This is a genomic window from Neorhizobium alkalisoli (genome assembly GCF_007829835.1).
Taxonomy (GTDB): Bacteria; Pseudomonadota; Alphaproteobacteria; order Rhizobiales; family Rhizobiaceae; genus Neorhizobium.
On sequence record NZ_VIWP01000006.1, the window covers coordinates 225,985 to 403,279 of the forward strand.

General features: G+C 61.0%; 162 protein-coding genes, 2 tRNA genes and 2 pseudogenes (1 of these 166 cut by a window edge). 96 read left to right on the top strand and 70 right to left on the bottom strand.

All coding sequences use genetic code 11. From position 1 onward, the window contains the following. On the top strand, window positions 1-413 hold the 3' portion of the coding sequence (locus FHW37_RS22730) for an MFS transporter (protein WP_145640526.1). It extends 826 nt beyond the left edge of the window; the window shows 413 of its 1,239 coding nt (coding positions 827-1,239); its start codon lies beyond the left edge, outside the window; the stop codon is at window positions 411-413. Here FHW37_RS22730 and FHW37_RS22735 read toward each other — a convergent pair. The 6 genes and pseudogenes from FHW37_RS22735 to hemC all read right to left on the bottom strand — a co-directional run bounded on the left by FHW37_RS22735 (window position 410) and on the right by hemC (window position 6,463). Next, a pseudogene (locus tag FHW37_RS22735) lies at window positions 410-1,174 on the bottom strand (glutamine amidotransferase). The gene FHW37_RS22730 and the pseudogene FHW37_RS22735 overlap by 4 nt on opposite strands. An 18-nt stretch (window positions 1,175-1,192) precedes the next feature. Next, complete coding sequence (locus FHW37_RS22740; protein ID WP_145640527.1) at window positions 1,193-1,672, bottom strand: TerB family tellurite resistance protein; 480 nt, start codon at window positions 1,670-1,672, stop codon at window positions 1,193-1,195. 23 nt (window positions 1,673-1,695) lie between these two features. Continuing rightward, window positions 1,696-3,393 carry a heme biosynthesis protein HemY gene (locus FHW37_RS22745; protein WP_145640528.1) on the bottom strand — a complete coding sequence of 566 codons (1,698 nt, stop codon included), beginning with the start codon at window positions 3,391-3,393 and terminating at the stop codon, window positions 1,696-1,698. Between the two features lie 16 nt (window positions 3,394-3,409). Then, window positions 3,410-4,729 (bottom strand): mitofilin family membrane protein, encoded by a 1,320-nt coding sequence (locus tag FHW37_RS22750; RefSeq protein ID WP_186458360.1) that lies wholly within the window; start codon window positions 4,727-4,729, stop codon window positions 3,410-3,412. Between the two features lie 89 nt (window positions 4,730-4,818). After that, complete coding sequence (locus FHW37_RS22755; protein ID WP_186458361.1) at window positions 4,819-5,529, bottom strand: uroporphyrinogen-III synthase; 711 nt, start codon at window positions 5,527-5,529, stop codon at window positions 4,819-4,821. Window positions 5,530-5,533: 4 nt separating this feature from the next. Beyond that, window positions 5,534-6,463, bottom strand: coding sequence for a hydroxymethylbilane synthase (hemC, locus tag FHW37_RS22760; protein WP_145640534.1), 930 nt, complete (start codon window positions 6,461-6,463; stop codon window positions 5,534-5,536). A gap of 70 nt (window positions 6,464-6,533) precedes the next feature. On the opposite strand from hemC, the gene tsaD reads away from it, so the two are divergent. From tsaD to FHW37_RS22785, 5 genes are read left to right on the top strand one after another with little or no spacing between them, the layout of a single operon-like run. Next, the gene (tsaD, locus tag FHW37_RS22765) at window positions 6,534-7,631 is read left to right on the top strand and encodes a tRNA (adenosine(37)-N6)-threonylcarbamoyltransferase complex transferase subunit TsaD (RefSeq protein WP_145640536.1); all 1,098 of its coding nucleotides are present in this window, start codon (window positions 6,534-6,536) and stop codon (window positions 7,629-7,631) included. Further along, a complete protein-coding gene (locus tag FHW37_RS22770; RefSeq protein ID WP_145640538.1) occupies window positions 7,628-8,608 on the top strand; it encodes an NAD(P)H-dependent glycerol-3-phosphate dehydrogenase in 981 nt (326 codons plus the stop codon). The genes tsaD and FHW37_RS22770 overlap by 4 nt, the downstream gene beginning before the upstream one ends. A gap of 23 nt (window positions 8,609-8,631) precedes the next feature. Then, window positions 8,632-8,922, top strand: coding sequence for a YciI-like protein (locus FHW37_RS22775; protein WP_145640539.1), 291 nt, complete (start codon window positions 8,632-8,634; stop codon window positions 8,920-8,922). A gap of 7 nt (window positions 8,923-8,929) precedes the next feature. Then, window positions 8,930-9,370 (top strand): EVE domain-containing protein, encoded by a 441-nt coding sequence (locus FHW37_RS22780; protein ID WP_145640541.1) that lies wholly within the window; start codon window positions 8,930-8,932, stop codon window positions 9,368-9,370. A 7-nt stretch (window positions 9,371-9,377) separates the two neighbouring features. Further along, on the top strand, window positions 9,378-10,022 hold the full coding sequence (locus FHW37_RS22785; protein WP_145640543.1) for a class I SAM-dependent methyltransferase: 645 nt from the start codon (window positions 9,378-9,380) through the stop codon (window positions 10,020-10,022). 498 nt (window positions 10,023-10,520) lie between these two features. Here FHW37_RS22785 and FHW37_RS22790 read toward each other — a convergent pair whose 3' ends face one another. Continuing rightward, window positions 10,521-11,066 (bottom strand): hypothetical protein, encoded by a 546-nt coding sequence (locus FHW37_RS22790; RefSeq protein ID WP_145640544.1) that lies wholly within the window; start codon window positions 11,064-11,066, stop codon window positions 10,521-10,523. Window positions 11,067-11,373: 307 nt separating this feature from the next. Here FHW37_RS22790 and sdhC point away from each other — a divergent pair, with 307 nt between their 5' ends. From sdhC to FHW37_RS22865, 15 genes are all read left to right on the top strand, one after another. Further along, window positions 11,374-11,766 carry a succinate dehydrogenase, cytochrome b556 subunit gene (gene sdhC / locus FHW37_RS22795; protein WP_145640546.1) on the top strand — a complete coding sequence of 131 codons (393 nt, stop codon included), beginning with the start codon at window positions 11,374-11,376 and terminating at the stop codon, window positions 11,764-11,766. Between the two features lie 12 nt (window positions 11,767-11,778). Next, on the top strand, window positions 11,779-12,159 hold the full coding sequence (sdhD, locus tag FHW37_RS22800) for a succinate dehydrogenase, hydrophobic membrane anchor protein (protein ID WP_145640547.1): 381 nt from the start codon (window positions 11,779-11,781) through the stop codon (window positions 12,157-12,159). 4 nt (window positions 12,160-12,163) lie between these two features. After that, complete coding sequence (gene sdhA, locus FHW37_RS22805; protein ID WP_145640549.1) at window positions 12,164-14,017, top strand: succinate dehydrogenase flavoprotein subunit; 1,854 nt, start codon at window positions 12,164-12,166, stop codon at window positions 14,015-14,017. A gap of 17 nt (window positions 14,018-14,034) precedes the next feature. Beyond that, window positions 14,035-14,814, top strand: coding sequence for a succinate dehydrogenase iron-sulfur subunit (locus tag FHW37_RS22810; protein ID WP_145640550.1), 780 nt, complete (start codon window positions 14,035-14,037; stop codon window positions 14,812-14,814). A gap of 209 nt (window positions 14,815-15,023) precedes the next feature. Beyond that, window positions 15,024-15,560, top strand: coding sequence for a protease inhibitor Inh/omp19 family protein (locus FHW37_RS22815; RefSeq protein ID WP_145640802.1), 537 nt, complete (start codon window positions 15,024-15,026; stop codon window positions 15,558-15,560). Between the two features lie 24 nt (window positions 15,561-15,584). Further along, on the top strand, window positions 15,585-16,748 hold the full coding sequence (gene zapE / locus FHW37_RS22820; RefSeq protein ID WP_145640552.1) for a cell division protein ZapE: 1,164 nt from the start codon (window positions 15,585-15,587) through the stop codon (window positions 16,746-16,748). Between the two features lie 174 nt (window positions 16,749-16,922). Continuing rightward, window positions 16,923-17,885, top strand: coding sequence for a malate dehydrogenase (gene mdh, locus FHW37_RS22825; RefSeq protein WP_145640553.1), 963 nt, complete (start codon window positions 16,923-16,925; stop codon window positions 17,883-17,885). A gap of 34 nt (window positions 17,886-17,919) precedes the next feature. Then, window positions 17,920-19,113 (top strand): ADP-forming succinate--CoA ligase subunit beta, encoded by a 1,194-nt coding sequence (gene sucC / locus FHW37_RS22830; RefSeq protein ID WP_145640555.1) that lies wholly within the window; start codon window positions 17,920-17,922, stop codon window positions 19,111-19,113. 16 nt (window positions 19,114-19,129) lie between these two features. Further along, window positions 19,130-20,032 (top strand): succinate--CoA ligase subunit alpha, encoded by a 903-nt coding sequence (sucD, locus tag FHW37_RS22835; RefSeq protein WP_145640557.1) that lies wholly within the window; start codon window positions 19,130-19,132, stop codon window positions 20,030-20,032. A gap of 252 nt (window positions 20,033-20,284) precedes the next feature. Beyond that, on the top strand, window positions 20,285-23,284 hold the full coding sequence (locus tag FHW37_RS22840) for a 2-oxoglutarate dehydrogenase E1 component (RefSeq protein ID WP_145640558.1): 3,000 nt from the start codon (window positions 20,285-20,287) through the stop codon (window positions 23,282-23,284). Window positions 23,285-23,341: 57 nt separating this feature from the next. Then, the gene (gene odhB / locus FHW37_RS22845) at window positions 23,342-24,568 is read left to right on the top strand and encodes a 2-oxoglutarate dehydrogenase complex dihydrolipoyllysine-residue succinyltransferase (RefSeq protein WP_145640560.1); all 1,227 of its coding nucleotides are present in this window, start codon (window positions 23,342-23,344) and stop codon (window positions 24,566-24,568) included. Window positions 24,569-24,598: 30 nt separating this feature from the next. Next, a complete protein-coding gene (locus FHW37_RS22850) occupies window positions 24,599-25,012 on the top strand; it encodes an MAPEG family protein (protein ID WP_145640562.1) in 414 nt (137 codons plus the stop codon). Next, window positions 25,009-26,175: a DUF4241 domain-containing protein gene (locus FHW37_RS22855; protein WP_145640563.1), complete on the top strand. Its 1,167-nt coding sequence runs from the start codon at window positions 25,009-25,011 to the stop codon at window positions 26,173-26,175. Before FHW37_RS22850 ends, FHW37_RS22855 begins: the two co-directional genes overlap by 4 nt. Window positions 26,176-26,198: 23 nt before the next feature. Beyond that, window positions 26,199-27,605, top strand: a complete 1,407-nt coding sequence (gene lpdA / locus FHW37_RS22860; protein ID WP_145640565.1) for a dihydrolipoyl dehydrogenase — start codon at window positions 26,199-26,201, stop codon at window positions 27,603-27,605. Window positions 27,606-27,672: 67 nt separating this feature from the next. Beyond that, window positions 27,673-27,939, top strand: coding sequence for a ribbon-helix-helix domain-containing protein (locus FHW37_RS22865; RefSeq protein ID WP_145640567.1), 267 nt, complete (start codon window positions 27,673-27,675; stop codon window positions 27,937-27,939). A gap of 82 nt (window positions 27,940-28,021) precedes the next feature. On the opposite strand, the gene FHW37_RS34530 is transcribed toward FHW37_RS22865, so the two are convergent. Continuing rightward, entirely contained in the window at window positions 28,022-28,834 is an 813-nt protein-coding gene (locus FHW37_RS34530; RefSeq protein WP_145640568.1) for a calcium-binding protein, read from the bottom strand. Between the two features lie 499 nt (window positions 28,835-29,333). Between FHW37_RS34530 and FHW37_RS22875 the strand changes: the two genes are divergently transcribed. Then, entirely contained in the window at window positions 29,334-29,969 is a 636-nt protein-coding gene (locus tag FHW37_RS22875) for an EF-hand domain-containing protein (protein WP_186458362.1), read from the top strand. Window positions 29,970-30,023: 54 nt separating this feature from the next. Here FHW37_RS22875 and FHW37_RS22880 read toward each other — a convergent pair whose 3' ends face one another. From FHW37_RS22880 to FHW37_RS22890, 3 genes are all read right to left on the bottom strand, one after another. Beyond that, window positions 30,024-31,031 (bottom strand): TraB/GumN family protein, encoded by a 1,008-nt coding sequence (locus tag FHW37_RS22880; RefSeq protein ID WP_186458363.1) that lies wholly within the window; start codon window positions 31,029-31,031, stop codon window positions 30,024-30,026. A gap of 171 nt (window positions 31,032-31,202) precedes the next feature. Further along, entirely contained in the window at window positions 31,203-32,285 is a 1,083-nt protein-coding gene (locus tag FHW37_RS22885) for a TraB/GumN family protein (RefSeq protein ID WP_145640572.1), read from the bottom strand. 84 nt (window positions 32,286-32,369) lie between these two features. Further along, entirely contained in the window at window positions 32,370-33,305 is a 936-nt protein-coding gene (locus FHW37_RS22890) for a tyrosine recombinase XerC (protein WP_145640574.1), read from the bottom strand. 171 nt (window positions 33,306-33,476) lie between these two features. Here FHW37_RS22890 and FHW37_RS22895 point away from each other — a divergent pair, with 171 nt between their 5' ends. From FHW37_RS22895 to FHW37_RS22930, 8 genes are all read left to right on the top strand, one after another. Next, window positions 33,477-34,388, top strand: a complete 912-nt coding sequence (locus FHW37_RS22895) for a GNAT family N-acetyltransferase (RefSeq protein ID WP_145640804.1) — start codon at window positions 33,477-33,479, stop codon at window positions 34,386-34,388. Between the two features lie 64 nt (window positions 34,389-34,452). Further along, the gene (locus tag FHW37_RS22900) at window positions 34,453-36,675 is read left to right on the top strand and encodes a primosomal protein N' (protein ID WP_145640576.1); all 2,223 of its coding nucleotides are present in this window, start codon (window positions 34,453-34,455) and stop codon (window positions 36,673-36,675) included. Window positions 36,676-36,739: 64 nt separating this feature from the next. Continuing rightward, on the top strand, window positions 36,740-37,123 hold the full coding sequence (locus FHW37_RS22905; RefSeq protein WP_145640577.1) for a DUF4345 domain-containing protein: 384 nt from the start codon (window positions 36,740-36,742) through the stop codon (window positions 37,121-37,123). A 263-nt stretch (window positions 37,124-37,386) separates the two neighbouring features. Then, window positions 37,387-37,953 carry a F0F1 ATP synthase subunit delta gene (locus FHW37_RS22910; protein WP_145640579.1) on the top strand — a complete coding sequence of 189 codons (567 nt, stop codon included), beginning with the start codon at window positions 37,387-37,389 and terminating at the stop codon, window positions 37,951-37,953. Beyond that, the gene (gene atpA / locus FHW37_RS22915; RefSeq protein WP_145640580.1) at window positions 37,953-39,482 is read left to right on the top strand and encodes a F0F1 ATP synthase subunit alpha; all 1,530 of its coding nucleotides are present in this window, start codon (window positions 37,953-37,955) and stop codon (window positions 39,480-39,482) included. Before FHW37_RS22910 ends, atpA begins: the two co-directional genes overlap by 1 nt. Window positions 39,483-39,513: 31 nt before the next feature. Next, window positions 39,514-40,392 carry a F0F1 ATP synthase subunit gamma gene (locus FHW37_RS22920; protein WP_145640582.1) on the top strand — a complete coding sequence of 293 codons (879 nt, stop codon included), beginning with the start codon at window positions 39,514-39,516 and terminating at the stop codon, window positions 40,390-40,392. 23 nt (window positions 40,393-40,415) lie between these two features. After that, on the top strand, window positions 40,416-41,846 hold the full coding sequence (gene atpD, locus FHW37_RS22925; protein ID WP_145640583.1) for a F0F1 ATP synthase subunit beta: 1,431 nt from the start codon (window positions 40,416-40,418) through the stop codon (window positions 41,844-41,846). A gap of 101 nt (window positions 41,847-41,947) precedes the next feature. Continuing rightward, window positions 41,948-42,355, top strand: coding sequence for a F0F1 ATP synthase subunit epsilon (locus FHW37_RS22930; protein WP_145640585.1), 408 nt, complete (start codon window positions 41,948-41,950; stop codon window positions 42,353-42,355). Window positions 42,356-42,417: 62 nt separating this feature from the next. On the opposite strand, the gene FHW37_RS22935 is transcribed toward FHW37_RS22930, so the two are convergent. Further along, a complete protein-coding gene (locus FHW37_RS22935; RefSeq protein ID WP_145640587.1) occupies window positions 42,418-43,314 on the bottom strand; it encodes a LysR substrate-binding domain-containing protein in 897 nt (298 codons plus the stop codon). A 113-nt stretch (window positions 43,315-43,427) separates the two neighbouring features. On the opposite strand from FHW37_RS22935, the gene FHW37_RS22940 reads away from it, so the two are divergent. From FHW37_RS22940 to FHW37_RS22955, 4 genes are all read left to right on the top strand, one after another. Beyond that, entirely contained in the window at window positions 43,428-44,573 is a 1,146-nt protein-coding gene (locus FHW37_RS22940) for an iron-containing alcohol dehydrogenase (RefSeq protein WP_145640588.1), read from the top strand. A gap of 16 nt (window positions 44,574-44,589) precedes the next feature. Continuing rightward, window positions 44,590-46,089, top strand: a complete 1,500-nt coding sequence (locus FHW37_RS22945; protein ID WP_145640590.1) for an aldehyde dehydrogenase — start codon at window positions 44,590-44,592, stop codon at window positions 46,087-46,089. Between the two features lie 214 nt (window positions 46,090-46,303). After that, entirely contained in the window at window positions 46,304-47,428 is a 1,125-nt protein-coding gene (locus FHW37_RS22950) for a mandelate racemase/muconate lactonizing enzyme family protein (RefSeq protein WP_145640591.1), read from the top strand. Between the two features lie 87 nt (window positions 47,429-47,515). Next, window positions 47,516-48,448 (top strand): L-lactate dehydrogenase, encoded by a 933-nt coding sequence (locus FHW37_RS22955; protein ID WP_145640593.1) that lies wholly within the window; start codon window positions 47,516-47,518, stop codon window positions 48,446-48,448. 24 nt (window positions 48,449-48,472) lie between these two features. On the opposite strand, the gene FHW37_RS22960 is transcribed toward FHW37_RS22955, so the two are convergent. Further along, window positions 48,473-49,552 carry a sensor histidine kinase gene (locus tag FHW37_RS22960; protein ID WP_145640594.1) on the bottom strand — a complete coding sequence of 360 codons (1,080 nt, stop codon included), beginning with the start codon at window positions 49,550-49,552 and terminating at the stop codon, window positions 48,473-48,475. A 122-nt stretch (window positions 49,553-49,674) separates the two neighbouring features. Here FHW37_RS22960 and FHW37_RS22965 point away from each other — a divergent pair, with 122 nt between their 5' ends. The 8 genes from FHW37_RS22965 (at window position 49,675) to FHW37_RS23000 (ending at window position 59,989) form a co-directional block, all read left to right on the top strand. Continuing rightward, window positions 49,675-50,568, top strand: coding sequence for a LysR family transcriptional regulator (locus FHW37_RS22965; protein WP_145640596.1), 894 nt, complete (start codon window positions 49,675-49,677; stop codon window positions 50,566-50,568). A 162-nt stretch (window positions 50,569-50,730) separates the two neighbouring features. Then, window positions 50,731-51,210, top strand: a complete 480-nt coding sequence (locus FHW37_RS22970; protein ID WP_145640597.1) for a formate dehydrogenase subunit gamma — start codon at window positions 50,731-50,733, stop codon at window positions 51,208-51,210. Continuing rightward, complete coding sequence (locus FHW37_RS22975; protein WP_145640598.1) at window positions 51,207-52,763, top strand: formate dehydrogenase beta subunit; 1,557 nt, start codon at window positions 51,207-51,209, stop codon at window positions 52,761-52,763. Before FHW37_RS22970 ends, FHW37_RS22975 begins: the two co-directional genes overlap by 4 nt. Window positions 52,764-52,955: 192 nt before the next feature. Then, window positions 52,956-55,835, top strand: coding sequence for a formate dehydrogenase subunit alpha (gene fdhF, locus FHW37_RS22980; RefSeq protein WP_145640600.1), 2,880 nt, complete (start codon window positions 52,956-52,958; stop codon window positions 55,833-55,835). Window positions 55,836-55,860: 25 nt separating this feature from the next. Next, a complete protein-coding gene (gene fdhD / locus FHW37_RS22985) occupies window positions 55,861-56,688 on the top strand; it encodes a formate dehydrogenase accessory sulfurtransferase FdhD (RefSeq protein WP_145640601.1) in 828 nt (275 codons plus the stop codon). Between the two features lie 4 nt (window positions 56,689-56,692). Next, entirely contained in the window at window positions 56,693-56,968 is a 276-nt protein-coding gene (locus FHW37_RS22990; RefSeq protein WP_145640806.1) for a formate dehydrogenase subunit delta, read from the top strand. 84 nt (window positions 56,969-57,052) lie between these two features. Further along, window positions 57,053-58,708: an OFA family MFS transporter gene (locus FHW37_RS22995; RefSeq protein WP_145640603.1), complete on the top strand. Its 1,656-nt coding sequence runs from the start codon at window positions 57,053-57,055 to the stop codon at window positions 58,706-58,708. A 231-nt stretch (window positions 58,709-58,939) separates the two neighbouring features. Beyond that, window positions 58,940-59,989: an aldo/keto reductase gene (locus FHW37_RS23000; protein ID WP_145640605.1), complete on the top strand. Its 1,050-nt coding sequence runs from the start codon at window positions 58,940-58,942 to the stop codon at window positions 59,987-59,989. Between the two features lie 65 nt (window positions 59,990-60,054). Here the strand turns inward: FHW37_RS23000 and FHW37_RS23005 are convergent, their stop codons facing one another. The 6 genes from FHW37_RS23005 to FHW37_RS23030 form a co-directional block, all read right to left on the bottom strand. Further along, window positions 60,055-61,812 (bottom strand): methyl-accepting chemotaxis protein, encoded by a 1,758-nt coding sequence (locus FHW37_RS23005; protein WP_145640607.1) that lies wholly within the window; start codon window positions 61,810-61,812, stop codon window positions 60,055-60,057. A 207-nt stretch (window positions 61,813-62,019) separates the two neighbouring features. Continuing rightward, entirely contained in the window at window positions 62,020-62,499 is a 480-nt protein-coding gene (locus FHW37_RS23010) for a chemotaxis protein CheW (RefSeq protein WP_145640608.1), read from the bottom strand. Next, window positions 62,499-64,286 carry a methyl-accepting chemotaxis protein gene (locus FHW37_RS23015; RefSeq protein ID WP_145640610.1) on the bottom strand — a complete coding sequence of 596 codons (1,788 nt, stop codon included), beginning with the start codon at window positions 64,284-64,286 and terminating at the stop codon, window positions 62,499-62,501. Before FHW37_RS23015 ends, FHW37_RS23010 begins: the two co-directional genes overlap by 1 nt. Before the next feature lie 351 nt (window positions 64,287-64,637). Then, window positions 64,638-69,137: a translocation/assembly module TamB domain-containing protein gene (locus FHW37_RS23020; RefSeq protein ID WP_145640612.1), complete on the bottom strand. Its 4,500-nt coding sequence runs from the start codon at window positions 69,135-69,137 to the stop codon at window positions 64,638-64,640. 16 nt (window positions 69,138-69,153) lie between these two features. Next, on the bottom strand, window positions 69,154-71,079 hold the full coding sequence (locus FHW37_RS23025) for an autotransporter assembly complex protein TamA (RefSeq protein ID WP_145640614.1): 1,926 nt from the start codon (window positions 71,077-71,079) through the stop codon (window positions 69,154-69,156). A 171-nt stretch (window positions 71,080-71,250) separates the two neighbouring features. Continuing rightward, window positions 71,251-71,514, bottom strand: a complete 264-nt coding sequence (locus tag FHW37_RS23030) for a glycine zipper domain-containing protein (protein ID WP_145640616.1) — start codon at window positions 71,512-71,514, stop codon at window positions 71,251-71,253. Between the two features lie 368 nt (window positions 71,515-71,882). On the opposite strand from FHW37_RS23030, the gene hemA reads away from it, so the two are divergent. Continuing rightward, window positions 71,883-73,097 (top strand): 5-aminolevulinate synthase, encoded by a 1,215-nt coding sequence (gene hemA / locus FHW37_RS23035; protein WP_145640617.1) that lies wholly within the window; start codon window positions 71,883-71,885, stop codon window positions 73,095-73,097. 97 nt (window positions 73,098-73,194) lie between these two features. Here hemA and FHW37_RS23040 read toward each other — a convergent pair whose 3' ends face one another. From FHW37_RS23040 to dxr, 3 genes are all read right to left on the bottom strand, one after another. Next, window positions 73,195-74,013 (bottom strand): class I SAM-dependent methyltransferase, encoded by an 819-nt coding sequence (locus tag FHW37_RS23040; RefSeq protein WP_145640619.1) that lies wholly within the window; start codon window positions 74,011-74,013, stop codon window positions 73,195-73,197. Window positions 74,014-74,026: 13 nt separating this feature from the next. Then, a complete protein-coding gene (locus tag FHW37_RS23045; protein ID WP_145640620.1) occupies window positions 74,027-74,944 on the bottom strand; it encodes a metal-dependent hydrolase in 918 nt (305 codons plus the stop codon). A 156-nt stretch (window positions 74,945-75,100) separates the two neighbouring features. Continuing rightward, window positions 75,101-76,291 (bottom strand): 1-deoxy-D-xylulose-5-phosphate reductoisomerase, encoded by a 1,191-nt coding sequence (gene dxr / locus FHW37_RS23050; protein ID WP_145640622.1) that lies wholly within the window; start codon window positions 76,289-76,291, stop codon window positions 75,101-75,103. A 236-nt stretch (window positions 76,292-76,527) separates the two neighbouring features. Between dxr and FHW37_RS23055 the strand changes: the two genes are divergently transcribed. Then, on the top strand, window positions 76,528-77,748 hold the full coding sequence (locus tag FHW37_RS23055; protein ID WP_145640623.1) for an FAD-dependent oxidoreductase: 1,221 nt from the start codon (window positions 76,528-76,530) through the stop codon (window positions 77,746-77,748). Window positions 77,749-77,815: 67 nt separating this feature from the next. Further along, a complete protein-coding gene (locus FHW37_RS23060) occupies window positions 77,816-78,493 on the top strand; it encodes a DUF2937 family protein (RefSeq protein ID WP_145640625.1) in 678 nt (225 codons plus the stop codon). A 139-nt stretch (window positions 78,494-78,632) separates the two neighbouring features. Here the strand turns inward: FHW37_RS23060 and FHW37_RS23065 are convergent. Both FHW37_RS23065 and FHW37_RS23070 read right to left on the bottom strand, forming a co-directional pair. Next, window positions 78,633-78,709: transfer RNA gene (locus tag FHW37_RS23065), tRNA-Arg, on the bottom strand. A gap of 70 nt (window positions 78,710-78,779) precedes the next feature. Next, window positions 78,780-79,949: a M20 aminoacylase family protein gene (locus FHW37_RS23070; RefSeq protein ID WP_145640627.1), complete on the bottom strand. Its 1,170-nt coding sequence runs from the start codon at window positions 79,947-79,949 to the stop codon at window positions 78,780-78,782. A gap of 155 nt (window positions 79,950-80,104) precedes the next feature. Between FHW37_RS23070 and FHW37_RS23075 the strand changes: the two genes are divergently transcribed. Both FHW37_RS23075 and FHW37_RS23080 read left to right on the top strand, forming a co-directional pair. Beyond that, the gene (locus FHW37_RS23075) at window positions 80,105-81,226 is read left to right on the top strand and encodes a D-alanyl-D-alanine carboxypeptidase family protein (protein WP_432442888.1); all 1,122 of its coding nucleotides are present in this window, start codon (window positions 80,105-80,107) and stop codon (window positions 81,224-81,226) included. A gap of 12 nt (window positions 81,227-81,238) precedes the next feature. Further along, the gene (locus FHW37_RS23080) at window positions 81,239-82,435 is read left to right on the top strand and encodes a CobW family GTP-binding protein (RefSeq protein WP_145640629.1); all 1,197 of its coding nucleotides are present in this window, start codon (window positions 81,239-81,241) and stop codon (window positions 82,433-82,435) included. A gap of 227 nt (window positions 82,436-82,662) precedes the next feature. Here the strand turns inward: FHW37_RS23080 and FHW37_RS23085 are convergent, their stop codons facing one another. The 5 genes from FHW37_RS23085 to FHW37_RS33685 all read right to left on the bottom strand — a co-directional run bounded on the left by FHW37_RS23085 (window position 82,663) and on the right by FHW37_RS33685 (window position 86,606). After that, window positions 82,663-82,887: a sulfurtransferase TusA family protein gene (locus tag FHW37_RS23085; RefSeq protein ID WP_145640631.1), complete on the bottom strand. Its 225-nt coding sequence runs from the start codon at window positions 82,885-82,887 to the stop codon at window positions 82,663-82,665. 5 nt (window positions 82,888-82,892) lie between these two features. Further along, the gene (locus FHW37_RS23090) at window positions 82,893-84,239 is read right to left on the bottom strand and encodes a L,D-transpeptidase family protein (protein ID WP_145640633.1); all 1,347 of its coding nucleotides are present in this window, start codon (window positions 84,237-84,239) and stop codon (window positions 82,893-82,895) included. 197 nt (window positions 84,240-84,436) lie between these two features. Continuing rightward, a complete protein-coding gene (locus tag FHW37_RS23095) occupies window positions 84,437-85,390 on the bottom strand; it encodes an acetyl-CoA carboxylase carboxyltransferase subunit alpha (protein ID WP_145640635.1) in 954 nt (317 codons plus the stop codon). Between the two features lie 64 nt (window positions 85,391-85,454). Beyond that, window positions 85,455-86,396, bottom strand: a complete 942-nt coding sequence (gene xerD, locus FHW37_RS23100; RefSeq protein WP_145640637.1) for a site-specific tyrosine recombinase XerD — start codon at window positions 86,394-86,396, stop codon at window positions 85,455-85,457. A gap of 42 nt (window positions 86,397-86,438) precedes the next feature. Next, window positions 86,439-86,606 (bottom strand): hypothetical protein, encoded by a 168-nt coding sequence (locus FHW37_RS33685; RefSeq protein WP_186458364.1) that lies wholly within the window; start codon window positions 86,604-86,606, stop codon window positions 86,439-86,441. 127 nt (window positions 86,607-86,733) lie between these two features. On the opposite strand from FHW37_RS33685, the gene FHW37_RS23105 reads away from it, so the two are divergent. The 4 genes and pseudogenes from FHW37_RS23105 to FHW37_RS23120 all read left to right on the top strand — a co-directional run bounded on the left by FHW37_RS23105 (window position 86,734) and on the right by FHW37_RS23120 (window position 90,129). Further along, a complete protein-coding gene (locus tag FHW37_RS23105) occupies window positions 86,734-87,342 on the top strand; it encodes a shikimate kinase (RefSeq protein WP_145640639.1) in 609 nt (202 codons plus the stop codon). Continuing rightward, window positions 87,339-88,484, top strand: a complete 1,146-nt coding sequence (aroB, locus tag FHW37_RS23110; RefSeq protein ID WP_145640642.1) for a 3-dehydroquinate synthase — start codon at window positions 87,339-87,341, stop codon at window positions 88,482-88,484. Before FHW37_RS23105 ends, aroB begins: the two co-directional genes overlap by 4 nt. An 11-nt stretch (window positions 88,485-88,495) precedes the next feature. Then, window positions 88,496-89,368: pseudogene (locus FHW37_RS23115) on the top strand (transporter associated domain-containing protein); the annotation flags it as partial. Between the two features lie 137 nt (window positions 89,369-89,505). Beyond that, window positions 89,506-90,129: a hypothetical protein gene (locus tag FHW37_RS23120; protein ID WP_145640646.1), complete on the top strand. Its 624-nt coding sequence runs from the start codon at window positions 89,506-89,508 to the stop codon at window positions 90,127-90,129. Window positions 90,130-90,265: 136 nt separating this feature from the next. On the opposite strand, the gene FHW37_RS23125 is transcribed toward FHW37_RS23120, so the two are convergent. Further along, window positions 90,266-90,547 carry a BolA family protein gene (locus FHW37_RS23125; protein ID WP_145640648.1) on the bottom strand — a complete coding sequence of 94 codons (282 nt, stop codon included), beginning with the start codon at window positions 90,545-90,547 and terminating at the stop codon, window positions 90,266-90,268. A gap of 116 nt (window positions 90,548-90,663) precedes the next feature. Here FHW37_RS23125 and FHW37_RS23130 point away from each other — a divergent pair, with 116 nt between their 5' ends. From FHW37_RS23130 to FHW37_RS23150, 5 genes are all read left to right on the top strand, one after another. Continuing rightward, a complete protein-coding gene (locus FHW37_RS23130) occupies window positions 90,664-91,317 on the top strand; it encodes a J domain-containing protein (RefSeq protein WP_145640650.1) in 654 nt (217 codons plus the stop codon). A 61-nt stretch (window positions 91,318-91,378) separates the two neighbouring features. Further along, on the top strand, window positions 91,379-92,371 hold the full coding sequence (cobS, locus tag FHW37_RS23135; protein ID WP_145640652.1) for a cobaltochelatase subunit CobS: 993 nt from the start codon (window positions 91,379-91,381) through the stop codon (window positions 92,369-92,371). A gap of 18 nt (window positions 92,372-92,389) precedes the next feature. After that, window positions 92,390-94,303 carry a cobaltochelatase subunit CobT gene (gene cobT / locus FHW37_RS23140; RefSeq protein ID WP_145640654.1) on the top strand — a complete coding sequence of 638 codons (1,914 nt, stop codon included), beginning with the start codon at window positions 92,390-92,392 and terminating at the stop codon, window positions 94,301-94,303. 60 nt (window positions 94,304-94,363) lie between these two features. Then, window positions 94,364-95,347: an esterase-like activity of phytase family protein gene (locus FHW37_RS23145; protein ID WP_145640809.1), complete on the top strand. Its 984-nt coding sequence runs from the start codon at window positions 94,364-94,366 to the stop codon at window positions 95,345-95,347. A 56-nt stretch (window positions 95,348-95,403) separates the two neighbouring features. Then, window positions 95,404-95,958, top strand: a complete 555-nt coding sequence (locus tag FHW37_RS23150) for an AAA family ATPase (protein ID WP_145640656.1) — start codon at window positions 95,404-95,406, stop codon at window positions 95,956-95,958. An 11-nt stretch (window positions 95,959-95,969) separates the two neighbouring features. Here the strand turns inward: FHW37_RS23150 and FHW37_RS23155 are convergent, their stop codons facing one another. Beyond that, entirely contained in the window at window positions 95,970-96,608 is a 639-nt protein-coding gene (locus tag FHW37_RS23155; protein WP_145640658.1) for a VUT family protein, read from the bottom strand. 107 nt (window positions 96,609-96,715) lie between these two features. Beyond that, window positions 96,716-97,015: a 50S ribosomal protein L28 gene (rpmB, locus tag FHW37_RS23160; protein WP_145640660.1), complete on the bottom strand. Its 300-nt coding sequence runs from the start codon at window positions 97,013-97,015 to the stop codon at window positions 96,716-96,718. Between the two features lie 248 nt (window positions 97,016-97,263). Between rpmB and FHW37_RS23165 the strand changes: the two genes are divergently transcribed. Beyond that, a complete protein-coding gene (locus tag FHW37_RS23165; protein WP_145640662.1) occupies window positions 97,264-98,037 on the top strand; it encodes a DUF3108 domain-containing protein in 774 nt (257 codons plus the stop codon). Here the strand turns inward: FHW37_RS23165 and FHW37_RS23170 are convergent. Together FHW37_RS23170 and gloB are read right to left on the bottom strand one after the other, a co-directional pair. Then, complete coding sequence (locus FHW37_RS23170) at window positions 98,034-98,450, bottom strand: cupin domain-containing protein (protein ID WP_145640663.1); 417 nt, start codon at window positions 98,448-98,450, stop codon at window positions 98,034-98,036. The two genes, FHW37_RS23165 and FHW37_RS23170, sit on opposite strands and share 4 nt — an antisense overlap. Before the next feature lies 1 nt (window position 98,451). Continuing rightward, a complete protein-coding gene (gloB, locus tag FHW37_RS23175; protein ID WP_145640665.1) occupies window positions 98,452-99,222 on the bottom strand; it encodes a hydroxyacylglutathione hydrolase in 771 nt (256 codons plus the stop codon). Between the two features lie 90 nt (window positions 99,223-99,312). On the opposite strand from gloB, the gene FHW37_RS23180 reads away from it, so the two are divergent. The 3 genes from FHW37_RS23180 (at window position 99,313) to FHW37_RS23190 (ending at window position 102,357) form a co-directional block, all read left to right on the top strand. Next, window positions 99,313-100,053 (top strand): class I SAM-dependent methyltransferase, encoded by a 741-nt coding sequence (locus tag FHW37_RS23180; protein ID WP_145640666.1) that lies wholly within the window; start codon window positions 99,313-99,315, stop codon window positions 100,051-100,053. A gap of 268 nt (window positions 100,054-100,321) precedes the next feature. After that, complete coding sequence (gene hisC, locus FHW37_RS23185; RefSeq protein WP_145640668.1) at window positions 100,322-101,431, top strand: histidinol-phosphate transaminase; 1,110 nt, start codon at window positions 100,322-100,324, stop codon at window positions 101,429-101,431. Continuing rightward, window positions 101,428-102,357 (top strand): prephenate/arogenate dehydrogenase family protein, encoded by a 930-nt coding sequence (locus FHW37_RS23190; protein WP_145640669.1) that lies wholly within the window; start codon window positions 101,428-101,430, stop codon window positions 102,355-102,357. Before hisC ends, FHW37_RS23190 begins: the two co-directional genes overlap by 4 nt. Before the next feature lie 12 nt (window positions 102,358-102,369). Here the strand turns inward: FHW37_RS23190 and FHW37_RS23195 are convergent, their stop codons facing one another. Further along, on the bottom strand, window positions 102,370-103,374 hold the full coding sequence (locus FHW37_RS23195) for a DUF2125 domain-containing protein (RefSeq protein ID WP_145640671.1): 1,005 nt from the start codon (window positions 103,372-103,374) through the stop codon (window positions 102,370-102,372). 12 nt (window positions 103,375-103,386) lie between these two features. Between FHW37_RS23195 and FHW37_RS23200 the strand changes: the two genes are divergently transcribed. Next, complete coding sequence (locus tag FHW37_RS23200; RefSeq protein ID WP_145640673.1) at window positions 103,387-103,947, top strand: gamma-glutamylcyclotransferase; 561 nt, start codon at window positions 103,387-103,389, stop codon at window positions 103,945-103,947. 152 nt (window positions 103,948-104,099) lie between these two features. Here FHW37_RS23200 and FHW37_RS23205 read toward each other — a convergent pair whose 3' ends face one another. From FHW37_RS23205 to ftsE, 4 genes are all read right to left on the bottom strand, one after another. Then, a complete protein-coding gene (locus FHW37_RS23205) occupies window positions 104,100-104,891 on the bottom strand; it encodes a lysophospholipid acyltransferase family protein (protein WP_145640675.1) in 792 nt (263 codons plus the stop codon). A gap of 158 nt (window positions 104,892-105,049) precedes the next feature. Next, window positions 105,050-105,724: a YdcF family protein gene (locus FHW37_RS23210; RefSeq protein WP_246690874.1), complete on the bottom strand. Its 675-nt coding sequence runs from the start codon at window positions 105,722-105,724 to the stop codon at window positions 105,050-105,052. A gap of 134 nt (window positions 105,725-105,858) precedes the next feature. Beyond that, on the bottom strand, window positions 105,859-106,809 hold the full coding sequence (locus FHW37_RS23215) for a cell division protein FtsX (RefSeq protein WP_145640810.1): 951 nt from the start codon (window positions 106,807-106,809) through the stop codon (window positions 105,859-105,861). A gap of 103 nt (window positions 106,810-106,912) precedes the next feature. Continuing rightward, window positions 106,913-107,572, bottom strand: coding sequence for a cell division ATP-binding protein FtsE (gene ftsE / locus FHW37_RS23220; RefSeq protein ID WP_145640679.1), 660 nt, complete (start codon window positions 107,570-107,572; stop codon window positions 106,913-106,915). A gap of 208 nt (window positions 107,573-107,780) precedes the next feature. Between ftsE and FHW37_RS23225 the strand changes: the two genes are divergently transcribed. The 3 genes from FHW37_RS23225 (at window position 107,781) to FHW37_RS23235 (ending at window position 109,559) form a co-directional block, all read left to right on the top strand. Beyond that, the gene (locus tag FHW37_RS23225) at window positions 107,781-108,440 is read left to right on the top strand and encodes a DUF3426 domain-containing protein (protein WP_145640680.1); all 660 of its coding nucleotides are present in this window, start codon (window positions 107,781-107,783) and stop codon (window positions 108,438-108,440) included. 41 nt (window positions 108,441-108,481) lie between these two features. After that, on the top strand, window positions 108,482-109,024 hold the full coding sequence (gene hpt / locus FHW37_RS23230; protein ID WP_145640682.1) for a hypoxanthine phosphoribosyltransferase: 543 nt from the start codon (window positions 108,482-108,484) through the stop codon (window positions 109,022-109,024). 151 nt (window positions 109,025-109,175) lie between these two features. Next, window positions 109,176-109,559 carry a response regulator gene (locus tag FHW37_RS23235; protein ID WP_145640683.1) on the top strand — a complete coding sequence of 128 codons (384 nt, stop codon included), beginning with the start codon at window positions 109,176-109,178 and terminating at the stop codon, window positions 109,557-109,559. 72 nt (window positions 109,560-109,631) lie between these two features. Here the strand turns inward: FHW37_RS23235 and FHW37_RS23240 are convergent, their stop codons facing one another. The 4 genes from FHW37_RS23240 to argH all read right to left on the bottom strand — a co-directional run bounded on the left by FHW37_RS23240 (window position 109,632) and on the right by argH (window position 115,556). Continuing rightward, a complete protein-coding gene (locus FHW37_RS23240; protein ID WP_145640685.1) occupies window positions 109,632-112,403 on the bottom strand; it encodes a TIGR02302 family protein in 2,772 nt (923 codons plus the stop codon). Window positions 112,404-112,537: 134 nt separating this feature from the next. Next, complete coding sequence (lysA, locus tag FHW37_RS23245; protein ID WP_145640687.1) at window positions 112,538-113,806, bottom strand: diaminopimelate decarboxylase; 1,269 nt, start codon at window positions 113,804-113,806, stop codon at window positions 112,538-112,540. Between the two features lie 32 nt (window positions 113,807-113,838). After that, the gene (gene lptM, locus FHW37_RS23250) at window positions 113,839-114,045 is read right to left on the bottom strand and encodes an LPS translocon maturation chaperone LptM (RefSeq protein ID WP_145640689.1); all 207 of its coding nucleotides are present in this window, start codon (window positions 114,043-114,045) and stop codon (window positions 113,839-113,841) included. Between the two features lie 107 nt (window positions 114,046-114,152). After that, window positions 114,153-115,556 carry an argininosuccinate lyase gene (gene argH / locus FHW37_RS23255; protein ID WP_145640691.1) on the bottom strand — a complete coding sequence of 468 codons (1,404 nt, stop codon included), beginning with the start codon at window positions 115,554-115,556 and terminating at the stop codon, window positions 114,153-114,155. 24 nt (window positions 115,557-115,580) lie between these two features. Here argH and tlpA point away from each other — a divergent pair, with 24 nt between their 5' ends. Together tlpA and FHW37_RS23265 are read left to right on the top strand one after the other, a co-directional pair. Further along, window positions 115,581-116,261 carry a thiol:disulfide interchange protein TlpA gene (tlpA, locus tag FHW37_RS23260; protein WP_145640693.1) on the top strand — a complete coding sequence of 227 codons (681 nt, stop codon included), beginning with the start codon at window positions 115,581-115,583 and terminating at the stop codon, window positions 116,259-116,261. A gap of 171 nt (window positions 116,262-116,432) precedes the next feature. After that, the gene (locus tag FHW37_RS23265; RefSeq protein WP_186458365.1) at window positions 116,433-118,253 is read left to right on the top strand and encodes a tetratricopeptide repeat protein; all 1,821 of its coding nucleotides are present in this window, start codon (window positions 116,433-116,435) and stop codon (window positions 118,251-118,253) included. 60 nt (window positions 118,254-118,313) lie between these two features. On the opposite strand, the gene FHW37_RS23270 is transcribed toward FHW37_RS23265, so the two are convergent. From FHW37_RS23270 to FHW37_RS23300, 7 genes are all read right to left on the bottom strand, one after another. Then, window positions 118,314-119,195, bottom strand: coding sequence for a 3-hydroxybutyryl-CoA dehydrogenase (locus tag FHW37_RS23270; protein ID WP_145640697.1), 882 nt, complete (start codon window positions 119,193-119,195; stop codon window positions 118,314-118,316). Between the two features lie 147 nt (window positions 119,196-119,342). Further along, on the bottom strand, window positions 119,343-120,272 hold the full coding sequence (locus FHW37_RS23275) for an electron transfer flavoprotein subunit alpha/FixB family protein (RefSeq protein ID WP_145640699.1): 930 nt from the start codon (window positions 120,270-120,272) through the stop codon (window positions 119,343-119,345). 26 nt (window positions 120,273-120,298) lie between these two features. Further along, window positions 120,299-121,045, bottom strand: coding sequence for an electron transfer flavoprotein subunit beta/FixA family protein (locus FHW37_RS23280; protein ID WP_145640701.1), 747 nt, complete (start codon window positions 121,043-121,045; stop codon window positions 120,299-120,301). Window positions 121,046-121,184: 139 nt separating this feature from the next. After that, window positions 121,185-121,931, bottom strand: a complete 747-nt coding sequence (locus FHW37_RS23285; RefSeq protein WP_145640702.1) for a rhomboid family intramembrane serine protease — start codon at window positions 121,929-121,931, stop codon at window positions 121,185-121,187. A 25-nt stretch (window positions 121,932-121,956) separates the two neighbouring features. Further along, window positions 121,957-122,529, bottom strand: a complete 573-nt coding sequence (locus tag FHW37_RS23290) for a cob(I)yrinic acid a,c-diamide adenosyltransferase (RefSeq protein ID WP_145640704.1) — start codon at window positions 122,527-122,529, stop codon at window positions 121,957-121,959. 12 nt (window positions 122,530-122,541) lie between these two features. Further along, window positions 122,542-122,745: a twin transmembrane helix small protein gene (locus tag FHW37_RS23295; RefSeq protein ID WP_145640705.1), complete on the bottom strand. Its 204-nt coding sequence runs from the start codon at window positions 122,743-122,745 to the stop codon at window positions 122,542-122,544. A 69-nt stretch (window positions 122,746-122,814) separates the two neighbouring features. Then, entirely contained in the window at window positions 122,815-123,648 is an 834-nt protein-coding gene (locus FHW37_RS23300; RefSeq protein WP_145640707.1) for an SDR family oxidoreductase, read from the bottom strand. A 70-nt stretch (window positions 123,649-123,718) separates the two neighbouring features. On the opposite strand from FHW37_RS23300, the gene FHW37_RS23305 reads away from it, so the two are divergent. Beyond that, a complete protein-coding gene (locus FHW37_RS23305) occupies window positions 123,719-124,705 on the top strand; it encodes a YihY/virulence factor BrkB family protein (RefSeq protein ID WP_145640709.1) in 987 nt (328 codons plus the stop codon). Here the strand turns inward: FHW37_RS23305 and gluQRS are convergent. Beyond that, the gene (gene gluQRS, locus FHW37_RS23310) at window positions 124,634-125,512 is read right to left on the bottom strand and encodes a tRNA glutamyl-Q(34) synthetase GluQRS (protein WP_145640710.1); all 879 of its coding nucleotides are present in this window, start codon (window positions 125,510-125,512) and stop codon (window positions 124,634-124,636) included. The genes FHW37_RS23305 and gluQRS overlap by 72 nt on opposite strands. A 93-nt stretch (window positions 125,513-125,605) precedes the next feature. On the opposite strand from gluQRS, the gene FHW37_RS23315 reads away from it, so the two are divergent. Further along, window positions 125,606-126,247: a DNA-3-methyladenine glycosylase family protein gene (locus FHW37_RS23315; protein ID WP_145640712.1), complete on the top strand. Its 642-nt coding sequence runs from the start codon at window positions 125,606-125,608 to the stop codon at window positions 126,245-126,247. A 101-nt stretch (window positions 126,248-126,348) separates the two neighbouring features. Further along, on the top strand, window positions 126,349-126,906 hold the full coding sequence (locus FHW37_RS23320) for an HNH endonuclease (RefSeq protein ID WP_145640714.1): 558 nt from the start codon (window positions 126,349-126,351) through the stop codon (window positions 126,904-126,906). A gap of 29 nt (window positions 126,907-126,935) precedes the next feature. Here the strand turns inward: FHW37_RS23320 and FHW37_RS23325 are convergent, their stop codons facing one another. Then, window positions 126,936-127,454 (bottom strand): disulfide bond formation protein B, encoded by a 519-nt coding sequence (locus tag FHW37_RS23325; protein ID WP_186458366.1) that lies wholly within the window; start codon window positions 127,452-127,454, stop codon window positions 126,936-126,938. 350 nt (window positions 127,455-127,804) lie between these two features. Between FHW37_RS23325 and FHW37_RS23330 the strand changes: the two genes are divergently transcribed. The 3 genes from FHW37_RS23330 (at window position 127,805) to FHW37_RS23340 (ending at window position 133,546) form a co-directional block, all read left to right on the top strand. Continuing rightward, a complete protein-coding gene (locus FHW37_RS23330) occupies window positions 127,805-128,755 on the top strand; it encodes a glycosyltransferase family 2 protein (RefSeq protein ID WP_145640813.1) in 951 nt (316 codons plus the stop codon). Between the two features lie 236 nt (window positions 128,756-128,991). After that, window positions 128,992-130,980: a methyl-accepting chemotaxis protein gene (locus FHW37_RS23335; protein ID WP_145640716.1), complete on the top strand. Its 1,989-nt coding sequence runs from the start codon at window positions 128,992-128,994 to the stop codon at window positions 130,978-130,980. Window positions 130,981-131,278: 298 nt separating this feature from the next. Beyond that, complete coding sequence (locus FHW37_RS23340) at window positions 131,279-133,546, top strand: methyl-accepting chemotaxis protein (protein WP_186458367.1); 2,268 nt, start codon at window positions 131,279-131,281, stop codon at window positions 133,544-133,546. Window positions 133,547-133,637: 91 nt separating this feature from the next. Here the strand turns inward: FHW37_RS23340 and FHW37_RS23345 are convergent, their stop codons facing one another. Then, window positions 133,638-134,540, bottom strand: a complete 903-nt coding sequence (locus FHW37_RS23345; RefSeq protein ID WP_145640717.1) for an alpha/beta hydrolase family protein — start codon at window positions 134,538-134,540, stop codon at window positions 133,638-133,640. 314 nt (window positions 134,541-134,854) lie between these two features. Between FHW37_RS23345 and FHW37_RS23350 the strand changes: the two genes are divergently transcribed. From FHW37_RS23350 to FHW37_RS33690, 3 genes are all read left to right on the top strand, one after another. Then, on the top strand, window positions 134,855-137,119 hold the full coding sequence (locus FHW37_RS23350; RefSeq protein WP_145640719.1) for a methyl-accepting chemotaxis protein: 2,265 nt from the start codon (window positions 134,855-134,857) through the stop codon (window positions 137,117-137,119). A gap of 189 nt (window positions 137,120-137,308) precedes the next feature. Then, window positions 137,309-137,758 carry a hypothetical protein gene (locus FHW37_RS23355; protein ID WP_145640720.1) on the top strand — a complete coding sequence of 150 codons (450 nt, stop codon included), beginning with the start codon at window positions 137,309-137,311 and terminating at the stop codon, window positions 137,756-137,758. 147 nt (window positions 137,759-137,905) lie between these two features. Continuing rightward, window positions 137,906-138,082, top strand: a complete 177-nt coding sequence (locus tag FHW37_RS33690) for a hypothetical protein (RefSeq protein WP_186458368.1) — start codon at window positions 137,906-137,908, stop codon at window positions 138,080-138,082. An 89-nt stretch (window positions 138,083-138,171) separates the two neighbouring features. On the opposite strand, the gene FHW37_RS23360 is transcribed toward FHW37_RS33690, so the two are convergent. After that, window positions 138,172-138,256 (bottom strand) — tRNA-Leu (locus FHW37_RS23360). A 178-nt stretch (window positions 138,257-138,434) separates the two neighbouring features. Between FHW37_RS23360 and FHW37_RS23365 the strand changes: the two genes are divergently transcribed. Then, complete coding sequence (locus FHW37_RS23365) at window positions 138,435-140,087, top strand: AMP-binding protein (protein WP_145640722.1); 1,653 nt, start codon at window positions 138,435-138,437, stop codon at window positions 140,085-140,087. 4 nt (window positions 140,088-140,091) lie between these two features. On the opposite strand, the gene FHW37_RS23370 is transcribed toward FHW37_RS23365, so the two are convergent. From FHW37_RS23370 to secA, 3 genes are all read right to left on the bottom strand, one after another. Next, window positions 140,092-141,372: a GNAT family N-acetyltransferase gene (locus FHW37_RS23370; protein ID WP_145640724.1), complete on the bottom strand. Its 1,281-nt coding sequence runs from the start codon at window positions 141,370-141,372 to the stop codon at window positions 140,092-140,094. Window positions 141,373-141,379: 7 nt separating this feature from the next. Beyond that, window positions 141,380-142,789 (bottom strand): lipopolysaccharide biosynthesis protein, encoded by a 1,410-nt coding sequence (locus FHW37_RS23375; protein WP_145640817.1) that lies wholly within the window; start codon window positions 142,787-142,789, stop codon window positions 141,380-141,382. A gap of 200 nt (window positions 142,790-142,989) precedes the next feature. Beyond that, the gene (secA, locus tag FHW37_RS23380; RefSeq protein WP_145640726.1) at window positions 142,990-145,701 is read right to left on the bottom strand and encodes a preprotein translocase subunit SecA; all 2,712 of its coding nucleotides are present in this window, start codon (window positions 145,699-145,701) and stop codon (window positions 142,990-142,992) included. Between the two features lie 262 nt (window positions 145,702-145,963). Here secA and FHW37_RS23385 point away from each other — a divergent pair, with 262 nt between their 5' ends. The 6 genes from FHW37_RS23385 to FHW37_RS23410 all read left to right on the top strand — a co-directional run bounded on the left by FHW37_RS23385 (window position 145,964) and on the right by FHW37_RS23410 (window position 150,141). Beyond that, window positions 145,964-146,860, top strand: coding sequence for a peptidylprolyl isomerase (locus FHW37_RS23385; RefSeq protein WP_145640727.1), 897 nt, complete (start codon window positions 145,964-145,966; stop codon window positions 146,858-146,860). A 164-nt stretch (window positions 146,861-147,024) separates the two neighbouring features. Then, a complete protein-coding gene (gene argJ, locus FHW37_RS23390; RefSeq protein ID WP_145640728.1) occupies window positions 147,025-148,266 on the top strand; it encodes a bifunctional glutamate N-acetyltransferase/amino-acid acetyltransferase ArgJ in 1,242 nt (413 codons plus the stop codon). A gap of 8 nt (window positions 148,267-148,274) precedes the next feature. After that, entirely contained in the window at window positions 148,275-149,045 is a 771-nt protein-coding gene (locus FHW37_RS23395; protein WP_145640730.1) for a GNAT family N-acetyltransferase, read from the top strand. 11 nt (window positions 149,046-149,056) lie between these two features. After that, a complete protein-coding gene (mutT, locus tag FHW37_RS23400) occupies window positions 149,057-149,461 on the top strand; it encodes an 8-oxo-dGTP diphosphatase MutT (protein WP_186458369.1) in 405 nt (134 codons plus the stop codon). 125 nt (window positions 149,462-149,586) lie between these two features. Then, window positions 149,587-149,913: a hypothetical protein gene (locus tag FHW37_RS23405; protein ID WP_145640734.1), complete on the top strand. Its 327-nt coding sequence runs from the start codon at window positions 149,587-149,589 to the stop codon at window positions 149,911-149,913. 63 nt (window positions 149,914-149,976) lie between these two features. Next, window positions 149,977-150,141, top strand: a complete 165-nt coding sequence (locus tag FHW37_RS23410) for a Flp family type IVb pilin (protein ID WP_145640735.1) — start codon at window positions 149,977-149,979, stop codon at window positions 150,139-150,141. A 7-nt stretch (window positions 150,142-150,148) separates the two neighbouring features. Here the strand turns inward: FHW37_RS23410 and FHW37_RS23415 are convergent, their stop codons facing one another. Next, window positions 150,149-151,021, bottom strand: a complete 873-nt coding sequence (locus FHW37_RS23415) for a methyltransferase domain-containing protein (RefSeq protein WP_145640737.1) — start codon at window positions 151,019-151,021, stop codon at window positions 150,149-150,151. A 125-nt stretch (window positions 151,022-151,146) separates the two neighbouring features. Here FHW37_RS23415 and FHW37_RS23420 point away from each other — a divergent pair, with 125 nt between their 5' ends. From FHW37_RS23420 to FHW37_RS23435, 4 genes are all read left to right on the top strand, one after another. Next, entirely contained in the window at window positions 151,147-151,905 is a 759-nt protein-coding gene (locus FHW37_RS23420) for a ComF family protein (RefSeq protein ID WP_145640738.1), read from the top strand. A 67-nt stretch (window positions 151,906-151,972) separates the two neighbouring features. Further along, complete coding sequence (gene grxC, locus FHW37_RS23425; RefSeq protein WP_145640740.1) at window positions 151,973-152,230, top strand: glutaredoxin 3; 258 nt, start codon at window positions 151,973-151,975, stop codon at window positions 152,228-152,230. A gap of 24 nt (window positions 152,231-152,254) precedes the next feature. Then, the gene (locus FHW37_RS23430) at window positions 152,255-153,112 is read left to right on the top strand and encodes a carbon-nitrogen hydrolase family protein (protein WP_145640741.1); all 858 of its coding nucleotides are present in this window, start codon (window positions 152,255-152,257) and stop codon (window positions 153,110-153,112) included. Further along, the gene (locus FHW37_RS23435) at window positions 153,109-153,537 is read left to right on the top strand and encodes a DUF1178 family protein (protein WP_145640743.1); all 429 of its coding nucleotides are present in this window, start codon (window positions 153,109-153,111) and stop codon (window positions 153,535-153,537) included. The genes FHW37_RS23430 and FHW37_RS23435 overlap by 4 nt, the downstream gene beginning before the upstream one ends. A 23-nt stretch (window positions 153,538-153,560) precedes the next feature. On the opposite strand, the gene FHW37_RS23440 is transcribed toward FHW37_RS23435, so the two are convergent. From FHW37_RS23440 to ubiG, 3 genes are all read right to left on the bottom strand, one after another. Then, window positions 153,561-153,851: a type II toxin-antitoxin system RelE/ParE family toxin gene (locus FHW37_RS23440; RefSeq protein WP_145640745.1), complete on the bottom strand. Its 291-nt coding sequence runs from the start codon at window positions 153,849-153,851 to the stop codon at window positions 153,561-153,563. Next, on the bottom strand, window positions 153,848-154,117 hold the full coding sequence (locus FHW37_RS23445) for a ribbon-helix-helix domain-containing protein (RefSeq protein ID WP_145640746.1): 270 nt from the start codon (window positions 154,115-154,117) through the stop codon (window positions 153,848-153,850). Before FHW37_RS23445 ends, FHW37_RS23440 begins: the two co-directional genes overlap by 4 nt. A 97-nt stretch (window positions 154,118-154,214) precedes the next feature. Further along, window positions 154,215-154,961, bottom strand: a complete 747-nt coding sequence (gene ubiG / locus FHW37_RS23450; protein WP_145640748.1) for a bifunctional 2-polyprenyl-6-hydroxyphenol methylase/3-demethylubiquinol 3-O-methyltransferase UbiG — start codon at window positions 154,959-154,961, stop codon at window positions 154,215-154,217. Window positions 154,962-155,208: 247 nt separating this feature from the next. Here ubiG and FHW37_RS23455 point away from each other — a divergent pair, with 247 nt between their 5' ends. The 6 genes from FHW37_RS23455 (at window position 155,209) to FHW37_RS23480 (ending at window position 163,300) form a co-directional block, all read left to right on the top strand. Then, window positions 155,209-156,075: an SH3 domain-containing protein gene (locus tag FHW37_RS23455; RefSeq protein WP_145640750.1), complete on the top strand. Its 867-nt coding sequence runs from the start codon at window positions 155,209-155,211 to the stop codon at window positions 156,073-156,075. A gap of 258 nt (window positions 156,076-156,333) precedes the next feature. After that, entirely contained in the window at window positions 156,334-157,608 is a 1,275-nt protein-coding gene (locus tag FHW37_RS23460; RefSeq protein WP_145640752.1) for an aspartate kinase, read from the top strand. Between the two features lie 83 nt (window positions 157,609-157,691). Next, a complete protein-coding gene (ptsP, locus tag FHW37_RS23465) occupies window positions 157,692-159,959 on the top strand; it encodes a phosphoenolpyruvate--protein phosphotransferase (RefSeq protein WP_145640818.1) in 2,268 nt (755 codons plus the stop codon). A gap of 201 nt (window positions 159,960-160,160) precedes the next feature. Further along, the gene (prfA, locus tag FHW37_RS23470; RefSeq protein ID WP_145640753.1) at window positions 160,161-161,243 is read left to right on the top strand and encodes a peptide chain release factor 1; all 1,083 of its coding nucleotides are present in this window, start codon (window positions 160,161-160,163) and stop codon (window positions 161,241-161,243) included. Beyond that, a complete protein-coding gene (prmC, locus tag FHW37_RS23475) occupies window positions 161,240-162,103 on the top strand; it encodes a peptide chain release factor N(5)-glutamine methyltransferase (protein WP_145640755.1) in 864 nt (287 codons plus the stop codon). Before prfA ends, prmC begins: the two co-directional genes overlap by 4 nt. Window positions 162,104-162,406: 303 nt before the next feature. After that, window positions 162,407-163,300, top strand: a complete 894-nt coding sequence (locus FHW37_RS23480; RefSeq protein ID WP_145640757.1) for a DUF4167 domain-containing protein — start codon at window positions 162,407-162,409, stop codon at window positions 163,298-163,300. A gap of 108 nt (window positions 163,301-163,408) precedes the next feature. On the opposite strand, the gene FHW37_RS23485 is transcribed toward FHW37_RS23480, so the two are convergent. The 3 genes from FHW37_RS23485 to FHW37_RS23495 form a co-directional block, all read right to left on the bottom strand. Next, window positions 163,409-163,747 (bottom strand): hypothetical protein, encoded by a 339-nt coding sequence (locus FHW37_RS23485; protein WP_145640758.1) that lies wholly within the window; start codon window positions 163,745-163,747, stop codon window positions 163,409-163,411. Window positions 163,748-164,028: 281 nt separating this feature from the next. Further along, a complete protein-coding gene (locus FHW37_RS23490; protein WP_145640760.1) occupies window positions 164,029-165,141 on the bottom strand; it encodes a hypothetical protein in 1,113 nt (370 codons plus the stop codon). A 353-nt stretch (window positions 165,142-165,494) separates the two neighbouring features. Then, window positions 165,495-166,409: an NAD(P)/FAD-dependent oxidoreductase gene (locus FHW37_RS23495; protein WP_145640762.1), complete on the bottom strand. Its 915-nt coding sequence runs from the start codon at window positions 166,407-166,409 to the stop codon at window positions 165,495-165,497. A 136-nt stretch (window positions 166,410-166,545) separates the two neighbouring features. On the opposite strand from FHW37_RS23495, the gene FHW37_RS23500 reads away from it, so the two are divergent. Next, window positions 166,546-166,995, top strand: coding sequence for an Rrf2 family transcriptional regulator (locus FHW37_RS23500; RefSeq protein ID WP_145640763.1), 450 nt, complete (start codon window positions 166,546-166,548; stop codon window positions 166,993-166,995). A 7-nt stretch (window positions 166,996-167,002) separates the two neighbouring features. Here the strand turns inward: FHW37_RS23500 and FHW37_RS23505 are convergent, their stop codons facing one another. From FHW37_RS23505 to FHW37_RS23515, 3 genes are all read right to left on the bottom strand, one after another. Continuing rightward, window positions 167,003-167,455: a GNAT family N-acetyltransferase gene (locus FHW37_RS23505; RefSeq protein ID WP_145640765.1), complete on the bottom strand. Its 453-nt coding sequence runs from the start codon at window positions 167,453-167,455 to the stop codon at window positions 167,003-167,005. Between the two features lie 67 nt (window positions 167,456-167,522). Then, entirely contained in the window at window positions 167,523-168,614 is a 1,092-nt protein-coding gene (locus FHW37_RS23510; protein WP_145640766.1) for an acyltransferase family protein, read from the bottom strand. Between the two features lie 151 nt (window positions 168,615-168,765). Further along, on the bottom strand, window positions 168,766-169,665 hold the full coding sequence (locus tag FHW37_RS23515; RefSeq protein ID WP_145640768.1) for a LysR family transcriptional regulator: 900 nt from the start codon (window positions 169,663-169,665) through the stop codon (window positions 168,766-168,768). A gap of 99 nt (window positions 169,666-169,764) precedes the next feature. Here FHW37_RS23515 and FHW37_RS23520 point away from each other — a divergent pair, with 99 nt between their 5' ends. Continuing rightward, window positions 169,765-170,481, top strand: a complete 717-nt coding sequence (locus FHW37_RS23520) for a haloacid dehalogenase type II (RefSeq protein ID WP_145640769.1) — start codon at window positions 169,765-169,767, stop codon at window positions 170,479-170,481. Window positions 170,482-170,505: 24 nt separating this feature from the next. Beyond that, window positions 170,506-171,297: an aldolase gene (locus FHW37_RS23525; protein WP_145640771.1), complete on the top strand. Its 792-nt coding sequence runs from the start codon at window positions 170,506-170,508 to the stop codon at window positions 171,295-171,297. A 56-nt stretch (window positions 171,298-171,353) separates the two neighbouring features. Here the strand turns inward: FHW37_RS23525 and FHW37_RS23530 are convergent, their stop codons facing one another. Continuing rightward, complete coding sequence (locus FHW37_RS23530) at window positions 171,354-171,533, bottom strand: hypothetical protein (protein WP_145640773.1); 180 nt, start codon at window positions 171,531-171,533, stop codon at window positions 171,354-171,356. Window positions 171,534-171,892: 359 nt separating this feature from the next. On the opposite strand from FHW37_RS23530, the gene clpB reads away from it, so the two are divergent. Next, a complete protein-coding gene (clpB, locus tag FHW37_RS23535; protein WP_145640775.1) occupies window positions 171,893-174,493 on the top strand; it encodes an ATP-dependent chaperone ClpB in 2,601 nt (866 codons plus the stop codon). Between the two features lie 74 nt (window positions 174,494-174,567). On the opposite strand, the gene FHW37_RS23540 is transcribed toward clpB, so the two are convergent. Both FHW37_RS23540 and FHW37_RS23545 read right to left on the bottom strand, forming a co-directional pair. Further along, window positions 174,568-174,906, bottom strand: coding sequence for a hypothetical protein (locus FHW37_RS23540; protein WP_145640776.1), 339 nt, complete (start codon window positions 174,904-174,906; stop codon window positions 174,568-174,570). Window positions 174,907-174,993: 87 nt separating this feature from the next. Next, window positions 174,994-176,934 carry a M23 family metallopeptidase gene (locus FHW37_RS23545; RefSeq protein WP_145640778.1) on the bottom strand — a complete coding sequence of 647 codons (1,941 nt, stop codon included), beginning with the start codon at window positions 176,932-176,934 and terminating at the stop codon, window positions 174,994-174,996. Between the last annotated feature and the right edge of the window lie 361 nt (window positions 176,935-177,295).

The window sequence follows — 177,295 nt, forward strand, 5'->3', positions numbered from 1 at the left end:
GGCTTGCCGTGCATCCGATCCGCCACAATGCCGGTATCGCCATGTTCATCGGTGTGGCGCTGTTTGGTGTCGGGACGCTGATCTTCGGTATTTCGACGGCACCCTGGCTGTCGATTGCGGCGCTGGCATTGATGGGCGCTGCCGACATGATCTCCGTTTATGTCCGCGAGACGCTGATCGCGCTCTGGACGCCGGACGAGCTGCGTGGCCGGGTGAATGCGGTCAACATGGTCTTTGTCGGCGCCTCGAACGAGCTCGGCGAATTCCGCGCCGGCACGATGGCTTCGATCTTCGGCGCCGTGCCGGCCGTGGTGATCGGCGGTGCCGGCACGCTGGCGGTGGCGATCATCTGGTCGCTCGGTTTCCCGAAATTGCGCAGGATCGACAATCTGGAAGCGCCGGAGAGGGCTTAAGCCGTCAGGCAGTTCTCCGCGGCCTTCCTCTCTTCGACCGCACATCGATCGAAGACGATGTCGAGGAAATTCCACAGCCAGTCTTTGAGCGGCTGATCAAAAATCATCCGGCCTTCGAGATGCTGGGCGCCTTTCTGGGCGTTCGGCATGCTGAAGCGCGCTGCGCCATGCACGACCCAGCGATGCATCATCGCCCGCGTCAGCTCGGCATGGAACTGCACGCCCCAGGCATTGTCGCCGTAACGGATCGCCTGATGCGGATAGGCGTCGCCTTCCGCCAGCAGTTTGACACCACGCGGCACGTCAAAACCTTCGCGGTGGAAGTGGTAGACCATTTTCGGCCATGGCATGAGCAGCCGGCCATGTTCGGTCGGGCGCAAAGGATACTAGCCGATCTCGGTCAGGCCCTTGGCGTCGGCACCAACCGTGCCGCCGAGATTGCGCACCAGCATCTGGGCGCCAAGGCATATGCCGAGATAAGGCTTGTTTTCCTTGAGAGGCACGTCGATCCAGTCGATTTCGGCCTTGACGAAAGCATCCGGGTCGTTGGCGCTCATCGGGCCGCCGAAGATCACGGCGCCGGAATGGTTTGCGAGCGTATCGGGAAGGGGATCACCGAGCACCGGGCGGCGGATGTCGAGGGGAAAACCCTTGTCGAGGAGCATCTGCCCCACGCGCCCCGGCGAGGACCGTTCCTGGTGAAGCACGACGAGGACCGGCAGTCTTTCGGTCCGATTGGCGGTTCTTTCCGGAGGAAGCATCAGCATTTCGACAGATCCCTAGTCCTCTCCTCCCGCATCAACGGATACGCGAGCGGCCGCCTGCTGGCGCGCCAGAACCCGGTCGCGGGCGGAGACGCCCAGGAGATCGGCTATGCGCCAGATGACGTGATCCTCGATCTCGCTGCGTTCGCCATCGGCATAAACGATGTCCCACAGGATCCCGAGAAGCTCGATCCGGTCCTCCTCCTGAACCAGATGTCTTCTTAGATCGGAAGTGAAACGGTAATAGTCAACCGCCTCGCTGCCGGCCTGCTGGCCTGCGCTGATCAGCGCCTTCAATCCGTCGTCGTCGAGGTCGTAACGCTCGCGCAGAAGATCGCGGAATTTCTGCTGTTCCTTGGGCGAGACGTTTCCATCCGCTTCCATGACCTGGAAACAGAGCGCGACGAAGGCGACGCGCGGATCATCCGGCGCGAACTCGTTCGTGTGATGCGGCGAAGTCAGTGTGTGGAGGAAGGCCTGAATGCGATCGAGCATGGGTCTTGTGGCCTTCTCCGTCTTTAGAACAGCCTCAGTCTCGTTGGGGACTTTTCGGCTTCCGTTTGCTTCACACCCGGATCATCAGGTGGGCGGCCGAAAAATGGAACAGGCTCCTCGGCGTTTTGTGGTGTTTTGGTGGCAGGCGAGGGCACATTAGCAGGCGCTGGTGTTTTTGCTGCAACAGCGGCATCGACCTGAACCGGCTTCGGCACCGCAGCAGGCTTGGTAACCTGAGCAGGATTCTGCTCGGCCGGCGGCGTGACCGTGACCACTTTTGGTTCGGCAACGGCCTTTTTCGGCTCCGGAGCGGGCTCCGTTTTGGCTTCCGGTTTCTTCGGTTCCACCTTCACTTCGGTCTTTACTGCAACGGGTGGCAGGGTGGCGAGCGCCTGTTCACGGGCAAGCGAGCCTTCCTCGACCGGGCCTTCCAGCTGGCCGAAAGGCACTTTCCATTCGAAAGCGTCGAGCCGGCCGGTGACCGGCGACAGCGGCAGCCAGGTTTCCGAGACGACGCCGTCTGCAACCCAGGCCGGATCGCGATGGGCACGCAGCGCCTGCGCCATCCAGTGGCGGACACGTCCCTGGTCGCCGGTTTCCGCTTCCTCGATATCGGCAAGCAGGAGATAGATGGCTTCGCGGCTCTCCATGCGGGCGGCGGCTTCCGCCTTGGAACGGGCCTTCTTGAATTCGCGGGCATCGAGCGCCGCCTGCGATGCGATCAGCAAGGAATCGACGTTGTTGGGGCGCATGGCCTCCAGCTTTTCGGCACGCTTCAGGCGGTCGACCGTGCTGTCGCCGCTGCGGGCACGCACGTAAGCGCGGCCGATGTCCGGATGCGGCTCGATCTTCCACACGCCTTCGAGAACGGAGGCTGCCTTGCGAACATTGTCTTCGCGCAGATAGGCCTTTGCCGCGATGATGGCGGCAGGCACCAGCGATTTCGACAGCTTTAACGCGGCCATGGCATCGTCGCGAGCGCCCTTTTGGTCGCCTTCCAGCCGTTCTCCGGCCTTGGCGGTCAACAGAACCGCCTTCAGTCGTTCCGCCTCGCCGCGCTCGATGACGCTGGCTGCGCGCTGCTGGTCCAGGAGATGGATCGCCTCGTCCCAGCGACCGGACTGGCTGCGGCTTTCGAGCGTCGCCTGGGCGGCCCAGGGCAGGTAGGGCGCGTGTTCCACGGCCTTTTCCGCGTATTGCCTTGCGGCTTCGTTGGCGCCGAGACGGCGGGCTTCCATGTAGAGGCCGCGCAGGCCGAGTTCGCGGGTTTCCGGATCCTCGGACATGGCCTCGAATTTGGCACGCGCCTCGTCATAACGGCCCTCGATCAGCGCGCTCTGCGCTTCGAGAAGATGGATCAGCGGTTCCTGGTCGGCGCTCAAGAGGCCGCGGGTGCGGGCGCTCATCTTGCGGGCCAGCAGCGCATTGCCGGCGCCGGCGGCGATCAGGCCGGTCGACAGAGCCTGATAACCACGATCCCGCTTGCGGGCACGAAAATAGCGACGGACCGAATAGGGCGAGGTCCAGATCACGCCAATGACCCACCAGATCAGCAGCACGATGCCGATTGCGGCGACGACCAGCGTCGCGGCGACCATGACGCTGGTTTCGATCAGGTGATCCTGCCAGGTGATCGAGATCAGTCCGGGGCGATCCGCGAGCCAGGCGAAACCCCAGCCGAGTGCGAGAACGAGGAGGAGGAAGGTAAAAAGTCTGATCATCCTGTTTTCCTGCCCCTCAACCCTGTGTGCCGGCCTTCGTGCCGGAAAGCGCGCGCGACAGCGTTCCGCCGACAAGATCCTCGACCTTCATGCGTGCGTCGAGTTTCTTCGAATAGTCGCCCGATACGGCTTTTGCCGGTTCCGGCAAGGTCTGCCATTCGCGCAGCGCACCGGCGAGATCGCCGTTCTGCAGGCTCTGTTCCATACGGGCGACGATTGCCTCGGGCGTATCACCTTCGACCTCGCCAACACGGCGGACCTTGACGATCGACATGGCCGAAGAGAGAAGCCGGTCGGCAATTCCCTGGTTCGGATCCGGCACGACGGCCGCCTCGATCATCGCATCGGCGACGCGCGGGAATTCGCGCTGCAGTTCGGAGCGCGAAGGCACGCCCTTCGCCGCGAACGGTTTCAGGCCGGCAATGGCCGGATCGTTGGCGGCAAGGCCCTCATAGGTCTGCAATTCCGGCTCGAAGGCGCCGCCGCGATCGATCGCGGCCTTCAGCGCTGCGGCCGCGATGGCGCGAGCGACCTGCTGCTCGGGGCCGCGGTCGTTCATCTTCGTCTCGGCCTGCTGCAGTCGGCGGGAAAGATCGGCATCGTTGGAGGCGGTTGCCGCCGTTGCAGACTTCACCTCGCCGATCTGCTTTTCGATTGCCGAAAGGCGTGCGGAGAGATCGTTCGATCCGCCGCCGGCTTCCAGTGCTTGAACGCGGGCCGCAAGAGCTGCATCGCCATTCGCCGGCTGCGTACCAAGCGCGCGGACTTCCTGGCGAAGTGCCTCGATCTCGTCCGAAAGGGCGGATGTGTCGCTTGCTGAACTGGAGGAACCGCCGGGCAGGACGCCGGCATATTGCATGGCGCCAGCCAGAAGCAGCGCGATTATGCCGCCAAAGATGCCGGAAGCGACCAGCGTCGATGTTGCCGGGTTCGTCTGCTTGCGGCGGGCGGCAGCATGCAGGGCAGCGGCGTTCGAAGCGGAGGATGCCTGGCTGGTTTCGGTCGTATCCGGACGGTTCGAAACGTCCTCGTCGTCGAAACGCGGCTGGTCGGATGTTGCCGTATTTTGGGCAGCGAGCGGCTCGGCATTAGCGTCCTTAGCCGGCTCATCTGCCAGTGATGATTTGGCTTCTTCGGTTTTCGGCGTCTCGGCCGTTGCCGCTTCCGGCACATCGTCGCGCGGTGCTGCCGCAGTCACCGGCTCGTCTGAATCATTGCTGCGCACGGGCTCTGCGACGACGTCGCTGTCAACGACGCGCGACTCCTCGGGCGTGAGATCGATCGTGATCGGGTCTTTTTCTACCTTCGATCGGCGGGGTGGTTTTTCGGATACCATCTCGACCTCTTTTTGCATCTGCTCTGAGAAACTAGTCGGTGGGTGCGTGGAAGAAAAGGGGAGGGGCCGAATTTGACGCATGCACTCGGTTAAAGAAGCGCAAAAAGCCCGTCCTCATCAGGGCTTTTCGCCACCCTGACATTATTTTGAAACTGCGGCGGGATGGCGGCCGCGACATTGGCGCTCAGGCACAGGATTTTCAGGGAGGCCATTTCAGCACCGAGTTTTTCGGCAAGCTCCAAGAAAATCACCGCATTTCTCCGCGAATAGAGCATGACCGCATCCGCCTGCGGGGAAAGCAGGATTTTGCCAACAGTGTCGATGCCATAATCGATCGGCACCATGCGGTAGATCAAGGCGGTCATGATGGCGATGCCGGCGCGCTCCAGCGCGTCTTCGAGCTCCGGCGAGCGTGGATCGCCGGCGAGGTAAAGCAGCGGTTTTGCGAGATGGCTTTTTTCCGCTGCGATCATCTCGGCAAGCCCGGCGCCAGTGCCGGGCCCGGTGCGGATATCGGCAAAGCCGGCCTGTCGTGCTGCCTGCGCCGTCGCTTCGCCGACGGCGTACACTTTCTCGCTCGCGATATCGGCCAGGCTTTCTGCTCCGCCGATAATCGCGCGGACCGCCTCGGCGCTGGTGAGGATCAGGGCCGAATGTGGTTTCGCGAGGCCATCTGCAACGGCGGCATGGTCATGCGCAGCTTCGGTGAGCGGCAAAAGCATCGGTTCGTGGCCGAGCGCCTTCAGGCGATCGGCGGTTCTTGCCGCCGAGTGTTCGGGGCGGGTGACGACGACCCGCATGGCTTTAAGCCCAGCCGTCGAAGAAGCCGGGGCCGGCGGCGGCGCGAACGGTTTCGCCCGCCTGCAGGCCGAGCTTTTCGGCTTCCGAGCGCTTGCCTTCAAGCTCGATCGCATGTTCCTTGCGGCCATCCGGCGTCAGGATCAGGCCCGAAAACTTCAGATGATCGCCCTCGCAGAGCGCGTAGCCACCGATCGGCGTGCGGCAGGAGCCGTCGAGCGCGGTCAGAAACGCGCGCTCGCAGGTCACCGCATCATAGGTGGGACAGTCGTTGACCGGTTTCAGAAGCGTGTCGATGCGCGTATCGCCGATCCGGCTTTCGATGCAGATTGCGCCCTGTGCCGGTGCGGGCGGAAAATTGACGGGGTCGAGAAGCTCGGTCACCACCTCTTCGCGGGCAAGCCGCTTCAGGCCGGCATAGGCGAGCAGGGTCGCATCGACATGGCCTTCATCCAGCTTGCGCAGGCGCGTGCCGACCGAGCCGCGGAACACCGTCACCTCGATATCGGGGCGAATGCGGCGGATAAGGGCCTGGCGGCGCAGCGATGCGGTGCCGACCACAGCGCCATCCGGCAGTGTCATCAGCGTCGGCGCCGTCTTGCCGATCAGCGCATCACGGAAATCTTCGCGCGGCAGGTAGGCAGAAATGTAAAGCCCGTCCGGCAGTTTGGTCGGCATGTCCTTGGAGGAATGCACGGCGAAATCCAGTTCGCCGGAGGCGAGCTGCTGTTCCAGTTCCAGGGTGAAAAGACCCTTGCCGCCGATCTCGCTCAACGACCGGTCGGTGATGCGGTCACCGGTGGTCGAGAGGATGACGATCTCGAACATTTCCTCGGGCAGGTCATGCGCCGCCATCAGGCGCGCACGGGTTTCAGCTGCCTGTGCCAGCGCCAGCGGGCTGCCCCGTGTGCCGATCCGGAAAGGTTTTGTTTGCATCCGCGTCATTCCGTTGTTACCGGAAGCCCTCGTAAACTTCTTTATCTCACCTCGCAATGAACGATAGGTCATGGCGTCATTTCTTCGCATCCTCGGCATCGAAACAAGCTGTGACGAAACGGCGGCCTCCGTCGTTGCACGGCATGAGGACGGCCGCGGCGAAATCCTCTCGGACGTCGTGCTGTCGCAGCTCGACGAACACAGCGCCTATGGCGGCGTCGTGCCGGAGATTGCCGCCCGCGCCCATGTGGAAGCGCTGGACGGTCTGGTCGAGGAGGCGCTTCGCCGCGCCGATGTGTCGCTCGACGAGATCGATGCGATTGCTGCGACTTCCGGCCCCGGCCTGATCGGCGGCCTGATCGTCGGGCTGATGACGGCGAAGGCGATTGCGCGGGCTTCCGGCAAACCGCTTCTTGCGATCAACCATCTCGAAGGTCATGCGCTGACGGCGCGGATGACGGATGGGCTTTCCTTCCCATACCTGATGCTGCTCGTCTCCGGCGGCCATACGCAGCTCGTGCTGGTGCGCGGCGTCGGCGAATACGAGCGCTGGGGCACGACGATCGACGATGCGCTCGGCGAAGCCTTCGACAAGACAGCAAAATTGCTCGGCCTGCCTTATCCGGGCGGACCGGCCGTCGAGAAGGCGGCGCAGAGTGGCGATCCGGAGCGGTTCTCCTTCCCGCGGCCGATGGTCGGCGAAGCGCGGCTCGATTTCTCTTTTTCCGGCCTCAAGACCGCGGTGCGGCAGGCGGCGACCGAGATCGCGCCGCTGTCCGAACAGGATGTTGCCGATATCTGCGCCTCCTTCCAGCGAGCCGTCTCCCGCACCTTGCGCGACCGGATCGGCCGCGGCCTGCAGCGCTTCAAACAGGAATTTGCCCATCTGGATATCGACCGGGCTCTGGTCGTGGCCGGTGGTGTTGCCGCCAATCAGGAGATCCGCCGCACGCTGCAGGCGCTCTGCATCGAGCATGGTTTCCGCTTCATCGCGCCGCCGCTTCGGCTTTGCACGGACAATGCCGCGATGATCGCCTGGGCCGGACTCGAACGTCTGGCCGAAGAATTTCCGGCCGATGATCTCAATGTCGCGCCGCGTTCGCGCTGGCCGCTCGACAAAGATGCCAAGACGCTGCTCGGATCCGGCAAGCGGGGAGCCAAGGCATGAGCGAGCGGATTGCCGTCATCGGTGCGGGAGCCTTCGGAACGGCGCTGGCAGCCGTCATGGCGCTCGAAGGGCGGCACCCTGTCACCCTGGTCGGCCGGCATCCTTCGCTGATGAACGATCTGCGCGATGATCGCGTCCATGATGCGGCGCTGCCGGGCGTTCCTTTGCCGGACGCGCTGCAATTTACCGCCGAGCCGGATGCCGTCGCCGATGCGAGCCTCGTTCTCTTCGTCATGCCGTCGCAGGCGCAAGGCGATGCGGCGCGTCATTACGGTCCCTATCTTTCGAAGGATGCCGTCGTCGTCACCTGCGCCAAGGGCATCGACCGGGCATCTGGCAAGCTTTTGACCGATGTGCTGGAAAAGGAATTGTCGGCGCATCCGATCGCGGTTCTCTCCGGTCCCGGTTTTGCTGCCGATATCGCCCGCGGCCTGCCGACTGCAATGGCGGTTGCTGCTGCCGATCAGGCTGTTGCCGAGCGGCTGGCCAATGCGCTTTCGGGGCGCACGTTCCGCCTTTACGCATCCACCGACCGGACCGGCGTACAGCTGGGCGGGGCGCTGAAAAACGTGCTGGCGATTGCCTGCGGTATCGTCGAGGGCGCCGGGCTTGGCGAATCGGCACGAGCGGCACTGATCTCACGCGGGCTTGCGGAAATGTCGCGGCTCGTCGAGGCGATGGGCGGCAATGCGGATACGGTGCGAGGCTTGTCCGGTCTCGGCGATCTCGTTCTGACCGGCACCAGCCACCAGTCGCGCAATCTGCGTTTTGGTATTTCGCTCGGTCGTGGCGAACCGGCTTCGACCGGTGGGCCATTGGTTGAAGGCGCGTTTGCGGCCTCTGTCGCGGCGCGGCTCGCAAAAGAGTTTTCCGTCGATCTGCCGATTGCCGATGCCGTCGCCGCGATTATCGACGGCAGTCTCGGTGTCCAGGCCGCCATGGAGCGCCTGATGACCCGGCCGATCACCACCGAATGATTTTGCTTTAAGAGGAGAGACCCATGCTGTTTGCCTTTCTTTGCACCGACAAGCCCGGCCATCTGAACGTGCGGATGGAGACGCGTCCGACGCATCTCGAACATCTCAACAAGCTCAATGCCGAAGGCACGCTGAAATTTGCCGGTCCCTTCCTCGATGACGAAGGCAAGCCGAATGGCAGCCTCGTCGTGGTCGAAGCAACCGACATGGCGGCTGCCCGCACGCTCGCCGAAGCGGATCCCTATTACCTCGCCGGCCTGTTCGAAAAGGTCGAGGTGAAGGCCTGGAACTGGACGATTAACAAGCCGGAGTAAGACCCGCATGGCCTACTGGCTTTATAAGTCCGAACCCTCGGCCTGGTCCTGGGAGCAGCAAAAGGCTGCCGGGGAAAAGGGCACCGAATGGACCGGTGTTCGCAACTATCTTGCCCGCAACAACATGCGGGCGATGAAGATCGGCGACAAAGGTTTTTTCTACCATTCGAACGAGGGCCTGGAGATCGTCGGCCTCGTCGAGGTCTGCGCGCTGTCGCATCCCGATTCGACCGCCAAGGGCGATCCGAAGTGGGATTGCGTCGATATCCGCGCCGTGATGGACATGCCCAAGCCCGTGACGTTGAAGGATATCAAGGCCAATCCGAAATTCGAAAAGATGTCGCTTGTCACCTCGATGCGGCTTTCGGTACAGCCGGTGACGGACGAGGAATATTTCGAGATCTGCCGGCTCGGCGGCCTCGACAATCCGCCGAAATCCTCGGATTGAGCCCGATTTGAAGACCGATCCGCGGACCTTCATCCTCGACAATACGGATCTGATGGCGCCGCCGCATGTGCCGGAGGTGCGCCTGCACCTTGCCAGCGAGGCGCATGAGCTCTGGAAGAAGACCGAAGAGGATCTTGAGGAGATCGGCCTGCCGCCACCCTTCTGGGCCTTCGCCTGGGCGGGCGGTCAGGGACTTGCCCGTTATATTCTCGATCATCCGGAAACGGTTGCCGGCAAACGGGTGCTGGATTTCGCCAGCGGCTCCGGTCTGGTGGCGATTGCCGCAAAGCTTGCCGGGGCTGCGGATGTGCTGGCCGTGGATATCGATCCCTGGACGGAGACGGCGGTGGCGCTGAACGCCGCCGAAAACGGTGTCGCGATTGGCTTCACGCGACAAGATCTGGTCGGGACGGCGATCGAGGCGGATGTGCTCCTTGCGGGAGACGTGTTTTACGATCGCGATTTCGCGGCGGCGCTGATCCCCTGGTTCTCGCGGCTTGCGAGGGAGGGCGTGTCGGTTCTCGTCGGCGATCCGGGGCGCAGCTATCTGCCGAAGGATCGGCTGACCGAGCTTGCTGTCTATCAGGTGCCGGTGACGCGGGCGCTGGAGGATAGTGAAGTCAAGAAGACGACGGTCTGGCGGTTCATATAGGAGAATCGCCCCGCGCAGTCTCCTGCCGTGGATGTCAAAAAGCCATTCCGGAGAAGCGCACGCACATGCGGAACCTCTCTAGTATGTAATTCTGTGGCTCCGCATGTGCGTGGCCTTCGGCGTCTTTTCGGGGCTTCCGGCCCCTACAGATAAAAACCTTGCCTCGCTGCATGGCTTTGTTCGCGGTCTCCTTTCGGGAAACCCTGCCACTTGGACGGCTCAACCGAACCCGGCATGGCTGCCAGGGGGAGGCTTTACGGAGCTTCAGGTCTCCCTTCGCTCTGGTCTTCACCTCTTTCACCTTCTCCGCACGTTACGGATCCAATGAAAGCGCCGGCCTCCGCCTGCCCGCGAACGTCTCGCGAAACACTCCGGCGACGGAGACACGGCCATTATAGGCACAGGTTTGGGGGAGGGGGAAAACGCGCGTCAAATTTTTTTCAGCGGGCGCCACGTACCGTTTGCGCCGCCCGCTTGCCCGTTATGCGCGCAAAATTCTCAGTTGCCGCGGATGACGCAGACGCCGGCCTCGAAGGAGCAGGCGGTGGCCGAGGCAACGGCATTTCCGCCCATCGCCTGTTCGACGTCGATGATCTTGGCTCTCGGCGCAATCGGATTGGCGCGGCGCTGCGGTGCAGGCCAGTAATCGTCGTCGCGGACGAAATAGGTACCGTTTCCGGGGATCGAATAGGCCTGCAGCGCGCCGACATAGGTGTCGCGCTGGCGGAAGAAAGACCGGCTGTTGCCGTTGAAGCCGGAAGGCTGTTCGGAACGGACGGTGCGCGTGACGCTGCCATTGCGGCCGTAATGGCCATCGCCCTGCCGGTCGAAACGGCGGTTTTCGACGAAACGGCTGCGATGGTGATTGCCACTCAATGTTGCACCGCGAAAATCGCTGCTGATGACGCGGTGAGGACCGTTCGAATGGCCGCCATTATGGCCGCGGCCACCATGGCGAAAGCCATCGCCGGCTTCCGCGGTGACGGTGAACGCGGCGAAAATAGCCGCAGCGACGAGGACAGATTTCATGCGATTCGCGATCATGGCGAACTCCGGCAAACGTGGTTAACCAGTGGTTAACACGAAATGGTGCCGGTTGGGCGCCAGGGCGACGAATTCTTTGTAATTTATGGTTAACGTGCCTTGGGCTTCGCTCAAGGGTGGCATCAGGCCGGCCGGGTGCGAGAGCCTTCAGAAAGACACAATCGATTAAATTCCAAAACCCTTGGAATTGTTCTTGTCGTCGGGGAATTCGAAGATTAAACCACGCCAATGATGCAATGCACATTTTCTCGGCATCGTGCATTGCCGGGCACCCGCCCATTATACGTACGACCGCCGCGAGGTTCTGATGGCGAATGTGACAAGTAACCGGCCTTTGTCGCCGCACCTGCAAATCTACAAACCAATCCCCACAATGGTCATGTCGATCGTCCACCGTATCACCGGTGGTGCTTTGTACTTCGGTACGATCCTCGTGGCATGGTGGCTTATTGCCGCAGCCAGCGGCCCTGCCTATTACGACTGGGCCAACTGGGCGCTGGGCAGCATTATCGGCAAGCTCGTGCTCCTGGGCTATACCTGGGCACTGATCCACCACATGCTCGGCGGTTTCCGCCACTTCATGTGGGATCTCGGCCATGGTTTCGAGAAGCAGTTCTCCACCAAGCTTGCCATCGCCAATATCGTCGCATCGCTCTGTCTGACCGTGCTGGTCTGGGTGATCGGCTTCATCATCCGCTGAGGAACCGCTTCCATGGATATGCGTACCCCGCTCGGTAAGGTCCGCGGACTGGGCTCCGCCAAGGACGGCACCGAACATTTCTGGCGCCAGCGCGTGACCGCCGTCGCCAACGTGCCGCTGATGATATTCTTCATCATCTTCATGCTGATCTATGCCGGCAAGCCGTTCGCGGAAGTGGTCGAGGCTCTGTCCAACCCCTTCGTCGCCGTCGTCATGGGCCTCGTCGTCATCTCCGGCATCATTCACATGAAGCTCGGCATGCAGGTCATCATCGAGGATTACGTCCACGGCGAAATCCCGAAGATCCTGCTCGTGATGCTCAACACATTCTTCTCGATTCTGATCGCCGGGCTCTGTCTGTTCGCCGTTCTGAAGATCGCATTCGTAGGATAATCCCATGGCATCCGTCACTCCTATCGCCCAAGGGGCTTCCCAGAACGGCAAGGCCTATACCTATGTCGACCATTCCTACGACGTGATCGTCGTCGGCGCCGGCGGCGCTGGCCTGCGCGCCACGCTCGGCATGGCCGAACAGGGTTTCAAGACCGCCTGCATCACCAAGGTTTTCCCGACTCGCTCGCATACGGTCGCGGCTCAGGGCGGCATCGCCGCCTCGCTGCAGAACATGACGCCGGACAGCTGGCAGTGGCACCTCTATGACACCGTCAAGGGTTCCGACTGGCTCGGCGATGTCGACGCCATGCAGTACATGGTCATGGAAGCGCCGAAGGCCGTCTATGAGCTGGAACACTACGGTGTGCCGTTCTCGCGTAACGAGGAAGGCAAAATCTACCAGCGTCCGTTCGGCGGCCACATGCAGAATTTTGGCGCCGGCCCGCCGGTACAGCGCACCTGCGCCGCAGCCGACCGTACCGGTCACGCCATCCTGCACACGCTCTATGGCCAGTCGCTGAAGAACAACGCGGAATTCTTCATCGAATATTTCGCGCTCGACCTGATCATGTCGGATGACGGCCGCTGCACCGGCGTCGTTGCCTGGAACCTCGATGACGGCACGATCCATCGCTTTGCCGCCAAGATGGTGGTTCTGGCGACCGGCGGTTACGGTCGCGCCTATTTCTCGGCAACCTCGGCCCATACCTGCACTGGCGACGGTGGCGGCATGGTCGCACGTGCCGGCATGCCGCTTCAGGACATGGAATTCGTTCAGTTCCATCCGACCGGCATCTATGGTTCGGGCTGTCTGATCACCGAAGGCGCACGCGGCGAAGGCGGTTACCTCGTGAATTCCGAGGGCGAACGCTTCATGGAACGGTATGCCCCTTCGGCCAAGGACCTTGCCTCGCGTGACGTCGTCTCGCGCTGCATGACGCTGGAAATCCGCGAGGGTCGCGGCGTCGGCAAGAACAAGGACCACATCTTCCTGCATCTCGACCATCTCGATCCGGCCGTGCTGCACGAACGTCTTCCCGGCATTTCGGAATCGGCAAAGATCTTTGCCGGCGTCGATGTGACCCGCGAACCGATCCCGGTCCTGCCGACCGTTCACTACAACATGGGCGGCATCCCGACCAATTTCTGGGGCGAGGTGCTGAATGCCGACTCGAACAACCCGGAACGCATCCTGCCGGGCCTGATGGCCGTCGGCGAAGCCGGTTGCGCCTCGGTGCATGGGGCAAACCGCCTCGGCTCCAACTCGCTGATCGACCTTGTCGTGTTCGGCCGTGCTGCCGCGATCCGCGCCGGCCAGGTTATCGACCGCGAAAGCCCGATCCCGGCGCTCAACACGGCTGCCTGTGACAAGATCATGGACCGTTTCGACGGTCTGCGTTTCGCAAAGGGCGCGACGCCGACCGCCGTGCTGCGCGACAAGATGCAGCGCGCCATGCAGGACGATGCGGCGGTGTTCCGTACGCAGGAATCGCTCGAATCCGGCTGCAAGCGCCTGTCGGCCATCTGGAAGGAACTTCCGGACGTCAAGGTCACCGACCATTCGATGATCTGGAATTCGGATCTCGTCGAGACGCTGGAACTGCATAACCTGATGGCCAATGCGATCACCACCGTCTACGGCGCGGAAGCCCGCAAGGAAAGCCGTGGGTCACATGCCCGCGAAGACTATACGGACGGCCCCTTTGCCGGCCGCGACGACGTCAACTGGCGCAAGCACACGCTTGCCTGGGTGAACGAGGCCGGCGACGTCAAGCTCGACTACCGCCCGGTGCATACCGACCTGATTGCCGAAGGCATCGATCCTTACAAGATCGAGCCGAAGGCGCGTGTGTACTGATCTGAGGGAACTGGACCATGGTTGAACTCGCTCTCCCCAAGAACTCTCAGATGACCGAAGGCAAGGTCTGGCCAAAGCCGGCCGGCGCCAAGAACGTCCGGGAATTCCGCATCTATCGCTGGAGCCCGGATGACGGCAAGAATCCGAGCATTGATACGTTCTATATCGATGTCGACGATTGCGGCCCGATGGTGCTCGACGGTCTGCTCTACATCAAGAACAAGATCGATCCGACGCTGACGCTGCGCCGCTCCTGCCGTGAAGGCATTTGCGGCTCCTGCGCCATGAACATCGACGGCACCAACACGCTCGCCTGCACCAAGGGCATGGACGAGGTGAAGGGCACCGTTAAGGTCTATCCGTTGCCGCATATGCCGGTGGTGAAGGACCTCGTTCCGGACCTGACCAACTTCTACGCCCAGCACCGCTCGATCGAGCCTTGGCTGAAGACGGTTTCGCCGACCCCGGCGAAGGAGTGGAAGCAGAGCCATGAGGATCGCCTCAAGCTCGACGGCCTCTATGAGTGCATTCTCTGCGCCTGCTGCTCGACTTCCTGTCCGAGCTACTGGTGGAACGGCGACCGTTATCTCGGTCCGGCGGTCCTCCTGCAGGCCTATCGCTGGCTGATCGACAGCCGCGACGAAGCCAAGGGCGAACGCCTCGACAATCTCGAGGATCCCTTCCGGCTTTATCGCTGCCACACGATCATGAACTGCGCCCAGACCTGCCCGAAGGGTCTGAACCCGGCCAAGGCAATCGCCGAAATCAAGAAGATGATGGTCGAGCGCCGCGTCTAAGCGGATCGGCTTTCTTATCGGATCCCCGGAGCTTTCGGGGATCCGCTCTATGCCGGATCTGCCCTATTTCCGGCAAAAGCGGGCTTGGCGGGTTTCAAAGGGACGCCATATTCTGCCGCTATCACTTGATTAACCAAGTCGCTTTACGGTAATTCCGTCTCAATTCGTGAACAGTCTTGGTGGATCGGACTGAAAGCAGGAGCTAGATGATGCAGTTCAGATATGTAGCGACGGGTCTTGTACTCGCAGTGGCGCTCGCCGGCTGCCAGCGGACGTCCTACAATAACTCCTATGCCGATCTGCCTGCACAGCCCGCACCGCTCCAGGCCCAGCCGGTTGGCGGCGTGGAAGGTGGACAGCTGCCGCCGCCCGGTGGCGCCGATCCTTCGCAGTTCCCGACTGCCCCTGCCGGCAATCAGCAGATGGCCGCGGTCGATCCGAATGCTGCAGCTCCGGCCAGCGCGCTCGATATCAAGAAGGAACAGATGGTCGGCAACTGGCGTGTTTCCAATGCCGGTGCCTCCTGCGACATGTTCCTGACGCTCACCAATCTCGGCTCCGGCTCGCGCGGTGGTACCCGCGGCTGCGCCGGCGAACTGACGACCATGGGTTCGTGGGAAGTCAACGGCAAGATGGTTCAGTTCAAGAACCGCGCCGGCGACGTGATCGGCCGTGTCTACAAGAGCGCCGACAATCGTTTCGACGGCACGACCAATTCCGGCCAGCCGGTCAGCCTCAGCCGCTAATCCCATTCCTTTGAGGGTATCCTTGTGGAGCCCATTCCCGAATATACATCGAGTGTCAGTGAAGAGCTGAAGGCGCTTGCCGCCTCCGGGACGCTGACGCCCGATGCCGAGCAGATGCGCGTTGCCGCCAAGCTTGATCATGTCCTGACATGCCTGCGCGAAACGAAGCCGGCCAAGAAGACCAGCGCTCTCGGCTGGCTTTTCGCCAAGGGCGGCGGCAAGCCGCGCGAGATCCGCGGGCTTTACGTGCATGGCAGCGTCGGTCGCGGCAAGACCATGCTGATGGACATGTTCTTCAAGAAAGCGCCCTCGCAGAAAAAGCGACGGGCGCATTTTCATGAGTTCATGGCCGATGTGCACAACCGCATCCACGAACAGCGGCAGAAGCTGAAGCGCGGCGAGACGCGCGAGACCGATCCCGTGCCGCCGGTGGCAAAAGCCCTGTTTGCGGAAGCCGAGCTGCTGTGCTTCGACGAGTTTTCCGTCACCGACATTACCGATGCGATGATTTTGGCGCGGCTGTTCACCGAGCTGTTTTCGCTCGGCTGCATTCTGGTCGCGACGTCGAACGTGGCGCCAGACGATCTTTACCGCGACGGGCTCAATCGCGGTCTGTTCACGCCGTTCATCGCGCTTTTGAACAAGCATGTCGATGTCGTGACGCTGGATTCGCCGACCGATTACCGCATGCAGAAACTGGCAAGCCTGCCGGTCTACCTGACGCCGCTCGATGCGCGCGCCGATGCTGCGATGGAAAGTGCCTGGCACCATGTGACGGAAGGCGAGAAGGCGCAGCCGCTCGATATTCCGATGAAAGGCCGCGCCATCCATGTGCCGGCTGCGGCGGGACGGACGGCGCGTTTCTCTTTCAGCGATCTCTGCGAAAAGCCACTCGGCGCGTCCGACTATCTGGCGATCGCGGATCGGTTCGATGCCGTCTTCGTTGATCACGTGCCGCGGCTTGGGCCCGAAAAGCGCAACGAGACGAAGCGCTTCATCAATCTGGTCGATGCGCTCTACGACCATGCAGTGCGCCTCTACATCTCGGCCGCGACGCCGCCCGAGGATCTCCTGACCGAAAAGAAGGGGACAGAAGGTTTCGAGTTCGACCGCACCGTTTCGCGTCTTTTCGAGATGCGCAGCCCGGACTATCTCGAGCTGCACCAGACCAAGCGCGCCTCCAATTAACATTTTGATGACACATTTTCTTACGTTTACGTAAGAAAATAAATATCTAACCGATTGAAAAATATCGTCACAAAATAATCGGTTGCCATTTTTTTCGGATGGGTCTATCGGTGCGGTCGCACGGCGAGCCTGCGATGACTTGCCGCAGGTAAGATCTCAAAAGGAAGCTTTTCAATGGCGCGCAAGAAGATCGCACTTATTGGTTCTGGCATGATCGGTGGCACGCTGGCGCATCTCGCCAGCCTGAAGGAACTGGGCGACGTCGTCCTGTTCGACATCGCCGATGGCATTCCGCAGGGCAAGGGCCTCGATATCGCCCAGTCCGGCCCGGTCGAAGGCTTCAATGCCAAGCTCTCCGGTGCAAGCGATTACGCTGCGATCGAAGGCGCCGATGTCTGCATCGTCACCGCTGGTGTCGCCCGCAAGCCGGGCATGAGCCGCGACGACCTTCTCGGCATCAACCTCAAGGTCATGGAACAGGTCGGCGCCGGCATCAAGAAGTATGCCCCGAACGCTTTCGTGATCTGCATCACCAACCCGCTCGACGCGATGGTCTGGGCTCTGCAGAAGTTCTCCGGCCTGCCGAAGAACATGGTCGTCGGCATGGCCGGCGTGCTTGACTCGGCTCGCTTCCGTCTCTTCCTCTCGGAAGAATTCAACGTTTCCGTCCAGGACGTCACCGCCTTCGTTCTCGGCGGCCATGGCGACACGATGGTGCCGCTCGCCCGTTACTCGACTGTCGGCGGCGTTCCGCTCACCGACCTCGTCAAGATGGGCTGGGTCACCAAGGAACGCCTCGAAGAAATCATCCAGCGCACCCGTGACGGCGGCGCCGAGATCGTCGGTCTCCTGAAGACCGGTTCGGCCTATTACGCTCCGGCTGCCTCGGCAATCGAAATGGCTGAATCCTACCTCAAGGACAAGAAGCGCGTCCTGCCGGCCGCTGCCCATCTCTCGGGTCAGTACGGCGTCAAGGACATGTATGTCGGCGTTCCGACGATCATCGGTGCCGGTGGCGTCGAGCGCATCATCGAAGTCGAATTCAACAAGGACGAAGAAGCAGCCTTCCAGAAGTCCGTCGGCGCTGTTGCCGGTCTCTGCGAAGCCTGCGTCAACATCGCGCCTGCTCTCAAGTAATTTGTCTCTGAAATAATCAGAACAGGGTAATCCCATGAACATTCACGAATATCAGGCCAAGGCTCTTCTGAAGGGCTATGGTGCGCCGGTCGCCGAAGGTGTGGCCATCTTGAAGGTAGAAGAAGCCGAAGCGGCCGCAAAGTCGCTGCCGGGCCCGCTCTACGTCGTCAAGAGCCAGATCCATGCTGGCGGTCGCGGCAAGGGCAAGTTCAAGGAACTCGGCCCGGACGCAAAGGGCGGCGTTCGCCTGGCGAAGTCGATCGAAGAGGTCGTCGCTCACGCCAAGGAAATGCTCGGCAATACGCTGGTAACCGCCCAGACGGGCGATGCCGGCAAGCAGGTCAACCGTCTCTACATCGAAGACGGCGCCGACATCGAGCGCGAACTGTATTGCTCGATCCTGGTCGACCGTTCGGTTGGTCAGGTTGCCTTCGTCGTTTCGACCGAAGGCGGCATGGACATCGAAGCCGTTGCCCACGACACGCCTGAGAAGATCCACACGATCGCCATCGACCCGATTGCCGGCGTCACGGCTGACGACGTTGCCAAGATCTCCAAGGCTCTCGAACTGTCGGGTGCTGCTGCCGAAGACGCAAAGTCGCTCTTCCCGGCGCTCTACAAGGCCTTCGGCGAAAAGGACATGGCTCTCCTCGAAGTCAATCCGCTGATCGTCATGAAGAATGGCCATCTGCGCGTTCTCGACGCCAAGATGTCCTTCGACGGCAACGCCCTGTTCCGCCATGACGACGTCAAGGCGCTGCGCGACGAGACCGAAGAAGACGCCAAGGAAATCGAAGCCTCCAAGTGGGACCTCGCCTACGTTGCCCTCGACGGCAATATCGGCTGCATGGTCAATGGTGCCGGTCTCGCCATGGCGACGATGGACATCATCAAGCTGTACGGCAAGGAGCCGGCAAACTTCTGCGACGTCGGCGGTGGCGCCGGCAAGGAGAAGGTCGCTGCTGCCTTCAAGATCATCACCGCTGACCCGAAGGTCGAGGGCATCCTCGTCAACATCTTCGGTGGCATCATGAAGTGCGACGTCATCGCGGAAGGCGTTATCGCCGCCGTCAAGGAAGTCGGCCTCAAGGTTCCGCTCGTCGTTCGCCTCGAAGGCACGAATGTCGATCTCGGCAAGAAGATCCTCAACGAATCTGGTCTCGCGATCACGGCAGCTGACGATCTCGACGACGCCGCCAAGAAGATCGTTGCGGCGATCAACGCCTAATTTGAGGACCTGAGACATGTCTATTCTCGTCAACAAGAATACCAAGGTCCTCGTTCAGGGCCTGACCGGCAAGACCGGCACCTTCCACACCGAACAGGCGCTTGCCTATTACGGCACGCAGATGGTCGGCGGTATCCACCCGAAGAAGGGTGGCGAAACCTGGACCGGCTCGAAGGGCGAAACCCTGCCGATCTTCGCTTCGGTCGCTGAAGCCAAGGAACGCACCGGTGCAGATGCTTCGGTCATCTACGTTCCGCCGGCAGGTGCAGCTGATGCGATCATCGAGGCGATCGACGCCGAGATCCCGTTCATCACCTGCATCACCGAAGGCATTCCGGTCATGGACATGGTCCGCGTCAAGGCTCGCCTCGACAAGTCCAAGTCCCGCCTGCTCGGCCCGAATTGCCCGGGCATCCTGACCCCGGAAGAATGCAAGATCGGCATCATGCCGGGCTCTATCTTCCGCAAGGGTTCGGTCGGTATCGTTTCCCGTTCGGGCACGCTGACCTACGAAGCCGTGTTCCAGACCTCCAACGAAGGCCTCGGCCAGACGACGGCTGTCGGCATCGGCGGCGACCCGGTCAAGGGTACCGAGTTCATCGACGTGCTCGAGATGTTCCTGGCTGACGAAGCCACGACCTCGATCATCATGATCGGCGAAATCGGCGGCTCGGCTGAAGAAGATGCAGCCCAGTTCCTGATCGACGAAGCCAAGAAGGGCCGCAAGAAGCCGATGGCGGGCTTCATCGCCGGCCGTACCGCTCCGAAGGGCCGCACCATGGGCCATGCCGGTGCAGTCGTTTCCGGCGGCAAGGGCGACGCAGAATCCAAGATCTCGGCCATGGAAGCGGCCGGCATCAAGGTTTCGCCTTCCCCGGCACGCCTCGGCAAGACGCTGGTTGAAGTCCTCAAGGGCTGACGCCACATAATGGTCACTCGCCGCCGATAGATAGGCGGCGATTGATCTCACAAGTTTCGGACAGGCAGGTCGCGTCATGACTTGCCTGTTTCGTGTAGCGCCCCAACCGCGTTGTTGGCGGGTGCAGGCCGCTTCGGCAGGCCTCCAAGTGACAAGACAGACCGAAGACGACAAGACACAGAAAATGCGGTCCGGGCAAAGTGTCCGGGTTCCGACTACGTCAGGAGGCGGGCGCGGCGCCCGCAAGAGACCATGGCACGGCAAGAAGCCAACGAGCAGTTTCTCATCACTTCCTTCCTGGACGGCGCCAACGCCGCCTATATCGAGCAGCTTTATGCCCGGTACGAAAGCGATCCGGCATCGCTCTCGCCCGAGTGGCAGGCCTTTTTCAAGGCGCTCGCCGACAATCCGGACGATGTGAAGAAGGCGGCGCAGGGCGCCTCCTGGAAAAAGAAGAACTGGCCGCTTTCCGCATCCGGCGATCTCGTATCGGCGCTGGACGGCAACTGGCCGGTGGTCGAAAAGGCCATCGAGACCAAGGTCAAGGCCAAGGCTGAAGCCGTTGCTGCTGCAACCGGCACGCCGGCCAGCGACGTGGACGTTCTGCAGGCGACGCGCGACAGCGTGCGCGCCATCATGATGATCCGCGCCTACCGCATGCGCGGCCACCTGCATGCCAAGCTCGATCCGCTCGGCATTGCCAGCGCCGTCGAGGACTATAACGAGCTGTCGCCGAAGTCCTACGGCTTCGAAGAGAGCGATTACGACCGCAAGATCTTCATCGACAACGTGCTCGGCCTCGAATACGCGACCGTCCGCGAGATGATCGACATCCTCGAGCGCACCTATTGCTCGACCATGGGCGTCGAGTTCATGCACATCTCGAACCCGGAAGAAAAGGCCTGGATCCAGGAACGGATCGAAGGCGCCGACAAGGCTCCCGAATTCACGCCGGAAGGCAAGAAGGCGATCCTCTCGAAGCTGGTCGAAGCCGAAGGCTACGAGCAGTTCCTCGATGTTCGCTTCAAGGGCACCAAGCGTTTCGGCCTCGACGGCGGTGAATCGCTGATCCCGGCCCTCGAACAGATCATCAAGCGTGGCGGCCAGGAAGGCCTGCAGGAAATCGTTCTCGGCATGGCCCATCGCGGCCGCCTGAACGTCCTGACCAACGTCATGCACAAGCCGCACCGCGCCGTGTTCCACGAGTTCAAGGGCGGTTCGTTCAAGCCTGACGAAGTCGAAGGTTCGGGCGACGTGAAGTACCACCTCGGCGCCTCGTCGGACCGCGAGTTCGACGGCAACAAGGTTCACCTGTCGCTGACCGCCAACCCGTCGCACCTGGAAATCGTCAACCCGGTCGTCATGGGCAAGGCGCGCGCCAAGCAGGACATGCTGACCAAGAGCTGGGACAAGGACAACATCATCCCGCTTTCGGAACGCGCCAAGGTTCTGCCGCTGCTGCTGCACGGCGATGCTGCCTTCGCGGGCCAGGGCGTGACTGCCGAAATCCTCGGCCTGTCGGGTCTGCGCGGCCACCGCGTTGCCGGCACGCTCCACTTCATCATCAACAACCAGATCGGCTTCACCACCAATCCGGCCTTCTCGCGTTCGTCGCCCTATCCGTCCGACGTCGCCAAGATGATCGAAGCACCGATCTTCCACGTCAACGGCGACGATCCGGAAGCGGTTACCTATGCCGCCAAGGTCGCCATCGAATACCGGATGAAGTTCCACAAGCCGGTCGTGGTCGACATGTTCTGCTACCGCCGCTTCGGCCATAACGAAGGCGACGAGCCCGCGTTCACGCAGCCGAAGATGTACAAGGTCATTCGTGGCCACAAGCCGGTCGCCGAGATCTATGCCTCGCGCCTGATTGCCGAAGGCCACATCACCGAAGGCGAATTCGACAAGATGAAGGCCGACTGGCGCGCTCATCTGGAAACCGAATTCGAAGCCGGCCAGAGCTACAAGCCGAACAAGGCCGACTGGCTGGACGGTCAGTGGTCGGGTCTGCGTTCGGCCGATAATGCCGACGAACAGCGCCGTGGCAAGACCGCGATGCCGATGAAGGAACTGCGCGAGATCGGCCGCAAGCTGTCGACCGTGCCGGAAGGTTTCAACGCCCACCGCACGATCCGCCGCTTCATGGAAAACCGCGCGCAGATGATCGAGACCGGCGAAGGCCTCGACTGGGCAATGGGTGAAGCGCTGGCTTTCGGTTCGCTTGCCGTCGAAGGCACGAAGATCCGTCTCTCGGGCCAGGATTGCGAACGCGGCACCTTCTCGCAGCGTCACTCGGTCCTCTACGATCAGGACACCGAAGAGCGTTATATCCCGCTCTCCAACCTGCAGCCGGGCCAGGGCAAGTACGAAGTCATCAACTCGATGCTTTCCGAAGAGGCCGTCCTCGGTTTCGAATACGGTTATTCGCTTGCCCGTCCGAATGCGCTGACCCTTTGGGAAGCCCAGTTCGGCGACTTCGCCAACGGTGCGCAGGTCGTGTTCGACCAGTTCATCTCGTCGGGCGAACGCAAGTGGCTGCGCATGTCCGGTCTCGTCTGCCTCCTGCCGCATGGTTATGAAGGCCAGGGTCCGGAACACTCTTCGGCCCGCCTCGAGCGCTGGCTGCAGATGTGCGCCGAAGACAACATGCAGGTTGCCAACGTCACGACGCCGGCCAACTACTTCCACATCCTGCGCCGCCAGGTGAAGCGCGACTTCCGCAAGCCGCTGATCCTGATGACGCCGAAGTCGCTGCTGCGTCACAAGCGCGCCACGTCTTCGCTGGCGGAACTGGCGGGCGAAAGCTCGTTCCACCGCCTGCTGTGGGACGATGCCGAAGTCATCAAGGACGGTCCGATCAAGCTCCAGAAGGATGCCAAGATCCGCCGCGTCGTGATGTGCACCGGCAAGGTCTATTACGATCTGCTCGAAGAGCGCGAAAAGCGCGGCATCGACGACATCTACCTGCTGCGCATCGAACAGCTCTATCCGTTCCCGGCCAAGGCGCTGATCAACGAACTGTCGCGGTTCCGCAATGCCGAGATGGTCTGGTGCCAGGAAGAGCCGAAGAACATGGGCTCCTGGTCGTTCATCGACCCCTATCTGGAATGGGTGCTGGCCCATATCGATGCCAAGTATCAGCGCGTCCGTTACACGGGCCGCCCGGCTGCCGCATCTCCGGCGACCGGCCTGATGTCGAAGCATCTGGCTCAGCTCGAAGCCTTCCTCGAAGACGCGCTCGGCGGCTGATTTTCAGCCGCCCCTTTCACCCGTTCGAAACAAATCTGACAAACACGGAAACAGATCATGGCCACCGAAATCCGCGTCCCCACTCTCGGCGAATCCGTCAGCGAGGCAACCGTCGGCACCTGGTTCAAGAAGGTCGGCGACACGATCAAGGCCGACGAGCCGCTGGTTGAACTGGAAACCGACAAGGTGACCGTCGAAGTTCCCGCACCGGCTTCGGGCGTCCTGACCGAGATCGTCGCTCAGAACGGCGAGACCGTCGGTCTCGGCGCGCTGCTCGGCCAGATCGCCGAAGGCGCTGCCGGCGCTGCGACTGCCGCTCCTGCCGCCAAGCCTGCTGAAGCCGCACCGGCTGCTGCCCCGGCACCGGCCGCCGCCGCTGCGGCCGCCTCCTCGATGCCGCCGGCTCCGGCTGCCGCCAAGGTTGCTGCCGACAACAATATCTCGACTGCAGACATTGACGGCTCCGGCAAGCGTGGCCAGGTCCTGAAGGGCGACGTTCTCGCAGCCGTCGCCAAGGGCACGTCCGCTCCGGCGGCACCCGTTGCTGTCGCTGCTCCGCGCCCGGTCTCGTCTGCTGAAGACGCACCGCGCGAAGAACGCGTGAAGATGACGCGCCTGCGTCAGACGATCGCCAAGCGCCTCAAGGACGCCCAGAACACCGCCGCCATGCTCACCACCTATAACGAGGTGGACATGTCGGCCGTGATGGACCTGCGTAACCGCTACAAGGACGTGTTCGAGAAGAAGCATGGCGTCAAGCTCGGCTTCATGGGCTTCTTCACCAAGGCCGTCACGCACGCCCTGAAGGAACTGCCGGCCGTTAACGCCGAGATCGACGGCACCGACATCATCTACAAGAACTACTGCCACGTCGGCATGGCTGTCGGCACCGACAAGGGCCTGGTCGTTCCGGTCATCCGCGATGCGGACGAGCGTTCGATCGCCGGCGTCGAAAAGGAACTCGGCCGTCTCGCCAAGGCTGCCCGTGACGGTTCGCTGTCGATGGCCGACATGCAGGGCGGCACGTTCACCATCACCAATGGTGGCGTCTACGGTTCGCTGATGTCCTCGCCGATCCTGAACGCTCCGCAGTCGGGTATTCTCGGCATGCACAAGATCCAGGAGCGTCCGGTCGCGATCGGCGGTCAGGTCGTCATCCGTCCGATGATGTATCTGGCGCTGTCCTACGACCACCGTATCGTCGACGGCAAGGAAGCCGTTACCTTCCTGGTGCGCGTCAAGGAAAGCCTCGAAGATCCGGAACGTCTGGTTCTCGATCTCTAATCGACGCGAGCAATCGCAAGGGAGGGCAGTATGGAACTGGCTTCGGCAAACGCATCGCATGTCGTGGTGTTGCTTTGCTTGAGCGTCGCTCTGCTGCTCTTCCATATTCTCCTGCAAGGCATGCTGGCCACCCGTGAACTCGGCTCCGAATGGAATGCCGGTCCGCGGGATGGCGACAGGCAGCCGACAAATGCCCGGGCGGGTCGTGCCGCCCGTGCCTCGAAAAACTTCCAGGAAACCTATCCGGCCTTTATCGGCCTCCTGCTCGGCCTCGCCTTCATGGGGGATACGAGCGGATTCGGCATTGTCGGCAGCTGGCTCTGGCTGGTTGCCCGGATCGTCTATATCCCGCTCTACCTTGCCGGCATCGCCTATATCCGTTCGCTCGTCTGGGTGTTGAGCGTGCTCGGGCTGGTTCTGATGATGATCGGGCTTTTGCTGTGATTGCTCTGCGCAAGACATATCTTGCCGCGCCGCTGGCGGCACTGGCCTTGCTCGTCGGCGGTGGGCCGACCCATGCACTGGATCTGGCGAAGATCTCACCCAATCTGGTCGTGTTTACCGATCGGTCGCGGTCGCTCGAATCCCGCCGCCTGGTCGAGATCCCGATCGGGCAGTTGCCGCTTGCCGATGGCAGGCTTGTTGCGATGGATCCGCTCGTGCAGCCCGACAGGAAGCCGTTCACGCGCCCGGTGCCAACCGGGACCTATCCGGTTTCCCTCATCCGCGGTGCCAGTGAATATGACAGGCCGGCCCTTCTCGTCATCCGCTTCTCCGGCGCCGAGGTGAAAAGCTTCGAGCTCGCGCTGATCGAGGGCCAGGATGTCGGCACGCTGAAGAAGGACGAATTTTTCGGCATCCCGGTCGATGCGGGTGTCGCGGCTTTTGCAAATTCGGGTTTCGCTGCGGCCCAGGCAAAACGTGATGCGGCCGAACAGGAAAAACTCGGCAGCCGTTACGGTTCCTATTACGACACTGTCCTGTCGGCTGAAATGCCCGGCACGGCGGGTAACGAGCATGTATTTCACCGGCCCTTGGACGACAGCGATGGGGCCGCCGCCATTACCCAGGCGGGCTGGGGCGACGGATTTTATCCGGTCCTGTTCGGTCTCGACGAGAGCGGCAAGCCGGCTCTTGCCTTTATCGATTTTTATGTCATCGAGGACGGTGACGGGCGCAGCGATTTCGAGAAGGAAAAGGATGCCGTTCTGGCGGCGCTGACGCCGCAGCAGCAGGACGACAACAAATCGGCCTATCAGGCGCTCAAGTCCGGCGACGAAACGGCTTTCGCGCATTATATATCCGACAAGCGGATCGCACCGAAGGATTACGTTCTGGAAAGCGGCGGCTCTTTCATGCTGGAAGCGATCCGGCTCGACCGGCCGGTCGCGCTTGCGGCGATGCTGAAGGCCGGTGCCGATGACAGGCTCAGCCCGTATGACGAGATCTTGAACGACACCTATTCGGCATTCGCTCAGGCGATGAATGACCATGCCGCAAAAGCGAAGGCCGAGGGCAAGACCGACGCCAAGCCTCGCTCCTCTCAACTTATGGCCGTCATCGCGGAGCTGAAACAGCGTCCCGGCGGCTCCGATCAACCGAAATGAACACCCGAAAGTAGGATGAAGCTATGGCATATGATGTTGTTGTGATTGGTTCCGGCCCCGGCGGTTATGTCTGCGCGATCAAGGCTGCACAGCTCGGCCTCAAGGTCGCCGTCGTCGAAAAGCGCGCCACCTATGGCGGTACCTGCCTGAATATCGGCTGCATCCCGTCCAAGGCGCTGCTGCACGCGTCCGAAATGTTCGCCCATGTCGCCCATGGCGTCGACCAGCTCGGCGTCGAGGTTTCGGCTCCGAAGCTCAACCTCGAAAAGATGATGGCCCACAAGGACGCGACCGTTAAGTCGAATACCGACGGCGTTTCCTTCCTGTTCAAGAAGAACAAGATCGACGGCTTCATCGGCACCGGCAAGATCGTTTCGGCCGGCAAGGTTTCCGTCACCGCCGAAGACGGCAAGGTGCAGGAACTGGAAACGAAGAACATCGTCATCGCCACCGGCTCCGACGTTGCCGGCATTCCGGGCCTCAATGTCGCGATCGACGAGAAGGTCATTGTTTCCTCGACCGGCGCGATCGCGCTCGACAAGGTTCCGCAGAACCTCGTCGTCGTCGGCGGTGGCGTCATCGGCATGGAGCTCGGTTCGGTCTGGTCGCGCCTCGGCGCCAAGGTCACCGTCATCGAATATCTCGACAAGCTGCTCGGCGCCATGGATGGCGACGTCTCCAAGCAGTTCCAGCGGATGATGGCCAAGCAGGGCATGGATATCCGCACCGATGCCAAGGTCACCGGCGTCGAAAAGACGGCAACCGGCGCCAAGGTCACCTATGAGCCGGTCAAGGGCGGCGATGCCGTGACGGTCGAAGCCGACGTCGTTCTGATCTCGACCGGCCGCAAGCCTTATACCGAAGGCCTCGGCCTGGAAGGTGCGGGCGTTGCTCTCGACAATCGCGGCCGCGTCGAAATCGACGGCCACTTCAAGACCAATGTCGCCGGCATCTATGCGATCGGCGACGTGGTGAAGGGCCCGATGCTGGCCCACAAGGCAGAAGACGAAGGCGTTGCACTTGCCGAAATCCTCGCCGGCCAGCATGGTCATGTGAACTATGACGTCATTCCGGGCGTCGTCTACACCCAGCCGGAAGTCGCCTCTGTCGGCAAGACGGAAGAGGAACTGAAGGCCGCAGGCATCGCCTACAAGGTCGGCAAGTTCCCGTTCACGGCCAATGGTCGCGCCCGCGCCATGCTCGTCACCGAAGGCTTCGTCAAGATCCTTGCCGACAAGGAAACGGACAAGGTTCTCGGCGGCCATATCGTCGGCTTCGGCGCCGGCGAGATGATCCACGAGATTGCCGTCCTGATGGAGTTCGGCGGTTCTTCCGAAGACCTCGGCCGCACCTGCCACGCGCACCCGACCATGTCGGAAGCCGTCAAGGAAGCCGCGCTCGCGACCTTCGCCAAGCCGATCCATATGTGATCCGGCCTTTTGCTCAATCTGGAAAAGCGGTAGAGTTCAACTCTGCCGCTTTTTGCTTTTTGGGTGGATGGCCGTGAACGAGAAAATCAGCATCGCTTTGCCGCCGCAGATGATCGACGAGATAAAGGCTCGCGTCGATACGGGTCTTTATGACTCCACCAGCGATGTCATGCAGGCTGCACTTCGGGCTCTGGATCGAGAAGAAGCTCTCATGGGCCAGAGCATCGATGCAAAAGTTCGGGAAGCCCTCGACGACGATAGCCCCGCCATTCCGGCGGATGCAGTGTTCGAGCGGCTTGAACAGCTCCACGCCGCAAGCAAGCGGGACGGTTGATGGCGAGAGAGGTATGGTTTCATTCCCTGGCGGATGCCGACCTCGAAGCAATCTATCGTTTCATCGCAAATGATAGGATGTCCTAAAGCAGGAAATCCGCCTTGTAGAGTTTTACCGCATCATCGAAATGGATGGCGAAGTCGGCCTTTCTGTCGCCGTTCACATCGGCATAGACAAAGGTCTCGGATTTCAGCTTTTCGTATCTCAACTCTCCGGCATGGCCGGTAAAGGATTTTGTGGCGATCCAGTCGAAGGACTGGTTGCCGCCGGTCTTGGTGTTGGCGTCGATCGTGCGCAGGTCGATCAGGTCGCGAACGGGGTCACCGATGACATGGTGCCAGTCTGTGATGACGTCGGGAGCCTTTACCGTGCTTTCCTTGATCGACTTGAAGAGGAAGATATCGGCACCGCTTCCACCGGTCAGGATGTCCTGGCCCATGCCGCCGTGCAGGATGTCGTTGCCGTCGTAACCGAGCAGCATATCGTTTCCAGCACCGGCAAAAAGCCTGTCCATGCCGAGCGTGCCGAGAAGCTGGTCGAATTTCGCCGTGCCCCTGAAAGTTTCGACGACATCCAATGTTTCGAGCAGGAGCGGTTCTCCGATGATCGTCTCGCCGTTCACCGTCGCGTCGACCCGCAGGACGAGATAACGGTCGATCGCAATCGTGGTCTCGTAATCGAGCGGCTTGGTGGTGACGACAAGGTTGCCCTTGATCGCAAAACTGTCGTCAGGCTTCCAGTTCCCGTTCACATCGGTCACCTGCGAGGTCACGGTATAGGTGACGTTGCCATCGACAGGATTTTCGAGAGAAATTATCGCCAGCGGCGTGCCGACCGGCAGGTCTTCAGGAAAGGCTTTCAGCAATCCGGTAATGACAATGCTGTTGGCTGCCATGCATGTCCGTCCCTGTTGTCGGATGCCCCAGGCGCTGATTTTTCACGAAACCGCGCCATGTCCGGAGCATTTGTAAGCTTCTGCCAAAACATCAGCAAGCGATCCACGCCGAAAACGATTCGTTCGGCCATTCCTTGTGTTCATCCGTGCGAACCACCTGCGCGCGAAGGGCAAGGTGGCCGAATACCTCTTTTGTCGCAAGGTGGCGCCAAAGGTTAACAAGGCGTTGATTCGAATGGCGTCAACCCCGAGTTTTTCCCGCTTAATCGCCAGTTTTGCGCGGAAACACAAATAGCAGTACTGATTCGCTCAACGCCCGGCGTGTTCAGGGCGCGCTCGCCGCACAGTCCCCAGTCGCGACAGCCTGCGTAAGTCGTTCCTCATTATCCGTCTCCTGCATGAAGCATTGCCGCATCGTTTATGCGGCATGGGCCATGACGTCTTTGCCCGGCGGTTCCCAGATTTTCCTATGTGGCAAGACGGTCCTCAGGAGGCCAAATTGACCAGTATATCTTCTCTCACAAGCTCGTCCGCGAGCACCTACAGGCTCAGCCTCGACAAGAATGGCGACGGCGTCGTATCCGCCGACGAACTTGCCGCGGCCAATACGGCCGCTTCCTCGTCCGCATCGACATCGTCCTCGCTGCTTTCGACAAGCGACGATACGGATGCCGGCACCGATCCGGCCGCCAAACTGTCCTCGATGATCATGTCCCTGCTTCTGCAGATGAGCGGCGGCGCGCCGTCGGACGGTTCACAGGATGCGGGATCGGATGGCGACCGGCCGGCACCGCCGACGATTTCCGATCTGGATACGGATGGTGACGGCGTTGTCAGCGCCTCCGAGTTCGCCGCCTCCAAGCCGGATGACGTCACGGACGACATGTCTGCCAACCTGTTCTCGCAGCTCGATGCAGACGGCAATGGCAGCATTGACGAGACCGAGTTCCAGGCGATGCGCAACGGCCCGCCGCCTCCGCCGCCTGGCGGCGCTGACCCGGCTGCAACGGAGACTGCGAGCGAGGACCTGCCGACCAGCCTCAACGACCTGCTGGAACAGATCCAGTCGTTCGCGAAGCAGTATCTCGACGCGTTTTCGGATTCGGAAACGAGCGTCTCTGTCGCATCGCTCTGACATCAGAACCGGATGGCTCGCCCTCGCGCATCGGGCGGGCCTCCTTTGCAGGTTTCAGTTCACCCGTGTGACCTTGAAACCCTGATTGCGGAAGAGCTCCACCAGTCCTTCCTCACCCTGCAGATGCAGGGCGCCGACCGCGATGAAGGCATTGCCTTCGGCGAGATAGGCGGCGGCCCTTTCGGCCATTGTGTGGTTTCGCTTGATGATCACGACGCTCTCGAATTCGGCATAGGCGTCGGCGGGCATAGCCTTGTCATCGCGCGAGAAGCGCCGCAGAAGCGGTGAAAGCGGCCTCAGGTCACCGGCCTTGTAAAGTTCGACCGTTGTCTCGTCGATATCCCGCAGCTGTTTTGCGGATGTGATGGCTTCGAGCAGGCCCTTGATCTGGGCTTCCAGCGACATGCTGTTGATCGCCCCGTATTGCTCCTCGACCGTTTCGAGACCCTTGATCGGCAGCTTGCGTTTGACGGCTTCCAGCGCCAGCTGCTGGTCGAGGACGGCCACGCCCTTCCTGGCTGCCGCTTCAGGGGATGATTTGCAGGATGCGCCGGCAATATTGGCGACCAGCCAGGGCCTTAGATAGTTGACCGCTGAGAGAGGCGCGCCCTTGGCCGTCAATGTCGAGTTGACGAGCTGCTTCTGGTCTTCCGTCAGGAAATCCTCGATGCGCTTGCCGGCCGGCATCATCATCATGTCGGGTTTGGTGAAGGCGAGCAGCCGGGCCTTGCCGAGATCCAGAAGCTGGTCGGATTCCAGCACCAGAACCTTTGCACCGAGAAACGCCCGCCTGGTTGCCGGCGAGATCTTCAGCACACGCGGATCGGACACATGCATCGTGCCGAACAGCCAGGACGGTTTCTGGCCGCGTTTCTCGATCTTCCAGAACAGGCCCTTCGCATTCGGGATCTTTTTGCCTTCGGCTATGATCTGCGCATAGGCCTTGGGATCGCTCTTTCTTATCGCGGCAAGAAGATCCGTGCCCTGACAGGTCGGCTCCGTGGTTTCCGCCGCCGAGGCCGGCATTGATAGCGCGGCGAAGAGAGCGAGGAAGGCAAGCACCAGCGGCGTTCGGCTAGCCTGATGTCGGAATGAAAATCTGCGGCTGAAAGGCGGCGTGAGGCGAGTGAACATGGGAACCGTCAAAAATGGCTTCGATCTCAAATTCGCTGGCCGAAGATTGACGAGATTTGCGGCCGAGGCAAGCCCTCGGCCGGCTTTGATGTTCCCGTCCTAGTCGGCCTTGGTCACGGTAAAGCCCTGCTTGCGGAAGAGCTCCACCAGTCCTTCGTCACCCGACAGATGGAGAGCGCCGACGGCAATGAAGGCGCCGCCCTTGTCGAGGATGGGTGCTGCGCGTTCCGCCATGGTGTGATTGCGCCGGCGGACGACGAGCTCCTCGAAATCGCCGTAACCCGCCGCCTCATCTTCGCCTTCCGGCGCTGCGGTTTTCAGGAAGGGCACGGTGAGGCCCATATCGCCGGAGAGATAGAGGTCGGTCATCGTCTCGAAGACGTCGTCGAGTTTCGGCCCGAGCTTGATCGTTTCGATCAGCGATTGCATGTGCTGATCGATCGGGATGGCTGCGAGCGTCGAGAGCTGTTCGGCAAAGGTTTCCAGGCCCTTGACGGCCTTGCCTTGTGCAGCGGCATCCAGGGCCAGCTGCTTGTCCAGGAAGGCCGCATTCTGCGCCTTGCGGGCCGTCTCGCAGGCGGGGATGGAAACGAAGGCCATCAGCATCCACGGTTTCATCCGCGATACTGCGGCAAGCGGAATACCGCGTTTCATCAGACCGGCCTGCAGCAGATCCAGATCCGGCTTCGACAGAAGGGTCTCGATCGACGTGCCATCGGTGAACATGGTCAGTTCCGGCTTTGCCAGCATGCCGGCCATGGCCTTCTTGTCGTCGAGCACTTCGTCGGATTCGACGACGATCGTGTTGGCTTGAAGGCGGGCCGCATCGGCGCCATCCGGCATTTTCAGGACGCGCGGATCGCTGACATGCATGGTGCCGAGCAGATAGGAGGTCGGCACGCCCGGCTTTTCGATCTTCCAGAAAATGCCCTTGCCGTTCGGGACCTTTGCGCCTTCGGCAAGCAGTTTCTGATAACCGGCCGGATCATTGGCCTTCATCTCTTCGACGAGGTTATGGCCGCCGCAGGCTGCAGCCTCTTCGGCGCGCGCGGCGGTGAGATGGAAAAGAACGAGGAACAGAGTCGCGAGCAGCGCTGCCGGGGCGGCGGCGGCGAGCCAGAGTGTCAGTGTTTGCGCACGTTTAAAAAACATGCCCGCAGAAGCGGTAAAAGCTGCAGTCATCGATCAATCCATGCATGTCGCGGCAGCGCTATTTTAGCTCTGCCGGCAGTAACAGTTGCTTAACTTACAGGGTTAAGATTTTGTTCAGGCGCGGGGATGCGCCTTGTCGTAAACCGCGAGAAGCCGGGCGGTATCGATGCCGGTATAGACCTGTGTCGTCGACAGGCTAGCATGGCCGAGCAGTTCCTGAATGGTGCGCAGGTCGCCGCCGCCGGCAAGAAGATGCGTGGCGAAGGAATGGCGCAGCGCGTGCGGCGTCGCCGTATCCGGCAGGCCGAGCGCGCCACGCAGTTTTTGCACCTCACGCTGGATGATGGCCGGCTGCAGCGGGCCGCCGCGGGCACCGCGGAATAGCGGTTCATTGTCTGCCAGATGGTAAGGGCAGAGTTTCCGATAGGCCGTGACGGCATCGAGCACGACCGAGAGCAGCGGCACGATGCGTGTCTTGCCGCCCTTGCCGGCGATGCGCAAGGCGGTCGTGCCGGGATCGACATTCTGGGGCAGGAGGCCGAGCGCCTCGGAAATGCGCAGGCCGCAGCCATAGAGGAGTGCCAGGACGGCGGCGTTGCGGGCAGCAATCCAGGGCTCCTCCGCAAGCTGTGCGTCGCTGCCGACGAGATTGATCGCTTGACGGTCTGTCAGTGGTTTTGGCAAGGATTTTGGCTGACGTGGCGCGCGGATGGCGCCGGCGGCTGCCGCATTGATCAGGCCCTTGCGCTCCAGATAACGCAAAAGCGAGCGTAGCCCGGCGAGGTGGCGGCCGAGCGAGCGGGCGCCCGATCCCTCGCGGCGGCGCCAGGCGAGGAAGGCGCGCAGATCGGCGGGGCGCAGCGTGTGGATGTCGGCAATCGAGGGCGGGCCGGCGAGATGGCGGGTGAGGAAGGTCAGGAACTGGCGCGTATCGCGCTCATAGGCTTCCAGCGTATTGCGCGAAAGCCGCCTTTCGCCGGCAAGGCTTTCAAGCCAGCTGCCGCGCTCGGCAAGAAGATCGGGGGCGGCGATGATCAGCAGTTCGTTCAATGTGTTCGCCGTCGAATGTCGCGAGTTGAATTCGGTCCCTTGTCGCACCAGATTGCTACGAACGGCGTTACGGAATCCCTAAGCGTCAGGCATTCTGCCATAGTTCGACCTTTAGGGGCTGTATTGTCGGGGTCCGGGATTCGAGGAGTTTTCAGAGTGCGCCGTGATTCTATGATGACCTTCGGACAGTTCGCCGATGCGATCGCCTTAGTTTCTCAGGGGCGACCCGGCCACATCGTCGATACGCTGATCGCCGAGCGAGGCCAGCGTATCGTCAAAAGCCCGTTCTGGCCGGTCATGCGGCCGTTTCTCTATACTTTATTGCGCTATGGCAAGGCGATCGGTTTTGCCAACGACGTGGCACATCTGACGGGTTTCCAATCTTTCGAATATATGAGCGGCCTCTTGAAGTTGAAGGTCACCGCCAGTCATGAGGAGCGTATTCCGGCCAGCGGCGGCTTCATCCTTGTCAGCAATCATCCGACCGGCATTGCCGATGGCGTCGCAGTCTTCGATCTTCTGAAATCGACACGGCCGGACATGATGGTATTTGCCAATCGCGATGCGGTGCGCGTCAATCCGCGGTTCGCGGAAATGATCATTCCGGTCGAGTGGCGCGAGGAACACAAGAGCAAGCTGAAGACCCGCGAGACCCTGCTTCTCACCAATAGCAGCGTCGAGGAGAGCAAAGTCCTGGTACTGTTTCCTTCCGGCCGGATTGCCTATCGGGAGGGGGGCGTCCTGAACGAGCGACCGTGGAAGACTTCCGCCGTCGGACTGGCGCGCAAATACAATCTGCCTATCCTGCCGGTGCATCTGACGGCACGCAATTCCGGCCTGTTCTACTGGCTCGCCAAATGGTCGACCGAACTGCGCGACATGACCGTTTTTCACGAGCTTCTGAACAAGAAGGGCAATCATTTCAGCTTTACCATTGGCCATATGATTGCGCCGGATACTTTGGAAGGCGATATCGGCGACGTGACGCGCGCGCTGGAACATCATACCGTGTTCGGTCTGGCGGAAGATGGCGATATCCGTTTCCAAGGGGTTGGCGGCCTGAAGGCCGCCACGGCTGCCTGACAGGGCACCATAGTTTCCGTCTTTACTGTTCACTTTTGTTCCGCTTTTGGGCATGGTCGCCGCCATGGATACCGATTCCTCCGATCTTTTTGGCGCGCTGTTTGCGGCGCCTGCGGTGACGCGCGTCGTGCCGGTTCTCGTGCCGCTGCCGGTGCCGGTGCCGTATAGCTATGCCGTGCCTGAAGGCATGCATGTCGTGCCGGGTTCGATCGTGCAGGTGCCGGTCGGGCCGCGTCAGGTCATTGGTGTCGTCTGGGACGGCGAGAATGACGGCAAGCTCGATCCGAAGAAGCTGCGGCCGATCACGATTGCCTTCGATTGCCCGCCGCTTGCCAAGGAAATGCGCGATTTCGTCGACTGGGTTGCGGCCTATACGCTGTCGCCGCCGGGTCTGGTCGCGCGCATGGCAATCCGTGCGCCGGCGGCGCTGGAGCCCGAGCCGATGGTCGAGGGCCTGCGTTATCTCGGAGGCCAGCCGGAGCGTCTGACCCCGGCGCGTATCAAGGTTCTGGAGCTTGCCGGCGAGCAGGATGTGCCCTGGACGCGCAGCGGGCTGGCGCATGCCGCCAATGTATCGCTCAGCGTCATCGATGGACTGACGGCGCAGGGCATTTTCGACACGGTGTTTTTGGCGCCGCCGCCGGTCGTGGCAAAGCCGGATCCGGATTATGTCGAGCCGCGCCTTGAAGGGCCGCAGAAGGATGCTGCCGTCGAGATTGTCGGCTCGGTGAAGAATGGGGCTTTCGAGGCTTCGCTGATCGATGGCGTTACCGGTTCGGGCAAGACGGAAGTTTATTTCGAGGCGGTCGCAGAGGCGTTGCGGCAGGGGCGGCAGGTTCTGATCCTGCTTCCCGAGATTGCGCTCACACCTGCCTTCCTCGAGCGGTTCGAAAGCCGGTTTGGCGCCAAGCCCGCCGAATGGCATTCCGATCTTTCGCCGCGCATGCGGGAAAAGGTCTGGCGCGGCGTGGTAACGGGCGAGGTGAGGGTGGTTGCCGGTGCCCGGTCGGCGCTGTTCCTGCCCTTTGAAGAGCTCGGGCTGATCATCGTCGACGAAGAGCATGACCCTGCCTACAAGCAGGAGGACCGCGTCTTCTACAATGCCCGCGACATGGCGGTGGTGCGCTCGAGGATCGGTGATTTCCCCATCGTGCTCGTCTCGGCGACGCCTTCGGTCGAAAGCCAGGTCAACGGGCTCGCCGGGCGTTACAACATCGTCCACCTGCCGACCCGTTTCGGTGATGCGGCTTTGCCGGATCTGCATCTTGTCGATATGCGCCGTCACCCGCCAGAGCGTGGCGGGTTCCTGTCGCCGCTTCTTCTACGCGGCATGAAACGGGCGATCGAAAAGGGCGAGCAGGCGCTGCTTTTCCTCAATCGCCGCGGTTATGCGCCGCTGACGCTTTGCCGCGTCTGCGGTCACCGCTTCCAGTGCCCGCAATGTTCCAGCTGGCTGGTCGAACACCGGTTCAAGAGCCAGATCCAATGCCATCAATGCGGCTATCACCAGCCGACACCGGAAGCCTGCCCGGAATGTGGCACGCTCGACCATCTCGTTGCCTGCGGGCCGGGCGTGGAGCGCATTGCCGAAGAGGTGGAAAAGCATTTTCCCGAGGCGCGGACGATCGTCATGTCGTCGGACCTGCTTGGCGGCGTCAAACGCATGCGGCTGGAGCTGGAGGCGATTGCCAAGGGTGAGGTCGATATCGTCATCGGCACGCAGCTGGTGGCCAAGGGGCACAACTTTCCGCTGATGACGCTGGTCGGCATCGTCGATGCTGATCTCGGCCTGTCGAACGGTGATCCTAGAGCGGCGGAACGGACTTTTCAGCTGCTGAGCCAGGTCACCGGGCGTGCCGGGCGAACGGGCCTGAAGAGCCATGGCCTGATCCAGACCTTTCAGCCGCTTCATCCAGTCATGCAGGCTATCGTTTCTGGCGATTCCACTGCCTTTTACGAACGCGAGATCGCCGAGCGCGAAAAGGCGATCCTGCCGCCCTTCGGGCGGCTCGCCTCGCTGATCGTTTCTGCCGATACAAGGGCGGAGGCGGAGACGCATGCGCGTGGCCTGCGTGCGGCAGCGCCTCGGGTGACGGGGATCTCGGTTCTGGGGCCTGCCGAGGCGCCGCTGGCGCTCGTGCGCGGTCGCCATCGCTTCCGGCTGCTGGTGCATGGCCGGCGCAATTCCGACATGCAGGCCTTCTTGAGGGCCATGGTCTCGCAGGGGCCAAAACCGAAGAGTTCGGTGCAGATCCAGCTCGACGTCGATCCGCAAAGTTTCCTGTGACCGGCTCTTTGCGACTTGTTTACCGCTTCCGCTAAAATGGGCGAATCGAGATTATGAGGACGCGATGGAATTCTACTTTCCGACCGAACAGGGTGAACAGCTGGCTTTCATCTGCGCTGCAGTGACGGCCGTAATCGGCCTCTTCATTTTTCTCTTCCCCGGTCCCTGCCTGCGCCTGTCCGCATTCCAGATCGGAGAAGTCCGTCCGGAGGGTTACGGGTCGGTGCGTGCGGCGGGCGGACAGTATGTCGCACTTGGCCTGACACCGATCCTGCTTGCCCAGGACTGGTTCTACATGATGCTCGGCCTCGTGCTCGCCGGCTCTGCAATCGGGCGTCTGGCCTCTTTCGCGTTCGACCGGGGCTTAACCGTGAGAAATATCGCGATTTTCCTACTACAAGTTGCACTTTCCGGCGGCCCGCTCGCCTATGTCTTCGGCTATCTCTGAGCATTGCTCAGTGTGCAGTGCGGCGAAAAGCGGTTAAAAACCTTCGTCTTTTCGTATAAAATTCGCGCTCCGGCCGCGCTTAAGCGATGTTTTCCACGTACCGGCGTGTTGCGAGTCCCTACATCCTATGCTAGACGGACCCCGAACGTCGGAAAGGGTGGGGTGGGAGCCCTGCAGGTTCTGAGGAAAAATCACATAATTTCAAGGCCTTGCCGTTCCTTCCAATAAAAGGGGCGGCGCTTGGATGGCAATTCAGGGAAACTGTGCCCGTGGCTGACACGTCCCAGCTTATTTCCGGTGTCGCGGAGCGATATGCCTCCTCGCTTTTCGAGCTCGCACTCGAATCCGGCGCTATCGACAAGGTTGGCGCCGATCTTGACCGTTTTCAGGCCCTGCTCGACGAAAGCGAAGATCTGCGTCGTCTCGTCGCAAGCCCTGTATTTACCGCTGAAGAGCAGCTGAATGCCGTTTCGGCAGTCGCAGCCAAGGCCGGTATCGACGGTCTCGTCGCCAATTTCCTGAAGGTTGTCGCTGGCAATCGCCGCCTGTTCGCAGTGCCTGGCATGATCCGCGCCTACCGCCAGATTGCCGCCGACCATCGCGGCGAAATCACCGCCGAGGTTACCACGGCGCATGCTCTGACCAAAGAGCAGGAAACTGAATTGAAGTCGGCGCTGAAGGGCGTGACCGGCAAGGATGTCACGATCGCCGTGACGATTGATCCCGCAATTCTCGGCGGGCTGATCGTCAAGGTCGGTTCGCGGCAGATCGATACGTCCCTTCGCACCAAACTTTCCACCCTTAAGCTTGCATTGAAAGAGGTCGGCTGATGGATATCCGTGCAGCGGAAATTTCCGCAATTCTCAAGGACCAGATCAAGAATTTCGGCCAGGAAGCCGAAGTTTCGGAAGTCGGCCAGGTTCTTTCCGTCGGCGACGGTATCGCTCGCGTCTACGGCCTCGACAATGTCCAGGCTGGCGAAATGGTCGAGTTCCCGGGCGGGATCCGCGGCATGGCGCTGAACCTCGAAGCCGACAATGTCGGCGTCGTCATCTTCGGTTCGGACCGTGACATCAAGGAAGGCGACACCGTCAAGCGGACCGGCGCCATCGTTGACGTTCCGGTTGGTCCGGAACTGCTCGGCCGCGTCGTCGACGCGCTCGGCAACCCGATCGACGGCAAGGGCCCGATCAATACGACCCGCCGTTCGCGCGTCGACGTCAAGGCTCCGGGCATCATTCCGCGCAAGTCGGTTCATGAGCCGATGTCGACCGGCCTCAAGGCCATCGACGCCCTGATCCCGGTCGGCCGCGGCCAGCGCGAGCTGGTCATCGGTGACCGCCAGACCGGTAAGACCGCCATCATTCTCGATGCGTTCCTGAACCAGAAGTCGATCCACGACAATGGTCCGGAAGGCGACAAGCTGTTCTGCGTCTACGTCGCTGTCGGCCAGAAGCGTTCGACCGTTGCCCAGTTCGTCAAGGTTCTCGAAGAACGCGGCGCGCTGCAGTATTCGATCATCATTGCCGCTACGGCTTCCGACCCGGCTCCGATGCAGTATCTCGCACCGTTCGCCGGCTGCGCGATGGGCGAATATTTCCGCGACAACGGCCAGCACGCCCTGATCGCTTATGACGACCTCTCCAAGCAGGCCGTTTCCTACCGCCAGATGTCGCTCCTGCTGCGCCGCCCGCCGGGCCGCGAAGCTTATCCGGGCGACGTTTTCTATCTCCACTCGCGTCTCCTCGAGCGCGCTGCAAAGCTCTCCGACGAGCGTGGCGCCGGTTCGCTGACGGCTCTGCCGGTCATCGAAACCCAGGGTAACGACGTTTCGGCCTTCATCCCGACCAACGTGATCTCGATCACCGACGGCCAGATCTTCCTCGAAACCGACCTGTTCTACCAGGGCATCCGTCCGGCCGTTAACGTCGGTCTGTCGGTTTCCCGCGTTGGCTCGGCCGCGCAGATCAAGGCGATGAAGCAGGTTGCCGGCTCGATCAAGGGCGAACTTGCCCAGTATCGTGAAATGGCGGCCTTCGCACAGTTCGGCTCCGACCTCGACGCCTCGACGCAGCGCCTGCTGAACCGCGGTGCACGTCTGACGGAACTCCTGAAGCAGCCGCAGTTCTCGCCGCTGAAGACGGAAGAACAGGTTGCGGTGATCTTCGCCGGCGTCAACGGCTACCTCGACAAGATCGCGGTTGCCGACGTTGGCAAGTTCGAGCAGGGCCTGCTCTCCTACCTGCGTTCGGAAGGCAAGGCCGTGCTCGACACGATCCGCACCGAAAAGCAGGTTTCCGACGACACCAAGGCAAAGCTCAAGGCAGCGCTCGACGCGTTTGCCAAGTCTTTCGCCTGAGCCCGGATCTAGCCTTAAGGACCGATAACGGATGCCTTCACTTAAGGATCTGAAAAGCCGGATCGCCTCCGTCAAGGCGACGCAGAAGATTACCAAGGCGATGAAAATGGTCGCCGCGGCAAAGCTGCGCCGTGCGCAGGAGGCGGCCGAAGCGGCTCGCCCCTACGCGGAACGTATGGACAAGGTACTGGCCAGCCTTTCGGCGGCCAATGCCGGCAATGTCGATGCGCCGCTCCTGCTTTCGGGCACCGGCAAGGACCAGGTTCATCTCCTGGTCGTTGCGACCGGCGAACGCGGTTTGGCGGGGGGCTTCAACTCCTCGATCATCCGCCTCGCCCGCGATCATGCGCTGAAGCTCATCGCTCAGGGCAAGACGGTGAAGATCCTCACCGTCGGCCGCAAGGGCAATGACGTTCTGCGTCGTTCGTTCCGCGAGAACATCGTCGATTACGTGACCTTCCGCGAAATCAAGCAGCTCGGTTTTGCCCAGGCTGACGAAGTCGCCCACAAGGTGCTCGACCTGTTCAACGCCGGCGAATTCGATGTCGCGACGCTGTTCTTCGCACGTTTCCAGTCGGTGATTTCGCAGGTGGCGACCGCCCAGCAGATCATTCCGGCCAAGTTCGAGACCTCCGGCAATGCAGATGCATCCGCCGCGCTCTACGAATATGAGCCGAGCGAACAGGAAATTCTGGAAGACCTGCTGCCGAAGAACATCGCGGTGCAGATCTTCCGTGCACTGCTTGAAAACAACGCTTCCTTCTATGGCGCGCAGATGTCCGCAATGGACAACGCGACGCGCAATGCCGGTGACATGATCAACAAGCTGACGCTCTCCTACAACCGTCAGCGTCAGGCACAGATCACCAAGGAACTCATTGAAATCATTTCCGGCGCGGAAGCGCTCTGAGGTTAGGAAAGAGGGTAAGAATCATGGCTACCGCAACGGGCTCGTCCCTCGGCAAAGTGACCCAGGTTATCGGCGCTGTCGTCGACGTCGCATTCGAAGGCGAACTGCCGGCGATCTTGAACGCGCTTGAAACCGAAAACAACGGCAACCGCCTCGTTCTCGAAGTCGCGCAGCACCTCGGCGAAAACCGGGTTCGTACCATCGCCATGGACTCGACCGAAGGTCTCGTTCGCGGCCAGAAGGTTGTGGATACCGGTTCTCCGATCATGGTTCCGGTCGGTCCGGAAACGCTCGGCCGTATCATGAACGTCATCGGCGAGCCGGTTGACGAAGCAGGCCCGGTCGTCACCGCGACCAAGCGCGCCATTCACCAGGACGCTCCGGCCTATGTCGAGCAGTCCACGGAAGGCCAGATCCTCGTCACCGGCATCAAGGTCGTCGACCTGCTCGCGCCTTACGCAAAGGGCGGCAAGATCGGCCTGTTCGGCGGCGCCGGCGTCGGCAAGACCGTTCTGATCATGGAACTGATCAACAACATCGCCAAGGCGCACGGCGGTTACTCCGTTTTCGCCGGCGTCGGTGAGCGTACCCGCGAAGGCAACGACCTCTATCACGAAATGATCGAGTCGGGCGTCAACAAGCATGGCGGTGGCGAAGGTTCCAAGGCTGCGCTGGTTTACGGCCAGATGAACGAACCGCCGGGCGCCCGCGCTCGTATCGCTCTGACCGGTCTGACGATCGCTGAAGACTTCCGCGACAAGGGCCAGGACGTTCTGTTCTTCGTCGACAACATCTTCCGCTTCACCCAGGCTGGTTCGGAAGTGTCGGCTCTGCTCGGCCGTATCCCGTCGGCGGTTGGTTATCAGCCGACGCTCGCTACCGACATGGGCCAGATGCAGGAACGCATCACCACCACGACCAAGGGTTCGATCACCTCGGTTCAGGCCATTTACGTTCCCGCCGACGACTTGACCGACCCGGCACCGGCAACCTCGTTCGCCCACCTGGACGCAACGACGGTTCTGTCGCGCTCGATCGCTGAAAAGGGTATCTACCCGGCCGTCGACCCGCTCGACTCCACCTCGCGCATGCTTGACCCGCAGGTCATCGGCGAAGAGCACTATCAGGTTGCTCGTAAAGTTCAGACGACGCTGCAGCGCTACAAGGCCCTGCAGGACATCATCGCCATCCTCGGCATGGACGAACTGTCCGAAGAGGACAAGATGACCGTTGCCCGCGCCCGCAAGATCGAGCGCTTCCTGTCGCAGCCGTTCTTCGTCGCCGAAGTCTTCACCGGTTCGCCGGGCAAGCTGGTTGCTCTCGAAGACACGATCAAGGGCTTCAAGGGCCTGGTCAACGGCGAATACGACCACCTGCCGGAAGCTGCCTTCTACATGGTCGGTTCGATCGAAGAAGCGATGGAAAAGGCCAAGAAGCTGGCTGAAGCCGCTTAATTCGGCAATCCGTACCTATGGCGCGCGGGAGAAAGATCCGGCGCGCCAATTCCGCATAATAAACGCAAGCCCGCGTAAGATACCCAAGGAAGTGGACCGTCATGGCCGAAGCTTTCACCTTTGAACTGGTTTCGCCCGAGCGCCTGCTCGTTTCGGAAAAGGTTTCCGAAGTGGTGATCCCGGCGACGCTCGGCGAGATGACGGTTCTGGTCAATCACGCGCCGACGATGACGACGATCAAGCCGGGCGTGGTTTCCGTGAAGCTCGCTTCCGGCCAGGTCAACAAATACGTCGTTTTCGGCGGCTTTGCCGACATCCTGCCGACGAGCTGCACGCTGCTGGCCGAATCGGCTGTTCCGGCGACCGAACTGACCACCGATACGCTGCAGAAGCGCATCGAGCATGTGCAGAACCAGATCAACAACGCCCAGAACGACGAGCACAAGACCAAGCTCGAACAGTTCCTTTCGGAACTGACGCATCTGCACGGTGCCGGTTTCCCCGGCTGAGCCGAGCGAAATGGAATGACATGAAGGCGGCCGAGAGGCCGCCTTTTTGTTTTGGGATCCGTTCAAGCCCCGGTGAGCAAATGCTGGTGGAGACGGGCAGCACCCGGCGGTACCGCGCGGTAACGCGGCATGCCGAGATAATAACCGAAACCGGTCTCGATCCGGTCGGTCCCGAGCTCGACGAGGCTGCCATTGGCAAGCTGTTCCGAAATCAGGCCGATACTGCCGAGCGCGACCCCTTCTCCCCGCAAGGCGGCGTCGATCGCCAGCGAGTATGTTGAGAAGGAGCGGCGGGGATTTGGCCGCGTCTTCGGCGGCCGGGTGGCGCGGCTGAACCATTGGCGGAACGAGATCCAGTGGGCGTTAAAGCGCTCATAGTCGATCAGGTCGAGGCCGGCGATGTCGTCGGCGTTCAGCTTCGCGGCTTCGATGCCGTGGCGGGCGAGATAGTCGGGGGAGGCGACGGGGACCAACACTTCCTTCATCAGCGGCGTCAGGTTCCAGCGCGGGTGTTCACCGGTCGCATAAAGGATGACTAGGTCGTTTGCTTCCGATGCGAGTTCGGAAGGAGAATCGGTCGTCAGCAGACGCACGGAGACGGACGGGCTGCCATTGTCGAAATCCTTCAGGCGCTTGCCGAGCCAGAGATGCGAAACCGAACCGCTGGCGGCGATCGAGATGATCTCGCCGCCTCCACCGCGAAAGGGTTCGAGGCTTTCCTCGAGATATTCGAGCGTGGCGCGGACCCGCTGAGCCAGCCGCTCGCCGTCCGGCGTCAGGGCGAGGTTGCGGCCGCGGCGGGTGAAAAGTTTTGCGCCGAGCTGATCTTCCAGCCCCTGGATGCGGCGGCTTACGGCGGCCTGAGTGATGTTCAGCTCCCGGCCGGCGCGGGAAAAATTCATGAAGCGGCAGGCGGCGTCGAAAACGCGAAAAGCTTCGAGCGGGATTTTTTCGAGCATTTAACCCTCAATGACTTGAGATCATCAAATAGCCCGAAAAACGGACGGATTTGAAGAGCTGAAATTGTGATGCAGATTACGCGCCATCTTTGATCCATGCTCGGGTGCGTCGCGTGCAATTCTCCACTTCTTCCATTCCAGATATCCGTTTCGGCAGCGGCCTGTTCCGCCAGATCGCCTCCGCCGCCAAGAGCTTTGAAGGCGCGCAGGCCGCGCTGATCGTCATGGACGGTTTTCTGGCGGCTTCCGGTCTCGCCAAGAGCCTTGCCGGCGAGCTTGCCGAAGCGGGCATCGAGCCGCGGCTCTATTCGGAATTTTCCGGCGAGCCGAAACTGAAGCATCTGCAGGCTGCCAGTGAGCTCGCCAAGGGCGCGGATATCGTCATCGGCATTGGTGGCGGTTCGGCGCTCGATATCGCCAAGGTCGCAGCTTGCTGCGCGGCCTCCGGCGAAGATCCGATGTTTTATGCGCTGGCAGCCAATCCGCTGCCCAAAAATCCGCTAAAGAAGATCATGGTGCCCACGACCGCCGGTACCGGCTCGGAAACCTCGGCCACCAATATCTTTGCAGGTCCGGAAGGCAAGAAGCTGTGGATCTGGGGCGCGGAGACCAAGGCGGATCTCGTTATTCTCGACCCGGAACTGACGATCTCGCTGCCGCCGCACATGACCGCCTGGTGCGGCATGGACGCCTTCATTCACGCTTTCGAGGCCTGCACCAACCGTAATGCCCATGCCGGGGCAAAGCTCTATGCACATGAGGCAATGCGGTTGGTGGCGGGTTCGCTCGAGGCTGCCGTCAAGGCACCGGGCAATCTCGAAGCGCGCGGCAAGGTTTTGCTCGGTTCCTGTTATGCCGGCATCGCCATCGACAATTGCGGCACGGCCGTTGCCCACAATATCAGTCACGCGCTTGCGGGCCTTGCACCGGTTCATCACGGGCTTGCCACCGCGCTCGGCTTCGAGGCGGCCCTGCCCTGGCTGGTGGCGGCCGATACGGCTGATCTCAACGCTGCCGCCCATGCGATCGGCCTTGCCGATGCGGAGGCGCTGCCGGCCTTCGTGTCCGACCTGATGGATCGCTGCGGTGTCGAGCGGGCGCTGCCCAAGGCCTTCGATGGGTTTGTGGCGGAAGATCTGGCGAGCGAGATGCGCGCGCCGGAAAACCAGCCGATGCGCCGCTCGACGATCCGCGACATCGACGATGCCGATATCGATGCCTTTGCCGCAAAGATCATGTCTCTGTCCAAAACCCTTTGAGATCAGGACAATACCGATGACCAAGACCTATACCCGCGATTATTGGGAAAGCGCGCTCTCGGCGCTGACGCTCGAAGGCCGCAATTTCATCGGCGGCGATTATCGTTCTGCCGTTTCCGGCGAAACCTTTACACGCATCCGTCCGATGGATGGCAAGCCGGGCGGCACGCTGGCGCGCGGCACGGTCGCCGATATCGATCTGGCTGTTGCTTCCGCACGCGCCGCCTTCGAAAGCGGTGTCTGGCGCAAAAAGGACCCGCTCGAAAAGAAAAAGATCATGCTGAAATGGGCGGAGCTGATCCGCGCCCATGGCGAGGAACTCGCCATGCTGGAAACGCTCGATGTCGGCAAGCCGGTTCTGGCTTCGCTGAATGTCGATGTGCGGCTCTGCGCCGACGGCATCCAGTTTTATGGCGAGATGATCGACAAGATGTATGACGAGATCGCGCCGACCGGGCCGAGTGCCCGTGCGCTCGTCAGAAAGGTGCCGCTCGGCGTCATCGGCGCGATCACGCCGTGGAACTATCCGATGATCATCGATGCCTGGAAGCTAGGTCCTTCGATCGCCGCCGGCAATTCCGTGGTGCTGAAGCCGGCCGAACAGTCGTCGCTTTCGGCGATCCGGCTGGCGTCGTTGGCCGTCGAAGCTGGCCTTCCGGCCGGCGTCTTCAACGTCGTCACCGGTTACGGCGAGGAGGCGGGCAAGCCGCTGGCGCTGCATATGGATGTCGACATGATCGCCTTTACCGGCTCGACCGAGGTCGGCAAGCTGATCATGGGGTATGCGGCGCAGTCCAACGTCAAGCGCGTGGCTCTGGAACTCGGCGGCAAGTCGCCGCTCGTCGTGTTCGAGGATGCGGATCTCGATGCCGCCGCGTCTGCTGCCGCCTGGGGCTGCTTCTACAATTCCGGTGAGACCTGCCATGCCTCGACGCGGCTTCTGGTGCAGCGCTCGGTTCAGGACAAGCTGATCGAAAAGATCAAGGCTGTGACCGCAAGCGATATCGCGCTCGCCCATCCTTTCGAACCGTCGGCACAGATCGGCGCGCTGATCGAAGAAGCGCATATGACGAAGGTTCTCGGCATGATCGCTGCCGGCGAAAAAGAAGGCGCGAGACGTGCCTTCGGCGCCGAACAGGTTCTGTCCGAGACCGGCGGTTATTACATCTCGCCGGGCGTCTTCGTCGATATGACCAACGACATGAGCCTCGCGCGGCAGGAAATCTTTGGGCCGGTTCTGGCCGCCATTCCCTTCGATACCGAAGAAGAGGCGCTGAAGCTCGCCAATGACACGATCTATGGTCTGGCCGGGGCCGTGTTCACGAAGGACATGGACCGGGCTCATCGCTTTTCGGAAGAGATCCATGCCGGCACGGTGTGGATCAATATCTATGACATGTCGAATTTCGCGACACCGTTCGGTGGTTTCAAGCAGTCCGGCTTCGGCCGCGACCGCTCGGTGCATGCGATCGACAAATATTGCGATTACAAGACGATCTGGCAGCAGTTCGGGTAGTCACATCCGCGATGGGGTTAGATCCTCGGGACAAGCCCGAGGATGACGTGTGTAGCAGCATCGCGTCTGAAAGAGACGCCACGCACTGCTGCAACGTCGCGTCTAGCCTCGTGGAAGGTCTCGACTTTCGTCATCCTCGGGCTTGTCCCGAGGATCTAACCACCGACAATCTGATGTGCCTTGGGTTGTGAGCCGGGAAGAGGAATAAAGCAGCATGAGCAAGATCACATCCATCGAAATTTCCCATCACCGCTTGGCCCTCGATCCCGCCTTTAAGGCGAGCTGGGACGGCCGGCCGCGCAAACATTTCGATGCGACGATTGTTCGTGTGAAAGATGATGAGGGCCGCGAAGGCATCGGTTCGGGCGATCTGATGAAGGGGTTCGAAGGCCATGAGGACCTGTTCATCGGCCACGATCCGCGGCATCTGGAGCGGCATTACGAAGTTCTCTCGCATATCAATTTCCACTACGGCCGCTGCTGGCCGATGGATCTGGCGCTCTGGGATCTGGCCGGCAAGGTGACCGGCGAGCCGGTCTGGCGCATGCTGGGCGGCCGGGCCGACAAGGTCAGGCTCTATGCCTCTTCCGGCGTGCTGCGCGATCCGGGCGCCATGGCGGAACAGGCGGAGCGGTACATCGCCGAAGGGTTTCCGGCGATGAAGGTGCGCTTTTCGTCGTCGGCCGGCGGCCGGTCGGGATGGCGCGATGACGTCAAGGCGCTGGAAGCGATCCGTGCCCGTGTTGGCACGAAGCTGGAGCTGATGGTCGACTGTAACCAGGGCTGGCGCATGCCCTGGGACACGACGCTGCCCTGGACTTTTAAAGACGCGCTGACGGTGGCCAACGAGCTGGAAAAGCTCGACATCTACTGGATGGAAGAACCGCTGTTCCGCTCCGACCGAAAGGGCATGAAGGCGCTGAGGGAAGCGACCTCGGTCAGGATCGCCGGTGGCGAGATGACCCGCGAACTTTACGAATTCCGCGACATCATCGAGGAACGCGCCTTCGACGTGATCCAGCCGGATGTGGCGTTGGTCGGCGGCATTACCGGCTGCCGGCGGCTGGCCTATCAGGCGCGCGAGGCGGGCGTGACCTTCACCCCGCACAGCTGGACGAATGGGATCGGCGTGCTTGCCAATGCGCATCTGACGGCCGGTGCGGGCGACGCGCCCTTCCTCGAATATCCTTACGACAATCCGGAATGGAGCGAGGCGCGCCGCGATTATCCGATGGTCTCGCCGCTCAAGCATTCCGATGGCTGGCTGGAACTCGGTGAAGCGCCGGGTCTCGGCGTCGTGCTGGATGAGGAAAGACTGAAGGCGACGCGGATCGCTTGATCTAGCGCATCCGGTTTCGCTCCCGATTTCGCCATGCTGTCGTGATGCCGAACTGTTATGGTTCGGCAATTTCACGGAGTGGTTCTGATGAAGGTAGGTATTGTCGGCGCCGGCATGGTGGGCAGTTCCGCGGGATTTGCGCTTGCGATTGCCGGTTATGCCAGCGAGATCGTTTTCGTCGAGAAGAACGAAGCTCTGGCCGTTGCCCAGGCCGAGGATATTTCGCATGCGGTGCCGTTCATGTCGGCAACCCGGGTGCGGGCGGGCGGCTACAGGGATCTCAAGGATGCCGGTATCATCGTGCTTTCGGCCGGTGTCAGCCAGCGTCCGGGCGAGACGCGGATCGAGCTTCTCGAGCGCAATGCGGTGGTGATCCGCAGCATTCTCGGCGAAATACTGGCTGTCGTGCCGGATCCTATCCTGCTAGTCGCCTCCAATCCGGTCGATGTCATCACCCATATCGCCGTCAGCATGAGCGGCCTGCCACCCCAGAGGATCATTGGTTCGGGCACGATCCTCGATACGGCGCGGTTCCGCAGCCTGCTTGCCCGGCATATGGAAATATCGCCGCAATCCATCCCGGCCTTCGTCATCGGCGAACATGGCGACAGCGAAGTGCTGGTCTGGTCGGGCGCAGTGGCCGGCTCGGCCGATCTTCTCTCCTTTGCGGCGCAGCTGGGCAGGCCGGTGACCGAAGACATTCGCCAGGCGATCGACCACGACGTGCGCAATGCGGCCTACCGGATCATCGAAGGGAAGGGCGCCACCTATTACGGTATCGGTGCCGGCATAGCCCGGATCGTCAAAGCCATTACGCGGGACGAGGGGGCGCTTCTTTCGGTCTCGACCCTGACCGGGCATGTGGCGGGTATCGACAATGTCACCCTGTCGCTGCCGCGCGTTATCGGTGCACGCGGCATCACGGCCGATCTTCTGCCTGATCTGGCCGGGAGCGAACTCGAGGCGTTGCAGCGCAGCGCCCGCTTATTGAAGGATCTGTCCAACTCGCTCGGGCTCTGATCGCCTGGCCTTCAGCTGCCGGCGTCAGGCCTTGTCGCTCCGGCGTTCGGCGGTAATCTCGTAGCGCAGGCCGTCCGGCTCATAGGCGAGCCTGGCGGTTCCACCGAAATCATGCGGCACGACACGCTCGACCAGCATGGAGCCGAAACCCTTGCGCTCCGGCGGGACGACGGGCGGACCGCCGTTTTCCTTCCAGACGAAGCGGAATTCCCTATTGCCGGCGTCGTTTCGCAGATCCCAATCGATATGAACCCGGCCTGTCGCCTCCTTCAGCGCGCCATATTTGATCGAATTGGTCGCCAGTTCGTTGATGGCGAGCGAAAGCGAGAGCGCTTCCTTTTCCGAGATCGCAAGCGTGGGGCCGGCAATGATGAACTGGTCCTGGCTGGTCATATGCGGAGAAAGCGCCGCATCGATCACATCCCCGATCATCGCGTGGATCTGCCCGGTTCCGGTCAGAATGTCATGCGCGGTCGCCAGGGCCCCAAGGCGCTGCATCAGCGCGTCTCTGACCTGCTCGACGGATTGGGCGCGGCGCAGGGTCTGGCTTACGATGGAATTGACCAGGGCCAGCGTATTCTTGATGCGGTGCTGCAGTTCCGAATTCAGAACGCGGGATCTCTGCTCCGTCTCCACCTTCGGCGTCGTCTCCACCACCGTGTCGAGCATGCCGGCAATGTGGCCCTCGTCGTCTCGAAGCGGGCTGTAGCAGAAGGTGAAGAAGGCCTTTTCCGGCTTGCCGAAGCGGGTGACTTCCAGAGGGAAATCCTCGATGAAAGTGGCCTCGCCACGGTAGGCGCTCTGGGCGATCGGTTCGATCTCGTGCCAGGCCTCGCTCCATATGTCCGGGAATCTACGTCCCATGGCTTCGGGCTTGTTGCCGAGGATTGGCTTGAAAGCGTCGTTATAGATCGTCGTATATTGCGGTCCCCAGACGACAGCGGCGGGAAAGCGGGAGTTGAGGATGGTTGAAATGGCTGTTCTCAGCGAAACGGGCCAGTGTTCGATCGGTCCCAGCGGCGTGGTCGACCAATCGATATTGCGGATGATCTTCCCGGCTTCGCCGCCGCCTTGGAGAAAATAAAAGGGATCGAAATCCGCCACTGAATTTCCTGTCTGTGGAATTTGCTGTAGCCCTTATAACTTGGGCCGTGCGGCGTGTTTGCAAGATGGCCTATTCGCATTGCGTTGTTTTCTGATTTGCCTTTCTTCTCCGGAGGATGCCGTTGATCGACAAGCTGGAATTCTTCATCGCGCTGGCCCGAGAAGGCCATTTCGGCCGTGCTGCGGAAGAATCCGGCATTTCCCAGCCGTCACTGTCGGCGGCGATCCGGCAGCTTGAGGAACAGCTGGGCGTGCAGCTCGTCGTGCGCGGCTCGCGTTATCTGGGCCTGACGCCGGAAGGACAGCGGGTGCTGGAATGGGCAAAGCGTATCGTTGGCGATGCGCGCACGATGCGCGAAGAGATGCGGGCGGCGCGTAAGGGGCTTGCCGGCCATATCCGTATTGCGGCGGTGCCGACCGCGCTCGCCATGGTGCCGCTTCTGACAGAACCTTTTCAGGCGCGGCATCCGGATGTGACCTTTTCCGTCGTTTCCCGCAATTCGCTGCAGATCCTGACGCAGCTCGACAATTTCGAGATCGATGCCGGCATTACCTATCTCGACAACGAACCGCTTGGCCGGGTGACCAGCGTGCCGCTTTATGCGGAGAGCTATAATCTGGTCACCGCAATCGGTGCCCCTTTTGCTGATCGCGAAAAGGTGACCTGGAAGGACATGGCCAATCTGCGGCTGTGTCTGCTGACCCCCGACATGCAGAACCGCCGGATTATCAACCAGCATCTGACTGAAGCCGGCGTCGAAATCAGGCCGATGCTGGAATCCAATTCCATGGTCGTGCTTCTGGCGCATGTGGGAACCGGGCGCTGGGCCAGCATCATGCCGCGTAACGTTGCGCATTCATTCGGTTTTTCCGATCAGATCCGGGCGATCCCGATCGTCGAACCTGAGGCGAGCCATGTCGTGGGGCTGGTCGCGACCCATCGCGAACCCTTCACGCCGCTCGTTTCGGCGCTGCTACACGAGGCAAGGTTGCTGCGGGACAAGGGTATCGCTTGATAGTTTTGTTCTATCGCGTAACGGAAAGGGCGTATTGACGCTCATCCAGTTCATGCGAAGCTTCAAACATTCGCCGGCGAAGGAGGTCGCTGACGGATGAAAATGGCCAATGGCGGTGAGGCGCCTTCTCTACCCGAGAAAAGTTGGCCGGGAGGAGACAGCATGAATATCCGCGTTTCCGCCGGCGATGTCGCCGAGCGGTCGATCGGCATTATCCGCAGCCTGAAGCATCTGGAAGGGCCGATGCTGCCCATCCTGCACGCGATCCAGGCCGAGTTCGGTTATGTGCCGGAAGATGTGAAGCCGATCATTGCCAGCGAGCTCAACCTGTCGCGCGCCGAAGTGCATGGCGTCGTGACCTTTTACCACGAATTCCGCGATCATCCGGCCGGGCGGCACGTGCTGAAACTCTGCGGCTCCGAAGCCTGTCAGTCGATGGGTGGCGACCGGGTTGCCGACCGCGTGCGAGAGATACTCGGTATCGATTTCCACCAGACGACGCTGGATGGCGCGGTGACGCTGGAGCCGGTCTATTGTCTCGGCCTCTGTGCCTGTGCGCCGGCCGCCATGCTCGATGACGAGGTGTTTGGTCGTGTCGATGAGCTCTGTATTTCCGAAATTGCTGCGGAGGTCCGTCGATGACGATCAGGATCTTCGTACCGCGTGATGCGGCCGCTCTTGCGCTTGGCGCCGAGAAGGTGGCGCAGGCGATTGCCCGTGAAATCGAAACGCGCGGGCTCGACGCAAAAATCATCCGCAACGGTTCGCGTGGCATGGTCTGGCTGGAGCCACTGGTCGAGGTCGAGACGGATCGCGGGCGGATCGCCTATGGTCCGGTCAAATCGGGCGATGTCGCCGGCCTGTTCGACGGCGGGCTGGCAACTGGCGGGGATCACCCGCTCTGTCTTGGGCCGACGGAGGAGATTGCCTTCCTCAGTCGGCAGACACGGCTGACCTTTGCGCGCTGCGGCATTATCGATCCGCTGTCGGTGGAGGATTATCGTGCCCATGGCGGGCTTGTGGGGCTTGAAAAGGCGGTCGCCATGGCGCCAGCCGAGATCGTCGCGCAGGTCACCGAAAGCGGGTTGCGCGGCCGCGGCGGCGCGGGCTTTCCGACCGGCATCAAGTGGAAGACGGTCATGGAGGCGGCCGGGCCTCAAAAGTATATCGTCTGCAATGCCGACGAGGGTGACAGCGCCACATTCGCCGACCGGATGATCATGGAAGGTGATCCCTTCGTGCTGATCGAGGGCATGGCGATTGCCGGTGTCGCGACGGGTGCGACCAAGGGTTATGTCTATATCCGCTCGGAATATCCGCATGCGATCGCGACGATGACTGAAGCCGTGAAGATCGCCACCAAGACAGGCATGATCGGCGCGTCGGTGATGGGTTCCGCGTATCGGTTCGACATGGAAATCCGCTCCGGCGCCGGCGCCTATGTCTGCGGCGAGGAGACCTCGCTTCTGAATTCGCTGGAAGGCAAGCGCGGCATCGTGCGTGCCAAGCCGCCTCTGCCGGCGCTGCAAGGTTTTCTGGGCCGGCCGACGGTGGTCAACAATGTCATCTCGCTTGCCTCGGTGCCGGTCATCATGGATCGAGGGGCTGCGTTCTACAAGGATTTCGGCATGGGTCGCTCGCGCGGCACCATCCCGATCCAGATCGCCGGCAATGTAAAACATGGCGGCCTGTTCGAGACGGCGTTCGGCCTGACGCTCGGTGAGATCGTCGACCAGATCGGCGGCGGCACGGCAACGGGCAGGCCGGTCAAGGCGGTGCAGGTGGGCGGGCCGCTCGGCGCCTATTTTCCGCGGGCGTTGTTCGATACGCCTTTCGATTACGAGGCCTTCGCAGCGAAGGACGGGCTGATCGGCCATGCCGGCATCACCGTTTTCGACGATAGCGCCGACATGCTGAAACAGGCACGTTTCGCCATGGAATTCTGTGCCATCGAAAGCTGCGGCAAGTGCACACCTTGCCGCATCGGCTCAACCCGCGGCGTCGAGACGGCCGACAAGATTGCGCGGGGTATCGAGCCGGAAAAGAACCGGGCGCTGCTGGCTGATCTCTGCAACACGATGAAATTCGGGTCGCTCTGTGCATTGGGTGGGTTCACACCATACCCCGTGATGAGTGCGATGACGCATTTCCCGGAGGATTTTTCGCCGGCACCGATGGTGGAGGCTGCGGAATGATGAGTCTGCATCGTGCATTGCCCCTCACCCTAGCCCTCTCCCCGCATGCGGGGAGAGGGGACGTGGCCCGCTTGGGGCGGGGAGGGAGCAGCATATGTCCTTCTCCCCGTTGGGACGGGGAGAAGGTGCCCGGCAGGGCGGATGAGGGGCGAAAGCCATCCTCGAAGATCAAATCTACTGAAGGAGCGATCCATGTCCCTCGTTCATGAAATCGACTACGGCACCCCCGCATCCCGGTCCGAAAAACAGGTGACGCTCACCATCGACGGTCGCGCCATCACCGTTCCCGAAGGCACGTCGATCATGCGGGCCTCGATGGAGGCTGGCATTCAGGTGCCAAAGCTCTGCGCCACGGACATGGTGGATGCCTTCGGTTCCTGCCGGCTCTGTCTCGTGGAGATCGAGGGCCGCAACGGTACGCCGGCCTCATGTACAACGCCGGTTGCGCCGAACATGGTTGTGCATACCCAGACCGGTCGGCTGAAGGACATTCGCAAGGGGGTTATGGAGCTTTATATCTCCGACCACCCGCTCGACTGTCTCACCTGCGCCGCCAATGGGGACTGCGAATTGCAGGATATGGCAGGTGCGGTCGGTCTTCGCGATGTGCGTTACGGTTATGAGGGCGACAATCACGTCAGGGCGCGCAACAGTGGTGAGATCAACGCCAAATGGATGCCGAAGGACGAGAGCAATCCTTATTTCACCTATGATCCTTCGAAGTGCATCGTTTGCTCCCGCTGCGTGCGGGCCTGTGAGGAAGTGCAGGGCACGTTTGCGCTGACAATCGAAGGGCGTGGTTTCGGGTCTCGCGTTTCCCCCGGTGCGCACGAACATTTTCTCGATTCCGAATGCGTCTCCTGCGGCGCCTGCGTTCAGGCCTGCCCGACGGCGACGCTGACCGAAAAATCAGTGATCGCGATCGGCCAGCCGGAACATTCGGCCGTGACGACCTGCGCCTATTGCGGTGTCGGCTGCTCGTTCAAGGCGGAGATGCGCGGCGAGGAACTGGTGCGCATGGTGCCTTGGAAGGACGGCCAGGCAAACCGCGGCCATTCCTGCGTCAAGGGCCGGTTTGCCTATGGTTATGCCAGCCACAAGGACCGCATCCTCAACCCGATGATACGTGAAAAGATTTCCGATCCATGGCGCGAGGTGACATGGGAGGAGGCCTTCGCCCATGTCGCTTCGGAATTCCGGCGCATCCAGTACCAGTATGGGCGGGAATCGATCGGTGGCATCACCTCGTCGCGCTGCACCAATGAAGAGACGTTTCTGGTGCAGAAACTGATCCGCTCCGGCTTCGGCAACAACAATGTCGATACCTGCGCCCGCGTCTGTCATTCGCCGACCGGCTACGGGCTCGGTCAGGCCTTTGGCACGTCCGCCGGCACGCAGAATTTTGACAGTGTCGAGCATACCGATGTGGTCATCGTCATCGGTGCCAATCCGACGGATGGCCATCCCGTCTTCGGGTCGCGGCTGAAGAAGCGGCTGCGCAAGGGCGCAAAGCTGATCGTCATCGATCCGCGCCGCACCGATCTCGTGAAATCGCCGCATATCGAGGCGGCCTATCACCTGCCGCTGCTGCCCGGCACCAATGTGGCGATGATGACGGCGCTGGCGCATGTCATCGTCACGGAAGGCCTGTTCGACGAAAAGTTCATTCGCGAACGCTGCGACTGGTCGGAATTCGAGGACTGGGCGGCTTTCGTTTCGGAGGAGGCGCATAGCCCGGAAGCGGTGGAGAAGTTTACCGGCGTGCCGGCGGATCTGGTGCGCGGTGCCGCCCGGCTGTTTGCGACCGGCGGCAATGGCGCGATCTATTACGGGCTTGGCGTGACCGAACACAGCCAGGGTTCGACGACCGTGATGGCGATTGCCAATCTCGCCATGGTCACCGGCAATATCGGTCGGCCCGGCGTCGGCGTGAACCCGCTGCGCGGCCAGAACAATGTCCAGGGTTCCTGCGACATGGGGTCCTTCCCGCACGAACTGCCGGGTTATCGCCACGTCTCCGACGATGCGACCCGCGATACGTTCGAAAAACTCTGGGGCGTGACGCTCAGCAACGAACCGGGCCTGCGCATTCCCAACATGCTGGATGCGGCGGTCGAAGGCACGTTCCGCGGCATTTATATCCAGGGCGAGGACATTTTGCAGTCCGACCCGGATACCAAGCATGTCTCGGCTGGTCTTGCCGCCATGGAATGTGTCGTGGTCCACGACCTCTTCCTCAACGAGACGGCCAATTACGCGCATGTCTTCCTGCCCGGTTCGACCTTCCTTGAGAAGGACGGGACCTTCACCAATGCCGAGCGCCGCATCAACCGTGTCCGCAAGGTGATGAGCCCGAAGAACGGTTATGCCGACTGGGAAGTGACCCAGAAGCTGGCCCAAGGCATGGGGCTTTCCTGGAACTATACGCATCCGTCGCAGATCATGGACGAGATTGCCGCGACGACGCCGAGTTTCGCGCTCGTCTCCTATGATTATCTCGAAAAGATGGGCTCGGTTCAGTGGCCTTGCAACGAGGCGCATCCGGAAGGGTCGCCGATCATGCATGTGGACGGCTTTGTCCGCGGCAAAGGAAAATTCATCCGCACCGAATATGTGGCGACGGACGAACGCACCGGCCCGCGTTTCCCGCTGCTGCTGACGACCGGCCGCATCCTTTCCCAGTACAATGTCGGCGCGCAGACGCGGCGCACCGAGAATGTCGCCTGGCATGCGGAGGACCGGCTCGAAATCCATCCGCACGATGCCGAACAGCGCGGCATCAGGGATGGGGACTGGATCAAGCTTGCCAGCCGTTCGGGGGATACGACGCTGCGGTCGCTGATCACCGATCGTGTGGCGCCGGGCGTCGTCTATACGACCTTCCACCACCCGGACACTCAGGCGAATGTGATCACCACGGACTTTTCCGACTGGGCGACGAATTGTCCCGAGTATAAAGTTACCGCAGTTCAGGTTTCGCCGTCGAATGGCCCGACCGGTTGGCAGCAGGATTACGACGAGCTATCGCGTCGCTCCCGCCGCATTGCCGGCAAGCTGGAGGCTGCGGAATGATAAAGATATTGCGGACCGATCCTTCATGAATTCCATCAAGACAACCGCCTCAGCTTCCGAAATCATCCGCCGCAATGGCGTGGTCCGTGCGGGCACGCGTATGGTGCCCGAGGAAGTGCCGATTGCCTTTTCCTATGGTGGCTCCAGCCATGCCGTGATGATGGGGACGCCTGCCGACCTTGAGGATTTTGCCACCGGCTTCAGCCTCACCGAAGGTCTCATTACCTCCATGGCTGAGATCGAGGCGATCGAGGTCCTGCAGGAAGGCGATGGGCTCGATGTGCAGGTAACGCTGGCCGAGGACAAGGAAGATGCTCTTCGCGCCCGGCGCCGGCATATGGCGGGGCCGGTCGGATGTGGCCTTTGCGGCATCGAGTCGATCGAGCAGGCGATGCGGCCGGTGCCGGATGTGTCCGGTGTCGAGATCGTGCTTTCGGCGGCGGAGATTTCTGAAGCCAGCAATGCCCTCAACAGCGCCCAGCCGCTGCATGCGGAAACCCGCGCCGTGCATGGAGCCGGTTTCTTTATCCCCGGCGAAGGCCTGATTGCCGTGCGCGAAGATGTCGGGCGTCACAATGCGCTCGACAAGCTTGCCGGCGCGGTGATCCGCTCCGGGCGAAAGGGTCGCGAGGGCGTGGTCGTGGTCACGAGCCGCATCTCTGTCGAGATGGTGCAGAAGGCCGCGATCCTCGGAAGCCCGATGCTGATTGCCATTTCCGCACCCACCGCGCTTGCCATCCGTACGGCCGAGGCGGCCGGCATGACACTGGTAGCACTTTCGCGTGGCGAGGATTTCGAGGTCTTTACCCATGCCAGCCGGATCAGGATGGAGACGGTCGCCGATGTCGCATGATCTGATGGAAGACCAGGCCCATGACCCCGCCACGCTTGTTCGTGACAAGCTGGTGCGGATGGCCAACCAGATCGCCACGTTCTTCCTTTCGCAGCCGGAAGATGTGCGTGTTCAGGGCGTTGCCACACATATCAACAAGTTTTGGGAGCAGCGCATGCGGCGCCAGCTTTTCGAGCATATCGACACGGGTGGCGATGGGTTATTGCCGCTGGTGATCGATGCGTCGAAGCTGATCCGCCGGCCGGAAGCCGTTGGCTCGGTGCCGCCTCCATCCCAATAGACGATCGCATGGGGCGATGCGGTCGGGAGGAGAGGACCGGACGCATCGCTTGAACAAGGCCATTTTCCAGAGGGAGGGATACATATGGCGACTTTAGTGGCGGGCGAGGGGCCCGCGGGGAATGCCGGTCTTCTGGACCGTGAACGCATTATTGCAAAACCGGGTTTTAACCGCTGGCTCGTGCCGCCGGCAGCGCTCGCCATCCATCTGTGCATCGGCATGGCCTATGGTTTCAGCGTTTTCTGGCTGCCGCTGTCCAAGGCGATTTCGGGTACGCCCGATCCGTCCTGCGCCGGCCTCAATCTTGCTTCGGCTCTGTTCACCACCAGCTGCAACTGGCGCGTTGCCGATCTCGGCTGGATCTATACCCTGTTCTTCGTTCTGCTCGGTTGCTCGGCAGCCATCTGGGGCGGCTGGCTGGAGCGGGTTGGTCCGCGCAAGGCTGGCTTCGTTTCGGCCTGCTGCTGGTGCGGCGGCATTCTCGTTGCCGCCATCGGCGTCATGACCCATCAGCTGTGGCTGATGTGGATCGGTGCTGGCGTGATCGGCGGCGTCGGCCTCGGTCTCGGCTATATCTCGCCGGTCTCGACGCTGATCAAATGGTTCCCCGACCGTCGCGGCATGGCGACCGGCATGGCGATCATGGGATTTGGCGGCGGCGCGATGATCGGTGCACCGCTTGCCAACCTTCTGATGAACACGTTCAAGACCGATACCTCGGTCGGCGTCTGGCAGACTTTCGTCTGCATGGCCGTCATCTATTTCTGCTTCATGATGGGCGGCGCCTTCGGGTATCGCATCCCGCCGGCCGGCTGGCGTCCAGAAGGCTGGACACCGCCTGTGGCGAAGTCGACGATGATTACACATCGCCACGTGCATCTGCGTGATGCGCACAAGACGCCGCAGTTCTGGCTGATCTGGGCCGTGCTGTGCCTCAACGTCTCGGCCGGTATCGGCGTGCTCGGCATGGCCTCGCCGATGCTGCAGGAAATCTTTGCCGGCTCACTGATCGGCCAGCCGGGCGTCGGTTTCGCGCAGCTGGATGCAAGCCAGAAGGCGCAGATCGCGACGATCGCTGCAGGCTTTGCCGGTCTTCTGTCGCTGTTCAATATCGGCGGGCGCTTCTTCTGGGCGTCGCTCTCCGACAAGATCGGCCGCAAGAACACCTATTACTGCTTCTTCGTGCTCGGCATCATCCTTTATGCATTGGCACCGACCTTTGCCGATATGGGCAGCAAGGCCCTCTTCGTGCTGGCCTTCGGCATCATCCTGTCCATGTATGGTGGTGGTTTCGCGACCATTCCGGCCTATCTGGCGGATATTTTCGGGACGCAGTTCGTCGGCGCCATCCACGGACGGTTGCTGACGGCCTGGGCGACGGCCGGTATCGTTGGTCCGGTCGTGGTCAACTATATCCGCGAGGCACAGATCGCGGCCGGTGTGGCGCCGGGACCGGCGCTCTATACCGGCACGATGTATATTCTGGCCGGCATGCTGGTGTTGGGTCTCATCGCCAATTCGCTGGTGCGGCCGCTTTCGGACAAATGGTTCATGTCGGATGCGGAAGTGGCTTCGCTGCAGGCAAAGACCGCTGCCGCCAATGCCGGCCCGACCGGCTCCTTCGGCATCGGTACCGGTGGTTTCGATGCCAAGGCGGCCCTTGCCTGGGCGGTCGTCGGTATTCCGCTTCTCTGGGGTGTGTGGGTGACTTTGAAGAGCAGTTTTGTGCTGTTCGGCTAAGATCCCGTGATCAAGACCTTGAAAGGCGGCGCAAGCCGCCTTTCTCTTTGTGACTTCAATTTCACAAAAACGGAGGCATCTCCGATTGACGAAAACCGTTTGCGGGCTAGATTAGCATCCGGAGCCCATGGCGCCCTTCCTGCGACGCCCGACACGCGCCCGCGTGTTTCTACCTTCGCTCCTTATGACAATATCGACGTCTTCAAATCTTTGCGCAGATGGGAGTTTTCCATGCGTTACAATCAATTGGGCAATACCGGTCTTTTCGTCTCTGAAATATGCCTCGGCACAATGACCTTCGGTGAGGCCAACAGCGCCTCGCAATGGGGGCAGATTGCCGGCGTCGATCAAGACGCGGCCGATGCGATCGTCGAACGTTCGCTGAAGGCTGGCGTCAATTTCTTCGATACCGCCAATGTCTATTCGCTCGGCAAGTCCGAGGCCATTCTCGGCCAGTCGATCCGTAATCTTGGCGTGGCCCGCAAGGACGTGATCATCGCCACGAAATTTCTCGGCCAGATGGGCGATAAGCCGAATGATCGCGGCGCCTCGCGCGGCCATATCATGGACAGTGTCGAGCAGAGCCTCGAGCGGCTGCAGATGGATCATATCGATCTCTACCAGATCCATGGCACTGATACGGTGACGCCGATCGACGAGACATTGCGTGCACTCGACGACCTCGTGTCGCGTGGACTGGTGCGGTATATCGGCCTGTCGAACTGGGCTGCCTGGCGGATGGCCAAGGCGCTCGGCATTTCCGAACGCAAGGGTTTTGCCCGTTTCGAGACGGTTCAGGCCTATTATTCGATTGCCGGCCGTGATCTCGAGCGCGATATCGTGCCGCTGATGCAGGAAGAGAAGCTCGGCCTGATGGTCTGGTCGCCGCTGGCTGGCGGGCTTTTGTCGGGCAAATACGGCCCCGGCGCACCGGGCAATGGCGAGGGACGCCGGGCGAATTTCGATTTCCCGCCGGTCAACAAGGACCGCGCCTGGGATTGCGTCGCTGCCATGCGCGAGGTTGCAGCCAAGCATGATGTCAGCGTCGCGGAGATCGCGCTCGCCTATGTTCTTGCAAAGCCCTTCGTCACCAGCGTCATCATCGGTGCGAAGCGGATGGAGCAGCTCGAGGAAAACCTGAAGGCAGTCAAGGTCCGGCTTGACGGCGACGACATGGCGAAGCTCGACGATGTCAGCAAGCTGGCGCCGGAATATCCGGGCTGGATGCTTGAGCGTCAGGGTGCTGGCCGTAGACCCGCGCCTTTCGAAGAGAAGAACTGAGCCAAACAGAAGAAGCCCGCAGCGGATCATCCACTGCGGGCTTTTTCGTCACCGCCCATTCAGGATCAGAAATCTTCCCAGCCTGCTGCGTTCTTGAGGTTGGCATGGGCCATGCGTAGCGGCGCGGTCCGGGGCATCACGGGTGGCCTTTCGGCCGGCTGATGATACGATCCAGGCTGCGGCGCGCCGACATCGAACTGGGCGATCAGGCCGCGCAGGCTTTCCGCCTCGCTGGCAAGCGAGTGGCTGGCCGCCGTCGTTTCCTCGACCATGGCGGCATTTTTCTGGGTCGCCTGGTCGATCTGGTTCACGGCCTGACTGATCTCACGCAGGCTGCTTGTCTGTTCGCGAGAGGCATCGACGATGGCGCCGATATTTTCGTGGATGCTGGCGACCTGGGTCAGCATGTCTTTCAGCGAGGCGCCGGTTCGGCCGACGAGATCGACGCCGTTCGAAACCTGATGGCTCGAGGTATTGATCAGCGTCTTGATTTCCTTGGCTGCCTTTGCCGAGCGCTGGGCAAGTTCACGGACTTCCTGGGCGACGACCGCAAAACCCTTGCCCGCTTCACCGGCACGGGCTGCCTCGACACCGGCATTCAGGGCCAGAAGATTGGTCTGGAAGGCGATGTCGTCGATGACGCTGATGATATTGGTGATCTCATGCGAGGATTTGGCGATCTCGTCCATGGCGCCGATCGCGTCGCGGACAACAAGGCCGGACTCCTCGGCATTTTCCCGCGTCGTGGTGACGAGGCGGCCGGCGTCCTCGGCACGCTGGCTGGAATCGCCGACCGTGCGGGTCACCTGTTCGATCGCGGCTGCGGCCTGTTCGAGGGCAGCGGCCTGTTGTTCAGTGCGCTTGGCAAGTTCCTGCGATGCGTCGCGCACTTCGCCCGAAGCGGCGGCGATGCCGGATGCGTTCTGCGAGACGACCTGCATGGCATCGCGCAGTTTTGCGGCAACGGCGTTGAAGTCGTGACGTGTCGCTTCCATGCTGGGAACGAAGGTCGTATCGAGCGACTGGGCGAGTTTCCCATCGGCGAGATCGCGCAGGCCGCGGCCGAGCATGCCGATGGCGCTCATGCGGGGCGTCACGTCGGTCGCGAATTTCACGACCTTGGTCACCTTGCCGTTGATGTCACGGATCGGGTTGTAGGCGGCCTGGATCCAGATTTCCTTGCCACCCTTGCCGAAGCGGACGAATTCGTCGGCAACGAATTCGCCACCTTCGAGCTTCTTCCAGAATTCGCCATAGGCGGGGGAGGCGGCGTAGGTCGGCTCGCAGAACATGCGGTGATGGCGACCCTTGATCTCCGACAGGTCATAACCGAGGCCGTTGCAGAAATTCTCGTTGGCGGTGAGGATCTCGCCCTGCGGTGTGAATTCGATGATCGCCTGGGAGCGGCTGATGGCGAGAAGCTTGTTGGCGTCTTCCGTCGCCTTCATTTTCACGGCAGTGATGTCGGATGCGAATTTGACGACCTTGTAAGGCTTTCCGCCGCGCAGGACCGGATTGTAGGATGCTTGGATCCAGATTTCCTGGCCGGTCTTGGTGAGGCGCTTGTATTCGCCGCTGTCGAAATGGCCGGTCGCCAGATTGGTCCAGAAGTTCCGATATTCCGCCGAGGCGACATAATCGGCCTCGCAGAACATGCGGTGATGTTTGCCTTTGATCTCGGAGAGCGAATAACCCAGCGCCTGGCAGAAATTCTCGTTGGCGTCGAGGATGATGCCGGTCGTGTCGAATTCGATAATGGCCTGCGACCGCGATATCGCATCGAATATGCGATGAAGATCGCCCGATTTGCTCAATCCCAGCATTGTCCATCCCTATTGGCGGGCGCGGGTTCGTCGCATGCCGCCTGTGTTCAGCTGCCATCCGGTGGGTGGGCTGGAACCCTGCTTATATTAGAGAGTGCAAATATTAAAAAGAGATTTATTAAATTTGAAAATGTTCCAGGCGAGTAAAAAATAAAAGAGCCGCGCTGGTGGCAGCGCGGCTCTTTTAAACTTCATGTATTTGTCAGCTTAAGCAGCGAGTTCTTCTACTTCGGTGCCCTTGAACATCTTGGAGAGGTTCAGGAAGCAGATCATGCCGTTTTCATTGGCGATGATGCCTTCGGAGAAGGATTTGTCGAAGGAAGCGGAAATTTCCGGAACCGGCTGAACCTGGCTTGCGGCAATCGTCAGGATGTCCGAAACGCGGTCGACCAGCATGCCGATGACCATGTTGTGGACTTCGGCAACGACGATGGCGCTGCGCTCGTTGGCAACCGTGCTCTTCATACCGAGCTTGAATGCGAGGTCGATGATCGGGATGACCGAGCCACGCAGGTTCATGACACCGATGACATCGGCCGGTGCATGCGGGATCGGCGTCGAAGGCGCCCATCCGCGGATTTCGCGGATCGTCGTCGTCTTCACGCAGAATTCCTGATCATGAAGCCGGAAGGCAATGATTTCCAGCGTGTCACCGCTGTAGCTTTTGGTATTGATCGGTGCAGCCATCAGAATTCTTCCCAGTTGTCCGGTGCCTTGGCAACAGCCGCATTGGCCGAGCCGCTGCGCGTTCCTGTTGCCCTGTGCTTGTGTGCTGCCGATGCGATTGGGCGGGCATCCGGCCGTACTTGTACGACATTAACGGAAGAGTATTGCCCAAATCTAAACCGTGCGAGCAAATCCCTTAACATCTCGGCTTCCCGCGCAAGACTATGGCTGGCCGCCGTCGTCTGTTCTACCATGGCAGCGTTCTGCTGGGTGTTCTGGTCCATCGAGTTGACGGCGTTGCTGATTTCCTTCAGCCCGGTCGACTGTTCGCGGGAAGCCTCGACGATGGCGGCGACATTGCCGTCGATCTCGGCGACCTGAACGAGGATCTGTTCCAGCGCCTTGCCGGTCTCGTCTACAAGGCCGACACCGCGGGTCACCTGTTCGGAGGAGGTGTTGATCAGCGTCTTGATTTCCTTGGCCGCCTGCGCGGAGCGCTGTGCCAGTTCACGTACTTCCTGGGCGACAACGGCAAAACCCTTGCCGGCTTCACCGGCACGCGCGGCTTCGACACCGGCGTTCAGGGCAAGCAGGTTGGTCTGGAAGGCGATCTCGTCGATGACGCCGATAATGCTGGAAATCTCGCGCGAGGATTTCGCGATCTCGCCCATGGCACCGACGGCGGTGCGAACGATGCTGCCTGAGTGTTCTGCGCCGGACTTGGTGCGCAGCACGAGGGCGCCGGCTTCCTCGGCCCGCTTGGCGCTGTCGGCGACCGCGCGGGTGATCTCTTCCAGAGCGGCTGCCGTTTCTTCAACGGCCGCTGCCTGTTGTTCTGTACGTGCAGAGAGGCTGTCCGAAGCCTGGCGCACTTCGCCCGATCCGCTGGCAATGCCTTCGGCATTGGAGCCGACGGCCTTCATCGCCTGCGAGAGCTTTTCCAGCGCGCCGTTGAGATCGACGCGGATCTGCTCAAGCGTCGGGATGAACGGCTTTTCGATACGGGCCGTCAGGTCACCTTCCGACAGCGCATGCAGGCTGCCGGCAATCTCGCCGACGGCGCGGACGCGCTCGGTGATATCGGTCGCGAACTTCACGACCTTGAAGACGCGGCCTTCGGCGTCGAAGATCGGATTGTAGGAAGCCTGGATCCAGACTTCCTTGCCGCCCTTGCCGATCCGCTTGAACTCGGCGGAGATGGGCTGGCCGGACGCGAGTTTCGCCCAGAATTCCCGGTATTCGCCGCTGTCGCGGAAGGACGGTTCGCAGAACATGCTGTGATGTTTGCCGACGACCTCGTCCAGCGTGTAACCGAGGCAGGATAGAAAATTGTCGTTGGCGGTCAGAATGTCACCCTTGGTGGTGAACTCGATGACGGCCTGGGTGCGGGAAATGGCGCTGATCTTGCCGGCGTCTTCCGCAGCCTTCTGTTTTGCCTCGGTGATATCGGTTGCAAATTTGACGACCTTGTAGGGCTTGCCGCCGGCCATAACCGGATTGTAGGAGGCCTGGATCCAGACTTCCGTGCCACCCTTGCCGATCCGCTTGTAGGTGCCGTCGTCATATTCGCCGCGGCCGAGACGCGCCCAGAAACTCTTGTATTCCGGGGATGCCACGAAAGCGGGCTCGCAAAAGATGCTATGATGCTTGCCGACGATCTCCGACAGGCTGTAACCGAGTGCCTTGCAGAAGTTTTCGTTGGCGGTCAGGATCGTTCCCGACGGATCGAATTCAATAATGGCTTGTGATCTGCTGACAGCCGCGATGACCGCTCTCGCGTCCGCGCCTGGGAATGAAAATATAGACATCTTGCCGCTCCGGCTAATGCTTGGTACCCCACCCGAAGCAGTGCTTGCACCCAATATACTGGCGCAATACAGCCTCAAGTCTGTGCTAATAATAGCCAGTACCAATTAATAATAGGTCAAGAGAAACAATGCGATATGCAACCATTGTGTGCATAATCGCAGCAAATGGCGCGGCCATACCCGCTATGGGTGGTTCGTGGTTGAGAAAAATACTTATGATGTATTTCTAAATGTTAAATGACCCATGCAAATTCTGTAAATCTATATTATTAGATACTTCTAATTTAATGCGCTCGCTGTAAGAGCGCTGCCGTTGCACGGATAACCTTCCGAAGTTGAAGGTTGCCAGGATCAGTATTCGTGTTCGTAGAATACGCCGGCTGTGCCGCCTGTCGTGCCTGCGCCGGCCTTGAGTTTCACGCCGCGTCCGACATCGAGATTGATCGTTGCCTGTGCGCCGTTCTGGCCGCCCTGCTCGACCTGGAAATAGGTGCGGTTGTTGATGTAGCGGCCGACCGAGACGGTCGTCTGCCCGGTGGAGTCGGTGCTGATATCCAGATCATCGACGCCGAGATTGCTGCGCAGGGTCTCCAGCAGCGACGAAGAGCCGCCGCCTGCAAGCTGGCTGACGGCGTCGGCGAGCTGGGCGATCTGCAGCGGTGACAGGCGCGACATGGACTGGCCGAAGATCAGTCGTGCCAGAACCTCATCCTGCGGCAATGCCGGCGAGGAGGAGAAGGTGATATCCGGATCGTTGGCAACGCCGGTGACGTTGACGGTGATCGTGGTCTGCGACGAGGTCGTGTTTGCCTTGAGATCGAGGATCGGCACCAGACCGCCGCCGAAGGTGATCTTGCCGCTCTCGAAGTCGAGGCGCTTGGCAAGGATGACGATGCGGCCACGGCGCATGTCGAAGCCACCGGAGATAGCCGGCGCGACCGCATTGCCCTTGATGGTCAGCCCGCCGCCGAGTTCGGCATCGATCCCGCGTCCGCGTACGAAAATGCCGTTCGGAGCCTCTATCTGCAGATCGAGCGCGATCGGATCGCTGGCGCCGCTGGCGCTCTTCGGACGGATCTCCTCCATCTGCTTCAGCACGTCCGCCGGCGCGTTGCGGTGACGGATATCGACCGAGGCAAGCGACGTCGGAAGCTTGGCCGGCACGGTGATCGAGGCCTTGGTCAACGTGACGCGGCCGCCGAGAACGGGACCGGATGTCAGCGGCCCCTTGATCGTCAGGGCACCGTCCGCGGTCACGGCAAACAGGTTGCCATCGGCGTAATTCGCCTTGTCGAGGGCGATGCGCAGGTCTGCCGGGAAACCGGAGCCCGATTCGATGCCGATATTGCCATCGATGGAAACTTTTCCGCCGCCGCCGAGCGTGCCGCCCAGCCGGTTGATGACGGCCCGGTTCTTTTCCAGCGCGATATTGGCCGCGAGGTCGGTAATGGCGAGGTTGTGGCGGGCGTCGATCAGGCGTGAGCCGCTCGACGACAGGGTGCCGCTGATCGCAGGTGCCGCCGCTGTGCCGCCGATCGCGAGATCGACATTGGCAGTGCCCTCCAGCACCAGTCCCTGCGCGGCGAGCTGGCCGGCGAGAACGGAGAAGGGGAAGTTGCCGTTGAACTTCAGATCCAGCGGCTTCGCGCCGGCAAGCGAGATCGCACCGCCGCCCGACAGGGCAATGCCGCCACCGCCGGAGAGCTTGATGTTCAACGTCACCTTCTGCTGTGCGAACGTGCCATTGGCAGTCACATCCATGCTGGTGACGCCGGCCGTCGCGGTCTGGCTGACGGCGGCATCTGCCCATTTCAGATCGTAACGGACGCTCGGCGCCTCGGGCGTGCCGGTTGCCTTCACGGTTCCGGAAATCGTGCCCTTTGCACCAAGGCCCGGCGCGAAGGCATCGGCAAGTGCTGCAGGGATGGCTTTGGCATTCGCATTGATGTCGAGCGTCGGTGCACCATCGGCATTCAGGACCACGCGCCCGGTGGCATCGAGGTCAAGGCCGCCGCTTCCCGTCAGCTGCGTCTTGTCTAGTGTGACTGTACGGTCGGCGAAGCGCCCGGCAGCTGCAAGGTGAAATGGAGCGATGCCGGCGTCGCGCGTCTGGCGAAGCTGGGCATCACTCCATTCTAAATCATAGCGGATCGAAGGCGCGGAAACCGCACCGGTGGCGTTGATCGTGCCGGAAATCGTGCCTGCGGCATTGATTGCGGGGACGAAGGTGTTGATCAGGGCAGCCGGCAGGGCGCTGATCGTGGCATTCAGGTCCAGCGTCGAACCGGCGGTGCCGGCCACGGTGACACGGCCATCTCCGGTGCCGAGGGTCAGGCCTTCGAAACGGGCATTGCCGTTGGCGATGCCGATCCTGGTCGGTGCCTTCAGCTCGACGGGAATGTTGCGGGCGATGGCGCTGAATGTGTTGATCTCGACCGTCAGGCCACCGGCGGTCTGTAGCGCGCCGGTGCTCTTCAGCGGTTCGTTTTGGAAATTGGCCGCAAGGTCGAAGGCAGTCGTCGTTCCGCCATGGGTGACGCCGAGCACGATATTGTCGAGGCCGTTCGCACCGCTTGCGAGCCGCTGCGCCTTGATCGAACCTTCCGCCGCGATCTGCTTCAGATCCGGAATGGTCAGATCGACATTCGGCTGCAGGATCTCGATGGAACCGCGACGGAGCGCCGAGCCCTCGGCCTTGATGACCGCCGAACCCTTGCCGCCGGTATTGGCGAAGGTGGCCGAGCCATGCAGATCGCCTTGCGCCTGCTGGGCGGCGAGGGCTGCCAGAAGCGAGACGTCGGGGAAGTCGAAATCGATCTTGCCGGAGGGGATGAATTCGGGAGAGAAGGCGAGCGATCCGGTCAGCTTGTTGCGGCCGATTTCCGCGGTGATCGCCGGCGCCGTCGTCTGGCCATTGGCAGACTGGACATCGGCATTGATGCGGATCGCCTGACCATCCAGAGACCCTGTGGCGACGAGGCGGCCCTGCGGCGCGCTCGAATTGGCCGTGCCGGTCAGCGTGAAACTCAGGTCCTGAAGCTTGCGGCCAACGAGCCGGGCTTCGGCGGAGTTGACAATTGCCTTGACGGCAACGGCGTCGAGAGGGCCCTGGGCGGAGATGTCGAAGCCCGCAGCGCCCTCGGCGTCGGTCAGCCACTTCTTGATATCCGGCACGCGACCTGCGAGGCGGCCATTCAGCTTGCCCTTGTCGAGAAGGACATTCCCATGGGCTTCAAGCGCGCTGGACTTGACGACGATGTTTTCGAGGCTGATGCGGTCGGTGGCCGGGGACGCTTCTATATAACCTTCCGCGGCGATGGCGCCATCGAATTTGACCGAGAGCGTCGGCGGCATGACGGACGGGTTGGCCGACAGGCGGAAATTGCCGGTAACGGACTGCTTCGATGTGTCATAGGCGCCGCTGATCGTACCGTTCAGGCCGGCGCTTTCAAACGTGGCGGCATCGAGGCCGATTGCCGGCGGAGCAAGGCGCAGCGGTGCGTCGAGCGTGACCGGTCCCTTGATCAGCCGGTTCAGGTCGTCATTGGTGAATTTCAGCTGGGCAACCGTCAAGCGACTGCGGATGCTGCCGGCGCGCTGGATCAGGTCGAGATCCTCGCTTTCGGCCTGCAGCCTGATCTGCTTGAAGCGGCCCTGCGGCAGTTCAGCGGAGCTCAGTGCGGCCGTCGCGTTGAAACGGGCGGAGGCTGCAGCGCCGGTCAGGGTGAAATTGATCGATTCGAAGGAGAAGTGGCTGTCTTCGCCATTGATCGGCCAGGTGAAGGGAACGGCGCCCTTGGTACCGGCAACACCGACCGTCAGGCTGTTGTCGCCGGTCGGGTCCCAGGCGCCCTTGGCCGAGACCTTGACGGCGCCGGAGGTCAGGTCGCCCTTCTGGATGTCCACGCGGCCGGAAGGTGCGTAGGTGGCGGCGATGTTGATGTCGGTCGTTCCATCTACCAACGCCCGGAAGGCCGGGGGCATCAGGGTTGCGAGCTGGCCGCCGCCGGTGATCTGGATGCTGTGAACGCCGTTGGCGACGAGAAGGTGCTTGCCGGTGACGGAGATGACCGGCGTGTCGCCGACGCTGCCGTCCAGCTGGCCGGTCCAGTTCGAAAGCGGACCTTCGCCATCGAGCCCGAGCTTGACGGCAGGGGCGCCGGGAAGACGCAGAAGGCGGGCAAGCAGGCCGCCCTGCGGCTCGGCGACCGAAGCTTTAAGTGTCAGACGGTTTTCAGACGGAGCATAGACGATATCGGCAAGCGCCTTGGCGTCGGCCTCGTCCTTACGGGTCGCTTCGAGATTGAGCGAAATATTCGGGCCGGTGGCGTCGATGGATCCTTTCAGAGACAGTGCAAAATCGCGGCCGGACAGGGCCTGGGCGAGATTGATGTCGGGAAGGTCGATCTGGGCGACGCGAATGCCGACCGGCAGCTGCGATCCGGATTTCGTCGTCGTTGTCTGCGTCTTGGTCGGCTTCGGCGGCTGTGGCGGGCGAATGAAGTTGACCGTATCGGCGGAAATTTTTTCCGCACGGAAGACGCCGCTTACCAGCGCGGTGGGTGACCATTCGACATTGATGCCGCCGATCTCGGCATAGGCGCCCGCATCGTCCGAGAGGGTGAGTGTGTCGATCCGCAAGTCACCGGACAGCAATCCCTCCGGCCGCGAGAAGGTGATCTTGCGGTCCGGTGTCGAGACGAGCGCGGAAATCCGCTCTGCGGCAAGGTTGCCACCGACCGGCGTGAAGGCGACGAACAGGACGACGCCAATGCCCATGACGAAAAGAATTCCGATAGCCGCGATTGCGGCTTTCAGAACCCATCTCAACAGGCGGACCATCAGCATCATGCTCGATACTTTACCCTTAGAACGCCTGGCCTATGCCGGCATAAATCCCATATTGGCTGCCGCCGTCGTAGCGTCGCAGCGGTAGCGCGACATCCAGTCTCAGCGGCCCGAAAGGTGTGGCATAGCGCACCCCGATCCCGGCGCCGGCTCGTATATCAGAAAAATCAGGCACGATTTCGGTCGAAACCGTTCCGACATCGATAAAAGGCACAATGCCAATTTTATCTGACACTTTTACGCGCGTTTCGAAAGAGGCGAGCACATAAGATCGGCCCCCGAACGCTTCGTCATTGTCGTTATAAGGCGAAATTTCCCGATAGGAATAGCCGCGCACCGATCCGCCGCCACCGGCATAAAAACGGCGTAGCGGCGGGATGTTCTCGAGACTGCCGCCGCCGACCAGCGTGCCGGCCGCAAGCTTGCCTGCAAAGACGACCTGATCCTCGGAGCCAACGCCGAGATAACCGGAGATGGAGCCCTCGAAGGACGAGAAAATATTCTGCCTGATGAACTCGTAGCTTGGCTTGGCCGACAGCGTGGCGTGATACCCTTCCGTCGGATCGAGCTTGTTGTCGCGGGTATCGCGTTCGTAGCCGAAAGGCGTGCTGAAGGTCAGGTAGGTCTTCTTGCCGAAAACGTCGTCGCTGCGGATATAGGCGATCTCGCCGCCGGCCGTCAGCTTGTCTGTATCGTTGAGCTCGTAGGAGAAGCCGGCGGAATAGGTAAGCGACTGGGCCTCGTAGATATCCTCGGGATTCTCGCTCTTGGCTTCCAGCCGTGATTCAAAGGTCGCTTCCGGAACGATCGCGCCCGGCTTGGTGAAGATGATGCCGGCCGAATAGTCGAATGTGCTGACGTCGGTCGCGCCGATGCCGGAAATCTTGCCTTCGATCCGCAGCGATTCCGCTTCGCCGAACAGGTTGCGATGGCCCCAGTAACCCTGCAGGCCTGCACCGTCGATTGATGAGAATTCGGCGCCGAAGCCGAAATAGCGCTGCTTGCCGTCCGATACTTCGATCGTCAGCGGCAGCGTGCCATCCGGCGCCAGCTTGTCGGCCTCGTGAATCGTCACGCTCGAAAAGACGCCGAGCTCGCGCAGGCGATCATTCGCCTTCTTCAGCTGTTCGGGCGAGTAACGCCCGCCCTTGTCGAGGCGTGAATAGCGGGTGATGAAAGCGGGGTCGACACTGCGCGATCCCTTGGTTGCGACTTGTCCGAAGGATGCGACCGGTCCGCTGACGGCGCCCAGCACGACATCGACCGTATCGGTGCGATGATCGGCGGTTACCTGCCGTTTTGTCAGCTTGGCCAGTGGATGGCCTTCGTTCTTCAGGTCGACAAGAAGCTTTTCGCCGGCTTTCAGAATCAGCCGTGAGCCAGCCGTCTCGCCAGTCACCAGATCGTAGGCGGCCGGATCCTTGCCGGCGGCATTGCCCTCGAAATGGACGGCGCCGAGCTTGAAGACGGGACCGGGCGCGATATTGACGGTGACCGGAACCGGCTTGGAGTGATCGAAGGTCGGGTTGGGCGGCAGGTTGTCGATATCGGTGCCGGCAACGGAAATATTCACGGTGCCGCCATACCGCGCCTCTTCGTAAAGCACGGCGATCAGCCTTTCGCGGTCCTCGCGTGCCTTGATGACGACGCCGAGATCACCGGAAACCGGCTGTTTTTCGTCGGTGATCAGGGCTGCGGCGCTCTCAAGGCGATCCTTGAGATCGTCATCGGCATCACCGGCATTGAGTGTCGCTTCGTAGCGTACCGGATCGATGACTTCGACCGTATCCTCGTCATCGCCAAAAATCGTCATGCCGAAGAGCTTGAAGGCGAATGCATTGTCCACGAGTACGGGCGAGCACAGAAGGGCTGCCGCGACGACCGCCACGGAACCGGCATGCCGGTAAGGCCACTCCTTCTTCCGCCCGTTGGTGTCGTTTGGCATACGCTGACTTATATCGACTTCTCATTGCTGCCGGTGGTCATCTCCGGCCCTAAACCTCTGTAACCGCAAAAGGACGGGCAGGGTACCCTTTTCCTTATCTCAGCATGTTTTCATAAAAGAAAAAGCCCCGGACCTTGCTCCGGGGCCACAGCTGAAACGCGACCCTTATGATCAGTAGCGGCGCGGGCAATCGTCGATATAGCGGCGGCCGTAACGGTCGCGGTAGTAGCACTGTCCCGGCTGTTCGGCGACATTGCCGATCACGGCGCCCGAAACGCCACCGATTGCAGCGCCGACGGCTGCACCGCGCACATTGCCGGTCACAGCGCCACCAATGATCGCGCCGGATGCGGCGCCAATGCCGGCACCCTGTTCGGTCGCCGTGCAGCTTGCCAGCGAAGCGCCGAGCAAGAGAAGAGCCAGAGCCTTCTTCATAAATCCCTCCTTGGTTGTGCTGTGCGGTCGGACATCAATGTCCGATCCCCGTTGATCGAGGAGAACAATAGTCGCGAAGACCCAATTGTCCATAAGTGCCATCTGTTTTGTGAACGATGTTACGGACTTCGTCCGCAAGCCGGAAAGGCTGCCGGTGGCAGAAAGCGGCGCGACAGCGGTGGTTTCATCCAAGACGCCGGCCGTGGATTGACGGATATCAATTCTCACATTTTCGGTAGCTAATATCTTTTTATTGGAATAATTCCAAAAAACAGGGCCTTTTGCCGCAGCTTGGTTTTATTCGACGGATTCGGGTTGACGAATGTCAGCGCCGGTTCGAAAACCAAGGCAAGTTTTTGGAGCGTGAAATGGATTTCGAGGCATTTTTCAAGAGCGAACTGGACGGTCTTCACAGTGAAGGCCGTTACCGGGTGTTCGCCGATCTCGAGCGGCAGCGCGGAAGTTTTCCGCGAGCGACGCGCCACACGCCCGAAGGCACCAAGGACGTCACGGTCTGGTGTTCCAACGACTATCTCGGCATGGGTCAGCACCCGGCCGTGGTTGCCGCCATGCACGAAGCCATCGATCACTGTGGCGCGGGTGCGGGAGGCACCCGGAATATTTCTGGCACCAACCACTACCACGTTCTTCTCGAGCGCGAACTTGCCGATCTGCATGGCAAGGAATCGGCGCTGATCTTCAACTCCGGCTATATGTCGAACTGGGCGTCGCTCGGCACGCTCGGCCAGAAGATCCCCGGCCTGATCATTTTCTCCGACGCGCTGAACCACGCCTCGATGATCGAAGGCATCCGTCACGGCAAGTGCGAGCGGGTGATCTGGAAGCATAACGACCTCAACGACCTCGAAGCCAAGCTGGCGGCTGCCGATCCGAATGCGCCGAAGCTGATCGCTTTCGAAAGCGTCTATTCGATGGATGGCGATATCGCACCGATCAAGGATATCTGCGATCTCGCCGACAAATATGGCGCGATGACCTATCTCGATGAAGTGCATGCCGTTGGCATGTATGGTCCGCGCGGTGGCGGCATTGCCGAACGCGAAGGCCTGATGGACCGGGTGACGATCATCGAGGGCACGCTCGGCAAGGCGTTTGGCGTGATGGGCGGTTATATCGCGGCCTCGACGGCGCTTTGCGATTTCATTCGTTCCTTCGCATCCGGCTTCATCTTCACGACGGCGCTGCCGCCGGCGCTTGCTGCCGGCGCGATCGCCTCGATCAAGCACCTGAAGGCAAGCCCGTTCGAGCGCGTGCGCCATCAGGACCGCGTCAAGAAGCTGCGCACCATGCTCGACCAGAACGGCATTCCGCACATGCACAACCCGAGCCATATCGTGCCGGTCATGGTTGGCGACGCTGCGAAGTGCAAGTGGATCTCGGATATCCTGCTCGACACCTGCGATATCTATGTGCAGCCGATCAACTACCCGACCGTGCCGCGCAAGACCGAGCGCCTGCGCATCACCCCGACGCCGCTGCATACCGATGCCGATATCGACCATCTCGTCGGTTCCCTGCATCAGCTGTGGTCGCGTTGCGCTTTGGCCCGCCACGTCGCCTGATCGGCGGTTCGCCAAGCTCTACTTTCCAGACAAAACAAAGGCCCGAAAATCTCCAGCGATTTTCGGGCCTTTGTTTTTTTAATGGAGACGTTGGGTGTCAGCCGGCCTTGCGATAGCGGCGCGCGACGTAAACGACGCTGCCGCCGGTCAGGCCCTTGTAGAGCATCGAGCCCTTGGAGCCGGAAAACTCGCTCATGAAACGGCGCAGCGCCCAGGCTTTGCCGATGCGTTCACGCTTGCGGCCTTCGGATGCATCGAGGGCTGCAACGACGCGCGGGCTGATATTGCGCTTCTCGACCAGTTCCAGGCCAGGCGCGCCGAGCTGGCCGTCGAGGCCGGAAAGCTGGCTCTTCGGCCGCATGTCGGCAAAGGTGAACCAGCCGCCGGGCTTCAGGACGCGCGAAACTTCGCGGGCGAAGGCCGGCACATCGCCGTAGCAATGCGAGGATTCGATGTTGACTACGATATCGAAGGAGCCGTCCGGGAAAGGCATACGCTCTGCATCGCCATTCTCGAAGGACAGGGTCGGCGTGTCGCTGTTGAGGTGGCGGGCGCGGCGTACCGTTTCCGGGGAATAGTCCATGCCGGTCACAGAGGCCGGCGCGTAGTAGCGGGCGATATAACGTGATCCACCGCCGCGGCCGGAGCCGACTTCGAGCACGCGCTTGCCTTCGAGGGCCAAGCCCGCGACGGCCTGCTGATAGAGGCCGATGAAGGCACGTTCCGGTTCATCCTCGGCCTTCAGCGGGAAGGGCTCGCCCTCCGGCAGGTAGCCGTAATTCATGAAGCGCCAGTCGGAATCTTTCCAGAACAGGGACAGGAGATTGTAGACGCGGCGCCAGACCCATTTCTGGGCGCGGGGAAATTTTCCAGGCGTGGCGATATCGAGAACACTCGAAAACAGACGGCTGCTCATGGGTATAGGATCCTCAGCCGGCCTGCGGCGGCGTGTTCTGGGCTCTCAGCGCCAGGAATTCTGCATAAAGCCAGTCGCGGCCCTTACGGATGAGCGCATTGTCATCCTTGTTGAGCGGATTGAAGCCCGGCATGTAATATTTCAGCACCAGCGGCGCGCATTTACGCCAGTAGCCCGGCGCGATGAACGTCACCCAAAGCAATTTCAGCCAGAAGCGAGGACCCGTCTTGATGCCATCCACTTCGGCAAAAAGCTTGAGGTTTCGCAGCGTGATCATCAGGAAGTTGACGCAGACGGCATTGAACGCCAGCGTCCGCAGCATGTAGCGCTTGAATGGCGAATAGTTCTTCGTGGCGGCGGCCAGAACATCCAGGGCTACGGCCTTGTGCTCAAGTTCCTCCAGCGCATGCCACATCCAGAGGCGGCGATAGGCGGGAGACGCATTTTCGAGGAATTGCGGGTTGCGCAGGGTCACCGTCGAAAGCGTCGCCGTCAGATGCTCGATGGCGCAGGTGACGGCGAGGCGGAAGATCGGGATCTTGTCGCTGCGCAGTGTCTTCAGCACAGGCGCTTCCATCTTCTCGACGTCATAACCGAGCTTTGCGAGTGCGCGGTTATATTCTTCGTGTTCGCGGGTGTGGAAGGCTTCCTGAACGGCATAACCGTTGATCTCTGCCTTCAGCTTCGCGTCGCCCAGCTTGCCGGCGTAATGTTTCAGGGAACGGATGAAGTAACGCTCGCCTTCCGGCAGGAAGATCGACAGGCCGTCGATCAGGGCCGTCTTGTGGAAATCGCCGTCCAGCCAATGACGAGTCGGGTTGTCCAGAATACCGAAACGGATGTCGCGCGGGATGATGTCTTCGTCGTCATCGCCCGGTGCCGCGCCATCCCATTTCGCGCTGCCGCCAACTCCGCTGGAACCCGCCGCCATCTTCGTTACCTCACATGTTCATCGCCGCGTCCGGCCGGGTCGGCCAGGAGGCCATTTCAACCTGGCGCGACCATAACCAATAGACGCGGGACGGGCAACTTGGCTTGTGCCGGAAACTGTCCATTCGCGGTCATGTTATCGGCAGTTCCGGTCGGGTCAGGCTGCCAGTTCATTGCGGGCGATGAGATCGCCGGCCCTGCGGCGCGCTTCGGCGTCGGCGGCAAACACCTGGTCCATGGTGGTTGCGGAACCGTGGCTTGTCATCTCTTCCATCACCCGCTCGACGATATCGGCCATGTCGAGGAAGCCGATACGGCCGGCGCAGAAAGCGTGGAAGGAAATCTCTTCGGCCGCATTCATGACCGCGGCCTGCACGCCGCCCCTTTCGAGGGCCATGCGTGCCAGCCGCAGGGCCGGGAAGCGCACCTCGTCCGGCGCCTCGAAATCGAGCCTTGCCAGCTTGGCAAAATCCAGCCGTTCGACATTCAGCGTCGGGCGGTCCGGGTAGGTGAGTGCATAACCGATCGCGGTGCGCATGTCCGGGCAGCCGAGCTGCGCCAGAACCGAGCCATCAGAATAACCGACCATGGAATGGATGACGGACTGCGGATGGACGATGACTTCGATCTGTTCCGGCCGGACATTGAAGAGGTGTTTTGCCTCGACCATTTCCAGCGCCTTGTTGAACATCGAGGCGCTGCCGATCGAGATTTTCAGGCCCATCGACCAGTTCGGGTGAGCGCGGGCGATATCGGCTGTCACGCCTGCCATCTGTTCCCGTGTCCAGGTGCGGAAGGGGCCGCCCGATGCTGTGAGGACGATGCGTTCGACCGCGTGATGCTGGTCATCCTCCAGCGACTGGAAGATGGCGCTATGTTCGCTATCGACCGGGATCAGCCGTCCGCCACCTTCCGCCACGGCCTTGACGAAAAGCTCGCCGGCCGAAACCAGGCATTCCTTGTTGGCAAGGCCAATATCGGCGCCACGGCTTGCCGCGGCAAGCGTGGGGGCAAGGCCGGCGGTACCGACAATGGCTGCCATGACCCAGTCCGATGGCCGGGCGCCCGCCTCGATGAGGGCCGCGGCTCCGGCCGCAACCTCGATACCGGTGCCGACAAGCGCGTCTTTCAGGGCAGGGTAGTGTTTTTCGTCTGCCGTTACGGCAAGTTCTGCACCGCAGGCCTTTGCCTGTTCGGCAAGAAGAGCGATGTTGGAATTGCCCGTGATTGCGGCGACCTCGAAGGCGTCGCGCCCGCCGAGCTGGTTGACGACATCGAGCGTGTTGACCCCGATCGAGCCCGTGGAGCCCAGGATAGTGATGCGGCGCTTGTTGCCGAGATCGGCCATGGGAATTCCTGTTTTCTGACTGACCGCTGGTCTACAAGCGAAAGCGGCGCCTCACAAGAGCGTGCTTAAATTCACGACGGCTGCGACCACATGCAGCTTGATTCCACCCGGGTCGCGCGCGACATAGAGCAACTCCGCTTTTCTTCGAATCGCGAAATTGCTCTATCTCTCTGATTTGACGCAGTTCCGGACGCAAAACCGCTACGCACTTTTGCTGGAACTATTCTAGGTTCACCATGGACACGGATCATATCGAGACCCAATGCGTGATTGCCGGTGGTGGGCCGGCCGGACTGATGCTCGGTTTCCTTCTGGCGCGGGCCGGCGTCGATGTCACTGTCGTGGAAAAACACGGCGATTTCCTGCGCGATTTTCGCGGCGACACCATCCATCCCTCGACGCTGCAGGTGATGGACGAGCTCGGCCTGAGCGATGAATTCCTGAAACTGCCGCATACGCGAGCGCCAAAACTGTCGGCGGAAATGGGCGGCCGGACGATCACCATGGCCGATTTTTCGCGCCTGCCGGTGAAACACCGTTTCATCGCCTTCATGCCGCAATGGGATTTTCTCAATTTCCTCAGCGAGCGCGCCAAGGCTTATCCGAATTTCAGGCTGCTGATGCAGGCGGATGTCATCGGCCTGATCGAGGACCGCGGTGTGATCTGCGGACTGACGGTGAAAGTTCCGGAAGGCAGGATCGCTATCCGCGCCAGCCTTGTCGTCGGTGCCGATGGTCGTAATTCGATCGTGCGGCAGAAAGCGGGGCTGGAGATCGAGAATTTCGGCCTTCCGAGCGAAGTGGTCTGGATGAAGCTTTCCAAGCAGGCCGGAGATCCGAACGAGGTTATCGGCCATGCCGGACCGCGTCAGGGGTTCGTGCTGATCGATCGTGGCGATTACTGGCAATGCGGTTATGTCGTGCGTCGGACGACGTTTGCGCAGATCCGCGAGCAGGGAATCGAAGCGTTTAGGCAGAGGGTGGCGGATGTCTCGCCGCTGCCGGCGGAACGGATGAAGGAAATCGAGAGCTTTGACGACACGAGCCTGCTGACGGTCAGGATCGACCGGCTGAAACAATGGTGGCGGTCGGGACTGATCTGCATCGGCGATGCCGCGCATGCGATGTCGCCGATCGGCGGCGTCGGCGTCAATCTGGCGATCCAGGATGCCGTGGCGGCGGCCAATATCCTCTCAAGGCCGCTGCGGGAAAACCGGCTGACCGATGCGGATCTCGCCGCTGTCGAGAAACGCCGCAGTTTTCCGACACGCGCGACACAGAAGCTTCAGCTGATGATGCGCAGCAGCCGGCGCAGCGACGAAGCAAAAGAGGAAAAGCGCAAGGGGCCGCCCGCCTTCATCCGCGGCATCGCGCGGTTTCCGCTGCTGGCACATCTCGCCGGCCGCCTGATGGGGCTCGGTTTTCGCATGGAGCATGTGGCGCCGCAGAAGCGTTAGAGCAGCCCTGAACGGCAACTTTTGAAGGCGTGGTCCGTTGGACTCCTGAAACGGGAGCACGTGCATCATGCTGATGTTTGGACGAATGCTGACGCTGGCGATGGCAATGCTGGGCGGGATTTTCTTTTCCCAGGCGCCGGAATTCGCGCAGCAATACCGGCAGCGGATCGGCGGTGCGCTCGACGAATTGCGGGCCGTCATCACAAGGTTCGACAACGAAGCCAACCGCAACGGCCTCGACCGTCAGAAGGCGCTCGAGCTCTATGCCGCCTCTCCGGAACAGTTCTTGCGCTCCCAAGGGGGCGCCATGCAGCATAATTTCGATCGTTATGCCGTGCTCGACCAGCAGAACCGTGACCTGCAGCAGGCGCCACCGATCGCAAAACCCTTCGTCATCCTGCGCAATCCCGATCCCGACCTGGTCACCAATGCCTGGCGCGATTTCAATCCGGGTGTGCCAGTCACCATGGCCGGCTTTGTCTGGGCCGTGGTCGGGCTTATTGCCGGGTGGCTGGTGGCGGGGCTGTTCGGCACGGCTTCCTTGCGGCGGCGACATGTGAAGCGCGGGCCACAACGAAAGGCCGGCGGATCTATTTCAGGGTCTCCCCCACGGCAGCACGAGATAGGCGATAATGGAGAAAAGTTCGAGCTAACAGGGCAAGCGGAAAAAGCAGATGTGAAGCGGCTCCGGGACGATCTTTTCCGCGAGAAAGGGCCGCGTGAGATACCGCATCATACCGTGTGATCATTTGGCGACGGCAAACGATAGGCTGCAACGTGTGTTTTCCAGCTTAAATCCGCAATGGCAAGAGCATCAAAATAGATGCTTAGGAACGCGGGTGGAATGCCCAAGAACGTCGCTATTCTTAAGTAACTGAGATTTATGGTGATCCCAGATGGATTCGAACCATCGGCCTCAGGATTAGGAATCCTGCGCTCTATCCTGCTGAGCTATGGGACCACTCGGGTGATCCATACAAAAGGCCGGGCGGGAAGCCAAGTGTTTTTCCGCCCGGCGTGATTTCCGATATTTACTCGCTCAGCCGCTGCTCCACGAGCTTGACCCAATAGGACATGCCGTAGGACAGGGACTCGTCGTCAAAATCGTAATGCGGGTTGTGCAGCGGTGCGGTATCGCCATTGCCGATGAAGATGAAGGCGCCCGGGCGGCGTTGCAGCATGAAGGCAAAATCCTCGCCGGCCATGCTGGGATCGACGCTCGGGTCGACATTCGACGCGCCGACGATGTCGGAGGCGACGCGGACTGCGTGATCGGTCTCGCGGTCGTGGTTGCTGGTCACCGGGCATTTGCGTTCGTAGTCGATTGAGGCTTCCGCGCCGTGGGCAGAAACGATGCCGTCGACGATCTGGCGGATGCGGTTTTCGGCAAGGTCTCGTGTCTCTTCGCTCAATGTACGAACGGTGCCCATCAGCGTTGCCTGGTCGGGGATGATGTTGTGGGTGGTGCCCGCGTCGAAGCGGGTGACGGATATGACGACGGAATTGACCGGATCGGCATTGCGGGCGGCGATCGCCTGCAGGCTGCCGACCAGTTGCGAGCCGATGAAGATCGGGTCGATCGTCTTGTGCGGCTGGGCCGCGTGGCCGCCGCGGCCCTTGATGGTGATGGAAAACTTGTCGGGTGCTGCCATGATGCCGCCCTTGCGGATGGCGAACTGGCCGACGGGGATGCCTGGCATATTGTGCATGCCATAAACTTCGTCGATGCCGAAGCGCTCCATCATGCCGTCTTCGATCATGGCGAGCGCACCGGCGCCGCCTTCTTCGGCGGGCTGGAAGATCAGCGCGACCGTGCCGTCGAAATTGCGTGTTTCGGCCAGATATTTGGCAGCGCCGAGCAGCATGGAGGTGTGGCCGTCATGGCCGCAGGCATGCATGCGGCCTTCGGTCTTTGAAGCCCAGGGCTTGTTCGTCAGCTCAGTCAGCGGCAGGGCGTCCATATCGGCGCGAAGGCCGATCGTGCGGCCGTTACCAGCACCACCCTTGCCGTGAATGATACCGACGACGCCGGTGCGGCCGATGCCGGTGACGATCTCGTCCACGCCAAATTCTTCGAGTTTTTCGGCGACAAAGGCTGCAGTGTTTTCGACCGCGTAAAGGATTTCGGGATTTTCATGGAGATGACGGCGCCACTCGCTGACCTCGCCCTGAAGTTCGGCGGCCCGGTTCAAAATAGGCATAAAATTTCCTGTTCTGCTACTCACGCGGTTATGACGGCTCTCCCGGCGAAGAGTGTGCCCCGCTTGATTGACGGAATCAATCTTCTTTGCCATTGCTTGGACACATAGGCCGCATATGCGCCACACTCGTTAAGTCGTAACCGACGAGGACTGTCTTGCCACTTTCCATGCTTCGATCCGCCGCCGCTCGCCGGCTCGTTTCCGCCGTGACGGTTTTCGGGGTGCTTGCCACCGCAACAGCCGCCTCCGCCAATCCGCGGATCATCGTTGATGTGAAGACCGGCCGGGTGATCGCCCATCAGGACGCGTTCATCAAATGGTATCCGGCATCGCTGACCAAGCTTATGACGGCTTACGTGGCCTTCGATGCCCTGAAGAGCGGTCGCCTTAATCTCAACAGCACGGTGACCGTCAGCCAGAAGGCAGCGAACCAGCCGCCGAGCAAGATGTTCTTCTCGGTCGGCACGACGATGACGCTCGACAATGCCCTGAAGATGATGCTCGTCAAATCCGCCAATGACATGGCGTTTGCGGTCGGCGAAACAGTCGGCGGTGGCTCGATCGAGCAGTTCGTCAACATGATGAATGCCGAGGCGGCGAAGCTTGGGATGACCTCGACTCATTACATCAATCCGAACGGCCTGCCCGGCAAGGGCCAATATTCGACGGCGCGCGATCTGGCTGTGCTGACGTTGCGGCTGAAGCGCGATTTCCCGGAATATCAGGGTTATTTCTCGCTCGAAGGCATCGATACGGGCAAGAAGCAATATTCCAACTACAACACGCTGATCGGCCGTTTTGATGGTGCTGACGGCATGAAGACCGGCTTCATCTGCGCCTCCGGCTTCAACCAGATCGGTTCGGCGACGCGGGGCGATCGCCAGGTGATTTCTGTCGTGCTCGGTTCCGACAGCCTTGCCGGTCGCGCCGACGATACGGCGAACCTCTTGCAGCAGGGCCTGACCTCTTCGCCGAACGAAGGTGTGCCGCTCGCCTCGCTGCCGGCCTATGGCAATACGGCCGAAGTCAACGATGTCAGCGCCGAGATCTGCAATCCGAAGGCGGCAAAAGTGCGCAGCGAAACGCGCGACGATGCCGGCCGCACGATCCAGCATTCGCCCTATATCCACAAGATGGACCATGAGCCGCAGTTTACCTCGGTGATGCCGATTACGGGCGGCGAGATCGAGCCGCCGGTGAAGGGCGCCAAGAATGCCAATGTGAAGCCCGGCCAGACGGCAAATGTGCCGCTGCCGAGCCCGCGTCCGAGCCTCTGAGGGTTTTCGCCCATGGCCTCGATGGACAAGCGCATTCCGGTCTCGATCCTCACGGGTTTTCTCGGGGCCGGCAAGTCGACTTTGCTCAACCGCATTCTCAAGGATCCGGAGACCAGCAATACGGCGGTCATCATCAACGAGTTCGGTGAGGTCGGGATCGACAATCTGCTGGTCGAATCCTCCGGCGATGCGCTGCTCGAACTTTCGAACGGCTGCCTCTGCTGCACGATCCGCGGCGAGCTGATCGATACGCTCGCCTCTCTGATGGATGGCGTGCAGACCGGAAGGCTGCAGCCGATCCACCGGGTCGTGATCGAAACGACCGGGCTTGCCGATCCGGCGCCGGTCATGCAGTCGGTGATGGGAAATCCTGTCATTGCCCAGAATTTCGTCCTTGATGGCGTCGTCACCGTGGTCGATGCGGTGAACGGTCTTTCGACGCTCGACCGGCACATCGAGGCGGTCAAGCAGGTTGCTGTTGCCGATCGGCTGGTGATCTCCAAGCTGTCCATGGCTGATGCGGCTCAGGTTGCGGCGCTGAAGGCGCGGCTTGCCACGCTGAACCCACGCGCGCCTGTGGTCGATGGCGATAGTTCTGAGGCCGGCATTGCCGCGATCCTGGTCAACGGGCTTTATGACCCGGCGACGAAGATCGCCGACGTGGACCGTTGGCTACGCGACGAACTGGCTGGTGACGGGCATCACCATCACCACGATCATGCGCATGATCACCATCATCATGACGACCACCATGCGCATCACGGGCACGACCATCATGATCACGGTCACCACGCACATGGCGGCCATCACCACCATGATATCAACCGCCATGGCGAAGATATACGCTCCTTCTCGATCATCCATGACAAGCCGATCGATCCGATGGCGCTCAACATGTTCGTCGATCTTTTGCGGTCGGCTCATGGCGAAAAGCTTTTGCGGATGAAGGCGATCGTGGCGCTCTCCGACAATCCGGAGCGTCCGCTGGTGCTGCATGGTGTGCAGAGCGTGTTTCACCCGCCGGAGCGCCTGGCGAAATGGCCGGAAGGTTCGGATCGCCGCACCCGTATGGTGCTGATCACCCAGGATCTGCCTGAGGCCTTTGTCTCCGACCTGTTCGCCGCTTTTACCGGCCAGCCGCGGCTCGACCGGCCGGATAGGGCGGCGCTTGAGGATAACCCGCTCTCGGTGCCGGGGATGAAGATCTAGCGATTTGACGCTCTCGCTGCCGGCATCATGGCTAAGTTGCCCCTCACCCTAACCCTCTCCCCGCTTGCGGGGAGAGGGGACGTGGCTCACGAAATGCGGGAGAGGTACAGAGAGCTATCGGCATATTCCTTCTCCCCGCCTGCGGGGAGAAGGTGGCGGCAGCCGGATGAGGGGCAAGCGCAGCGGTATCGCTAAGACTTTAAGCGCCGCCCGCACGCCAAAAATTCTCAACCCTTCCGGATCACGAACCTATGCCCCGTTTCCGTCCGTTCGGACAGGAGAAGCGCATGGCCGTCCTCATTGCAAAGATGCGGGATATCGATGCCGGCGAGCGGATCGGTGGTTTCCACCGTCAGTTCTGCACCCGAAGGCATTTCCTTCAGGCGGCGACGGGTTTTCAGGACGGGGAGGGGGCATTTCAGCCCGCGAAGATCATAGCTCTCCGCGGACATGCGTGTCAGTCCTTGGCCCAGAACTTCCAGAACGGCTTCTTGGCTTCTTCCGAGACCGGCTGCGGTACAGCGGCATAAGCAAGCGGATTCTGTTCCGGAACCGGCACGGCAATGGTCTTGCCCTGCGCCGTGGCAATGGTCGGGGTGCTTGCAGCGGCGATGGCCGGTGCGGAGGACGGGATCGAGGCGGTTGCGGACGCCGTCATCGGCAGGCGGTCCTGCTTCATGCGCTCGGCGGCAGACGCTGCGCGAGGCGTGCCTGACGTTGCGTAGCCTGCGGGCATCGGGCCTGCGGACGCAAGCACGGTATTGGCCGGCGCACCATTGGCGGCGGCCATCTTCTTTTCCATCAGCGACTTGAAATCAGCTTCGCTCATCAGCTTGCCGGCTTCGAGCGAGGTGCCGGTCGGCGCATAGGCGAGTTCGCGGCCCTTGCGCTTGCCGGCAACGACGGCCTTGCGCTCGGCTTCGCTCGGTTCGTACCAGACCTTGCCGTCGAACTTGTCGAGTGCCGACTTGTAAGCGACGTCATAGGTCTTGTCATAGGAAGACAGAGCCGAGACGAGCGCAGGCGGCGTGGCGGATGACGGGCAGGCGCCGGCGGCGCCACCGGTCGGATTGGTCTGCTGGTTGAAGACGTATTTCTTCTCGCAGAAACCGACATCCGGCGGACGCTTGGTCACTTCGAAATTGTCGTAGCCGACCTTCAGCATCTTCCAGAAATCGTAATTCGGATTGTCGCGATGGCGCGCCATGTTTTCCGCAGTCATGCGGAAGGGCAGCGCTTCGAGCTGAACCGAGGTCTGGCCGCCCTTGAAGGCGTCGCGAGCAAAGGCGTAGATTTCCAGAACCTGTTCGTCGGTCATCGAATAGCAGCCGGATGAGGAGCAGGCGCCGTGGATCATCAGGTTCGTGCCATAACGGCCGTTCGCCTGATCATAGCGGTTCGGGAAGCCGGTATTGATCGCGAGGTAATATTTCGAGTTCGGATTGAGATGCGCCGGCGTCAGATTGTAAAAACCTTCCGGAGCCTGCCGGTCGCCTTCCTTGATCTTCGGGCCGAGCTTGCCGGACCAGGCGCAGATGTCATAGCTCTTGATGACGTCGAAACGGTTGTCGGCCTTCGCCTTCCAGATCTCCAGCTTGCCCTCTTCCTTGAGGATGCGGATCATGATCGGCGACTGGCGCGGCATGTCCTTCTTCTGCATGTCCGCAAGGACTGTCGCAGGCAGGGGCTGCTCAACCTTGTTCTTGACGGTCGAGAGATCGATCTTGGCGGTATCGAGCGTGTCATTACAGCCGGTGAGGGCGGTCGCTACCAGAAGGGCGAAAGCGATGTGTTTCAAGCGCATCGAGACAAACCACGTATCAGGAATGGCAAATAACTGCCGTTACAGGTGCATGATAATAAGCCGGTAAGCTTTACATCTTCTTAACCGCTTCTGCGGACCTGTCCAGTCAAACCGATCCGGCCGCCCCGGTTTTCCCACGGCCGGACTATAGACAGATTTTGTCAATTTGACGAGAGCGGCCGCCTGATCCTGGAAGATCAGAGATTGCGGCCGATATCGAGGAATTTCTGGCGGCGGGCGTTGCGGACTTCTTCGCCGGAAAGCTTGCCGAGTTCGGCCAGCGCCGAGGCGATGACCTTGCCGGCAGCATTGATGACGAACATCGGATCGCGATGGGCGCCGCCGACCGGCTCTGCGATGATGTCGTCAATGATGCCGAGCGACTTCAGGTCTTCGGCGGTGATCTTCATGTTCGTTGCCGCTTCGCGGGCGCGGGTCGAATCGCGCCACAGGATCGAGGCTGCACCTTCCGGCGAGATGACCGAATAGATCGAATGCTCGAGCATGTAGACCTTGTTGCCGGTGGCGATCGCGATCGCGCCGCCGGAGCCGCCTTCGCCGATGACGATCGAGATCAGCGGAACCTTGACGGCAAGGCACATTTCCGTCGAACGGGCGATGGCTTCCGCCTGGCCGCGTTCTTCGGCGCCGACGCCCGGATAGGCGCCTGCGGTGTCGATCAGGCTGATGATCGGCAGCTTGAAACGGTCGGCCAGTTCAAGAATGCGGATCGCCTTGCGATAGCCTTCCGGTCGCGGGCTGCCAAAGTTGTGCTTGAGGCGGGACTTGGTGTCGTGGCCCTTTTCCTGACCGATCAGCGCCACAGGCATGCCGTTGAAACGGGCAAGGCCAGCCTGGATGGCAGCGTCCTCGCCGAAATTGCGGTCGCCGGCCAGCGGCGTGAAATCGGTGAAGAGGTGGGCTGCGTAATCAACGAAATGCGGGCGCTGCGGATGGCGCGCGACCTGCGTCTTTTCCCAGGCACCGAGCTTGGAATAGATCTCCTTGACCGATTCCTTCACGCGCGCTTCAAGCCGCGTGATCTCATCAGTCGTGTCGATGCTCTCATTCTCGTCCGCGAGCTTTTTCAGCTCGTGAATCTTGCCCTCAAGGTCCGAGATCGGCTTTTCGAAGTCGAGATAAGTTTGCATGAGATCCGGCTTCCGGTTGTTTTAACTTGGGGAACGCGAGGCTCCCTTTTTTCAATTGGCGCCTCTAATCCCGGTTTTTGGCCTGTTTTGCAAGAGGGTGATGCATTTGCACCGTCTCTCTCAGCCTTTCTTCCAGCACATGTGTGTAGATTTGTGTCGTCGAAATGTCCGAATGGCCAAGCAGTTCCTGCACGACGCGCAGGTCCGCGCCATTCTGCAGGAGGTGGCTGGCAAAGGCGTGGCGCAGCACATGCGGCGAGATTGAGGTCGCTCTCAAGCCCGCCCGCGCCGCCAATCCCTTCAGGTCGCGGGCAAAAACCTGACGCGGCAGAAAACCTTCCTTGCCGGAGGAGGGAAACAGCCAGTTGCTTTCCGCAGCCCGCGGATCCTTCTCTCTTGCTGTGCCGTAAACCTTGATCGCTGCGATTGCGGCGCGCGACAGCGGCACGAGCCTTTCCTTGGCGCCCTTGCCGCGGATGATCAGAAAACGGCCCTCCTGATCCAGCACTTTTACGGGGAGCGAGACGAGTTCGCTGACGCGCATGCCCGTAGCATAGAGCAGTTCGAGAAGCGCGTGCATGCGTGTGGGGCCGAGGGGGTCGTCGCCCGGCTCCTGCGCTTCTTCACTGGCGCGCTCCAGAAGCCGGGTCACGTCTTCCTCGCTCATGATCTTGGGCAGCGGGCGGCCTTTTTTCGGTGCGTCTAGAACCGAGGTCGGGTCGTCCCCGCGCAGGTTTTCGGCGTAGAGGAATTTGTAGAACTGCCGCATGGCCGACAGTCGCCGCGCCTGGGAAGAGGCGGCAAATCCCTGCCGGTTCAGGTGCGTGAGATAGGCGGAAAGATCCGCGCTTTCGGCCGAAGACGCCGTCTTGCTGCGGCTGGCGAGAAAGGAAAGCATGTCGTCCAGATCTCGCTCATAGGACGAGAGGGTATTGGTCGCCGCACCGCGTTCGGCGCTCATCATTTCGAGGAAGGCTTCCATATGGGCGCGCGAAAGGTCTGCCATCGACTGTCTTTCGTATTTTACGGCGGTGGAGCCGGGCAGGGATCAGGGTTTCTGCGGCGACGCTGCAGGCGGGTTGAGGCGTTCGGACGGAATGCGCACCGTCACATCCCGCGGCCGCGGCTCGACAAGCACAACCAATGCAACCATGCTCCCGTAGGCGATGCCGGCAATCACCGCCAGAACGAACAGAAACCGGAACAGGGTAGGCATCAGGAACTCCGCATCATCGCGACGCAATATATCGTTAAATGTTTATAGATCGACAAGAACTTTCGGCTTTCCGCGGCTTGACGCTTCGAGTGCATTTGTCGATACCGTTTTTCAAACGGACGACACCATGAACGAAGTTGCATCACTTGCAGGACAACCGCTCAGCGAACAGGCGCGCCAGGCGCTGGGCAAGCGCAACCTGATCTTTGTCGGCCTGATGGGCGCCGGCAAGTCGGTGATCGGCCGTCTCGTGGCGCAGACGCTTTCCATCCCCTTTATCGATACCGATGCGGAAATCGAAAAGGTTTCCCGCATGTCGATCTCCGAACTGTTTGCCGCTTACGGCGAAACGGAGTTCCGGGCGCTAGAGACTCGGGTGATCGAGCGGCTCTTGAAACAGGGGCCTCGTGTCGTTTCCACCGGCGGCGGTGCCTTCATCAACGAGGCGACCCGAGCCCAGATCAAGCTCGGCGGCGTTTCGATCTGGTTGAAGGCCGACCTCGACGTGCTCTGGGATCGCGTCAGCCGGCGCGATCATCGGCCGTTGCTGAAGACGGAAAATCCAAGACAGACGCTCGAAAACCTGATGATCCAGCGTTATCCGGTCTATGCGGAAGCGGACATGACCATCCTTTCTGAAAACGTCCGCAAGGAAGTCATGGTCGACGAGGTGTTGAAAGCACTCGCCGGGCTTTCTGGTGAAGGTGATCTGGCGGGCAAAGGTGAATTGAAATGAAAGTATCTTCCCGGTCCTCCGAGCGCTCCGAAGCCGAACGTCTGGTTCATGTGCCGCTCGGCGAGCGCGCCTATGACATCCTGATCGGCCCCGGCCTGATCGGCCGCGCCGGCGGCGAGATCACTTCGCGACTGAAGGGCCGTCGCGCCGCGATCGTGACCGACGAGAATGTCGCGCCGCTTTATCTCGAAGCGCTGATGGACAGTCTGCAGACGGACGGGATCGAAGCCGTTTCCCTGACCCTGCCGGCCGGCGAAAAGACCAAGAGCCTCGAACATTTGGCGACCGTCACCGACATGGTGCTCGCCGCCCGCATCGAACGCAACGATGCCGTGATTGCGCTTGGCGGCGGCGTGATCGGCGATCTTGCGGGCTTTGCGGCCGGTATCGTGCGCCGCGGCGTGCGCTTCGTGCAGATCCCGACCTCGCTTCTGGCGCAGGTGGATTCCTCCGTCGGGGGCAAGACCGGCATCAATACCCGCCATGGCAAGAACCTGCTCGGCGTGTTTCACCAGCCGGATCTGGTTCTCGCTGATACGGCGGCGCTCGACACGCTGTCTGAGCGCGAATTCCGCGCGGGTTATGCGGAAGTGGCCAAATACGGCCTGATCGACCAGCCGGACTTTTTCGCCTGGCTGGAAAAGAACTGGAAGCCGATGTTTGCCGGCGGGCCGGAGCGGATCGAGGCGATTGCCATCGCCTGTCAGGCGAAGTCGGATGTCGTCGTCGAGGACGAGCGCGAGAACGGTCGGCGCGCGCTGCTCAATCTTGGCCATACATTCGGCCATGCGCTGGAAGCTGCAACGCAGTATGACAGCGCACGTCTCGTGCATGGTGAGGGCGTGTCGATCGGCATGGTTCTCGCCTACCAGTTCTCGTCGCGGCTCAATCTGGCAAGCCCGGACGATGCGGTACGGGTCGAAAAGCACCTGAAGAGCGTCGGTCTGCCGACCCGGATCGACGAGATCCCCGGCGAAATGCCGCCGACCGAAAAGCTGCTGGACGCGATCGCCCAGGACAAGAAGGTCAAGGGCGGCAAGCTCACCTTCATCCTCACCCGCGGTATCGGCGAGGCTTTTGTGGCCGACGATGTACCGTCTTCCGAAGTTCTTTCCTTCCTTGAGGGCAAGCGGGGCAAATGACGACAAAGGCGGGGCTGTTTTCGCGAGTGATCAACGCGCTGATCCGCAGCCTGCTTCGCATGTCCGGCGCGTCGCTGTCGCCGGAGACGCTGGCTTTGTCGAACCATGACGCCCTTCATGCGGCGCTCGACACGATCCATCGCGACCAGAATTTCAACCATCAGCATCGCGACCGGCTGAGCGGCCTGTTCGAGCTCGAGGAACTGGAAGTCTCCGACGTGATGAAGCACCGCACGGTGATGCGGGCGATCAATGCCGACGACCTGCCGGAAACCGTGGTGCGCACGGTGCTGGAAAGCCCCTATACGCGCATGCCCGTCTGGCGCAATTCGACGGAAAACATCATCGGCATCGTGCATGCCAAGGATATTTTGCGGGCATTAGCCGAGCCGGATATCGATCCGCAGACGCTCGATGTCGTCAAAATCGCGCAGAAACCGTGGTTCGTGCCCGACAGCACCAGCCTCAAGGATCAGCTCGGTGCCTTCCTGAAGCGCAAGATGCATTTCGCCGTCGTTGTCGACGAATATGGCGAGGTCCAGGGCATCGTCACGCTGGAAGATATTCTGGAAGAGATCGTCGGCGACATTGCCGATGAGCACGATATCGAGATCCAGGGTGTACGCCAGGAGGCGGATGGTTCGATTGTCGTTGACGGTTCGGTGCCGATCCGCGACCTCAACCGCGCCCTTGACTGGAATCTGCCGGATGCTGACGCCACCACGATTGCTGGTCTCGTCATTAACGAATCGAAGCTCATTCCGGAAGAGCGGCAGGCATTTACCTTCCACGGCAAGCGGTTCATCGTGATGAAGCGGGAGAAGAACCGGATCACCCGGCTGAGGATCCGGCCGGTGGACGAGACGGCGCTGCCGGCGGAGTAGGTACGCGGCTCCAGCCTTTCACTCTTGTTTGATTGGCAATGGTTGCTGCAGGGGCGGATATTCCAAGGCCAGCGACACCAATTCGACGCAACTGTCGCTCATCGCCTTTTCATGTAGAGGCTTGAGGGAGAGAGAGCATGAATAGCAGTCTCGTTCTGAAGGTTGCCGCGTCACTTGCCGCCGGCACCTTTGCGATGCTGGCAATAATGCAGAGCGCCGGCGCTGCCGACAGGGTTCGCATCAGCGGAACCATCGAAAGCCTGAATGGCGATACGCTCATGGTCAAAAGCCTCGACGGCAAGGAGATCATGGTCATGATGAAGCCTGGCCTGAACGTGATGGGCATCAAGAATGCCTCTGTCGCGGACATTAAACCCGGCGATTTTGTCGGTGTTGGATCCCAGCCGACGCAGAGTGGCATCAATGGTGCCGTCCAGGTGGTGATCTTCCCGGCTTCCATGAAAGGTACTGGTGAAGGCGATCGGGCCTGGAGTGTCCGTCCCAATGGCTCGATGACGAATGCGACAGTTGCCGATGCGGTCAAGGACGTGAATGGTCCTGTTCTGACGCTTGCCTATCAGGGCGGTCAACGGAAGATCAGCATTCCAGATGGCACGACGATCGTCGCTCTTTCTCCCGCTACCAGGGATGATCTAAAGGCCGGTGCCGGCGTTTCGGTGCAGGGCCAGGGCGGTGATGACAATATGGTGACCGCGGATGCCGTGCGTGTCGGAATAGCCGGCGCAACGCCTCCAAAATGATCTAGTGCTGGAAGCCCTTTGCAGCTGAATTGTTTCGGCTACAGTCTTATCCGCGTCTCATGCAAAGCCGCGGCTCATCGCAATTCGGCAGATGGCTGACTTGGCTTGCCGTCTCATCATCCCCATCTAAGACCAGTCACCAACGCGTCGCTTCCCCCGGAGCGGCTGCCTCCACCGCCAGTGCATGCAGTCCGGCATCCAGTTCCGGCTTTAGCAGCGCATTGACGGCCCGGTGGCGGTCGAGCCTGCTCATTCCGGCAAATGTCTTGGAAACGATGCGAACCCGCATATGGGTTTCGCCGGTGCCTGTCATGTCCGGCTGGTGGCCGGCGTGGTGGTGGCTTTCGTCGATCACCTCCAGATGTTCCGGATCGAGATGTGCGCTGAGCGTGGCTTCGATGCGGGATCTGACGGACATTTTTTGGGCCTCTTCAAGCGGCGTCGGGGCGACGCAGGGGGCTATTCACAAACCAGTAAGAAACCGCTTTGTCAATTCTTGTTCGGCCCGTCCGCGGACCCCATAATGAGGGCCTCATGAAACTCGATTCCAAATATTTCGACCGTATCCGGACGCGCCGGAAAAGGGAGCAGGAAGCTCCCCCGCAGGCCCCGACCTGCCAATGGGACGGCTGCGACAAGCCGGGTGCCCATCGCGCGCCCGTGGGTCGAAATGCCGAAGGCCAGTTCTTCATGTTCTGCTTCGATCACGTGCGCGAATATAACAAGGGCTATAATTATTTCTCCGGCCTGTCGGATGGCGAGATTGCGCGCTATCAGAAGGAAGCGATTACCGGTCACCGCCCGACCTGGACTGTCGGCGTCAACAAGGCCGCCAAGGATGCGCCACTGCATTCGACCATGCGCTCCGGCGCAACCGCGGCCGGTGCTGGTGCCGCCTATGCGCAGCAGCGTTTTCGCGATCCGTTCGGTTTCGTTTCCCAGGCCCGTGCCAATGGCGGCGGTGGCCGTTTCGAGACGGGCGGGCGCAAGCTGAAATCGCTGGAAGCCAAGGCTCTCGATACGCTGGAACTCAGCGCGAATGCCACGGCTGTCGACATCAAGCGCAAATACAAGGAACTGGTGAAAAAGCACCATCCCGACGCCAATGGCGGCGACCGCGGTTCGGAAGAACGTTTTCGCGCCGTCATTCAAGCATATCAGTTGTTGAAGCAGGCGGGTTTCTGCTAAGCCGTTACCATTATGGCATTGAGGACGACGGCCGGGCGGGCGCCCGCGCCTTGGAGTGATGATGAGCAAGATTGATCTGGATATTTCCAACCTTCCCGATACCACCGTTTCCGTCCGGGATGTTTTTGGCATCGATACCGATTTGAGGGTTCCTGCTTACAGCAATGGCGACCCCTATGTTCCGGACCTCGATCCGGATTATCTCTTCGACCGCGACACGACGCTCGCCATTCTCGCAGGCTTTGCCCATAACCGACGCGTCATGGTCTCCGGCTTCCACGGCACCGGCAAGTCGACCCATATCGAACAGGTCGCGGCCCGCCTCAACTGGCCTTGCGTGCGTATCAACCTCGACAGCCATGTCAGCCGTATCGACCTCGTCGGCAAGGACGCGATCGTTCTGAAGGACGGCAAGCAGGTTACCGAATTCAAGGACGGCATTCTGCCCTGGGCCTACCAGCACAATGTCGCGCTCGTCTTCGACGAATACGATGCCGGCCGTCCGGACGTGATGTTCGTCATTCAGCGCGTGCTGGAATCGTCGGGCCGCCTGACCCTGCTCGACCAGAGCCGCGTCATCCGCCCTCACCCGGCCTTCCGCATTTTCGCGACTGCCAACACGGTCGGCCTCGGCGATACGACCGGCCTCTATCACGGCACGCAGCAGATCAACCAGGCGCAGATGGACCGCTGGTCGATCGTCACCACGCTGAACTATCTGCCGCATGAGAAGGAAGTCGATATCGTTGCCGCCAAGGTGAAGTCTTTCGGCGCCACCAAGGAAGGCCGCGAGACGGTTTCCAAGATGGTGCGCGTTGCCGATCTCACCCGCTCGGCCTTCATCAACGGCGACCTGTCGACCGTCATGAGCCCGCGTACGGTCATCACCTGGGCGGAAAACGCCGAGATCTTCGGTGATGTCGCTTTCGCCTTCCGCATCACCTTCCTCAACAAGTGCGACGAACTGGAACGCACGCTGGTTGCCGAACAGTACCAGCGCGCCTTCGGCGTCGAGCTTAAGGAAAGCGCCGCCAACATCGTTCTCGGAGCTTAAGGGCAGGGGAGCGACATCATGGCAGGGCGTGGAGACAATACGAAGCCTAAGTCCGGCGGTCCGGTCGATACCGAGCCGTTGCGGCGGGCAATAACCGGCTGCGTGCGTTCGATCGCCGCCAATGGCGAGGTCGAGGTATCGTTCGCCAACGAGCGTCCCGGCCTTGCCGGCGACCGTATCCGGCTGCCGGAAATCTCCAAGCGGCCGACCGCCCATGAACTCGCCGTGACCCGTGGTCTCGGCGACAGCATGGCGCTTCGGCTCGCCTGCCACGATACTGGCGTACACGCCAATCTGGCCCCGGCCGGTTCCGACGCCCGCACCGTGTTCGACGTTGTCGAGCAGGCGCGTGTCGAATCGATCGGTGCCCTGCGCATGGCCGGTGTCGCCGCCAACCTGTCGTCGATGCAGGAAGAAAAATACGCCAAGGCGAATTTCTCCGGCGTCGAGCGCCAGGAGGATGCGCCGATCGGCGAGGCGATCGCCATGCTGGTGCGCGAAAAGCTGACCGGCCAGAAGCCGCCGGCCAGCGCCGGCAAGGTTCTGGATCTCTGGCGCCCCTTCATCGAGGAAAAGGCAGCCGGCGATCTCGACAACCTGAAAAATGTCATCGAGGACCAGCAGGCTTTTGCCCGCGTCGTGCGGCACATGCTGTCGTCGATGCAGATGGCCGAAGATCTCGCCAGCGACGATAACGAGCCGGAAGAGATCGAAAATCCGACGGACGAAGACCAGCCTCAGTCCGGCGAAACCGAGAACGAGGAAGTCGAGGAAGAAGCCGGTTCCGACGCCGCCCCCGCCGAACAGAGCGAGGCCGCCGACGAGGAGATGGACGAAGGCGAGATGGACGGCGCCGAAATGTCGGACGACGAAATGTCCGACGAGGCCGACGACCATTCCGAAACGCCCGGCGAAACCCGCCGGCCGAACAGCCCGTTCGACGATTTCAACGACAAGGTCGATTACCACATCTTCACGGAAGAGTTCGACGAGGAGATCACCGCGGAAGAACTCTGCGACGAGGCCGAGCTCGACCGTCTTCGCGCTTTCCTCGACAAGCAGCTCGCCCATCTGCAGGGCGCGGTCGGCCGGCTTGCCAACCGCCTGCAGCGTCGCCTGATGGCGCAGCAGAACCGTTCCTGGGATTTCGATCTCGAAGAGGGTTATCTCGATCCGGCCCGTCTCGTGCGCCTGATCATCGACCCGATGCAGCCGCTTTCCTTCAAGAAGGAGCGCGACACGAAATTCCGCGATACGGTCGTAACGCTGGTCATCGACAATTCCGGTTCGATGCGCGGACGTCCGATCACCGTTGCCGCGTCCTGCGCCGACATTCTCGCGCGCACGCTGGAGCGTTGCGGCGTCAAGGTCGAGATTCTCGGCTTCACCACAAAGGCGTGGAAGGGCGGCCAGAGCCGTGAGCAATGGCTGGCGAGCGGCAAGCCGTCGACGCCGGGTCGTCTCAATGACCTGCGCCATATCGTCTACAAATCCGCCGATGCGCCCTGGCGCCGGTCGCGCCGCAATCTCGGTCTGATGATGCGCGAAGGCCTGCTCAAGGAAAACATCGACGGTGAAGCACTGATGTGGGCGCACCAGCGGCTTGCTGCGCGCCCCGAACAGCGCAAGATCCTGATGATGATTTCGGATGGCGCGCCGGTCGACGATTCGACGCTGTCGGTCAATCCGGGCAATTATCTTGAGCGCCACCTGCGCGCCGTCATCGAGCAGATCGAGACCCGCTCGTCGGTCGAGCTTCTGGCGATCGGTATCGGTCATGACGTGACCCGTTATTACCAGAAGGCCGTCACCATCGTTGATGCGGACGAGCTGGCGGGTGCGATGACCGAGCAGCTGGCCGAGCTTTTCGCCGATACCTCGGCGCAGCCGACGGGCCGCCGGGGCGGTGGCCGCATGCGCCGGGCAGGGTGAGGTTTTCGTCTTGAGGCCTTACTTTTGAGATTGGGGCGACTGGCTTTTCCCGCCACGGTTCTGGCCGCTGTCATCGCCGGCTGGTTTGCATTCGGCGGGGCCGGGTCTTCCAGCGCTGTCGCATCGCAGACCGGGCCGGTTACGGTGCGCCTGATCGAGCGATTCAAATCGAAATCCGAGGAAAACCGTTTCGGGCTGCTGGAATTTGTCGGCGGCATCGAATTCTCGTCCTCCGACAGCCGGCTGCAATCGCTGTCCAGCATCCGCTTCCGGCCGGACGGCAGGCATTTCGTATCCGTTCTGGATACGGGCAACTGGCTGACCGGCGCGATCGAGCGGGATGGGCGCGGACGGATCTCCGGCCTGTCCGATCTGTCGATCGAGCCGATCCTGCTGCGTGGCGGTAGGCCGGGTTCGAAGACCGAGGCGGATGCAGAGGGGCTGGCGCTGCGACAGGGTCAGGCGATTGTCAGTTTCGAACAGCAGCATCGCGTTGATGTCTATCCCGATCCCGGCTTCGAGACGTCGCCACCCGTCCGCTCGCTGGATTTCCTCATTCCCCGCAAGGAACTCCGTCGCAATGCCGGCATGGAGACGGTGGTCGCCTCGCCTCAGTCGAGCCCATTGAAGGGTGGCATTGTCGTGGTCGGCGAGCGCAGCCTCGACGAGAACGGCAATCTTTATGCCGCTATTCTCGATGGCCCCCTGAAGGGGCGTTTTACCGTCGTGCGCCACGATCCATTCGATGCAACGGACGGCGCCTTCCTGCCGAATGGCGACCTGATCCTGCTGGAACGCCGTTTCAGCATGCTTGGCGGCGTCGGCATGCGGATGCGCCGCATCAAGGCCGCGGATATCCATCCCGGTGCCGTTGTCGATGGCGAGATGCTGATCGAGGCGGATATGGGCGCGGAGATCGACAATATGGAAGGGATCGACGTGGTCACAGGCACTGACGGCGCCCCGCACCTGATCCTGGTCTCCGACGACAATGGCAATTTCTTCCAGCGCAATGTGATGCTGGAATTCCGGCTGCTGCAATGATCTTCACCTGACAGCCGTCACAGAGCCGGGTTATGTCCTCCGCAAAGGAGAAGATCATGGTCCGTATTCATGTCATGGGCGCATCCGGCTCCGGCGCAACGTCGCTCGGCCGGGCGCTTTCCGCCGCGCTTGCCATCCGGCATATCGATTCCGACGACATCTACTGGATGCCGACCGATCCGCCCTATACGACGCCACGGGTCATGGACGAGCGGGTTGCGATGCTTGTCGATCACGCACCGGTCGACGGGGCGTGGGTCCTGTCTGGCTCCGCGCTGAAATGGGGAATGGCGGTCGAACCCTTCTATGATCTCATCGTGTTCTTGCTGCTTGATCCGCAGGTCAGGATGGAGCGTATCCGCCGGCGTGAGGTCGAGCGTTACGGAGACCGCATCGCGCCCGGCGGCGACATGGCTCAGGCGAGCGGCGAATTTATAGAATGGGCGGAAAGTTATGATACGGCAGGGCCGGAACGGCGCAGTCGTGCCTCGCACGAAGCATGGTTATTGGAACGGAATGCACCGATCCTCAGACTTGATTCCATCCAATCCGTCGAAGAGCTGGTACAAGAGGTGCTGCGCCATCCTGTCGTTGCCGGCAGGATGGCATAGGGCAGACTTTTTTAGCGGGCCGGAGCGACCTGCGGCATCGGCTTCAGAACATTCATCAGCGCGCCATAGGGCAGGAGCAGCACGACGCCGACGATGATCTTCACGGCGAGATCGCCGAGCGCCCAGGAGATCCAGCGCGGGGCTTCCACGGACATGACGCCGAGGATCGGGGCCGACGCCGTCGCAAAGTCGATATTCGGGCCGATGAAGGCGAAGACCGGGGCGAAGGCCAGCGAGAAGAACAGGATGGTGTCCAGAACCGTGCCGAGCAGCGAGGCTGCGAGCGGTGCCTTCCACCAGCTCTTGCGGCGCAGTTCGTTGAACACGGAAATGTCGAGCAGCTGGCCGATCAGGAAGGCGGTTCCCGAAGCGATCGCGATACGTGCGTCCGAGAGAAGGAAGGACAGGGCAACGCCGACGACGAAGCCGACATAAACGACGCGGCGTGCGATCTGCGGGCCGAACTGGCGGTTCGTCAGGTCGGTCACGAGGAAGGCGATGGGATAGGTGAAAGCGCCCCAGGTGAGGATATCGCCAAGAGCGATGCCCCAGAGAGTTCCTTCAAGGTGGAACTGCACGAGAAAGTTGGAGGCGACGACAACGGCTGCCATCAGCAGCGCATAGATAAGGGTATAGCGGTTCGCTTGCATTTTTTTATCCTGGGGTATGCCACCAGTTGCGGATATAGCCATGAGAAAGGGCCTGTCCGGTTTCCCGTCAAGCCCTCTTCAAAGCCGGTGAATATAGCTTGCGCTGATTAAGCGGCAGCTGCGACTTCTGCAGTCTTCTTGGCGATCTGGCGACGCAGCAGGCGGGCGCGCATCGACAGTTCGTTCTCGTCAGCCTTCAGGAGGAAGGCATCGAGGCCGCCGCGGTGTTCGACCGAGCGAAGCGCATGCGCGGAAACGCGCAGACGGAAACGCTGGCCGAGAGCGTCGGAGATCAGGGTGACCTGGCACAGGTTCGGCAGGAACCGACGACGGGTCTTGTTGTTGGCATGGCTGACGTTATTGCCGGTCATTACGCCCTTGCCGGTCAGTTCGCACACACGAGACATGGGATACACCTTTGTTTTCTTCTGCAATTGGTGGACATCCGGGCAATGCCCGGCGCGCCGATCCAACTGGTCCTGATTGGAAAGTTGCGGTTCTATAGTCAGTGGGGACGGTGGCGTCAAGCCAAAACCTTGGCCGCGTGCAATCGATATGCGGTTTACCACAACCGAAGCCGCTATTTTCTTGCCATGATAGGCAGTTTATATGACAGGCAAAAGGCGCGCATTCCTCTTCCTCACCAGGGCTGGCCATGATTTCTTGCGTTCGTTCCGTATTTGCCGCAGCCCTCGTTCTGGCATCGGCGACAGTATCGCCAGCCGTGGCGGCAGATCGCCAGGTCAGCGAATTCGACATCTCGCTCGGCATCCTGCCCATCGCCACTGCCAGTTTCTCCAGCCAGTTCGAGGGGGAGGGCTATACGATCACAGGCTCGTTCAAGTCGGCCGGCATTGTCGATGTGTTCAGCCATGTCTCGGCCGATACGAGCGTCAGCGGCCGGATCCGCGGCGACCGGCTGCAGGCTGACCGCTACAAGCTCGTCTACCGGATGAACAAGCGCACCCGCGTCTATGACGTCGTCTACCGGAATGGTGACGTCACCGAGACGACGATCACGCCGGAGCCGAAACGCGATCCGAAAACCTGGATACCGGTAACGCCGAAAGACCTGCGTTCGGTGCTCGATCCCCTGAGCGGCCTGATCTTTCCCGCCGATGCCAAGGTCTGCCCGAGCCGACTGCCGGTCTTCGACGGCGAGTCGCGTCTCGATCTCGTCCTGTCCCCAATGGGCACGCAGCCCTTTTCGACCGAGGGGTTCAAAGGCGAGGCGATCGTCTGCTCCATCCGTTACCAGCCACGCTCAGGTTACAAACGCGGTCGCTACGATGTCGAATATCTGAAGAAGACCCAGATGGAGATCTGGTTCGCCAAGTCGGCGGTCGCCAATGTCTATGCGCCGGTCTATGCGCGGATACCGACCAAGATGGGCCAGCTTTATGTGAAGGCTGTTAAATACGGCGGTTAACCCGGTTGCCAGCCGGGCTCTGCCATTTCAAAGCTCGAAAATTCGAAACCTGGCGCCACTGTGCAACCGACCAGCGTGAAGGCGCCGAGCGGCTCGGCCGCCTGCCACATATCGCTCGGCACTACGGCCTGCGGTCGCTCGCCAGCGGCAAGGTCGGTGCCGAGGCGGATATCCTGCACCGTTTTGCCATCGGAAATCTTCAAGAGCAGTGGATCGCCGGCATAATAGTGCCAGACCTCCGCCGCATCCCGCACCCGGTGCCAGTGGGAACGCTCACCGGACTGCAGAAGGTAATAGATCGCCGTAGAGGCACCGCGGCCGGTACCATCGCCATCGCGAAACGTCTCGACGAACCAGCCGCCTTCCGGATGGCGCTGCATGCCGAGCGCGGCAATGATCTCTTCCGGCGCCATCTTAAAAATTGTCCTTGCGCTTGCGGATTTCGGCAAACACTTCCTCGTTGGTTTTGCCCTCCATCAGAAGGTTGCGGCGGATCGACGGATCGGCTGCGCGCAGAAAGGGGTTGGTTTCCTTTTCCAGTCCCATCATCGTCGGGATCGTGAACTTGCCCTCGGCGCGCATCGCCTCGATCTCTCCGGCGCGGCGCTGCAGATTTTCGTTATCGGGATCGATGGTGAGCGCGAAACGGGCGTTGGAGAGCGTGTATTCGTGGCCGAAATAGATCGCGGTCTCATCCGGCAGTACGGAAAGCTTCTGCAGCGAATGCCACATGTCGGTGGCCGGGCGCTCAAAGAGACGGCCGCAGCCGAGTGCAAACAGCGTGTCTGCGGAAAACAGGATCTTGTCGTCCGGGAAATGGAAGCAGATATGGCCGGCCGTGTGGCCGGGCGTTTCGATGACCCGCACCGGATGGTCGCCGAAATGGAATTCGTCGCCATCGCCCATCGTCCTGTCGAGGCCCGGAATGGCGACCGCCTCGTTGACCGGGCCGATGATCTCGCAGCCGAATTTTTCCTTCAGCGCGAGGTTGGCTTCCACATGGTCCGTATGGTGATGGGTGGTGAAAATATGGGTGATCTTCCAGCCGCGGCGAGCGGCGGCATCAAGGATCGGCTTTTCTTCCGGCGCATCGATCGAGGCGGTCAGGCCGGTTTCGGGGTCGTGGACGAGCACGCCGTAATTATCGCTGCGGCATGAAAAAACTTCGATTTCCAACGGTCTCATCGCACTCAACCTATTGCTCATTGTCAATTGTGGCACAATGTAGAGACCGGAGACTTGAAGTCCAATCACTGCAAGCGAGCATTTTTCAACTTGTCCGTCGATATCGTCGATCTGCGTGAATTCTACCACTCGCCCCTGGGGCGCTTTGCCGAGCAATCGATCACCATGGCGCTGTCGACGCTCTGGGCCCGCCTGCCGGAAGAGCGGCTGGTGGGGCTCGGTTACGCGGTTCCCTATCTCGACCGGTTCCGCAAGGATACGGAGCGCACCTTCGCCTTCATGCCGGCAGGGCAGGGCGCGGTGAACTGGCCGGCCGGCGAATTGTCCTCGACGGCGCTGATCTTCGACGAGGAGCTGCCGCTGCCGGACAGTTCGGTCGATCGCGTGCTGATGGTGCATTCGCTGGAATTTGCCGAAAACCCGCGCGAGACGCTGAAGGAACTCTGGCGCGTTCTGGCGCCGGGCGGGCGGCTCGTGATCGTCGTGCCCAATCGCCGTGGTGTCTGGGCTCGGATGGAACATACGCCCTTTGGCTCTGGCCGGCCCTATTCGCGCGGCCAGCTGACCTCGCTGTTGCGCGAGACGAATTTTACGCCCGGTGCCAGCGCCGAGGCTTTGTTCTTCCCACCCTCGAAGATCGGCTTTGCGCTGAGGCTGCGGCATGTCTTCGAACGGATGGGGCGCCGTTTCTGGCCGCTGTTTTCCGGCGTCATCGTGCTTGAGGCGCAGAAGCGGCTTTATCAGGGGCTACCGGTTGCTGCTCGTGCCTCGCGGCGTGTCTTCGTGCCCGTGCTTGCGCCACAGGGCGTGCCGACGACGCGGACGCGGTAACGCAGTCTGCCTCAAGTTTTGCCCCTCACCCTAGCCCTCTCCCCGTTTTGACGGGGAGAGGGGACGTGCCCCGCTTGAGCCGAGGAGCGTGCCGCTTGTGTCCTTCTCCCCGTCAAAACGGGGAGAAGGTGCCCGGCAGGGCGGATGAGGGGCTGCGGTTTGCTACGAGAAAAGACAAGGCAACGGAGATCGCTCGACAAAGTCCCGTTTCGGATTTAATGCCTCTGCATTACCCAAGCCATTCAGGCATTCCGAAAAGGTCGATCCGATGAGCATCGTTGCGAATGAGCCCGTTCCGCGTCCAGGCATTCTGGATATTGCCGCCTATGTGCCCGGCAAGGAACATGCTCCCGGCGTTGCCAGGGTTTTCAAGCTGTCCTCCAACGAGACGCCGCTTGGCGCGAGCCCCAAGGCGATCGAAGCCTTCAAGCAGGCGGCCGGCAATCTCGAACTCTATCCCGATGGTCAGGCACTGGCTCTGCGCGAGGCGATCGCTTCCGTGCATGGCCTGAACGTTGCCAACATCATGTGCGGCAATGGTTCGGACGAGCTGCTCGGCCTTCTCTGCCACGTCTATCTTGGCTCTGGCGATGAGGCGATCATCACCCAGCACGGCTTCCTCGTCTACAAGATCCAGATCATGGGCGCCGGCGCCAAGGCGATCGAAGTGCCGGAAAAGGATTGCACGGTCGATGTCGACGCGATCCTCGCCGCCGTGACGGACAAGACCAAGATGGTCTTCATCGCCAATCCGGGCAATCCGACCGGGACCTATGTGCCGGTTGCCGATATCCGCCGTCTGCATGCCGGCCTGCCGAAGGGCGTCATCCTCGTGCTTGACGCGGCCTATGCGGAATATGTCCGCAAGAACGATTACGAGGCGGGTCTGGAACTGGTCTCGGCCAACAAGAACGTCGTCATGTGCCGTACTTTCTCCAAGGTCTATGGTCTTGCGGCCCTGCGTATCGGCTGGATGTACGGCCCGGCCAATATTCTGGATGCGCTGAACCGCGTGCGCGGCCCGTTCAACATGAATGCGCCGGCGATCGCTGCCGGTGCCGCTGCCATCCGCGACGGTGCCTTCATCGAAAAGGCGATCGAGCACAACACGCTCTGGCTCGACAAGCTGACCCATGCTTTCGAGGCGATCGGCCTCAAGGTCACGCCGTCGGTCACCAATTTCGTGCTGATCCATTTTCCGGATGTGGACGGCAAGCGCGCGCCCGATGCCGATGCCTTCCTGACCAGCCGCGGTTATATCCTGCGCGCCGTCAAGGGATATGGCCTGCCGAACGCGCTTCGCATGACGGTCGGCTCGGAAGAGGCAAACCGCGGCGTCATCGAGACGCTCGGCGAGTTTATGGGACGTTCCGCATGACCATCCCGCATTTCGAGCGGATCGCGCTGATCGGTATCGGTCTGATCGGCTCGTCGATCGCCCGTGACGTCAAGGCACTCGGCCTCGCCAAAGAGGTCGTGGTTTCGACGCGCAGTGAAGAGACCTTGAAGCGGGCGAAAGAACTCGAGCTCGGCAGTGAATATACGGTGTCGGCTGCCGATGCGGTGAAGGGTGCCGATCTGGTGATCGTCTCGGTTCCGGTCGGAGCATCGGAAGCGGTTGCCAAGCAGATTGCCAGCAGCCTGAAGCCGGGCGCGATCGTTACCGATGTCGGCTCCACCAAGGCGTCGGTCATCGCCCAGATGGCGCCGCATATGCCCGACAACGTGCATTTCATTCCCGGCCACCCACTGGCGGGAACGGAAAAGTCCGGCCCGGATGCAGGCTTTGTCGGCCTGTTCCGTGATCGCTGGTGCATTTTCACGCCTTTGCCGGATACCGATCCGGTGGCGCTCGATAAGCTCAAGGCCTTCTGGATGGCGCTCGGTTCGCGTGTCGACGACATGGATCCGCAGCACCACGACAAGGTGCTCGCCATCGTCTCGCACCTGCCGCATATCATCGCCTACAATATCGTCGGCACGGCGGACGATCTGGAGACGGTGACGGAATCGGAAGTGATCAAATATTCCGCTTCCGGCTTCCGCGATTTCACCCGTCTGGCCGCTTCCGATCCAACCATGTGGCGCGATATCTGCCTGCATAACAAGGATGCGATCCTGGAAATGCTCGCGCGTTTTTCCGAGGACCTCGCCTATCTGCAAAGGGCGATCCGCTGGGGTGAGGGCGACAAGCTGTTCGAACTCTTCACCCGCACGCGGGCGGTCCGCCGGTCGATCATCCAGGCCGGTCAGGATGTCGACGCGCCGGATTTCGGCCGCCATGCGCTGGATGTGAAGAAGTAAGGCGTAAACCGATCAGATCGGCGGGATCTCGCCGATCTGGATCAGTCCGCCGGCCAGAACCTTGCCGCGCCTGATGGTGAGGTCGATCGAGGCATTGGAGCCGCCACCGAGCGCCGACAGCATCTTCGATGCGGTGTCGAGCGTCGGCGCGAAATCCGGAAACGCTTCGCCAAGGCTCTTGCGCCAGGCATCGATCTGCTCGATGCGCAGTTTCAGCTTGCCGTTCATGCGGCCATTCTCATCGAAGGAGAAGGGGCCGGATAGCGTCATCACCCGGCCCTGACCAAGATCGGCGCGGAATTGGCGCATCTCCGCCTTTGTGCCGGTCAGCGACGTGCCGTTCGGGTCCGTGCCGTCAATCATGCCGGCGCGGCCGATCAGCGTCAGGTCGAGGCTGGAGTCGAGGGCCGGAAGGAACTGCGCGACGCCCGGCAGGGTGGTCGCGGCACCCTTCAGGTCGATCGCCGTATCGAGATCGGCGCCGTTCTGGCGCAGATGGATTTCCGCATGATTGCTGGTGACGTCGAAGGTCTGATTGTCGGCCGTGGAAACGACATTGGTCTTGGCGCCTTCGATCACCAGCGAGGCGCGCTCGACGCCGCCAAGCTTGGCGATCAGGCTCGATTGCAGCGATGTCCACGTGGTATTGAGGGTCAGGCCGCGGCTCGAGCGGACCTCTGCCGGTGCATCCATTTCCCAGACGATATGGCCGGGATTGTAGATCTGGGCTGCCGAGCGCAAGGCGCCGAAAGTGCCGGAAATGCCGTTGGCCTTGTCGTCGACCGAGACCTTCGAGCAGAACAGGCCTATGCGAAAAGGATAACCGCGATATTCGGCATCGGTGCATTCGGCGGCAATGCCGCGCTTTTCCTGGCTGCCGAGAAAGGCGAGCGTGTTTTCCTTCAGAAGCGATGCGGCATAGAACCAGCCTGCCGTATAGAGGCAGATCGCCAGAACCACGGCGGTGGCGAGAAGCCACAATTTTCTGCTGACGCCGCTGCGGCTTGACGCTGCCATGTTGTTCTCCCAATGGTGCTTCGTAATGAAAAGGGCTTGGCCTGCGATATGGACGAATTTTGGATCTTTGGCTACGGATCGCTGATGTGGAATCCGGGTTTCGCGTATGAGACAAGAATGGATGCGCGCGTCTTCGGGTTCCGCCGTTCGCTCTGCATCTGGTCGGTGGCCCATCGCGGCACGCCGGAAAATCCGGGTCTCGTGCTTGGCCTCGACCGTGGCGGTTCATGCCGCGGCGTGGCTTTCCGGGTGGGGGAAAAGGACCGCGACGAGGCGCTGGATTACCTTCGCAAGCGTGAATTGATCACAGATGTCTATCTGGAGCGCATTCTGCCCGTGACACTTGCCGATGGTCGCCGCGTGCAGGCCGTTTCCTACATCGTCGACCGTACTCATGAGGAATATGCCGGATCGCTGGAGATCGACGAGGCGGCGCAGATCGTGGCGCGTTCGCATGGTCAGGCTGGGCCGAACGATGCCTATGTCTTCAATACGCTGACGCATTTGAAGACGATGGGAATTCGGGATCTATGGCTTGAAGGTGTGGGTGAGCGACTATTGGCTTCGGTTTGATGCCTTTGCCCCTCATCCGCCTGCCGGCACCTTCTCCCCGTCATGACGGGGAGAAGGACACTTGCGGCACGCTCTCTGCCTCAATCAGGGCAGGTCCCCTCTCCCCGCAAGCGGGGAGAGGGTTAGGGTGAGGGGCCGATTTGCCTGTGGGCTTAAGCCGCCGTCTGAGCCTTCAATTCCGCCAGCCGCTTCTTCGCCTCGGGCGGCAGCGGCAGGTGCGGGTTGGCGGCGACGGTTTCGACGAGCAGTTCGTCGCTCGCCTTTTCCAGTGTCTCGACCAGCTGCTTGTAGAAGGCATCCGGATCCAAACCCGGCTGGATTGCCGGCAGGATGCGGACCTTGAAATGGCCGGGATATTTGACGAGCTTGCGGCGGCCCCAGAACAGGCCCCAATGGGCGACGACCGGCACGACCGGAACCTGGGTATCACGATAGATGCGGGCAATGCCGTAGCGATATTCGGGGGCGGCGCCCGGCGGGCGGCGGGTGCCCTCGGGATAGATGATCAGCTGGCGGCCGGCATCCATCTCTTCGCGGGTGCGCTTCATCACCTCGACCATGACCTTGCCGCGGGCGCCGCGATTGACCGGGATCATCTTCTGCTTGGCGGCATACCAGCCGAAGAGCGGGATCCACATCAGCTCGCGCTTCAGGATATAGACCGGGTCACGCTGGTAAGGCAGAAGCGCCACCGTATCCCAGGCCGACTGATGCTTCGGTGCAAAGATGCAGCCGCCTTCCGGCACGTTTTCCAGACCTTCGATCTCGAAGGTCGCACCGACGATCTTTGCCATCAGCCAGTTGCAGGAGGCCGCCCAGGCCTTCGGGATCCTGTAGGCGGCCTTGCGCGGCATCAGGAAATAGATCGGCGAGAGCACGATCATCCTGACGATGAGGTTTGTGTAGAAGGCAGTGTTGAACAGAACCGAACGCAGGAGCAGCATGAAGCGGGCTTTCTAGAGCATGTCTCCCGAAAGTGGTCGCCGGTTTCGGGTAAGGACATGCGTACAAAGAACGAGCTGAAGCGCAAAGCGCTTTAGCGGATCGCAGCCTGCCTACACGAGATCGATGTCGGAAAAAAGCGCTGACGTTGATGGGAGTGTCAGGGCTTGGGTTTCTTCGTCGAGCCGGTCGGGTCGCCTTCGGTCCTGAGACCGCTGCCGCGGCCAATGCCGAGCATGTCGCGGATCGTGGCCAGCACGACCTTGCCATATTCCGAGAGCATGGTTCTCAGCGTATCGGGTTCGGCAAACCAGGCGCGCCGCGTCAGGTCGGCCGTTACGACGGGATAGGCGATGAATTCCGTTACCGGATCGGCCTGCCGTAATTCATGCAGGCTGCGCAGCATGTGATAATTGTTGGTTACGACCAGAACCGACCGGTATTTGTGATCGTGGATCCAGCGGGTGATCTCGCTTGCATTGCCGATCGTGTCGATCGCGTCGTAACCGATATCAACGCAGCATTTGAAGAGATCCGCAGACCCCTGGGTCGCCTTCCTGATCTGTGTCGGCGTCGTAGAGGGGTGGGCGCCAGAGATTAGCAGGCGCTGGCCGGCGCCATCGCGCAACAGGCCGAGCGCCTGTTCGATGCGCAGGTAACCGCCCGTCAGCACGACGATCGCATCGGCCTTCACGCCATCCGGTGCCTTCAGCGAGGATACCGAATCAGCGAACCACAAAAAGCCGCCCGCGAGCACGGCGCAGAACAGAAAAATTGCCAGGAGCAGCCGGCGTGCAGTCCGTCGCAGCAGGCTTTTGCGAGACAGCCAGGCCATCCGCGGCCGCTCCGGCGGCCGGGTTTCCGTGGAACTTGGAGGGGTCTCGCCGAGGGTCATGAATCGTCAATAACTACAGATTAAGGCGGTGCCTAGTCCTGCGCGTTGTCGCATCGCGCAAATCCGATCATCGATCAAGAATAGGGGGCGCCTTCGGAGCGTGCCGGATCGGAGCGGACGAAGTCGATTTCGTCGATCGTGCGCATCACGGTAATGCGGGCCGTCAGCGTCGTCAGCAGCGCGATGATGATCATCGTCGCAAAGATGCCGAGATAACCGGTAAAGCCGATCGTAAACGAGCCGAAGAGGGCGGTCGCCTGCTCGCTCTGAGGCGTTGCCCGCGAGTTCGACTGCCAGAGATTGGCGATCGCAAACAGGCCGGCTGCCAAAGCACCGCCGGCGGCCGAGCCCTTGATGCTGATCTTCAGGAAATGTTTCTGGAATTCCCGTGCCGCAAACGAACTTTCGGCGCCGACGAAGTGCAGTACCTCGATGATGTGGCGATTGCCGGAGAGCGCACCGCGCGTGGCGAAGATGACGGTCAGGATCATCGCCGTGAAAACGAGAACCAGTACGCCGGTGCCGATCAGCACCGTGGTGCGGGCCATGGAGACCAGCCGGTCGACCCAGGTGCGGTGGTCGTCGAGAAAGGCCTGTGGCACTTCCGTCTTCAAAAGATCACGCATGGAATCGAAATCGGGTGGGTTGCGCTCGTCAATGGTGACGATGACGAGCCGCGGCACCGGCAGGTCGTCGAGATTGAGATCGGCACCGAGCCAGGGTTCGAGCAGGCGCGCTGTGGCGCTGTCGTCCATGATCGTGCCGTCGCGGGTACCGACGAAGGTCATGGCCACGTCGCGCGCCTTTTTCAGCGCGGCATTCATGTCCAGACCGTCTTCCGGCTTGATCTGGATGGTGATTTCTCGGGAAATCTGGCTCTGCCAGCTGGCGGCCGTCGCCCAGACCATGCTGACGGCACCAAGCGTCAGGCAGGCGAGAAAGGCCATGATGGCGATCACCACCATCAGCGCATTGCCCTGAATATTGGATGGCGGCAGGATCGGTCCGGTCGGGCGCACCCGCATTTCCGGGCGTCGCGGCGTCTGCTGGTTGGGCGTCGTCGGAGATGCACTCGTCGGAGGCTGTTTGCCAGCGCTACCGGGTTTGCGTTTTTTCGTGCGGGTCGGCTCACTCATAGATGTCGAGCCTCCCTTCGGTAAGGATCATGCGCCTTGCATCCACCTGGTCCATCAGCGCCAGATCGTGGGTTGCGATGACGACGGCGGTGCCGAGCCGGTTCAGCTCCATGAAAAGGCTGAGGATCCGCCTTGCCATGGGCGGATCGACATTGCCGGTCGGTTCGTCGGCGAGCAGTATTTCCGGACGGTCCATCAGCGCTCTGGCAATTGCTGCGCGCTGTTTCTCTCCGCCCGAAAGCACGGCCGGGAGCACGTTGATGCGCTCGCCGAGACCGACCCATTTCAGAAGCTCGATCACGTCGTTGCGATACGAGCTTTCCTCCTTGCCGCGCACACGCAGCGGCAGGGCGACGTTTTCATAGGTCGTCAGGTGGTCGAGCAGGCGAAAATCCTGGAAGACGATGCCGACCCGTCGGCGCAACATCGGCAGTTCGGCGCGCGGGATCTGCGACAGGTCGCGGTCGAACATGCGGATGATGCCGCGCGTCGGATGCAGGGACATGAAAAGCAGGCGCAGGAGCGTCGTCTTGCCGGCGCCCGACGGTCCCGTCAGGAACTGGAACGAGCGCTTGGGAATGTCGAATGTCATGTCGCGGAGAATCTCCGGACCCATTCCGTAGCGCAGGCCGACATTTTCGAAATGGATCAACGGGCGACCGAGTCCTCGACTCTTTCAAAATTCACTTGCCGCCATCTCTTAACGACGGGCGTAAACGAAAGGTAAATTCCGCGCAGAAATAGGCTGATTTCCGGCGAAATTTGCAAAGCGTTAACCATTCCAATTTACGACTTGGGGGGATTCGTTTCAATGCCCGGCTTGCCTTCATACAGGCGATGGCTGACCCCGCGAGGCTTCGATGAGCAGTTTCACCAGCCGCTCCGGCAAGACCATCTTCAAAATGGACATTCTGCCGCCGGATCAGAAATCCCGCCGCAATGGTTTCAAGCCGCGTCGCGCTGAGGCCGTCGATGCGCATTTCGTGCCGGTCGTCGGTGGCCAGCGCCGCCGTGGTGCTGCCGGTTTCCACAATGACAACCGCCGCGGTGCGACGGTCCGGCAGCAGGCAGAGGATGCAGGCTTCGTGGCGGGCGTTGAGCGCAAGCTCGGAAATCTCTCGGCCGACCTGTTCTGCGCAGTTGTTGCTGCCGTCTTCGTGCTGGTGTTCTTTCTCGCTGGCGGTTTCTCCTTCCTTTTCGGCCAGGGCGCCCAGGCTGAGGCCGGCCCGCTTCTCAACATCACCCATGTCAGCATGACGCCGCAGGATGCGGGCGGGATGCGGGTTCTCTTGATCAACGGTATCGTTGAAAATGCCGGCAGTGCTACGCATGCCATGCCGGCCATCCGCGCCGAGCTTCTGTCTGGCGATGCGCTGGTGGCAAGCACGCTGATCAGCCCGCCTGCCTCGCAGATCGAAGGCGGACACAGCCGTGGCTTCTCGGCCCGCGTGCCGCATCCCGGTGGGAAACTGCCCGATTTGAAACTCTCCTTTGCAGAACGGGATGCCTCCCGCTCCTGATTGTGCTATCGCGGTTTTTTGACCGTATCAGGAGTGACCGCATGCCCGTCGTGCGCGGAAAGATCATCGAGCCGCTTTATACCGCCGAGCAGATTGCCGAGCGCAACCATGCCATCGCCGCCCAGGTCGCGGCCGGTCCCACCAAGGACCTGCTGGTCATCGCCATCCTGAAGGGCTCTTTCATCTTCGCTGCAGACCTTCTGCGCGCGATGCACGATGTCGGCCTTGCCCCGGAAGTCGAGTTCATCACCCTTTCGAGCTATGGCACCGGAACGGTCTCGCAGGGCGTGCGCATCGTCAAGGATATCGATAGCGATGTGAAGGATCGCGACGTTCTCCTGATCGACGACATTCTCGAATCCGGCCGCACCCTGAAATTCGCCAAGGAACTGCTGATGGAGCGTGGCGCGCGCCATGTCTCGCTCGCCGTTCTTCTCGACAAGAAGGTGAAGCGCAAGGAAGAGCTGGAAGCGGATTTCGTCGGCTTCGAATGCCCTGATTATTTCGTCGTCGGTTACGGCATGGATGTCGCCTATGCCTTCCGCGAATTGCCCTTCGTCGGCGTCGTCACGGGCGACGCCTGACCGTTCGCTGACCCTGTCCCAATATGGGAAATGACAGTCCTGAAGTCGTAAGGTGTTAACCATGGCGCGCCGCAAAGGCGCGTCGTTTACTCCTCGAAAAGGAAAGTCTGGTGATTTGCTCTGAATAAGAATCAACGGAGCGATGATCGCTATGGCCCGAATCCTGATCACCGAAGACGAAGACACGCTGCGCATGTTCGTTGCCCGCGCGCTTCGGATGGATGGCCACGAGACCCATGAAGCCGGCGATGGCGCCGATGGGCTGGAAAAGCTGATCGACGACGTTCAGCCCTTCGACCTTCTGCTTTCCGATATCCGCATGCCGGTCATGGACGGGATCGAGCTCGTGCATGAGGCCTCTGCCCTGTTTCCCGACATGAAGATCCTGCTGATGACCGGTTATGCCGAACAGCGGGAACGCGCCGACGACCTGTCGGGCAAGATCATCGACGTCGTCCAGAAGCCGTTTGCGCTGCCGGAGATCCGCAAGGCGGTTGCCCGCGCGCTTGCGACGCAGACGCCCCGCGCCGCCTGATTCGATTTCGTCCTTAAAGAAAAACCGGCGAGAGCGCTGCCCGCTCCCGCCGGTTTTCTATTTTCAAAGATCTCAGCGGATCTCCAGAAGCCGTTCCAGATATTGCCGTTCGGCATCGCCCGACAGCGTATTGCCGAGCTTTTCGCGGATCGTGTCGAGGATTTCGCGGGCGCGCTGGACGTCGATTTCATCCGGCACCTTCACCTGATCGCCGAAGTCCGGGCCTGAGGTCGAACGCGGACGGCCGAGCGGGTCGCGGCCATTCTGGCCACCTTGCGCCATGCCTTCACCTTCGCCCTGCTGCTGGCCCTGGCCGGGCTGTCCCTGACCCTGCTGGCCCTGCATGGCCTGCATCATCTGCTGCATCATGTTCTGGGCGCCCTGGCGCAGCGCGTTCAGCGCATTGCCCTGGCCTTCGACGGCCTGTTCGCCCTGACCCTGGCCGAGCGCCTTGCCGGCATTGCCCATTTCACGCTGTGCCTGGCCAAAACCTTCGCCGGGCTGCATACCGAGGCCTTTCAGACCCTTCTGCAGCTCTTCCAGCTTCTTGCCGAGGCCTTCCTGCTGGGCGCGCAGGTTCTTCAGCGCTTCACGTAGCTGCTGGGCGGTCATCTGGTCGGTGTTCTGCTGACCTTGCTGGCCCTGTTGCCCCTGCTGGCCGTTCTGGCCCTGCTGTTGCTGCTGACCCTGTTGGCCCTGCTGGTTCTGGCCTTGCTGCTGCTGGCCCTGCTGTGGATCCTGGCCGTCCGGATCGCCGCGCTGCATGCGGTCGCGCAGCGCCTGATCGAACTTGAAGGTCTGGTCCATCAGCTTCTGCTGTTCCTGCATGATCTCGCCGAGCTTGTCGATCTGCTGGCGCATCTGGCTGTTTTGCTGCTGCTGGCCCTGCTGGCCGCGCTGCGGGCGACCGGCCTGCAGATTGTTCATCATCCGCTGCATCTGCTGCAGCATCTGCTGGGCAGCATCGCGATTGCCGGAGCGGGCCAGATTTTCGATCTGGTCCATCATGTTCTGCAGGTCGCGCTGACGAATGACGTTCTGCGCCTGCATGTTGTTCTGGGCCTGCGGCGCGTTCTGCATGCGCTGGGCAAGCTCGTTCATGAACTGCTGCATCGCCTCGCGCAGTTCCTTCATCAGGCGGGCGACCTCCTGATCGTTGGCGCCGTTCTGCAGCGCTTCGGATAGATTGCGCTGGGCATCGCGCAGGCGCTTTTCGGCCTGGGAAAGATCGCCATCCTCGATGCCAAGAGCGATTTCCCAAAGATATTCGGCCGTGTCCTTGTACTGCTCGTCGGTGCGGGCGAGCTTCATGCGCTCGCGGGCAGAGCGGATCAGCAGGAATTGGCTGAGATTGGGAATGGTCTCGTCCGGGCGGATGGCGAGCGCGTCGTTGAGCTCGATGGCACGCGGCATTTTTCGCGTGTCGAGCGCAAACACCTGGCGCTGTTCGGCGACGGCGGCTGCCAGCGGTTCGGAGAAGCCGCGGGCAGGCAGGATCATCTCATGGGTCGGGCTGCGGCCTGTCTGGCCGGCGCCATCCTTGGCAACAAGCGTGATCTTCACGCGTTTGCCGGCAAGCGGATGTTCGGTGAGGTTGCGGCTGGTCAGTCCCTTGAACTCGCGGCCGTTCTGGCGCGGCATGTCCAGCCGGTATTCCGGCAGTGGGTAAAGCGGCTTGGCATCCGGATCCTGCGGCTCTGCGGGTTCGATCAGCGCATGCGCTTCGACGATCCCGTAATCATCCTTGCCCTTGAAGCCGATTTCCAGCGCGCCGTTGACGGCACGTTTCGGCTGACCTTCGAAGGAGATTTCCGGCGGCCGGTCAGGAATGACGTCGAAGGCCCAGGTCTGGCCGTTGGCCGTCAATTCGCCGCTTTCGGCAACGTTGAAGGCGTAGGTGCGCGGCGGCACGGTCTGGCTTGCAGCTGTCTGGGTCGCGGGTGCCGGCGGTGGGGGCGCTCCTGCAGGCTGGCCGGCTTTCTCCTGTTTCGCTGCATCCGCGGCCTTGCGGGCTTCCTCGGTCATCAGCGTCACCGGCTGGCCGCCTGCCTTGGGCGTGAAGACAACTGCCTCGCCGCCTTCACCGCCGGTCACGCGGACGGTCAGGCCGGAATTCTGCGGTACGGATGCGCTCTTCATTCCGGTCTGTGTCGACCCAGCGGGAGCCGCTGCCGGCATATCGCGGCCGGTCAGGAAGATCGGCGCACGGCCAGTATAGGGGGGGGGCGTCAGCCAGGCGTCGATGCGCAGGTCGGGATTGATGCTGGGGGCCGGCGGTGCGGCGCGGAATGCATCTGCGGGAGAACCGCCTCCATTCGAAAAGGAATAACCGAGTGCGACGGCAAAGATCAAAGCCGGCAGGGCGCGCAATCCGAAGCGGTCATAACCGGCAATATCCGGGCGCGGCAGGCCGGCATCGAGCGAGGCGATACGCTCGGCCATGCGGATCTGGTGTTCCTTCCAGAGCGCGCGGGAGAAGGGCGTCTCGAATGCCGGCTGGTCTTCCTGCACGGCAACGGGCTGGTGTTCGAGATTGTTGCGTTCTTCGAGAAGGCGGTCAGCCTCACCCGGCGCGGGCCAGCGCAAGCGTCCCAAGGGCAGGAGGGACGCAATGAGGCCAATTGCGAGCACGCCGAGCAAGGTCCAGCGGAGCCATTCGGGCGCGATGCGAAAAATGCCGAACCAGGAGGCCGCGAAAAACAGTGCAACCACGCTGAGCGGCGCTGCAAGGCGTGGCAAAACCCGTTCCAGAAACAGCACGATCCGGGCAAGGCTGCGGTTCAACACGACACGGCGTGCAAGCAAGGGATGCGTCTCGAAGGCACCTTTGCGGGAAAAGCTCATGCGGTCCGTCTCCGGTGATGGCGGCGCAAATCGAACTTTGAGGATAGCAGTCTTTGTGGCGAAGACGAGGGCGACGGCCTTGTCGCCCCCATATTTTGCCAGAATTCCGCGAAAAGTGAACGGTGGTTGACCGCTCAGCCGAGCCAGGCCGGGACGGAATCGAGGCCGATCAGCTCTTCATAGGTGCCGCGCGGGCGGATCACATGGAATTCCGAACCCTTGGCCAGCACTTCCGGCACGAGCAGGCGGGAGTTGTAGGTTCCGGCCTGAACGGCGCCGTAAGCGCCGGCCGAACCGACGGCGATCAGGTCGCCGGGCTTCGGTTCCGCCATCTCGCGATCGAGTGCCAGATAGTCGCCCGTCTCGCAGACGGGGCCGACGACATCGCCCTTGATGCGCGGCGCATCGGCAGAGGGCATGACGACCGGCTGGATCGAATGGTAGGCTTCATAGAGTGTCGGGCGGATGAGGTCGTTCATCGCACCGTCGACGATGACGAAGGCCTTTTCGCCGCCGTCCTTCACATAGATCACCTCGGTCACCAGCATGCCGGCATTGCCGACGATGAGGCGGCCCGGCTCCATGACGATCCGGCAATTCAGCGTGCGCAGCTGGCGCTTTACCGTCTCGGCGTAATTGTCGGGCGAGGGCGGCGGGTTGTTGTCGTTGCGATAGGGAATACCGAGACCACCGCCGACATCGACATGGGAGATCGCATGGCCATCGCCAAGCAGGGTCTCGACCAGTTCGCGCAGCAGGCGGAAGGCGTCCTCGAAAGGCTGCAGCTCGGTGATCTGGCTGCCGATATGCATGTCGATGCCGGTGACTTCGATGCCGGCAAGCGTCGCCGCATGGGCATAGACCGCACGCGCCTTTTGATAGGCGATGCCGAACTTGTTTTCCTTCTTGCCGGTCGAGATCTTCGCATGGGTGCCGGCATCGACATCCGGGTTGATGCGGAAGGAGACGTGGGCCTTCTTGCCCGCCTTTATGGCGCGCAGGTTCAGGACTTCCAGTTCCGGCTCGGATTCGATGTTGAAGCAGTAGATGCCGGCTTCCAGCGCCAGATCCATCTCGGCCACCGTCTTGCCGACGCCGGAAAACACGACGCGGCTTGCCGGAATGCCGGCGGCCAGCGCGCGGCGCAATTCGCCGCCGGAGACCACGTCGGCACCGGCGCCAAGCTTTGCTAGCGTCTTCAGCACAGCCTGGTTGGAATTGGCCTTCATCGCATAACAGACCATAGCATCGACATCCGAAAATGCCTGCGCGAACACCTTGTAATGGCGCTCCAGCGTTGCGGTCGAGTAGACGTAGAAGGGCGTGCCGACCGTCTTGGCGATATCGGTGATTGCAACGTTTTCGGCGTGCAGCACGCCGTCGATATATTGGAAATGGTTCACGGCTGTGCCTGGAAACTGGGATATGTCGGGAATTACAGGAGCGGGTCGAGCAGGAACGGCTTTTCCGGAACCGGATCGGCCTTGCGCGTGCCGGGATTGCCGGGCTTGCGGATGTTCTGCTGTTCCAGCGGCGTGCTCGGCTTGTCGAGGTCGCCCTTTCGGCCGCAGCTGGTGACGACAGCGCCGGCAACAACCATCAGCAAGGTCACGCGGGCGATTTTCAGCAAGGATTTCGACATTCACTTTTCTCCGGCACGGCTGCGGAACCTGTCATAGCGAAGTTCCGCACGCTTGTGCAGTATCATTCATGCTTCGTTGGGGCGTGATCGCGATGAGTTGCACGCCCTTAGTTGCGGGCGCGCCACCATGCGATCTGCTTGCGCACCTCTGCCGGTGCCGTTCCGCCGAAACTGGTGCGGCTGGCAACCGAGGCATCGACCGAAAGAACGTCAAACACCTTGTCGGTGATGGCGGGGTTGATCGCCTGCAGGTCTTCCAGCGAAAGTTCGGAGAGATCGCAGCCCTTGCTTTCCGCCAACGCCACGACGCGGCCAGTGACGTGATGCGCATCACGGAACGGCAAACCGACGGAGCGGACCAGCCAGTCGGCAAGATCGGTCGCCGTCGAGAAACCGGCGCCGGCAGCCTGACGCATCTTGTCGGTGCGGATCGTCATGTCGCGCATCATGCCGGTCATCGCGGCGATCGCCAGTTCCAGGTTCTCGGCGCTGTCGAAAACCTGTTCCTTGTCTTCCTGCATGTCCTTGGAATAGGCGAGCGGCAGGCCCTTCATGACGGTCAAGAGTGCCACCAGCGAGCCGTTGATACGGCCGGTCTTGGCGCGCACCAGTTCGGCGGCATCCGGGTTCTTCTTCTGCGGCATGATCGACGAGCCGGTCGAGAATGCGTCGGACAGGCGCACGAAGCCGAATTGCGGCGTCGACCAGATGACGATCTCTTCGGCAAGGCGCGACAGGTGCACGGCGCAGATCGCCGCGACCGAGAGGAATTCCAGCGCGAAATCGCGGTCGGAGACAGTGTCGATCGAATTGCGGGTCGGCTCGCGGAAACCGAGCGCCTTTGCCGTCATGTGGCGGTCGATCGGGTAGGGCGTGCCGGCCAGCGCTGCGGCGCCGATCGGGCTTTCGTCGAGATGGTCGATCGCATGGCGCACGCGGGCGCGGTCACGGCCGAACATTTCGACATAGGCCATGCAGTGATGGCCGAAGGTGACCGGCTGGGCGGTCTGCAGATGGGTGAAACCGGGCATGACGGTGTCGGCATGCTCTTCCGCGCGGTCGAGGAAGGCGGCGATCAGGTCGGTCAGCATGCGCTCGGTTTTGGCAAGCTCTTCCTTGACCCAGAGGCGGAAATCGAGTGCCACCTGGTCGTTGCGCGAGCGGGCGGTGTGCAGGCGTCCGGCGGCGGGGCCGATCAGGGTCGCCAGCCGCGCCTCGATGTTCATGTGGATGTCCTCGAGCTTGCGCGAGAACTCGAACTTGCCGGCTTCGATCTCTGACAGGATCGTGTTCAGACCCTCGACAATCTTCTCTTTATCTTCGCCCGAAATAATGCCCTTTTCGGCCAGCATTGTCGCATGGGCGATCGAGCCGCGGATATCCTGGGCGTAGAGCTTCTTGTCGAAACCGATCGAGGCATTTATCTCCTCCATGATCGCGTCCGGCCCGGAAGCGAAGCGCCCGCCCCACATCTGGTTGGAAGATGTCGCGTCCTTCGTGCTTTCGGCCATGCGTCTGATACCCTGGAGTGACTGATGACGACCAAGAGACCTTTCGGCCTTCCGTCCGCCAAGTTGATCGTGATTGCCGCCGTTGCAGGAATTCTTGCTGGCGCCGTGGCGGTATACGTGAGGAATGTAGGGTCTGGCAATGGTGCGGATGGTGGCGTTGCCGGCCTCTTTTCCAGCTCTTCCGGTGCCTGCGAGGGCGCTGTCGAGACGGCGAAGTCGGTTTCGCAATTCTCAAAGGGCCAGGTTGCAGCGATGGTGGCCGCCCAACCGCCGCGGCCGATCAGTCTCGTCTTCAAGGGTGCTGACGGCAAGGAGCTGAAGACCGCCGATTTTGCCGGCAAGACGGTGCTTCTCAATCTCTGGGCCACGTGGTGCGTCCCCTGCCGCGAGGAAATGCCGGCGCTGAACGCGCTGCAGAAGGAAGTTGGCGGCAAGGATTTCGAGGTCGTCGCCGTCAATATCGATACCGGCAGCGACGACAAGCCGAGGAATTTTCTGACCGATTACAAGATCGACGATCTCGGCTTCTACCGCGACAGTTCGATGGGCGTGTTCAATGTTTTGAAGAAGGAAGGCCTTGCCTTCGGCCTGCCGGCGACTTTGATCCTTGACCGAAAAGGTTGCCTGATCTCGTCCATGAACGGCCCGGCTGCCTGGGATAGCCCGGACGCCAAGGCGCTGGTCAAGGCGGCGATCGGCTTGTAAAGACCGAACGGCTTTTATTGCAAAAGCAACCCTGAGTGGTTTCATGCTGCGCCGCGGCGGATTTTACAGTTGTGGTGCAACCGGCGCGGGCCGGTTTTGATCAGCCCGGATTAAGCCCCGGCTCCGATAATGCGGCCCTCTTTGAACTCTGCAGCATCGGCCATCCATTTCATGACCAGCCCATTTCCGCGCGCCGCATCCGGTGTCTCTCCGCTCGTCCCCATTCTCGGCAAGGTCTCCGACCTGATGGGCGCAGGCGATCATGAGGGAGCGATGCGGCAGTTGCTGGCGGTCGCGGACCTTGTGCGCAAGGAGGCCGTGGCCTGCAACACGCTCGCCTTCCTTCTGCTGCAGGTCGATCGGCCGAAGGAGGCGGCCGGCTGGTTCGAGGCATCGCTGCTGCTGAAGCCGGGTGAATTCCGCACGATCATGGGCCTCGGCATGGCGCATGAAAATTCCGGAGCCCATGGCTCGGCATTCAAGGCTTTCGAAAGCGCCATCTCCGTGAAGCCCGGGGATGCCGATGCATGGTATCGTCGCGGACTGGCGCTCTCCGAACTGGGCCGGGAGCAGGAGTCGCTTGAAAGCCTCGACAAGGCACTTTCGCTCGATCCCAATCACGCGCTCGCAGCTGCCAAGCGCAGCCATCTCCTCGAGGCGATGGGCGATCTTGCCGCGGCAATCGAGGCGGCGCTTGCGACCTGTCGCTCCTTGCCCGGGCAGGTGACGGCGTGGTCACGGCTCGGCGATCTGTTGCAGCAGTTCCGCAGCATTCCGCAGGCGATCTCCGCCTATGACATGGGGCTCCGGCTTGAGCCGCAGGATTTCCATTGCCTCTATAACAAGGCGGTGGCGCTGAAGGAGGGCAAGCAGAAGGAACAGGCACTCGCCTGCGCGCAGGACGCTTTGCGGCTGCGGCCGAATGATCGTGACGTGCTGATGCTGTGCGGCAATCTGGAGCTTTCGCTTGGCAACCGGCAGGCCGCGACGTTCTGCTTCACTGCTGTGGCCAATCAGGGCGCCGCCCGATCCTATCCGGCGCGGCAGCAACCGGCAAAATTCAGGGCGGTCATGCTGTTTTCGCCCTTTGGCGGCAATACGCCCTACGAGGACCTGATCAAGGACGGTGCCTTCGATACGGAGGTTTTCATCATCCTGCTCGGGTATCGTTATGACGCCGAGATGATCGACGCCCGGGCCGATGTCGTCGTCAACCTTGTTTCCGAAATGGATCTAGGCGAAGGCGAGGCCATTGTTTCAGAAGTGATGGCGCTGACGGATCGGCTGAAGAAGCCCGTGGTCAACGATCCGCACCGGATTGTCGGCACCGACCGGGAGACGATGGCGCAGCGGCTTGCCGGTATCGAAGGTCTGGTCATGCCGCGGACCCTGCGCACCGACCGTGCAGGCCTGCAGCAGCTTGTCGAGGCGGGCGGTATCGATGCGTTTCCCGTGATCATCCGGCATGCCGGCACCCATGGCGGCGACATGATGGAACTGGTCGATAATTCACGTGCGCTTCTGCAGTTTGCTGACGAGGCCGGGGAGCACATGCTCTATCTCACCCGCTATGTCGATTACAGTTCGGCGGACGGCCACTTCCGCAAATATCGTTTCCTTTTTGTCGGCGACGAGATCCTGCCCTATCATCTGGCGATCGGTGATGGCTGGAAAGTGCATCATGCTTCTACCCGGATGGGTGAAGTGGAATGGATGCGCGAGGAAGAGGCGGCCTTCCTGAACGCGCCGGCTTCGGTCTTCGGTCCGAAGGCGATGGCGGCGCTCAATGCCATCCGCCGCGAAGTCGGGCTCGATTATTTTGGGATCGATTGCGGGCTCGATGCCGAAGGCAGGGTGGTGGTTTTCGAGGTCAATGCCTCGATGCTGATCCACCTGCATAACGAGGGTTTCGAATACAAAACCCCGCATGTGAACCGTATCCAGAAGGCGTTCGAGCGGATGCTGGAAAGCCGTGCCGGCAAGCGGACGTAAAAACGGGACCTCGTCGGGTCCCGTCCTCGATATCTGCAGGGATGTCTGACGGCGCTTCTATCAGCGGGTCGGAACCGGCGTCTCGCCACGATAGTCATAGAAGCCGCGGCCCGACTTGCGGCCGAGCCAGCCGGCTTCGACATATTTCACCAGAAGCGGGCAGGGGCGGTATTTCGAATCCGCAAGACCATCGTGCAGGACCTGCATGATCGACAGACAGGTGTCGAGGCCGATGAAGTCGGCGAGCTGCAGCGGGCCCATCGGATGGTTGGCGCCGAGCTTCATGGCCGTATCGATGGCCTCGACCGAGCCGACGCCTTCATACAGCGTATAGATCGCCTCGTTGATCATCGGCAGAAGAATGCGGTTGACGATGAAGGCCGGGAAATCCTCGGCGACCGTGGCGGTCTTTTCGAGCGCCGTCACATAGTCCTTGGCAGCCTTGAAGGTCGGTTCGTCGGTCGCGATGCCGCGCACCAGTTCGACGAGCTTCATGACAGGCACGGGATTCATGAAGTGGATGCCCATGAATTTTTCCGGGCGGTCCGTCGTCGAGGCAAGGCGGGTGATCGACAGGGAGGATGTATTGGTGGCCAGAAGCGCTTCGGGTTTCAGCACCGGGCAGACCTGCGCATAGATCTTGCGCTTTACGCTTTCGTCTTCGGTCGCAGCCTCGATGACCATGTCCATGGCGGCGAGATCGTTGACATCCGAGGAGCCGGAAATCAGCGAAAGTGCTGCATCACGCTCTTTTTCAGAGAGCTTGCCGTTGCCAACCTGGCGGGCCAGGTTGCCGTTGATGGTGGCGAGAGCACCTTCGATCCGGTCTTTCGAGAGATCGTACATCTGCACCTTGTAGCCGGCGAGCGCCGAAACATGTGCTATGCCGCAGCCCATCTGGCCTGCGCCAATGACGCCGATATTTTTCATGACCGTACTCATCTCCTCGCTCCCTTGGCGGTGCTCTTTGCAATTCCGCCGCGCGCTTTTCACAAAAATGCCGGGCCGTTTGTCGCGGCCCGGCAGATTTTTATTCCGCCAACCTGCCTTTTGCCAGCACTTTTCGCACTTGCGGCAGGTTCAAATTCCTTACAGCGCCTTTTCGAGCTGCGGCAGGATATCGAAGAGATCTCCGACGAGGCCGTAATCGGCAACCTGGAAGATCGGCGCTTCCTCGTCCTTGTTGATGGCGACGATGACCTTACTGTCCTTCATGCCGGCAAGATGCTGGATGGCGCCGGAAATGCCGACCGCGATATAGAGCTGCGGTGCGACGACCTTGCCGGTCTGGCCGACCTGCCAGTCGTTCGGGGCGTAACCGGCATCGACGGCCGCACGCGAGGCGCCGACGGCTGCCCCGAGCTTGTCGGCGACCGGCAGGATGACTTCCTGGAACTTTTCCGACGAACCGAGAGCGCGGCCACCCGAGATGATGATCTTGGCCGAGGTCAGTTCCGGACGTTCCGAGGTGGCGAGCGCGTCGGAGACGAAGCTCGATACGCCCGGATTTGCCGCAGCGGCAGCGCTTTCGACCGAAGCCGAACCGCCTTCACCGGCAGCGGCGAAGGATGCCGTGCGGACGGTGATCACCTTCTTGGCGTCGGTGGCCTGGACGGTCTGGATGGCATTGCCGGCATAGATCGGGCGCTTGAACGTATCGGCGGAAACCACTTCGATGATTTCCGAAACCTGCGCCACGTCGAGCAGAGCGGCCACGCGCGGCATAACGTTCTTCGCCGAAGCCGTGGCGGCTGCGATGATGACGTCATAGGACGGGGCAAGAGAGACGATCAGCGCTGCGAGCGGCTCGGCAAGCGCGTTGGCGAGCGAGGCATCGTCTGCGAGCAGGACCTTGGAAACGCCGGACAGCTTTGCAGCTTCGTCGGCTGCAGCCTTGGCGCCGGCACCGGCGACCAGCACGTGGACGTCGCCACCGATCTGGGTGGCAGCGGTCAGAGCCTTGGCGGTCTGGTCGGAGACGTGCGTGCCGTCATGTTCTGCCAGAAGAAGAATGGTCATGGTCAAAAACTCCTAATCTTCCGGTCTCAGATGATGCCAGCGGTCTTCAGAGCGCCGACCAGTTCGTCAACGCTGCCGACCTTGATGCCTGCCTTGCGGCCACCCGGCTCCTCGGTCTTCAGAACCTTGAGGCGCGGTGCGGTATCGACGCCGAAATCGGCCGGAGCCTTCTTGTCGAGCGGCTTCTTCTTCGCCTTCATGATGTTCGGCAGCGAAGCATAGCGCGGCTCGTTCAAGCGCAGGTCGGTGGTGACGACGGCCGGAAGCTTGACCTCGACAGTCTGCGAGCCGCCATCGACTTCGCGGGTCACCTTGGCGGAACCATCGGCGAGTTCGATCTTGGAAGCGAAGGTTGCCTGGCCGGCGCCCATCAGAGCTGCCAGCATCTGGCCGGTCTGGTTCGAGTCGTCGTCGATTGCCTGCTTGCCGACGATGATCAGGCCCGGCTGTTCGGCGTCAACGACGCCCTTCAGGATCTTTGCGACGGCGAGCGGTTCGACGGCATCTTCCGTCTCGACCAGGATCGCCCGGTCGGCGCCCATGGCAAGCGCGGTGCGCAGCGTTTCCTCGGCCTTGGCCGGGCCGATCGAGACGACCACGACTTCCTCGGCCTTGCCCGCTTCCTTCAGACGAAGAGCCTCTTCGACCGAGATTTCGTCGAACGGGTTCATCGACATCTTGACGTTCGCAAGCTCGACACCGCTGCCATCCGGCTTTACCCGGATCTTGACGTTATAATCGACCACGCGCTTAACAGGCACCAGGATCTTCATGGGGTCCTTCCTTGACTATCTCCGGCCGCAGATTGCGACATCCGCAGCCTATCCATTTGTCAGTGGGCGACATGGATACGCATTTTTGCCCCGAATACAACGTGGATTTGACCTTCCGCATTGCGGATTTCTCATAGTTCTATTCGCGCAGAGGTGCTGCCTGTGGCGTCGCGGTTTTATGCCGCACGGCTTTGGGCGTGACGATTTCCCGATCGAACAGCGGCACGCCTGGGCGGCGCATGACAAGCACCAGCAGCGCACCAGTCAAAATGCCGCCGACATGGGCGCCCCAGGAGACCATGCCGCCGAAATCAAGCCAGAGCATGACGAATTGCTGGATGATCCAGAGCGTCAGCGGAATGAAGGCAGGCAGCGGTAGCGGAATGCGGAAAAGAACCAGCACCCACACCCTGACACGCGGATGCAGAAGGAAATAGGCGGCAACGACGCCTGACACCGCACCGGATGCGCCGAGCAATGGCCCTTCCGCCGAAGGGCCGATCAGGCCATGGACCAAGGCGCCGGCGGCTGCACAAAGCAGATAGAATATCAGGAAGCGCATATGCCCCAGCGCATCCTCGACATTGTCGCCGAATACCCAGAGGAAGATCATGTTCGAGGCGAGATGCCAGAAATCGACATGCAGGAAGGCATAGGTGATGAAGGTCGCATCCGTCGGCACGACGATCAATGACGGATCCAGTACGGCATAATGAAATATCACGGCCGGTATGAAGCCGAGGCCGAGTGAGGCGATTTCTGCCGTTTCCGGTTCTGCGAGTGTCGTGAAAGCCCAGGCGAGCACATTGGCGGCGATCAGGCCGATCGTCACATATTGAGCGCGGATATGCTTGAGCTCGACGGCGTCGTGCAGCGGGATGAACATGGCCTCTCTTCCTCCCGCTCCGGTTCTACCGGTTCTTGCCCGGCACCCACAAGATATCGGCCCTGCCGCCGTCATTGGCATGGCGGGCTGCAACGAACAGGAAATCCGAGAGCCGGTTCACATATTTCAGCGCCGCCGCGCTGACCGTTTCCTGTCGCGACAAGGCCACCATCAGCCGTTCGGCACGGCGCGATACCGTCCTTGCCAGATGCAGATAGGCGGCCGCCGGCGATCCGCCCGGAAGGACGAAAGATTTCAGCGGTTCGAGTTCGGCATTGAGCATGTCGATCTCTGCCTCAAGCCTGTCCGTCTGCGCTTCGACAATGCGCAACGGCTCGTATTCCAGTGGCTTGCCGTCATCGGGGGTAGCCAAGTCTGCGCCGAGATCGAAAAGGTCGTTCTGGATGCGCATCAGCATTGCGTCGAGATCCGCCATCCCTGCCGTATGCAGGCGGACAAGGCCGATCGTCGAATTCGTCTCGTCGATCGTGCCATAGGCTTCGACACGCAGGTCATGCTTGTCCCGTCGGGGGCCCGAGACCAGTGCGGTCGTGCCGTTGTCGCCGGTGCGAGTGTAGATCTTGTTGAGTTTTACCATGTCATCTTCATTTCAGCTGGGGCGACCGCCGCCGGTCAGCCAGAGCGTGATCATGATGAGGGCGATCGCCACGGCCTGCAAGAGGACGCGCATCTGCATCAGCTTGTTGGAGCGATTGGCATCCTGGCCTTTGACCATGTTGAAAAGCCCGCGGATCAGCACAAGCACGACGAGCCCCATGACGATCAGGGCAAGGACGGTGGTAAAGCTCGACATTGGTTATCTCCTCCCATGCAATGCCATGTTTCCTGACCGGTGCACCTCCCCCAGTCAGCCGACTTTCAGTCAGTCGATTTTCCGCATCAGCTTATAAAACAGCTCCGCGGGCAATATCCTTTTCAGGAACGCCCCCTGTTTGGCGGGCTTCGTCACCAGATAATGCGGTTTCGGTTTTGGCGAGGTCAGGGCATGGATGAGAACGGCATGGACGGCTTCCGGGCCGAGCTTGTGGCGGCTGATCGGGCCGCGGCCATCGAGCCGCTTCAGCTGCCGTTTGTATTGCTGGGCATGGACCGAACCTTCGAGATCGACATTCTCGTTGATCTTGGCCAATGCGTTGGCAGTGAATTTCGTTTCAATCGGGCCCGGTTCGATGAGGCTGACCCCTATGCCGCTGCCCAGCAATTCCATGCGCATCGTTACCGTCAGGCCCTCGAGTGCGTATTTCGAGGCGGTATAGGCGCCGCGATACCGATAGGGTAGGAGACCGAGAATGGACGAGCAATTGACGATGCGGCCATGGCCCTGAGCGCGCATGACCGGGATGATCTGCCGCGTCAGTTCATGCCAGCCGAACAGATTGGTTTCGAACTGCACGCGCAACACGTCCGTCGTCAGATCCTCGATCGCGCCCGGCTGGCCATAGGCGCCGTTGTTGAACAGCGCGTCGAGACGCCCACCGGTTCGCTCCAGCACGGTTTTCACCAGTGCGGAGATCGTCTCGGGCTTCGTATAATCCATCAGGATCGCCTCGATCCCGTCGGCCTCCAGAGGGACAAGGTCAGATTGCCTGCGGACGGTCGCGAAGACGCGCCAGCCTTCGGCCTTCAGGGCTCTGGCGCAATAGGCGCCGATCCCGGAGGAACAGCCCGTGACGATAATCGTTTTCCTGTCAGTCATCCGCTCATTCCCTGTACAAGTCGTCACGTTCCTCCCATATTTTGCCGCAGGCCTCAACGGAGTTGCATAGTTGGAAGAAGACCGTCCCGTCCGCTGGCATAGACTGGCCTTCAAGGTTCTGTGGGATGCTTACTGGCATTTTTCCGAGGACGACGGCTGGGCAATGGCGAGCCATGTGGCGCTTTCCGGCCTTCTGGCGCTTTTCCCGTTCCTGATTTTCGGCACGGCGCTCGCCGGCTTTCTCGGGGCGGGCGGATTTTCGGCGACTGCGGTGCATCTTCTTTTCGATACCTGGCCGGCCGATATTTCCGAGCCGATCGCCTCTGAAATCCAACGGGTGCTGGAAATTCCCCGCGGCGGTCTGCTCACCGTTTCGGTTCTCGCTGCCGCCTATTTCGCCTCCAACGGCGTCGAGGCGCTGCGCATTTCGCTCAACCGCGCCTATCGCATGACCGAAACTCGGCCCTGGTATGTGACGCGTCTTGCCAGCCTCGGTTATGTCATCATCGCGGTCATCATCTTTGCCGTGATCAGCATCCTGCTTCTCGCCGTGCCGGTCGCGGCACGATTTGCCGAGACGCGGTTTCCCTGGCTGCTCGGCGATCTCAATGCCGCCGCCAACTGGGGCCTTGTTGGCACCGGCCTGCTTCTTCTGATCGGGCTGCTTGCCTCGCACAAATGGCTGCCGGCCGGGCGACGCCGGCTGATCGATATCCTGCCGGGCGTGTTTTTGACGATCGTCGTCTGGACGCTGTTCGGATTCGGTTTCGCGGCCTATCTCTCGACCTTCGCCAATTACACCGCGACCTATGCCGGTCTTGCGTCGATCATGATCGTGCTGGTGTTTCTGTATATGGTCGGGGTGATCTTCATGCTCGGTGCCGAGTTCAATGCGGCGCTGATGAAATACAAGATCTATTCCGTGTTTTCCCGCCTGCGCCGGCAAAACCGCATGGCCGCCGCCAATCCGCCATCGGCGGAAGTCTCAAAGTCCGACAAGTCGGCGGAGGTCATCCGGCAAAAGCCCCTGGTCGCGCAGGCTCGCGATCCCCGTTGAGCCTTCGCTCTTGGAGAGTTTTTGCCCTGCCTCGTCGCGGATCAGGCGGTGATGGTGGTAGACGGGTTCCGGCAGGCCGAGCAGTTCCTGCAGAAGGCGATGCACGGCGGTTGCCGAATAGAGGTCCAGCCCGCGCACGATATGCGTCACGCCCTGCGCCGCATCATCGATGGTGACGGACAGATGGTAGCTCGATGGTGCATCTGAGCGGGACAGGATGACATCGCCCCAGGCAGCCGGATCGGCGGCGATGGGACCCTTTTTGCCATCGCCGGTCTCCTGCCATGACAGCGGCCTGTCTATGATTTTTAGCGCTTCCGACATGTTCAGCCGATAGGCATGGCGAAGACCGCTATCGATCAAATCGTGGCGCTCGGTTTCGCTTCGGTGCCGATCATCCTTGGGATAGAGTGGCGAGCCATCGGGATCACGCGGCCATGCCCTACCGTCGGCCTCAAAGGTGGCCACTCTCGCCTTCACCTCGCCACGGGTCATGAAGGCAGGATAGACGAGGCCCATTTCGGTGAGGCGGGTGAGTGCTGCCGCATAGGTGTCGAGATGCTCGGACTGTCGCCGGACCGGACTTTCCCACGACAGTCCTAGCCAGCCGAGATCCCGAAAAATCGCCGCCTCGAATTCCGGCGTGCAGCGGTTAGCGTCGATATCCTCGATCCGCAGCAGAAACCGGCCACCCGCCGCCTTCGCCATGTCGTGGTTTAAAAGGGCGGACAGCGCATGGCCGAGATGCAGGAGACCGTTCGGGCTCGGCGCAAAACGAAAGACGGGGCGATCGGATCGGGTGGACATGGCGTCACTTGCTTGTATCCGGATCCTCGGGTCAAGTATCGGCCCGACGATTCACCATGGGCATGCGGCGCGTTCAGCGGCAGATACGGGCAGATGAGCATTATTCGCAACGACGAAGATATCCAGGCGGCGCTTCAGGAGCTGGTACGGCTCGATCCGCGTCTCGCCGCGATCGTCGAGGTTGCCGGGCCGGTGCCGCTGCGTCTGGCCGACCCCGGTTTTGCCGGCCTTGCCTCGATCATCGTCTCGCAGATGGTGTCTCGGGCAAGCGCCGATGCGATCTGGCGGCGGATCGTTGCGAGTGGGCCAGTTACCGCCGAAACCTATGCGGCGCTTGAGCCGGAGGTGATCGCCACGTTCGGCCTGTCGCGTGCCAAGGCGAAGACGCTCGGCCATCTTGCTGCCACGATTTCCGATGGGCAGTTCGATCTTGAAGGCCTTGGCGAACGGGATGCTGTCGAGGCCGTGCGGCTGCTGACCGGGCTTCCCGGTATCGGGCCGTGGACGGCGGAAGTCTATCTGATGTTCTGCGGTGGCCATGCGGATATGTTTCCGGTCGGCGATGTGGCGCTGCAGGCGGCCGTTGCCGATGCATTTGCCCTGCCGTCGCGCCCGCAAGGCAAGATTCTGGCGGAAATGGCCGCCCTCTGGAGCCCCTGGCGGTCGGTCGCGGCCCGGCTTTTCTGGGCCTATTATGCCGTGCGTATGCGCCGCAATGTCACGCCATTGGTGTGACTCCACATCTCATTATCCCACTGCATTTATTGGGCTTCACAATCCTGTAACAACGGACCTAATATAGAGGAGATAGATGCCGAATCGGGTAGGAGCGTCACTTGACGATTGCAGTCTCCCCGCAGGCCTTGCCGGCGCTCGTCCTGAACGCTGACTACCGGCCGCTGAGTTACTATCCCTTGTCGTTATGGTCCTGGCAGGACGCGATCAAGGCGGTCTTTCTTGACCGTGTGAACATCATCGCCGAATACGAACATTCGGTCTGCTCTCCCAGCTTCACGATGAAACTGCCGAGCGTCGTCAGCCTCAAGACCTATGTCCAGCCGACCCGCAACCCGGCCTTTACCCGCTTCAACGTGTTCCTGCGCGACAAGTTCGAGTGCCAGTATTGCGGCGATCACGATGATCTGACCTTCGATCACGTCATCCCGCGCGCCCATGGCGGCGAGACGACCTGGGAAAACGTCGTGGCCGCCTGCTCACCCTGCAATCTGCGCAAGGGCAGCAAGCTGCCGCATCAGGCCGGCATGCATCCGCATCAGAAGCCTTATCAGCCGACCGTGCAGGATCTGCACAACAATGGCCGGCTGTTTCCGCCCAACTATCTGCATGAAAGCTGGATGGACTATCTCTACTGGGATACGGAACTGCAGCCCTGATCGGCTTGCTTCAGGTTTCAAAGGCCGCGTTAAGCGGCCTTTTTTGCACCCACGAAAGCGATGGCCGCAAGCACGACGCTGGCAACGACATTCCAGCCGGCGAGCGACAGGCCGAGAATGCGGAGAGCCGCCTGGTCACATTGCGGGCCATGGACGGCGTTGAGTGAAGAGAGAAGATCGCCGGCATTAGTCGCGCCGGAGCCGCCCGCGCTGGTGCAGCTGGAAGGACCGGCCCAGAAACCCCATTCGACGCCGGAGTGATAAATGCCGATGCCGGCACCGATCAGCATCATGATGCCGAGGATAACAAGGATCATGCGTGTCACCCACGGCGGAAGGCTCATGACGGCAGCGCCGATGCCGAGAATGCCGATCGGCACGCCGTAATAATAGGGATCGCGCTCGATCAGGCAGAGATGACAGGGCATGTAGCCGCCGAGATATTCGAAGGCCAGCGCGCTGCCGACCGTTGCCGCCATGCCCAATGTCACGACAGCCGAATAGACGAGGCCGTTCTTGGTGCGGGGAATGCTGTCCGTCAGCGCCATGCGCTTCTCCTTGTGAGCATGTCTTTCGAAGGCGAGAGCCGGTTTCCAAAAACATGCATCAAAACTTCACTATCTGGCGACGGTCGTAGAACAACAGCCGCGGTGGTGTAAATGATCGAGAGCAGGCTGTGGCAAGCGGTAGCGGCAATTTTTCGTGAAGCCGTGCCGTCCTATTGCCGCCGTTGCCATTTTTCATGGTGTCGACTACGACCTGACTGGAAAAGCCCGCCGGTGCCGCATGCGTCCTGGGAGGCGCCCAGATCCGGGCCTTAAAAGATCGAGGAAGCTGATCCGTGGACTATCCCTTTGCGCCAGACGTTTCGCTCGAAAAGCCGGCCTCCTTCGATCGCCTGCGGACGCGCTACGAGACCTACAGGATCACCGCCCGCGAGCGGCGCAATCGGCAGGATGTCGCGCTGAATGCCCTGAAGCGCGGTGCGCCGCTTTCGGCCGGCGATATGCCTCTCGTCTTCATCACCCATAACGACATTCTGCTTCTTCCCTATTTCCTCGGCCATTACCGGGCACTGGGCGTCACCCGCTTCATCTGCGTCGACGACATTTCCTCCGATGGCAGTCGCGAATACCTGCTCAATCAGCACGATGTCGATGTCTGGGCGTCGCCTCTGCGATATGGCGAGGCGCGCCGCGGGCGCAACTGGCGCGAGGCGCTTTTTCGCGAATACGGGCTGGGACGCTGGTATCTCAATGTCGATTCCGACGAATTCCTTGTCTACGACCGCTGTTTCGAAAAGCCGCTGCCGGCTCTGATCTCAGCTCTCGAAAAGCATGGAATGAAGCGGCTCGCCGCGCCCATGCTCGACATGTATGGCGGCCCCGGCAACAGCCATCAGGGGCCGGACGACATGCCCTGGCATTATTCCCCCTATTTCGATGCCAGCGGTTACACGCTCGATATCGACAAGCGCGGCATCAGCATCAAGGGCGGTCCACGCCAGCGCCGGTTCGGCGAAGACAATGAGCTGATGAAATATCCGCTGATCTTCTGGGACAAGACCTGCCATTTCGGCAGCAGCCCGCACCGGCCGCTGCCCTATGGCCGCAACTTCGTCGATGTGCTTGGCGTGCTCCTGCATTTCAAGTTCTTCACCAATTACCGGGAGAAGATCGCCGAGGCCGCGGAAGGCAAGCAGCATTACAATGGGTCGGAGCATTATCAGGCGATGATGCGTGAGATCGAAAATGCCGGCGGGCTCGATTTCAACGGAGACATGTCGGCCCGATATTCCGGACCGCAACAGCTCATCGAACTCGGCTTTATTGGCGCCGTGGATTATTAGAGCCTCTACGTTCGTCGCAAGAAGAAGACCGAAATTGGTAAGTCGCGGGCGATATTTCCGCCGCTGAGGCCGATTGCCATTTAGGCAGTAGTAATACTTATCCGTGTATGGTCACAAAACCGCGGCAAATGACACACTATCATTTTGGGTCATTTTTGGGAGGAGGGCGGCGTGTTATGCTGTTCCCAGCCGTTCGTGGGTCGATTTTTCCTGTGCGCTTCTAGTCAGGGTCTTCCATGAAGAACGTTTCTATCACCGGCAAATTTCTCATTCTGCTTGCCTCATTCGGTCTGTTCGCCCTGGCACTGGCCTTTTATGCCGGCAGCCAGATCAACAGTGTCGACAGGGGCTACAAGGCGCTGCTGACGGCGGAGGGCGATGCCTCGACCTCGCTGTCGCGCGCCAACCAGACCTTCCAGTCGATCCGCGGCGCCATTGCCGACGTGATCCTGACCTCGAACAAGGAACAGGAAAAGAAGGCGCTCGACGAGATCGCCTCCGGCCGTCAGCTGTTTTCCACCTATATCGACAAGGCCGTCTCCGATCTTCCGGCCGATGCCTCGATCGTTGACCTGAAGGCGAAGTCGCTGGCCGTTCTCGACCAGTCCTGCGCCAATGCGATCGCACTTGGTTCGAAAGCGCTTACCTATATCGACATGAAGAATGCGATGGAGGTGTTCTTCACCACCTGCCAGCCACTGTTCCGCAGCATGGGCCAGTCGCTGTCCGACAAGGTGACCGAGCTTTCCGATCGCACGACGGCGCGTAGTGCCGATCTCTCTGCGACGTCTGAGACCGTCTACTGGGCCACGATCGGTGGCGTTCTGGTCGGCCTTCTCGTCATTACCGCTGTCAGCTATGTGGCGATCCGCGCCTGGCTGGTTCACCCGGTTCGTTCGCTCGGCGCTGCGATGGCGCGTCTTGCGGAAGGCGACCTCGACACCGATGTGGCCGGCACGGACCGCCGTGACGAAGTGGGCGGCATGGCGCGGGCCGTTGAAGTGTTCAAGGAAAACGGTCTCAAGGCCCGTGAAATGGAGCGCCAGGCCGAAGAGCAGCGCGACCAGACGGAAGAACAACGCCGCCGCAATGCGGACGAGGCGCGTCTTCGCGCGGAAGCGATGGCTCAGGCGACATCCGGCCTCGGCGAAGGCCTGCGTCATCTGTCGTCCGGCGACCTGACCTTCCAGCTGACAAAGCCGTTTGCCTCGGATTTCGAAAGCCTGCGTGCGGATTTCAACAGCACGGTCGAGCAGCTGCGTGGAACGCTGGCAGCCGTCGCAACGGCAACCTCGTCGATCGACAGTGGCTCGCGCGAAGTCAGCCAGTCTGCCGACGATCTGTCGAAGCGCACTGAACAACAGGCAGCCTCACTCGAGGAGACGGCTGCTGCTCTCGACGAGATCACCGCAAACGTATCGAATTCGTCGAAGCGCGCCGAAGAGGCCCGCACCGTCGCGATCCAGGCGAATGGCAGTGCCCGCCAGTCGGGTGTCGTCGTTGCCAGTGCCGTGGATGCAATGGGCAAGATCGAACAGTCGTCGCAGCAGATTTCGAGCATTATCGGTGTCATCGATGACATCGCCTTCCAGACCAATCTGCTTGCCCTGAACGCCGGCGTCGAAGCGGCGCGTGCGGGTGAAGCGGGCAAGGGTTTTGCCGTTGTCGCTCAGGAAGTGCGTGAACTTGCCCAACGTTCTGCCAAGGCTGCGAAGGAGATCAAGGATCTGATCCGCAATTCGTCGGTCGAGGTTGAGAACGGCGTCAAGCTTGTCAGCGATACGGGCGAAGCGCTGAAGGCGATCGAGAGCTATATCGTCACGATCAACCAGCACATGGATGCAATCGCCACGTCCTCGCGCGAACAGTCGGTCGGCCTTTCCGAGGTCAATACGGCGGTCAATCAGATGGACCAGGTAACGCAGCAGAATGCGGCGATGGTGGAAGAAGCCAATGCCGCTGGTGCGACGCTTGCCAATGAGGCGGGCCGTCTTCGTGAGCTGATCGGCGGCTTCCAGCTGGGCAGCGGTTCAGGCCAGGCCGGTTATGGCGCGGCTCCTGTCGCGTCGGCCAATCACCGTGCGCCTGCGACCGTCAGTTCGCATTCGGCGCCCGTGTCTTCGCCGGCCCGCAATATGGTCAACAGGATCGCCGACGCTTTCCGCGGCAAGGGTGCAACTGCAACCGCATCGTCGGCTGCTGCAGACAACTGGGAAGAGTTCTGAGGCTGATCTCTTCCCCTGATCGATCCAAAAAGGCGGAGATTTTTCTCCGCCTTTTTTTGTTCTGGAGGGAAATTCAGGTTTTTTGCCTTTGCCCGCCATCTATCTGGAAAGTCAGGCAGTTACCGTCGCAAATGCAACGAAAAGTGACGCATGTGTGCAATCCATGCGCGCGCATACTTACTGTATGCAATTAAAAAGCTCATATGAATCAATGAAGTAGCACTAAAAATTTATCCAAAATTTAGAAGTATTCAAAATAGTTGTCCCTTGTCTGAGACATATCATCGCGGGGGCGAAGTTGACTGAACTGAATATCAAGCGGCCTTTATGGGTCAAAATCACCGGCTACGGCTTTGCCGCGGTCCTTTTTGCAAGTGTCGCGATCGGCGGCATGGCATGGCGGGCGCAGGAAGCATCCAGCGACGAAGCCCTGCAGAAGCAGGCGACCAGCGATCTGGCCATCATCCAGACCGACATGACGGCAATCCAGCGTTCGGCTGCGGCAATGGCGTCGGTCATGGCTGCCGACCCGGAAATGGCGCTGGCGATCGAAGCCAATGATCGCGCCAAGGCGATCAGCCTTTATGCCGGTGTTCTGCCGCAGATCGCCAAGGAAGGCGGACTTCTCTATTTCACCGTCGTCGATGCCGAAGGCAATGCGCTGGCGCGTATCCACAAGCCGGAAAGCTTTGGCGGCAGCATGCTCGGCCGCCGCAAGACCGTCGGCATTGCCGTCAAGGAAGGCAAGGTTGCCTCCGGTATCGAGCCCGGCCCGGACGGCAATATCAGCATGTATGCGACGGCACCGGTCATCAAGAATGGCAAGGTGGTCGGCGCGATCGACGTCGGCGTGCCGATGTCCACCGCCTATTTCGGCCCGCTCGCCAAGAAGCTCGGCGATGAAATCGCCGTCGATGTCGTCGTCGATGGCAAGCTTTCGACGCGCAGCTCGACGGTTGGCGACAAGTCGCTGCTGACGCCCGAGGAAATGCAGGCCGGCTTCGAAGGCAAGCCGATCCTCAAGCAGGTCCAGATGGGTGATCGCGACATGATGGTCACCGTCCGCCCGCTGCATAACTTCGCCGGCGAGAAGATCGGCGTATTCGAGATTGCAGCCGATGCAACCGATATCGTTGCCGCCAAGACCTCTGCCATGTGGACCACGATCATCGGTACGCTGATCGTCTCGGCACTGACGCTGGTCGGCTTCCTGTTCTTTGCCCGTGCGCTTGCCGGCGCTATTTCCCGCCTGACCCGCACCATGTCGAAGCTTGCCTCGGGTGATCTGTCGGCAGAGGTAGAGGGCGATAATCGTCCGGACGAAATCGGCGCGATGGCCAAGGCTGTCGAAGTGTTCAAGCAAAACGGCCTGAAGGCACGCGAGCTGGAGCGTCAGGCCGACGAGCAGCGCAATCTTTCCGAAGAGCAGCGCCGCCGCAATGCCGAACAGGATCGCATTCGCGCGGAATCCATGGCCGAAGCCACTTCGGGTCTGGCAGAGGGCCTGTCGCATCTGTCGTCCGGCGATCTGACATTCCAGCTGGCAAAGCCCTTTGCGGAAGAATTCGAAGGCCTGCGTGCCGATTTCAACAACACGGTCGAACAGCTGCGCGGTACGCTGGCTTCTGTCGCCAATGCAACGTCGTCGATCGACAGCGGTTCGCGTGAAGTCAGCCAGTCGGCCGACGATCTTTCCAAGCGCACCGAACAGCAGGCTGCTTCGCTCGAAGAGACCGCAGCGGCCCTCGACGAGATCACGACGAATGTCGCAAACTCCTCGAAGCGCGCCGATGAGGCCCGCGCGGTCGCCATTCAGGCCAATGACAGCGCCCGCCAGTCGGGTGCGGTGGTTGCCAATGCCGTCGATGCCATGGGCCGTATCGAGCAGTCTTCCGACCAGATCGGCAACATTATCGGTGTCATCGATGATATCGCCTTCCAGACCAACCTGCTTGCCCTGAACGCCGGTGTCGAAGCCGCGCGTGCAGGCGAAGCCGGCAAGGGCTTTGCGGTCGTTGCACAGGAAGTGCGCGAACTTGCACAGCGTTCGGCTCAGGCTGCCAAGGAGATCAAGGATCTGATCGGCAAGTCGTCGGTCGAGGTCGAGACCGGCGTCCGGCTGGTGAGCGATACGGGCAAGGCGCTGAAGACGATCGAAGAGTATATCGTCACGATCAACCAGCACATGGATGCGATCGCGACCTCCTCGCGCGAGCAGTCGGTCGGCCTCAATGAGGTCAATACGGCCGTCAACCAGATGGACCAGGTCACGCAGCAGAACGCTGCCATGGTGGAAGAAGCCAATGCGGCCGGTGCAACGCTTGCCACCGAGGCGGGCCGCCTGCGCGAACTGATCGGCGGCTTCCAGCTGGGTGGTTCGGTTCAGGCGGGTTATGCCCCGGCTCCGGCCGCACGCCGCACGCCGGTCAATGCCGCTCCGCATACCAAACCGGTCTCTTCACCGGCCCGCAGCATGGTCGGCAAGATTGCCAAGGCATTTACCGGCAGAAGCGGTGGAGCCGCGGCCGCTGCTGCTCCTGTTGCCGAGAGCTGGGAAGAGTTCTGAGGCTGAGCCGCGAACGGATCACGGATCGAATGAAACGAAAAGGCGGGGTTTTACCCCGCCTTTTTTCATGGCCATCAATCAGAGCAGGCATTCAGCCCATGAACTGGTTGAAGAAACGAATACTTTCATGCACGGCGCCTGGAACGACGCCGTTATGGGTTCCCGGCAGCATCTTTGCCTCGATCGAGGTTCCCGCTGCCCGCACCCGGTCGATCAGCAGCTGGTGATCCTGGTCGAAGGGCCGTTCTTCCGTGCCGCGCAGAAGCAGTGTCGGGCATTTCAGGCTTGAGCCGAAACAGACCGACGAGCGCATAAGAAACTCCTTCGGATCGCTGGCATCGAAGCGGATATCCTGCTCCCAGCGGCCGAAGAAACGCCAGGAATTGACACCTGCGGAGATCGGGGCCGCGGCCTTGAACTTCCGGCACATGCCGGCCAGAAGGGCGAGCGTGCCGCCATTGCTGTGGCCGGCGAGGAAGAAGCGGTTCTTGTCGATGCCCGGCAGGTTTTCCAGATGATTTGCCGCCGCCAGGACATCCGACGTCTCGTCATAAAAGCCCGAGAAATTGCCGGCCTGGCCATTCTCACCGCGGAACGACGGCAGCATGACCACGAAGCCTGCCTCCCAATAGGGTTTCATCAGCTCCCAATGGCCATCGCCCGTGGCATTGCCGCCATGCAGGAAGATAACTGCCGGCTTCAGCTTCGACGAAGGCTCGTAATGCGAGATCCAGGCAATCAGCTCGATCGACCCATCCGGCCCGCCGGGATAGGTGATCTTCTTTGCGCCGGGCGGTGTTCCAAGCGGAGGCGATGCCTCGGGCGCGGGGCCTTTCGACAGAAGACGCGTGGTGAAATGACGCCTCGCCTCGCCGTAATCTTCCTTCTCGAAGGGCAGAACTTCAGGAATGGGAAAGGAAGCGGCACTCGCGGCCTGAGGCAGAAGTGCGCCGGCAGCAAGACCACCCATCATAAGGCGGCGGGTCAGAAGCATTTGTCACCATCGAATATCACGATGGCTTCAAGCTAGCATTCAAAGGCGCTGCGGCAAGCCCATGCCTTGTGCTTCCTGTGGCCAGAATTGGCAAAACGCTAGAAAGCACGCGGAATTGATCACGCGCCGCGTGTCTCCGGATTGTGGCTGCATTGCCCGGTTGCGCGCTTTTTAGGGGAGTGTGGCAGGGTCGCATAAATGTAAGTGAAATTCGACATTTACCCTTTCGTGATCCCGAAAAATTTATCCAAAATTGATCTTTTGCCAAGATCCTTCGGGCGAAACCACTTTGCCTGTCCGGGGGGATTTTCGAAATGACCGAGCTTCATATCAAGCGTCCATTATGGATTACCATGACCGCCTACGGCTTTGCCGCCGTTCTGTTTGCCAGCGCCGCGATCGGCGGCCTTGCCTGGTATCGACAATCGGTCATGAACGACAAGGCGCTGAAAAGCAAAGTCTCGAGCGATCTGGCCGTCATCCAGACGGATATGGCCGCAATCCAGAAATCGGCGGCGGCGCTTGCGTCATCCGTCGCTAACGATCCGAGCACGATCCAGCTGATCGGCAATAACGATCGCGACGGGATCATCGCGAGATACGGGCCCGGCATGGCGGCCGTCTCGAAAGAGGGCTCGCTGCAGACCTTCACCTTCCTCGATGCGACCGGAACTGTCATCGCCCGGCCGCATGCGCCGGACAAGTTCGGCGACAAGATCATCGGCCGCCGCCAGACGGTGGCAACGGCGATCAACACCGGCAAGCTGGCCGCCGGCATCGAACAGGGCCGCACGGCGATCAACACGAGCGCAACCGTTCCCGTCCTCAAGGACGGCAAGGTGATCGGCGCGGTCGATGTCGGCACGGAACTCAGCAACGCGTTCTTCAATCCGATCGCGGACCGGCTCGGTGCCGAGATCGTCGTCGACGTGCTGGTGGAAGGCAAGCTGCAACGACAGTCGTCGACCCAGAACGGGCAGAGCATTCTTTCCGATGAAAAGATCAAGGCGGCTCTCGACGGAGAGACGATCCTGGAAAACGCGACGCTCGACGGCCGCGAGATGATCGTCAATGCCGTTCCCTTCAACAATTTCGGCGGGGCCAAGCTCGGCGTCATCGAAATCGCCACGGATGCGAGCGATATCCTGGCGCAGGCGCGCCAGTCGACCTGGATGTCCGCCGGTGTTTCGATCGTGGTATCGCTTCTGGCGCTTGTCGGCTTCCTCTTCTTCGCCCGCTCTCTTGCCGGCGCGATTGCAGGCCTGACCCGCACGATGTCGCGTCTCGCTGCCGGCGATCTTGCTGTCGATGTCGGTGGCAAGAACCGGTCTGATGAAATCGGCGCCATGGCTGGGGCCGTGCAGGTATTCAAGGACAACGCGCTGAAGGCGCAGGGCCTCGAGCGGCTTGCCGACGAGCAGCGTCATCTTGGCGAGGAGGAACGTCGCCGTAATGCCGAGCATGAACATCAGCGCGCCGAAGCGATGGCGCAGGCGACATCCGGCCTCGGCGAAGGCCTGCGTCACCTGTCGTCCGGCGACCTGACCTTCCAGCTGACAAAGCCGTTCGCCTCGGATTTCGAAAGCCTGCGTGCGGATTTCAACAGCACGGTCGAACAGCTGCGTGGCACGCTGGCAGCCGTCGCAACAGCAACCTCCTCGATCGACAGCGGCTCGCGTGAAGTCAGCCAGTCTGCCGACGATCTCTCGAAGCGCACCGAACAGCAGGCAGCCTCGCTCGAGGAGACGGCAGCCGCTCTCGACGAGATCACCGCAAACGTCTCGAATTCGTCGAAGCGCGCCGAAGAGGCCCGTACCGTCGCGATCCAGGCGAATGGCAGTGCCCGCCAGTCGGGCGTGGTCGTTGCCAGCGCCGTCGATGCTATGGGCAAGATCGAACAGTCGTCGCAGCAGATTTCCAGCATTATCGGTGTGATTGACGACATCGCCTTCCAGACCAATCTTTTGGCTCTGAACGCGGGTGTCGAAGCAGCGCGTGCGGGTGAAGCAGGCAAGGGCTTTGCCGTTGTCGCACAGGAAGTGCGCGAACTCGCCCAACGCTCAGCAAAGGCTGCGAAGGAGATCAAGGATCTGATCCGCAATTCGTCGGTCGAGGTCGAGAACGGCGTCAAGCTCGTCAGCGATACCGGTGAAGCGCTGAAGGCGATCGAGAGCTATATCGTCACCATCAACCAGCACATGGATGCGATCGCCACGTCCTCGCGCGAGCAGTCTGTCGGCCTTTCCGAGGTCAACACGGCGGTCAACCAGATGGACCAGGTGACGCAGCAGAATGCGGCGATGGTGGAAGAGGCCAATGCCGCCGGTGCGACGCTTGCCAATGAGGCGGGCCGTCTTCGTGAGCTGATCGGCGGTTTCCAGCTGGGCAGCGGTTCGGACCAGGTAAGCTATGCTTCCGCTCCGGCGACCCGCCGGGCACTGGTCAGTGCCGCGCCGCATGCGGCTCCCGTATCGTCGCCGGCTCGCAGCATGGTCGGCAAGATTGCCAATGCTTTCCGCGGCAAGGGTGGCGCTGCCGCCGCGCCTTCGGCTGCTGCAGACAGCTGGGAAGAGTTCTGAGGCTGAATGCCTGGCGGGCTTCGCGCGAAGCGAGCAGCCATAAGGATCGGAAAGGCGGGGGAAACCCCGCCTTTTGCATGCCTGCACTTTCGCCAGGAAAAAATTAGTTTGCGCTCACTTTTGGTTCGTTGACAAGCAAATTGAGCGGTCGGATAGTCTTTGCAGCGTTCATGCTCAAGGGAGGTTTCAATGACAAACCGTCTAGTATTTCTTGCGTCTTTTGCTCTTCTTTCTTCGGTCGCATTCATCTCTCCGGCTTCGGCACTGACGATGAAGGAATGCAGTACCAAGTATCAGGCGGCCAAGGCCGATGGTTCTGCAAAGGACATGAAGTGGAACGACTTCCGGGCCAAGAATTGCGGCTCTGAGGCTGCCGCGGAAGATGCTGCCGACGACAAGGACGTCGCCGCCACCACCGAGAAGGAGCCTGAAAAGGCGTCTATCGCCGCGCCGAAGGGCGTCAGCTTCCCGAAGGCGATCGACAAGAAATACGCCGCCGAGACGCCGGCAAAGGGCCGCCTCAAGACCTGCGTCGATTCCTATCACCAGAACAAGGATGCCGGCACGCTGAAGGATCTGAAGTGGATCCAGAAGGGCGGCGGCTACTGGAGCCTGTGCAACACCGCGCTGAAGAGCTGATCGCTTCAGGCTCGCATTGGGGCTGATCGCCTCCATGCTGCAAACTCGGGATCCCGCCAGAGATGGCGGGATTTACCCTGAATCGATACGGAAGTTGGCAATTCCGCCGTCGTATATCATAATCCTCTAATTGAATGGAGGATGCCGATGACGGAGGACAATGACCCGCCCTACCACTTTATCGGAATTTGCCTGATCGCAGCGTTCATCGGACTTGCCATGGCTGTCCATGGCGCCGGCATGAGCAGCGTGCAGCAGACACGCGCCAAGCCGATTGCGGTTGCCGAGGATAGCAGCTCGACCTGGAGGCCGCCGATACAATAGAGGCCTGCGCAAGCTTGCCGCCCGTACAGGGATAACCAGCCTCAACGGGCTGAAATCATCGTGCAATTCGAGATGTGGAAGTGAAACGGTGGTGCCCCGTGCCGGAATCGAACCAGCACTCCTCTCGGAACCTGATTTTGAGTCAGGCGCGTCTACCAATTCCGCCAACGGGGCACGGAAATCATGGTGCATGGCCTCTAACATGCGCCTGTGTAACGACGCAAGAGGAACTATCCCTCAATGATCGATGACAGGGCAGGTGGCACCGGAAGTGTGCTGCCTGTTGCTTCGCCGGGTTGTTTCCGTGGCCGGCAGGATGCATTGTGCGCCGCGACAAAAGACATGCCGGATCATGAAACTTCCATTCGCCCCCTCCTATGACGCGCTCTGCCGCGATTTTTCCTGGGACATCCCGGCCCGTTTCAACATCGGGACGCTCATCAGCGATGACTGGGCGGAAATCGAGCCGCAGCGCATCTGTCTCCAGCATTTCGATCCGGGCGGAGACCACCTTGCGCTGACCTATGGCGAGCTTTCCGCGCGCTCGAATGCGCTCGCACATGCGTTGAGCGGGCTCGGCATTGCTGCCGGCGATCGGGTGGCACTGCTTCTGCCGCAGGGGTTCGAGACTGTCATCTGGCACGCGGCGATCTACAAGATGGGAGCGATTGCGCTGCCGTTGGCGCTGCTGTTCGGGGCGGAGGCGCTGGAATACCGGCTGAAGATGTCGGACGCCACAGCCATCGTCACCAACGGTTTCGGGCTTGAGCGGCTTGCCGACATACGCGACCGCCTGCCGGAATTGCGGCATGTGATTGTTGCCGATGAGAGGATGGTCGGCCCCGGCATTTTATCGATGGAGGCCCTGATTGCCGAAAATCCTGCGCATTTCGAGGCCGTCGCCACGGGGCCGGACGATCCGGCGCTGATGATCTTCACTTCGGGTACAACCGGGCCGCCCAAGGCCGCCTTGCACGGGCACCGGGTGCTTGCAGGCCATTTGCCAGGATTTCAGATCGGCCATGATTTTGCGCCGCAGGACGACGACCGGATCTGGACGCCGGCCGACTGGGCCTGGGCGGGTGGTCTTCTCAATGTCGTCCTGCCGTCGCTGATGCTCGGCATTCCGGTCGTTTCCTCGCCGGCCCAAAAGTTCGATCCGGACATGGCGGTCAGGATCATGGCGGAGATGGGTGTGCGCAACGCCTTCATTCCGCCGACGGCCTTGCGGCTGATGCGTTCGGCGAAGGGAATTGATACGCGATTGCGGGCGCTTGGACTGCGGACGATCACGTCGGCCGGCGAGGCACTTGGGCGGGAAACCTATGACTGGGCGGCCAAGGCTTTTGGCGTGACGGTCAACGAGCTTTACGGCCAGACGGAATGCAATTTCGTCCTTGCCTCTTCGGCCAGTCTCGGCATTTCCCGCAGCGGTGCGACCGGACTGCCGGTGCCGGGCCATCGTGTCGGGATCGTCGATGATACGGGCCGCGAACTGTCGGCAGGTCAGATCGGGCAGATCGCCATCCACCGGCCCGATCCGGTGATGTTCCTCGGTTATTTTCGAGACGAGGCTGCGACCGAGGCGAAGTTTGCCGGCGACTGGCTGCTGACCGGTGATCTTGGGCGTTGTGACGGACAGGGATATTTCGAGTTTCTCGGTCGCGACGACGATATCATCACGTCATCGGGCTACCGGATCGGTCCGAGCGAGGTCGAGGACTGCCTCAACGGTCATCCCGCTGTCAGGATGGCGGGCGTGGTCGGCAAGCCGGATCCGGTCCGCACCGAAATCGTCAAGGCCTATGTCGTACTCGCCGACGGTTATGCGGCTGGCGAGGCGCTGGCGATGGAGATCCGCGAATGGGTCAAGTCGCGGCTGTCCATGCACGAATATCCGCGCGAAGTGGCTTTCGTCGAAGAGATTCCGATGACCACCAGCGGCAAGCTTATTCGCCGTGTCCTGCGGGACAAAGCGATCGCCGAGGCTGCAGTGGAAGGCTGAGCTGTCAGTCGCCGCGACCGGCGATCGACATGATCTTTTCGCGCAGCAGGCGGGCGATGTTGCGGGTGTTCTTGTACATGTGCAGCTGGGCTGCGACCTGGCGCACGTCGCGGTCGCCATTGCGCGACAGGCCGATGACCAGCGAACCCATCTCTTCGCGCTCTTCCCAGAGCCGGCTCATGATCGGGTGGTCGGGCACGGCGCAGCTGTCGGTGCGCATGATGTTGGCGTCGTCGAGATGCCAGTCGGTCAGCTTCATGATCAAGAGCTTGCCGGGCGAAAAGCGGCTGAGGCTCTCGTCATAGGCCGTCTTCCACGTATAGGCCTCGCCGGCCATCAGGAACACGATGATCGAGGCGATCGCTCTTCCGTCGAGGTCGATCGTGTGAATTCTCACCGCATCGATTTCGGCCAGATTGGTAATGGCTTCGCGGGCGAAGGCGGCACGGTAGCGGTCGTTGGTCAGCGCCGAGCGCTTGCGGCCCTTCCAGCCGCTTGCCTCGAGTGCCAGAAATTCTTCCATGCGGCGGCGCACATCTTCCGGCTGGCGGGCGACGGAATAGACGGCCTGGCCGGTCCGCTCCAGCTTGCGCCACTGACGACGCATCTCGCGCAGGTGATGTGGCGACACGGAGTGGCTCATATAGGCATTGCCGTCGAGCAGGCTTTCGAGCATCGGCCGTTGGAACGGGTCGGTGACGGCAAGCGGCAGATCGCGGTTGATCGCGACTGCTCTTGCGAGCTGTGCAAAGGGGCCGTTGAGGCGGATATCGGGGATGACCAGAACCGAAGGCAGACGGGCGGATCTCATCGAGAGCGCCTCGAACAGGTTGTCGATCGTCTCGGCTGCGTCCTCGGCATCGACCAGCGGTGTGCCGAGCGGGCCGAACGGATTGGCCCAGACACGGATGATCGGTGCGCCGACCGAAAAGCCTGGCTTTTCGACGGTAAAGGGCATCAGAAGCCGCATGCGGCTGCGGGTTTCCGTTTCGTCGCGGATCAGCGCCAGACGCACCTGCCGGTCATCGATGCGCGGCATGGCGGGCGCGAGAAGGCGGGCCGAAAAGAAGATGTTCGGCTCCATGGCGCGGTTGGACAGGAATTCCAGTTCGTCCTGAAGCTCGTAACCGAGGGCTGCCGGGTAAAGGCAAAGCTCGCGACCCTGCCGACCGACCGGGATGCGCGTATCGGCATCTGGTCGCTCCGGGCGTGCCCGCACCGGCTGCTGCGGCGTGTTGCGCTTGCCGTCGTCGTCCGTTTCGGTGCTGATCGGAGGGAGAGCCATGGTCGTTTCAAGCCTTCGGAGACGCAGTCGGGATCGGATCGGCAAAGGCGAAAAGCACAATGCCGAGCGTTCGGCGCACCGTAATATGGAGCAGAATCGCTTCGATCGCCATGGCCGATGCAGTCGCTGTTGCAGCGCCGATCAGACCGAAATGCGGAATGAGGGTGAGGTTCATGGTGATGCTGGCGGCCAGCGTCACGGCATAGAGCGCCACACAGAGGTTCTGCTTGCCCGCCATGCTGAGCAGGACCTCACCGGGGCCGACCAGCGACTTCGACAAAATGCCGGCAAAGAGGATCGCCATCAGCCAATAACCGGCGGTGAAGGCGGTACCGAACAGCGACAGAAGCAGTTCACCTGCGGCCAGAGCGGCAAGCCCGACGGCCAGCGACGGCCAGAAACTCCAGCGCACCGTCTGGCCGGCAAAGGTCGCAAGCGCCGTCATGTCCTTTTCGGCCATGATCGCCGAAAAACGCGGGGCAGCCGCCGCCTTGATGGAAAAATAGACGAACTGAACCAGCACGATGGTCTTTGCCGCGGCGTAGTAAATGCCGACCTGGTCGGGCGGTAGGTAGAGACCGACGACCACGACATCGGCATTTGTCAGCAGGAAACCGATCCCATCGACGAGGAAGAGCGGCAGCGAGACCTTGAACCAGGAAAGAACCTCGAAACGCCGCGGACCCGAACCGTATTTGCCGCGCAGGCGCAGAGTGACGCGCAGGAGCTGGATCAGGGTGCTGACATAGGTGGCGGCGAGTGCCGATTCCATTGCCGTGACGGCCGTATGCGGCGCGCCGGACCAGACGGCGGCCAGCATGAAGATCAGGATCAGCGTCGGGCGGAACAGATAGGTGGGGCTGAGGCCCATCAGCGTCCAGCCGTTGGAGCGGGCGGTGCCGTCCAGAACGTCGCCGAGCGCGATCATCGGCATGGTGAAGAAGGCGAGTGATGCCGGGATCAGGTAATAGGGTTCCACCCGGTCGCCGAGCAGATGCAGCGTGAGCAGGCCGATTGCGGCAAGCGTGCTGGCCGAGGCAAGCGCGATGAGCCGGACGGTGAGGTTCAGCCCGCGGATCGTCTCGATATCGTCATTTGCTTTATGCTCGTGCAGGAAGCGGATGATCGAGGTGTGGAAGCCGAGGCAGGAGAGATTGCCAGCAAGGATGACCAGAACCCAGACGAAAGCAAAAATGCCGTAATCGAATTCGCCCATGACGCGGGCCATGACGATCTGCGAGATGAAGGCAATGGCCGCGCTGACGACACGCACGGCAAAGGCGATCAATGCCTGGCGCTGTGCGCGTGCGGTATCATCGTCGGCAGTCAGGATATTGATGATGCGCCCGGTCAGCGGTGCGAGCCGGGTGCGCAGGCCGGGCGGAAGCAGTTTTTCCGCTGTTTCGATGACCACCATTCGGGGCACGCAATACTCGTTACAACGCTGGAACAATGGGATCCAGAGTGACACGTCAGGGTTAAGAAACGGTGTGCCAAGAGGGTTCTATTTTTAGGAATTTCTAATGGGCTAGGCGCCGCCAACTCTGGAGGGAGGACATACACGAACAAACAAAAACGCCGCCCGGAGGCGGCGTTTTTCATCACTATCACAAACCCTTACGCCTGTTCGAAGGCGCCGTGGCAGTGCTTGTATTTCTTGCCCGAGCCGCATGGGCAGGCTTCGTTGCGGCCGACCTTGCCCCAGGTGGACTGGTCTTCCGGACGGCGATCCTCCGGGGCAACGATGAAGTTCTCGCCGTCGCGGCCGGTTACCTGATCTTCACCGGTTGAGGCGTCGATGTGGTGTTCCTCGTAGACGGCCGGCGGCTGCGGCGGTTCCGGGTTCTGGACCAGTTCGACGCGCATCATCTGGGCGGTCACGGCTTCACGCAGATTGGCGAGCAGGGCCTGGAAGAGTTCGAAAGCCTCGGCCTTGTATTCCTGCAGCGGGTCGCGCTGGGCATAACCGCGGAAGCCGATGACGGAACGCAGATGGTCGAGATTGACGATGTGCTCACGCCACAGATGGTCGAGCGTCTGGAGCAGGATCGAGCGCTCCACATAGTTCATGATCTCGTCGCCGAAGCGGTCGCGGCGGTCCTTGGCCGATGCGTCGGCGACTGTCATCAGGCGCTCGCGGATGTCGGTCTCGCCGATACCGTCTTCCTTGACCCAGTCCTCGATCGGCAGATCGAGGTCGAGCAGGCGCTGGACGTCCTCGTGCAGGCCGGCGGCATTCCACTGTTCGGCATAGGCCCGTTCGGGAATATGCTTGGTGACGATGATCTCGATCACCTCGTGGCGCATGTCCTCGACCATGTCGGACACGTCCTGCGAATCCATCACTTCGAGACGCTGTTCGAAGATCACCTTGCGCTGGTCGTTGGTGACGTCGTCATATTTCAGAAGGTTTTTGCGGATGTCGAAGTTGCGGGCTTCGACCTTCTTCTGGGCGCGTTCCAGCGCCTTGTTGATCCATGGGTGGACGATCGCCTCGCCTTCTTTCAGGCCCAGCTTCTGCAGCATGCCGTCCATACGGTCGGAGCCGAAGATGCGCATCAGGTCGTCCTGAAGCGACAAATAGAATTTCGAGCGGCCCGGATCGCCCTGACGGCCCGAACGGCCGCGCAGCTGGTTGTCGATACGGCGGCTTTCGTGGCGTTCGGTGGCGATGACGTAGAGACCGCCGGCGGCGAGCGCCTTTTCCTTCAGTTCCTTGATCTCGGCGCGGATCGCGGCTTCCTTCGCCGCGCGTTCGCTTTCGTCCTCAATGCCTTCAAGCTCGCGCTCAAGACGCATGTCGACATTGCCGCCAAGCTGGATGTCGGTACCGCGGCCTGCCATGTTGGTGGCGATCGTGACAGCACCCGGCACGCCGGCCTGCGAGACGATATAGGCTTCCTGCTCGTGGTAACGAGCGTTCAGAACGTTGAAATTCTCGAAACCGGACTGGCGCAGCATGGTGGCCAGGATTTCCGACTTTTCGATCGAGGTCGTGCCGACCAGAACCGGCTGGTTGCGCTCTGCGGCGTCCTTGATCTCGACGATGATCGCCTTGAACTTTTCTTCAAAGGTCCGGTAGACCTCGTCATCCTCGTCGATACGCTGGATCGGCAGGTTGGTCGGAACTTCGACGACTTCGAGCTTGTAAATGTTGCCGAATTCTTCCGCTTCCGTCTGGGCCGTACCGGTCATGCCGGCAAGCTTGGAATACATGCGGAAATAATTCTGGAAGGTGATCGAGGAGAGCGTCTGGTTCTCCGGCTGGATCTGCACCTTTTCCTTGGCTTCCAGTGCCTGGTGCTGGCCTTCCGAATAACGGCGGCCCGGCATCATGCGGCCGGTAAATTCGTCGATGATGACGATCTCGCCATTGCGGACGATGTAGTCCTTGTCGCGGTTGAACAGCTTGTGGGCCTTCAGCGCGTTGTTGATGTGGTGGACGATCGCGACATTCTCGACGTCGTAGAGCGATTCACCCTTCAAAAGGCCGGCCTGGCGCAGCAGGTTTTCGAGCTTTTCGGTGCCGACTTCGGAGAAGCTGGCCGAACGCTGCTTTTCGTCGATCTCGTAATCTTCCGAGGACAGCATCGGAATGAAAGCGTCGATCGTGTTGTAGAGGTCGGAACGGTCATCGAGCGGACCGGAAATGATCAGCGGCGTGCGCGCCTCATCGACCAGGATCGAGTCCACTTCGTCGACGATCGCATAGTTGTGGCCGCGCTGAACCATCTGGTTGCGCTCGTATTTCATGTTGTCGCGCAGATAATCGAAGCCAAGTTCGTTATTCGTCGCGTAGGTGATGTCGCAGGCATAGGCCGCGCGGCGTTCGTCGTCGGACAGGCCGTGGACAATGACGCCGGTGGACAGGCCGAGGAAGCCGTAGAGGCGGGCCATGGTGGCGGCGTCGCGCTGGGCGAGGTAGTCGTTGACGGTAACGACGTGAACGCCCTTGGCAGACAGCGCATTCAGATAGACGGGCAGGGTGCCGACGAGGGTCTTGCCTTCGCCGGTCTTCATTTCGGCGATCGAGCCGTCATGCAGGATCATGCCGCCGGTCAGCTGCACGTCGAAGGGGCGCATGCCGAGCACGCGGCGGGATGCTTCGCGAACGACAGCAAAAGCGGGGATGAGGATATCATCCAGGGTCTTGCCCTGCGCCAGCATCTCGCGGAACTCGACCGTCTTGTGGGCGAGCTGCTCGTCGGTCAGCGCCTTGGTCTTCTCCTCGATCGCATTGATGGCGGCGAGCGTCGGCTTGTAGCCACGAACGCGGCGCTCGTTTGCCGAGCCGAAGATTTTGCGGGCAATGCCGCCGAAGCTGACCATAGGGATGGCCCTTTCTAAAGTCGGTTCCATCGAAATGCGGAGCGTCTCGCCCGCCGGTCTTATCTGGCAACCGGACTTGGCAAAATGACCCGCTTGCGCCCGGAAACTCTTCTGGACGCGAAGTTGCGTGACAGATAAGAGGGGGGTCGAATTATGTCAACGGTGACGGCCGATACAGAATGGCCACAATCCGGTGTTTTTGAGGGTTTTCCGGCCGGCCTCGGGCGTTCCGAGACCGGTATCCTAGCCGAAAGGTAACTTGATGTTGCGCCACAAATTCCTCGCGTCGGCCGCTCTTGCCGCTGCGATCCTCTGCCAGTCCACCGCCTTTTCCGCTGATGACGCTGTCGTCGCGAAGGTCGGTAACCTGGAAATCCATCAGTCGGAACTCGACCTTGCGGTGCAGAATCTCGACCCGCAGCTGGCCCAGCTTCCTGACGAACAGAAGAAGGTTGCAGCTCTGTCCGGCGCGATCGACGTGAAGCTGCTTGCCGGCGGTGCTCTCGCCGAAGGCGTCGACAAGACCGACGATTTCAAGAAGCGCATGGCCTATATCGGCGACCGCGAACTGCATAATGCATACTTCCGCAAGCATGTCGTCGAAGCTACGACTGAAGCCGAGGTAAAGGCTCGCTACGACAAGGAAATCGCAGCGATCCCGAAGCAGCAGGAAGTCAAGGCTGCCCATATTCTCGTCAAGACCGAGGACGAAGCCAAGGCGATCATCGCCAAGCTCGACAAGGGCGAAGACTTTGCCAAGCTCGCCAAGGAAAATTCGCAGGACAGCAACAAGGACGACGGCGGCGATCTCGGTTGGTTCGGTCCGGGCCGCATGGTTCCGGAATTCGAAGAAGCCGCTTTTGCACTCGACAAGGGCCAGTACACCAAGACCCCGGTCAAGACCCAGTTCGGCTTCCACGTCATCAAGGTCGAAGACAAGCGCGATGCCGCTCCGCCGGCTTTCGACCAGGTCCAGGACCAGGTCAAGCAGCTCGTCATGCGCGACAAGTACGTCGCTCTGATCGAAAAGGCGAAGGCCGACCAGAAGGTCGACATTCTCGATCCGGCCCTGAAGAAGGGTTATGACGACGTCAGCAAGATGCAGGAAGGCGGCGACGCGCCTGCAGTGCCGGACGCCGCTCCGGCCGCAAAGCCCTGATCCATTGATATGTCGGGGGCATTCGTGCCCCCGCTTTCATTCATCCGTTGTGTTGGCATCCCTTGTATTTGGATCCTCGCCTCAAGCCTGAGGCTCCAAATACAAGGGATGAATCATTCAATCCCGAAGATCTCGATCTTTCAGCTTTTATCCAGGTGTCGACGATGTCAGCTTCCGTCTCTCCCCTTGCTCCGAAATCCTATCCCGAAATGCCGGCCCTGCGCGGTGTGCGCATGGCGACGGCGGCTGCGGGTATCAAATACAAGGGTCGTACCGACGTCCTGCTGATGGTCTTTGACAAGCCGGCTGCTGTTGCCGGTGTCTTCACCAAGTCGAAATGTCCGTCTGCTCCGGTCGATTTCTGCCGCTCCAACCTGCCGCATGGCGTCGCCCGCGCGGTGGTCGTCAATTCCGGCAATGCCAATGCCTTTACCGGCATCAAGGGCAAGGCTGCGACGGCGCTGACCGCGAAGTCTGCTGCAGAAGCAGTCGGCTGCGGCGAAAACGAAATTTACCTCGCCTCCACCGGCGTGATCGGCGAACCGCTCGACGCCTCCAAATTTGCCGGTGTGCTCGGCGACATGAACAAGACCGCAACCGGCGACTTCTGGCAGGAAGCCGCCAAGGCGATCATGACTACCGACACCTATCCAAAGGTCGCGACCCGCACTGCCGAGATCGGCGGCGTCACGGTCACGATCAACGGCATTGCCAAGGGCGCCGGCATGATCGCGCCGGATATGGCGACCATGCTCTCCTTCGTCGTCACCGATGCTGATATCTCCTCCTCCGCGCTGCAGGCTATGCTGTCTGCCGGCGTCGAGCCGAGCTTCAATTCAATGACCGTCGACAGCGATACCTCGACCTCCGACACGCTGATGCTGTTTGCCACCGGCGCCGCCGCTGCTGACGGCCAGAAGCGTATCGAGACGGCCGACGATCCGGCGCTTGCCTCTTTCCGCGCGGCGCTGAACGATCTCCTTAAGGCGCTTGCCATCCAGGTCGCCCGTGATGGCGAGGGTGCTACCAAGATGCTCGAGATTACCGTGACCGGTGCTGAGAGCGATGCGGCCGCCAAGACGATCGCGCTTTCGATCGCCAATTCGCCGCTGGTCAAGACCGCGGCTGCCGGTGAGGACGCCAACTGGGGCCGTATCGTGATGGCAGTCGGCAAGGCCGGCGAAGCTGCCGACCGTGACCGGCTGGCGATCTGGTTCGGCGATGTCCGTGTTGCCGTCAACGGCGAGCGCGATCCGTCCTATTCCGAGGACGCCGCGACTGCCGTAATGAAGAAGCAGGATATTCCGGTGAAGGTTGAGCTTGGTCTCGGCAACGGTACCGCAACCGTCTGGACCTGCGATCTCACCAAGGAATATGTCGCCATCAACGGCGATTACCGGAGCTGATGGACTTGATGACTGCGCCTTCCGTAGAGGACGACCTGCCATTGGTGCGGCGGCTGGAAGCCGTCGGCTTTAGGGCATGGCCTGCCTCTTCCGTGGTTTATGACGGCAGCTGGCAGGTGCGGCTGACCGGCGGACATCCGTCAAAGCGGCTGAACTGTATCGTGCCGCTTGACCCGTCCGACCATCGCGACATGGATATGCGCCTGTCGCGGGCGCGCAAGCGTTTCGAAGATCACGGCAGACCCCTGGTCATCCGCGAGACGCCGCTCGCCTCGCCTGTCATGAGTGAATATCTCGAGGCCCAGGGCTGGAAAGTAGTCGAGCGGGTCGATGTTCTGACCGTCAATCTGACCGAACTCCCTCTGCCTGTAACACTTGGCCATCTGCCGAGCCATGATATTGGTCGTTTCCTCGATGCGAATATTGCGGTCGGCCAGTATGATGCCTCGCTCAAGCCGGCCCTTGCCGAGATCCTGAGTTCCATCAGGCCGTCTTCGGGCTATTTCATCAAGGAAGATCCCAGCAAGGGTGCGATGGCCGTGGCACTTTGCGTGCAGGATAACGATCTTGCAGGCATCATGTCGTTTCACGTCGCCGAATACGCACGTCGGACGGGGATTGGCACGGAAATCCTCACCTCGGCCCTGCTGTGGGCTCGGATCAGCGGCGCCAGCTCGGCCTGGTTGCAGGTTCTTTCCGACAATGTGCCGGCGCTTGCCATGTATGAGCGGTTCGGTTTCCGCAAGGCCTATGACTACCGTTACTGGCAGCAGATCTGAGGGTGACGTCTATGGAGAAAAAGCTGCTTCTCGTCGCCGCCTGCGCACTGATCGATGCCGATGGTCGGATTCTTCTGGCGCAGCGGCCGGAAGGCAAGTCGCTGGCCGGCCTGTGGGAGTTTCCCGGCGGCAAGGTCGAACCGGGCGAGACGCCCGAAGAGGCGCTGGTGCGTGAACTCGAGGAAGAGCTCGGGATCATGACCAAGGTTGCGTGCCTCGCGCCGCTGACCTTTGCTAGCCACACTTACGAGAAGTTTAATCTTCTGATGCCGCTCTACGTCTGCCGCCGTTTCGAGGGCGTGGCAACGGGCCGGGAAGGCCAGGCGATCAAATGGGTAAGGCCCTCGGCACTGCGTGACTACCCGATGCCGCCAGCCGATGAACCACTTATCCCGATCCTGCAGGACCTGCTCTGAGCAGCGGGGCGGCGGCCGGATTGTTCAAAATCGTATGATAAAATTCAGGTCTCGTTAACTTTTGATTCAGCCGCCTGTGGCATGGTTTTGCCGACCAGCGACTGCATTTGACGAGGCATGACGGCATGGATGACGAATTCTGGAAAACGGTGCCGAGCCGCAGACGCACGAAATCCGGATCCGGCCGGACAGGCGCTCTCAATATCGCACTTCTGTTCGGTACGGCAGCGATCGCACTGTCGCTGATCATCACGCCCATGCTTGCCAGCCGCAACGACGAGCGCAACAAGCTTGCCGGTGTTCAGGATGATTTCGACATGCTGACAACGGGCTCGATCAACAAGTCGTCCGACAAGAACACCAAGCACTATACGATCCGTCGCAGCATTCTCCAGGATACCCCCGGGTCAGTCTGCGTCGTGCAAGGTTATTCCTCCGGTGATGACTGCTGATTAACCTTTGGGTGATAGATTAGGCAATCATCAGGAAACGGTCATAAAGTAGAAGGGCAAGCCATGCGTCTCCTCCGGTCGATACTGCGCGATGAAGGGGGATCAACGGCTGTCGAATATGGCTTGATCATTGCAGTGCTTTCGCTCGCCATGATCGCCGGTTTCGGCGCATTCACGGGGTCGCTGGTCAACATGTTCAATTTCATCAGCGGCAAGCTCGCCGTCTGATCCGTTTTTACTGCACACCACCCTTCAGCGCATCAGCGAGACGCATCTTTGCCGAACCCGGCTTCAGTGGCTGCTGCTGGCTTTCATGCGGCGCCCATCCTGACGCATAGATGATCGAGAACGTGGCGCGGATGCGCCCATCCGGATCGGCATACCGCTCCGCATAGATTTCCGCCGCCTTCAGGAAAAATGCCCGCGATACGGGGACGCGGCTGCGGCCGGCAAGCGCATTGGTCATGCCCATGGCGCGCAGGTCGCGCATCAGCGCGAACAGGTTGTCGTAACGCACCGTATAACTTTCCGCATCGACGACCGGGAGCGCGAAACCGGTGCGCTGCATCAGGGCGCCGATATCACGGACATCTGCAAAGGGGATGACGCGCGGGCTGGCGCCGCCGGTCAATTCGGCCTCTGCCGAAAGCAGGACGTCGCGCAGCTCGGAGAGTGTGCCTGCGCCGGGAATGGCACCCAGAAACAGGCCGTCCGGTTTCAGCGCGCGCCGGATGCGTACGAGCGTGCCCGGCAGATCGTTGGCGAGGTGCAGGGCAAGCGGCGACAGCACAAGATTGACGGAAGCAGGCTCCAGCGGGACGTCATCGATGCCGGCCTGCACGAACTGATCATCAGCCTCAGCGAACAAGGTGCTTGTCTCGATGCGAGTGAGTGAGGTGATCTTGCCGGTTGCAAATGCGGCGCGCGCCGCGCTGCCAGTGCCGCCATGCAATTCGGCAGCCGCCTCGAAGGTTCGCTCGACAACAGAGAGCCTTTCTGCGAGTTCCCGGCCGGCTATGTCGAGAAGGAAGGCCGCGCCGGGATCGCCTTTTGCCGCTGCCCTCTGCCGTCTTGCCTCAACCAGCCTGTCGTCGAAGAGAATTTCCATATCGGTCTACTCAGTCTGTTTGGATCGGTTGGCCTGCCTGGACCACTCAATTTGCGCGGGTCGCAAAGGCGCGTTCCATCGACTAATGTCAAGCCATGTCATTCGCCATTTCCTTGGCCCAGGCCATGCCATTTTTGCAGATAGTAGCACGGTCCGCTTCGGGGTGCTCGCGAGCGATCGGCAATCTCGTCTATCCGCCAGCCTGTCCCGGCTGCGGGCGGATGACCGGCAGCCACGCTGGCTTCTGCCCTGCCTGCTGGCGTGAGGTCCGTTTTATCGAACGGCCCTATTGCGAGGTTCTGGGCCTGCCTTTCTCCTATGATCCCGGCCGCGGCATGCTGTCTGCCGAGGCGATCGCCGATCCGCCGGTTTTCGACCGGTTGCGGGCGGCAGCGATTTACGAAGACAGCGCCCGCAATCTCGTTCATTCGCTGAAATATAGGGATCGTACCGACCTCGCCGCAATGATGGCCGGCTGGATGTTGCGCGCTTCGGAAGGTCATGTGGAGGCATGTGACGCAATCCTGCCGGTGCCGTTGCATCGGCGCCGGTTCCTGTCCCGTAAGTTCAACCAGTCGGCTGAACTGGCACGGCATCTTGCCCGGCAGGCGGAAAAGCCGTTCTTTCCTGCTACGCTCGTTCGCGTGAAGAATACGCGCCGGCAGGTTGGGCTGACAGCGCGTGCCCGCGCGGAAAATGTTCGCGCGGCTTTCAGCATCGCACCCGGTCATGAGGCTGACGTGTTCGGCAAACGGATCGTGCTGGTGGATGACGTGTTTACCACGGGGGCCACGGTTTCTGCCGCGACCCGCGCCTTGCGCAAGGCCGGTGCCGCCGATGTCACGGTTTTGACCTTTGCAATGGCCGTTTCCACGCCTATATGAAAAACAGAAAAACTTGCGCTTCCAGCCTTCCTCCCATCCCTTATCTGGCAGCGCTTCGGAGACTGTCATGGCCGATGTCATCATCTATACCCGCGAATATTGCGGTTTCTGCTCGCGTGCCAAGGCACTTCTGGAATCCAAGGGCGTTGCCTATACCGAGCATGACGCGACCTTCTCCAAGGAGTTGCGCGACGAGATGGTCGGCAAGTCGAATGGTCGCAACACCTTCCCGCAGATCTTCATCAACGGTGAACATGTCGGCGGATGTGATGATATTCATGCGCTCGACCGGGCCGGCAAGCTGGATGCGATGCTCGCGGCTTGAAGCCGCTTCAAGGGAGTAGGGACCATGTCGTTCAAGGCCGCCGCGATCCAGATGTGTTCCGGTATCGATCCGCAGAAGAACGCGGCCGATATGGCGCGTCTGGTGCGGGACGCGGCTGCACAGGGCGCTACCTATATCCAAACGCCGGAAATGACCGGTGCCATGCAGCGCGACCGGCCTGCGTTGCGGGCCATGTTGCGTGGCGAGGCGGACGACATCATCGCGAAGACCGCTTCAGGCCTTGCCGCAGAACTTGGCATCTTCCTGCATGTCGGCTCCACCGCGATCGGTCGCGGCGACGGCAAGATCGCCAACCGGGCGCTGCTTTTCGGCCCTGATGGCAAAAAGATCTGCTCCTACGACAAGATCCATATGTTCGATGTCGACCTCGACAATGGCGAGAGTTTTCGCGAGAGCTCTGCCTATGAGGCGGGCGGCGAGGCGCGGGTGGCCGATATTGGGATCGCAAAGCTCGGTTTCGCGATCTGCTACGATGTGCGTTTCCCGCAGCTCTTTCGCGCGGAAGCGCTTGCCGGTGCCGAGATCCTGACCGTGCCTGCTGCCTTCACGGTGCAGACTGGCGAGGCGCATTGGGAAATTCTTCTGCGCGCCCGTGCTATTGAAAATGGTGCTTTCCTGATCGCTGCGGCACAGGCCGGCAGCCATGAGGACGGCCGTCGCACGTTCGGCCATTCGATGATCATTGACCCCTGGGGCAAGGTGCTTGCTTCCGCCGGTGGTGAAGGGGAAGCCGTTCTGGTCGCCGAGATCGATATCGACGCCGTAAAGGCCGCCCGCGCCAAAATTCCGAATCTGAAGAATGCCCGCGATTTTGCGCTGGACACGGTGCCGGCGGTTGCGGCCGGAGGCGTGGCAGCTTGATCAAGTATTCGCTTTCCTGCGATCATGCGCACCAGTTCGAAGGCTGGTTTTCCACCGGTGCGGATTTTGATGCGCAGGTTAAGAGCGGGTTTCTGACCTGTCCGACCTGCGGTTCCGCCTCGATTTCGAAAACGCTGATGGCGCCCTCCATCTCGACCGCGCGGAAAAAGGAAGCCAAGCAACAGATGGTGATGGACCTTGCCCGCCAGGAAATGGCGGCGAAGCTGAAGGAAGCCGTGGCGACGATCAAGGCGAATGCCGAGGATGTCGGCGAGCGTTTCCCCGAAGAGGCGCGAAAGATCCATTACGGCGAAGCCGATGCCCGCGGCATCATCGGCCAGGCGAGCCTCGGCGAAGTGAAGGACCTGCTCGACGAAGGTATCGAGATCGCGCCGCTGCCGGTTCTGCCGGACGATGTGAACTGAGACGGGTTCGGTTTGCTTCAATGCTAACCGAGAATTTTTAGATAATTCCTTGCACCGTGAAGTACGCGGACAAGCTGAACCTCATCTTCTCTCAGTCGATAAAAGATGAGGTAGGGCTGAAATGTCCTTCGGCGTATTTCCGTAATGCCGGTTTTCTCTAGCCTTTCGAACGCATTTGGCATCTCGCCGATCTCGATGCACGCCGTTCGTAGCTCTTCCATGTAGGATCTTGCCCGGCTGGGGTTATGTTTGACGAGATGCCGGGCTATATCCACAAGGTCTTGGCGAGCCTTCCGGGTAAATATGACTTTCATTGCACCGGACGATCCCAGCCGAGCTCGTCGTAAACGCTGTCAAATGCCTCTTCGAGAGACATCACCCTGCCGGCTTCGATATCATCGATGCCCTTCTGCAATTCCGCCTCAAGCTTTTTCCGTGCCTGATCCCTTTCCAGGGTGCGGCGGACCAGATCTTCGACATAGTCGCTCGGTGACGCGAAAGATCCATTCTCGACTTGGTCACGGACGAAGTCGCCGAGATCAGGCTCTAAAGTTACGGTAATCTTCACAGCCTCGGTCATCGGTGCCTCCGGAACGAACGCGCTAATCATATCACCGAATCTGCGAGCACGAAACGTGCGCGCATCTGCGCGTCGGTAATGGTGCGCTTTGGCTGGGCTAAGCCGCCCGGCTCGCCAGCAGCATGTAGTTCACGTCCATATCGGGCGAGAGGTTCCAGCGATCCTGCAGCGGGTTGAAGAAGACACCGGTGCGGTGGATGATCTCCATGCCGCTTTCGACCATCGGCTTTTCCAGTTCGTGCGGGCGAACCAGCTTTTCATATTGATGGGTGCCGCGGGGCAGCCAGCGTAGAATGTTTTCGGCAGCGAAGATGGCGAGCGCGCCGGCCTTGAGGGTCCTATTGATCGTGGCGACGAACATCAGGCCGCCGGGTTTGACCATCGAGGCGCAGGTGGTCATGAACAGCTCGACATCGGCGACATGTTCGACGACTTCCATGTTCAGGACGACATCGAACATTTCTCCGGCTTCAGCCAGTTGCTCGGCGGTGACGGCCCGGTAGTCGACGCTAGTGCCGGTTTCCACCGCATGGGTGGAGGCGATGCCGATATTCTTTTCTGACGGATCGGCACCGATCACGGTCGCGCCCATACGGGCGATCGGCTCGGAAAGCAGTCCGCCGCCGCAGCCGATATCGAGGATGCGCAAGCCGGAAAGCGGCAGATGCGCTTTAGGATCCCGGCCGAAATGGGCGCAGATCTTTTCGCGGATATAATTGAGGCGGACAGGATTGAACTTGTGCAGCGGCTTGAACTTGCCGGTCGGGCTCCACCATTCGGCGGCCATTTTCGAAAACCATTCCACCTGGCTTTCATCGACCGTGGTCCGTGCAGCTTCGCTCATCATCGTCTTCCTCGTGTTCATCGCCCGTGAAGTCGGACGATCGGACGCGTAAGTCAAGAGGTGTAGGTTATTCCATTCGGGCACGAGGCAACAGTTGTTTCCGCCAAGGTCTGAACGGCAGCCAACGTTTCATTCATGGACTATTCAGGCACGGACTGGAACAATTGGCAGGTCTAGAACATTGAGCGGTGAAAAACCGCGACGCGGCAGAGCCGGACGTCGGCGGGGTTTTCCAGGAGGAACACCGGTGAAGAAATTTTTGATGGGTGCGCTGACATTCGGTGCGCTGATTGTGGCTCCTGCAATGGCCGAGGCGGCAGTGCAAGGATATGCTACGGCGAATGTGAACATGCGCTCGGGTCCGAGCACCGCCTATCCTGCGGTTACCGTCATCCCCTATGGCGCGCCGGTGACGATCAATGGCTGCATGAGCAGCGTCAACTGGTGCGACGTGTCCTTTGTTGGTGGACGTGGCTGGGTATCCGGCAATTACGTCCAGGCCAATTATCAGTCCAACCGCGTCTATGTGGCTCCCGATTATTATCAGGGCCTCGGTATTCCGACGGTTACCTTCGAAGTCGATAATTATTGGGACCGTTATTACCGTGGCCGCGACTTCTATCGCGATCGCGATCGTTGGCGCCGTTATGACTGGCATGCCGATCGACCGTTGCCGCCACCTCCGCCGCCGCGCTGGGATGACCGCCGCCCGCCGGGCCCGCCGCCGGGCTGGGATCGCAATCGCGATCGCTGGGAACAGAACCGCGATCGTTGGGAGCAAAATCGTAACCGCTGGGAACAGAATCGTGACCGGTGGGAGCAGAACCGCGATCGCAATGACGACCGTCGTCCGCCGCCGCGTGGCGATGCACGCCCAGACCGTGGTGACGATCGTCGCCCGCCTCCGGGCATGGCGCCGGACAGGGGCCGTGGTGATGACCGTCGTCCCCCGCCGCGCGCCGAACAGGGCGGAGACCGCCGTCCGCCACCCCGTGCCGAGCAGGGAGGCGATCGCCGCCCAGATGCAGGCCGTCCGCAGCGCGAGCAGCGTCCCCTTGGCACGCCGCCAAACGATACGGAACGCCGATGCCTGCCCGGCCAGTGCGGTAACTGATCGACCTGACATGAAGAACAGAGAGGGCCGCCCTTCGGGTGGCCCTTTTCCGTTTTGCCAAGTCGCGTTGTGTCGGTTTAAAATCAGCTGTCAGGGCGTACCGTTCTGGCCTCTTCCTGGCATTGCGTCGCTTAAGCCTTTTCGATAAGAGACCGACGACTTTGACATCTGGCTGTCATATGCCAGGTGAGAAGAATGGTTTTTGAAGCAGACGTCCCTGCGTGCTGAAACGCTCGGGCGAAACAGTGGTTTTGTCGTATGGCCCGCATCGTGATGAAGTTCGGCGGCACGTCCGTCGCCAATCTTGACCGTATCCACAATGTTGCACGCCATGTGAAACGCGAGGTGGATGCCGGCCATGAAGTGGCCGTCGTCGTTTCGGCCATGTCCGGCAAGACCAACGAGCTGGTCGGCTGGGTGCAGGATACGCCGAAGGTCAACGGCGCCGACTCTCCCTTCTACGATGCGCGCGAATACGACGCTGTCGTTGCTTCGGGCGAACAGGTAACATCCGGTCTTCTGGCCATTGCCCTTCAGTCTATGGGCATCAATGCCCGTTCGTGGCAGGGTTGGCAGATCCCGATCCGCACCGACAACGCCCATGGCGCGGCGCGTATCCTCGAAATCGACGGTTCCGATATCATCAAGCGGATGGGCGAAGGTCAGGTGGCAGTGATCGCCGGTTTCCAGGGTCTTGGCCCGGACAATCGCATCGCCACGCTCGGCCGCGGCGGTTCCGATACGTCTGCCGTGGCGATCGCCGCTGCCGTCAAGGCTGACCGCTGCGACATCTATACCGACGTTGACGGCGTCTACACGACCGATCCGCGCATCGTGCCGGCCGCGCGCCGCATGAAGAAGGTGTCTTTCGAGGAAATGCTCGAAATGGCCTCGCTCGGCTCAAAGGTCTTGCAGGTGCGCTCCGTCGAGCTTGCCATGGTCTTCAAGGTCCGGACCTTCGTGCGCTCCAGTTTCGAGGACCCCGATGCACCGGGCATGGGTGACTTCTTGAACCCGCCCGGTACTTTGATTTGCGACGAGGAAGAGATCGTGGAACAGGAAGTCGTCACCGGCATCGCTTATGCCAAGGATGAAGCACAGATTTCGCTGCGGCGTCTGGCCGACCGGCCGGGCGTGTCGGCCGCGATCTTCGGCCCGCTGGCCGAGGCCCATATCAATGTCGACATGATCGTCCAGAACATTTCGGAAGACGGTTCGAAGACCGACATGACCTTCACCGTGCCTTCGGGCGACGTCACGAAGGCGATCAAGGTTCTGGAAGACAACAAGGCCAAGATCGGCTTCGACGTGGTGCAGAGCGAATCGGGTCTCGCCAAGGTGTCGGTGATCGGCATCGGCATGCGCAGCCATGCCGGCGTCGCGGCGCACGCTTTTACGGCACTTGCCGAAAAGTCGATCAACATCAAGGCGATCACCACCTCGGAAATCAAGATTTCGATCCTGATCGACGGCGCTTATTCCGAACTTGCAGTTCGGACTTTGCATTCCGCCTACGGGCTGGATAAGAATTGATCGTGAACCGGTGCGTCGCGCTCTAATATAAGGAGCGCGGCAACTTCCGGATTGTATGATTTAATTCGGGAGCAGTGATGCCGATGAGAGACCTGTCGGCTGGTCCGCGCGTTCTTTTGAAGCGTCTGCGCGAGTTGATGGCCGAGCCGCTCGACCCGCAGGAACGGCTTGACCGGATCGTCCGGCAGATCGCCAGCAATATGGTGGCCGAAGTCTGCTCGGTCTATGTCCTGCGCTCCGATGGCGTGCTTGAGCTTTACGCCACCGAAGGCCTCAACAAGGAGGCCGTCCACACCTCGCAGCTGATGATGGGCCAGGGCCTGGTCGGTACGATCGCCGCCTCCGCCCAGCCGCTCAATCTGTCCGATGCGCAGGCGCATCCTGCCTTCCGTTATCTGCCGGAAACCGGCGAAGAGATCTACCACTCCTTCCTCGGCGTGCCGATCCTCCGCGCCGGTCGTACGCTTGGTGTTCTCGTCGTGCAGAACAAGGCGAGCCGCAATTATCGCGAGGATGAGGTCGAGGCGCTCGAGACGACGGCGATGGTGATCGCCGAGATGATCGCCACCGGCGAACTCAAAAAGATTACCCGTCCGGGCCTCGAACTGGACCTGACGCGCGCCGTGACGATCGAGGCGGACGGCTATAACGAAGGCATCGGCCTTGGCCATGTCGTGCTGCACGAGCCGCGCATCGTCGTCACCAATCTCCTGAACGACGATGCCGACAAGGAGATCAAGCGGCTGGCGGAAGCGCTGGGTTCGCTGAGAATCTCGATCGACGACATGCTGTCGCGCCGCGAGGTCTCACAAGAGGGCGAGCATCGCGAGGTGCTGGAAACCTACCGGATGTTCGCCCATGACCAGGGCTGGGTCCGCCGCATGGAAGAGGCGATCCACAATGGTCTGACGGCGGAAGCCGCGGTCGAAAAGGTGCAGAGCGACACCAAGGCGCGGATGATGCGCCTGACCGATTCCTATCTGCGCGAGCGGATGCACGATTTCGACGATCTGGCCAACCGCCTGCTGCGGCAGCTGACAGGTTATTCCGGCCGCGCCTCGGATGCGGATTTCCCCAATGACGCGATCATTCTGGCGCGTGCCATGGGGGCGGCGGAGCTGCTCGATTATCCGCGCATCAACCTGCGCGGCCTCGTGCTGGAAGAAGGTGCCGTCACCAGCCATGTGGTGATCGTCGCCCGCGCCATGGGCATTCCCGTGGTCGGGCAGGCGGCCGGTGTCGTGGCGCTCGCCGAAAACGGCGATCCGATCATCATCGATGGCGATGACGGCCAGGTGCATTTGCGGCCGATGGCCGATCTGCAGAAGGCCTATGAAGAAAAGGTGCGGCTGAAAGCCAAGCGCCAGGAGCAGTTCAAGGCTCTGCGTTCGGTCGATCCGGTCACCAAGGACGGCAAGCATATCAGCCTGCAGATGAATGCCGGACTGCTGGTCGACCTGCCGCAGCTTTCGGAATCCGGTGCCGAGGGCATCGGTCTTTTCCGCACCGAGCTGCAGTTTATGATCGCCTCGACCATGCCGAAGCTGGAAGAGCAGGAAGGTTTTTACCGCAACGTCATCAAGCAGGCCGCCGGCCGGCCGGTGACGTTCCGCACCCTCGATATCGGCGGCGACAAGGTCGTTTCCTATTTTCGCGCGCAGGAAGAGGAAAACCCGGCGCTTGGCTGGCGGGCGATCCGCCTGTCGCTCGACCGGCCCGGCCTACTGCGCACCCAGTTGCGCGCGCTCCTGAAAGCTTCGGCCGGTGCCGAGCTGAAAATGATGCTGCCGATGATCACGGAAGTTTCGGAAATCCGGGCCGTGCGCGAGCTGATGCAGAAGGAAGTGCAGTATCTTTCGAAATTCGGCCATGCGCTGCCGCGCAAGCTGCAGTTCGGCGCGATGCTGGAAGTGCCGTCGCTGATGTGGCAGCTGGACGAGCTGATGGCGGAAGTGGATTTCGTCTCGGTCGGTTCGAACGATCTGTTCCAGTTTGCGATGGCGGCCGATCGCGGCAATGCGCGTGTTTCCGACCGGTTCGACAATCTCGGAAAGCCGTTCCTGCGCATTCTGCGCGATATTGCTCGCGCCGGTGAGCGTAACCGGACGCCGGTGACGCTGTGCGGTGAGATGGCCGGCAAGCCGCTCTCGGCCATGGCGCTGATCGGTGTCGGTTTCCGTTCCGTCTCGATGGCGGCGACGTCGATCGGTCCTGTCAAGGCGATGCTGCTTGGGCTTGATGCCGGGCTGCTCACGGAGCAGCTGAATGCTGCGCTCGACGATATCCGCTCGGTAGAGCCGATCCGCGATCTGCTGGTCAGGTTCGCGGAGACGAACAATATTCCGGTCTAGATCCTGACGGCGGCTTGGTTGCCGATGATGTTGGAAACGGCTAAGACGCGCTCCAACCTCATTCCTGTGCTCGTCACAGGAATCTAGCCAGCCCAAGTCTTTGGGCTGAAAAGACTCTTCCGCGTCGCGGACGCGACGCTGCTGGATCCCTGTGACGAGCACAGGGATGAGGGCATGGCCAGAATTACGGAGTAAAAAGGCTTGGCGAAGCTTCCTGTCGAAAAGATGCGCGAACTGGAACGCCGGTTCGGCGAGATCGAAGCGCGCATGTCGGAAGGTCCGGCCGCCGACGTCTATGTGAAACTGGCGTCTGAATATTCCGAGCTTCAGCCGGTCGTCGCAAAGATCCGCGAATACGAAAAGACTTTGGCCGAAGTGGCCGACCTGCGCGCCATGCTCTCCGACAAGGCGACCGATCGCGAAATGCGCGAGCTTGCCGAGATGGAGCTGCCGGATGCGGAAGAGCGCATCGAGGCGCTGGAAAAGGACATGCAGATCCTGCTCCTGCCGAAGGATGCAGCCGACGAGCGCAGCGCCATTCTGGAAATCCGCGCCGGCACCGGCGGCAACGAGGCGGCACTTTTTGCTGGCGATCTGTTTCGCATGTACGAGCGTTACGCCTCGTCCAAAGGCTGGAAGGTGGAAGTGCTGTCCTCCAGCGAAGGCGAGGCGGGTGGCTACAAGGAAATCATCGCGACCGTCACCGGCCGCGGCGTGTTTTCCAAGCTGAAATTCGAAAGCGGCGTGCATCGGGTGCAGCGCGTGCCGGATACGGAAACGCAGGGACGTATCCATACCTCGGCTGCGACCGTCGCGGTTCTGCCGGAAGCCGAAGAGATCGATATCGAGATCCGTCCGGAAGATATTCGCATCGATACGATGCGCTCCTCGGGCGCCGGCGGCCAGCATGTCAACACGACCGACTCGGCCGTGCGCATCACCCATCTGCCGACCGGCATTGTCGTCACCAGTTCGGAAAAGTCGCAGCACCAGAACCGCGCCAAGGCGATGCAGGTTTTGCGCTCGCGCCTTCTCGATGCGGAACGGCAGCGGGCGGACAGCGAACGCTCTGCCGACCGCAAGAGCCAGGTCGGCTCGGGCGACCGCTCCGAACGTATCCGCACCTACAACTTTCCGCAGGGACGCGTCACCGACCACCGCATCAACCTCACGCTCTACAAGCTTGACCGGATGATCGAAGGCGAGATCGACGAAGTCGTGGATGCGCTGATCGCCGATTACCAGGCCGGCCAGCTGGCCCAGCTCGGCGAGCAACAGGGATGACGACGCTCGCCGCCGCCATCGCGAGTGCTCGGGCGGCATTTGCCGATGCCGGCATCGGCGACGCTGCAATCGAGGCGCGGATCCTGATCGGCGGTCTTCTTGGCCTTTCCTCAACCGAGGTTTTTACCGGTGGCGACCGGGGTCTCAATGCGGGCGATCTCGCCAGGATCGAAGACGCGGTGGCGCGGCGGTTGAAACGGGAGCCGGTGCACCGCATATTAGGAAAGCGCGAATTTTACGGGCTCGACTTTTCCCTGTCCGAGGGAACGCTGGAGCCTCGGCCGGATACCGAAATTCTGGTCGAAGCGATGCTGGAACCCGCAAGGCGGATCGCAGCGCAAAAGGGAAAGCTCCGTATTCTCGATCTCGGCACCGGAACCGGTGCAATTATTCTTGCCCTGCTCAGCGAAATTCCGCAGGCAAGCGGTGTCGGTGTCGATATTTCCGCGGATGCGCTGGCGACGGCTAAAAGAAATGCAACGGAATTGGGGCTTGGTTCCCGGTTTGAGCCGATGCTTAGCCGCTGGTTCGACAAAATTGAGGGGCGCTTCGACATAATCGTGTCAAATCCTCCCTATATTAGAAGTGAAGTCATCCAAGAATTGGAACCCGAGGTTCGCGATTTCGACCCGCTTCTGGCGCTCGATGGCGGGCAGGATGGTCTTGACGCATATCGTGCGATTGCAGAGGCAGCGGAAGGGTTTCTGGAAGAGGGCGGTTATATTGGGCTGGAGATCGGTTACGACCAGAAACAGCCAGTAACGTCCATCTTCGAGGCTCAGGGATACACGCTCACGCAAGCAAAACGTGACTATGGTGACAATGATCGCGTTCTCGTGTTTGACCGGGCAGGTCTTTGATGTTGCAAAGCAAAAGAAAAGGCTTGGAATCCGCAATGAAGCGGGATAGCTTGCAGTCACGCATCGGGGCGGCTGGGAATGAACAGCGATTCGTTCGGGTTACGGGTCAACCCTTGATCCTGCTTCTTTCGGGGAGCTGAGAAGGTTGAGCAATTCCCGGTGCGTGAATCAGGTAATTTGACTTTGAATGCGGCAGGCCGCCTTGATCGACCTGTGCGCGGCACGCGAAGTCTTGCTCCGGCATTGGGCCGGCAAGCCGCGTGGCCCCTTATCAGCGAAGACAAGAGAGTTGGTGAACGATAGATGAGGCCAGGACAGCAGAACAAGCGCGGTCGAGGGCGTGGCAATAACAACAATGGCGGCGGTGGCGGCGGCGGAAATAACAATTTCAACCGCAAGGGCGGAAATCCGCTCAGCCGCACCTACGACAGCTCCGGACCCGACATCAAGATCCGTGGCACGGCCCAGCATATCGCCGAGAAATATTCGACTCTCGCCCGCGATGCCCAGAGCTCCGGCGACCGCGTGATGGCCGAGAACTACCTGCAGCACGCCGAGCATTATAACCGCATCATCGCGGCTGCTCAGGCGCAGATGCAGGACCGGTTCCAGCATCAGGATCGCGGCGACTATCAGGACCGTGACGGCAATTCTGTCGATCAGGACGATATGGATGGCGGCGAAGGCGACGATCTCGGCTACGCACCGCAGCCAATGGTCGATGAAGGCCACCAGCCGCAGCAACAGCAGCGTCGCGAGAACAACCAGCAGCGCCGTGAACCGCAGGCCCAGGATGGCCAGCAGGACGGTCAGCCGCAGGAACGTCAGGATCGCCAATCTCAGGATCGGCCGGCCCGTGAAAACAACCGTCGCGATCAGCGCCGTGACCGTCGTCAGGATCGCCCCGATCGTCAGGACCGCAATGCGGCCCAGGCTTCCGAGCAGGCTGAAGACGTTGTTGCCGCACCGGTTGCCGTTGCTCCGGCCCCGGTTGCTTCGCAGGACGATGGTTCCGGTCCGCAGCCGGTGATCGAGGGCGTTCCGGCCGAAGTGGCCGTCGAGCAGGAGACGCAGGGCGAAGCCGCTCCGCGCCGCCGTCGTAGCCCCGCCGCCCGCCCGCGCCGTCCGCGCCGCGGCGAAGGTGCGGATGAAGGCGGGGACGATGCCAAGCCGGAACTCGCAGACGCCGGCGAATAAGCCCGCGTTCTCAGGATAAAGACAGGAAAGGCCATCCCTCGGGGCGGCCTTTCTGCGTTGGCGGCAGCACGATTGAAGAGGCGCGGGCAAGGTTTCCGCTCAAGACCGTCAGGTTACAAACGGCATGATATCCACGCCATCGCCCGGAAAGACGGTGATATGCGGGTGGTCCTGGAACAGTTGAGCTGCTGCCTCAGCGCTTTCGACCTCAACAATCAGGTAGCCACAGATCGCATTGGTGGCACTGGCAATGCCGGCCTTGGTCACACGCGTCGTCTTGCCCACCATTCCGCCGCGATCGAGGATGACGGCGGCATTTCTCTTTTCCCACTCTGCCCATTCTTTGACGCCGGCGGTGTCGATGGCATCCTGTTCGGTTTTGGGCAGGTTTCGAAAGGACGCGAGATCTTCCGGCTTCATCGTATAAACGGCAAGAAAGCGGGGCATGAGGCGGGATCTCCATGGGGGTTGGAGCTTGCCAGCTTACACGCTTCACGTTGGAAATCACGCGGCTGTGGGATTTGGGAGATGCGGGACGGGGCTTTGTAGGATTGTAAGGGGTTGCGGTAGCGGCCGCAATCGGCCCTAACCAGTCATGCTGAGTATGGCTGAACAGGTAGCCAAACTCACCAATCAACGCAATTTCGGTTTAGAACGAGATTTGTGTGAAATCGTGCATTCTCATGATCATCATGGCGGTCAATTCGCACAGAGCCCTTTCTTTTAGGTCACGGCGTTTTCGGTGCTCCCCCAAAATCGCGTTCTAGCAGTTCCAGCGGCATCTCCACCCAGGCCCATTGCTCGCCGTTCCATCGCGCCACCCCATGCTTGCGATCGAAATAGACGAGCGTGTCGCCGAAAGCCTGAATCTTCAGGGGAACTGGAACATTCTGATTGATCGACGGGGAATTCAGCACCGGCTTCACCACATCAAGCTTGTGTCCATCGAAACGGCGCAGGCCGTTGTCAGTGGCCATATAGAGCGTTGAAGCGCGGCGGGCAGCGGCGAACAGGGTCTCCGTATCGCCATGGAGGCCAAGTGTTTCAAAACTGCCATCGCTTCGGCTCCTCATGATCAGCCCGTTGACGCCGAGCACCCAGACGCGGCCATCCTCGTCGCGATAGAGACCGCTGATCACGATATCCTGCGGCACGGAACGTTCCGTAAAGCTGCCATCGCGATATGTGTATAGCCGCTGCTGGCGCGATCGCGTGCTGCGCTCCCCTTCGTCTTTATCCATCAAGGCCAGGAACTGCTCCGGTGTCATGTTTTCCCAGCGTTTCGGATCGAGATCCGCGGCCGTCGTCTCGGAAGCCGGCCGCTGGAACGCTTCGATCAGCAGGCCGCCATCCACCGCAATAGCCCTGCCGAAATGTTCGGCCTCATAGCCGGCATCATGGGATGTATCCGCCGAGATGCGCTGCCAGTCGCCCAGTCCGTCGCGTTGATAGAGCTGCCGGCTGTTGCCAACGACATACTGGCGCGCCTCATCCACAACGAGAGCATGCACCGCGCCGAAACCTTCCGCATCCGCGCTCAGCACCCCGGCTCCCGGTATCTTTGACCACTCGGCCCGATCCTCCCTGACGACATAGACGTCACCCTCGTTGCTGAGAGAAACGGGAACGAAGCCTTCGGAGCCACCGATGTCCAGATAGGCGACATCGACGATCTCGCGACGAACGTCGGTTCGGCTCCAGGGCTGCGGGAACTGGCCGTCATAAGAGATGATCGCCGTGAAGGGATCGTCATATTCGAGTTCGCCGAGGCAGATGGTGAAATGGTCGGCGTCCAACGCGACGGCTGCTTGCATTGTTGCGGCCCATTCGTTGCCATACATAAGGAATATCCTCTTCTCGGCATCGCCGGTCGGTAGCGGCCGTTCCTTGATACGACTGGGCGCTGCAAGACCGGTGTTAGGCCCTAGCACTCCAGCAGCCTAACCCTTGATCTCTTTCACCACGAAAGGCGAATGACCGCAATCGGCGCAAACCAGCCGAAGCAGAAGCATCCTTCCGCCCTGCAATTCAACCCCAAGTACAATCTCGCATAGGCCATTCCATATATAGCATTGGCCTCGGCATTGGTGGCCTCCTATACGGCATACCGCCATCAGCCCTCGCTTCATGGCATTCAAAGGCCGGTTCTTTCGTGTGGGGAAGAGCCGGCCTTTTTATTGGTTGCTCCAAGCTTTCAGATCGTGCCGAACATCAGTGAGCGATGCAGGCCGGCGCCTGCCAGGTTGCCGTCGCCGACGGCAAGCGCGACCGAGGCCATGGGGCGAGCGGCGTCACCGCATGCGAAAACCCCGGGCATGCTGGTTTCCTTCATCGGATCGGTCCTGATCACCGAGCCGACCGGGCCTTCCTCCATGTCGAGTTTTAGATGCGCTGCGATCGGGCTCGCGAGTTCAAAGGGAGCGAGCGCAAAAAGTCCGGCAAAGGAAAGCGTGCGGCCATCGGCAAGTTTTATATCGGCATGGTCGGTTATTGCCTCGATCGGGCTATGCTCGATCGTGACGCCGCGTGCGGCAAGTGCCGCAAGCTGTTCCGCATCCGGCACGAAGGCATTGTTGACGAGAAATGTCGTTGGCCCCCAGTCGGGCAGCATCAGGCCGTGATGCATCGAAAGCGCCGATGTGGCGATGACGCCGATCCGGCCCCGGTTTAATTCGTAACCGTGGCAATAGGGGCAATGAAAGACGCTTTTGCCCCAGCGCTCTTCCAGTCCCTCGAGCGCCGGCAGAATGTCCCTGACGCCGGTCGCAAGCAGCAGGCGTCGCGCGCGATATGTGTCCTTGCCGGCGGTGACCTCGAAGGCTGTGCCTGCGGGATCCGTTTCCTTGAGGCGTCGGGCAGTATCGGCGCGGGCTGAGAGCCAGTCGATTGTCGGATATTCCATCACCTGGGCGCGGGCATCCGCCGCGATGATGGCAGGGTCGATGCCGTCCTGGGTGAGAAAACCATGAGAATGGCTGGCGAAGCGGTTTCGCCGCTTGCCCTCGTCGATGATCAGCACCTTGCGGCGCGCGCGGCCGAGCTGCAATGCCGCCGACAGGCCCGCATAACTGCCGCCGATGATGATGACGTCGTGAATGGTGTCGCTCATGAGGTTCTCCTTTTCGCAACAACATAAGTGGCGTGAATTGCCGGAGTCAATGGTCATGATACTTTTGTTGTGACATGTGTTTGGTGCCTGTGTTAAGCTGGCGGCATCAAGGCGACGGAGTGGAAGGAATGGATCCATGAGGCATGACAGCCGGCTTTCGCGCATGCTGCATGTGCTGATCCATATGGGCCGGCACGACGGGCCGATGACCTCGGAGATGATCGCGCAGATGCTCGACGCCAATGCGGTGGTGATCCGCCGCACCATGTCCGGCCTGCGGGAGAATGGATATGTCCGTTCGGAAAAAGGGCATGGCGGTGGCTGGAGCCTGGCGCGTCCGCTGAAAGAGCTGACGCTGCTCGACATTCACCGGGCGATCGGTGAGCCATCCGTCTTTGCGGTCGGACCCGCTTATGACATGCCCGGATGCCCAATCGAGCAGGCCGTCAATGCCACGCTGAAGAGCGTTTTCGATGATGCGGAAAAGCTGCTTCTCGAACGATTTGCGAATGTGACGCTGGCGGATATCGCCGGAGGTTTTTCGCCTGTCGTGACTGCCGGCGCAGGAGAGCGCTGCGAGGCCTGATCGGACCTCAGGGTTGTTCGAGCGTCTTCTCGAAAAACACGCGGTTAAAACCGTTCTCGGTCCGTCGGCCGGTCTCGACATAACCAAGGCGGGGATAGATCGACAGGTTTTCGATCATCTTCTCGTTGGTATAGAGCTCGACCGCCGCAAGGCCGAGACGGCGGGCCTCGTCTTCGCAAAAGCCGATCAGCGATTTGCCGACACCCTTGCCGGCTGCCGACGGCATGACCGCGACATTTTCCAGAAACATGCGGCCATTTTCCGGAAAGAAGACGATAAAACCCTGGAAGGCACCGTCATCCGCTGCCGAGACATGGACTTCGCCGGCCTCGATCTGGGCGGCGAAATCCGCATCCATCGGCGCCGGCCGTTTTCCGATCGCTTCGATATAGCGGGTATAGGCGCTTTCGGCGCAGGTTCTGATATCGCTTTCGTCCGCCTCGACTGCCGGTCTTATCATGGCATGTTATCCCCTCTGGCTGACGGGATATCAGCACAGCACTGCCGATGCGGCAATCGGATAGGGCTCAGGATTTGGCAGCGCTGGCTTGTCTATCCGTCGCCGGGCCAACGCCGACGGCCGGCCGACTGGCGGGCAGATGCGCCCAGCGTGGACGCTCGAAGAGGAATTTTCCGATGCTGGTCAGCTGGATCAATCCGTAGAGAATGACGGAGCTTGCGATCGAGGCAACCATCACGAACGTGCTGATAATTCCGATATCGGCGATGATGCCGCTCTTTAGCGCCAATGCCCTCGAAAGCGACATCGGGATCGTGAAGAAGAGATAGACGACCAGCGAATGTTTGCCGAGCCAGGTGAGCCAGGCCATGAACCGGAACTGGACGGCAAGGCCGGCTGCGACACAGAGCGCCAGCGTGCCGATGACGGCCAGAAGAAAATGCAGGCCGGGAAGGGCCGCGAGCCCCATCTGCATTCCGACCGGCTCGACGACATAACCGGGCGAAAAAACGAGAAGACCGTTTATGAGCGCCCAGACGACGAGCCCGATCGACGCTGCGGCCGGATTGTGCTGGGCGCGATCGACCAGCGCCAGTACGGCGGGTGCTGCCAGATAGCCGAGATAGAAGAAGACGAAATAGGCGGCAAACTGGGTGAGGATGTAGCTTTCGGAATGCGGCGACCAGAGCTGCAATGCGATCGCCACGGGAAGCGTGACCCAGGCGGGAACGGCAGAATCATAAAGCAGCTTCGTCACGAGGCCGAACAGCGCGAGCAGATAGACGAACCAGAGAACGCCATAGGGCTGGATCAGCGCAAAACCGATGCCTCTCACCGTTCCGATGGGATCAGCGTCATAGATCCCGACTTTCAGGCCGATCATGATCGCGACCCAAAGAATGTAGAAATAGAGATAGTGGACGACCCGGCGATCGGCGAAACGCAGGAAGGGCCGATCGATGACCTGCGACAGGAACAGGCCCGAGATCAGGAAGAATTCCGGCATCCGGAATGGCGTGGCAAAGCCGATGATATAATGCAGGAAGCCGACCCCTCCCGTATATTCTCCGGTATTGTAGGCCGCGTACATCATCACGACGAGCAGGATCGATATCCCTTTGGCGGCGTCCACCCATGCCAAGCGAACGGTTTCTTGCATGCCGCACCCGTGCCTTTCTGTCGTTTTCGAAATGATGCCTGACAAATCGATGTCCGGTCCAATTCTGGCCCGGCCTTCTCCCGCCTTCCATAGAAGGGCGATTATATTAGCAGGCCGTTAAAATGTGTGCCGATGACGCCGATGTGATTGACTATCCGCAATTTGCGGCCGCATTCACCCCACCGATACTGGTGATCAGGAAATCCGCCAGCTGCCGGCATTCCGGCGAGAGTTTCGGGCGACCCTTGACCAGGGCGAGTTCCGTATCCGGCTGGGGTTCGAAGCCGGCCTCGGGGGCGAGCGGCAGATGTTCGGGCAGAACCGCGTCTGCGGGAAGGAGGCTGATACCGAGGCCGGAGGCGACGGCGGCCTGAACGCCCATCAACCCCTGGCTGGCATAAGCGACATGCCAGCGGCGGCCCTGTTTTTCCATGCTGTTGATGGCGCGGTCGCGATAGATGCAGCCGGACGGGAAGAGGGCGAGGGGCAGGGGATTTTGGGATGTGCCGGGATCTGCATCATGGCTTCGGGTACGGCTGCCGACCCAGACGAGCTTTTCCGGCCAGCTGGCAAGGCAGGCGCCATCACCCGGCTCACGCTTGATCAGCGCAAGATCGATTTCGCCGGCTTCGAGCAGGCGTTTCAGTTCGACGCTCCAGCCGCTTACCGTATCGAGGCGGATCTGTGGTGAAGCGCCGGCAAAGCCGGTGAGGAGATCAATCAGCCGACGACCGGCAAAATCTTCCGGTACGCCGAGCCGGACGGGTTTTGGCTGCGGTTTGCGGGCAAGCGCATCCACCGCCTCTTCCGCGACGGCCAGCAGGCGTCGGGCATAGCTGAGCAGGAGTTCGCCTTCTTCCGTCAGCCTTATGCTGCCGCTCGATTTTTCCCGCAGCAGAAGCGTGTGGCCGATCGTGGTCTCCAGCTTTTTCACCTGCTGGCTGACCGTCGACTGGGTGAGATGCACCCGTTCGGCCGCGCGGGTAAAACCACCCGTATCGATGACGGCGGCAAAGGTGCGCAGGAGATCGAGGTCGAACGGCAGAGTCATTCGGATTTCCAATATGGTGGATTTTGATATTTAATTTCTCAATGATGCCTTTCGCTGTCAATATGCCAACCAGCAACAGACCAGCGGAGACATTCCAAGATGACGAACGATGCGACCGGCCTGAACGGACAGAAGCCGACATGGCTGACCTTCGATTGCTACGGCACATTGATTCAGTGGGACGAGGGGCTTCTGGCGGCGATGGATGCGATCCTCTCTTCGAAAGGCGGTGGTATCGACCGGGATGCCTTCATCAAGGTCTATGATCATCATGAACATGCGCTGGAGCAACAAAGCCCGCATCGGACGTTCAAGGCGGTAACGGCAAAGGCGCTGGAACTGGCGATGGTGGAATTCGGGCTCAGCTTCGATCCGGCCGATGCGGATCTGATGACCAGCTCAATCGGCCGGATGCCGCCTTTCCCGGAAGTGGTCGAGACGCTTTCCACTCTGAAGGCGGCCGGTTTCCGGCTGGCAATCATCTCCAATACCGACGATGCCATCATTGCCGGCAATGTCGCACAGCTTGGCGGCGTCATCGATCGGGTGATCACGGCCGAACAGGCGCAAGCCTACAAGCCGTCGTCAAAGATCTTCCGTCATGCCTGGTCCACGCTCGGCATCGAGCCGGCCGAACTCGTGCATATCTGCGCAAGTCCGCATCTGGACCTTGCCGCGGCGCGCGAACTGGGCTTTCGTACGGTCTGGGTGGATCGCGGCACCGGCCGCAAGCCGCTGCCGGATTACCGGCCGAATGTCGTGGTGCCGACGCTCGACAAGGTGCCGTCGCTGTTTGCAGCTGCCGGCTGGATGTAAAACGACAAAAAGGGAACGACGCGGATGGCGCATGAACTCAATCTGGTGAAGGGCGGCCCGGCTGTCATTCGTAACCTGCCGCTCGATACGCCGGAAATCTGGCAGGCGCGCGTCGATCTGGCCGCCTGTCTCAGGATGGCGGCGCGGTTCGGGCTGGAAGAGGGGATCTGCAACCATTTTTCCGCCGTCGTGCCGGGACACCCGGATCTCTTCATCGTCAACCGGCTTGGTTTTGCCTTTGCCGAGGCGACGGCGTCTTCACTGCTGATCTGTGACTATGAGGGCAGGGTCATCCTCGGCGATGGTGTGCCGGAAGCGACCGCCTTCTTCATCCATGCCATGCTGCACAAGCGCATGCCGCGGGTCGGCGCTGCCTTCCATACCCATATGCCTTACGCGACGGCGCTCAGCATGGTCGAGGGAGACCCCTTCGTTTATGCCGGCCAGACGTCGCTTAAGTTTTATGGTCGCGTCGCGGTGGACGAGAATTACAACGGGCTCGCGCTCGACGAGACGGAAGGCGATCGGATCGCGTCCGTTATCGGCGACAAGGATATCGTCTTCATGCGCAATCACGGCGTCATGGTCTGCGCGCCGAATATCGCCGAAGCCTGGGACGATCTCTATTATCTGGAACGGGCTGCCGAAGTGCAGGTCAAGGCCATGTCGACCGGGCGCAAGCTGATCCCGGTGCCGGAGCATATTGCCATAGAGGCGGCAAAACAGATGCGCGAGGGCGACCCGGAAAGTGCGCGCATGCATCTCGAAAGCCTGCGCCGCGTGCTGGATCGCGAAGCGCCGGAATATCGGACCTGAAAATCAAGAAGATCATTGCGGCGCGTCGGCTCAAATAGGGCCGGCGCGCGAAAAAATCAGATGAGGGTGCGATCGGTTTCGCATTCGTCGCGGGCTTCGTCGAACTCGTCGATATGGGCTTCAGCGAAGGCGAGGAATTCCGGATCTGTGATTTCCGCGATATTCTGGGGCATGCCGTTGTCGCGGATCAGGGTTTTGAAAATTCCAACCAGTTGGGCAGTCTTGTCTTCTGACATTGCAGTTACCTTTGCGGATGAGGATTGAACCTCCCATCCTCGAGATAAGGACACAATTACTGCGACAAAATGACCGATCACGGGTTTATGATCATATGCTCACGGAGTGATGATCGGGATATCGTGCGGTGGCATGTGCTCCATTGGCTTCCTTGATCGTGGGAGCCCAGCTGCGCAGATTGAGGCGTCGTTTCCTCCAAGCGCCAAAACCTTGTTCATGCTCCTTTAAAACCACAAAAAGCGCTCCCATATCTCCCTCGAAGCCGAGTTATTCGGCGGGGCTCGCCTGTTGAGGGAGCTCAATCTCAAATCATCGGCCTGTGCCTTATCAAGGGCAGGACGGTACTAGGAGGTAAGACATGAACATCGAGAAATATTCGGAACGCGTCCGCGGTTTCCTCCAGTCGGCGCAGACCCAGGCGCTTTCGGCCGGCAACCAGCAGTTCACCCCCGAACATGTGCTGAAGGTTCTGCTCGACGACGATCAGGGCATGGCGTCCTCGCTGATCGAACGTGCCGGTGGCAGCGCCAAGGAAGCGCGCATCGCCAATGACGCAGCGCTTGCGAAACTGCCAAAGGTCTCCGGCGGCAATGGCGAAGTCTATCTTTCGCAGCCGCTCGCCAAGGTTTTCACGACGGCAGAAGACGCAGCCAAGAAGGCCGGCGACAGCTTTGTCACCGTCGAACGCCTGCTGCTTGCGCTTCTGATCGAAAGCTCGGCCTCGACTGCGGCGACCTTGAGAAAGGCCGGCATTACCGCGCAGGGCCTCAACCAGGTCATCAACGATATCCGCAAGGGCCGCACCGCCGACAGCGCCAATGCCGAACAGGGCTTTGAGGCGCTGAAGAAATATGCGCGTGACCTGACGGCGGAAGCCCGTGAAGGCAAGCTCGACCCGGTCATCGGCCGCGACGACGAAATCCGTCGCACGATCCAGGTCCTGTCGCGTCGCACCAAGAACAATCCTGTCCTGATCGGTGAACCCGGCGTCGGCAAGACGGCGATCGCCGAGGGTCTGGCGATCCGTATCGTCAATGGCGACGTGCCGGAAAGCCTGAAAGACAAGAAGCTGATGGCGCTCGATATGGGTGCCCTGATCGCCGGCGCGAAATATCGCGGCGAGTTCGAGGAACGCCTGAAGAGCGTGCTGAACGAAGTGCAGTCGGAAAACGGCGACATCATCCTGTTCATCGACGAGATGCACACGCTGGTCGGAGCCGGTAAGTCGGATGGCGCGATGGATGCGTCCAACCTCTTGAAGCCTGCGCTTGCCCGCGGCGAGCTGCATTGCGTCGGCGCGACAACGCTCGACGAATACCGCAAGCATGTGGAAAAGGACCCGGCACTCGCTCGCCGTTTCCAGCCGGTCATGGTGGATGAGCCGACCGTCGAGGACACGATCTCGATCCTGCGCGGGTTGAAGGAAAAATACGAACAGCATCACAAGGTTCGGATCTCGGATTCGGCCCTGGTTGCTGCTGCGACGCTTTCCAACCGTTACATCACCGACCGCTTCCTGCCGGACAAGGCGATCGACCTGATGGACGAAGCTGCCTCGCGTCTTCGCATGCAGGTGGATTCGAAGCCGGAAGAACTCGACGAACTCGATCGCCGCATCATGCAGCTGAAGATCGAGCGGGAAGCTTTGAAGCGCGAGACCGATGTCGCTTCGGCCGATCGTCTGCTGCGGCTTGAAACCGAGGTGACCTCGCTTGAGGAACAGGCGGATGCGCTGACGGCCCGCTGGCAGGCGGAAAAGCAAAAACTCGGCCTTGCCGCGGATCTGAAGAAGCAGCTCGACGAAGCTCGCAATGAACTGGCGATTGCCCAGCGCAGGGGCGAGTTCCAGCGTGCCGGCGAACTGACCTATGGTGTCATCCCCGACCTCGAAAAGCGGCTTGTGGATGCGGAAGCCAAGGATGGTTCCGCCAATGCGATGGTGCAGGAAGTCGTGACGCCCGATGCGATCGCGCATGTCGTCTCCCGCTGGACGGGCATTCCGGTCGACAAGATGCTGGAAGGCGAACGCGAAAAGCTGCTGCGCATGGAAGACGAGTTGGCAAAGTCCGTCGTCGGCCAGGGCGATGCGGTGCAGGCGGTCTCGCGTGCGGTGCGTCGTTCGCGGGCAGGCTTGCAGGATCCGAACCGGCCGATCGGCTCGTTCATCTTCCTCGGCCCGACCGGCGTCGGCAAGACCGAACTGACCAAGTCGCTCGTCCGCTTCATGTTCGACGACGAGACGGCCATGGTTCGGCTCGACATGTCGGAATATATGGAGAAGCATTCGGTGGCCCGCCTGATCGGCGCACCTCCGGGTTATGTCGGGTATGAGGAAGGTGGCGCGCTGACGGAAGCCGTGCGGCGCAAGCCCTACCAGATCGTGCTGTTCGACGAGATCGAGAAGGCGCATCCGGATGTGTTCAATGTTCTCCTGCAGGTGCTTGATGACGGGCGTCTGACGGATGGACAGGGCCGCACCGTCGACTTCAAGAACACGATGATCATCATGACCTCCAATCTCGGGGCGGAATATCTGACCGGCTTGCGCGAGGACGAGGATTCGGAAAGCGTGCGGGAGCAGGTCATGAACGTGGTGAAGGCCTCGTTCCGGCCGGAATTCCTGAACCGCGTCGACGAGATCATCCTGTTCCACCGCCTGAAGCGGAACGAAATGGGCGCGATCGTCGATATCCAGCTGCAGCGCCTGCTGAAGCTGCTGTCGGAACGCAAGATCAATCTCGATCTCGCACCGGATGCGCGCGAATGGCTGGCCGAAAAGGGCTATGATCCGGTCTATGGTGCCCGTCCCTTGAAGCGGGTGATCCAGAAGTTCGTTCAGGATCCGCTCGCCGAGCAGATCCTGGGCGGCCAGATCCCGGACGGTTCGACCGTCGCGGTCACATCCGGTTCGGACAGGCTGCTGTTTCGGGTGCGGCGTGAGGTCAGCGAAGCTGCATAAGCGTCAAATCTGATATGAAACGAAAGGCCGTCCCTCGGGGCGGCCTTTTGCATGAGGAGGGGAGCTCGTCCGCTCTAGAGAAACTGGCCAGTTCCTGAAAGCGTCTCTTCGCCCTTTCGCGCTGTCCAGCTATTGCCGCCGGCATTGCTTTTCAGCTCGAATGTCCAGCCGGTATCCATATCGATCAGCACGGTCATTTCCTCGTCGGTATAGGTGAAATCCGCGCTCCATTCGCGACCCTTGTGATCGGCGACGAAGCGGGCTTCCGGAGTTTCAAGCAGCGAAGGATCGTAGGGAAAGCCGTTAAAGACGCAATCATTAGGGCCGGGCGGCGGCCAATCGCCTTCGTGGCTGGCAAACAGGATGAAGCCGAGATCTTCCTCGTCTTCGGTCATGATGGCAAAGCTCGTCACGCGGTATTTCCCTGATCCGTTTCCGATCCGGAAAATTATAGGGCGTCGGGAGGAAAAGCCGATGCCGGCTTCAGGGCGAAGCCGAGTTTATCGGCTCGCCACTTCGTCCGGCTTCGGATTGTTCAGGAGAGCGTCGATACGCTTGCGCTCGTCTTCGAAACGCGCAAGCGCCTTGCCATCGAGCGATTTCCCGCCCGGCAGGCGCACCTTCATCGGGTCGACCTTGGTGCCGTTGACGATCAGCTCGTAATGAAGATGGGCGCCGGTCGATTCACCGCTGGTGCCGACATAACCGATCACCTGGCCCTGCGTGACCTTTGCGCCTTCGCGCACACCCGGAACGATCGAACTCTGGTGGTTATAGGAAGAAACATAACCATTGGCATGGCGGATCAGGGTCTGGTTGCCGTAACCGCCCGAATCCCAGCCGGCCTTTTCGACAATGCCATTGCCGGCCGCGATGATTGGCGTGCCGCGCGGGGCGGCCCAGTCTGTGCCGGTATGCATGCGCGAATATCCGAGCAGCGGATGGCGGCGCATGCCGAAGCCGGAGGTCATGCGACCGTTCGGCAGGGGATTGCGGAGCAGGAACTGGCGGATGCTGCGGCCGTCCTGATCGAAATAATCGACATTGTCTTCGTCATCGGGATTCTGGAAACGATAGAAGCGGGTCGTCGTGTCGCCGAAATGGGCATTGACGTAAAGGAGTTCGCTGTCCTTGGTCGCCTTGCCCTTCTCGTCGCCGACCGAGAAGAATGCTTCGACAGCATCCGTCGGCCTGAGCTGCGCCTGCAGATCGACATTGCTGGCAAGAAGCTTGACCAGAAGTGCCGTCATTTCCTTGGTCATGCCGTAGGAAAGCGCTGCGCGATAGATACCGTCATAAACGTCTGGCAGTTCGCGGCCCGCAACCGCCTGGGCCGGCTGATCGCTGAAGGCGGTGGCGACGGCGTCCAGCATCTGCGGCTCGCTGCCGTCGATAAAGCGGCCGTGGTCGTCGGCTGCGACCGTCAGCTGATGCTGGCCCTTGCGATAAAGGCTGGCACGCACGACCAGAACCATCTGGCCTTCCTGGATGACGCCGATACGCAGCACGTCGCCGGGCGCGACCTTGTTATCACCGATGCGCTGCGACAGGTAGCCGGAAATTTCCTTGGCCTTGGTGTCGGGATAACCAACCGCAGTCATTGCCGTGGCGATCGAGGTCGGCTGCCGGATCGGGATGATGTCGTCGGCATATTCGCGGGTATGGGACGTGATCGGTTCCGGCGTCGAAACCGACATGTTCTGTTCGACGACACGCGCTGCGAGGCCCGATGTGATGTCGACATTGTCGTCATCGGAAGAGAAGCGCTGCGGATCGACATAATAGAGGGCGGAAAGCTGGGCATTGCCGGCGGTCAGGACCGAACCGTTGGAGCGGACGTTTTCCTCGACCTCTTCAAGGGTCATCGGCGTCGCATAGGCGTAGGTATTGCCCTTGGTCGGGAAGGGAACGGTTTGCAGGCTGACTTCGGATTCGACATTCGAGCCGTAGATGACGCCGGTGCGGTTGGCCGGCGGTGGCGGCGTCTCGCTGGAGGCGAAGATGTTGAGCGGATCGAAATTCGGATAGGCTTCCGGTGCAACGTGATTGACCGCAAGGTTCATCTTCACATGGGCGAAGGGGCGGCGGCGCACCACTTCCTTATTGCCCTGATGGACGACCGTGGAAACCTCCATGATCTTCCGGTCGGTCGGCATGGCGACGATATTGCCGCCGAGCAGCCGTTTTCCGCGCGAGGCCATGTCGTCATGGCCCATCAGCGAGGCGGAGGTCGAGGCTTCTGCAGGGGTTGCCAGCTGCTGGCGGCCGTCCAACGCTGCAAACAGCGCGACGCCCATCAGGATAGAAGAGGTAATGCCGGTGAGAAACGTGCCGGACAGCCAGCGCAGTGAAATCTCACGGCGATCCGGCGCGCGACGGCCGTCGGCGAGGATCGGCGGCTCGTTGCCAAGCGAGCGTATCATGCTGCGGGCCGTCATCATGCAGTCTTAGCCAGTCCCTTGATACTCGTTATTGCCGTAGACAGCGGTATCATGCTGCCTGCGGGACCTTGGGCCAAACATGTGCCCGTTTCAGTGAGGAGAGTCAAACCCGGATGCTCACGTGTGCACGCGTGCTATATATGGGCTGAACGACCCCGTCCTGTGTTGGTCATTCCATGCGAATGTGAATTTGTCGGGGCGGATTTGGGGCAGGAGCGGTGATCCCCCGGTTTTCCGGCTTTTGGTGCCGGTTTTCGTGGTCCGTGTTGTGGAAAACGATAATTCTCTTTTGAATTCAGTGATTTGTCGTTTTTTTGCAGTTTTATGAAACTGTGCTGTTGACGCTTGGTAGGGTTGGATC

Excerpts from the sequence above, each read along its gene's own strand:
- FHW37_RS22740 (WP_145640527.1), bottom strand. The coding sequence starts at position 1,672 with ATGCTCGATCGCATTCAGGCCTTCCTCCACACACTGACTTCGCCGCAT.
- FHW37_RS22745 (WP_145640528.1), bottom strand. The coding sequence starts at position 3,393 with ATGATCAGACTTTTTACCTTCCTCCTCCTCGTTCTCGCACTCGGCTGG.
- FHW37_RS22750 (WP_186458360.1), bottom strand. The coding sequence starts at position 4,729 with ATGGTATCCGAAAAACCACCCCGCCGATCGAAGGTAGAAAAAGACCCG.
- FHW37_RS22755 (WP_186458361.1), bottom strand. The coding sequence starts at position 5,529 with ATGCGGGTCGTCGTCACCCGCCCCGAACACTCGGCGGCAAGAACCGCC.
- hemC (WP_145640534.1), bottom strand. The coding sequence starts at position 6,463 with ATGCAAACAAAACCTTTCCGGATCGGCACACGGGGCAGCCCGCTGGCG.
- tsaD (WP_145640536.1), top strand. The coding sequence starts at position 6,534 with ATGGCGTCATTTCTTCGCATCCTCGGCATCGAAACAAGCTGTGACGAA.
- FHW37_RS22770 (WP_145640538.1), top strand. The coding sequence starts at position 7,628 with ATGAGCGAGCGGATTGCCGTCATCGGTGCGGGAGCCTTCGGAACGGCG.
- FHW37_RS22775 (WP_145640539.1), top strand. The coding sequence starts at position 8,632 with ATGCTGTTTGCCTTTCTTTGCACCGACAAGCCCGGCCATCTGAACGTG.
- FHW37_RS22780 (WP_145640541.1), top strand. The coding sequence starts at position 8,930 with ATGGCCTACTGGCTTTATAAGTCCGAACCCTCGGCCTGGTCCTGGGAG.
- FHW37_RS22790 (WP_145640544.1), bottom strand. The coding sequence starts at position 11,066 with ATGATCGCGAATCGCATGAAATCTGTCCTCGTCGCTGCGGCTATTTTC.
- sdhC (WP_145640546.1), top strand. The coding sequence starts at position 11,374 with ATGGCGAATGTGACAAGTAACCGGCCTTTGTCGCCGCACCTGCAAATC.
- sdhD (WP_145640547.1), top strand. The coding sequence starts at position 11,779 with ATGGATATGCGTACCCCGCTCGGTAAGGTCCGCGGACTGGGCTCCGCC.
- sdhA (WP_145640549.1), top strand. The coding sequence starts at position 12,164 with ATGGCATCCGTCACTCCTATCGCCCAAGGGGCTTCCCAGAACGGCAAG.
- FHW37_RS22810 (WP_145640550.1), top strand. The coding sequence starts at position 14,035 with ATGGTTGAACTCGCTCTCCCCAAGAACTCTCAGATGACCGAAGGCAAG.
- FHW37_RS22815 (WP_145640802.1), top strand. The coding sequence starts at position 15,024 with ATGCAGTTCAGATATGTAGCGACGGGTCTTGTACTCGCAGTGGCGCTC.
- mdh (WP_145640553.1), top strand. The coding sequence starts at position 16,923 with ATGGCGCGCAAGAAGATCGCACTTATTGGTTCTGGCATGATCGGTGGC.
- sucC (WP_145640555.1), top strand. The coding sequence starts at position 17,920 with ATGAACATTCACGAATATCAGGCCAAGGCTCTTCTGAAGGGCTATGGT.
- sucD (WP_145640557.1), top strand. The coding sequence starts at position 19,130 with ATGTCTATTCTCGTCAACAAGAATACCAAGGTCCTCGTTCAGGGCCTG.
- FHW37_RS22840 (WP_145640558.1), top strand. The coding sequence starts at position 20,285 with ATGGCACGGCAAGAAGCCAACGAGCAGTTTCTCATCACTTCCTTCCTG.
- odhB (WP_145640560.1), top strand. The coding sequence starts at position 23,342 with ATGGCCACCGAAATCCGCGTCCCCACTCTCGGCGAATCCGTCAGCGAG.
- FHW37_RS22850 (WP_145640562.1), top strand. The coding sequence starts at position 24,599 with ATGGAACTGGCTTCGGCAAACGCATCGCATGTCGTGGTGTTGCTTTGC.
- lpdA (WP_145640565.1), top strand. The coding sequence starts at position 26,199 with ATGGCATATGATGTTGTTGTGATTGGTTCCGGCCCCGGCGGTTATGTC.
- FHW37_RS22865 (WP_145640567.1), top strand. The coding sequence starts at position 27,673 with ATGGCCGTGAACGAGAAAATCAGCATCGCTTTGCCGCCGCAGATGATC.
- FHW37_RS34530 (WP_145640568.1), bottom strand. The coding sequence starts at position 28,834 with ATGGCAGCCAACAGCATTGTCATTACCGGATTGCTGAAAGCCTTTCCT.
- FHW37_RS22885 (WP_145640572.1), bottom strand. The coding sequence starts at position 32,285 with ATGACTGCAGCTTTTACCGCTTCTGCGGGCATGTTTTTTAAACGTGCG.
- FHW37_RS22895 (WP_145640804.1), top strand. The coding sequence starts at position 33,477 with ATGATGACCTTCGGACAGTTCGCCGATGCGATCGCCTTAGTTTCTCAG.
- FHW37_RS22900 (WP_145640576.1), top strand. The coding sequence starts at position 34,453 with ATGGATACCGATTCCTCCGATCTTTTTGGCGCGCTGTTTGCGGCGCCT.
- FHW37_RS22905 (WP_145640577.1), top strand. The coding sequence starts at position 36,740 with ATGGAATTCTACTTTCCGACCGAACAGGGTGAACAGCTGGCTTTCATC.
- atpA (WP_145640580.1), top strand. The coding sequence starts at position 37,953 with ATGGATATCCGTGCAGCGGAAATTTCCGCAATTCTCAAGGACCAGATC.
- FHW37_RS22920 (WP_145640582.1), top strand. The coding sequence starts at position 39,514 with ATGCCTTCACTTAAGGATCTGAAAAGCCGGATCGCCTCCGTCAAGGCG.
- atpD (WP_145640583.1), top strand. The coding sequence starts at position 40,416 with ATGGCTACCGCAACGGGCTCGTCCCTCGGCAAAGTGACCCAGGTTATC.
- FHW37_RS22930 (WP_145640585.1), top strand. The coding sequence starts at position 41,948 with ATGGCCGAAGCTTTCACCTTTGAACTGGTTTCGCCCGAGCGCCTGCTC.
- FHW37_RS22935 (WP_145640587.1), bottom strand. The coding sequence starts at position 43,314 with ATGCTCGAAAAAATCCCGCTCGAAGCTTTTCGCGTTTTCGACGCCGCC.
- FHW37_RS22945 (WP_145640590.1), top strand. The coding sequence starts at position 44,590 with ATGACCAAGACCTATACCCGCGATTATTGGGAAAGCGCGCTCTCGGCG.
- FHW37_RS22950 (WP_145640591.1), top strand. The coding sequence starts at position 46,304 with ATGAGCAAGATCACATCCATCGAAATTTCCCATCACCGCTTGGCCCTC.
- FHW37_RS22955 (WP_145640593.1), top strand. The coding sequence starts at position 47,516 with ATGAAGGTAGGTATTGTCGGCGCCGGCATGGTGGGCAGTTCCGCGGGA.
- FHW37_RS22970 (WP_145640597.1), top strand. The coding sequence starts at position 50,731 with ATGAATATCCGCGTTTCCGCCGGCGATGTCGCCGAGCGGTCGATCGGC.
- FHW37_RS22975 (WP_145640598.1), top strand. The coding sequence starts at position 51,207 with ATGACGATCAGGATCTTCGTACCGCGTGATGCGGCCGCTCTTGCGCTT.
- fdhF (WP_145640600.1), top strand. The coding sequence starts at position 52,956 with ATGTCCCTCGTTCATGAAATCGACTACGGCACCCCCGCATCCCGGTCC.
- fdhD (WP_145640601.1), top strand. The coding sequence starts at position 55,861 with ATGAATTCCATCAAGACAACCGCCTCAGCTTCCGAAATCATCCGCCGC.
- FHW37_RS22990 (WP_145640806.1), top strand. The coding sequence starts at position 56,693 with ATGGAAGACCAGGCCCATGACCCCGCCACGCTTGTTCGTGACAAGCTG.
- FHW37_RS22995 (WP_145640603.1), top strand. The coding sequence starts at position 57,053 with ATGGCGACTTTAGTGGCGGGCGAGGGGCCCGCGGGGAATGCCGGTCTT.
- FHW37_RS23000 (WP_145640605.1), top strand. The coding sequence starts at position 58,940 with ATGCGTTACAATCAATTGGGCAATACCGGTCTTTTCGTCTCTGAAATA.
- FHW37_RS23005 (WP_145640607.1), bottom strand. The coding sequence starts at position 61,812 with ATGCTGGGATTGAGCAAATCGGGCGATCTTCATCGCATATTCGATGCG.
- FHW37_RS23010 (WP_145640608.1), bottom strand. The coding sequence starts at position 62,499 with ATGGCTGCACCGATCAATACCAAAAGCTACAGCGGTGACACGCTGGAA.
- FHW37_RS23015 (WP_145640610.1), bottom strand. The coding sequence starts at position 64,286 with ATGTCTATATTTTCATTCCCAGGCGCGGACGCGAGAGCGGTCATCGCG.
- FHW37_RS23020 (WP_145640612.1), bottom strand. The coding sequence starts at position 69,137 with ATGATGCTGATGGTCCGCCTGTTGAGATGGGTTCTGAAAGCCGCAATC.
- FHW37_RS23025 (WP_145640614.1), bottom strand. The coding sequence starts at position 71,079 with ATGCCAAACGACACCAACGGGCGGAAGAAGGAGTGGCCTTACCGGCAT.
- FHW37_RS23030 (WP_145640616.1), bottom strand. The coding sequence starts at position 71,514 with ATGAAGAAGGCTCTGGCTCTTCTCTTGCTCGGCGCTTCGCTGGCAAGC.
- hemA (WP_145640617.1), top strand. The coding sequence starts at position 71,883 with ATGGATTTCGAGGCATTTTTCAAGAGCGAACTGGACGGTCTTCACAGT.
- FHW37_RS23040 (WP_145640619.1), bottom strand. The coding sequence starts at position 74,013 with ATGAGCAGCCGTCTGTTTTCGAGTGTTCTCGATATCGCCACGCCTGGA.
- FHW37_RS23045 (WP_145640620.1), bottom strand. The coding sequence starts at position 74,944 with ATGGCGGCGGGTTCCAGCGGAGTTGGCGGCAGCGCGAAATGGGATGGC.
- dxr (WP_145640622.1), bottom strand. The coding sequence starts at position 76,291 with ATGGCCGATCTCGGCAACAAGCGCCGCATCACTATCCTGGGCTCCACG.
- FHW37_RS23055 (WP_145640623.1), top strand. The coding sequence starts at position 76,528 with ATGGACACGGATCATATCGAGACCCAATGCGTGATTGCCGGTGGTGGG.
- FHW37_RS23060 (WP_145640625.1), top strand. The coding sequence starts at position 77,816 with ATGCTGATGTTTGGACGAATGCTGACGCTGGCGATGGCAATGCTGGGC.
- FHW37_RS23070 (WP_145640627.1), bottom strand. The coding sequence starts at position 79,949 with ATGCCTATTTTGAACCGGGCCGCCGAACTTCAGGGCGAGGTCAGCGAG.
- FHW37_RS23080 (WP_145640629.1), top strand. The coding sequence starts at position 81,239 with ATGGCCTCGATGGACAAGCGCATTCCGGTCTCGATCCTCACGGGTTTT.
- FHW37_RS23085 (WP_145640631.1), bottom strand. The coding sequence starts at position 82,887 with ATGTCCGCGGAGAGCTATGATCTTCGCGGGCTGAAATGCCCCCTCCCC.
- FHW37_RS23090 (WP_145640633.1), bottom strand. The coding sequence starts at position 84,239 with ATGCGCTTGAAACACATCGCTTTCGCCCTTCTGGTAGCGACCGCCCTC.
- FHW37_RS23095 (WP_145640635.1), bottom strand. The coding sequence starts at position 85,390 with ATGCAAACTTATCTCGACTTCGAAAAGCCGATCTCGGACCTTGAGGGC.
- xerD (WP_145640637.1), bottom strand. The coding sequence starts at position 86,396 with ATGGCAGACCTTTCGCGCGCCCATATGGAAGCCTTCCTCGAAATGATG.
- FHW37_RS33685 (WP_186458364.1), bottom strand. The coding sequence starts at position 86,606 with ATGCCTACCCTGTTCCGGTTTCTGTTCGTTCTGGCGGTGATTGCCGGC.
- FHW37_RS23105 (WP_145640639.1), top strand. The coding sequence starts at position 86,734 with ATGAACGAAGTTGCATCACTTGCAGGACAACCGCTCAGCGAACAGGCG.
- aroB (WP_145640642.1), top strand. The coding sequence starts at position 87,339 with ATGAAAGTATCTTCCCGGTCCTCCGAGCGCTCCGAAGCCGAACGTCTG.
- FHW37_RS23120 (WP_145640646.1), top strand. The coding sequence starts at position 89,506 with ATGAATAGCAGTCTCGTTCTGAAGGTTGCCGCGTCACTTGCCGCCGGC.
- FHW37_RS23125 (WP_145640648.1), bottom strand. The coding sequence starts at position 90,547 with ATGTCCGTCAGATCCCGCATCGAAGCCACGCTCAGCGCACATCTCGAT.
- FHW37_RS23130 (WP_145640650.1), top strand. The coding sequence starts at position 90,664 with ATGAAACTCGATTCCAAATATTTCGACCGTATCCGGACGCGCCGGAAA.
- cobS (WP_145640652.1), top strand. The coding sequence starts at position 91,379 with ATGAGCAAGATTGATCTGGATATTTCCAACCTTCCCGATACCACCGTT.
- cobT (WP_145640654.1), top strand. The coding sequence starts at position 92,390 with ATGGCAGGGCGTGGAGACAATACGAAGCCTAAGTCCGGCGGTCCGGTC.
- FHW37_RS23150 (WP_145640656.1), top strand. The coding sequence starts at position 95,404 with ATGGTCCGTATTCATGTCATGGGCGCATCCGGCTCCGGCGCAACGTCG.
- FHW37_RS23155 (WP_145640658.1), bottom strand. The coding sequence starts at position 96,608 with ATGCAAGCGAACCGCTATACCCTTATCTATGCGCTGCTGATGGCAGCC.
- rpmB (WP_145640660.1), bottom strand. The coding sequence starts at position 97,015 with ATGTCTCGTGTGTGCGAACTGACCGGCAAGGGCGTAATGACCGGCAAT.
- FHW37_RS23165 (WP_145640662.1), top strand. The coding sequence starts at position 97,264 with ATGATTTCTTGCGTTCGTTCCGTATTTGCCGCAGCCCTCGTTCTGGCA.
- FHW37_RS23170 (WP_145640663.1), bottom strand. The coding sequence starts at position 98,450 with ATGGCGCCGGAAGAGATCATTGCCGCGCTCGGCATGCAGCGCCATCCG.
- gloB (WP_145640665.1), bottom strand. The coding sequence starts at position 99,222 with ATGAGACCGTTGGAAATCGAAGTTTTTTCATGCCGCAGCGATAATTAC.
- hisC (WP_145640668.1), top strand. The coding sequence starts at position 100,322 with ATGAGCATCGTTGCGAATGAGCCCGTTCCGCGTCCAGGCATTCTGGAT.
- FHW37_RS23190 (WP_145640669.1), top strand. The coding sequence starts at position 101,428 with ATGACCATCCCGCATTTCGAGCGGATCGCGCTGATCGGTATCGGTCTG.
- FHW37_RS23195 (WP_145640671.1), bottom strand. The coding sequence starts at position 103,374 with ATGGCAGCGTCAAGCCGCAGCGGCGTCAGCAGAAAATTGTGGCTTCTC.
- FHW37_RS23200 (WP_145640673.1), top strand. The coding sequence starts at position 103,387 with ATGGTGCTTCGTAATGAAAAGGGCTTGGCCTGCGATATGGACGAATTT.
- FHW37_RS23205 (WP_145640675.1), bottom strand. The coding sequence starts at position 104,891 with ATGCTGCTCCTGCGTTCGGTTCTGTTCAACACTGCCTTCTACACAAAC.
- FHW37_RS23210 (WP_246690874.1), bottom strand. The coding sequence starts at position 105,724 with ATGGCCTGGCTGTCTCGCAAAAGCCTGCTGCGACGGACTGCACGCCGG.
- FHW37_RS23215 (WP_145640810.1), bottom strand. The coding sequence starts at position 106,809 with ATGCGGGTGCGCCCGACCGGACCGATCCTGCCGCCATCCAATATTCAG.
- FHW37_RS23225 (WP_145640680.1), top strand. The coding sequence starts at position 107,781 with ATGAGCAGTTTCACCAGCCGCTCCGGCAAGACCATCTTCAAAATGGAC.
- hpt (WP_145640682.1), top strand. The coding sequence starts at position 108,482 with ATGCCCGTCGTGCGCGGAAAGATCATCGAGCCGCTTTATACCGCCGAG.
- FHW37_RS23235 (WP_145640683.1), top strand. The coding sequence starts at position 109,176 with ATGGCCCGAATCCTGATCACCGAAGACGAAGACACGCTGCGCATGTTC.
- FHW37_RS23240 (WP_145640685.1), bottom strand. The coding sequence starts at position 112,403 with ATGAGCTTTTCCCGCAAAGGTGCCTTCGAGACGCATCCCTTGCTTGCA.
- lptM (WP_145640689.1), bottom strand. The coding sequence starts at position 114,045 with ATGTCGAAATCCTTGCTGAAAATCGCCCGCGTGACCTTGCTGATGGTT.
- argH (WP_145640691.1), bottom strand. The coding sequence starts at position 115,556 with ATGGCCGAAAGCACGAAGGACGCGACATCTTCCAACCAGATGTGGGGC.
- tlpA (WP_145640693.1), top strand. The coding sequence starts at position 115,581 with ATGACGACCAAGAGACCTTTCGGCCTTCCGTCCGCCAAGTTGATCGTG.
- FHW37_RS23265 (WP_186458365.1), top strand. The coding sequence starts at position 116,433 with ATGACCAGCCCATTTCCGCGCGCCGCATCCGGTGTCTCTCCGCTCGTC.
- FHW37_RS23270 (WP_145640697.1), bottom strand. The coding sequence starts at position 119,195 with ATGAGTACGGTCATGAAAAATATCGGCGTCATTGGCGCAGGCCAGATG.
- FHW37_RS23275 (WP_145640699.1), bottom strand. The coding sequence starts at position 120,272 with ATGACCATTCTTCTTCTGGCAGAACATGACGGCACGCACGTCTCCGAC.
- FHW37_RS23280 (WP_145640701.1), bottom strand. The coding sequence starts at position 121,045 with ATGAAGATCCTGGTGCCTGTTAAGCGCGTGGTCGATTATAACGTCAAG.
- FHW37_RS23285 (WP_145640702.1), bottom strand. The coding sequence starts at position 121,931 with ATGTTCATCCCGCTGCACGACGCCGTCGAGCTCAAGCATATCCGCGCT.
- FHW37_RS23290 (WP_145640704.1), bottom strand. The coding sequence starts at position 122,529 with ATGGTAAAACTCAACAAGATCTACACTCGCACCGGCGACAACGGCACG.
- FHW37_RS23295 (WP_145640705.1), bottom strand. The coding sequence starts at position 122,745 with ATGTCGAGCTTTACCACCGTCCTTGCCCTGATCGTCATGGGGCTCGTC.
- FHW37_RS23300 (WP_145640707.1), bottom strand. The coding sequence starts at position 123,648 with ATGACTGACAGGAAAACGATTATCGTCACGGGCTGTTCCTCCGGGATC.
- gluQRS (WP_145640710.1), bottom strand. The coding sequence starts at position 125,512 with ATGTCCACCCGATCCGATCGCCCCGTCTTTCGTTTTGCGCCGAGCCCG.
- FHW37_RS23315 (WP_145640712.1), top strand. The coding sequence starts at position 125,606 with ATGAGCATTATTCGCAACGACGAAGATATCCAGGCGGCGCTTCAGGAG.
- FHW37_RS23325 (WP_186458366.1), bottom strand. The coding sequence starts at position 127,454 with ATGGCGCTGACGGACAGCATTCCCCGCACCAAGAACGGCCTCGTCTAT.
- FHW37_RS23335 (WP_145640716.1), top strand. The coding sequence starts at position 128,992 with ATGAAGAACGTTTCTATCACCGGCAAATTTCTCATTCTGCTTGCCTCA.
- FHW37_RS23345 (WP_145640717.1), bottom strand. The coding sequence starts at position 134,540 with ATGCTTCTGACCCGCCGCCTTATGATGGGTGGTCTTGCTGCCGGCGCA.
- FHW37_RS23350 (WP_145640719.1), top strand. The coding sequence starts at position 134,855 with ATGACCGAGCTTCATATCAAGCGTCCATTATGGATTACCATGACCGCC.
- FHW37_RS23355 (WP_145640720.1), top strand. The coding sequence starts at position 137,309 with ATGACAAACCGTCTAGTATTTCTTGCGTCTTTTGCTCTTCTTTCTTCG.
- FHW37_RS33690 (WP_186458368.1), top strand. The coding sequence starts at position 137,906 with ATGACGGAGGACAATGACCCGCCCTACCACTTTATCGGAATTTGCCTG.
- FHW37_RS23365 (WP_145640722.1), top strand. The coding sequence starts at position 138,435 with ATGAAACTTCCATTCGCCCCCTCCTATGACGCGCTCTGCCGCGATTTT.
- FHW37_RS23370 (WP_145640724.1), bottom strand. The coding sequence starts at position 141,372 with ATGGCTCTCCCTCCGATCAGCACCGAAACGGACGACGACGGCAAGCGC.
- FHW37_RS23375 (WP_145640817.1), bottom strand. The coding sequence starts at position 142,789 with ATGGTGGTCATCGAAACAGCGGAAAAACTGCTTCCGCCCGGCCTGCGC.
- secA (WP_145640726.1), bottom strand. The coding sequence starts at position 145,701 with ATGGTCAGCTTCGGCGGCATTGCCCGCAAAATCTTCGGCTCGGCAAAC.
- FHW37_RS23385 (WP_145640727.1), top strand. The coding sequence starts at position 145,964 with ATGTTGCGCCACAAATTCCTCGCGTCGGCCGCTCTTGCCGCTGCGATC.
- argJ (WP_145640728.1), top strand. The coding sequence starts at position 147,025 with ATGTCAGCTTCCGTCTCTCCCCTTGCTCCGAAATCCTATCCCGAAATG.
- FHW37_RS23395 (WP_145640730.1), top strand. The coding sequence starts at position 148,275 with ATGACTGCGCCTTCCGTAGAGGACGACCTGCCATTGGTGCGGCGGCTG.
- mutT (WP_186458369.1), top strand. The coding sequence starts at position 149,057 with ATGGAGAAAAAGCTGCTTCTCGTCGCCGCCTGCGCACTGATCGATGCC.
- FHW37_RS23405 (WP_145640734.1), top strand. The coding sequence starts at position 149,587 with ATGGATGACGAATTCTGGAAAACGGTGCCGAGCCGCAGACGCACGAAA.
- FHW37_RS23410 (WP_145640735.1), top strand. The coding sequence starts at position 149,977 with ATGCGTCTCCTCCGGTCGATACTGCGCGATGAAGGGGGATCAACGGCT.
- FHW37_RS23415 (WP_145640737.1), bottom strand. The coding sequence starts at position 151,021 with ATGGAAATTCTCTTCGACGACAGGCTGGTTGAGGCAAGACGGCAGAGG.
- FHW37_RS23420 (WP_145640738.1), top strand. The coding sequence starts at position 151,147 with ATGCCATTTTTGCAGATAGTAGCACGGTCCGCTTCGGGGTGCTCGCGA.
- grxC (WP_145640740.1), top strand. The coding sequence starts at position 151,973 with ATGGCCGATGTCATCATCTATACCCGCGAATATTGCGGTTTCTGCTCG.
- FHW37_RS23430 (WP_145640741.1), top strand. The coding sequence starts at position 152,255 with ATGTCGTTCAAGGCCGCCGCGATCCAGATGTGTTCCGGTATCGATCCG.
- FHW37_RS23440 (WP_145640745.1), bottom strand. The coding sequence starts at position 153,851 with ATGAAAGTCATATTTACCCGGAAGGCTCGCCAAGACCTTGTGGATATA.
- FHW37_RS23445 (WP_145640746.1), bottom strand. The coding sequence starts at position 154,117 with ATGACCGAGGCTGTGAAGATTACCGTAACTTTAGAGCCTGATCTCGGC.
- ubiG (WP_145640748.1), bottom strand. The coding sequence starts at position 154,961 with ATGAGCGAAGCTGCACGGACCACGGTCGATGAAAGCCAGGTGGAATGG.
- FHW37_RS23460 (WP_145640752.1), top strand. The coding sequence starts at position 156,334 with ATGGCCCGCATCGTGATGAAGTTCGGCGGCACGTCCGTCGCCAATCTT.
- ptsP (WP_145640818.1), top strand. The coding sequence starts at position 157,692 with ATGAGAGACCTGTCGGCTGGTCCGCGCGTTCTTTTGAAGCGTCTGCGC.
- prmC (WP_145640755.1), top strand. The coding sequence starts at position 161,240 with ATGACGACGCTCGCCGCCGCCATCGCGAGTGCTCGGGCGGCATTTGCC.
- FHW37_RS23480 (WP_145640757.1), top strand. The coding sequence starts at position 162,407 with ATGAGGCCAGGACAGCAGAACAAGCGCGGTCGAGGGCGTGGCAATAAC.
- FHW37_RS23485 (WP_145640758.1), bottom strand. The coding sequence starts at position 163,747 with ATGCCCCGCTTTCTTGCCGTTTATACGATGAAGCCGGAAGATCTCGCG.
- FHW37_RS23490 (WP_145640760.1), bottom strand. The coding sequence starts at position 165,141 with ATGTATGGCAACGAATGGGCCGCAACAATGCAAGCAGCCGTCGCGTTG.
- FHW37_RS23495 (WP_145640762.1), bottom strand. The coding sequence starts at position 166,409 with ATGAGCGACACCATTCACGACGTCATCATCATCGGCGGCAGTTATGCG.
- FHW37_RS23500 (WP_145640763.1), top strand. The coding sequence starts at position 166,546 with ATGAGGCATGACAGCCGGCTTTCGCGCATGCTGCATGTGCTGATCCAT.
- FHW37_RS23505 (WP_145640765.1), bottom strand. The coding sequence starts at position 167,455 with ATGATAAGACCGGCAGTCGAGGCGGACGAAAGCGATATCAGAACCTGC.
- FHW37_RS23510 (WP_145640766.1), bottom strand. The coding sequence starts at position 168,614 with ATGCAAGAAACCGTTCGCTTGGCATGGGTGGACGCCGCCAAAGGGATA.
- FHW37_RS23515 (WP_145640768.1), bottom strand. The coding sequence starts at position 169,665 with ATGACTCTGCCGTTCGACCTCGATCTCCTGCGCACCTTTGCCGCCGTC.
- FHW37_RS23520 (WP_145640769.1), top strand. The coding sequence starts at position 169,765 with ATGACGAACGATGCGACCGGCCTGAACGGACAGAAGCCGACATGGCTG.
- FHW37_RS23525 (WP_145640771.1), top strand. The coding sequence starts at position 170,506 with ATGGCGCATGAACTCAATCTGGTGAAGGGCGGCCCGGCTGTCATTCGT.
- FHW37_RS23530 (WP_145640773.1), bottom strand. The coding sequence starts at position 171,533 with ATGTCAGAAGACAAGACTGCCCAACTGGTTGGAATTTTCAAAACCCTG.
- clpB (WP_145640775.1), top strand. The coding sequence starts at position 171,893 with ATGAACATCGAGAAATATTCGGAACGCGTCCGCGGTTTCCTCCAGTCG.
- FHW37_RS23545 (WP_145640778.1), bottom strand. The coding sequence starts at position 176,934 with ATGATGACGGCCCGCAGCATGATACGCTCGCTTGGCAACGAGCCGCCG.